General features: G+C 50.2%; 222 protein-coding genes, 7 tRNA genes and 1 pseudogene (2 of these 230 running past the window's edge). 151 read left to right on the top strand and 79 right to left on the bottom strand.

Features of this window, described 5'->3' with window-relative positions; all coding sequences use genetic code 11:
• Together ACU8YC_RS07310 and ypfH are read left to right on the top strand one after the other, a co-directional pair.
• Positions 1-191, top strand: the 3' end of a protein-coding gene (locus ACU8YC_RS07310) for a tRNA(Met) cytidine acetyltransferase TmcA (protein ID WP_446895151.1). Its footprint begins 1,825 nt before the window's first position; 191 of the gene's 2,016 nt are visible here — the last part of the coding sequence; its start codon lies beyond the left edge, outside the window; the stop codon is at positions 189-191.
• Positions 192-264: 73 nt separating this feature from the next.
• Positions 265-963: an esterase gene (ypfH, locus tag ACU8YC_RS07305; RefSeq protein WP_151217637.1), complete on the top strand. Its 699-nt coding sequence runs from the start codon at positions 265-267 to the stop codon at positions 961-963.
• Between the two features lie 47 nt (positions 964-1,010).
• Here the strand turns inward: ypfH and ACU8YC_RS07300 are convergent, their stop codons facing one another.
• From ACU8YC_RS07300 to ACU8YC_RS07290, 3 genes are read right to left on the bottom strand one after another with little or no spacing between them, the layout of a single operon-like run.
• Positions 1,011-1,211, bottom strand: coding sequence for a membrane protein (locus ACU8YC_RS07300; protein ID WP_003037974.1), 201 nt, complete (start codon positions 1,209-1,211; stop codon positions 1,011-1,013).
• Between the two features lie 27 nt (positions 1,212-1,238).
• Positions 1,239-2,366: a succinyl-diaminopimelate desuccinylase gene (gene dapE, locus ACU8YC_RS07295; protein ID WP_005121892.1), complete on the bottom strand. Its 1,128-nt coding sequence runs from the start codon at positions 2,364-2,366 to the stop codon at positions 1,239-1,241.
• A gap of 3 nt (positions 2,367-2,369) precedes the next feature.
• Entirely contained in the window at positions 2,370-2,726 is a 357-nt protein-coding gene (locus ACU8YC_RS07290) for an ArsC family reductase (RefSeq protein ID WP_151217636.1), read from the bottom strand.
• A 387-nt stretch (positions 2,727-3,113) separates the two neighbouring features.
• On the opposite strand from ACU8YC_RS07290, the gene ypfM reads away from it, so the two are divergent.
• A complete protein-coding gene (ypfM, locus tag ACU8YC_RS07285) occupies positions 3,114-3,173 on the top strand; it encodes a protein YpfM (protein WP_001386977.1) in 60 nt (19 codons plus the stop codon).
• 75 nt (positions 3,174-3,248) lie between these two features.
• Here the strand turns inward: ypfM and acrD are convergent, their stop codons facing one another.
• A complete protein-coding gene (gene acrD, locus ACU8YC_RS07280) occupies positions 3,249-6,362 on the bottom strand; it encodes a multidrug efflux RND transporter permease AcrD (RefSeq protein WP_151217635.1) in 3,114 nt (1,037 codons plus the stop codon).
• Positions 6,363-6,534: 172 nt separating this feature from the next.
• Positions 6,535-8,232: a nitrate/nitrite two-component system sensor histidine kinase NarQ gene (gene narQ, locus ACU8YC_RS07275; RefSeq protein WP_151217634.1), complete on the bottom strand. Its 1,698-nt coding sequence runs from the start codon at positions 8,230-8,232 to the stop codon at positions 6,535-6,537.
• 264 nt (positions 8,233-8,496) lie between these two features.
• Here narQ and aegA point away from each other — a divergent pair, with 264 nt between their 5' ends.
• The 3 genes from aegA (at position 8,497) to ACU8YC_RS07260 (ending at position 12,285) form a co-directional block, all read left to right on the top strand.
• A complete protein-coding gene (aegA, locus tag ACU8YC_RS07270) occupies positions 8,497-10,476 on the top strand; it encodes a formate-dependent uric acid utilization protein AegA (protein ID WP_446895150.1) in 1,980 nt (659 codons plus the stop codon).
• A gap of 67 nt (positions 10,477-10,543) precedes the next feature.
• A complete protein-coding gene (nudK, locus tag ACU8YC_RS07265; protein WP_151217632.1) occupies positions 10,544-11,119 on the top strand; it encodes a GDP-mannose pyrophosphatase NudK in 576 nt (191 codons plus the stop codon).
• Between the two features lie 122 nt (positions 11,120-11,241).
• The gene (locus tag ACU8YC_RS07260; protein WP_151217631.1) at positions 11,242-12,285 is read left to right on the top strand and encodes a DUF1176 domain-containing protein; all 1,044 of its coding nucleotides are present in this window, start codon (positions 11,242-11,244) and stop codon (positions 12,283-12,285) included.
• Positions 12,286-12,307: 22 nt separating this feature from the next.
• On the opposite strand, the gene ACU8YC_RS07255 is transcribed toward ACU8YC_RS07260, so the two are convergent.
• The 5 genes from ACU8YC_RS07255 to ACU8YC_RS07235 form a co-directional block, all read right to left on the bottom strand.
• Positions 12,308-13,747 (bottom strand): 6-phospho-beta-glucosidase, encoded by a 1,440-nt coding sequence (locus ACU8YC_RS07255; protein ID WP_210904489.1) that lies wholly within the window; start codon positions 13,745-13,747, stop codon positions 12,308-12,310.
• A 23-nt stretch (positions 13,748-13,770) separates the two neighbouring features.
• The gene (locus ACU8YC_RS07250) at positions 13,771-15,444 is read right to left on the bottom strand and encodes a carbohydrate porin (protein ID WP_151217630.1); all 1,674 of its coding nucleotides are present in this window, start codon (positions 15,442-15,444) and stop codon (positions 13,771-13,773) included.
• A gap of 60 nt (positions 15,445-15,504) precedes the next feature.
• The gene (locus ACU8YC_RS07245; protein WP_192464952.1) at positions 15,505-15,816 is read right to left on the bottom strand and encodes a PTS lactose/cellobiose transporter subunit IIA; all 312 of its coding nucleotides are present in this window, start codon (positions 15,814-15,816) and stop codon (positions 15,505-15,507) included.
• A 35-nt stretch (positions 15,817-15,851) separates the two neighbouring features.
• Entirely contained in the window at positions 15,852-17,171 is a 1,320-nt protein-coding gene (locus ACU8YC_RS07240; protein ID WP_151217629.1) for a PTS sugar transporter subunit IIC, read from the bottom strand.
• Positions 17,172-17,270: 99 nt separating this feature from the next.
• On the bottom strand, positions 17,271-17,579 hold the full coding sequence (locus tag ACU8YC_RS07235) for a PTS sugar transporter subunit IIB (RefSeq protein WP_151217628.1): 309 nt from the start codon (positions 17,577-17,579) through the stop codon (positions 17,271-17,273).
• A gap of 199 nt (positions 17,580-17,778) precedes the next feature.
• On the opposite strand from ACU8YC_RS07235, the gene ACU8YC_RS07230 reads away from it, so the two are divergent.
• Positions 17,779-18,501, top strand: coding sequence for a GntR family transcriptional regulator (locus ACU8YC_RS07230; RefSeq protein WP_151217627.1), 723 nt, complete (start codon positions 17,779-17,781; stop codon positions 18,499-18,501).
• Positions 18,502-18,597: 96 nt separating this feature from the next.
• On the opposite strand, the gene tkt is transcribed toward ACU8YC_RS07230, so the two are convergent.
• Positions 18,598-20,592, bottom strand: a complete 1,995-nt coding sequence (gene tkt / locus ACU8YC_RS07225) for a transketolase (protein ID WP_446895149.1) — start codon at positions 20,590-20,592, stop codon at positions 18,598-18,600.
• A gap of 278 nt (positions 20,593-20,870) precedes the next feature.
• Between tkt and maeB the strand changes: the two genes are divergently transcribed.
• The 18 genes from maeB (at position 20,871) to eutR (ending at position 38,097) form a co-directional block, all read left to right on the top strand.
• Positions 20,871-23,150: an NADP-dependent oxaloacetate-decarboxylating malate dehydrogenase gene (gene maeB, locus ACU8YC_RS07220; RefSeq protein WP_151217626.1), complete on the top strand. Its 2,280-nt coding sequence runs from the start codon at positions 20,871-20,873 to the stop codon at positions 23,148-23,150.
• A gap of 159 nt (positions 23,151-23,309) precedes the next feature.
• Positions 23,310-23,645: an ethanolamine utilization microcompartment protein EutS gene (gene eutS, locus ACU8YC_RS07215; RefSeq protein WP_003037995.1), complete on the top strand. Its 336-nt coding sequence runs from the start codon at positions 23,310-23,312 to the stop codon at positions 23,643-23,645.
• A 12-nt stretch (positions 23,646-23,657) separates the two neighbouring features.
• Positions 23,658-24,137, top strand: a complete 480-nt coding sequence (eutP, locus tag ACU8YC_RS07210; protein ID WP_151217625.1) for an ethanolamine utilization acetate kinase EutP — start codon at positions 23,658-23,660, stop codon at positions 24,135-24,137.
• Positions 24,115-24,828 (top strand): ethanolamine utilization acetate kinase EutQ, encoded by a 714-nt coding sequence (gene eutQ / locus ACU8YC_RS07205; RefSeq protein WP_151217624.1) that lies wholly within the window; start codon positions 24,115-24,117, stop codon positions 24,826-24,828. The genes eutP and eutQ overlap by 23 nt, the downstream gene beginning before the upstream one ends.
• A gap of 9 nt (positions 24,829-24,837) precedes the next feature.
• Positions 24,838-25,641: an ethanolamine utilization cob(I)yrinic acid a,c-diamide adenosyltransferase EutT gene (gene eutT, locus ACU8YC_RS07200; protein ID WP_286544086.1), complete on the top strand. Its 804-nt coding sequence runs from the start codon at positions 24,838-24,840 to the stop codon at positions 25,639-25,641.
• Positions 25,638-26,654 carry a phosphate acetyltransferase gene (pta, locus tag ACU8YC_RS07195; RefSeq protein WP_048210962.1) on the top strand — a complete coding sequence of 339 codons (1,017 nt, stop codon included), beginning with the start codon at positions 25,638-25,640 and terminating at the stop codon, positions 26,652-26,654. Before eutT ends, pta (ACU8YC_RS07195) begins: the two co-directional genes overlap by 4 nt.
• Positions 26,655-26,695: 41 nt before the next feature.
• Positions 26,696-26,989, top strand: a complete 294-nt coding sequence (gene eutM, locus ACU8YC_RS07190) for an ethanolamine utilization microcompartment protein EutM (RefSeq protein WP_005121908.1) — start codon at positions 26,696-26,698, stop codon at positions 26,987-26,989.
• Between the two features lie 121 nt (positions 26,990-27,110).
• Positions 27,111-27,398 carry an ethanolamine utilization microcompartment protein EutN gene (gene eutN / locus ACU8YC_RS07185; RefSeq protein ID WP_005121909.1) on the top strand — a complete coding sequence of 96 codons (288 nt, stop codon included), beginning with the start codon at positions 27,111-27,113 and terminating at the stop codon, positions 27,396-27,398.
• Positions 27,399-27,409: 11 nt separating this feature from the next.
• Complete coding sequence (locus tag ACU8YC_RS07180) at positions 27,410-28,813, top strand: aldehyde dehydrogenase family protein (RefSeq protein ID WP_005121910.1); 1,404 nt, start codon at positions 27,410-27,412, stop codon at positions 28,811-28,813.
• 11 nt (positions 28,814-28,824) lie between these two features.
• The gene (eutJ, locus tag ACU8YC_RS07175; protein WP_286544089.1) at positions 28,825-29,664 is read left to right on the top strand and encodes an ethanolamine utilization protein EutJ; all 840 of its coding nucleotides are present in this window, start codon (positions 28,825-28,827) and stop codon (positions 29,662-29,664) included.
• Entirely contained in the window at positions 29,654-30,841 is a 1,188-nt protein-coding gene (gene eutG / locus ACU8YC_RS07170) for an ethanolamine utilization ethanol dehydrogenase EutG (protein ID WP_414078149.1), read from the top strand. Before eutJ ends, eutG begins: the two co-directional genes overlap by 11 nt.
• A 27-nt stretch (positions 30,842-30,868) precedes the next feature.
• The gene (gene eutH / locus ACU8YC_RS07165) at positions 30,869-32,101 is read left to right on the top strand and encodes an ethanolamine utilization protein EutH (protein WP_003038023.1); all 1,233 of its coding nucleotides are present in this window, start codon (positions 30,869-30,871) and stop codon (positions 32,099-32,101) included.
• Positions 32,098-33,501, top strand: coding sequence for an ethanolamine ammonia-lyase reactivating factor EutA (gene eutA / locus ACU8YC_RS07160; protein WP_446895148.1), 1,404 nt, complete (start codon positions 32,098-32,100; stop codon positions 33,499-33,501). The genes eutH and eutA overlap by 4 nt, the downstream gene beginning before the upstream one ends.
• A gap of 11 nt (positions 33,502-33,512) precedes the next feature.
• Complete coding sequence (eutB, locus tag ACU8YC_RS07155) at positions 33,513-34,874, top strand: ethanolamine ammonia-lyase subunit alpha (RefSeq protein ID WP_003038029.1); 1,362 nt, start codon at positions 33,513-33,515, stop codon at positions 34,872-34,874.
• Positions 34,875-34,894: 20 nt separating this feature from the next.
• On the top strand, positions 34,895-35,785 hold the full coding sequence (gene eutC / locus ACU8YC_RS07150) for an ethanolamine ammonia-lyase subunit EutC (protein WP_003038033.1): 891 nt from the start codon (positions 34,895-34,897) through the stop codon (positions 35,783-35,785).
• A 9-nt stretch (positions 35,786-35,794) separates the two neighbouring features.
• A complete protein-coding gene (gene eutL, locus ACU8YC_RS07145) occupies positions 35,795-36,454 on the top strand; it encodes an ethanolamine utilization microcompartment protein EutL (RefSeq protein WP_040233508.1) in 660 nt (219 codons plus the stop codon).
• 11 nt (positions 36,455-36,465) lie between these two features.
• Positions 36,466-36,996 carry an ethanolamine utilization microcompartment protein EutK gene (gene eutK, locus ACU8YC_RS07140; protein WP_446895147.1) on the top strand — a complete coding sequence of 177 codons (531 nt, stop codon included), beginning with the start codon at positions 36,466-36,468 and terminating at the stop codon, positions 36,994-36,996.
• 48 nt (positions 36,997-37,044) lie between these two features.
• Positions 37,045-38,097 carry an HTH-type transcriptional regulator EutR gene (gene eutR / locus ACU8YC_RS07135; protein WP_446895146.1) on the top strand — a complete coding sequence of 351 codons (1,053 nt, stop codon included), beginning with the start codon at positions 37,045-37,047 and terminating at the stop codon, positions 38,095-38,097.
• Positions 38,098-38,185: 88 nt separating this feature from the next.
• Here the strand turns inward: eutR and hemF are convergent, their stop codons facing one another.
• Positions 38,186-39,085 (bottom strand): oxygen-dependent coproporphyrinogen oxidase, encoded by a 900-nt coding sequence (hemF, locus tag ACU8YC_RS07130; protein WP_446895145.1) that lies wholly within the window; start codon positions 39,083-39,085, stop codon positions 38,186-38,188.
• 2 nt (positions 39,086-39,087) lie between these two features.
• Entirely contained in the window at positions 39,088-39,957 is an 870-nt protein-coding gene (gene amiA / locus ACU8YC_RS07125; protein ID WP_005121924.1) for an N-acetylmuramoyl-L-alanine amidase AmiA, read from the bottom strand.
• Between the two features lie 211 nt (positions 39,958-40,168).
• On the opposite strand from amiA, the gene ACU8YC_RS07120 reads away from it, so the two are divergent.
• From ACU8YC_RS07120 to ACU8YC_RS07095, 6 genes are all read left to right on the top strand, one after another.
• Positions 40,169-40,594, top strand: a complete 426-nt coding sequence (locus ACU8YC_RS07120) for a GNAT family acetyltransferase (RefSeq protein ID WP_003038048.1) — start codon at positions 40,169-40,171, stop codon at positions 40,592-40,594.
• Positions 40,581-41,030, top strand: a complete 450-nt coding sequence (locus ACU8YC_RS07115; RefSeq protein ID WP_187258623.1) for a DUF2919 domain-containing protein — start codon at positions 40,581-40,583, stop codon at positions 41,028-41,030. Before ACU8YC_RS07120 ends, ACU8YC_RS07115 begins: the two co-directional genes overlap by 14 nt.
• A gap of 59 nt (positions 41,031-41,089) precedes the next feature.
• The gene (locus ACU8YC_RS07110) at positions 41,090-41,665 is read left to right on the top strand and encodes an RpoE-regulated lipoprotein (protein WP_446895144.1); all 576 of its coding nucleotides are present in this window, start codon (positions 41,090-41,092) and stop codon (positions 41,663-41,665) included.
• Positions 41,666-41,758: 93 nt separating this feature from the next.
• Positions 41,759-42,658, top strand: a complete 900-nt coding sequence (gene yfeX / locus ACU8YC_RS07105) for a porphyrinogen peroxidase (protein ID WP_151217617.1) — start codon at positions 41,759-41,761, stop codon at positions 42,656-42,658.
• 448 nt (positions 42,659-43,106) lie between these two features.
• Entirely contained in the window at positions 43,107-44,483 is a 1,377-nt protein-coding gene (gene argH / locus ACU8YC_RS07100) for an argininosuccinate lyase (protein ID WP_187258624.1), read from the top strand.
• A 62-nt stretch (positions 44,484-44,545) separates the two neighbouring features.
• Entirely contained in the window at positions 44,546-45,862 is a 1,317-nt protein-coding gene (locus ACU8YC_RS07095) for an anaerobic C4-dicarboxylate transporter family protein (protein WP_187258625.1), read from the top strand.
• Positions 45,863-45,985: 123 nt separating this feature from the next.
• Here the strand turns inward: ACU8YC_RS07095 and ACU8YC_RS07090 are convergent, their stop codons facing one another.
• Entirely contained in the window at positions 45,986-47,302 is a 1,317-nt protein-coding gene (locus ACU8YC_RS07090; protein ID WP_187253526.1) for an anaerobic C4-dicarboxylate transporter family protein, read from the bottom strand.
• A gap of 144 nt (positions 47,303-47,446) precedes the next feature.
• On the opposite strand from ACU8YC_RS07090, the gene ACU8YC_RS07085 reads away from it, so the two are divergent.
• The 7 genes from ACU8YC_RS07085 to cysM all read left to right on the top strand — a co-directional run bounded on the left by ACU8YC_RS07085 (position 47,447) and on the right by cysM (position 54,017).
• Positions 47,447-48,103, top strand: a complete 657-nt coding sequence (locus ACU8YC_RS07085) for a FadR/GntR family transcriptional regulator (protein ID WP_151217613.1) — start codon at positions 47,447-47,449, stop codon at positions 48,101-48,103.
• Positions 48,104-48,276: 173 nt separating this feature from the next.
• Positions 48,277-49,068: an SDR family oxidoreductase UcpA gene (gene ucpA / locus ACU8YC_RS07080; RefSeq protein WP_103771634.1), complete on the top strand. Its 792-nt coding sequence runs from the start codon at positions 48,277-48,279 to the stop codon at positions 49,066-49,068.
• Positions 49,069-49,225: 157 nt separating this feature from the next.
• Positions 49,226-50,242 (top strand): thiosulfate/sulfate ABC transporter substrate-binding protein CysP, encoded by a 1,017-nt coding sequence (cysP, locus tag ACU8YC_RS07075; RefSeq protein WP_446895143.1) that lies wholly within the window; start codon positions 49,226-49,228, stop codon positions 50,240-50,242.
• Positions 50,243-51,076 carry a sulfate/thiosulfate ABC transporter permease CysT gene (gene cysT / locus ACU8YC_RS07070; RefSeq protein ID WP_446895142.1) on the top strand — a complete coding sequence of 278 codons (834 nt, stop codon included), beginning with the start codon at positions 50,243-50,245 and terminating at the stop codon, positions 51,074-51,076.
• A complete protein-coding gene (gene cysW, locus ACU8YC_RS07065; protein WP_086550289.1) occupies positions 51,076-51,951 on the top strand; it encodes a sulfate/thiosulfate ABC transporter permease CysW in 876 nt (291 codons plus the stop codon). Before cysT ends, cysW begins: the two co-directional genes overlap by 1 nt.
• Positions 51,941-53,038, top strand: coding sequence for a sulfate/thiosulfate ABC transporter ATP-binding protein CysA (gene cysA, locus ACU8YC_RS07060; protein ID WP_151217610.1), 1,098 nt, complete (start codon positions 51,941-51,943; stop codon positions 53,036-53,038). The genes cysW and cysA overlap by 11 nt, the downstream gene beginning before the upstream one ends.
• 67 nt (positions 53,039-53,105) lie before the next feature.
• On the top strand, positions 53,106-54,017 hold the full coding sequence (cysM, locus tag ACU8YC_RS07055; RefSeq protein WP_151217608.1) for a cysteine synthase CysM: 912 nt from the start codon (positions 53,106-53,108) through the stop codon (positions 54,015-54,017).
• A gap of 72 nt (positions 54,018-54,089) precedes the next feature.
• On the opposite strand, the gene ACU8YC_RS07050 is transcribed toward cysM, so the two are convergent.
• Complete coding sequence (locus ACU8YC_RS07050) at positions 54,090-54,824, bottom strand: type 1 glutamine amidotransferase (protein ID WP_446895141.1); 735 nt, start codon at positions 54,822-54,824, stop codon at positions 54,090-54,092.
• A 13-nt stretch (positions 54,825-54,837) separates the two neighbouring features.
• The gene (gene ptsJ / locus ACU8YC_RS07045; RefSeq protein ID WP_151217604.1) at positions 54,838-56,130 is read right to left on the bottom strand and encodes a MocR-like B6 salvage transcription factor PtsJ; all 1,293 of its coding nucleotides are present in this window, start codon (positions 56,128-56,130) and stop codon (positions 54,838-54,840) included.
• 82 nt (positions 56,131-56,212) lie between these two features.
• Here ptsJ and pdxK point away from each other — a divergent pair, with 82 nt between their 5' ends.
• Together pdxK and ACU8YC_RS07035 are read left to right on the top strand one after the other, a co-directional pair.
• Positions 56,213-57,079, top strand: coding sequence for a pyridoxine/pyridoxal/pyridoxamine kinase (gene pdxK, locus ACU8YC_RS07040; RefSeq protein ID WP_446895140.1), 867 nt, complete (start codon positions 56,213-56,215; stop codon positions 57,077-57,079).
• A complete protein-coding gene (locus ACU8YC_RS07035; RefSeq protein WP_187258631.1) occupies positions 57,076-57,315 on the top strand; it encodes a cytoplasmic protein in 240 nt (79 codons plus the stop codon). The genes pdxK and ACU8YC_RS07035 overlap by 4 nt, the downstream gene beginning before the upstream one ends.
• 61 nt (positions 57,316-57,376) lie before the next feature.
• On the opposite strand, the gene crr is transcribed toward ACU8YC_RS07035, so the two are convergent.
• From crr to cysZ, 5 genes are all read right to left on the bottom strand, one after another.
• On the bottom strand, positions 57,377-57,886 hold the full coding sequence (gene crr, locus ACU8YC_RS07030; protein ID WP_000522253.1) for a PTS glucose transporter subunit IIA: 510 nt from the start codon (positions 57,884-57,886) through the stop codon (positions 57,377-57,379).
• Between the two features lie 40 nt (positions 57,887-57,926).
• On the bottom strand, positions 57,927-59,654 hold the full coding sequence (gene ptsI, locus ACU8YC_RS07025; RefSeq protein ID WP_003038080.1) for a phosphoenolpyruvate-protein phosphotransferase PtsI: 1,728 nt from the start codon (positions 59,652-59,654) through the stop codon (positions 57,927-57,929).
• A 45-nt stretch (positions 59,655-59,699) separates the two neighbouring features.
• Positions 59,700-59,957 carry a phosphocarrier protein Hpr gene (ptsH, locus tag ACU8YC_RS07020; RefSeq protein ID WP_003038086.1) on the bottom strand — a complete coding sequence of 86 codons (258 nt, stop codon included), beginning with the start codon at positions 59,955-59,957 and terminating at the stop codon, positions 59,700-59,702.
• A gap of 383 nt (positions 59,958-60,340) precedes the next feature.
• Positions 60,341-61,312, bottom strand: coding sequence for a cysteine synthase A (gene cysK / locus ACU8YC_RS07015; RefSeq protein WP_151217599.1), 972 nt, complete (start codon positions 61,310-61,312; stop codon positions 60,341-60,343).
• A 163-nt stretch (positions 61,313-61,475) separates the two neighbouring features.
• Positions 61,476-62,237, bottom strand: coding sequence for a sulfate transporter CysZ (cysZ, locus tag ACU8YC_RS07010; RefSeq protein WP_187253521.1), 762 nt, complete (start codon positions 62,235-62,237; stop codon positions 61,476-61,478).
• A 230-nt stretch (positions 62,238-62,467) separates the two neighbouring features.
• Here cysZ and zipA point away from each other — a divergent pair, with 230 nt between their 5' ends.
• The 3 genes from zipA to ACU8YC_RS06995 all read left to right on the top strand — a co-directional run bounded on the left by zipA (position 62,468) and on the right by ACU8YC_RS06995 (position 65,773).
• Positions 62,468-63,466 (top strand): cell division protein ZipA, encoded by a 999-nt coding sequence (gene zipA, locus ACU8YC_RS07005; protein ID WP_151217595.1) that lies wholly within the window; start codon positions 62,468-62,470, stop codon positions 63,464-63,466.
• A 71-nt stretch (positions 63,467-63,537) separates the two neighbouring features.
• Positions 63,538-65,553, top strand: coding sequence for an NAD-dependent DNA ligase LigA (ligA, locus tag ACU8YC_RS07000; protein ID WP_278238817.1), 2,016 nt, complete (start codon positions 63,538-63,540; stop codon positions 65,551-65,553).
• Between the two features lies 1 nt (position 65,554).
• On the top strand, positions 65,555-65,773 hold the full coding sequence (locus ACU8YC_RS06995; protein ID WP_003038102.1) for a DUF3820 family protein: 219 nt from the start codon (positions 65,555-65,557) through the stop codon (positions 65,771-65,773).
• Here the strand turns inward: ACU8YC_RS06995 and ACU8YC_RS06990 are convergent.
• A complete protein-coding gene (locus tag ACU8YC_RS06990) occupies positions 65,770-66,768 on the bottom strand; it encodes a bile acid:sodium symporter family protein (RefSeq protein WP_187253519.1) in 999 nt (332 codons plus the stop codon). The two genes, ACU8YC_RS06995 and ACU8YC_RS06990, sit on opposite strands and share 4 nt — an antisense overlap.
• Before the next feature lie 89 nt (positions 66,769-66,857).
• Between ACU8YC_RS06990 and ACU8YC_RS06985 the strand changes: the two genes are divergently transcribed.
• Positions 66,858-67,784: a LysR family transcriptional regulator gene (locus tag ACU8YC_RS06985; protein ID WP_151217589.1), complete on the top strand. Its 927-nt coding sequence runs from the start codon at positions 66,858-66,860 to the stop codon at positions 67,782-67,784.
• 25 nt (positions 67,785-67,809) lie between these two features.
• Here the strand turns inward: ACU8YC_RS06985 and ACU8YC_RS06980 are convergent, their stop codons facing one another.
• Positions 67,810-68,571 (bottom strand): nucleoside-specific channel-forming Tsx family protein, encoded by a 762-nt coding sequence (locus ACU8YC_RS06980; RefSeq protein WP_446895139.1) that lies wholly within the window; start codon positions 68,569-68,571, stop codon positions 67,810-67,812.
• A gap of 253 nt (positions 68,572-68,824) precedes the next feature.
• Here ACU8YC_RS06980 and xapA point away from each other — a divergent pair, with 253 nt between their 5' ends.
• The 4 genes from xapA to ACU8YC_RS06960 are packed head-to-tail and all read left to right on the top strand — an operon-like array spanning position 68,825 to position 72,123.
• On the top strand, positions 68,825-69,658 hold the full coding sequence (gene xapA / locus ACU8YC_RS06975) for a xanthosine phosphorylase (protein ID WP_414438427.1): 834 nt from the start codon (positions 68,825-68,827) through the stop codon (positions 69,656-69,658).
• Positions 69,659-69,714: 56 nt separating this feature from the next.
• On the top strand, positions 69,715-70,971 hold the full coding sequence (locus tag ACU8YC_RS06970; protein ID WP_151217586.1) for a nucleoside permease: 1,257 nt from the start codon (positions 69,715-69,717) through the stop codon (positions 70,969-70,971).
• Between the two features lie 57 nt (positions 70,972-71,028).
• Positions 71,029-71,187, top strand: a complete 159-nt coding sequence (locus tag ACU8YC_RS06965; RefSeq protein ID WP_003847305.1) for a XapX domain-containing protein — start codon at positions 71,029-71,031, stop codon at positions 71,185-71,187.
• A gap of 51 nt (positions 71,188-71,238) precedes the next feature.
• A complete protein-coding gene (locus tag ACU8YC_RS06960; protein WP_151224104.1) occupies positions 71,239-72,123 on the top strand; it encodes a LysR family transcriptional regulator in 885 nt (294 codons plus the stop codon).
• A 149-nt stretch (positions 72,124-72,272) separates the two neighbouring features.
• On the opposite strand, the gene ACU8YC_RS06955 is transcribed toward ACU8YC_RS06960, so the two are convergent.
• The 4 genes from ACU8YC_RS06955 to ACU8YC_RS06940 form a co-directional block, all read right to left on the bottom strand.
• Positions 72,273-72,348: transfer RNA gene (locus ACU8YC_RS06955), tRNA-Lys, on the bottom strand.
• Between the two features lie 4 nt (positions 72,349-72,352).
• Positions 72,353-72,428 (bottom strand) — tRNA-Val (locus ACU8YC_RS06950).
• A gap of 47 nt (positions 72,429-72,475) precedes the next feature.
• Positions 72,476-72,551: transfer RNA gene (locus tag ACU8YC_RS06945), tRNA-Val, on the bottom strand.
• A 46-nt stretch (positions 72,552-72,597) separates the two neighbouring features.
• Positions 72,598-72,673: transfer RNA gene (locus tag ACU8YC_RS06940), tRNA-Val, on the bottom strand.
• 258 nt (positions 72,674-72,931) lie between these two features.
• Between ACU8YC_RS06940 and gltX the strand changes: the two genes are divergently transcribed.
• The gene (gene gltX / locus ACU8YC_RS06935; RefSeq protein ID WP_151217583.1) at positions 72,932-74,347 is read left to right on the top strand and encodes a glutamate--tRNA ligase; all 1,416 of its coding nucleotides are present in this window, start codon (positions 72,932-72,934) and stop codon (positions 74,345-74,347) included.
• Positions 74,348-74,405: 58 nt separating this feature from the next.
• Here gltX and ACU8YC_RS06930 read toward each other — a convergent pair whose 3' ends face one another.
• Both ACU8YC_RS06930 and ACU8YC_RS06925 read right to left on the bottom strand, forming a co-directional pair.
• On the bottom strand, positions 74,406-74,798 hold the full coding sequence (locus ACU8YC_RS06930) for a MerR family transcriptional regulator (RefSeq protein ID WP_151217581.1): 393 nt from the start codon (positions 74,796-74,798) through the stop codon (positions 74,406-74,408).
• A 1-nt stretch (position 74,799) separates the two neighbouring features.
• The gene (locus tag ACU8YC_RS06925; RefSeq protein ID WP_006683575.1) at positions 74,800-75,162 is read right to left on the bottom strand and encodes a YfeC-like transcriptional regulator; all 363 of its coding nucleotides are present in this window, start codon (positions 75,160-75,162) and stop codon (positions 74,800-74,802) included.
• Positions 75,163-75,383: 221 nt separating this feature from the next.
• Here ACU8YC_RS06925 and ACU8YC_RS06920 point away from each other — a divergent pair.
• Positions 75,384-75,459 (top strand) — tRNA-Ala (locus ACU8YC_RS06920).
• Between the two features lie 42 nt (positions 75,460-75,501).
• Positions 75,502-75,577 (top strand) — tRNA-Ala (locus tag ACU8YC_RS06915).
• Positions 75,578-75,720: 143 nt separating this feature from the next.
• Here the strand turns inward: ACU8YC_RS06915 and nupC are convergent.
• The gene (gene nupC / locus ACU8YC_RS06910; protein WP_151217579.1) at positions 75,721-76,923 is read right to left on the bottom strand and encodes a nucleoside permease NupC; all 1,203 of its coding nucleotides are present in this window, start codon (positions 76,921-76,923) and stop codon (positions 75,721-75,723) included.
• 272 nt (positions 76,924-77,195) lie between these two features.
• On the opposite strand from nupC, the gene ACU8YC_RS06905 reads away from it, so the two are divergent.
• Complete coding sequence (locus ACU8YC_RS06905) at positions 77,196-78,506, top strand: Nramp family divalent metal transporter (protein WP_255587896.1); 1,311 nt, start codon at positions 77,196-77,198, stop codon at positions 78,504-78,506.
• 32 nt (positions 78,507-78,538) lie between these two features.
• Here the strand turns inward: ACU8YC_RS06905 and ypeC are convergent, their stop codons facing one another.
• Positions 78,539-78,865, bottom strand: coding sequence for a DUF2502 domain-containing protein YpeC (gene ypeC / locus ACU8YC_RS06900; RefSeq protein ID WP_137384261.1), 327 nt, complete (start codon positions 78,863-78,865; stop codon positions 78,539-78,541).
• Positions 78,866-79,002: 137 nt separating this feature from the next.
• Entirely contained in the window at positions 79,003-79,992 is a 990-nt protein-coding gene (gene mgrA / locus ACU8YC_RS06895) for an L-glyceraldehyde 3-phosphate reductase (protein ID WP_252837811.1), read from the bottom strand.
• A 181-nt stretch (positions 79,993-80,173) separates the two neighbouring features.
• Between mgrA and ACU8YC_RS06890 the strand changes: the two genes are divergently transcribed.
• Positions 80,174-81,826, top strand: a complete 1,653-nt coding sequence (locus ACU8YC_RS06890) for an alpha-keto acid decarboxylase family protein (protein ID WP_423390365.1) — start codon at positions 80,174-80,176, stop codon at positions 81,824-81,826.
• On the opposite strand, the gene ACU8YC_RS06885 is transcribed toward ACU8YC_RS06890, so the two are convergent.
• Complete coding sequence (locus ACU8YC_RS06885; RefSeq protein WP_286538889.1) at positions 81,827-83,062, bottom strand: ion channel protein; 1,236 nt, start codon at positions 83,060-83,062, stop codon at positions 81,827-81,829.
• A 204-nt stretch (positions 83,063-83,266) separates the two neighbouring features.
• Between ACU8YC_RS06885 and glk the strand changes: the two genes are divergently transcribed.
• From glk to ptsP, 6 genes are all read left to right on the top strand, one after another.
• A complete protein-coding gene (gene glk / locus ACU8YC_RS06880; RefSeq protein WP_151217573.1) occupies positions 83,267-84,232 on the top strand; it encodes a glucokinase in 966 nt (321 codons plus the stop codon).
• A 191-nt stretch (positions 84,233-84,423) separates the two neighbouring features.
• Positions 84,424-84,750, top strand: coding sequence for a PTS fructose transporter subunit IIB (locus ACU8YC_RS06875; protein ID WP_003028254.1), 327 nt, complete (start codon positions 84,424-84,426; stop codon positions 84,748-84,750).
• A 20-nt stretch (positions 84,751-84,770) separates the two neighbouring features.
• Entirely contained in the window at positions 84,771-86,018 is a 1,248-nt protein-coding gene (locus ACU8YC_RS06870; RefSeq protein ID WP_151217572.1) for a PTS fructose transporter subunit IIC, read from the top strand.
• Positions 86,019-86,035: 17 nt separating this feature from the next.
• Entirely contained in the window at positions 86,036-87,121 is a 1,086-nt protein-coding gene (gene ypdF / locus ACU8YC_RS06865; protein ID WP_151217571.1) for an aminopeptidase, read from the top strand.
• Positions 87,121-88,161 carry an aminopeptidase gene (gene ypdE, locus ACU8YC_RS06860; protein WP_151217569.1) on the top strand — a complete coding sequence of 347 codons (1,041 nt, stop codon included), beginning with the start codon at positions 87,121-87,123 and terminating at the stop codon, positions 88,159-88,161. Before ypdF ends, ypdE begins: the two co-directional genes overlap by 1 nt.
• A gap of 23 nt (positions 88,162-88,184) precedes the next feature.
• Positions 88,185-90,680, top strand: coding sequence for a phosphoenolpyruvate--protein phosphotransferase (gene ptsP, locus ACU8YC_RS06855; RefSeq protein WP_286538891.1), 2,496 nt, complete (start codon positions 88,185-88,187; stop codon positions 90,678-90,680).
• A 43-nt stretch (positions 90,681-90,723) separates the two neighbouring features.
• Here the strand turns inward: ptsP and ACU8YC_RS06850 are convergent, their stop codons facing one another.
• Genes ACU8YC_RS06850 through ACU8YC_RS06835 form a run of 4 tightly spaced genes read right to left on the bottom strand, consistent with a single transcriptional unit; the run spans position 90,724 to position 94,288 of the window.
• Positions 90,724-90,903 carry a hypothetical protein gene (locus ACU8YC_RS06850; protein ID WP_151217566.1) on the bottom strand — a complete coding sequence of 60 codons (180 nt, stop codon included), beginning with the start codon at positions 90,901-90,903 and terminating at the stop codon, positions 90,724-90,726.
• 59 nt (positions 90,904-90,962) lie between these two features.
• A complete protein-coding gene (locus ACU8YC_RS06845; protein WP_286538892.1) occupies positions 90,963-91,826 on the bottom strand; it encodes an AraC family transcriptional regulator in 864 nt (287 codons plus the stop codon).
• Positions 91,827-91,841: 15 nt separating this feature from the next.
• Positions 91,842-92,576 carry a two-component system response regulator YpdB gene (ypdB, locus tag ACU8YC_RS06840; protein ID WP_151217563.1) on the bottom strand — a complete coding sequence of 245 codons (735 nt, stop codon included), beginning with the start codon at positions 92,574-92,576 and terminating at the stop codon, positions 91,842-91,844.
• A gap of 14 nt (positions 92,577-92,590) precedes the next feature.
• Positions 92,591-94,288 carry a LytS/YhcK type 5TM receptor domain-containing protein gene (locus ACU8YC_RS06835; RefSeq protein WP_151217562.1) on the bottom strand — a complete coding sequence of 566 codons (1,698 nt, stop codon included), beginning with the start codon at positions 94,286-94,288 and terminating at the stop codon, positions 92,591-92,593.
• A 387-nt stretch (positions 94,289-94,675) separates the two neighbouring features.
• Between ACU8YC_RS06835 and alaC the strand changes: the two genes are divergently transcribed.
• Positions 94,676-95,914 (top strand): alanine transaminase, encoded by a 1,239-nt coding sequence (gene alaC / locus ACU8YC_RS06830; protein WP_151217560.1) that lies wholly within the window; start codon positions 94,676-94,678, stop codon positions 95,912-95,914.
• A gap of 65 nt (positions 95,915-95,979) precedes the next feature.
• On the opposite strand, the gene ypdK is transcribed toward alaC, so the two are convergent.
• Entirely contained in the window at positions 95,980-96,051 is a 72-nt protein-coding gene (gene ypdK / locus ACU8YC_RS06825) for a membrane protein YpdK (RefSeq protein ID WP_010723117.1), read from the bottom strand.
• Between the two features lie 343 nt (positions 96,052-96,394).
• On the opposite strand from ypdK, the gene ACU8YC_RS06820 reads away from it, so the two are divergent.
• Positions 96,395-97,012, top strand: a complete 618-nt coding sequence (locus ACU8YC_RS06820) for a lysozyme inhibitor LprI family protein (RefSeq protein ID WP_151217558.1) — start codon at positions 96,395-96,397, stop codon at positions 97,010-97,012.
• 41 nt (positions 97,013-97,053) lie between these two features.
• Here the strand turns inward: ACU8YC_RS06820 and lpxP are convergent, their stop codons facing one another.
• Positions 97,054-97,974: a kdo(2)-lipid IV(A) palmitoleoyltransferase gene (gene lpxP / locus ACU8YC_RS06815; protein ID WP_187253509.1), complete on the bottom strand. Its 921-nt coding sequence runs from the start codon at positions 97,972-97,974 to the stop codon at positions 97,054-97,056.
• 437 nt (positions 97,975-98,411) lie between these two features.
• Here lpxP and ACU8YC_RS06810 point away from each other — a divergent pair, with 437 nt between their 5' ends.
• Complete coding sequence (locus tag ACU8YC_RS06810; RefSeq protein ID WP_151217556.1) at positions 98,412-98,654, top strand: DUF2545 family protein; 243 nt, start codon at positions 98,412-98,414, stop codon at positions 98,652-98,654.
• 108 nt (positions 98,655-98,762) lie between these two features.
• Here ACU8YC_RS06810 and pgtP read toward each other — a convergent pair whose 3' ends face one another.
• Positions 98,763-100,154 carry a phosphoglycerate transporter PgtP gene (gene pgtP, locus ACU8YC_RS06805; protein WP_286538893.1) on the bottom strand — a complete coding sequence of 464 codons (1,392 nt, stop codon included), beginning with the start codon at positions 100,152-100,154 and terminating at the stop codon, positions 98,763-98,765.
• 413 nt (positions 100,155-100,567) lie between these two features.
• On the opposite strand from pgtP, the gene pgtC reads away from it, so the two are divergent.
• From pgtC to pgtA, 3 genes are read left to right on the top strand one after another with little or no spacing between them, the layout of a single operon-like run.
• On the top strand, positions 100,568-101,767 hold the full coding sequence (pgtC, locus tag ACU8YC_RS06800; RefSeq protein ID WP_286538894.1) for a phosphoglycerate transport regulator PgtC: 1,200 nt from the start codon (positions 100,568-100,570) through the stop codon (positions 101,765-101,767).
• A gap of 11 nt (positions 101,768-101,778) precedes the next feature.
• A complete protein-coding gene (gene pgtB / locus ACU8YC_RS06795; RefSeq protein WP_446895171.1) occupies positions 101,779-103,773 on the top strand; it encodes a two-component system sensor histidine kinase PgtB in 1,995 nt (664 codons plus the stop codon).
• A complete protein-coding gene (pgtA, locus tag ACU8YC_RS06790) occupies positions 103,763-105,010 on the top strand; it encodes a two-component system response regulator PgtA (protein WP_151224058.1) in 1,248 nt (415 codons plus the stop codon). Before pgtB ends, pgtA begins: the two co-directional genes overlap by 11 nt.
• Positions 105,011-105,100: 90 nt before the next feature.
• Here pgtA and ACU8YC_RS06785 read toward each other — a convergent pair whose 3' ends face one another.
• Positions 105,101-105,640 (bottom strand): DUF2058 domain-containing protein, encoded by a 540-nt coding sequence (locus tag ACU8YC_RS06785; protein ID WP_187253506.1) that lies wholly within the window; start codon positions 105,638-105,640, stop codon positions 105,101-105,103.
• 113 nt (positions 105,641-105,753) lie between these two features.
• Entirely contained in the window at positions 105,754-106,644 is an 891-nt protein-coding gene (locus ACU8YC_RS06780; RefSeq protein WP_446895138.1) for a cupin domain-containing protein, read from the bottom strand.
• Positions 106,645-106,783: 139 nt separating this feature from the next.
• Between ACU8YC_RS06780 and ACU8YC_RS06775 the strand changes: the two genes are divergently transcribed.
• A complete protein-coding gene (locus ACU8YC_RS06775; protein ID WP_370608136.1) occupies positions 106,784-107,287 on the top strand; it encodes a helix-turn-helix domain-containing protein in 504 nt (167 codons plus the stop codon).
• A 192-nt stretch (positions 107,288-107,479) separates the two neighbouring features.
• On the opposite strand, the gene ACU8YC_RS06770 is transcribed toward ACU8YC_RS06775, so the two are convergent.
• The 12 genes from ACU8YC_RS06770 to hdeA form a co-directional block, all read right to left on the bottom strand.
• Complete coding sequence (locus tag ACU8YC_RS06770) at positions 107,480-108,130, bottom strand: MgtC/SapB family protein (RefSeq protein ID WP_151217543.1); 651 nt, start codon at positions 108,128-108,130, stop codon at positions 107,480-107,482.
• 18 nt (positions 108,131-108,148) lie between these two features.
• Complete coding sequence (gene yut / locus ACU8YC_RS06765) at positions 108,149-109,141, bottom strand: urea transporter (protein ID WP_446895170.1); 993 nt, start codon at positions 109,139-109,141, stop codon at positions 108,149-108,151.
• 34 nt (positions 109,142-109,175) lie between these two features.
• Positions 109,176-110,126 (bottom strand): urease accessory protein UreD, encoded by a 951-nt coding sequence (locus tag ACU8YC_RS06760; RefSeq protein ID WP_446895137.1) that lies wholly within the window; start codon positions 110,124-110,126, stop codon positions 109,176-109,178.
• Positions 110,101-110,760, bottom strand: a complete 660-nt coding sequence (gene ureG, locus ACU8YC_RS06755) for an urease accessory protein UreG (RefSeq protein ID WP_151217540.1) — start codon at positions 110,758-110,760, stop codon at positions 110,101-110,103. The genes ACU8YC_RS06760 and ureG overlap by 26 nt, the downstream gene beginning before the upstream one ends.
• Positions 110,761-110,772: 12 nt before the next feature.
• Complete coding sequence (locus ACU8YC_RS06750; protein WP_187253501.1) at positions 110,773-111,474, bottom strand: urease accessory protein UreF; 702 nt, start codon at positions 111,472-111,474, stop codon at positions 110,773-110,775.
• A 19-nt stretch (positions 111,475-111,493) separates the two neighbouring features.
• On the bottom strand, positions 111,494-112,057 hold the full coding sequence (ureE, locus tag ACU8YC_RS06745) for an urease accessory protein UreE (RefSeq protein ID WP_151217538.1): 564 nt from the start codon (positions 112,055-112,057) through the stop codon (positions 111,494-111,496).
• A 13-nt stretch (positions 112,058-112,070) separates the two neighbouring features.
• Complete coding sequence (locus tag ACU8YC_RS06740; RefSeq protein ID WP_370619934.1) at positions 112,071-113,789, bottom strand: urease subunit alpha; 1,719 nt, start codon at positions 113,787-113,789, stop codon at positions 112,071-112,073.
• Between the two features lie 9 nt (positions 113,790-113,798).
• Positions 113,799-114,227: an urease subunit beta gene (locus ACU8YC_RS06735; RefSeq protein ID WP_151224796.1), complete on the bottom strand. Its 429-nt coding sequence runs from the start codon at positions 114,225-114,227 to the stop codon at positions 113,799-113,801.
• A gap of 18 nt (positions 114,228-114,245) precedes the next feature.
• Positions 114,246-114,548: an urease subunit gamma gene (locus ACU8YC_RS06730; RefSeq protein ID WP_003845045.1), complete on the bottom strand. Its 303-nt coding sequence runs from the start codon at positions 114,546-114,548 to the stop codon at positions 114,246-114,248.
• 3 nt (positions 114,549-114,551) lie between these two features.
• Entirely contained in the window at positions 114,552-115,757 is a 1,206-nt protein-coding gene (locus ACU8YC_RS06725) for an ammonium transporter (RefSeq protein ID WP_279574245.1), read from the bottom strand.
• 149 nt (positions 115,758-115,906) lie between these two features.
• On the bottom strand, positions 115,907-116,197 hold the full coding sequence (hdeB, locus tag ACU8YC_RS06720) for an acid-activated periplasmic chaperone HdeB (RefSeq protein WP_370619936.1): 291 nt from the start codon (positions 116,195-116,197) through the stop codon (positions 115,907-115,909).
• Between the two features lie 109 nt (positions 116,198-116,306).
• A complete protein-coding gene (gene hdeA, locus ACU8YC_RS06715; protein WP_057102354.1) occupies positions 116,307-116,621 on the bottom strand; it encodes an acid-activated periplasmic chaperone HdeA in 315 nt (104 codons plus the stop codon).
• Between the two features lie 262 nt (positions 116,622-116,883).
• Here hdeA and ACU8YC_RS06710 point away from each other — a divergent pair, with 262 nt between their 5' ends.
• Positions 116,884-117,453 (top strand): HdeD family acid-resistance protein, encoded by a 570-nt coding sequence (locus tag ACU8YC_RS06710; RefSeq protein ID WP_187253498.1) that lies wholly within the window; start codon positions 116,884-116,886, stop codon positions 117,451-117,453.
• A gap of 215 nt (positions 117,454-117,668) precedes the next feature.
• Here the strand turns inward: ACU8YC_RS06710 and ACU8YC_RS06705 are convergent, their stop codons facing one another.
• From ACU8YC_RS06705 to ACU8YC_RS06680, 6 genes are all read right to left on the bottom strand, one after another.
• Positions 117,669-120,788 (bottom strand): efflux RND transporter permease subunit, encoded by a 3,120-nt coding sequence (locus tag ACU8YC_RS06705; RefSeq protein WP_414438102.1) that lies wholly within the window; start codon positions 120,786-120,788, stop codon positions 117,669-117,671.
• Positions 120,789-120,812: 24 nt separating this feature from the next.
• Entirely contained in the window at positions 120,813-121,967 is a 1,155-nt protein-coding gene (locus tag ACU8YC_RS06700) for an efflux RND transporter periplasmic adaptor subunit (RefSeq protein ID WP_080975634.1), read from the bottom strand.
• A 36-nt stretch (positions 121,968-122,003) separates the two neighbouring features.
• Positions 122,004-122,393: a fluoride efflux transporter CrcB gene (gene crcB / locus ACU8YC_RS06695; RefSeq protein ID WP_088903225.1), complete on the bottom strand. Its 390-nt coding sequence runs from the start codon at positions 122,391-122,393 to the stop codon at positions 122,004-122,006.
• A gap of 48 nt (positions 122,394-122,441) precedes the next feature.
• Positions 122,442-122,972 carry a helix-turn-helix transcriptional regulator gene (locus ACU8YC_RS06690; protein WP_187253495.1) on the bottom strand — a complete coding sequence of 177 codons (531 nt, stop codon included), beginning with the start codon at positions 122,970-122,972 and terminating at the stop codon, positions 122,442-122,444.
• Between the two features lie 530 nt (positions 122,973-123,502).
• Positions 123,503-124,096: a Slp family lipoprotein gene (locus ACU8YC_RS06685; protein ID WP_151217523.1), complete on the bottom strand. Its 594-nt coding sequence runs from the start codon at positions 124,094-124,096 to the stop codon at positions 123,503-123,505.
• Positions 124,097-124,219: 123 nt separating this feature from the next.
• Positions 124,220-124,474 carry a YdgH/BhsA/McbA family protein gene (locus ACU8YC_RS06680; RefSeq protein ID WP_151217521.1) on the bottom strand — a complete coding sequence of 85 codons (255 nt, stop codon included), beginning with the start codon at positions 124,472-124,474 and terminating at the stop codon, positions 124,220-124,222.
• A 519-nt stretch (positions 124,475-124,993) separates the two neighbouring features.
• Between ACU8YC_RS06680 and ACU8YC_RS06675 the strand changes: the two are divergent.
• Positions 124,994-126,892 (top strand): annotated as a pseudogene (locus ACU8YC_RS06675) (methyl-accepting chemotaxis protein).
• 76 nt (positions 126,893-126,968) lie between these two features.
• On the opposite strand, the gene ACU8YC_RS06670 reads toward ACU8YC_RS06675, so the two are convergent.
• The gene (locus ACU8YC_RS06670) at positions 126,969-127,577 is read right to left on the bottom strand and encodes a DUF1062 domain-containing protein (protein ID WP_446895136.1); all 609 of its coding nucleotides are present in this window, start codon (positions 127,575-127,577) and stop codon (positions 126,969-126,971) included.
• A gap of 330 nt (positions 127,578-127,907) precedes the next feature.
• On the opposite strand from ACU8YC_RS06670, the gene ACU8YC_RS06665 reads away from it, so the two are divergent.
• The 22 genes from ACU8YC_RS06665 (at position 127,908) to ACU8YC_RS06560 (ending at position 146,925) form a co-directional block, all read left to right on the top strand.
• The gene (locus ACU8YC_RS06665) at positions 127,908-128,537 is read left to right on the top strand and encodes a DNA-binding protein (protein WP_286544153.1); all 630 of its coding nucleotides are present in this window, start codon (positions 127,908-127,910) and stop codon (positions 128,535-128,537) included.
• Between the two features lie 909 nt (positions 128,538-129,446).
• The gene (locus tag ACU8YC_RS06660; protein ID WP_370619942.1) at positions 129,447-130,208 is read left to right on the top strand and encodes a hypothetical protein; all 762 of its coding nucleotides are present in this window, start codon (positions 129,447-129,449) and stop codon (positions 130,206-130,208) included.
• 56 nt (positions 130,209-130,264) lie between these two features.
• Positions 130,265-130,561: a PapB/FocB family fimbrial expression transcriptional regulator gene (locus ACU8YC_RS06655; RefSeq protein WP_187253491.1), complete on the top strand. Its 297-nt coding sequence runs from the start codon at positions 130,265-130,267 to the stop codon at positions 130,559-130,561.
• Between the two features lie 420 nt (positions 130,562-130,981).
• Positions 130,982-131,233: a Flp family type IVb pilin gene (locus ACU8YC_RS06650; protein ID WP_151217512.1), complete on the top strand. Its 252-nt coding sequence runs from the start codon at positions 130,982-130,984 to the stop codon at positions 131,231-131,233.
• A 96-nt stretch (positions 131,234-131,329) separates the two neighbouring features.
• Complete coding sequence (locus ACU8YC_RS06645; RefSeq protein ID WP_446895135.1) at positions 131,330-132,214, top strand: hypothetical protein; 885 nt, start codon at positions 131,330-131,332, stop codon at positions 132,212-132,214.
• Positions 132,215-132,261: 47 nt separating this feature from the next.
• Positions 132,262-133,692 (top strand): type II and III secretion system protein family protein, encoded by a 1,431-nt coding sequence (locus ACU8YC_RS06640; protein ID WP_446895134.1) that lies wholly within the window; start codon positions 132,262-132,264, stop codon positions 133,690-133,692.
• Positions 133,693-133,703: 11 nt separating this feature from the next.
• Positions 133,704-134,852: a hypothetical protein gene (locus ACU8YC_RS06635; RefSeq protein WP_252837802.1), complete on the top strand. Its 1,149-nt coding sequence runs from the start codon at positions 133,704-133,706 to the stop codon at positions 134,850-134,852.
• Positions 134,853-134,868: 16 nt separating this feature from the next.
• Positions 134,869-136,158, top strand: a complete 1,290-nt coding sequence (locus ACU8YC_RS06630; protein ID WP_187253486.1) for a CpaF family protein — start codon at positions 134,869-134,871, stop codon at positions 136,156-136,158.
• Positions 136,155-137,060 (top strand): type II secretion system F family protein, encoded by a 906-nt coding sequence (locus ACU8YC_RS06625; protein ID WP_187253485.1) that lies wholly within the window; start codon positions 136,155-136,157, stop codon positions 137,058-137,060. The genes ACU8YC_RS06630 and ACU8YC_RS06625 overlap by 4 nt, the downstream gene beginning before the upstream one ends.
• Positions 137,061-137,079: 19 nt before the next feature.
• Positions 137,080-137,922 carry a type II secretion system F family protein gene (locus tag ACU8YC_RS06620; protein WP_210904520.1) on the top strand — a complete coding sequence of 281 codons (843 nt, stop codon included), beginning with the start codon at positions 137,080-137,082 and terminating at the stop codon, positions 137,920-137,922.
• Entirely contained in the window at positions 137,910-139,121 is a 1,212-nt protein-coding gene (locus ACU8YC_RS06615; protein WP_446895133.1) for a tetratricopeptide repeat protein, read from the top strand. Before ACU8YC_RS06620 ends, ACU8YC_RS06615 begins: the two co-directional genes overlap by 13 nt.
• Positions 139,122-139,161: 40 nt before the next feature.
• Complete coding sequence (locus tag ACU8YC_RS06610; RefSeq protein WP_151217495.1) at positions 139,162-139,524, top strand: hypothetical protein; 363 nt, start codon at positions 139,162-139,164, stop codon at positions 139,522-139,524.
• A gap of 37 nt (positions 139,525-139,561) precedes the next feature.
• On the top strand, positions 139,562-140,101 hold the full coding sequence (locus tag ACU8YC_RS06605) for a GTP-binding protein (RefSeq protein WP_151224782.1): 540 nt from the start codon (positions 139,562-139,564) through the stop codon (positions 140,099-140,101).
• A gap of 2 nt (positions 140,102-140,103) precedes the next feature.
• Entirely contained in the window at positions 140,104-140,655 is a 552-nt protein-coding gene (locus tag ACU8YC_RS06600) for a roadblock/LC7 domain-containing protein (protein ID WP_446895132.1), read from the top strand.
• A 22-nt stretch (positions 140,656-140,677) separates the two neighbouring features.
• Positions 140,678-141,136, top strand: coding sequence for a hypothetical protein (locus ACU8YC_RS06595; RefSeq protein WP_446895131.1), 459 nt, complete (start codon positions 140,678-140,680; stop codon positions 141,134-141,136).
• Entirely contained in the window at positions 141,133-141,558 is a 426-nt protein-coding gene (locus ACU8YC_RS06590; protein WP_252837800.1) for an A24 family peptidase, read from the top strand. The genes ACU8YC_RS06595 and ACU8YC_RS06590 overlap by 4 nt, the downstream gene beginning before the upstream one ends.
• Positions 141,559-141,568: 10 nt before the next feature.
• Complete coding sequence (locus ACU8YC_RS06585; protein ID WP_187258648.1) at positions 141,569-142,051, top strand: TadE/TadG family type IV pilus assembly protein; 483 nt, start codon at positions 141,569-141,571, stop codon at positions 142,049-142,051.
• Complete coding sequence (tadF, locus tag ACU8YC_RS06580) at positions 142,026-142,655, top strand: tight adherence pilus pseudopilin TadF (protein ID WP_278237767.1); 630 nt, start codon at positions 142,026-142,028, stop codon at positions 142,653-142,655. The genes ACU8YC_RS06585 and tadF overlap by 26 nt, the downstream gene beginning before the upstream one ends.
• 17 nt (positions 142,656-142,672) lie before the next feature.
• Entirely contained in the window at positions 142,673-144,511 is a 1,839-nt protein-coding gene (locus ACU8YC_RS06575; RefSeq protein WP_414078616.1) for a pilus assembly protein, read from the top strand.
• 143 nt (positions 144,512-144,654) lie between these two features.
• Complete coding sequence (locus ACU8YC_RS06570) at positions 144,655-145,392, top strand: CZB domain-containing protein (RefSeq protein ID WP_187253479.1); 738 nt, start codon at positions 144,655-144,657, stop codon at positions 145,390-145,392.
• Positions 145,393-145,587: 195 nt separating this feature from the next.
• Positions 145,588-146,286: a CZB domain-containing protein gene (locus ACU8YC_RS06565; protein WP_187258651.1), complete on the top strand. Its 699-nt coding sequence runs from the start codon at positions 145,588-145,590 to the stop codon at positions 146,284-146,286.
• 168 nt (positions 146,287-146,454) lie between these two features.
• Positions 146,455-146,925 carry a transglycosylase SLT domain-containing protein gene (locus ACU8YC_RS06560; RefSeq protein WP_370608056.1) on the top strand — a complete coding sequence of 157 codons (471 nt, stop codon included), beginning with the start codon at positions 146,455-146,457 and terminating at the stop codon, positions 146,923-146,925.
• Positions 146,926-146,969: 44 nt separating this feature from the next.
• Here ACU8YC_RS06560 and ACU8YC_RS06555 read toward each other — a convergent pair.
• Positions 146,970-147,041: transfer RNA gene (locus ACU8YC_RS06555), tRNA-Arg, on the bottom strand.
• Positions 147,042-147,116: 75 nt separating this feature from the next.
• Positions 147,117-148,058 carry a formate/nitrite transporter family protein gene (locus tag ACU8YC_RS06550; RefSeq protein ID WP_446895130.1) on the bottom strand — a complete coding sequence of 314 codons (942 nt, stop codon included), beginning with the start codon at positions 148,056-148,058 and terminating at the stop codon, positions 147,117-147,119.
• A gap of 288 nt (positions 148,059-148,346) precedes the next feature.
• Here ACU8YC_RS06550 and mlaA point away from each other — a divergent pair, with 288 nt between their 5' ends.
• Entirely contained in the window at positions 148,347-149,102 is a 756-nt protein-coding gene (gene mlaA, locus ACU8YC_RS06545; RefSeq protein ID WP_151219954.1) for a phospholipid-binding lipoprotein MlaA, read from the top strand.
• Positions 149,103-149,161: 59 nt separating this feature from the next.
• On the opposite strand, the gene fadL is transcribed toward mlaA, so the two are convergent.
• Positions 149,162-150,442: a long-chain fatty acid transporter FadL gene (gene fadL, locus ACU8YC_RS06540; RefSeq protein ID WP_151219953.1), complete on the bottom strand. Its 1,281-nt coding sequence runs from the start codon at positions 150,440-150,442 to the stop codon at positions 149,162-149,164.
• Between the two features lie 371 nt (positions 150,443-150,813).
• Between fadL and ACU8YC_RS06535 the strand changes: the two genes are divergently transcribed.
• The 4 genes from ACU8YC_RS06535 (at position 150,814) to sixA (ending at position 155,427) form a co-directional block, all read left to right on the top strand.
• On the top strand, positions 150,814-151,098 hold the full coding sequence (locus ACU8YC_RS06535) for a YfcZ/YiiS family protein (RefSeq protein ID WP_003834838.1): 285 nt from the start codon (positions 150,814-150,816) through the stop codon (positions 151,096-151,098).
• A 177-nt stretch (positions 151,099-151,275) separates the two neighbouring features.
• Entirely contained in the window at positions 151,276-152,586 is a 1,311-nt protein-coding gene (gene fadI / locus ACU8YC_RS06530) for an acetyl-CoA C-acyltransferase FadI (protein WP_446895129.1), read from the top strand.
• On the top strand, positions 152,586-154,733 hold the full coding sequence (gene fadJ / locus ACU8YC_RS06525) for a fatty acid oxidation complex subunit alpha FadJ (protein ID WP_446895128.1): 2,148 nt from the start codon (positions 152,586-152,588) through the stop codon (positions 154,731-154,733). The genes fadI and fadJ overlap by 1 nt, the downstream gene beginning before the upstream one ends.
• 208 nt (positions 154,734-154,941) lie before the next feature.
• Entirely contained in the window at positions 154,942-155,427 is a 486-nt protein-coding gene (gene sixA, locus ACU8YC_RS06520; protein ID WP_151219951.1) for a phosphohistidine phosphatase SixA, read from the top strand.
• Positions 155,428-155,510: 83 nt separating this feature from the next.
• Here the strand turns inward: sixA and smrB are convergent, their stop codons facing one another.
• Positions 155,511-156,062, bottom strand: a complete 552-nt coding sequence (gene smrB, locus ACU8YC_RS06515) for an endonuclease SmrB (protein ID WP_151219950.1) — start codon at positions 156,060-156,062, stop codon at positions 155,511-155,513.
• A gap of 166 nt (positions 156,063-156,228) precedes the next feature.
• Here smrB and prmB point away from each other — a divergent pair, with 166 nt between their 5' ends.
• From prmB to ACU8YC_RS06485, 6 genes are read left to right on the top strand one after another with little or no spacing between them, the layout of a single operon-like run.
• Positions 156,229-157,161 (top strand): 50S ribosomal protein L3 N(5)-glutamine methyltransferase, encoded by a 933-nt coding sequence (gene prmB / locus ACU8YC_RS06510; RefSeq protein WP_151219949.1) that lies wholly within the window; start codon positions 156,229-156,231, stop codon positions 157,159-157,161.
• A 43-nt stretch (positions 157,162-157,204) separates the two neighbouring features.
• Positions 157,205-158,290: a chorismate synthase gene (gene aroC, locus ACU8YC_RS06505; RefSeq protein ID WP_043017081.1), complete on the top strand. Its 1,086-nt coding sequence runs from the start codon at positions 157,205-157,207 to the stop codon at positions 158,288-158,290.
• A 2-nt stretch (positions 158,291-158,292) separates the two neighbouring features.
• Positions 158,293-159,117 (top strand): penicillin-insensitive murein endopeptidase, encoded by an 825-nt coding sequence (mepA, locus tag ACU8YC_RS06500; protein WP_151219948.1) that lies wholly within the window; start codon positions 158,293-158,295, stop codon positions 159,115-159,117.
• Positions 159,117-159,926 carry a sulfite exporter TauE/SafE family protein gene (locus ACU8YC_RS06495; RefSeq protein ID WP_187253475.1) on the top strand — a complete coding sequence of 270 codons (810 nt, stop codon included), beginning with the start codon at positions 159,117-159,119 and terminating at the stop codon, positions 159,924-159,926. Before mepA ends, ACU8YC_RS06495 begins: the two co-directional genes overlap by 1 nt.
• Entirely contained in the window at positions 159,926-160,474 is a 549-nt protein-coding gene (locus tag ACU8YC_RS06490; protein ID WP_151219947.1) for an elongation factor P hydroxylase, read from the top strand. Before ACU8YC_RS06495 ends, ACU8YC_RS06490 begins: the two co-directional genes overlap by 1 nt.
• A 32-nt stretch (positions 160,475-160,506) precedes the next feature.
• A complete protein-coding gene (locus tag ACU8YC_RS06485; protein WP_151219946.1) occupies positions 160,507-160,785 on the top strand; it encodes a YfcL family protein in 279 nt (92 codons plus the stop codon).
• A 110-nt stretch (positions 160,786-160,895) separates the two neighbouring features.
• Here the strand turns inward: ACU8YC_RS06485 and mnmC are convergent, their stop codons facing one another.
• On the bottom strand, positions 160,896-162,896 hold the full coding sequence (gene mnmC / locus ACU8YC_RS06480; RefSeq protein WP_187258655.1) for a bifunctional tRNA (5-methylaminomethyl-2-thiouridine)(34)-methyltransferase MnmD/FAD-dependent 5-carboxymethylaminomethyl-2-thiouridine(34) oxidoreductase MnmC: 2,001 nt from the start codon (positions 162,894-162,896) through the stop codon (positions 160,896-160,898).
• A gap of 159 nt (positions 162,897-163,055) precedes the next feature.
• Here mnmC and fabB point away from each other — a divergent pair, with 159 nt between their 5' ends.
• Both fabB and ACU8YC_RS06470 read left to right on the top strand, forming a co-directional pair.
• A complete protein-coding gene (gene fabB / locus ACU8YC_RS06475; RefSeq protein WP_046670107.1) occupies positions 163,056-164,276 on the top strand; it encodes a beta-ketoacyl-ACP synthase I in 1,221 nt (406 codons plus the stop codon).
• A gap of 207 nt (positions 164,277-164,483) precedes the next feature.
• Positions 164,484-165,662 carry an arabinose transporter gene (locus ACU8YC_RS06470; protein WP_446895127.1) on the top strand — a complete coding sequence of 393 codons (1,179 nt, stop codon included), beginning with the start codon at positions 164,484-164,486 and terminating at the stop codon, positions 165,660-165,662.
• Here the strand turns inward: ACU8YC_RS06470 and flk are convergent.
• Positions 165,659-166,660 carry a flagella biosynthesis regulator Flk gene (flk, locus tag ACU8YC_RS06465; RefSeq protein ID WP_446895169.1) on the bottom strand — a complete coding sequence of 334 codons (1,002 nt, stop codon included), beginning with the start codon at positions 166,658-166,660 and terminating at the stop codon, positions 165,659-165,661. The two genes, ACU8YC_RS06470 and flk, sit on opposite strands and share 4 nt — an antisense overlap.
• 108 nt (positions 166,661-166,768) lie before the next feature.
• On the opposite strand from flk, the gene pdxB reads away from it, so the two are divergent.
• The 9 genes from pdxB (at position 166,769) to purF (ending at position 175,919) form a co-directional block, all read left to right on the top strand.
• Positions 166,769-167,905, top strand: a complete 1,137-nt coding sequence (pdxB, locus tag ACU8YC_RS06460) for a 4-phosphoerythronate dehydrogenase PdxB (protein WP_446895126.1) — start codon at positions 166,769-166,771, stop codon at positions 167,903-167,905.
• Positions 167,906-167,972: 67 nt separating this feature from the next.
• A complete protein-coding gene (locus ACU8YC_RS06455; protein ID WP_187253472.1) occupies positions 167,973-168,986 on the top strand; it encodes an aspartate-semialdehyde dehydrogenase in 1,014 nt (337 codons plus the stop codon).
• A complete protein-coding gene (gene truA / locus ACU8YC_RS06450; protein ID WP_151219941.1) occupies positions 168,986-169,798 on the top strand; it encodes a tRNA pseudouridine(38-40) synthase TruA in 813 nt (270 codons plus the stop codon). Before ACU8YC_RS06455 ends, truA begins: the two co-directional genes overlap by 1 nt.
• A 24-nt stretch (positions 169,799-169,822) precedes the next feature.
• Positions 169,823-170,482: a DedA family protein gene (locus ACU8YC_RS06445; protein ID WP_103770339.1), complete on the top strand. Its 660-nt coding sequence runs from the start codon at positions 169,823-169,825 to the stop codon at positions 170,480-170,482.
• A gap of 149 nt (positions 170,483-170,631) precedes the next feature.
• Positions 170,632-171,546: an acetyl-CoA carboxylase, carboxyltransferase subunit beta gene (gene accD / locus ACU8YC_RS06440; RefSeq protein WP_115601722.1), complete on the top strand. Its 915-nt coding sequence runs from the start codon at positions 170,632-170,634 to the stop codon at positions 171,544-171,546.
• Positions 171,547-171,738: 192 nt separating this feature from the next.
• A complete protein-coding gene (gene folC / locus ACU8YC_RS06435) occupies positions 171,739-173,007 on the top strand; it encodes a bifunctional tetrahydrofolate synthase/dihydrofolate synthase (RefSeq protein WP_151219940.1) in 1,269 nt (422 codons plus the stop codon).
• Positions 172,997-173,659 carry a cell division protein DedD gene (gene dedD, locus ACU8YC_RS06430; RefSeq protein ID WP_187253470.1) on the top strand — a complete coding sequence of 221 codons (663 nt, stop codon included), beginning with the start codon at positions 172,997-172,999 and terminating at the stop codon, positions 173,657-173,659. The genes folC and dedD overlap by 11 nt, the downstream gene beginning before the upstream one ends.
• Before the next feature lie 220 nt (positions 173,660-173,879).
• Positions 173,880-174,368 carry a colicin V production protein gene (gene cvpA, locus ACU8YC_RS06425; RefSeq protein WP_005129678.1) on the top strand — a complete coding sequence of 163 codons (489 nt, stop codon included), beginning with the start codon at positions 173,880-173,882 and terminating at the stop codon, positions 174,366-174,368.
• A 33-nt stretch (positions 174,369-174,401) separates the two neighbouring features.
• Positions 174,402-175,919: an amidophosphoribosyltransferase gene (gene purF / locus ACU8YC_RS06420; RefSeq protein ID WP_005129677.1), complete on the top strand. Its 1,518-nt coding sequence runs from the start codon at positions 174,402-174,404 to the stop codon at positions 175,917-175,919.
• A 35-nt stretch (positions 175,920-175,954) separates the two neighbouring features.
• Here the strand turns inward: purF and ACU8YC_RS06415 are convergent, their stop codons facing one another.
• Positions 175,955-177,382 carry a sigma-54 interaction domain-containing protein gene (locus ACU8YC_RS06415; RefSeq protein WP_187253469.1) on the bottom strand — a complete coding sequence of 476 codons (1,428 nt, stop codon included), beginning with the start codon at positions 177,380-177,382 and terminating at the stop codon, positions 175,955-175,957.
• Between the two features lie 213 nt (positions 177,383-177,595).
• On the opposite strand from ACU8YC_RS06415, the gene ACU8YC_RS06410 reads away from it, so the two are divergent.
• From ACU8YC_RS06410 to hisP, 10 genes are all read left to right on the top strand, one after another.
• A complete protein-coding gene (locus ACU8YC_RS06410) occupies positions 177,596-178,993 on the top strand; it encodes a diaminopimelate decarboxylase family protein (RefSeq protein WP_151219938.1) in 1,398 nt (465 codons plus the stop codon).
• Between the two features lie 94 nt (positions 178,994-179,087).
• Positions 179,088-180,509: an APC family permease gene (locus ACU8YC_RS06405; protein WP_151219937.1), complete on the top strand. Its 1,422-nt coding sequence runs from the start codon at positions 179,088-179,090 to the stop codon at positions 180,507-180,509.
• A gap of 1 nt (position 180,510) precedes the next feature.
• Positions 180,511-181,614, top strand: a complete 1,104-nt coding sequence (locus tag ACU8YC_RS06400) for an alanine/ornithine racemase family PLP-dependent enzyme (RefSeq protein WP_151224770.1) — start codon at positions 180,511-180,513, stop codon at positions 181,612-181,614.
• A 66-nt stretch (positions 181,615-181,680) separates the two neighbouring features.
• Positions 181,681-183,147, top strand: a complete 1,467-nt coding sequence (locus ACU8YC_RS06395; RefSeq protein ID WP_210904528.1) for an amino acid permease — start codon at positions 181,681-181,683, stop codon at positions 183,145-183,147.
• Complete coding sequence (locus tag ACU8YC_RS06390; protein WP_151219936.1) at positions 183,144-183,713, top strand: UbiX family flavin prenyltransferase; 570 nt, start codon at positions 183,144-183,146, stop codon at positions 183,711-183,713. The genes ACU8YC_RS06395 and ACU8YC_RS06390 overlap by 4 nt, the downstream gene beginning before the upstream one ends.
• Positions 183,714-184,000: 287 nt before the next feature.
• On the top strand, positions 184,001-184,783 hold the full coding sequence (argT, locus tag ACU8YC_RS06385; protein WP_187253466.1) for a lysine/arginine/ornithine ABC transporter substrate-binding protein ArgT: 783 nt from the start codon (positions 184,001-184,003) through the stop codon (positions 184,781-184,783).
• A gap of 247 nt (positions 184,784-185,030) precedes the next feature.
• A complete protein-coding gene (hisJ, locus tag ACU8YC_RS06380; protein WP_003028120.1) occupies positions 185,031-185,813 on the top strand; it encodes a histidine ABC transporter substrate-binding protein HisJ in 783 nt (260 codons plus the stop codon).
• 186 nt (positions 185,814-185,999) lie between these two features.
• On the top strand, positions 186,000-186,686 hold the full coding sequence (locus ACU8YC_RS06375) for a histidine ABC transporter permease HisQ (protein ID WP_016150709.1): 687 nt from the start codon (positions 186,000-186,002) through the stop codon (positions 186,684-186,686).
• A complete protein-coding gene (hisM, locus tag ACU8YC_RS06370; protein WP_003028116.1) occupies positions 186,683-187,390 on the top strand; it encodes a histidine ABC transporter permease HisM in 708 nt (235 codons plus the stop codon). The genes ACU8YC_RS06375 and hisM overlap by 4 nt, the downstream gene beginning before the upstream one ends.
• A 13-nt stretch (positions 187,391-187,403) precedes the next feature.
• Positions 187,404-188,177: a histidine ABC transporter ATP-binding protein HisP gene (hisP, locus tag ACU8YC_RS06365; RefSeq protein WP_061068225.1), complete on the top strand. Its 774-nt coding sequence runs from the start codon at positions 187,404-187,406 to the stop codon at positions 188,175-188,177.
• A gap of 34 nt (positions 188,178-188,211) precedes the next feature.
• Here the strand turns inward: hisP and ACU8YC_RS06360 are convergent, their stop codons facing one another.
• The 4 genes from ACU8YC_RS06360 to yfcG all read right to left on the bottom strand — a co-directional run bounded on the left by ACU8YC_RS06360 (position 188,212) and on the right by yfcG (position 190,765).
• The gene (locus tag ACU8YC_RS06360; RefSeq protein ID WP_151219935.1) at positions 188,212-188,727 is read right to left on the bottom strand and encodes a GNAT family N-acetyltransferase; all 516 of its coding nucleotides are present in this window, start codon (positions 188,725-188,727) and stop codon (positions 188,212-188,214) included.
• Between the two features lie 71 nt (positions 188,728-188,798).
• On the bottom strand, positions 188,799-189,692 hold the full coding sequence (locus ACU8YC_RS06355; protein ID WP_151219934.1) for a TIGR01777 family oxidoreductase: 894 nt from the start codon (positions 189,690-189,692) through the stop codon (positions 188,799-188,801).
• A gap of 20 nt (positions 189,693-189,712) precedes the next feature.
• Positions 189,713-190,075, bottom strand: coding sequence for a dihydroneopterin triphosphate 2'-epimerase (gene folX / locus ACU8YC_RS06350; protein ID WP_446895125.1), 363 nt, complete (start codon positions 190,073-190,075; stop codon positions 189,713-189,715).
• 54 nt (positions 190,076-190,129) lie between these two features.
• Positions 190,130-190,765, bottom strand: a complete 636-nt coding sequence (yfcG, locus tag ACU8YC_RS06345; protein WP_151224805.1) for a GSH-dependent disulfide bond oxidoreductase — start codon at positions 190,763-190,765, stop codon at positions 190,130-190,132.
• 134 nt (positions 190,766-190,899) lie between these two features.
• Here yfcG and yfcF point away from each other — a divergent pair, with 134 nt between their 5' ends.
• From yfcF to yfcD, 3 genes are read left to right on the top strand one after another with little or no spacing between them, the layout of a single operon-like run.
• A complete protein-coding gene (gene yfcF, locus ACU8YC_RS06340; RefSeq protein ID WP_151224767.1) occupies positions 190,900-191,544 on the top strand; it encodes a glutathione transferase in 645 nt (214 codons plus the stop codon).
• A 55-nt stretch (positions 191,545-191,599) separates the two neighbouring features.
• On the top strand, positions 191,600-192,151 hold the full coding sequence (yfcE, locus tag ACU8YC_RS06335; RefSeq protein WP_446895124.1) for a phosphodiesterase: 552 nt from the start codon (positions 191,600-191,602) through the stop codon (positions 192,149-192,151).
• Positions 192,152-192,207: 56 nt separating this feature from the next.
• Positions 192,208-192,762, top strand: coding sequence for an NUDIX hydrolase YfcD (gene yfcD, locus ACU8YC_RS06330; RefSeq protein WP_151219930.1), 555 nt, complete (start codon positions 192,208-192,210; stop codon positions 192,760-192,762).
• 55 nt (positions 192,763-192,817) lie between these two features.
• On the opposite strand, the gene yfcC is transcribed toward yfcD, so the two are convergent.
• The 3 genes from yfcC to ackA form a co-directional block, all read right to left on the bottom strand.
• Positions 192,818-194,338 (bottom strand): putative basic amino acid antiporter YfcC, encoded by a 1,521-nt coding sequence (yfcC, locus tag ACU8YC_RS06325; RefSeq protein ID WP_048211065.1) that lies wholly within the window; start codon positions 194,336-194,338, stop codon positions 192,818-192,820.
• A gap of 199 nt (positions 194,339-194,537) precedes the next feature.
• Positions 194,538-196,679 (bottom strand): phosphate acetyltransferase, encoded by a 2,142-nt coding sequence (pta, locus tag ACU8YC_RS06320; RefSeq protein ID WP_187253463.1) that lies wholly within the window; start codon positions 196,677-196,679, stop codon positions 194,538-194,540.
• A 76-nt stretch (positions 196,680-196,755) separates the two neighbouring features.
• Positions 196,756-197,958: an acetate kinase gene (ackA, locus tag ACU8YC_RS06315; RefSeq protein WP_003028092.1), complete on the bottom strand. Its 1,203-nt coding sequence runs from the start codon at positions 197,956-197,958 to the stop codon at positions 196,756-196,758.
• Between the two features lie 338 nt (positions 197,959-198,296).
• Here ackA and yfbV point away from each other — a divergent pair, with 338 nt between their 5' ends.
• The 4 genes from yfbV (at position 198,297) to ACU8YC_RS06295 (ending at position 201,910) form a co-directional block, all read left to right on the top strand.
• Positions 198,297-198,752, top strand: a complete 456-nt coding sequence (gene yfbV, locus ACU8YC_RS06310; RefSeq protein ID WP_003028087.1) for a terminus macrodomain insulation protein YfbV — start codon at positions 198,297-198,299, stop codon at positions 198,750-198,752.
• Between the two features lie 83 nt (positions 198,753-198,835).
• Entirely contained in the window at positions 198,836-199,330 is a 495-nt protein-coding gene (locus ACU8YC_RS06305) for a YfbU family protein (protein WP_003028086.1), read from the top strand.
• On the top strand, positions 199,323-200,000 hold the full coding sequence (locus ACU8YC_RS06300; RefSeq protein ID WP_151224804.1) for a sugar phosphatase: 678 nt from the start codon (positions 199,323-199,325) through the stop codon (positions 199,998-200,000). Before ACU8YC_RS06305 ends, ACU8YC_RS06300 begins: the two co-directional genes overlap by 8 nt.
• A 77-nt stretch (positions 200,001-200,077) precedes the next feature.
• Positions 200,078-201,910 (top strand): SLC13 family permease, encoded by a 1,833-nt coding sequence (locus tag ACU8YC_RS06295; protein ID WP_151219929.1) that lies wholly within the window; start codon positions 200,078-200,080, stop codon positions 201,908-201,910.
• A gap of 55 nt (positions 201,911-201,965) precedes the next feature.
• On the opposite strand, the gene yfbR is transcribed toward ACU8YC_RS06295, so the two are convergent.
• Positions 201,966-202,565 (bottom strand): 5'-deoxynucleotidase, encoded by a 600-nt coding sequence (gene yfbR, locus ACU8YC_RS06290; protein WP_151219928.1) that lies wholly within the window; start codon positions 202,563-202,565, stop codon positions 201,966-201,968.
• A gap of 84 nt (positions 202,566-202,649) precedes the next feature.
• The gene (alaA, locus tag ACU8YC_RS06285) at positions 202,650-203,867 is read right to left on the bottom strand and encodes an alanine transaminase AlaA (protein ID WP_005129483.1); all 1,218 of its coding nucleotides are present in this window, start codon (positions 203,865-203,867) and stop codon (positions 202,650-202,652) included.
• Positions 203,868-204,795: 928 nt separating this feature from the next.
• Here alaA and lrhA point away from each other — a divergent pair.
• The 14 genes from lrhA (at position 204,796) to nuoN (ending at position 221,319) form a co-directional block, all read left to right on the top strand.
• Entirely contained in the window at positions 204,796-205,734 is a 939-nt protein-coding gene (lrhA, locus tag ACU8YC_RS06280) for a transcriptional regulator LrhA (protein WP_151219927.1), read from the top strand.
• A 626-nt stretch (positions 205,735-206,360) separates the two neighbouring features.
• A complete protein-coding gene (gene nuoA, locus ACU8YC_RS06275; RefSeq protein WP_003028077.1) occupies positions 206,361-206,804 on the top strand; it encodes an NADH-quinone oxidoreductase subunit NuoA in 444 nt (147 codons plus the stop codon).
• Positions 206,805-206,819: 15 nt separating this feature from the next.
• Positions 206,820-207,482, top strand: coding sequence for an NADH-quinone oxidoreductase subunit NuoB (gene nuoB / locus ACU8YC_RS06270; protein ID WP_003028075.1), 663 nt, complete (start codon positions 206,820-206,822; stop codon positions 207,480-207,482).
• An 85-nt stretch (positions 207,483-207,567) separates the two neighbouring features.
• The gene (gene nuoC / locus ACU8YC_RS06265; RefSeq protein WP_151219925.1) at positions 207,568-209,370 is read left to right on the top strand and encodes an NADH-quinone oxidoreductase subunit C/D; all 1,803 of its coding nucleotides are present in this window, start codon (positions 207,568-207,570) and stop codon (positions 209,368-209,370) included.
• 2 nt (positions 209,371-209,372) lie between these two features.
• Entirely contained in the window at positions 209,373-209,873 is a 501-nt protein-coding gene (nuoE, locus tag ACU8YC_RS06260; protein ID WP_003028069.1) for an NADH-quinone oxidoreductase subunit NuoE, read from the top strand.
• Positions 209,870-211,207 (top strand): NADH-quinone oxidoreductase subunit NuoF, encoded by a 1,338-nt coding sequence (gene nuoF / locus ACU8YC_RS06255; RefSeq protein ID WP_187253461.1) that lies wholly within the window; start codon positions 209,870-209,872, stop codon positions 211,205-211,207. The genes nuoE and nuoF overlap by 4 nt, the downstream gene beginning before the upstream one ends.
• Positions 211,208-211,288: 81 nt before the next feature.
• Positions 211,289-214,015 carry an NADH-quinone oxidoreductase subunit NuoG gene (gene nuoG, locus ACU8YC_RS06250; RefSeq protein ID WP_151219923.1) on the top strand — a complete coding sequence of 909 codons (2,727 nt, stop codon included), beginning with the start codon at positions 211,289-211,291 and terminating at the stop codon, positions 214,013-214,015.
• Positions 214,012-214,989, top strand: a complete 978-nt coding sequence (gene nuoH / locus ACU8YC_RS06245; protein WP_003028063.1) for an NADH-quinone oxidoreductase subunit NuoH — start codon at positions 214,012-214,014, stop codon at positions 214,987-214,989. Before nuoG ends, nuoH begins: the two co-directional genes overlap by 4 nt.
• Before the next feature lie 14 nt (positions 214,990-215,003).
• Complete coding sequence (gene nuoI, locus ACU8YC_RS06240; RefSeq protein WP_003028062.1) at positions 215,004-215,546, top strand: NADH-quinone oxidoreductase subunit NuoI; 543 nt, start codon at positions 215,004-215,006, stop codon at positions 215,544-215,546.
• 11 nt (positions 215,547-215,557) lie between these two features.
• Positions 215,558-216,112 (top strand): NADH-quinone oxidoreductase subunit J, encoded by a 555-nt coding sequence (gene nuoJ, locus ACU8YC_RS06235; RefSeq protein ID WP_003028059.1) that lies wholly within the window; start codon positions 215,558-215,560, stop codon positions 216,110-216,112.
• Positions 216,109-216,411, top strand: a complete 303-nt coding sequence (nuoK, locus tag ACU8YC_RS06230; protein ID WP_000612644.1) for an NADH-quinone oxidoreductase subunit NuoK — start codon at positions 216,109-216,111, stop codon at positions 216,409-216,411. The genes nuoJ and nuoK overlap by 4 nt, the downstream gene beginning before the upstream one ends.
• Complete coding sequence (gene nuoL / locus ACU8YC_RS06225; RefSeq protein ID WP_151219922.1) at positions 216,408-218,249, top strand: NADH-quinone oxidoreductase subunit L; 1,842 nt, start codon at positions 216,408-216,410, stop codon at positions 218,247-218,249. Before nuoK ends, nuoL begins: the two co-directional genes overlap by 4 nt.
• Positions 218,250-218,325: 76 nt before the next feature.
• Positions 218,326-219,855 (top strand): NADH-quinone oxidoreductase subunit M, encoded by a 1,530-nt coding sequence (gene nuoM, locus ACU8YC_RS06220; RefSeq protein ID WP_003027692.1) that lies wholly within the window; start codon positions 218,326-218,328, stop codon positions 219,853-219,855.
• Positions 219,856-219,861: 6 nt separating this feature from the next.
• Positions 219,862-221,319 (top strand): NADH-quinone oxidoreductase subunit NuoN, encoded by a 1,458-nt coding sequence (gene nuoN, locus ACU8YC_RS06215; protein ID WP_048211072.1) that lies wholly within the window; start codon positions 219,862-219,864, stop codon positions 221,317-221,319.
• Positions 221,320-221,379: 60 nt separating this feature from the next.
• On the opposite strand, the gene ACU8YC_RS06210 is transcribed toward nuoN, so the two are convergent.
• Positions 221,380-222,384, bottom strand: a complete 1,005-nt coding sequence (locus ACU8YC_RS06210; protein ID WP_151219921.1) for a chemotaxis protein — start codon at positions 222,382-222,384, stop codon at positions 221,380-221,382.
• Between the two features lie 64 nt (positions 222,385-222,448).
• Positions 222,449-223,366, bottom strand: a complete 918-nt coding sequence (gene rbn / locus ACU8YC_RS06205) for a ribonuclease BN (RefSeq protein WP_151219920.1) — start codon at positions 223,364-223,366, stop codon at positions 222,449-222,451.
• 67 nt (positions 223,367-223,433) lie between these two features.
• Between rbn and ACU8YC_RS06200 the strand changes: the two genes are divergently transcribed.
• The 8 genes from ACU8YC_RS06200 to menE form a co-directional block, all read left to right on the top strand.
• On the top strand, positions 223,434-223,895 hold the full coding sequence (locus ACU8YC_RS06200; protein WP_187253459.1) for a GNAT family N-acetyltransferase: 462 nt from the start codon (positions 223,434-223,436) through the stop codon (positions 223,893-223,895).
• A gap of 63 nt (positions 223,896-223,958) precedes the next feature.
• Positions 223,959-224,264: a stress response protein ElaB gene (gene elaB / locus ACU8YC_RS06195; RefSeq protein WP_003027683.1), complete on the top strand. Its 306-nt coding sequence runs from the start codon at positions 223,959-223,961 to the stop codon at positions 224,262-224,264.
• Positions 224,265-224,368: 104 nt separating this feature from the next.
• A complete protein-coding gene (gene menF / locus ACU8YC_RS06190; RefSeq protein ID WP_151219918.1) occupies positions 224,369-225,667 on the top strand; it encodes an isochorismate synthase MenF in 1,299 nt (432 codons plus the stop codon).
• Between the two features lie 84 nt (positions 225,668-225,751).
• Positions 225,752-227,422, top strand: a complete 1,671-nt coding sequence (gene menD / locus ACU8YC_RS06185; protein ID WP_446895123.1) for a 2-succinyl-5-enolpyruvyl-6-hydroxy-3-cyclohexene-1-carboxylic-acid synthase — start codon at positions 225,752-225,754, stop codon at positions 227,420-227,422.
• Entirely contained in the window at positions 227,419-228,177 is a 759-nt protein-coding gene (menH, locus tag ACU8YC_RS06180; protein WP_423390382.1) for a 2-succinyl-6-hydroxy-2,4-cyclohexadiene-1-carboxylate synthase, read from the top strand. The genes menD and menH overlap by 4 nt, the downstream gene beginning before the upstream one ends.
• Positions 228,178-228,191: 14 nt before the next feature.
• The gene (gene menB / locus ACU8YC_RS06175; protein WP_003027671.1) at positions 228,192-229,049 is read left to right on the top strand and encodes a 1,4-dihydroxy-2-naphthoyl-CoA synthase; all 858 of its coding nucleotides are present in this window, start codon (positions 228,192-228,194) and stop codon (positions 229,047-229,049) included.
• Positions 229,049-230,011 carry an o-succinylbenzoate synthase gene (menC, locus tag ACU8YC_RS06170; RefSeq protein WP_187258669.1) on the top strand — a complete coding sequence of 321 codons (963 nt, stop codon included), beginning with the start codon at positions 229,049-229,051 and terminating at the stop codon, positions 230,009-230,011. Before menB ends, menC begins: the two co-directional genes overlap by 1 nt.
• Positions 230,008-230,686 carry the 5' end (the start) of an o-succinylbenzoate--CoA ligase gene (menE, locus tag ACU8YC_RS06165; protein WP_446895122.1) on the top strand. It continues 746 nt past the right edge of the window, so 679 of the gene's 1,425 nt are visible here — the first part of the coding sequence; it begins with the start codon at positions 230,008-230,010; the stop codon falls past the right edge of the window. Before menC ends, menE begins: the two co-directional genes overlap by 4 nt.

The following is a 230,686-nucleotide window of genomic DNA, read 5'->3' as shown; positions in this document are numbered from 1 at the left end:
TTCCGGCATTGCGCGGACGTATACAGGCTCAACGCAGCGACACCGAATTATGCCAACAGCTGAAGGTCTCAGGCCGTAAAGCGCTGCTGGTCGTTCAGCGCGCTGAAGCGGCACAGGCCTTAAATCAGCTGGATGCTGAGCGTGCACAGCGGCTACATAATCGCATTATGCAATGGCAATTTTTTCACTAACATCTTCAATTTCCTGGCATGGTCATTGCGGTTAAGCGGCGTAGAATGATTCTCATCAGTTAAGGAGATCGCCATGAAACATGACCATTTTGTTGTTCAAAGTCCCGATAAACCCGCTCAACAGCTATTGCTGCTGTTTCATGGCGTCGGCGATAACCCGGTTGCCATGGGCGAAATTGGCTCCTGGTTTGCGCCGCTGTTTCCGGATGCGCTAATTGTCAGTATTGGCGGGGCAGAGCCTTACGGTACGACTTCCGGACGTCAGTGGTTTTCGGTACAGGGCGTAACGGAAGATAACCGCCAGGCGCGTATTGACGCGATTATGCCGGTATTTATCGAAACCGTTCGTTACTGGCAGAAGCAAAGCGGCGTTTCACCGCAGGCTACCGCGCTGATTGGTTTTTCTCAGGGTTCGATTATGTCGCTTGAGAGCATCAAAGCCGAGCCGGGGCTGGCGTCGCGGGTCATTGCCTTCAATGGTCGCTATGCTACTTTGCCAGAGACGGCAACCACCGCGACGACGGTGCATTTGATTCACGGCGGTGAAGATCGGGTGATTGAGTTATCTCACGCCGTTGCTGCGCAAGAGGCATTAATTGCTGCGGGTGGAGATGTGACACTGGATATCGTCGAAAACCTGGGGCATGCCATTGATGAACGCAGCATGCAGTTTGCACTCGATCATCTGCGTTTTACCGTACCGAAGCATTACTTTGATGAAGCGCTGAGCGGCGGTAAGCCTCATGATGATGATGTGATTGAGATGATTTAATCCGTAGGCCGGATGGCGATATGAAGTTTCCTCCGGCCTGTGTTGGTTTATTTTTTCGGTTGATCCTTGTTCGGCCAATCGTCATCGTCGTCCCATTTATCGTTAAAGTCGCGATGCGGGGGAAGCTCCGGCTTGTTGGCGAGATATTTCTTTGGATCGACGCGCTTGAGATCTTTAATCACGTTAAGCAGCACGCCTACCAGAAACACTAACACTAAAATCCACCAATATTTAGCTAGCCAGTCCATGCATTTTTCCTCTTGCGGGAGTACTCATCAGGCGACGAGTTGCTCCATGATACGTTGATACATACGGGCAAGCAGTTGCAGGTCGGCGGCATTAACACATTCATTTATTTTATGAATAGTGGCGTTGACCGGCCCAAGTTCGACTACCTGTGCCCCCATGCGGGCAATAAAGCGCCCGTCGGACGTCCCGCCTGTAGTCAGTAACTGCGGTTTAATCTCATTATAGTGCTCAATAGCGTTCACTACTGCATCCACCAGTTTACCGCGTTCGGTCAGGAACGGCTGACCGGAAAGCCACCAGTCGACGGTATAACGCAGCTGATGTTTTTCCAGCAGCGCGTGAACCCGTGCTTTAATCATTTCATCGGTCAGTTCTGTGCTGAAACGGAAGTTGAACTGAATAAACAGTTCGCCGGGGATAACGTTGTTGCTGCCGGTACCTGCCTGAATATTGGCAATCTGCATGCTGGTCGCCGGGAAAAATTCGTTCCCCTGGTCCCACTCAATCGCCACCAGTTCGTTGAGCATTGGTGCTGCGCGGTGTACCGGGTTATCGGCCAGATGAGGGTAGGCTACGTGGCCTTGCACGCCGTGAATGGTCAGGTTGCAGGTCAGTGAACCACGACGTCCATTCTTCACCACGTCGCCAACGATTTCGGTGCTGGACGGTTCGCCGACCAGGCAATAATCCAGTCGTTCGTTACGTGCCATTAGCGCTTCAACCACCTTCACGGTGCCGTTTTTGGCGCTGGCTTCTTCGTCTGAAGTTATCAAAAACGCCAGACGACCCTGATGGTTTGGATGCTGGGCGACAAAACGCTCTGCGGCCACGACCATTGCCGCCAGTGAGCCTTTCATATCGGCAGCGCCACGCCCGAATAACATGCCATCGCGAATGGTCGGCTCGAACGGCGGATTGATCCAGCGATCGACATCGCCGGCAGGCACTACGTCAGTATGACCGGCAAACGCCAGGGTTTCACCTGTACCGCGCCATGCCCAAAAATTCTGTGTGTCACCAAAATCCATACGCTCAACGGTAAAACCTACCGCGCGCAGACGTTCAATCATTAACGCCTGGCACCCGGCATCATCCGGGCTCAGAGAAGGACGGCGAATAAGCTGCTGTGTCAGCTCAATAACCGGGCACGACATAGATTACACCTCATTAAAAAACAGAGTATAACTGGATTCACTGAAACCAAGCAGCATAGGCTTACCCGGCGCGCAGAGCAATGGGCGTTTGATAATTGCTGGCATTTCAATCATCAACGCGGCGGCGGAAGCCGCATCGGTGATTTGACTGCGAGTGGATTCATCCAGTTTACGCCAGGTCGTGCCACGCGTATTGAGCAGTGCCTCCCAACCTAACTCGCTGATAAAAGTGTGTAATAGCGCGTTGTCCAGACCATCGACGCGATAATCATGAAAGCGGTAGTCGACCTCATTTTCTTCCAGCCAGCGTCTGGCTTTTTTAATTGTGTCGCAATTCTTAATACCGTAGAGGGTGATCATTTGAATCCTTATTAACTAATTTTGAATATCTATTCTTGTGCTGATGAATGCAGATAATACATATTGTCATTCAGGCGTTATAGAAAAATATAACATTGTTGAGCAATGGTTAATAATAATTCCTGAAAGTTCCAATAATCTGTACTGAACCACAATTCAGAATTTATCTGTTTGCATCAGTCTGTTTTTCCATCAGAATTGGCAAAGTAGTAGATAGTGTATGAATATTTCAAAATATTGCATTAAGTCACATAAAATTTATGGGTATGGCGCATAGTGAATACATAACCCCAAACACGGGAGGATGTAATCACAACCATCGGTTAAATGATCTTCTTTTGATGATGATGTTTTTGTAGAATGCTCATAATAATAAGAGAGGTTGTTATGATTGAACGTGAACTGGGGAACTGGAAAGACTTTATCGAAGTGATGCTTCGTAAATAATTTTCTGGAAGAAATTCATATCCTGCAAGGGATAAAAAAAGGCGACTCAACGTAAGTCGCCTTTTTTGTGTCCGATTATTCCGGGCGCGGTTTCAACGGGAAGCGTCTGCGCACCAGTACAAAGAACAGGGGCACGAAGTAAATCGCCAGGATCGTGGCTGAAATCATCCCACCCATTACGCCAGTCCCCACCGCATGTTGGCCGCCGGAACCTGCGCCGCTGCTAATGGTCATCGGCAAGACTCCGAAGATAAACGCCAGCGACGTCATCAGAATTGGACGCAAGCGCTGGCGGCAGGCATGCAGCGTGGCGTCGAGCAGATCGTGTCCTTTCTCGTTCATCTCATTGGCGAATTCAACAATCAATATCGCATTCTTTGCCGAAAGCCCGATAACGGTGAGTAACCCGACCTGAAAGTACACATCGTTTTCCAGGCCGCGCATCCAGGTGGCGAGTAGCGCGCCAATTACCCCCAGAGGCACAACCAGCATGACGGAGAAGGGAACCGACCAGCTTTCGTACAGGGCAGCCAGACACAGGAATACCACCAACAGAGAAATAGCGTACAGGGCTGGAGCCTGAGAGCCCGACAGTCGTTCCTGATAGGACATTGCCGTCCATTCGAGGCCGAATCCGGTTGGTAACTGATGGACCAGCGATTCCATGATGTCCATCGCTGTACCGGTGCTGACGCCGGGTGCGGCTTCACCGACGATCTCGACGGCGGAGTAGCCGTTATAGCGTTCCAGACGCGGTGAACCGGTTTCCCAACGTGACGTGGCAAAGGCCGAGAAAGGCACCATGCCGCCGCTATTGTTGCGTACGTACCATAGGTTGATGTCGTCCGGGAGCATGCGATATTTTGCCGCCGCCTGCACGTAGACCTTCTTCACGCGGCCCCGGTCCATGAAGTCATTAACGTAACTGGAGCCCCAGGCTGTTTGCATTGTGTCGTTGATATCGTCAATGGAAACGCCCAACGCCTGGGCTTTGCGCTGATCGATATCAATTTGCAGCTGCGGGCTGTCGTCCAGACCGTTGTGACGAACGCGGGTCAGGGACGCGTCTTTCCCGGCCAGTTCAATCAACTTGTCGCGTGCGGCCATTAACGCGTCATGACCGGCACCAGCGTGATCCTGCAGCTCCATATCGAAACCGGCAGAGCTTCCGAGGCCGCTAATCGCCGGAGGACTGCTGGCGAAGACGCGGGCCTCTTTAATCTTATTAAAGGCTTTGGTCGCACGTTCGATAATGGCGAAAGAGGTTCCGGTGATGGCGTCGCGCTCATCCCAGTCTTTTAAACGGACAAACATACGCGCTACGTTTTGACCGTTCCCGCCCGGGCCGGAACCAACCGTGGAAAAGACCGACATAATGTTGTCTTTCTCATGGGTGAAGTAATACTTCTCTACTTCCTCAACCACTTTCAACGTTTGCTGCTGTGTGGAGCCGCTGGGCAACTGTATCGAGGTAGTAAACATGCCGCGATCTTCCAGCGGCAGGAAGGAGGTGGGCAGACGCAGGAACAGGAAGACCATGCCGCCGAGCAGCAGGCCGTAGATCAGGATCCAGCGCAGGCTACGGTGCAAAATTTTGGCGACACCTTTTTCGTAGCGCTCGGCGTTGCGATTAAACATCCGGTTAAACCAGCCAAAGAAACCCGTTTGTCCGTGATGTTCGCCCTTATGCAGTGGTTTGAGCAAGGTGGCACACAGGGCGGGGGTGAGGATCATCGCCACCAGAACGGACAGCACCATCGCGGAGACGATGGTAATCGAGAACTGGCGGTAAATAGCCCCGGTAGTACCACCAAAGAAGGCCATCGGGATGAACACCGCCGACAGTACCATAGCGATGCCGACCAGCGCGCCCTGAATTTGCCCCATCGATTTCCGCGTTGCCTGACGCGGCGTGAGTCCTTCCTCACTCATAATACGCTCGACGTTTTCCACCACCACAATGGCGTCATCGACCAGCAGGCCGATCGCCAGCACCATGGCAAACATCGTCAAGGTGTTAACGCTGTAGCCAAAGGCGTAAAGCACGGAGAAAGTGCCCATTAACACTACCGGAACGGCGATGGTCGGTATAAGCGTGGCACGGAAGTTTTGCAGGAACAGGTACATCACGAGAAATACCAGCGCAATCGCTTCCAGCAGCGTTTTCACCACGTCGATAATTGAGGCTTTAACAAAAGAGGTGGTTTCATACGCCACCTTGTATTCCAGCCCGTGCGGAAAATACTGTGACAGTTCGTCAAGGCGGTTAAGCACCAGCTCTGCCGTTGCCATTTCATTGGCCCCGGAGGCCAGTTTCACCCCCAGACCAGAAGCCGGGTTGCCGTTAAAGCGGCTGAGGTAGTCATACTTTTCTGCACCCATTTCAACTGTTGCTACGTCACCCAGTTTAACTTCAGATCCGTCCTGGTTGACACGAAGTGTAATCGCACGGAATTCATCTGGCGTTTGCAGCAGGGACTGGGCGTTGATCGTCGCATTTAGCGCCTGCTTGTCCACCGAAGGCGTGCCGCCAAGTTGTCCGACGGCAATCTGCGCATTTTGTGATTCGATAGCGTTGGTCACATCTTTGGCAGTCATCTGGAAGCTGTTTAGCTTGGCTGGGTCGAGCCAGATCCGCATGGAATATTGTGAGCCGTAGGCGTCTATATCGCCCACGCCATTGATGCGGCTGAGCGGGTCCTGAATATTACTGGCGACGTAGTCGGCGATATCCTGCTTATCCATTGAGCCATCGGTGGAGACGAAGGCGATGGTCAGAATATTGGTGTCCCCGGTTTTTCGTACCGTGACCCCCTGATCCTGTACCGCCTGCGGCAGCTTACGCATTGCCGATTGCAACTGGTTTTGCACCTGCTGGACGGCCTCATCAGGATCGGTTCCGGCGACGAAGCTCAGCGTAACTGACGCCTGGCCTGTCCCGCTGCTTTGTGACGACATGTACATCAGATTGTCGAGGCCGGTCATGTTCTGCTCGATAACCTGGGTTACGGTATTTTCCAGCGTTTGCGCAGAGGCACCTGGATAGTTCGCGGTAATCCGCACGTTGGGGGGCGCCAGATCGGGATATTGCTCAACGGGCAGCGAAAAAATAGCCAGGGCTCCTGTCAGGCACAACAGGATAGCTAACACCCAGGCAAAAATGGGGCGATCGATGAAAAAATTCGCCATTAAAAGGGGACCTCGTGTTTCTGCGTATCGTTATAGGTATGACTTGCTTCACTTTAGCGGCAAGGTACGGGTCAAACGTGGAGAAAAAAAGAAGATAATGTAAATTATCATGCCCGTTTACGGCGTACCTTTCGTGCCAACGCCGTCAGGCCCGACGACGCTGTTCGTTTTTTTACGTTAGTCCACCGTCGGATTCTGCCGAACGAAAACTGATGCTCACCAGCGTTCCCCCGCCAGAGGGTTGTGAGAAGGTCAACGTGCCGCTCAGCCTTTCTGCCCGCTCACGCATAATATTTAACCCGTAGTGTCCCGAAGGCTCGTGCGGTTCACCTATGCCGATGCCGTTATCGCGTATATAAACCGTGTGGTTGCCATCCGGCGCGGTGACACAACTGACGGCAATTTCGGTGGCGCTGGCATGCTTAATCGCGTTCAGCACCGCTTCACGGATGATCTGCAGCAGATGCACCTGCATTTGCGCGTCCAGCGCCAACGTAGGTAGTCGGCAATCGAGCGTCAGTTTAGCCGAGGTCTGATTTTGCAGCGTCTCCAGCATTTCATGTAATGCTGAGGGCAGATCGGCCTGCTGTAAGGTCAGGCGGAAGGTGGTGAGCAGTTCGCGTAACTGACGATAGGCATCGTTCAGCGCCTGAGAAAAATCGGCCATAATACTTTGCGCCGGGGCGTTATCTTCCGGGATCGAGCGCTTCAGCAACGTGAGCTGAATGCGTAAATAAGAGAGCACCTGCGCCAGCGAGTCGTGCAGCTCGCGCGCAATCGTCGCCCGCTCCTCCATTAACAACAGCTGCTGAAAATGTTTTTGCGCCTGATTGAAGTACAACCCGCGTCCCAGCATTGAGGAAACGCTGTTGAGCAGCGGGATGGAAGCATTCACGTTTGGGCTTTGCCAGTGCAGTTCACCATAAACGGTCTCCTGCATCGTGACCGGCAGGATCTGCATCGGGAGATCGGGGCTTTTCGTCCCTTCGCTGATACGCCAGTTATCGCCGACGGTCAGTTCCAGGAAATACGCGGCGTCATGCTCACGGACAATCTGTAAAATGTGGCGGAAGCAGTACACGTCAATCTGGCTGGTATTCAGCGCCTGAGAACACTGATACAGCACTTCCAGGCGACGATTAGCTTCGTGGAGATCGTGCGTTTTCTCCGCAACGGAGGCTTCCAGTGAGCGGTAAAGCTTATGTAACTCACTCGACATCTGGCTAAAGGTCTTGCCCAGCAACCCCAGTTCGTTGGGCAAACCGGTATCCAGCGACGGGATATCAAACTGACCGTGTTCAATGTGCTGGCTGGCCATCACCAGCTTATTGAGTGGGCGTACCACCTGCTGGCGAATGCGCCGCAAGGTAAAGAAGACGAGAGTGAATATGCCGATTCCGCCTGCCAGTGAAATACCGAAAACTAACATCACTTTGCGTTCGGCATAATGCTGCAACGCCAGCACGAAGAGATCGATTTGATCGACATAGCTATTGATATTGGCCTGGTACCATTTTAAATCGCCATCGATCAGACGGGCGTTCATTTCCAGCCAGTTGGCGTGCAGATGCCCATAGCGGCTTTTTACCGCTTGCGGAACATACCATGCGTTCAGATTTTGTAATGCGGGTGAGTTTAACGCCTGCTGGAAAAGTTGGCGGTGAGCGTTGAGCTGCGGGCTTTGGCTTTGCAGATCGTAACCCAGACGGTAACTTTGCATGCGCAATGAGCCCGCAACGTTGATGGCCTCAGCATCCCGTAAGCTGCTGGTCAGCGTGAGCAGCGCAATACCCGTTGAGAGAATCGACAGCAACACGATGTAGAAAAAAGCTTTAGCCAGACTGGCCGAGACCGGACGCTTTACCGTCACTTGTGCATCCCCACACAATACACGTCGCGCCTTAAAACAGCCTGAACGATGCGGTGTATTTGATAAATGTTAATAAAAACGCCATGAAACTGAATAGTAACTGAAACACAATTTCATATGCGATGAAATAAATTGATCTGCCACAGGTTCTGGATAAATAGTTGCATTTCCTGGGCAAATGAACATTGCCGCTTCCTTCCGTGTCGGTTAATAACAACACTCATATAAAGAATAAGGTTTTTGCAACCAAAAAAGAAGGAAGCCATGAATCGTTTTGTTATGGTCAATAGCCAGCAGTGCCTGGGATGCCATGCCTGTGAGGTCGCCTGCGTCATGGCTCACAACGGCGAGCAGCATGTCCTGAGCCAACGGCATTTTCAGCCCCGAATTACCGTCATCAAGCATCAGAAGCAGCGCAGTGCGGTAACCTGCCATCACTGTGAAGATGCGCCCTGCGCCCGAAGTTGCCCGAACGGGGCAATCAGCCATGAAAATGACAGCGTCCAGGTTAACCCGCAAAAGTGTATTGGCTGTAAATCGTGCGTTGTGGCCTGTCCTTTCGGCACCATGCAGATCGTACTCACGCCCGTCGCTAAAGGAAAGGTCAAAGCGACCGCGCACAAATGCGATTTGTGTCAGGAGCGTGAACAGGGACCCGCCTGCGTAGAAAACTGTCCGGCGCAGGCGTTACAGCTGGTGACGGAGAATTCGCTGACCGGTCTGTCAAAAGCGCGCAGGTTGCGTACCGCCAGTCTGGAAAGCCAGCCCTGGCATGCCAGCGCTACCGATTTTGTTCCACATGTCATTACCAAACGTGAGCAAATGCAGGCTACGCCTGCGCGTGGCGAACCGGATAAACTACCGATTGAAGCGCGTAAAACAAGTTTTGAAGAGATCTATCTGCCGTTTCGCACAGTACAGGCGGAGCGGGAAGCGTCCCGCTGCCTGAAGTGCGGCGACCACAGTATTTGCGAATGGACTTGTCCGTTGCATAACCATATTCCGCAGTGGATTGAGCTGGTCAAAGCCGGGAACATCGACGCGGCGGTTGAACTTTCTCACCAGACCAACTGCTTACCGGAAGTGACAGGGCGCGTGTGCCCGCAGGATCGGCTCTGTGAAGGCGCCTGTACCGTACGTAACGAGCATGGCGCGGTGACTATCGGTAATATTGAGCGTTACATCTCCGATCGGGCGTTGAGCAAAGGATGGCGACCAGACATAAGCCACGTGCAGAAAGTGGACAAGCGTGTTGCCATCATCGGTGCGGGCCCTGCGGGTCTGGCCTGCGCAGATGTGCTGGCGCGCAGCGGTATCAACACCACCGTGTACGATCGCCACCCTGAAATCGGCGGTTTGCTAACGTTCGGTATTCCGGCCTTCAAACTGGACAAATCGCTGCTGACGCGCCGCCGCGAAATCTTCAGCGCCATGGGTATTCATTTCGAACTGAATTGTGAGGTCGGCAAGGACGTTACGCTGGCCACGTTACTCGAGGATTACGATGCCGTGTTTGTGGGGGTCGGGACTTATCGCTCGATGAAGGCGGATCTGCCGAATGAAGACGCGCCTGGCGTGTATGACGCACTGCCATTCCTGATTGCCAACACCAAACAGGTGATGGGGCTGGATGAGTTGCCTGAAGAGCCGTTTATCGACACCGCCGGGTTGAACGTGGTTGTTCTCGGCGGAGGCGATACGGCCATGGACTGTGTACGTACCGCGCTGCGCCACGGTGCAAGCCAGGTGACCTGCGCCTATCGTCGTGATGAAGCCAACATGCCGGGTTCGAAAAAAGAGGTGAAGAATGCCCGGGAAGAGGGGGCAAACTTTGAATTTAACGTCCAGCCGGTGGAGCTGGTATTGCATGCCGACGGTCGCGTCAGCGGCGTGCGTTTCTTACGTACCCAGCTTGGCGAGCCTGATGCACAGGGGCGGCGTCGCCCGGTCCCCATCGCCGGGAGTGAATTTGTTATGCCCGCAGATGCGGTGATTATGGCGTTTGGTTTTCATCCGCACGGTATGCCGTGGCTTGAGAAGCATGGTGTTAAGGTCGATAGCTGGGGGCGCATTGCCGCCGATGTTGAAAGCGCATACTGTTATCAAACCAGTAACCCGAAAATCTTTGCCGGTGGCGATGCGGTTCGCGGTGCGGATCTGGTGGTGACGGCGATGGCGGAAGGGCGACATGCTGCACAGGGGATCGTTGACTGGCTGGGCGTAAAATCAGCCAAATCTCACTAGCCTGAGCTCAAGACAAACCCGGTTTCACGGCGTAGTATTATTTCTCACTTTTCGTCGTGGAGCCGGTATGTCGCAAAAAATCACCCTCATCAAAGACAAAGTCCTTTCCGATAACTACTTCATCCTGCGCAACATCACCTATGATCTGACCCGTAGCAACGGTGAGGTGATTCGTCATAAACGCGAGGTTTACGATCGCGGCAACGGTGCCACTATCCTGCTGTATAACCCGGAGAAGAAAACGGTGGTGTTAATTCGCCAGTTTCGCGTTGCTACCTGGGTCAATGGTAACGAAGATGGTCACCTGATTGAAGCCTGCGCCGGGCTTCTGGATAACGACGAACCGGAGGCGTGCATTCGCAAAGAGGCCATTGAAGAGACCGGCTTTGAAGTAGGTGAAGTACGTAAGCTGTTCGAACTGTACATGTCGCCGGGGGGCGTGACGGAGATAATCCACTTTTTCATCGCCCAATACAGCGACAACCAGCGGGCAAACGCGGGCGGCGGTGTGGAGGATGAAGATATCGAGGTTCTGGAGCTGCCGTTTACCCAGGCGCTGGAAATGATTAAAACGGGTGAGATCCGTGACGGTAAAACGGTGCTATTACTGAATTATTTGCAGTCGTCGCATCTCATGGACTAATACCGGTATTTATATTTCTTTACAAATTTTCGGCCAATCCGACGATTCTTATTGAGCCACATCAGTCGCGCAAGGAATATACCGCTTAGGCTGTGTGTTTTGACTTCGGGGTTGTACCGTTCATGCGCTATCGCGTTATTTTACTTTTCCTGCTCGGGTTGTTACCCGTCAGTTTGCTGTGGGCAGCGCCTGCGCAACAGGCGTTTTCTGACTGGCAGGTAACGTGCAATAACCAAAACTTTTGCGTGGCGCGCAATACCGGAGAACATCACGGCCTGGTCATGACTTTAAGCCGTAGCGCTGGGGCACATACCGACGCTGTGTTGCGTATTGAATTGGGTGGACTGGAGTCTTCCAATATCAAAGAGAGCGATATTGCGCCACGTCTGCTGTTGGATGGCGCACCGCTCTCGCTTCGCGGCGAACGCTGGCGTATTACCCCCTGGCAGCTGATGACCGATGATCCGGCCACCATCAGCGCATTTTTACAAACCGTCCAGGACGCGAAGGCGATAACCCTGCAAAAAGGCGCACAAACCTTGTCACTGGTCGGGCTAAAAGCCGCGCTGCTGTTTATCGACGCCCAGCAAAAACGGGTCGGTAACGAAACCGCATGGATCGAAAAAGGCGACGAGCCACCGCTCAGCGTACCACCGGCTCCCGCTTTAAAAGGCGTGGCTGTCATTAACCCAACACCAACGCCTCTCACGCAGCAAGAGCGCAGTGAACTGTTGGACTACGGTAACTGGCGGATCAACGGTATTCGCTGCTCGATCGATCCGCTGCGTCGCGAGATACGCGTGACGGCCTTAACGGATGATAAAGCGCTGATGATGATCGGCTGTGAGGCCGGGGCGTATAACACCATCGATCTGGCGTGGGTGGTTTCACGTACTACGCCATTGACTTCACGTGCGGTACGGCTAAGTCTGCCTTTTAAAACGGATGCAGAAAGTCGCGATATGGAGCTGACCAACGCTACGTTTGACGAGAAATCGCGGGAGCTGGTAACTCTCGCCAAAGGGCGAGGGATGGCAGATTGCGGGATCCAGACTCGCTGGCGCTACGACGGTCAGCGTTTTCGTCTGGTGCGTTATGCCCAGGAGCCAAGCTGCGATAACTGGCATGGGCCAGATGCCTGGCCCACGCTGTGGATCACGCGGTGATGTGTTGATATGGCAGAAATAATTAAAGATTATTACCGTTATGAGCAATAACTTCTTTATACCAGTAAAAAGAGTTTTTACGATAACGCTCCAGTGAACCCCTGCCGGAATTATCTTTGTCTACATAAATCATTCCGTAGCGTTTCTTCATTTCTCCGGTACCAGCAGAAACCAGATCAATGCATCCCCATGGCGTATAGCCGATTAAATCGACGCCATCATCAACCACGGCTTTTTTCATTTCACTGACGTGTGCCGTGAGATAATCAATACGATACTGATCGTCTACGGTTTTGTCATTTTTCAGTGTGTCAATTGCGCCAAAACCATTTTCTACAATAAACATCGGTAACTGGTAATGATCCCAGAACCAGTTAAGTGAATATCGTAGCCCTTGGGCATCGATTTGCCATCCCCAGTCAGATGTCTGAATATAAGGGTTTTTAACTAAATGGTGCGGCTCAACGTAATTAAAATCTGGGTTATCATCTGTGGATTGGGTGACGAAAGACATATAGTAGCTGAAACCAATATAATCTACGCAACCATGCTGCAGAATCTCAAGATCACTCTCAGTTATGTCGAGGGAAAAATTTTTTTTGGCGAAATAATTAACCATATGTTGCGGGTAATGGCCGCGCACATGAACATCGGTGAACCAGTAACGGCGATGCATTGCCTTAATGGACATCATCATGTCTGCTGGCGCACAGGTGAGAGGATAAATCGGGCACATCGCAATCATACAACCAATTTTAAAATCAGGATTAATAATGTGCCCGGCATCTACGGCCATTGCGCTGGCAACCAGTTCATAATGTACGGCCTGATACATTATTTTTTCACGAACGTATTCATTCTCATCATCAGAATAAAGAACCCCGGAATTAGTAAACGGACAAAGGCTTTCATGAAAATTAACCTGATTATTTATCTCGTTAAACGTCATCCAGTATTTTACTTTGGACCGATAGCGAGTAAAAACTGTTTTGGCAAAGCGGGTAAAAAATTCGATCATTTTACGATTACGCCAGCCACCATATTCAGTGACAAGATGGTATGGCATTTCGAAATGAGACAAAGTAATAACCGGTTCGATATTGTATTTCAGGCATTCATCAAACATATCATCATAGAACTGTAATCCAGCTTCATTCGGTTCAATTTCGTCACCGAGAGGGTAGATTCGGGACCAGGCGATGGATGTGCGAAAACATTTGAATCCCATTTCAGCAAATAGTTTAATATCATCTTTGTACCGATGATAAAAATCAACAGCTTGATGGTTTGGGTAGTTTCGTCCCTCCATTACCCCTGCGGTCACTTCGCGTGGAACGCCATATGCCCCTGCAGTCATAACATCGGCAATACTGATTCCTTTTCCGCCTTCATTCCAGCCCCCTTCAAGTTGATGTGCGGCCACGGCGCCCCCCCAAAGGAAATCACTTTTAAAACCAGACATAATATTTCTCCTTAATTAAATTATTACCACCAGACTTCGGCTTGCACACCGGCCATAAATTCATCTTTACTTTTATCATCAAAATTAAAGTTAGAGAGTTCATTGTCCAAAATATTAATATATGTGCCATAGAAACGAATTTCAGGTCTTGAGCCTAAAATACTGGTTCCAACTTTAAAGGCATGGTAAAGGGTCGTTTTATATGCTGATTCATCAAGGGTAATACCTTGTTGAGTTTTATTACGTTGTTTAAACCAGCCTAATTCTACGCCAGTTTGATTCCAGGTATTCCAGATCCATGCTGGACGAATAACCGTACGAATACTATCGAAATCACTGTGTGCGCCGCTTTCATAACTGTATACATCTTCCCCATGAGAATAGACCAAAGCATTGGCCATAATGATATTGTCACCGAGATACATTTCTCCCTGGGAAATCAAACGCCAGGCAATACCGTCGGTATGATCGCCATAGTAGTAACGACCATGAGACATAGTATTGCTTGCATCGGAGAAACTGGCGAAACTACTGGCATAAGAGTTGTTAGCAATTTGCAGAGTAAATTCGTTAAACGCATCACGCTCCATGTTTTGACGAAGTATTGATGTCAACATCCAGCTATCTTTTATTTCAAAGTAGCTACCGTCATTTTCATTGTTTTCCTGTTGATTGGTTTTATTAGGTGAAGAGTATTTGGCCATCAGCGATAACATTCCATTATTCCATAAAGGTATATTCCTGTAGCGCAGATCGACAGAATTGGTATTCATTTGAGTGGTATGTTCAAAATCGCGGGAATAGACATCAACATCATCGCGGCTTAAGGAAACATCGAGCATGCCTGGCCCTAATGCCCAATTTTCAATACCCACTCCAGCGGCGACATCCGCAGTTAATGTTTTCCAGTCAAGCATCTGAATTTCATACTGAGGTAATTTATGCTTGCCCACCCAAAAATCAGCGTCAGGTGCAAAAGGTAAAAAACCACGAGTTGTCAGATAAATATCACTGAATTGCATGATATTTTCATTATCACTGTCGCCAAACCATGCGTCGTTGTATTGTTCACCAACGTTACCATCGTAGGTGACAATCGCATTAGCCGTTTTACCATCCTGATTATAAACGCGTTGATTTAATGTCAGATCGAACCAACCGCTCATTTCGTTACCAAAACGGCCCAACGATCCGGCTGCATAAGTTTCCGGCGAACCGTGATTACCCGTCCCCCATCCGGAGCGAAAATATCCCTGGTAACTAAAACCGATATCATCCTTAATGTACTTGCTGATATCTTTAAGCGTGACGCTTTCAATGGTGGTCTGTTCACCGTTGCTGTCAATAACGGCTATCTGCTGACTACCTTTAACCGTAGCATTCTCCGCGGATTGGGTGAGTTCGCCATTTTCATTCGCTATGTTATCGGCGACGGGGGATGATTTTGATGGTTCAGAAATAGCTGCCTTGCGGTAACCATTTGCTATTATACTGTGCTGCAAAGATGCAACCTTTGATTTGTAATGCCCCAATTCTTCTTTTGTTTTTTGCAGTTCATTCTTGTTTTCTGTCAGCTCTGTTTCAAGAAGTTCCAGCCTTTGTTCAATAGTTAATTTATTTGCCAGTGCGCTAGCAGGGTATAAAGCGAGGCATACCAATACATATAAAATATTGGTTTTGTATTTATTTAATTGCATATAGAGTATCCTTGATAAGCTAAAATACCTTCCTCTAACTGGTTGCTGAAGGAAAGTAAATCAGGAAAAAAGCTCTTTCCTTAATGCTATTATTTCTTTGACTAAGTCCTGGCAAAGTATCGCATTCATCAAATGATCCTGTGCGTGTACGAGAATTAAATTGACATTTATTTTTCCACAGCCTTCATCCTGGCTGATTAAAGCCGTTTGTATTTTATGAGCCTGAAGGCTTGCTTCTTCTGAGCTTTTCAGCAATTGCGTTACAGCATCCCAATTTTTTTCACGCGCATACTTCAGCGACTCCATTGCGTCGGAACGAGCTTGTCCGGCATGAATCAATAATTCCATTACTGTTTCTTCATTGGCAAACATAAATAACTCCTGGTTTTTATTTGATAATCTGATGGTTATTCAGCTGTGGTAGCATTCACTTTATTGGAAGCAATAACGAAGGGTAAATAGATCAATGTTGCAACGCCGAGGCAGAGCAAGCCCACGAGTAAAGCCAACCAGTTACCACCTGTTCCAAGAAATGCGATGAGGGGGCCTGGGGTGGTCCACGGCACGGCATAGGCAACCGGGGGAATGATTTTCATCGTGACAAAGAAATAGCCAATCAGCGAGTTAACAATCGGCACCAGAATGAAAGGCACCATCATTATTGGGTTCAATACAATAGGTAAGCCAAACATGACCGGTTCATTAATATTGAAAATACCGGGTATAAAAGACATCTTGGCCAGATCTCTATATTCAGCGCGACGTGAAGCAATAAAGATCGCCAGTAATAACCCTAAGGTCATACCTGAGCCACCGCAGTTTGCAAATGCATCGTTGATTGATGTCCAGGTTACCGGGTAGGGGGCATCCCAGGTTGCGCCGTGCTGGGCGGCCCAGGAAAGGTTTTCCAGGTTTGCTTCGGAAAAAACCGTTTCACGAATAGCTGATGTTGTATTAGGGCCATGGATCCCGAGAACCCACAGAAAATTTCCGACGGCGCCCAGAACGATGACAGCGAAGATGTTCGTCCCCATATGCTTGAGAGGAGCCTGAATTAACGTATAGATCAGATCGTTGAGCCCATTGGGAGAGATAAGGGAGAGTAAAAAATTCAGTGCTGAAAAAAAGATCATCACAAAGAAAATGGGTAATAACACTTTGAACGATCGTGCAACTGCAGGTGGAACCGCTGCTGGCATGGTGATGGTTATCTTGGGATTTCTTGCCATCCGACAAAAAATTTCACTGGTCAATAACGCCACGATGACTGCAACAAACAGGCCTTGTGCACCTAAAAATTTGGTTGTCAGAAATGCCTGGTTATCGATCATCTGATAGGGAGTATAAACAATGAAAAACGCGCCAATAGCTGTTAATCCACACAGAAGCTCATCCTGTTCGTAGCTGATTGCCATGTTTCTGGCGACGAGAAACGCAATCATGATGGACATGATATTCACGGAGCCATTCATTACTGGGGTAAAGATGGCTTGAGCCTTTTCCAGGTTCGGGAATATGCTGCTAAGATGCAGCAGTCCGGCGATAAAGCCATCGGGTGATAAGATCGCAAAATTTATTAATACAATTAATGAACTTGCCATTATAATTGGAAAGGTATAGACAAACCCATCTCTAACAGCAGCAACGTGCTTTTGTGAATTTAATTTTATTGCTATTGGAACAAGAAAACGTTCCATCCCTCGCTCAAAGGTATTCATTAATCCCATTACGGTCACCTGTAATTGTTAGGTATTTATTTTGGATAGGTCTTTTGGTTCCTGAGTTGGTTATTCTCAGGAGCAGGAATATACTATGCAGTGCGTTGGTTACTTGAGAAGTTTCAGTGCAAACTCCAGAACTGCTTTGCCATTCATTGATCCGTAATCTTTCATATCAATAACCGCGACAGGGATTTTTCCTTGTGCAACCTCTTCAATTTCAGATTTCTGAAAACGAACCTGTGGACCTAATAAGACAACATCGGCTTCATTGTTTTTGATCCGTCCTTTGGCTTCCGCAATAGCCAGAGCATTAATATTAAAATCAGCATTGATAGTTATGGCATGTTGAATCATTCTCTTTACTAACATGCTGGTCGACATTCCCGCGGCACAAACCAATAATATATTTTTCATATAAATCCTCAATTGTTATATTAAATCTGAATGACTACGTTTTAATATTATTTAATCCTTGGGGTGTTTTTTGTTACATTGGTCACAGTCGATATCGATAAATAGGTTCAGTTTGATTAGAAAAAATGAACAACTTTCCATTTTTTCGTTTTCATATAACGTAACTAATTGTTTTTTATGAATGCAAAGAGGTGCTAAAGTGGTATTCCAGAATATTGCAAAAATGCTGAAAGATATCATTAATGGATATTTATATAATGTGGGTGATTTATTGCCGTCAGAAGTCGAATTGGCACAGCGTTTTAATGTTTCACGCAATACCTTACGAAAAGCGCTGAATCTCTTAGAGAGTGAGGGGGTAATTGAACGTAAGCACGGTTCCGGTACCTATGTGAAGAAGAAGATTTTTGTCGCACATGTACATCACATGAACAGTTTTAGTGAGATTGCATATAACAGTGGTAAAGAGGTCGTTAGCCAGATTATGAAGTTTGAACTACAGGTAGCCTCAGGACGTATTGCTAAAGAATTAAATATGGAGCAAAGTGAATCAGTATATTATATAAAACGACTGCGGGTGATTGATAATAAACCAGCGCAATTAGAGGAAACCTGGCTTTCAGTGAGTCGCTTCCCGCAATTAACCATTTCACATATGAGGAATTCCAAATTTACGTATATAGAAAAAGAATGTAATATTAAAATAATTGGCACGTTTGAAACGTTTTCTCCGGTATTTCCAACGGCGGAAATAGCCAGTATTCTTCATACCAGTACCAAAGATCCAATATTGAGAATTCAAACGCAGGCAGTTGATGAAAATTACCAACCAATTGATTATTCTATATTGCATTCAAATATATTTGAGTTTCAGGTGAAATATTTTTTACCACGCCAGAAAGCATGCCAAGACTTAAAATGAAAAACGATGTCTGCATGCCAGAATAAAGGCTATTTTGTTGGTCACTTTAATGAGGGACGTAATGTCCCTCGTATGCGGGTTAAGACGGATGAATAGTTATTTTGTCAGCACCTTATGCGCTTTCTCTACGATGTTGTCCACCGTAAAGCCGAAGAACGGGAACAGCTTGTCTGCCGGCGCCGACTCCCCATAGCCCGTCATACCAACAATCGCCCCTTTCAGCCCAACATATTTGTACCAGTAATCGGCAATACCGGCTTCTACCGCCACGCGTGCGCTAACGTTTGCTGGCAGGACCGACTCCCGGTACGTCTCATCCTGGGCGTCGAAGATATCGGTTGAAGGTAGAGAAACAACCCGTACGTTACGGCCTTCGCCGGTCAGTTTTTCCGCAGCCAGCAGCGTGATTTCCATTTCTGAACCGGTAGCAATCAGGATAACATCCGGCTTACCGCCGCTATCTTTCAGCACGTAGCCGCCGCGGGCAATCTGCTGCACTTGCTCAGGCGTGCGTTCAACCTGCACCAGATTCTGCCTGGAAAGGATCAGCGCCGTAGGGCCATTATGACGCTCGACAGCCAGCTTCCAACCCACTGCTGCCTCAACCTGATCGCACGGTCGCCAGGTGCTGAAATTCGGCGTCAGTCGCAGGCTGGCGAGCTGTTCGACGGCCTGATGTGTGGGACCATCTTCCCCCAGACCAATCGAGTCGTGGGTATAAACCATGATTTGTCGGGCTTTCATCAGCGCCGCCATGCGTGCGGCATTACGGGCATATTCAACAAACATCAGGAACGTTGCGGTGTATGGTACGAAGCCACCGTGGTGCGCGATACCGTTGGCAATCGCGGTCATACCAAATTCACGCACGCCATAGTGGATGTAGTTTCCTGCATGATCCTCCTTAAGAGAAGTGGAGTCTTTCCAGATGGTCAGGTTGCTGGGCGCAAGATCCGCTGAGCCGCCAAGCAGTTCGGGCAGCATCGGTCCGTAGGCGTTCAGGGTATTTTGCGAGGCCTTACGGGTGGCTATTTTGGCCGGGTTGGCTTGCAGGTCGGTAATATATTTCTGGGTTGTTTCTTCCCATGCTTCCGGCAGTTCTCCGCTCATCCGCCGGGTAAACTCTGCCGCCAGTTCCGGATGCGCTTGTCGATACGCCGCGAATTTCTCATTCCAGTCCTGTTGCGCTTTTTCGCCTTTCTCGCGCGCGTCCCACGCGCGATAAATCTCTTTGGGGACCTCAAAAGCAGGATGATGCCAACCTAATTTCTGTCGGGCCAGCGCCACTTCTTCTTCACCTAACGGCGCACCGTGCGCTTCCTCTTTCCCGGCTTTATTCGGTGATCCAAAACCAATCACCGTGCGGCAGATAATCAACGACGGCTTGTCGGTAACGCTTTGCGCTTGCTGAATCGCTTTTTTCACCGCTTCAGGATCGTGACCGTCAATATCGTGTATCACATGCCAGTGGTAGGCCTCGAAGCGTTTCGCAGTATCGTCGGTAAACCAGCCGTCGGTTTCGCCATCAATTGAGATGCCGTTGTGATCGTAGAAGCCGATGAGTTTACCAAGTCCCAGCGTGCCCGCCAGCGAACAGACTTCGTGAGAAATCCCCTCCATCAGGCAGCCGTCGCCCATAAAAACCCAGGTGAAATGGTCGACAATCTCATGGTCCGGCTGGTTAAACTGCGCCGCCAGCGTGCGTTCGGCAATCGCCATTCCGACAGCGTTGGCTAAACCCTGGCCCAGCGGCCCGGTGGTGGTTTCCACGCCCGGCGTGTAGCCAAGCTCCGGGTGGCCGGGAGTTTTTGAATGCAGCTGGCGGAAGTTTTTTAATTCTTCCAGCGGCAGGTCATAGCCGGAAAGATGCAGCAGACTGTAAAGCAGCATTGATGCGTGGCCGTTGGACAAAATAAACCGATCGCGATCGTACCAGTGAGGATCGCTTGGATTATGGCGGAGGAAATCATTCCACAGTACTTCGGCGATATCAGCCATACCCATTGGCGCGCCGGGGTGGCCTGAGTTAGCTTTTTGTACGGCATCCATACTTAGCGCACGAATGGCATTGGCAAGATCTTTACGGGTCATAGGAAATACTCCTTGAAAAGTAAAGCGTTAGAGCGTGTGTTAATTCACACTTTTGGAGAATTTGCAGGCGTTGTCAGCAAAAAGCATAGCAGACAGGCATGGTATTGCTGGCTTAAGCAGGTAACATGGTTGTTATAAATTGATAACAAATTCTTTCTTTGAGTAGTGAGAGTTTGGGGACCTTCAAAGTTTGCGCCGCTGACAGAGGTGATAATGTGCGGCTCAATAGAAGGGTACCTGCGACACTTTTTTGATCGATACGTGAAAGGAACAACAAGATGGATGACCAGTTAAAACAAAGCGCCCTCGATTTCCACGAATTTCCAGTACCAGGCAAAATTCAGGTTTCTCCGACCAAACCGCTTGCCACTCAACGTGATCTTGCGCTGGCCTATTCACCCGGTGTTGCAGCACCGTGTCTGGAAATTGAAAAGGACCCGCTGGCGGCCTACAAATACACCGCGCGCGGCAACCTGGTTGCGGTTATCTCTAACGGTACGGCGGTGCTGGGGCTGGGCAACATTGGCGCGCTGGCTGGCAAGCCGGTGATGGAAGGTAAAGGCGTTCTGTTTAAGAAATTCGCCGGGATTGACGTGTTCGACATCGAAGTAGATGAACTCGATCCGGATAAATTTATCAACGTGGTCGCGGCCCTGGAGCCCACGTTTGGCGGCATTAACCTCGAAGATATTAAAGCGCCAGAATGCTTCTACATTGAGCAAAAGCTGCGTGAGCGCATGAATATTCCGGTCTTCCACGACGATCAGCACGGCACGGCAATCATCAGTACCGCCGCCATTCTTAACGGTCTGCGGGTGGTTGAGAAAAATATCTCTGATGTGCGCATGGTGGTGTCCGGCGCAGGTGCGGCAGCGATTGCCTGTATGAACCTGCTGGTGGCGCTGGGGATGCAGAAACACAACATTGTGGTTTGCGACTCCAAGGGCGTGATTTACAAAGACCGCGAACCGAACATGGCGGAAACCAAAGCGGCTTACGCGGTGGTGGATGACGGTAAGCGCACGTTGGACGACGTGATTGATGGCGCAGACATTTTCCTTGGCTGTTCCGGCCCGAAAGTGCTGACGCAGGAAATGGTCAAGAAGATGGCGCGTGCGCCAATGATTCTGGCGCTGGCGAACCCGGAACCGGAAATCCTGCCGCCGCTGGCAAAAGAGGTGCGTTCCGACGCCATCATTTGCACCGGTCGTTCCGACTACCCGAACCAGGTTAACAACGTTCTGTGCTTCCCGTTCATCTTCCGCGGCGCGCTGGATGTCGGCGCTACTGCTATCAACGAAGAGATGAAACTGGCCGCGGTACACGCCATTGCTGAGCTGGCGCACGCCGAGCAGAGCGAAGTGGTGGCTTCTGCCTATGGCGATCAGGACCTGAGCTTTGGCCCGGAATACATTATTCCTAAGCCGTTCGACCCACGTCTGATCGTCAAAATCGCCCCTGCGGTCGCGAAGGCGGCGATGGACTCCGGTGTGGCAACGCGCCCGATTGCCGACTTTGACGCTTATATCGATAAGCTGACCGAATTCGTCTACAAAACCAACCTGTTTATGAAGCCGATTTTCTCGCTGGCACGCAAAGCGCCGAAGCGCGTGGTGTTGACGGAAGGGGAAGAGGCGCGAGTGCTGCACGCCACTCAAGAATTGATCACTTTAGGTCTGGCGAAGCCGATCCTGATTGGTCGTCCGAGCGTGATCGAAATGCGCATCCAGAAACTGGGTCTGCAGATCAAAGCGGGCGTTGATTTTGAGATCGTCAACAATGAATCCGATCCGCGTTTTAAAGAGTACTGGAGTGAGTATTATCAGATCATGAAGCGTCGTGGGATCACTCAGGAGCAGGCGCAGCGGGCGGTGATTGCTAATACCACGGTGATCGGCGCGATCATGGTGCAGCGCGGTGAAGCGGATGCGATGATCTGCGGCACAATCGGCGACTACCACGAGCACTTCAGCGTGGTAAATGCGGTATTTGGTTACCGTGATGGCGTACATACGGCTGGGGCAATGAACGCCCTGCTGCTGCCAAGCGGTAACACCTTTATCGCCGATACCTACGTCAATGACGATCCTACGCCGGAGCAACTGGCAGAGATCGCTGTGATGGCGGCAGAAACCGTGCGTCGCTTTGGCATCGAGCCGAAGGTGGCACTGCTGTCGCACTCCAATTTTGGTTCATCTGACTGCCCGTCGGCCAGCAAAATGCGTGAGGCGCTGGCGCTGATTAAGGCTCATGCGCCAGAACTGATGATTGACGGTGAAATGCACGGTGACGCCGCGCTGGTGGAAAGTATTCGTAATGACCGGATGCCGGACAGCCCGCTGAAAGGCTCCGCCAATATTCTGGTCATGCCGAATATGGAAGCCGCGCGTATTAGTTACAACTTACTACGAGTTTCAAGTTCAGAAGGCGTAACGGTCGGCCCGGTACTGATGGGCGTAGCGAAACCGGTTCACGTATTAACACCGATTGCTTCTGTTCGTCGTATCGTAAATATGGTGGCGCTGGCGGTCGTAGAAGCGCAAACGCAGCCGCTGTAATTTCACTTTAATTAATTCCGGCGCGGGTTTCTCCCGCGCCTTTTTATTTCCTCTTTCTTAGTGATCCACTTCACCTTTTAAACCTGGTTGCCGAATTTTGTTATTTACTCTGACAAAAAATTGCCACGATGAGGGCAGTTTTAGCGGAGGCGGTGAGCAATGGAAAAAGAACGCATTATTCAGGAGTTTGTGCCGGGGAAACAGGTCACGCTGGCGCATCTCATTGCGCACCCCGGTGAGGAACTGGCGAAAAAGATCGGCGTTCCCGAAGCGGGCGCTATCGGCATCATGACGTTGACGCCAGGCGAAACCGCGATGATTGCAGGTGACTTAGCGATGAAAGCGGCGGATGTACACATCGGCTTTCTCGATAGATTCAGCGGCGCGCTGGTGATCTACGGCTCAGTAGGCGCGGTAGAAGAAGCGTTATTACAGACGGTAAGCGGCCTCGGGCGATTATTAAATTTCACTTTGTGCAATCTGACAAAAAGTTAATCAGAGGCGGTGATGAAACGTATTGCGTTTGTCGGTACGGTGGGGGCAGGGAAAACAACGCTCTTTAACGCGCTACAAGGGAATTATTCCCTCGCCAGAAAAACACAGGCCGTGGAGTTTAATGAAAACGGCGATATCGATACGCCAGGAGAATATTTTAGCCATCCGCGCTGGTATCACGCCTTAATTACCACGCTGCAGGATGTCGATACGTTGATTTATATACATGCGGCAAATGATAAAGAAAGTCGCTTACCTGCCGGGCTGTTGGATATCGGCGCCAGTAAACGACAAATCGCCGTTATCAGCAAAACGGATGTGCCGGATGCCGACGTCGCCGCAACGCGACAACTACTTCGTGGGATGGGGTTTCAGGAGCCAATTTTTGAGCTCAATTGCCACGACCCAAGCAGTGTGCAGCACCTGGTGGATTATCTGACTGAGCTCAGCCAAAAGGAGGAAAGGGCAGGTGAAAAAACTCATCACAGCTAACGATATTCGTGCGGCCCACGCACGCGGCGAACAGGAAATGTCTGTTGTTCTGCGCGCCAGTATCATCACCCCGGAGGCGCGCGAAGTTGCGGCGCTGCTCGGCGTCACTATCACTGAATGCGATGAATCCGCTCCGGCCACTATGTCGGCCACAACCGCAGCGCCTGCTGCGGTGGAGGACGGCAAAACGGAAAGCCAGCGCATTCGTGAAACCATCATTGCGCAATTGCCAGAAGGGCAGTTTACCGAAAGCCTGGTCGCCCAACTGATGGACAAAGTGATGAAGGAAAAGCAGTCGCTGGAACAGGGCGGAATGCAGCCGAGTTTTAAATCGGTGACTGGCAAAGGCGGTGTGAAAGTCATCGACGGCAGCAGCGTGAAGTTTGGTCGTTTTGATGGCGCGCAGCCGCACTGCGTCGGTTTAACCGATCTGGTGACCGACCAGGACGGCAGCAGTATGGCCGCCGGGTTTATGCAGTGGGATAACGCATTTTTCCCATGGACGCTGAACTACGACGAAATCGACATGATTCTGGAAGGCGAGCTGCACGTTCGTCATGAAGGCGAAACCATGATTGCCAAAGCCGGGGACGTGATGTTTATCCCGAAAGGCTCCAGCATCGAATTTGGTACGCCATCAACAGTGAAGTTCCTGTATGTGGCCTGGCCTGCGAACTGGCAGTCCTGCTAAGGCGGATGTATGAAGGATTTCATTACCGAAGCATGGCTCAGAGCGAATCATACGCTCAGCGAAGGGGCTGAAATTCATCTCCCCGCTGATGCTCGCCTGACGCCGTCTGCCCGGGAATTGCTGGAAAGCCGTCGTCTGCGCATTAAGTATATCGACGAGCAGGGAAGCTTGTTTGTTGACGACGAGGAACAGCAGCAGCAGCCGGTACATGGTTTAACCAGCAGCGATACACATCCGCAGGCGACCTGTGAACTGTGTCATCAACCGGTGGCGAAGAAACCTGACACGCTGACGCATCTGACGGCGGACAAAATGGTCGCCAAAAGTGACCCGAGGCTTGGATTTCGCGCCGCGCTGGACAGCACCATTGGTCTGGCCGTGTGGTTGCAAATTGAACTGGCGGAGCCGTGGCAGCCGTGGCTGGCGGATATTCGCTCGCGCCTGGGCAATATTATGCGGGCTGATGCTGTGGATGAACCGCTGGCCGCACAAGCCATTGTTGGTTTAAGCGACGAAGATTTACACCGCCTTTCGCATCAGCCGCTGCGTTACCTGGACCACGATCATCTGGTGCCTGAAGCCAGCCACGGACGTGATTGCGCGTTGCTTAATCTGCTGCGCACTAAAGTCCGCGAAACGGAAACGGTGGCCGCTCAGGTATTTATCACCCGCAGTTTTGAAGTCTTGCGACCGGACATTCTGCAGGCGCTCAACCGTCTTTCCAGTACGGTTTACGTAATGATGATTCTGAGCGTGGCGAAGCATCCGCTAAGCGTCAGCCAAATCCAACAGCGACTGGGGGAGAAGTCATGATCATTGAACGTGCTCGCCAACTCGCCAAACAAACGCCCGCTCGGGTGGTGTTCCCGGATGCGCTGGATGTACGGGTGCTGAAAGCCGCCAATTACCTGCACCAGCACGGTCTGGCACGCCCCATTCTCGTCGCCAGCCCGTTTGCGCTACGCCAGTTTGCACTCAGCCATCGCGTAGCCATGGATGGTATTCAGGTTATTGATCCACAAAGCAATGTACAGATGCGTGAAGAGTTTGCCCTGCGTTGGCTGGCCCGCGCGGGCGAAAAAACGCCGCCGGATGCGCGCGAGAAGCTCAACGATCCACTGATGTTTGCCGCCGCGATGGTCAGTGCCGGTAAAGCCGATGTGTGTATTGCAGGCAACTTGTCGTCAACGGCAAACGTGCTGCGTGCAGGATTGCGCATTATTGGATTACAGCCTGGCTGCAAAACGCTGTCGTCAATTTTCCTGATGCTGCCGCAGTATCTCGGGCCGTCATTAGGATTTGCAGACTGTAGCGTTGTGCCGCAGCCCACCGCTGCACAGTTGGCGGACATCGCCATCGCCAGCGCTGAAACCTGGAAGGCGATCACGGGTGAAGAGCCGCGCGTGGCCATGCTGTCGTTTTCCAGCAACGGCAGTGCTCGTCATCCCAATGTTGCTAACGTGCAGCAGGCTACGGAGATCGTTCGTGAGCGTGCCCCACAGCTTACCGTGGATGGGGAACTGCAATTTGATGCCGCTTTTGTGCCGGATGTCGCCGCGCAAAAAGCGCCCGCCAGTCCGTTAAAGGGCAATGCCAATGTGATGGTTTTTCCATCGCTGGAGGCAGGCAATATTGGTTATAAAATCGCCCAGCGTTTGGGAGGGTATCGTGCCGTTGGTCCATTGATTCAGGGCCTTGCAGCACCGCTTCATGACCTCTCTCGTGGCTGTAGCGTACAGGAAATTATCGAACTGGCGTTAGTGGCAGCTGTGCCGCGCCAGACTGACGTGAGCCGTGAAAGCGTCTCGCAAACACTGGTTGAATGAACGGTCCCGTTCTGGACCCCTTTGATTAAGAGGAAAGCATAATGGAAGCATTAGGAATGATTGAAACCCGGGGCCTGGTTGCACTGATTGAGGCTTCTGACGCAATGGTTAAGGCGGCGCGCGTGAAACTGGTTGGCGTGAAGCAGATCGGTGGCGGCCTGTGTACTGCCATGGTTCGTGGTGATGTGGCAGCCTGCAAAGCGGCTACGGATGCTGGTGCTGCTGCCGCGCAGCGTATCGGTGAACTGGTTTCTGTGCACGTTATCCCGCGTCCGCATGGCGATCTGGAAGAAGTGTTCCCGATCAGCTTCAAAGGCGACAGCAACGATATGTAAGTCGTCCAAGTGACGCCACTGGAGCGTTGAGAGAAAGCTGGCGTCACCCTCTCTCCTTTTCACATTACCTTTTGCGGAGGGTAGGGGGAGGTTTTACCTGAAATATGCCACGGAGGCGGGTATGAAACTGGCAATCGTCACAGGACAAATTGTTTGTACCGTTCGCCATCAGGGGCTCGCGCACGACAAGTTGCTGATGGTGGAAATGATTGATGCCCAGGGAAATCCCGACGGGCAGTGCGCTGTTGCGATAGACAGCATCGGGGCGGGAACCGGAGAGTGGGTGCTGCTGGTCAGTGGAAGCTCAGCCCGCCAGGCGCACCATAACGACTCATCGCCTGTCGATCTGTGCGTGATTGGCATCGTCGATGAAGTGGTGGCAGGTGGGAAAGTGGTATTTCACAAATAAGGCAGAAAATCATGAATCAACAGGATATTGAACAGGTCGTGAAAGCGGTGCTGCTGAAAATGAAAGACAGCAGTCAGCCCGTCAGTGCCGTTCAAGAAATGGGCGTCTTTGCCTCCCTGGATGACGCAGTAGCGGCAGCAAAAGTGGCTCAGCAGGGGCTGAAAAGCGTCGCTATGCGCCAACTGGCCATTCACGCCATTCGTGAAGCGGGCGAAAAACACGCCAGAGAATTAGCGGAATTTGCCGTCAGTGAAACCGGCATGGGACGCGTTGAAGATAAATTTGCCAAAAACGTGGCGCAGGCTCGTGGCACCCCAGGCGTGGAATGCCTGTCTCCACAGGTATTGACCGGCGATAACGGCCTGACGCTGATTGAAAACGCACCTTGGGGCGTGGTGGCTTCGGTAACGCCGTCCACCAACCCGGCGGCGACCGTCATTAACAACGCCATCAGCCTGATTGCCGCGGGTAACAGCGTCGTCTTTGCGCCGCATCCGGCAGCAAAAGGCGTTTCTCAGCGCGCGATCGGCCTGCTTAACCAGGCGGTGGTCGCCGCAGGTGGTCCGGCTAACCTGCTGGTAACCGTTGCTAATCCGGATATCGAAACCGCACAGCGTCTGTTCAAGTACCCGGGCATCGGACTGCTGGTCGTCACCGGTGGTGAAGCGGTGGTGGAGTCTGCGCGTAAGCATACCAACAAGCGTCTGATTGCCGCAGGTGCCGGTAACCCGCCGGTGGTGGTGGATGAAACGGCCGATCTGACTCGCGCCGCGCAGTCCATCGTCAAAGGCGCATCGTTTGATAACAACATTATCTGTGCCGATGAAAAAGTGTTGATCGTCGTGGATAGCGTTGCTGATGAACTGATGCGTCTGATGGAAGGCCAGCACGCGGTCAAACTGACAACCGCCCAGGCTGAACAGCTACAACCGGTACTACTGAAAAATGTCGATGAGCGCGGTAAAGGCACGGTCAGCCGTGACTGGGTCGGGCGCGACGCGGCAAAAATCGCCGCGGCGATCGGCCTGAACGTTCCGGAGCAAACCCGCTTGTTGTTCGTCGAAACCTCCGCCACGCATCCGTTTGCTGTGACTGAACTGATGATGCCGGTGCTGCCGGTGGTGCGGGTAGCTAACGTTGACGAAGCCATTGCGCTGGCCGTTACGCTCGAAGGTGGTTGTCACCATACGGCGGCGATGCACTCACGCAACATCGACAATATGAACCGTATGGCTAACGCCATCGACACCAGCATTTTCGTCAAGAACGGACCATGCATTGCCGGCCTTGGACTTGGTGGCGAAGGCTGGACGACCATGACCATTACCACGCCAACCGGGGAAGGGGTGACCAGTGCGCGCACGTTTGTACGCCTGCGTCGCTGTGTGCTGGTGGATGCGTTTCGCATCGTATAAGGAGTGAAAAGATGGCGCATGACGAACAACTGTGGCTCACACCCAGACTGCAAAAAGCGGCATCGCTGTGTAACCAGACGCCTGCCGCAAGCGATTCACCGCTGTGGTTGGGCGTTGATTTGGGAACCTGTGATGTGGTGTCGATGGTTGTCGACAACGAAGGGCAGCCGGTTGCGGTTTGTCTGGACTGGGCCGACGTCGTGCGCGATGGCATCGTCTGGGATTTCTTCGGTGCTGTGACCATTGTTCGTCGCCATCTCGATACGCTCGAACAACAACTGGGTTGCCGCTTTACCCATGCGGCAACCTCGTTTCCACCGGGAACGGACCCACGAATCTCCATTAACGTGCTGGAGTCAGCCGGACTTGAAGTGAGTCATGTGCTCGACGAGCCGACTGCCGTGGCGGATCTGTTGCAGCTCGATAACGCTGGCGTGGTGGATATCGGCGGTGGAACGACCGGTATCGCCATTGTGAAACAGGGCAAAGTGACTTACTCCGCTGACGAAGCGACCGGTGGGCACCACATTTCCCTGACGCTCGCCGGGAATCGTCGTATTCAACTGGAAGAAGCCGAGCAGTTCAAACGCAGCAACGGCAAAGAAATCTGGCCGGTGGTTAAGCCGGTTTACGAAAAGATGGCGGAAATTGTCGCCCATCATATTGCCGGACAAGGGATTACGGATTTATGGCTGGCCGGTGGGTCCTGTATGCAGCCGGGGGTTGATGAGCTGTTTCGTAAGCGTTTCCCGGAGCTGCAGGTGCATTTACCGCAGCACAGTCTGTTTATGACCCCGCTGGCGATTGCCAATAGCGGAAAAGTAAAAGCGGAAGGAATCTATGCAAGCTGAATTGCAGACCGCGCTCTTTCAGGCATTCGATGCACTGAATCTGCAACGCGTAAAAACGTTCAGCGTTCCACCGGTCACATTATGCGGACTGGGAGCGCTCAGTACCTGCGGACAGGAAGCGCAAACGCGCGGACTGACGCATATGTTCGTCATGGTTGACAGCTTCCTGCATGAGGCGGGGATGACCGCCGCTCTGGAACGTAGCCTGGCGATGAAAGGCGTGGCAATGACGCTGTGGCCATGTCCGGTCGGCGAACCGTGCATCACGGACGTCTGCGCGGCGGTCGCGCAATTGCGTGAATCGAAGTGCGATGGCGTGGTGGCCTTTGGTGGCGGCTCTGTGCTGGATGCCGCTAAAGCAGTGGCGCTGCTGGTGACCAACCCGACGCAAACGCTAGCTGACATGACGGAGCACAGTGTACTGCGCCCGCGTCTACCGATGATTGCCGTGCCAACCACCGCCGGGACCGGGTCAGAAACCACCAACGTTACGGTGATTATTGATGCCGCCACCGGACTTAAAAAAGTGCTGGCCCACGCAACCCTTATGCCAGACGTCGCCATTCTGGATGCCGCGGTAACGGAAGGCGTTCCTGCGCACGTGACGGCAATGACTGGCATTGACGCGCTGACCCATGCCGTTGAAGCGTATAGCGCGCTAAACGCGACGCCGTTTACCGACAGCCTGGCGATTGGCGCGATTGCGATGATTGGTAAATCGCTGCCGAAAGCGGTGGGATACGGCCATGATCTGGCGGCGCGGGAAAGCATGTTACTGGCGTCCTGCATGGCGGGAATGGCGTTTTCCAGCGCGGGACTGGGCCTGTGTCACGCGATGGCACACCAGCCGGGCGCTGCGCTGCACATCCCGCACGGACAAGCTAACGCCATGCTGCTGCCCACGGTAATGGGGTTCAACCGCATGGTGTGCCGTGAGCGTTTCAGCCACATCGGACGGGCGTTAACCAACAAGAAGTCGGACGATCGTGATGCCATCAACGCCGTCAGCGAGCTGATTAGCGAAGTGGGCCAGACCAAACGACTCTCTGACGTTGGGGCAAAGCCCGAGCATTACAGCGCATGGGCAAACGCCGCGCTGGAGGATATTTGTATTCGCAGTAATCCACGCACCGCCACGCAGGCCGACATTATCGCGTTGTATGCGGCGGCACAATAAATACACATATGACAGGGAGTGAAGGCTATGGGAATTAACGAAATCATCATGTACATCATGATGTTCTTTATGCTGATTGCTGCCGTGGACAGGATCCTGTCTCAGTTCGGCGGTTCGGCGCGCTTCCTCGGTAAGTTTGGTAAGAGCATTGAGGGATCGGGCGGTCAGTTCGAAGAAGGCTTTATGGCAATGGGCGCGCTGGGCCTGGCGATGGTCGGTATGACCGCGCTGGCGCCGGTACTGGCGCATGTGCTCGGACCGGTAATCATTCCGCTGTACGAAATGCTGGGCGCGAACCCGTCGATGTTTGCCGGAACGCTGCTGGCGTGCGATATGGGCGGCTTCTTCCTGGCGAAAGAACTGGCGGGCGGCGACGTGGCGGCATGGTTGTACTCTGGCCTGATTCTCGGCGCGATGATGGGACCGACACTGGTCTTCTCCATTCCGGTTGCGCTGGGAATTATTGAACCGTCTGACCGTCGTTATCTGGCGCTGGGCGTGCTGGCCGGTATCGTCACCATTCCGATTGGCTGTATTGCGGGTGGTTTGGTTGCGATGTACTCCGGTGTGGAAATAAACGGTCAGCCAGTGGAGTTCACCTTTGCACTGATCCTGATGAACATGATCCCGGTGCTGATCGTGGCCGTGCTGGTGGCGCTGGGACTGAAATTCATCCCGGAAAAAATGATCAACGGCTTCCAGATCTTCGCCAAGTTCCTGGTAGCGCTGATCACCCTCGGTCTGGCGGCGGCAGTCATCAAGTTCCTGCTCGGCTGGGAGCTAATCCCGGGTCTTGATCCTATTTTCATGGCACCGGGCGATAAGCCGGGTGAAGTGATGCGCGCCATCGAAGTTATCGGTTCTATCTCCTGTGTGCTGCTGGGCGCCTACCCGATGGTGCTGCTGCTGACCCGCTGGTTTGAAAAACCGCTGATGAGCGTTGGCAACCTGTTGAAAGTTAATAATATTGCGGCTGCGGGTATGGTAGCAACGCTTGCCAACAACATCCCGATGTTCGGCATGATGAAAAACATGGATACCCGCGGCAAAGTGATCAACTGCGCCTTTGCAGTCTCTGCGGCCTTCGCCCTGGGTGACCACTTAGGCTTCGCCGCTGCCAACATGAACGCCATGATCTTCCCGATGATTGTCGGCAAGCTGATCGGCGGCGTGACGGCGATTGGCGTGGCTATGCTGTTAGTACCGAAAGACGAAGATGTTCCGGCTCCAGCAGAAACCAATCCGGAGGCGCAATCGTGAATACCCGCCAGCTACTCAGCGTCGGTATCGATATCGGCACCACCACCACTCAGGTAATTTTCTCGCGCCTTGAGCTGGTCAATCGTGCGGCAGTGTCGCAGGTGCCGCGTTACGAATTCATCAAACGCGAAATTAGCTGGCAAAGCCCGGTGTTCTTTACACCCGTTGATAAGCAGGGTGGGTTGAAAGAGGCCGAACTGAAAGCTCTGATCCTCGCCCAGTATCAGGCGGCGGGGATTGCCCCAGAGACCGTCGATTCCGGTGCGATCATCATTACCGGGGAAAGCGCCAAAACCCGCAATGCACGACCTGCGGTGATGACGCTCTCCCAGTCGCTGGGTGACTTCGTGGTGGCAAGCGCTGGTCCACATCTGGAATCGGTGATTGCCGGTCACGGCGCGGGAGCGCAAACCCTGTCCGAACAGAAATTGTGCCGCGTACTGAATATCGACATCGGCGGCGGTACGTCGAACTACGTCTTGTTCGACGCGGGAAAAGTCAGCGGCTCGGCCTGCCTGAACGTCGGCGGACGGCTACTGGAAACAGACGGTCAAGGGCGCGTGGTGCATACGCATCAGCCAGGACAGATGATTGTTGATGACGTATTTGGTCCAGGCACTGATGCCCGAACCCTCAATGCGGCGCAGCTTGTTCTGGTGGCCCGGCGGATGGCTGCGCTGATTGTGGAGGTGATTGACGGCACGCTGTCACCGCTGGCGCAGGCGCTGATGCAAACCGGTCTGTTACCGGTTGGCGTGAAACCTGAAGTGATTACGTTGTCCGGTGGGGTGGGCGAGTGCTACCGCAACCAACCTGCCGATCCGTTCTGTTTTTCCGACATTGGGCCGCTGTTAGCAACGGCGCTGCATGAACATCCGCGCCTGCGTGAGATGAACGTGCAGTTTCCGGCGCAAACCGTGCGCGCCACGGTGATTGGCGCCGGGGCGCATACGCTGTCGCTTTCGGGCAGCACTATCTGGCTGGAGGGTGTGGCGCTTCCGCTGCGCAATCTGCCAGTGGCGATTCCGGTTGATGAGGCTGATCTGGTGGCCGCCTGGCAACAGGCGCTAATGCAGCTCGATCTGGACCCGCAAACGGACGCCTACGTGCTGGCGCTGCCCGGTTCGCTACCGGTGCGCTACGCCGCGCTGTTAACGGTGATTGATGCGCTGCTGGCCTTTGTCGCGCGCTATCCGAATCCGCATCCCCTGCTGGTGGTAGCCGAGCAGGATTTTGGTAAAGCCCTGGGCATGCTTTTACGCCCACAGTTACAGCAACACCCGCTGGCGGTCATCGATGAGGTGGTTGTCCGGGCGGGGGACTATATCGACATTGGTACGCCTCTTTTTGGCGGATCGGTTGTGCCGGTGACGGTGAAATCACTCGCATTTCCTTCCTGAGGGAACGACTTATGAAACTAAAGACCACATTGTTCGGCAATGTTTATCAGTTTAAGGATGTTAAAGAGGTGCTGGCAAAAGCCAACGAACTGCGTTCGGGGGATGTGCTGGCAGGTGTGGCAGCAACCAGTTCGCAAGAGCGCGTGGCGGCCAAGCAGGTGCTGTCGGAAATGACGGTAGCGGATATTCGCAACAACCCGGTGATTTCCTATGAAGAGGACTGCGTGACGCGTCTTATTCAGGATGACGTCAACGAAACGGCCTATAACCGCATCAAGAACTGGAGTATCAGCGAGCTGCGCGAGTATGTGCTGAGCGATGAAACCTCCGTGGATGACATTGCGTTTACGCGCAAAGGGTTAACGTCGGAAGTGGTCGCCGCGGTAGCAAAAATCTGCTCTAACGCGGACCTGATCTACGGCGGTAAGAAAATGCCGGTGATCAAAAAGGCCAACACTACCATCGGTCTGCCGGGCACCTTCAGTTGCCGTTTACAGCCTAACGACACCCGTGATGATGTGCAGAGTATTGCCGCACAAATCTACGAAGGGCTGTCCTTTGGTGCGGGCGATGCGGTAATTGGCGTCAACCCGGTAACGGATGACGTGGAAAACTTAAGCCGTGTGCTCGATACCGTGTATGGCGTTATCGACAAGTTTAATATTCCAACTCAGGGCTGCGTACTGGCACACGTTACCACCCAGATCGAAGCGATTCGTCGTGGCGCGCCGGGTGGGTTGATTTTCCAGAGTATCTGCGGCAGTGAGAAAGGCTTAAAAGAATTTGGCGTTGAGCTGGCGATGCTGGATGAGGCGCGTGCAGTGGGCGCGGAATTTAACCGCATAGCCGGGGAAAACTGCCTGTACTTCGAAACAGGACAAGGCTCCGCGCTCTCTGCGGGCGCTAACTTCGGCGCCGATCAGGTGACGATGGAAGCGCGTAACTACGGGCTGGCGCGTCACTACGATCCGTTCCTCGTGAACACCGTGGTGGGCTTTATCGGGCCGGAGTATCTCTACAACGACCGCCAGATTATTCGCGCGGGCTTAGAAGATCACTTTATGGGCAAGCTGAGCGGCATCTCAATGGGCTGTGACTGCTGCTACACCAACCACGCGGATGCTGACCAGAACCTCAACGAAAACCTGATGATTCTGCTCGCCACCGCTGGCTGCAACTACATCATGGGCATGCCGCTCGGTGACGACATCATGCTCAACTACCAGACCACCGCGTTCCACGACACTGCGACCGTGCGCCAGTTGCTGAACCTGCGTCCGTCGCCGGAGTTTGAACGCTGGCTGGAAACCATGGGCATTATGGCAAACGGTCGCCTGACCAAACGGGCGGGCGATCCGTCACTGTTCTTCTGATGACGCGGGGATGACACACGATGGATCAAAAACAGATTGAAGAAATTGTACGCAGTGTAATGGCGTCAATGGGGGAGCCGCAGGTTCAAGCGCCATCAGCGGAAGTGAAATGCAGCACTACGCAGTGCGCCGCGCCGACCGGTGAAAGCTGTGCGATGGACTTAGGCTCAGCCGAAGCGAAAGCGTGGATTGGCGTTGAGAATCCGCATCGGGCAGAGGTATTGACCGAACTGCGCCGTAGCACCGCTGCGCGTGTATGTACCGGGCGCGCCGGTCCTCGTCCGCGTACCCAGGCGCTGCTGCGCTTCCTGGCTGACCACTCGCGTTCGAAAGATACGGTATTGAAAGAAGTGCCGGAAGAGTGGGTAAAAGCCCAGGGACTACTGGAAGTGCGCTCGGAAATCAGCGACAAAAACCTGTATCTGACGCGCCCGGACATGGGACGTCGTCTGAGTGCGGAAGCCATTGAAGCACTGAAATCACAGTGTGTAATGAATCCGGATGTGCAGGTGATTATTTCTGATGGCCTGTCTACTGACGCCATCACCGCCAACTACGAAGAGATTCTCCCACCGCTGTTGTCAGGCTTAAAACAGGCCGGACTGAAGGTCGGAACCCCGTTCTTCGTTCGCTATGGTCGCGTGAAAATCGAAGATCAGATCGGCGAACTGCTCGGCGCGAAAGCGGTGATTCTGCTGGTAGGTGAACGTCCGGGCCTCGGCCAGTCGGAAAGTCTTTCTTGCTATGCCGTCTATTCGCCGCGCGTGGCGACGACCGTTGAAGCCGACCGTACCTGTATCTCGAATATTCACCAGGGCGGTACGCCACCGGTTGAAGCGGCGGCGGTGATTGTAGATTTGGCCAAACGCATGCTGGAGCAAAAAGCGTCCGGCATCAATATGACCCGATAAGGAGGCATCATGCCCGCATTAGATTTGATTAGACCTTCAGTCACCGCAATGCGCGTGATTGCCTCGGTAAATGACGGTTTTGCCCGTGAACTTAAATTACCGCCACATATACGTAGTCTCGGACTCATCACAGCAGATTCTGATGACGTGGCGTATATTGCCGCAGACGAAGCGACAAAACAGGCGATGGTGGAAGTGGTTTATGGCCGCTCGCTGTATGCCGGTGCGGCGCACAGTCCCTCTCCAACCTCGGGCGAAGTGCTGATCATGCTCGGTGGACCTAACCCGGCAGAAGTTCGCGCCGGTCTGGATGCGATGGTCGCCAATATTGAAAGTGGCGCGGCGTTCCAGTGGGCCAATGACGCAGAAGATACCGCTTTCCTCGCGCACGTGGTTTCGCGTACCGGTTCGTATCTCTCGGCGACCGCAGGATGCCGACTTGGCGATCCGATGGCGTATCTGGTTGCACCGCCGCTGGAAGCAACATTTGGTATTGATGCGGCGCTCAAATCTGCCGATGTACAGATTGTCACCTATGTGCCGCCACCGTCAGAAACCAACTACTCAGCGGCGTTTTTAACCGGTAGCCAGGCCGCCTGTAAAGCTGCCTGTAACGCTTTTGCTGATGCTGTTCTGGATATTGCTCGTAATCCTGTTCAGCGCGCGTAAGAGAGGTTGCAATGATCAATGCACTGGGATTACTGGAAGTGGATGGCATGGTGGCTGCCGTAGACGCGGCGGATGCCATGCTGAAAGCCGCGAACGTGCGTCTGCTCAGTCACCAGGTGCTGGATCCTGGCAGGCTGACTCTGGTTGTGGAAGGCGATCTGGCTGCGTGTCGTGCAGCGCTGGACGCCGGAAGCGCAGCCGCAGCGCGTACAGGTCGTGTTGTCAGTCGCAAGGAGATAGGGCGGCCAGAAGATGACACCCAGTGGCTGATCGGCGGTTTTACGCGCCAGCCGAAGAAATCAGAACAGAAGTCAGAAGTGAAAGCAGATGTAAAAGCAGAGAAGACGCAGGGTGCCCCGGTGGCTTCTGAATCCTCTGCACAGCTTCTGACGCTGTTGGCATCGGTCCGTCAAGGAATGACGGCAGGGGAAGTGGCTGCGCACTTTGGCTGGTCACTTGATGAAGCCAGAAAGGCGCTTGAACATCTCTTTTCTGACGGAGCGTTGCGTAAACGCAGTAGTCGCTATCGCTTAAAAAATTAACCTGTCGGAGGGCCGGGGGCTTCGTTGAAGCTTCCGGCTTAAAAGATCATGAAAAAGACCCGTACTGCTAACCTGCACCATCTTTATCATGAAGCATTACCCGAAGACGTTAAACTTACGCCGAAAGTGGAGGTGGACAACGTTCACCAGCGGCGAACAACGGATGTGTATGAGCATGCGCTGACGATTACCGCCTGGCAGCAGATCTACGACCAATTGCATCCGGGAAAATTTCATGGCGAGTTCACGGAAATCCTGCTCGACGATATTCAGGTGTTCCGTGAATACACCGGTCTGGCGCTGCGTCAGTCGTGTCTTGTCTGGCCGAACTCATTCTGGTTTGGTATTCCGGCCACTCGCGGCGAACAGGGATTTATCGGCACCCAGTGTCTGGGCAGTGCTGAAATCGCTACTCGTCCAGGTGGGACAGAGTTTGAACTGAGTACGCCGGATGATTACACCATTTTGGGTGTCGTCATTTCAGAAGAGGCGATTGCCCGTCAGGCTAACTTCCTGCATAACCCGGAAAGGGTGCTGCATATGCTGCGCAACCAGTCGGCACTGGAGGTGAAAGAACAACACAAAGCCGCGCTTTGGGGCTTTGTACAGCAGGCGCTGGCAACGTTCAGCGAAAATCCGGCGAATCTACATCAGCCTGCGGTGCGTAAAGTGTTGGGCGATAACCTGCTGCTGGCAATGGGCACGATGCTGGAAGAAGCGCAACCGATAATCACGGCTGAGAGCATCAGCCATCAGAGCTATCGCCGCTTGCTGTCGCGGGCGCGCGAATACGTGCTGGAAAATATGTCGGAACCGCTGACCGTGCTCGACCTGTGTAACCAGCTGCACGTCAGCCGCCGGACGTTGCAAAACGCCTTTCACTCAATCCTCGGTATTGGGCCGAATGCCTGGTTAAAACGCATTCGCCTGAACGCCGTGCGTCGCGAGCTGATAAGCCCGTGGTCACAAAGTACCACGGTGAAAGACGCCGCCATGCAGTGGGGATTCTGGCATTTAGGGCAGTTCGCCACCGACTACCAGCAACTGTTTGCGGAGAAACCGTCGCTGACGCTGCATCAGCGTATGCGCCAGTGGGCGTGATGAAATTATTATGCCGGATGCCTTGCGTCTTATCCGGTCTGGGAGGCGGCGCTGTTGTTGGCCTGAGAAGCCTGGCGCCATCAGGCCATTACACCCAGTCACGCACCTGAATAAACTCGCTAAGGGTGGCTTCCGGGCTGTTCGCTTCCGGATGGTAGTCATATTCCCAACGCACCAGCGGCGGCATCGACATTAGAATGGATTCCGTCCGCCCGCCGGTCTGCAGACCGAACAATGTGCCGCGATCCCACACCAGGTTAAATTCCACATAGCGTCCGCGACGATAAAGCTGAAAATTGCGTTCACGCTCGCCCCAGCTCATTGCTTTGCGGCGCTCGACGATGGGCAAATACGCCTCGGCATAACCCTTTCCAACAGCCTGCATAAAGGCGAAGCTGCGATCGAAATTCGGCGTATTCAAATCATCGAAAAAAAGTCCGCCAATGCCGCGCTGTTCGTTGCGATGTTTGAGAAAGAAGTAGTCATCGCACCACTTCTTGTAACGTGGATAAACGTCATCTCCGAACGGCTGGCACAGATCCCGCGCCGTGCGGTGCCAATGAACTGCATCCTCATCAAAGCCGTAGTAGGGCGTTAAGTCAAAGCCGCCGCCAAACCACCACACCGGGTCGGCGCCCGGTTTTTCCGCGATAAAAAACCGTACGTTGGCATGGCTGGTGGGAATGTAAGGATTCTGTGGATGCACCACCAGCGAGACGCCCATGGCCTCAAAGCTGCGCCCGGCAAGCTCCGGGCGATGGGCGGTAGCCGATGCTGGCATTGCATCGGCATGAACGTGGGAGAAGTTGACGCCCGCTTGCTCAAAAATACCGCCGTTACGCAGTACCCGGCTGCGCCCGCCGCCGCCCGCTTCGCGCTGCCAGTTATCTTCAACGAATCCGGCACCATCTACGGCAGATAACTGCTGACAAATATCATCCTGCAGGCTGAGCAGGAACTGTTTTACGCGCTGTGCATCGGGCTTCATGATTAACGTTTCTTCGAGTGTGCTTTCTGGTTATCAAACCAGTGGAAATAGCTGATGATGCCATTGGCGATAGCGGTAGCGATTTTTTGACGAAACGCCGTCGTGCCCAGCAGTCGCTCTTCTTCCGGGTTGGTAATGAACGAGGTTTCGACCAGTACCGACGGAATTGAGGGGGATTTTAGCACCACGAAGGCGGCCTGTTCAGTGCTACGACTGTGCAGCCGGTGTACCGGCTTAATCTTCTTGAGAATATGCGACCCTAAGGTCAGGCTGTTTTTAATGGTGTCGGTTTGCACCAGATCGAACAATACCTGCTGCAGCAAATGGTCTTTATCGGTGGTCTTTTTTCCAGCCACTTCATCGGCCCGGTTTTCACGGTCGGACAGATATTTCGCCATGGCGCTACTGGCGCCGCGATTAGACAGCGCAAAGACCGACGCACCTGCGGCGCTCGGATTGGTAAAACCGTCGGCGTGGATCGACATGAACAGATCGGCACCATGCTTGTGGGCGATCTCGACGCGATCGTACAGCGGAATAAACGTATCGCCGGAGCGGGTCAGGCGCGCATCAATCCCCTGGTTACGTAGAATCGAGCGCACGTTTTTGGCAATCGCCAGTACCACGTGCTTCTCCTTTGAACCGTTGCGACCAATTGCGCCGGTATCAATCCCGCCGTGACCCGGATCGAGGACAACTACGCGCTTAGCGCCGGCTTTTTTCGCTTTCGGTTTGCTGTGTCCATTGCTGGTCTTAAGCGCCTCTTCTTTAGCGATGGCTTGCGACATGCCTGACAGCGTCAGGGCGGCCAGCCCGGCTTTCAACACCTGGCGGCGCGATGTGAGTGTTTTTAGTGGTTTAAAAGTGCTCATACGGCCTGAGTTGTAAAAAAAGGTTCTAAACGTTATATCGTATCGCGTTGTCTGTTGCGACGGATCGGGATAAGAATTGTTTTACTTTTCATTTCAATACGTGACAATTCCGTATTATGCCATTTTTTCCGCCGCTTCGCGTCAGATATTGGCTAAATCAGCCGTTCGCGCCATAATCGCTTTTTAACGTCCTGAAAAGGTAACCAATACCATGGAAATACGCGTTTTTCGCCAGGAAGATTTCGAAGAGGTGATCACCCTCTGGGAGCGCTGTGATTTGCTGCGTCCATGGAACGATCCGGAAATGGACATTGAGCGTAAGGTCAATCATGACGTCAGCCTGTTTCTGGTCGCTGAAGTGAACGGCGAGGTAGTTGGTACGGTGATGGGCGGCTACGACGGGCATCGCGGTTCGGCTTATTATCTTGGCGTGCACCCTGAGTTTCGCGGTCGCGGCATCGCTAATGCGCTGCTTAACCGACTGGAGAAAAAGCTTATTGCCCGCGGTTGCCCCAAGATTCAAATCATGGTGCGTGACGATAATGATGTCGTGCAGGGCATGTATGAACGTCTGGGCTATGAACATGCGGATGTACTCAATCTGGGCAAGCGCTTGATCGAAGATGAAGAGTACTGAGTTTCATCCGGCCGACTATGACAGCCATGGGCGTCTGCGCCTGCCTTTTCTCTTCTGGTGCGTATTGCTGCTGCAGGCACGCACCTGGGTACTGTTTGTCATTGCTGGCTCTTCCCGTGAGCAGGGCAATACATTACTGAATTTGTTTTATCCCGATCATGATGCGTTCTGGCTGGGGTTACTTCCCGGCGTTCCGGCGGTACTGGCGTTTTTAGTCAGCGGCAGGCGTTTTGCGTTTCCTGTGATATGGCGCTGGCTGCGCGGATTACTGATCCTCGCTCAACTGGTGCTGTTGTGCTGGCAGCCGGTGATGTGGCTGGGAGGCGATCCGGTCAACGGCGTCGGGCTGGCGCTGCTGGTGGCGGATATTGTCGCGCTGATCTGGCTGTTAACCAATCAACGTTTGCGCGCCTGTTTTTCCCTCGAGAAAGAATAACGGCACTTTTTGGCGAAAGCGGACTCCAAGCAACGTTGATAAATAAGGAAGGAAGTGAAATGAAATCACTGCGTTTGACTTTATGCGCGATGCCGCTACTACTGACCGGGTGTTCAACGTTGTCGTCAGTAAACTGGTCTGCCGCCAATCCGTGGAACTGGTTTGGTTCTTCAACGCAGGTCACTGAGCAGGGCGTCGGAGCGTTAACGGGCGCGACACCGCTGGATGAAAAATCCATTGCTGATGCGCTGGACGGGGAATACCGTCTGCGCAGCGGAATGAAGACCGATAACGGGAATGTGGTGCGTTTCTATGAAGCGATGAAAGATGACAAGCTCGCGATGGTTATCAATGGCACCCAGGGAACCATCAACCGTATTGATTTATTAGACAGCGATATTTCGTCTTCTGCGGGTGTCAAAATCGGTACACCGTTTAGCGAGCTTTACACTAAAGCCTTTGGTCATTGTCAGAAAGCAACCGGCGATGATAGCGCGGGCGTTGAATGTAAAGCTGAAGGAAGTCAGCATATTAGCTATGTCTTTTCCGGCGAGTGGAGCGGGCCTGAAGGCTTAATGCCGTCTGACGACACGCTGAAAGCATGGAAAGTAAGCAAAATTATCTGGCAGCGTTAATTTGCGTCTGAACAAATCGGCTTACTAAAAAAACAGGTAGAATAGCGCCAATCAATGCCACGATGTCGTGGCATCTTTTTTTCAGGAGGAACAATGTCTCAGGTTCAGAGTGGCATTTTGCCAGAACATTGCCGTGCGGCGATTTGGATTGAAGCCAATGTTAAAGGCGACGTTGAGGTCCTGCGTGCGGCCAGCAAAATCTTCGCCGATAAGCTGGCAACCTTTGAAGCTACGTTCCCGGATGCGCATCTGGGCGCGGTTGTCGCTTTTGGCAACAACACCTGGCGTACACTGAGTGGCGGCGTTGGCGCAGAAGAGTTAAAAGACTTTATCCCTTACGGTAAAGGTTTGGCGCCGGCGACCCAATATGATGTGTTGATCCATATTCTCTCTTTGCGCCATGACGTAAATTTTTCTGTCGCGCAGGCGGCAATGGAAGCATTTGGCGATTGCATTGAGGTTAAAGAAGAGATCCACGGTTTCCGTTGGGTTGAGGAGCGCGATCTCAGCGGCTTTGTTGACGGCACTGAAAACCCGGCAGGCGAAGAAACACGTCGTGATGTCGCAGTGATTAAAGATGGCGTGGATGCTGGCGGCAGCTATGTGTTTGTGCAGCGTTGGGAACATAACCTGAAGCAGCTTAACCGCATGAGCATTCACGACCAGGAAATGATGATTGGCCGTACCAAGGAAGCCAACGAAGAGATCGACGGCGACGAGCGCCCGGCTACCTCTCACCTGAGCCGCGTCGATCTCAAAGAAGACGGTAAAGGGCTGAAAATTGTGCGCCAGAGCCTGCCATACGGCACCGCCAGCGGTACGCACGGTCTCTATTTCTGCGCCTACTGCGCCCGTCTGCACAACATTGAGCAGCAGCTGCTGAGCATGTTTGGCGATACAGACGGTAAGCGCGACGCGATGCTGCGTTTCACCAAACCGGTGACTGGCGGCTATTACTTTGCTCCATCCCTGGATCGACTGATGGCGCTGTAATTTTTGATTCCTGATGGCGGTTACGCCGCCATCTTTCACAAAATAGTTACCTGTTGAACCCCACAACGTCTGCCATGCAGATGATGCATCCGCATTGACGCTCATCGTAAAAAATCCCATTCCAGGTTCAGTGTTGTTTACCTGTCAGTTAGTTGTTTAAAGCACCGATATTAAACACTGCCCTTTTGAATTAATAAGTTCCGGATAGTTACTTTAAAAAATCTAAATATATCTGAATTAAATCACGGTTTAAATGTGACGAAGATCTGATTCTTTTACTCTATTCATAAAAATAAAATGTCTTATAAGTGTAATTAATTTCATCATAAATTGATTTAATGCCTTCATTTGTTGACAATTAAAATGATGGTCTTGTAATCTGAAAATGAGCGAAAAATAACGGAATTTATTCTTAACCATTTGGCAACAAAAGTGCATTGGAGGTTTTATGTCTACAAAATTATGGGGTGGGCGTTTTGATATGCCTACAAATAAGCTGGTCGAATCATATAACGCGACAATTATGCTGGAACAACGCCTCTGTCCTTTTGATATTCAAGGGAGTATTGTCCACGCAACTATGTTGGGCCGTCAGGGGATTATTGCACAGGATGAAGCGAATGCGATTATTGGCGGGTTAAGGCAAGTAGGTAAAGAAATTGAAGAAGGGCAGTTCGTTTTTGACACTGTTGATGAAGATATTCATATGGCAATCGAAAGACGTATGACCGAAATAATTGGTCCTGTAGGTGGGAAACTACATACAGGTCGAAGTCGTAATGACCAGACGACTGTCGATTCTAAAATGCATATGAGATCAACTATTCGTGAGATTCAGCAGGATATTGTTCATCTGCAAAAAATTATTATTAATAAAGCTGAAAATAATATTAATGCGATTATGCCGGGCTATACTCATTTACAGACCGGTCAGCCTATTCTTTTATCACACTGGATCATGGCATATTATTGGATGTTACGTCGTGACTGGACTCGTTTTGAAGACCTTTATCAACGCATGGGAGAATGTCCTTTAGGTTCAGCAGCTCTTGCAGGTACGACTTTCCCTATTGATCGTGATTTCACTGCTCAACAGCTTGGCTTTGATAAGCCGACTGAGAATAGTATTGATTCTGTCAGCGATCGTGACCATATGGTTGAATTCACTGCTGCAGCCGCTATGTGCTTTATGCATCTTACCCGTTTGTCAGAAGAATTGGTTTTATTCTCAAGTCAGGACTTTAAATTTATTGAGCTTTCTGATGATTTCTGTACTGGCTCCAGCATCATGCCCCAGAAGAAAAATCCTGATGTGGCTGAAAAAATGCGCGGTAAAGGCGGTCGTATGTACGGAAATTTAATGGCGATGCTGACCATTATGAAAGGGATCCCTCTCGCCTATAATACTGATATGAGTGAGGATAAAGAGCAGGTCTATGATTCCATGGATACTTTGCAAACCAGTCTAAAAATTATGGCGCCGATGCTCGATAAAATGGTTATTCTTTCTGAGAATACTCGCAACGCGGCGGCAAGAGGCTTCTCAAATGCGACCGATATGGCTGATTACCTGGTTCGTAAAGGAATTCCTTTCAGGGAAGCTCACCATATTGTCGGCAGTGCTGTTAATTACTGTATAAAACATAGAAAAATGCTGGAAGAGCTTACAATGGATGAATTTCATTCATTTGATAATAAAATTGAAAATGATATTTATGAGAATATATCTCTGGAAGCTTGTATTAAAGCAAGGATGTCTTATGGCGGAACAGGAACGGATGCCGTTAAAAAACAGATCGAAATTGCTAAATCATATCTGAACTAATCCTAAGCATAATAATTAATATCTCCCGGATGCAATATCCGGGAGGGCTTTGAGGTGAAAAAATGGATGCTTTGTTTTTTTTACAATTATTTATTGTGCTCGCTTGTATTGGTATCGGCGGGCGTTATGGCGGAATGGGACTTGGTGCTGGGGGCGGACTTGGTGTTGCAATATTAGTTCTGGGTTTTGGACTTAAGCCCTCCACACCATCTATTACTGCAATGTTAATTATTATTTGTGTTATTGGCGCAGTCAGTGTATTACAGGCTGCTGGTGGACTTGATTATCTTGTGCGCGTGGCTGAAAAATTACTCCGTAAAAAGCCACAAGCTATTACTTTTGTTGCTCCAATACTGACTTCAATATTTACGTTATTCTGCGGGACCACTTACGTTGCATTCTCTTTGTATCCGGTCGTCGCTGAGGTTGCCGCTGAAGCTAAGGTCCGCCCGGAGCGAGCGTTATCAGCAACAGTTATAGCGGCTAGTGTCGCGGTTGCCGCCAGCCCGATGAGTGCAGCAACAGCGGGGATGCTGGCTATTCTGCATGAATATGCTGGAATTAGCCTTGGACAAATACTGGCTATTGCTCTTCCTTCATTTTTTATGGCTGCCATTGTTACCAGCTTTTCAGTTTACAAACGAGGAAAAGAGCTGGAGGATGATCCTGAGTTTCAGAGGCGTGTTGCCGCTGGTGAATATGAGTTCATGCATACTGCGCAGAAAAAAGAATATGTTGCTTCAGCGGGCGCAAAAAAAGGGGTCGTTATCTTTGCGATTGGGGTGGTGCTGGTTCTAATTTTAGGTTCTTTTACCGGGTTACTCCCTTCCTGGGATGGAAAAAGACTGTCAACCCCGATGGTTATTCAAATGATTATGCTGACAGCTGCTTTGTTTATTATGATTGTCAGTAAAGTACCAAGTAGTACCTTGAACAGTGGCTCAGTATTCCGTGCTGGTTTAATGGGGGTGGTTGCAATACTTGGCGTTTCATGGATGACGGCAACGTTTTTTGATGCTTATCAACCAGAATTGATTAAGGTCTTTGGTGGCATGGTAAATGGCGCACCGATGCTTTTTGGTGTGGTTGTGTTCTTGTTCTCTCTGGTCATTATGAGCCCGGCGGCGACGGTTGCCGCCATCATGCCACTAGGCGTTACCCTGGGAATACCAGCACCGTATCTTATCGCCATTTTTGCCTGTACCTGTGGTGATTTTATTATACCGGGCGCCAATCAAATCGGTTGCGTTGCATTTGACCGAACAGGCACGACAAAGATTGGACGTTTTGTTGTCAACCATAGCTACATTCGTCCGGGCTTTGTGATGGTTATCTCTCAGGTAATTTTTGCCTACTTAATTGCTCAGGTTGTCCTGTAAAGCGCATTCTGTGGGAAATGACAGTAGTAATATTGAGAAGGACGTAATGGCATCCTCTCTGAACTGAATCAAGGGGGATGCCAAAACAAGTAGGTATTAGCTCTATTTAATTACTCTACCGCGCTACATCAGCATACTGGAAAAAAGGAAGCAAAAAAGCGTTGATGCGACAACGGTAACAAGGCCGGGTAGCATATAGCTGTGATTAACCACATACTTGCCAATTCGAGTTGTCCCAGTACGATCAAACGCCACACAGCCAATCTGTGCTCCCCCCGGAATAATGAATGATCCACAGGTTAGTGGGAGCAGGGCGACCAAAGTTTCTGCCGGATATCCCATTAACACGCCTGCGGGGAGTAATGCTACAGCAGTTGCCGCTGGGCTATAAATTACGGCAGAAAGCCCAAAAACAATAATGCCGAACAATACTGGATTCTGAAAATCGTGGAAAGCCGTGTTAAATAATTCGTGCCATGCTTCAAAAAAGGAGTTCATCATCCATGACAGACCAAATATGGCGACAACACCCACAAGGCCGGCTTTGAAAACAGAACCTGAATCAAGTTTTGAAGGAGAAATTCGACACACCATCATAATAATACATGCTGTTGTCAGCATAACTATTTGCAGCGTGGTTGGGATACTCATACGCTCCATCCCTGTGCCGTTATTCCATTCAGGACGTAGTTCAGGAATTGAACCCATAAGCACGACCAGGATGATCCCGATAAGAAAAATCAGTAATCCTCTCTTGGCCTCTTTAGTCACTATGCTGGCTGCTCGCTCTTCAGCTTTTATCGATTCGAACTCACCTTCAGCAACTCTGCGTTGGAATTCCGGATCGCTGCTAAGCTCGTGACCTCTTTTAAAGACGAACAGGCAGCCGACAAGACAGCCAAGGAAAGTTCCGGGAATGGTGACTAACAAGATATCTAAAGCAGAGACATGTAATCCAGCAAGAACTGCAATTGTCCCTGTCACGACCGCACTGACTGGGCTGGCAATGAGCCCAAAATTGGCAGCGATGACTGACATCGACATAGCTCTTTCTGGCCGTACCCTCGCATCTGCTGCAATTTCTGCAATTACTGGATAAACGGAAAAGGCAACATATCCAGTTCCGCAGATTGCAGTGAAAAGGTAAGCGACTGCTGGTCCGAGAAAAGTGATAGCGCCCGGCCACTTTCTGAGGATCCGTTCAGCCATCGTAACGAATAAATCAAGCCCGCCAGCAGCCTGGAGAATTGTGATACAAGTGATAACAGCAAGGATAATAGAAATAACAGTTATAGGAGGTGAGTCGGGCGGGAGTCCAAAACCAAAAGTCAGGATAGCGAGTCCTAACCCGCCTGCAGCCCCTAGGCCAATCCCGCCAAAACGCCCACCTATACCGATACATATAAGCACTATCGCAAACTGAGTTACGAATAACACCATAATTAATTCCTTTTTATTAACAAATAGCTTGATATAATTTGAATAATAGGGGCTATAATCTTACCATAACAGTATATTAAGCAATCTAACTTATTAGATTATTTATACTCATGAGTTTTGTTGCTCTTTAATCAGAGAGTGTTTATGGATAACAAAAACGAACTATTTGAAAGTATTAAAAATTATCTGCTTGATGATGCTAACCGTGATGCAGATGGTCGCATTGAAACTGAGACTGAACTTGCTGTTCGTTTTAATACATCAAGATATAAAGTTCGTCAGGCGCTCAGCACACTGGTTCAGATGGGAATGCTTGAACGCTCTCCCCGTCGTGGCAGCGTCTTGAAAAATTTGGAACAGCACAACATAAATAACCAGTTGCTAATGCAGTTTGATTTGTCCGGGTTTGATATCACAGAATTTACAGAGGCAAGGATCCTGATTGAGTGTGCGATTATCCCTCTGGCAACGCGCAGAATTTTCCCGGCAATGCTCTCTAAACTGGAGAGTGAGTTAAGGCTCATTGAAGAAAATGCTGATAACCCGCTGGTGGCCGATCGTCACGACAGGGATTTTCATTTACTGTTGCTACAGGCGAGTGGTAACCGGGTGCTTCAGGTTTTCTCTGATGTTTTGATTACTTATTTCGAGAAAACCAGGGAGTCGCTACCTGCTAACGATCGTCAGTATTTTCTTGATACGGCGACAAAACAGAGAGAAATACTGCTTCATATCAAAAAAGGGGATGCACAGATGGCATCTGAGTTGATGAGAGCACATTTGCTGGAAAAAAGGCTGTAGGTCCTCTGTTCATCTGTTCAGATCGTGAATGTTGTTGAGTCCCCGCACCGTCGGGGATTTTTTTACCTGAGATTAACCTGATTTAGTGAGCTATTCCTCAGCACTAATTTGTTATTGCTGTATCTTCTGCGTGAATGAAGCGAAGGCTTCATATTCAAAAGGAGAATATTGAAATGGGAAAACTCACGGGCAAAACAGCATTGATTACGGGCGCATCTCAGGGTATTGGCGAAGGGATTGCCAGAACGTTTGCCCGCCATGGCGCGAACTTAATCCTGCTGGATATCTCCGATGAGATTGAAAAACTGGCGGATGAACTGGCTGGACGCGGCCACCGTTGTACGGCGGTTCACGCTGACGTCAGAGATTTTGCTTCTGTTACCGCCGCGGTGAAACGCGCGAAGAAGATTGAAGGCAAAATCGATATTCTGGTCAACAATGCGGGGGTTTGTCGCCTCGGCAACTTCCTTGATATGAGCGATGAAGATCGCGATTTCCACATTGATATCAACATTAAAGGTGTCTGGAACGTGACGAAAGCCGTTCTGCCGGAGATGATTGCGCGCAAAGATGGGCGTATCGTAATGATGTCATCAGTGACTGGCGATATGGTTGCCGATCCGGGTGAGACGGCCTATGCGCTGTCGAAAGCCGCGATCATCGGTTTGACCAAATCCCTGGCGGTGGAATACGCGCAGTCCGGCATTCGCGTTAATGCTATTTGCCCGGGCTACGTTCGTACGCCGATGGCAGAGAATATCGCGCGTCAATCTAACCCGGAAGATCCTGAATCCGTATTAGTCGAAATGGCGAAAGCGATCCCGATGCGCCGTTTGGCCTGCCCGCTCGAAGTCGGTGAACTGGCGGCGTTTCTGGCGTCGGATGAGTCCAGTTACTTAACTGGCACGCAAAACGTGATTGATGGCGGCAGCACCCTGCCTGAAAGCGTTAGCGTCGGCGTCTGATTGATGCCGGTCTCCTCCCCATGTGCAGGGGAGGAGGTACCTCTTATTCTCTTTTCAACTTTCAAATCATCAAACGGTATATAAAACCGTTACTCCTTTAGCGCTGGTTATAAATATGATGGCAAATAGAAAGTCATTAAATTTATAAGGGTGCGCAATGGCCGTTAACTTACTGAAAAAAAGAACCCTGACGCTGGCTGCAATGCTATTGCTGGTGGGTCAGGCGCAGGCAACGGAACTGCTGAACAGTTCATATGATGTTTCACGTGAGCTTTTTGCCGCCCTTAATCCATCGTTTGAACAGCAATGGGCGAAGGATAATGGCGGTGATAAACTGACGATTAAACAATCACATGCCGGGTCATCAAAACAAGCGCTGGCGATTCTGCAAGGGCTGAAAGCCGATGTGGTGACCTATAACCAGGTCACCGATGTGCAGATCCTGCATGACAAAGGCAAACTGATCCCCGCCGACTGGCAAAGTCGTCTGCCGAATAACAGCTCGCCGTTCTATTCCACCATGGGTTTCCTGGTGCGTAAGGGGAACCCGAAAAACATTCATGACTGGAATGACCTTGTGCGTTCTGATGTGAAACTGATTTTCCCGAACCCCAAAACCTCCGGTAACGCGCGCTATACCTATCTTGCGGCGTGGGGTGCTGCGGATAAAGCGGACGGTGGCGATAAAGCCAAAACCGAACAGTTCATGACCCAGTTTCTGAAAAACGTCGAAGTGTTTGATACCGGCGGTCGCGGTGCTACCACCACTTTTGCAGAGCGCGGATTGGGCGATGTGCTGATCAGCTTCGAATCAGAAGTGAACAACATTCGTAAACAGTATGAAGCGCAGGGTTTCGAAGTCGTTATTCCGAAAACCAATATCCTCGCCGAATTTCCGGTAGCCTGGGTAGATAAAAACGTGCAGGCCAACGGGACTGAAAAAGCGGCGAAAGCGTACCTGAACTGGTTGTACAGCCCACAGGCGCAAACCATCATTACCGATTTCTATTACCGCGTGAATAACCCGCAGCTGATGGACAAACAGCAAGATAAATTCCCGCAGACCGAACTTTTCCGCGTGGAAGACAAGTTTGGTTCATGGCCTGAGGTCATGAAAACGCACTTTGTCAGCGGCGGTGAACTGGACAAACTGTTGGCGGCGGGGCGTAAGTAAATGTTTGCTGTTTCTTCCCGACGCGTGCTGCCTGGCTTCACCTTAAGCCTGGGCACCAGCTTACTTTTTGTCTGCCTGATATTGCTGCTGCCGCTTAGCGCGCTGGTGATGCAATTGGCGCAAATGAGCTGGGCACAATACTGGGATGTAATTACCAACCCGCAGGTGGTAGCGGCTTATAAAGTGACGCTGCTGTCGGCATTTGTGGCATCGATTTTCAACGGCCTGTTTGGCTTGCTGATGGCGTGGATCTTGACCCGCTATCGCTTTCCGGGCCGTTCGCTGCTGGATGCGTTGATGGATCTGCCGTTTGCGTTGCCAACGGCGGTAGCAGGTCTGACGCTGGCGTCGTTGTTTTCGGTCAACGGTTTCTACGGTGAGTGGCTGGCGAAGTTTGATATCAAGGTGACCTACACCTGGCTCGGTATCGCGGTGGCGATGGCGTTTACCAGCATTCCGTTTGTGGTGCGAACCGTGCAGCCTGTGCTGGAAGAGTTAGGCCCGGAATATGAAGAAGCCGCAGAAACGCTCGGTGCCACGCGCTGGCAGAGCTTTCGTAAAGTGGTGCTGCCGGAGCTGTCTCCTGCGCTGGTGGCGGGCGTTGCGCTTTCGTTTACCCGCAGCCTCGGTGAGTTTGGCGCGGTTATCTTTATCGCTGGGAACATCGCATGGAAAACGGAAGTGACCTCGCTGATGATTTTTGTTCGGCTACAGGAGTTTGACTACCCGGCCGCCAGCGCGATTGCCTCTGTGATCCTCGGGGCGTCATTGCTGCTGCTGTTTTCGATTAACACCCTGCAAAGTCGCTTTGGTCGACGCGTGGTAGGTCACTGATGGCAGACATTACTCAATTGAAACACTATGGCGCACCCCGCATTAACTGGGGGAAATGGTTTCTGATCGGGACTGGTATGTTGGTGTCAGCGTTTATTTTGCTGGTGCCGATGATTTACATCTTCGTGCAGGCGTTCAGCAAGGGATTAATGCCGGTATTACAGAATCTGGCCGACCCGGACATGCTGCACGCTATCTGGCTGACGGTGCTGATTGCGCTGATTGCTGTACCAGTGAACCTGGTGTTTGGCGTGCTGCTGGCGTGGCTGGTGACCCGTTTTAACTTCCCTGGACGTCAGCTATTGCTGACCTTACTGGATATTCCTTTTGCCGTTTCGCCGGTGGTCGCCGGCCTGGTGTATCTGCTGTTTTACGGCTCTAACGGTCCGCTGGGGGGATGGCTGGATGAACACAATCTGCAAATTATGTTTGCCTGGCCGGGAATGGTGCTGGTCACAGTATTCGTCACCTGTCCGTTTGTGGTGCGTGAACTGGTGCCGGTGATGTTAAGCCAGGGCAGCAATGAAGACGAAGCGGCGGTTCTGCTTGGCGCATCCGGTTGGCAGATGTTCCGCCGCGTGACGTTGCCGAATATTCGTTGGGCGTTGCTGTACGGCGTGGTGCTGACCAACGCCCGTGCGATTGGCGAGTTTGGTGCGGTATCGGTGGTTTCCGGCTCGATTCGCGGCGAAACCTTGTCCCTGCCGCTACAGATTGAATTACTGGAGCAGGACTACAACACCGTCGGCTCTTTTACCGCTGCGGCGTTATTAACGCTGATGGCGATTATTACCCTGTTTTTGAAGAGCATGTTGCAATGGCGCCTGGAAAACCAGGAGAAACGCGCGCAGCAGGAGGAAAATCATGAGCATTGAGATTGCCAATATTAAGAAGTCTTTTGGTCGCACCCAGGTGCTGAACGATATCTCGCTGGATATTCCTTCGGGTCAGATGGTCGCGCTACTGGGGCCATCCGGCTCGGGTAAAACCACGCTGCTGCGCATCATTGCCGGGCTGGAGCATCAGTCCAGCGGGCATATCCGTTTTCACGGTACTGACGTCAGTCGTCTGCATGCCCGCGACCGTAAGGTGGGATTCGTGTTCCAGCATTATGCGCTGTTTCGCCATATGAGCGTTTTCGACAACATCGCTTTTGGCCTGACGGTTCTGCCACGGCGTGAGCGTCCGAATGCGGCGGCTATCAAAGCAAAAGTTACCCAACTGCTGGAGATGGTTCAATTGGCTCATCTGGCTGACCGTTTCCCGGCGCAGCTTTCCGGCGGGCAAAAACAGCGTGTGGCGTTGGCGCGTGCGCTGGCGGTAGAGCCGCAGATTCTGCTGCTCGACGAGCCGTTTGGCGCGCTCGATGCTCAGGTACGTAAAGAGCTGCGTCGCTGGCTGCGTCAGTTGCATGAAGAGCTGAAGTTCACCAGCGTGTTTGTTACTCACGATCAGGAGGAAGCGACAGAAGTTGCAGACCGCGTGGTGGTGATGAGCCAGGGCCATATCGAACAGGCTGATGCGCCCGATCTGGTATGGCGCGAACCGGCTACCCGTTTTGTGCTCGAGTTTATGGGCGAGGTTAACCGCCTGCAGGGGACGATTCGCGGTGGACAATTCCACGTCGGCGCACACCGCTGGCCGCTGGGCTATACGCCAGGCTATCAGGGACCGGTGGATCTGTTCCTGCGTCCGTGGGAAGTGGACGTCAGCCGCCGTACCAGTCTTGATTCACCGCTGCCGGTTCAGGTGCTGGAAGCCAGTCCGAAAGGTCACTACACCCAATTAGTTGTGCAACCGTTGGGGTGGTATAACGAACCACTGACAGTGGTCATGCAGGGGGATGATTCCCCGAGTCGCGGCGAGCGCCTGTTTGTTGGGCTGCAAAATGCACGTCTGTATAACGGCGACCAGCGTATTGAAACGCGTGAAGAGGAACTTGCTCTGGCGCAAAGTGCCTGATAGGTTAAAAAGTATGTTTATCGCCCGGTAAGCGCTGCGCCCCCGGGCTTTTTTACGAGCTTAAAACGTGAACACATTAGAACAAACAATTGGCAATACGCCTCTGGTGAAATTACAACGTCTGACGCCGGATAACGGTAGTGAAATTTGGGTCAAGCTGGAAGGCAATAATCCCGCGGGTTCGGTGAAAGACCGCGCCGCGTTGTCGATGATCGTCGAAGCGGAAAAGCGTGGAGAAATTAAGCCTGGCGACGTGCTAATTGAGGCCACCAGCGGCAACACCGGCATTGCGCTGGCGATGATCGCCGCGCTGAAAGGCTATCGTATGAAGCTTCTGATGCCAGACAACATGAGTCAGGAGCGCCGTGCGGCGATGCGAGCCTACGGCGCTGAACTGGTTCTGGTGACCAAAGAGCAGGGGATGGAAGGGGCGCGCGATTTAGCCCTTGAGATGGCGCAGCGTGGCGAAGGTAAACTGCTCGATCAGTTTAATAATCCTGATAACCCGTATGCGCATTACACCACGACCGGACCCGAAATCTGGCAGCAGACGTCAGGACGTATCACTCATTTCGTCTCCAGCATGGGGACCACCGGCACCATAACCGGTGTGTCGCGTTTTCTGCGCGAGCAGGAAAAACCGGTTACTATCGTGGGTCTGCAGCCGGAAGAGGGCAGCAGTATTCCGGGAATCCGCCGCTGGCCAGCGGAGTATATGCCGGGCATTTTTAACGCCTCGCTGGTGGATGAAGTGCTGGATATTCATCAGAACGATGCGGAAAACACCATGCGTGAACTGGCCGTTCGCGAAGGCATTTTCTGCGGTGTCAGCTCTGGCGGCGCGGTGGCCGGTGCGCTACGCGTGGCGCGTGCGACGCCGGGAGCTGTGGTGGTGGCGATCATCTGCGATCGCGGCGATCGCTATCTTTCAACCGGTGTCTTTGGTGAAGAGCACTTCAACCAGGGGTTGGGGATTTAACTGGTAGGCCTGATAAGCGTAGCGCCATCAGGCAACCGCCTGGCACGATGGCTGGATAAGCTGTTGCGTGTTTTATCCAGCCTGAGATGATCCATCGTTACGTTTTTCCACCAGCTTATCAAGGAATTGCCACAGCTTCTCATTCATCTGTTGGTAATCCCATGCGCGCATCTCTTCAGCAGAGCGGATGAAACGCTTCCCTTTGGCTTCGGCCAGCTCCTGCTCTGAGTGCTGAATTAATCCTTCGACCGCTTCGGCGGTAAATTCCATATGACACTGAAAACCATAGACGAAATTACCGTATTGTACGATTTGTCGCGGGCAGCCAACGCTTGTGGCGAGAATTGTCGCCTGGTCGGTTAATCCCGGCATATCGTTGTGCCAGTGACCGACGGTAAGCGGTGAACCAAAATGGCTGAACAACGGATGCTGTTGGCCTGCTTCGGTCAGGGCGATCGGGTAGTGACCAATCTCTTTTTCCGGGCTCTGGCATACTTTCGCGCCCAGCGCTTCGCCGATTAACTGCGACCCCAAACAGATCCCCACCACGATTTTACGTGCCGCAATCGCCTGGTTGATCAGATGCTGCTCGGCCTGAGCGTCAAAGTATGGACACTCTGCAAGCGTGGTCCGGAGTGACTGCGGACCGCCAAATACCACCAGCATATCGAAGCCATCGGCGTTAGCGGGAACCTTTTCTCCGACGTAAACGTGCGACCAGGTGATGGTATAGCCGCGTGATTCGGCCCACGGCAGATACGCGCCAGCAGATTCAAAGGACTCATGAATAACAAAATGAACTCGCACTTTTTCTCTCCTGTTAGCGCTTTAGCGCCTGATGGATATCACTCGCCAGCTTATCAATGTCGCTGTCTGATAATGTTGACAGCGTAATGCGCAGGCCGTGCGCAGGGGTATTAACGCCAAATACTTCACCTTCGCGTACCAGCCAACCGGATTTTGCCAGCGCAAAAGCGGTCGCCTGGCTGTTATCTTCCAGCGGCAGCCACAGATTGAGACCATCCCCGACCGGCAGCGCAATGCCATGTTGCAGTAGGGCGGCCGTCAGCTTTTGCTGCTGGGCGGCGTAAAATTGCTGGGTTTGTGCCAGCGTATGCTGGTAATCCTTGTCACTAAGACAAGCGCAGACTAAATCCTGAAGCAAATGGCTGACCCACTGACTGCCGGAGTTGAGCCTCAAACGCAGTTTCCCGGAAGTGAGCGGATCGCTGGCCACAATGGCCAGACGTAAATCCGGGCCTAACGTTTTAGACATCGAACGGACAACAGCCCAGTGGGTGGTTTCTTTCGCAATCACTGGATACCAACGGCAAGCGGACAGCAGCGCAAAGTGGTCGTCGACGATTACCAGCGTCTGCGGATAACGGGCCAGGATTTCCTGCAATTGCGCCGCGCGGGATGCGCTCAGGCTGCATCCCGTCGGGTTATGAGCGCGCGGCGTCAGAATCACCGCCCGTGCGCCTTTCTGTAGCGCAGTTTCCAGCATGTCTGGTTGCATGCCTTCGTGGTCAACATTGACAGGGTTTGCTGAGAATCCGGCATAACGCAGCATGTTAATGCTGCTCAAAAAGCATGGATCTTCTACGACAACGCTATCACCAGGCAGTAAATGTGCGCACAGCAGACGTTCAATGGCGTCAATAGCGCCGCTGGTGATATCGATTTCTCCCTTGCCTGGGACGGCTTCCTGCATCCATTGCGTGGCCCACGCCTTAAGATCGGGGGATACGGCGGCATCGCCGTATAAACGCGGATTCTTATTTATTTTCACGAAATAACGGCTAAGGTCTGGAAGACGCGAAGGCGCTGGATTACTGCCGGAAAGATCGACAAGCGCGGTATCCGGATTGCCACCTTCCAGCGCAACGGGGGTAGAAATTTCTTTGATCACCGTGCCATTGCGTCCAAGGCTCTGCGCCAGTCCGGAGGTGACAAGGCGTTTATAAGCCGCCGCGACAGTATTACGGTTAACGTTCAATGCTGTTGCCAGTTCACGCACTGGCGGCAATGTTTCTCCTGCTGCCAACGTGCCTGTAGCGACATGTTGACGAATACTGTCAAAAATTTCGTTAGCGGTTTTTCCGTCGATCATTATTGACCTATGACAAAATGAATTTTAGCATATGACGATAATAGTGAGGCGTAAGCCCGCTGTCCAGCGAGAGGAGAGATTTATGGAGCAGGGGAGTGATATTCAGTCAGTGCTCTTCGACGACAAGCATCGGGCGCTACAGACCGATATCGTCGCCGTCCAGTCACAGGTGGTGTATGGCAGCGTAGGCAACAGCATCGCCGTTCCGGCCATTAAAGCGCAGGGATTACGCGTGACGGCAGTCCCAACGGTGCTGTTCAGCAATACCCCGCATTATGAAACCTTTTACGGCGGTATTATTCCGCCCGACTGGTTTAGCGGGTATCTCCGCGCCTTAAATGAGCGCGATGCCTTACGCGAGCTGAAGGCGGTGACCACGGGCTATATGGGTAGCGCAAAGCAAATCGCTCTGTTAGCAAAGTGGCTGAAAACGTTACAGATTACGCATCCAGGACTGTGCATATTGGTCGACCCAGTGATGGGCGATACGGACAGCGGCATGTACGTAAAAGCCGAAATTCCGCAGGCCTACCGTCAGCACCTGCTGCCGCTGGCTCAGGGGTTGACGCCGAATGTGTTTGAGCTGCAAATGCTGAGTGGAAAACCATGTAGTACGCTTGATGAAGCCATAACGGCGGCGCAATCTCTGCTTACCGAAACGCTGAAATGGGTAGTGATTACCAGTGCGCCGGGGAATACCGAAGAGATTATCAACGTTGCGGTGGTAACGGCTGAAACGGTTGAGGTGCTCGCACATCCGCGGGTGAAAACAGATCTGAAGGGGACTGGCGATCTGTTTTGTGCTGAGCTGGTGAGCGGTATTGTATTGGGTAAAAGGCTGACAACTGCGACGCACGATGCTGCACAGCGTGTGCTGGACGTGATGACGTGGACGCACCAGTGCGGTTGTGATGAGTTAATTCTGCCTCCGGCAGGGGAGGCGCGATGAAGAGTTACCGGCTGGTGGTTCGCCAGAATGGGCGTATGGTTGGACATTTTGATACCAGTGGGACAACGGCGCTGGAAGATATCTGCGTGGCGCGGGCCATGTTTGGCATTGCGGGTGGTTACGACTGTGAGCTGTTGGTGGCGGATTCGGAACGACGGGTGCTGGAGAGCGGGCCGGAGGGGATGAAAATCCTGATGCGCGAGGCGTATTATCGCCCGATGACCGCGCACATTTAATGGCGGATGAGGTGTATAAAAAAATGGCGCCAATCGGCGCCATTCTTCTCTGCGGCAAGAATTATTTCTTGATGCGGATAACCGGAGTTTCACCCACGGTCACGCTACCGGACAGTTTGATCAGTTCTTTGATTTCGTCCATGTTGGAGATAACAACCGGAGTCAGGGTAGACTTGGCTTTTTCTTCCAGCAGCGGCAGATCGAATTCAATAACCGGGTCGCCCACTTTCACGCGCTGACCTTCTTCAGCGATACGCTTAAAGCCTTCGCCTTTCAGTTCAACGGTATCAATACCGAAGTGAACAAACAGCTCAATGCCGCTGTCGGATTCGATAGAGAAAGCGTGGTTGGTTTCAAAGATTTTGCCGATGGTGCCGTCTACAGGGGCAACCATTTTGTTACCGGTTGGTTTGATAGCAATGCCATCACCAACGATTTTTTCAGCAAAAACTACATCCGGCACGTCTTCGATGTTGACGATCTCGCCAGAGAGCGGAGCAACAATCTCAATAGTTCCGGTGTCTTTCTTATCATCAGAAACCAGAGATTTCAGTTTATCGAACAAACCCATGATCTTCTCCTAAGCAGTAAATTGGGCCGCATCTCGTGGATTAGCAGATTGTTTTTTCTTCAATGAACTTGTTAACCAGCGTCATTAACTCGTCCGTTGTCGGTTGAGCAAGAGCCTGCTCTGCTAACACCTTCGCATCTTCGAAGTTCGTGTTACGGATAATCTTCTTAATGCGCGGGATAGAAATGGCGCTCATAGAGAATTCGTCCAGACCCATCCCCAGCAACAGAAGTGTAGCACGTTCGTCGCCTGCAAGCTCACCACACATGCCAGTCCATTTGCCTTCAGCATGAGAAGCATCAATAACTTGCTTGATCAGCGTCAGCACAGATGGCGACATCGGTTGGTAAAGGTGTGAAATCATATCATTACCACGGTCAACTGCCAGGGTGTACTGCGTTAAATCATTGGTGCCGATACTAAAGAAATCAACTTCTTTGGCTAAATGACGTGCAATTGTTGCCGCAGCCGGTGTTTCCACCATCACGCCAATCTCAATGCTTTCGTCAAATGCTTTACCTTCGTCGCGCAGTTCCTGTTTGTAGATTTCGATCTCTTTGCGCAGTGCGCGCACTTCTTCAACAGAGATGATCATAGGGAACATGATGCGCAGTTTGCCGAAAGCAGAGGCGCGCAAGATAGCGCGAACCTGGTCACGCAGGATCTCTTTACGATCCATGGCGATACGTACGGCACGCCAGCCCAGGAACGGGTTCTCTTCTTTCGGGAAGTTCATATACGGCAGCTCTTTATCACCGCCGATGTCCATGGTACGGACGATGACTGCCTGAGAGCCACAGGCTTCAGCTACGGCTTTATACGCAGCAAACTGTTCTTCTTCAGTCGGCAGCGATTCACGGTCCATGAACAGGAATTCGGTGCGGTACAGACCCACACCTTCGGCGCCATTACGCTCAGCGCCTTCAACGTCACGAACGGTACCGATGTTGGCGCAGACTTCAACCTGATGTCCGTCCAGCGTGATAGCGGGGAGATCTTTCAGCTTAGCGAGTTCCGCTTTCTCGGTCGCAACCTGCTCCTGAACGGCGCGCAGTTGTTCAATAACGTCGTTGGTCGGATTGACGTAAACCTGGTTGTTTACGGCATCCAGAATCAGATAGTCGTCGTTTTTAACCTGAGAGGTGACGCTACCCGTACCGACGATGGCAGGCAGTTCCAGAGAACGCGCCATGATAGAGGTATGGGAAGTCCGTCCACCCGCGTCAGTAATGAAACCCAGCACCTTGTTCAGGTTCAGCTGTGCGGTTTCTGACGGGGTCAGGTCTGCGGCTACCAGGATGACTTCTTCCTGAATAGCGCTGAGGTCGATAATTGCCAGACCCAGAATGTTACGCAGCAGGCGTTTACCGATGTCACGTACGTCGGCCGCACGTTCTTTCAGGTATTCATCATCCAGCTCTTCCAGGGCAGTGGCCTGTCCTTCGATAACTTCATGCGCAGCTGCATCAGCCGTCATGTGCTTATCTTTAATCAGGGCTATGATTTCCTGCTCCAGCTCCTCATCTTCGAGCAGCATGATATGCCCTTCAAAGATGGCTTCTTTTTCTTCACCGAACGTTTCACCAGCTTTGGTTTTGATCGCTTCCAGTTGCGCAGATGCCTTGGCACGACCGCTCAGAAAACGTTCAACTTCCTGATCAACCTTGTCGGCAGAAATTTTTTTCCGGTCAATGACGATCTCGTCTTCTTTCAGCAGCAATGCTTTACCGAAAGCGATACCCGGGGATGCTAAAATGCCTGAAATCATAACCCTACCTTACTTGTGACTGATATTTAAAAGAACTCGTTGAACTTACTCGAGTTCAGCCATCAGTTTAACCAGATGCTCAACTGCTTTCTGCTCGTCTTCACCTTCTGCGGACAGGGTAACAACGGTACCCTGAGTCAGGCCCAGAGTCTGCAGTTTAAACAGGCTTTTGGCGCTAGCGCTTTTGCCGTTGGAAGTCACAGTAATATCAGAAGTAAAGCCTTTTGCTTCTTTAACAAACTGAGCAGCAGGGCGAGTATGCAGACCGTTCGGAGCGGTAATGGTAACTTCTTGCTGGAACATTATATTTCCCCAACTTATAGGTTTAGTGTTGTGGAACTAAAGTCTAGCCTGGCGGTTCAACTTTAGCCTGTATTGTTAGCATCGGCGTAAACTGGACGCGACACAAAAGGAGTTCGGTGCAATCCGTTGCTGGCAACTTCTTGCCGCTGACGTTTCGTTCGTCATTAAACATTATGCCGCGAAAGGAAGAGTTGAACCAAATCATAAAATCGATTCAGCTAGCGCTTTTCCTGTAACGATTAATTTCGCGCATCAAAATAATTAGCTTGGTTAAATACCAGTTCTGGAGGGTTGAATCAATGCCAGGCGAGTTGAAACTTTGAAGCAGACCACAAAAAAGCACCCAAAAGGGTGCTTTTTTACGCGTTTTTAACATGCTGGCATTACTGTTGCAGTTCTTTCTCTGTGAAGAGATCGGCAAACAGTGCAGTGCTCAGATAACGCTCACCCGATGACGGTAGAATAACCACTATATTCTTATTGGTAAAGGTTTCATCTTCCTGCAGCTTAAGCGCGGCAGCAACGGCTGCACCAGAAGAGATGCCCGCCAAAATACCTTCTTCTTCCATCAGGCGACGCGCAGTAGAGATTGCCTCATCATTGGTGATGGCGACGACTTTATCGATAAGCTTCAGATCGAGGTTGCCTGGAATGAAGCCCGCGCCAATTCCCTGGATTTTATGTGGACCCGGTTTCAGCTCCTCACCCGCCAGCGCCTGGGCGATAACCGGGGAGTCGGTCGGCTCTACCGCGACGGTGATCAGATCCGTTTTACCTTTGGTGCCTTTAATGTAACGGCTTACGCCAGTCAGCGTACCACCGGTACCTACACCGGAAATAAAGACATCAACCTGACCATCGGTATCTTCCCAGATTTCCGGGCCGGTGGTTTTTTCGTGGATTTCCGGGTTCGCCGGGTTGCTGAACTGCTGCAGCAGCAGGAATTTTTCCGGATCGCTGGCGACAATTTCTTCAGCTTTCTGGATTGCGCCCTTCATCCCTTTTGCGCCTTCAGTCAGGACCAGATTCGCACCCAAAGCCTTCAACAGCTTGCGGCGCTCAATGCTCATTGTTTCCGGCATGGTCAAGGTCAGTTTGTAGCCACGGGCGGCAGCAACGTAGGCCAGTGCTATCCCTGTGTTGCCGCTGGTTGGCTCTACCAGTTCAACGCCAGGTTTCAGTACACCACGTTTTTCGGCATCCCAAATCATATTGGCACCGATACGGCATTTGACGCTAAAGCTGGGGTTACGTGATTCCACCTTCGCCAGAATGCGTCCGTTACCGATACGGTTCAGTCGAACCAGCGGCGTATGACCGATAGTCAGCGAGTTATCTTCAAAAATCTTACTCATGGCCTGTCCTTAACTGTATGAAATTGGGATACCGCTTCAGCATACCTGTTGAGAATGTATGGGGAAGTAAGGAATTCGCATATCTATATGCTGATGAGAAATAATGCTTTGCAGTATGGAATAAGAGCGGGCATAAGCCAGCCCGCTTTTACACATTTTTGCATTACTTCCATAACGCATGCTTATCACGATAGCAGTCTACCCACATCGCCGTGGCACCACAAACTGCCACCGGCATGATGAACAGATTGAGTACCGGAATCATGGTGAATAGGCTGGTCAACGCACCAAACTGCATATTGGTCACCTTACGCGTGCGCAGCGCGACGCGCATTTCCTTAAAAGGAACTTTGTGGTTATCAAATGGATAATCGCAGTATTGAATAGCCAGCATCCATGCGCTGAACAGGAACCATAGTACCGGGGCGACGGTCTGCCCAATGCCCGGAATAAAATAGAGGATCAGCAACACGAAAGCGCGCGGGAGATACCATGCCAGCTTTTGCCATTCACGTTTCATAATGCGCGGAAGGTCTTTCATGATGCCGAGAACGCCTGTATCGGGAGGCGTTGCGCCCGTCAAGCGCGCTTCCAGCTGTTCCGCCAGCAGGCCGTTAAACGGCGCAGCAATCCAGTTGGCAAGGGTGGAGAACAGGTAACCGAACACCAACAGTACGGAGAGGGTTACAATCGGCCACAGTAAATAGCTGAGCCACTGTAGCCAGTCAGGGACGTGGCTCATCAGCGCGGGGATCCAGCTACCGAGTTGAGTAAATAACCACCAGAATGCGCCGCCCATCAGCAGGATATTCACCAGTAAAGGCAGAATAACAAAACGACGAATACCCGGTTGGGTGATGAGCTTCCATCCCTGGGAAAAGTAATAAAGGCCGCTGCGAGGTACAACTGCAGATGATGAAACCATGGTCAGGACATACTCCTTGTTATAAAAGCTCTGGTAAACTTTGCGTATCTTACCGGGTTGTTGAGCGTTAAGCTGTTCGGAAATGTTCGAAAAAACAGCAAAAAGCACAATTTTGTTCATCTTTATGCTGTGAAAGCCAAGAGTACACTTGCACTTGGCGTAATCGACAAATACTCTTAGTGAGTAAATGTTTGCCGTGGTGGCAAGGTGTTAGAACAACAGAGAATATAATGATGCAGGATTTGCGTCTGATATTAATCATTGTTGGCGCGATCGCCATAATCGCTTTACTGGTACATGGTTTTTGGACTAGCCGTAAAGAGCGGTCTTCTATATTCCGCGATCGCCCACTGAAACGCATGAAGTCTAAACGTGAAGACGAGGATTCGTTCGACGACAACGTCGAGGAAGACGAAGGCGTGGGCGAAGTTCGCGTTCATCGTGTGAATCATGCTCCCGGTAATGCGCAGGAACATGGTGTTCCTCCTCAGTCGCCGCAACACCAGTACCAGCCGCCTTATGCGTCTGCTCAGCCGCGTCAACCCGCGCAGCAGCCTGCGCAAGCGCCGGTACCGCCGCCGCATGTTCAACAGCCGCAGCCTGTGCAACCGCAGCAGCCGGTGCAACATCAGCCTGTTCCGCAGCAACCTGTCCAGCAGCCGATGCAGCATCAGCCCGTTGCGCCTCAGGTCCAGCAGTCCGTGCAGCCAGCGCCGCAGACCTTCCAGCCAGCAGAGCCTGTCGTTGAACATCAGCCGCAGCCTGAGCCGGTCGTTGAAGAAGCGCCTGTTGCTGAAAAACCGCAGCCTAAAGAGACGGTCATCATTATGAACGTTGCGGCTCATCATGGCAGCGAACTCAACGGAGAAGTGCTGCTCAATAGCATTCAGCAGGCCGGTTTTAAATTTGGCGATATGAATATTTTTCATCGTCATTTGAGCCCGGATGGCAGCGGTCCGTCGCTGTTTAGCCTTGCTAATATGGTTAACCCGGGGACATTTGACCCCGAAATGACAGGCGACTTCAGTACTCCTGGCGTAACTATTTTTATGCAGGTTCCGTCCTATGGGGACGAGCTGCAAAACTTTAAGCTGATGCTGCAGTCAGCACAGCACATTGCCGATGAAGTTGGCGGTGTGGTGCTCGACGATCAACGTCGCATGATGACGCCGCAGAAACTGCGCGAGTATCAGGACCGCATCCGCGAAGTTAAAGAATCTCGCGCCTGATTTTCCTCTGGCGTGACATCTCCTTGCTAAACCCCCGCCTGTCGGGGGTTTTTTATCATTGATGGTGCGATATGGAATCAATCGAACAACAACTGACTGAACTGCGAACCACGCTTCGCCATCATGAGTATCTCTACCATGTGATGGACGCGCCGGAAATTCCCGATGCGGAATACGATCGTCTGCTGCGCGAACTCCGCGAGCTGGAAGCGCAGCATCCGGACCTTATTACACCCGACTCGCCAACACAACGCGTTGGTGCCGCTCCGTTAACGGCGTTCAGCCAGATTCGCCATGAAGTGCCCATGCTGTCGCTGGATAACGTATTTGATGAAGAGAGTTTTCTCGCCTTCAACAAACGCGTACAGGATCGGCTAAAGCGTACGGATAAGCTGACCTGGTGCTGTGAGCTGAAGCTTGACGGGCTGGCGGTGAGTATTCTCTACGAAAACGGTGTACTAGTTAGCGCCGCAACGCGCGGCGATGGCACCACCGGGGAAGACATCACCTCAAACGTGCGTACCATCCGCGCGATCCCGTTAAAACTGCACGGCGATAACATTCCGACACGTCTGGAAGTGCGCGGTGAGGTGTTCCTGCCGCAGGCCGGATTTGAAAAAATTAACGACGAAGCCCGCCGCACTGGTAACAAAGTGTTTGCTAACCCACGTAACGCGGCGGCTGGGTCATTGCGTCAGCTCGATCCACGTATTACAGCGAAGCGACCGCTTACTTTCTTCTGCTATGGCGTTGGCGTACTGGAAGGCGGTGAGCTGCCTGATACCCATCTGGGTCGTCTGCTGCAATTTAAAGCGTGGGGACTGCCGGTGAGCGACAGAGTGGCGCTTTGCGACTCTCCGGAGGAAGTACTTGCTTACTATCATAATGTTGAAGAAGACCGACCGACGCTGGGATTCGATATTGACGGCGTGGTGATCAAAGTCAACTCCATGGCCTTGCAGGAACAACTGGGTTTTGTTGCCCGCGCGCCGCGCTGGGCGGTGGCCTTTAAGTTTCCGGCTCAGGAGCAGATGACCTTTGTCCGCGATGTTGAGTTTCAGGTTGGACGTACAGGGGCAATTACGCCCGTTGCCCGCCTTGAGCCAGTGCAGGTGGCCGGGGTGCTGGTCAGTAACGCAACGTTGCATAACGCTGACGAAATAGAACGGCTGGGTTTGCGTATTGGCGACAAAGTCGTTATTCGCCGTGCGGGCGATGTCATCCCGCAGGTGGTGAATGTCGTACTTTCCGAGCGTCCGGAAGATACGCGCGAAATCGAGTTTCCAACCCATTGTCCGGTTTGTCACTCTGATGTTGAACGGGTGGAAGGCGAAGCAGTTACTCGTTGTACCGGAGGTTTAATCTGCGGGGCGCAGCGTAAGGAATCGTTGAAACACTTCGTTTCTCGCCGGGCGTTGGACGTTGACGGCATGGGCGACAAAATTATCGATCAACTGGTTGAGAAAGAGTATGTCCACACGCCTGCGGATCTCTTCACGTTGACCGCCGGTAAGCTGACCGGTCTTGATCGAATGGGGCCGAAGTCGGCGCAAAACGTAGTGAATGCGCTGGAAAAAGCGAAAGAGACCACATTTGCTCGTTTCCTCTATGCGCTGGGTATTCGTGAAGTCGGCGAAGCTACAGCTGCAGGTCTGGCGGCATATTTCGGCACGCTTGAGGCGTTGGAAGCGGCCTCTATTGAAGAGCTGCAAAAAGTGCCAGATGTCGGCATCGTGGTAGCGACGCACGTGTTTAATTTCTTCGCCGAAGAAAGCAACCGTGAGGTGATAGTGCAACTTCTGGCGCAAGGGATCCACTGGCCTGCGCCGGTGGTTATCAACGCTGAAGAAATCGACAGCCCGTTCGCAGGCAAAACGATTGTGCTGACCGGGAGCCTGAGCCTTATGTCGCGCGATGATGCCAAAGCTCGACTCACCGAGCTGGGCGCAAAAGTGGCGGGGAGCGTGTCGAAGAAAACCGATCTAGTGATTGCTGGGGAAGCGGCGGGTTCGAAGCTGGCAAAAGCGCAGGAGTTGGGCATTGCAGTGATCGACGAAGCTGAAATGATCCGCTTGCTGGGTGCTTGAGATGGAAAAAGAGCAGCTGGTAGAGATCGCCAATACCGTCATGCCCTTTGGCAAATATAAAGGGCGTCGGCTGATTGATGTCCCGGAAGAGTATCTGCTGTGGTTTGCCCGCAAGGATGAATTTCCGCCGGGCAAACTTGGGGAGCTGATGCAAATCACGCTGCTGATTAAAACTGAGGGGCTGACGCAGCTGGTTCAGCCCCTGAAACGCCCACTTTAGGCCTTCGCGGCGCGGCTCTTCTGCTGCGCCTGCAGCGCGTCCGTCTGTTGTTTGTAGCGACGCGCCAGCACGGCGCACACCATCAGCTGAATTTGGTGGAAAATCATCAATGGCAATACCATCATACCGATCACCGACGTCGGGAACAGGATGTTTGCCATGGGGATCCCATTCGCCAGACTTTTCTTCGATCCACAGAATACAATCGTGATTTCATCGGCTTTGCTGAAACCGCATTTGCGCGCAACAAAGACGTTGATAGCAATCACGATGGCCAGCAATATGATGCTGACAACCACGATAAACAGCAGTGAACCTACCCCCACTTTGTGCCAGATCCCATTAACCACGGCTTCACTGAAGGCGGAGTAAACCACCAGTAAAATGGAAGATTGATCCGTTTTTGCAATCCATTTTTTATGCTGTGACACCCAGTTGCCAATCCACGGTCGCGAGAGATGACCCAGCACGAACGGCAGCAGCAGCTGCAGCATGATTTTCCCTACCTGTTCCAGGCTGCCTTCTGCGCCATGCATATTCATGACCAGGCCTACCAGCAGTGGCGAAAGAAAAATACCCAGTAAGCTGGAGGCCGAAGCTGAACACACGGCGGCGGCAACGTTACCACCTGCCATTGAGGTAAAGGCGATAGCCGATTGCACCGTGGCTGGCAAAATACACAGATACAGGAATCCGGTGTACAGCATCGGATCAACGTTGACGGGGGCCCACCAGGCGAACAGAACGCCCAGCACCGGGAAAACAACAAACGTGCTGCACATTACCCACAGATGCAAGCGCCAGTGGCTACCGCCGGCAATAATTGCCTCACGAGAGAGCTTGGCCCCGTGCATAAAAAACAGCAGGGCAATGGCGGCGGTGGTCAAGCCTTCAAAGAAAGGCACAAAGCCACCTTCGGCCGGGAAAAACGACGCCAGCAAAACGACGGTAATCAGCGTTATCGTGAACGGATCAAGAATACGAAAAAGTTTCATAAAGACTCCTGAAATTCGGTAGCAACATTTTGCGTTTTTCCGTTTGAGAAATAAAATTGATTTATTGCATCCATATATGAATCGAATAGATGAATTACTCTCTGCGTCAGTTGCGTATCTTTGTCACCGTCGCCCAGGCCAAAAGTTTTAGCCGGGCGGGGGATATTATTGGCTTAAGCCAGTCGGCGGTCAGCCATAGCGTTAAAGAGCTTGAAGCTCAGACGGGGGTGCGCTTATTGGACAGAACAACGCGGGAAGTGGTGCTGACGGAAGCCGGACACCAGCTGGCGACGCGGCTGGAACGTATTCTGGATGAGCTGCACAGCACGCTGCGCGAAGCCGGTCAGGTGGGAACGCAGTTAACCGGTACAGTACGGGTTGCCGCCAGCCAGACAATCTCTGCTCACCTTATTCCGCAGTGTATTGCCCAGAGCAATCAGCTTTATCCGGCAATCGATTTTGTGCTGCATGACCGGCCACAGCAGTGGGTACTGGAGAGTATTCGCCAGGGAGAAGTAGATTTTGGTATTGTGATTGATCCCGGGGCAGTGACCGATCTGCAATGTGAAGCCGTACTGTCCGAACCGTTCCTGCTGCTGTGTCGCCAGGATCATCCGTTGGCCCAACGTGAGTGGGTAAACTGGCAGGATTTGTACCACGAACGTCTGGTGTTACAGGATTACGCTTCCGGCAGTCGACCGCTGATCGATGCGGCGCTGGCCCATTTCTCCATTGATGCCAATATTGTTCAGGAGATTGGTCATCCCGCCACGCTGTTCCCAATGGTTGAAGCGGGGATTGGCATCAGCGTGCTGCCCGCGCTGGCGCTCCCCTTACCGCAGGGGAGTCATCTGCAGGTTAAGCGCCTGACGCCGGTTGTTGAACGGCAGCTGATGCTGGCTCGACGTAAAAACCGCTCTTTATCAACCGCGGCTCAGGCGCTGTGGGATGTGGTGCGTATGCAGGCCAGTGCATTAACCGCCGGTCGTGCCCGCGATCCGCTGTATCAGATTTAATTATCTGTCCGACTGGGTTAATGTGTTAGAACAAGTATTTAAGAGAATAAATAATACCATCCTGCAGGAATGATTCTCCCAGTTTATTATCTGCGTAACGATACTGAATACCTGCGGTAAGATGCGGCGTCGCATTCCACCAGAAAGCGACTGCGCCGTTGATTCCGTCCTTACCGCCATTACCTGCCGCGTAGGTTTCATTGCGGTCAAATTCGTATTCGTTCCAGTTCGTTACGCTGAATTTCTCGCTGCCGAGCGAGAAGCTATATCCGGCCACCCAGCCTATTACATAACCATTATCCCCAGTATAATATGTCTGATAGGTATAACGTTTGGCAAAGAAGGGCTTAAACCAATACCCATTGCCTGTGAAATTATAACCTAACCCATAGAGAAACATATCATCATGGAAGTTAGCACGATTCGGCGAACCATAAGTTCCGTAAGCATGGAGATAGAGGTTTAACCCTGTATCACCAAGATAGATACGGTTGGTATTTTTGAAAGTGTAACGCTGTTCGCTGCCGGGTTTAGCGTGACGGCCATTGTAGAAATTCTCCCAATCGAAGAAGCCGTACATTTCTCCCCAGCTAAAGTTCGCTCCGCCTTCAAGCTCCAGATACCCAAAGTCATCTTTGTGTGATTTTTTACTGGTTTTTTCTGTAGTCTCTGATGTCCAGTCGAGATAATGCAGGCCGATATCGGCAAATCCACTTTTATATTCCGCATGGGATAGTGCGGGAATAATGAGTAAAGATGAGAGTGTCAGAGTAAAGAATTTTTTCATAGCATATTTCCCTATGCCAATAGTTATTAACAGGTTAATTAAAAAAGTGATTTATAAAAATATAAACAGCATATTGTTAAGATAAAGAGTAGATAACTACCAATACTGTTTTGCCTCTTTATTAATACAGAAGCGATCTAAATCCATCGATATCAAATGACTATTGATAGCACGTGAAAAGTGTATTGGTCAGCACAGGTCGAAGGTCGTTATAAAAAGGAGTCAAATTTAAACCGATAGAACAAGGATACTTATGTCTCACGCTCTTTTTTCTCATAATCCTGAGTATTGTGTTGATATTATTCGTGCATATGCACCGGAATTTACCCCGCGAATCGCGTTTATTTTGGGTTCTGGCCTGGGTGCGCTGGCGGAGCAAATTGAGAATGCGGTCGCCATCTCCTATGAAAAACTTCCCGGTTTTCCTGTGAGTACCGTTCACGGTCATGCTGGAGAACTGGTACTCGGTCATCTGGCGGGTGTTCCTGTTGCTTGTATGAAAGGGCGTGGGCATTTTTACGAAGGTCGGGGCATGACGGTTATGACTGACGCCATTCGCACCCTGAAATTGCTGGGTTGTGAAGTATTGTTCTGTACAAATGCGGCAGGATCACTGCGTCCTGAAGTTGGCCCAGGAAGTCTGGTGGCGTTGTGCGATCACATTAACACTATGCCGGGTACGCCGATGGTTGGAGCGAATGATGAGCGTTTTGGCGATCGCTTTTTCTCGCTGGCAAATGCTTACGATGCAGATTACCGCGCCATTCTTCAGGTCGTTGCGGCAGAGGAGGGATTCCCCCTCACCCAAGGCGTATTTGTTTCTTATCCGGGTCCGAACTTCGAAACTGCGGCAGAAATACGCATGATGCAGATTATTGGCGGCGATGTGGTCGGAATGTCAGTGGTGCCGGAAGTTATTACCGCACGTCATTGTGGTCTCAAGGTCGTTGCCGTCTCTGCGATCACCAATCTGGCGGAAGGGTTAGGAGATGTAAAACTGTCCCATGCTCAGACGCTGGCTGCGGCTGAGCTGTCCCGTCAGAACTTTATTAATCTGATTTGCGGATTTTTACGCAAATTAGCCTAAACACACAATAACAAAGGCTCCTTTTGGGAGCCTTACCTCACGGCAAGGAATAAAAAATGGGTATTACGTCCCGCTTAAAAATCATGTCGTTTTTGCAATATTTTATCTGGGGTAGCTGGCTGGTTACCCTGGGTTCTTACATGATTAACACCCTGGATTTTACCGGCGCGAATGTGGGTATGGTCTACAGCTCGAAAGGGCTTGCCGCGATTATTATGCCGGGAATTATGGGGATCATCGCCGATAAGTGGCTGCGTGCCGAGCGCGCTTATATGCTGTGCCACCTGGTGTGTGCTGGCGTGTTGCTGTACGCCACAACCGTTACCGATCCACAGACCATGTTCTGGGTAATGTTGGTTAATGCGATGGCGTATATGCCGACAATTGCGCTATCGAACAGCGTCTCATATTCATGCCTTGCACAATCGGGTCAGGATCCGGTCACTGCGTTCCCACCAATTCGTGTGTTTGGCACGATAGGTTTTATTGTTGCGATGTGGACGGTCAGCTTAATGGGACTGGAGCTGAGCAGCGCGCAGCTGTATATCGCTTCAGGCGCATCGCTGCTGCTGGCTCTGTATGCGCTGACGTTGCCAAAAATACCGGTTGCGGAGAAAAAAGCGTCCGCCACGCTTGCCAGTAAACTGGGGCTGGATGCGTTTGTGCTGTTTAAAAATCCGCGCATGGCAATTTTCTTTTTGTTTGCCATGATGCTGGGGGCGGTGCTGCAAATCACCAACGTCTTTGGCAATCCGTTCCTGCATGATTTTGCCCGTAACCCTGAGTTTGCCAACAGCTTTGTGGTGAAATATCCCTCCATTTTGCTGTCAGTTTCGCAGATGGCGGAAGTGGGTTTTATCCTCACTATTCCATTCTTCCTGAAACGCTTTGGCATTAAAACAGTGATGCTGATGAGTATGCTGGCGTGGACGCTGCGCTTTGGCTTCTTTGCCTTTGGCGATCCGTCTCCGTTTGGCTTTGTGCTGCTGCTAATGTCGATGATCGTTTACGGTTGTGCGTTTGATTTCTTCAACATCTCCGGCTCGGTATTTGTCGAGCAGGAAGTTGATTCAAGGATTCGCGCCAGCGCCCAGGGGCTGTTTATGACGATGGTAAATGGCATTGGCGCGTGGGTGGGTTCAATCCTGAGCGGGATGGCGGTGGACTATTTTTCTGTCGATGGCGTCAAGGATTGGCAAACTATCTGGTTGGTGTTTGCTGCTTATGCTTTGGCACTGGCAATTGTTTTTGCGTTGTTCTTTAAATATCAACATCATCCAGAAAAATTGTCGACTAAATCATTGGCTCATTAAAATTATTTAACTGGCGAGGGGATGCTCGCCAGCTCATTTCACAAACAAGGATTTCACGTGAAAGAAATCATTCTATCCTCAGGCATTGGGTTTGGCATTGGGGCATTATTTACTTTATGCCGAATACCTATTCCTGCACCAAATGTTTTACCCGGGGTTTTATCTATTGTGTTTATGTATATTGGGTATCTTGTCGTTAAATCTATTTTTTACTAAGCAATGTGGTAGATTCCAGACGTTATCCCTTATTCCTGGAGTGTAACAGTGATGGAACGAGCTCACCGAATCGATCTGAAGTTATTGCGTTATTTTCTCGCTGTTGCAGAAGAGTTGCATTTTGGCCGGGCTGCTGCCCGGTTAAATATGTCACAACCCCCTCTGAGTATTCATATCAAAGAACTTGAACAGCAACTTGGTACCTTGTTATTTATTCGCCATTCTCGCAGCGTTGCGTTAACTCATGCCGGCAAAATTCTGATGGAGGAGTCGCGTCGTTTGTTAGCCAATGTAAATCAGGCTATGGCGAGAGTGGAGCAGATTGGTCGCGGCGAAGCGGGGCGTATTGAATTGGGTGTGGTTGGTACGGCACTGTGGGGAAGAATGCGTCCCGCAATGCACTATTTTTTGAAAGCAAATCCCAATGTTGAAGTACTGTTTCGCGAAAAATCGCCAGGTATGCAAATGGCGTTATTAGAGCGTCGGGAGCTCGATGCAGGGATATGGCGTATGGCAATTGAACCAACGGTTGGTTTTACCAGCTTACGTCTGCATGAATCTTCATTCATGGTTGCAGTACCGGAAGATCACATTCTGGCCTCCAGGGATTCTGTTCCTCTGGCGGCGCTGCGCAACGAATATTTTGTCACGCTGCCGTCCGTACATTCCGATTGGGGATTTTTGCAACGTGTATGTCAGCAGGCGGGCTTCTCGCCAATGATTATTCGTGAGGTTGTTGAGCCCCAGACAGTGCTGGCAATGATCAGTATGGGAGTCGGGATTACGTTAATGGCTGATGGTTATGCACAAATGAGCTGGCCTGGCGTGGTATTCCGGCCATTAGAGGAACGTATTCCGGCTGATTTGTATATTGTCTATGAACAGCATCAGGCCACGCCAGCGTTAACGAAGTTGATTGATGCTTTGGTCGGGTAAGCAGTGCAGGATGACTCGCTTGCTCGCCCTTCGGGCCGTCACCGTAAACGGCTCCGTTGTTTCGCTGCGCTCAACACCGAACCTGCTGCAGGTTCGAATCTTAAAAATCGCAGATAGCAAAAAGGCGCCTTTAGGGCGCCTTTTTACATTGGTGGGTCGTGCAGGATTCGAACCTGCGACCAATTGATTAAAAGTCAACTGCTCTACCAACTGAGCTAACGACCCGAAGTGGTGGGTGATGACGGGATCGAACCGCCGACCCCCTCCTTGTAAGGGAGGTGCTCTCCCAGCTGAGCTAATCACCCACTTCGGTACTTCAATTTTATCGTAAGAAATCCAGCTGGCGAGAAAGTGGTGGGTGATGACGGGATCGAACCGCCGACCCCCTCCTTGTAAGGGAGGTGCTCTCCCAGCTGAGCTAATCACCCACTTCTCAATTTCTTACTCTACACGGCGGAGACTACATAAAGTAGTTGGTGGGTGATGACGGGTTCGAACCGCCGACCCCCTCCTTGTAAGGGAGGTGCTCTCCCAGCTGAGCTAATCACCCCCGCTGTGTGGAGTCGCATTATAGGGAGAGTTGAAAATGAGTCAACGCATTTTCTAAAGAAATTGTTCGTTCGTCGTAAATTTAAACAAAACGATCGCAAAACAATCCATGTCGCATGATTTGTATACGAAAATGGCAAAGCGTGATGTTCCAACCTGAACAACATTGAGGAATCAGACCACGGTGATAGAATACGAGCCTGATAATCTTCCCTGGATTTGCCGGTTGTCGGCATCTTTATAAACGTAAGGCCATTTCATGAAAATCAAAACTCGCTTCGCGCCAAGCCCGACAGGCTACCTGCACGTCGGCGGTGCGCGTACTGCTCTTTATTCCTGGCTTTTTGCACGCAACCATGGCGGTGAGTTTGTGCTGCGTATTGAAGACACCGATCTCGAACGCTCCACTCCGGAAGCTATTGAAGCCATTATGGATGGCATGAACTGGCTGAATCTGGAATGGGATGAAGGCCCATACTTCCAGACCAAACGTTTTGATCGTTACAACGCGGTTATTGATGAGATGCTGGAAGCGGGTACCGCGTATAAATGCTACTGCTCCAAAGAACGCCTGGACGCGCTGCGTGAAGAACAGATGGCGAATGGCGAGAAACCGCGTTACGACGGCCGCTGCCGTCATGGGCATGAACATCACGACGCGGATGAGCCTTGCGTGGTGCGTTTTGCCAACCCGCAGGATGGTTCCGTTATTTTTGACGACCAGATCCGTGGGCCGATCGAATTCAGCAACCAGGAGCTGGACGATCTGATCATCCGCCGTACCGACGGTTCCCCGACCTACAACTTCTGCGTGGTGGTTGACGACTGGGATATGGAAATCACCCACGTTATTCGTGGTGAAGACCATATCAACAACACCCCGCGTCAGATTAACATCCTGAAAGCGCTGAACGCACCGGTGCCGGTTTACGCACACGTGTCGATGATTAACGGCGACGACGGTAAAAAACTATCCAAACGTCACGGTGCAGTCAGCGTCATGCAGTATCGCGACGACGGTTATCTGCCGGAAGCGCTGCTGAACTATCTGGTGCGTCTGGGCTGGTCCAGCGGCGATCAGGAAATCTTCACCCGTGAAGAGATGATCAAACTGTTCTCCCTGGGGGCGGTGAGCAAATCTGCGAGCGCGTTCAATACCGAAAAACTGCAGTGGTTGAACCATCACTATATTAATGCGCTGGCGCCAGAATATGTGGCGACACATCTACAATGGCACATTGAGCAGGAAAATATTGATACTCGCGTGGGGCCGCAGCTGTCAGAGCTGGTTAAACTGCTCGGTGAGCGCTGCAAAACGCTGAAAGAGATGGCACAGAGTTGCCGCTATTTCTACGAAGACTTTGCTGAGTTTGATGCTGATGCTGCGAAGAAGCACCTGCGTCCGGTAGCGCGTCAGCCGCTGGAAGTGGTTCGCGACAAGCTGGCTGCGATTAGCGATTGGACGGCAGAAAACGTGCACCACGCGATTCAGGCAACCGCTGATGAGCTGGAAGTGGGGATGGGTAAAGTCGGGATGCCGCTGCGCGTAGCCGTTACCGGTGCGGGTCAGTCCCCGGCGTTAGACGTCACGGTGCATGCGATTGGTAAATCCCGCAGTATTGAGCGCATTAATAAAGCGCTGGCGTTTATTGCTGAGCGTGAAAGCCAGCAGTAAGACCGACTGAACGATGAAACACAACGGCAGGAGCGCATCCTGCCGTTTTTTTTGCCTGTTATTCAGACTCATCAATCCCTAATCGGGCAAGAAAATTGCGAATACCCTCACGTGAGATAAACTGCCATAACTTTTCTTGTTCCGTTGGCGACATGTTGTCCAGTGCGCTGATTATCTGCCGACAGGCGTGACTACGCATAACGTGAGTGTATTCTGCCAGCGGTTCTTCAGCCTGATAAACGTCAGGTACTTTGCGAAAAGCCGGAATATTGAGCAGAAACGTGCGGACGTTGGAGTCGATATGAATCAGTCTTGCACGACCACCTTTAACGCCGGGAAACTTTTCGGTGGTCCAGTTTTGTTCTCTGATCCAGCGATTGACGGTTTGTTTGGCAACCCCGAGACATTCAGCCAGTTCTTCGGTCGTCATTTTGCTGCGTAAATTTTTCATATTATTTGTTTTCGCGGATCCCTAAGCGTTGTAGTAAACCCGTAATGCCTTCACGCAGGATCAGTGACGTAAACATTTTCTGTTCTGACGGCGTCATTTCTTTGGCGAGCCTAATCAGTAGCGCCTCAATAGAGGTATCACCGGATAACGATAAATTGTCTGATAAGCCTTCGGCTGAACGCTCAGCGCTGCGAATGTATTCGCGAACTTGTTCGGTGACGTGAACCAGTCGGGCTTTACCGCCCTGAACGCCAGGTTTAGGTGATGTAGCCCAGCCTTCCTTGCGCACCCATTTATTGATGGTTTGTCGGCTGTATCCGGTCAGATTAGCTAGCTCTTCTGGCGTCATCCGTTCCTTGAACATAACGATTCCCTGAATAGTCGTGGGGTTAATTAGTGGCTCATTTTATAGCACCATTTTAGTAGAAACCGTGACGCGTTTAACTACTGAATGCGAGTTGTTACGCAATGTTCTTCATTTGACTGCTTTTTCAGCGATTGAATTCTATGAGTTAATTTTGCCGTTGACACACGCGAAGGGAATTCATATGATGCCGCCCGTCAACTCGACAAGCTTTACGTAATGGGGCTATAGCTCAGCTGGGAGAGCGCTTGCATGGCATGCAAGAGGTCAGCGGTTCGATCCCGCTTAGCTCCACCAAATTTTATCCCAATAAATTTGGCATATACGTAAAAGCATCGTGGGGCTATAGCTCAGCTGGGAGAGCGCTTGCATGGCATGCAAGAGGTCAGCGGTTCGATCCCGCTTAGCTCCACCAAAATTTAAACCCTCGCTGAAAAGCGGGGGTTTTTTGTTTCTGTATCCTGTCGGTTTTTACCTGGTATCTCCGGTTTGCTGAATAGCAGGCATAAAAAAGCCGGGGAAATTCCCCGGCCTTATCACTACGACGTTGTCTTACGCTTACAGCACCAGTGCTGCGATAGATGCAGACAGTACGCTCACCAGCGTAGAACCGTATACCAGCTTCAGACCAAAGCGGGAAACCACGTTACCTTGCTCTTCGTTCAGACCTTTAATCGCACCGGCGATAATACCGATAGAAGAGAAGTTAGCGAAGGAAACCAGGAACACAGAGATGATGCCTTCAGCGCGTGGAGAGAGCGTAGCGGCGATTTTCTGCAGATCCATCATTGCAACGAATTCGTTAGAAACCAGTTTTGTCGCCATGATACTACCTACCTGCAGCGCTTCGCTGGACGGCACACCCATTACCCATGCAACCGGATAGAAGATGTAACCCAGGATGCCCTGGAAGGAGATGCTGTAGCCAAACCAGCCGGTTACGGTGGCAAACAGGGCGTTCAGGGCAGCGATCAGCGCGATGAAACCAATCAGCATCGCCGCAACGATAATTGCCACTTTGAAACCCGCCAGAATGTATTCACCCAGCATTTCGAAGAAGCTCTGACCTTCGTGCAGGTTAGACATCTGGATGTTTTCTTCGCTGGCATCAACACGGTAAGGGTTGATCAGCGACAACACGATAAAGGTGCTGAACATGTTCAGTACCAGCGCCGCAACAACGTACTTCGGCTCCAGCATGGTCATGTACGCGCCGACGATAGACATGGAAACGGTAGACATCGCCGTTGCAGCCATGGTGTACATACGGTTGCGAGACATTTTGCCGAGAATATCTTTATAGGCGATAAAGTTCTCAGACTGACCCAGGATCAGAGAGCTGACGGCGTTGAAGGATTCCAGCTTGCCCATACCGTTCACTTTGGAAAGCAGGTAACCAATTGCGCGGATGATAACCGGCAGCACACGGATATGCTGAAGGATACCGATCAGGGCGGAGATAAAGACGATAGGGCACAGTACTTTCAGGAAGAAGAATGCCAGGCCTTGATCATTCATGCTACCGAAGACGAAGTTCGTCCCCTCGTTGGCAAAACCGAGCAGTTTTTCGAACATTTCGGAGAAGCCTTTTACGAAGCCCAGGCCGACGTTGGAGTTCAGGAAGAACCACGCCAGTAACACTTCAATAACAAGCAGTTGAATAACATAACGAATGCGAATCTTTTTACGGTCACTGCTTACCAGCAGCGCAAGGATCGCAACAACGGCCAATGCCAATACAAAATGAAGGACGCGGTCCATATTTGCTCCAAATATGAGGCAGGTTTAGTTTTCGTGCACATTCTATGTAACAACCATAAAGAAAACGAGATCAAACACACACTATAGTAAGGACCTGTGACGAGATTCAAAATTAGTGATCGGTGATACACTTCCGTTATGCTTGGTATCTAAGTGAAAAGTTATGTCATTGTGCTAATCTATAACAATAATTAAACATCTTGCCGTTTTTTCCAGAATCCTTATCGATCCATAGACCAACACTATCAGAGAAATCAACTTCACCCATTAAAATGAATTTGATAATCATTCTCAATAGGCGTAGCTTGAAATATAGCAAAGGCTATGTTTCTGAGGCATTAAAAATGACTAACGATCGCGTTGAGAGTAGCAGTGGACGGGCTACGCGCAAGTTGAAGCTCGCATTAATGGGACCTGCGTTCATCGCGGCGATCGGCTATATCGATCCAGGTAACTTTGCTACCAATATCCAGGCTGGGGCCAGCTTTGGTTATAAACTGCTGTGGGTAGTGGTATGGGCAAACCTGATGGCGATGCTGATTCAGGTGCTGTCGGCAAAACTGGGTATTGCCACGGGTAAAAACCTGGCGGAGCAAATTCGCGATCACTATCCCCGCCCGGTGGTGTGGTTCTACTGGGTGCAGGCTGAAATTATCGCCATGGCGACAGACCTTGCTGAATTTATTGGCGCGGCAATTGGCTTCAAGCTGATCCTCGGCGTTTCGTTATTGCAAGGGGCCGTGCTCACCGGTATCGCGACGTTCTTAATTCTGATGCTGCAGCGTCGCGGACAGAAGCCGCTGGAAAAAGTGATTGGCGGCCTGCTGCTGTTTGTGGCTGCTGCTTATATTGTGGAGCTGGTTTTTTCCCAACCGAACTTTGCGCAGCTTAGTAAAGGGATGATTATTCCCAGTCTGCCTAATTCTGAGGCGGTATTCCTCGCCGCTGGCGTGCTGGGCGCGACAATTATGCCGCACGTTATTTATCTGCACTCTTCCTTAACCCAGCATCTGCACGGTGGAACGCGACAACAGCGCTATGCAGCCACAAAATGGGATGTGGCCATCGCCATGACGATTGCTGGATTTGTCAACCTGGCGATGATGGCGACGGCTGCAGCCGCGTTTCACTTTAGTGGACATACCGGTATTGCCGACCTGGATCAGGCGTATCTGACCCTTGAACCGCTGTTAAGTCACGCTGCGGCGACGGTGTTCGGTTTAAGTCTGGTGGCCGCAGGGCTCTCTTCCACTGTGGTCGGTACGCTGGCGGGGCAGGTGGTGATGCAAGGGTTTATCCGCTTTCACATTCCGTTATGGGTTCGCCGGACTGTTACCATGATGCCATCATTTATTGTGATTCTGATGGGATTGGATCCGACGCGTATTCTGGTAATGAGCCAGGTATTGCTCAGTTTCGGTATTGCGCTGGCGCTGGTGCCACTGTTGATCTTTACCAGCGACAGTCAACTGATGGGCGATTTAGTTAACCGCCGGTGGGTGAAACAGCTGGGCTGGGTGATTGTGGTACTGGTGGTGGCACTCAATATCTGGCTGCTGGTGGGAACCGCGCTCGGTTTGTAAAAACAAAAGGGCTTGCAGGCCCTTTTGTTACATTAATGTCGGTGCCCGTGACCGCGTCCACGCCCACGATGGTCATCGCGATCGTTCCAGCCTTCACGATAGCCGCGCTCATAAGCTTTGCGTTTATCCCAACCGCGATGATAGCCATTGTCATGACGCCACCAGCGATTTTTGCGCCACTCATAGTTATGGTGCCAGTAATCCCGGTCGCGCCAGCGTCCGCCATCCCAGTAGTTACCATAATTATCGCGATCGCCAATTTGTAATTTGATCGATGGCAGCAGGGTGATTTCGCCAGCGTTCGCGGCCAGCGGTGTAAAAGCCAATAAGACTGCCGCCAGAATCAGTGACCTGAACATGTTTTCTCTCCTTCACGATCGAGCCGTAGCCGGCCTGTTAATACAATATTACGGGGCAGTAAAGCCCCGTTTCATCGGCTTAACTCCTAAATCGTAAGTGAGAGCACTTTTTGTTAATAAATGTGTCTTTATTTCAATCAACTCAGGATGGCATCAATCTCCGTGCACTCTTCGGGCGTAAAGTGACGATTGGCCAGCATACCGACAGCATCTTCAATTTGCGCCGGTTTACTGGCACCAATCAGCACAGATGTGACGTTGTCATCCCGTAGCACCCACGCGAGCGCCATCTGAGAAAGCTTTTGTCCGCGTCGCTCTGCAATCACATTCAGCGCCCGCACCTTCTCCAGTTTCTCTGGCGTAATCTGATCCGGGTTCAGGAAACGACTGCCGCTTGCCGCACGAGAATCAGCAGGAATACCGTTCAGGTAGCGGTCGGTTAACTGCCCGCCTGCCAGCGGTGAAAAGGCGATACTGCCGACGCCTTTTTCCTGCAACAGCGACAGCAGGCCATCTTCGACCCAACGTTCAAACATGGAGTATTTGGGCTGATGGATAAGACATGGCGTACCTAAATCGTCGAGTATTTCAATCGCCTGCCTGGCAAGGTCTGCCGGGTAATTAGACAACCCGACGTACAACGCTTTACCCTGACGAACGATATGATCCAGCGCACGCATGGTTTCCCGGAGCGGCGTTTCAGGGTCGGGGCGATGGTGGTAAAAGATATCGACATATTCCAGTCCCAGTCGCTTCAGGCTTTGGTCGAGGCTGGCTATCAGGTATTTGCGTGAACCCCAGTCCCCGTAAGGCCCTTCCCACATGGTGTAGCCCGCTTTGGTGGAGATGATTAGCTCATCTCGCCATGGTAAAAAATCTTCCTGCAGGATGCGGCCAAAATTTCGTTCCGCTGAACCCGGCGGCGGACCATAGTTATTTGCCAGATCAAAATGGCTGATCCCAAGGTCGAATGCGCGCTGTAACAACGCCCGGCTATTCTCGATCTGCGTGGTATCACCAAAATTGTGCCACAAACCCAGCGAGACAATCGGCAGTTTAAGGCCGCTGTGCCCGCAACGGCGGTACTCCATTGTCTGGTAACGATTTTCATCAGCCTGATAAGCCATGTAGCCTCCTGTCGGATAACATAAGAGAATCAATGTATACGTTTACACCAGGCGTGTCGCAATGAAATTTTGGGTGAAAACTGTACATCCTGCTTTCCACCCCCTTCACCGCGACTTTCCTGGACAGCTAACCCAGTTCTTCGATACTCAACATGAGGTTACCGTCAGAAGGATAGCTGTCATGCAAACCCCGTATTCCGTTGCTGATTACCTGCTGGACAGACTGGCAGGCTGTGGCGTCGGCCATCTCTTTGGTGTGCCTGGCGATTATAATTTGCAGTTTCTTGACCATGTGATTGAACATCCCAGCGTACGTTGGGTCGGGTGTGCGAATGAGTTGAATGCGGCTTATGCTGCGGATGGCTATGCGCGGGTGTCTGGGGTGGGGGCGCTGCTCACCACGTTTGGCGTGGGCGAGTTAAGTGCGATTAACGGTATCGCAGGAAGTTATGCGGAATATGTTCCTGTTTTGCATATTGTTGGGGCACCCTGTCGCGGCGCACAGCGCCGCGGGGAGCTGATGCATCACACGCTGGGTGATGGTGACTTTCAACATTTTTATCGTATGCAACAGGCGGTGACGACGGCGAGCGCGGTACTGGATGAACAAAACGCCTGCTATGAAATTGACCGCGTGCTGCGAACAATGCTTATCGAACGCAGACCGGGCTATCTGATGTTACCTGCTGATGTGGCAAAACAGCCCGCGACGCCGCCGGATGACATTCTGACTGTTCCTTTGAGCGAACCGGAAAGCAGCGTGGCAGAGGCGTTTCGCTACCATGCCCGTGAACGATTGCTGGACAGCCCGCGTGTCGCGCTGCTCGCGGACTTTCTCGCGCTACGTTTTGGGCTGCAGCCGGTTTTACAACGCTGGATGGCGGAGACGCCGATGGCCCATGCCACGCTGTTGATGAGCAAAGGGCTGTTCGATGAACGTCATCCGGCGTTTGTTGGCACGTACAGTGCTGGTGCCAGTAGCGATTATGTTCGTCTGGCTATCGAGGATGCCGACACGATATTTTGTGTCGGCACACAATTTGTCGACACCCTGACCGCCGGGTTTACGCAACAGCTACCGCAGGAGCGCACCATTGAGGTTCAGCCTCATGCCTCACGGATTGGAACCAGCTGGTTTAACATCCCGATGGAGCAGGCGGTCACCACATTGCGGGAGCTGTGTCTGGAAATGTCGTTTTCACTGCCGCCAGAACGTCCGCCAGTTACGCGCACTCTGGTTGAGAAGGGACCTCTGACGCAGGAAAACTTCTGGCATACGGTGCAGCAGTATCTGGCGCCTAATGACATTATCCTTGTTGACCAGGGAACCGCAGCCTTTGGCGCGGCTGCGCTCTCGCTACCCGGCGGCGCGGAGGTGCTCGTTCAGCCTTTGTGGGGATCGATCGGCTATGCGCTCCCGGCTGCATTCGGCGCGCAAACCGCCTGTCCGGAGCGCCGAGTGGTCCTGATTATTGGCGACGGCGCGGCGCAGCTCACCATTCAGGAACTGGGTTCTATGCTAAGAGATGGGCAGTCTCCCGTTATTTTGCTGCTTAATAATGATGGTTACACCGTGGAGCGGGCCATACATGGGGCAACTCAGCGTTATAACGATATCGCCGCCTGGAGCTGGACGCAGGTGCCGCAGGCGTTTAGTCGTGAATGTCAGGCGGAATGCTGGCGAGTGACGCAGGCTGTACAACTGGAAGAAGTGCTGGCCCGGTTGTGGCGCCCGCAACGATTGTCGTTAATTGAGGTGGTGCTTCCGAAAGCCGATCTTCCTGAGTTATTGCGCACGGTGACCCGTGCGCTGGAAACGCGTAACGGGGGATAGCTATTGATCAGGACGGCTGGCTATCATCATCGGCTTGCCCGCCAGCAGCAGCCAGGCGGGCAGCATGACAATGCACAGCAGCGGTAGCAGGGTCGTGTCTGGCACGACCACTGCTGCCATAAACAGGCTGAGCCAGGCGTCACGGGTGACGACCAGCACGAGCCCGAGAATCGCGCAGGAAACCGTGATAGCCGCCGGTACCGCTTCAACGTGGGCGTGCAGCATCAGCCCCAGCGCGACGCCAACGAACACTGCCGGGAAAATTCGCCCGCCGCGAAAACCACTCGCAGCAGCCACCACCAACGCCGCCAGCTTAATGATGGCGAGCATGAAATAATCCGATGTGCCCAGCGTCTGACTAAAAGCCATTTGCTGCATTTCATCCAGCCCCTTAAATAAGGTAAGTGGCCCACCGATAACGCCCAAAATACCGAGGATAAAGCCGCCAACCCCAAGGATCAGCACCGGGTGCTTTAATCGATGCATTACATGATGCAAACGCGGCAGACACCAGACGGCTACCATTCCGGCAGCAATAGCGATGGCGGCCACGACCGCACCGCTGAGAATGTCGATCAAGTGCATCTGCGTGTAGTGCGCGATGGGCAGTGAAAAATGAGGGTGAAAAAACAGGCTGGTGGTCAGCGAGCCCGCCGCCGCGGCCATTAACGGCGCAAACAGGCGATCCCACAAGGGAACATCGTTCGAGCTATTCAGCGTTTGTGAAAACACCAGCGCGGCGGCAACGGGGGTGCCAAATAGCGCCCCGATGGTGCCGGCAGAGGCGAGAATGGTCCAGTCCAGTTTCGCAATGCGGGGAAACATGCGGCTGCCGAGCGCCACTGCCAGTGCGATATTCACCGTCATGATGGGGTGTTCCGGTCCCAGACTGACGCCACCCGCGAGGCCAAGGATGAGCGCGGCCAGCAGACCCGGTATTGCTGACGTTGGGGCCGGCATACCAATTAATGGTTCACAAGCCGGATCCGGACCTGCATGGCCGTGGCTGTAGCGGATGACAACGCCAACCATCAATCCGATCAGCGTGAGCATTCCGATAATCCACAGCGGAGAGTCATGGGCGATTCCGATTCCAGCGGGCAAACGCTCCCATAAAAAAAGCTGTAAAACAGAAGCCACTTTCATCACAACGATCAACACCAGGCTGGACGCTATGCCAATGATGAGCGCCGGAGTTGATAGTAACAGCATCGTTCTGGCTCGCGGATGGAGCATTTTCTATTCCTTAAAACAGAGTCATAGACATAGTTTGCACAGCCAGCCTGACGGCATCGCTGCAAATGGTGCTGAAACGATAAAGTAATTGTGTGATCTGGATCGATTTTCCACGGGCATCAGCTTTTAGACCGTTGTTGTTATGCCCCCATGAATTTACAGTGTGGCAAAGATTTATTTTGACTTTAGCGGAGCAGTAGAAGAATGACAAAATATGCTTTAGTAGGTGACGTTGGTGGCACCAACGCGCGTCTTGCTCTGTGCGATATTGCCAGCGGCGAGATTTCGCAGGCAAAAACCTATTCCGGGCTGGATTACCCAAGCCTTGAGGCCGTGGTGCGCGTGTACCTGGATGAGCATAGCGTCAGCGTTGAAGATGGCTGCATTGCCATTGCCTGTCCGATCACCGGCGACTGGGTGGCAATGACCAATCATACCTGGGCATTCTCTATTGCTGAGATGAAAAAAAATCTGGGCTTCAGCCATCTGGAAATTATCAATGATTTCACCGCTGTATCGATGGCGATTCCGATGCTGAAAAAAGAGCATTTGATCCAATTTGGCGGCGCGGAACCTGTCGAAGGTAAACCGATTGCGGTCTATGGTGCCGGAACCGGACTCGGCGTGGCGCATCTGGTGCACGTGGATAAACGTTGGGTGAGCCTGCCCGGCGAAGGCGGTCATGTAGATTTTGCGCCTAACAGCGAAGAAGAAGGGATTATCCTTGAAGTTCTGCGCGCCGAAATTGGTCATGTTTCCGCGGAACGCGTGTTGTCCGGACCGGGTTTGGTGAATCTGTATCGCGCTATCGTTAAGTCTGACGGGCGGCTGCCGGAAAATCTACAGCCGAAGGATATCACTGAACGTGCGCTGGCTGACTCCTGTATCGACTGTCGTCGGGCGCTGTCACTGTTTTGCGTCATCATGGGGCGTTTTGGCGGCGATTTGGCGTTAACGCTGGGGACATTTGGCGGCGTATACATCGCTGGCGGTATCGTCCCGCGCTTCCTCGACTTCTTTAAGGCTTCAGGCTTCCGCGGTGGTTTTGAAGATAAAGGCCGTTTTAAAGCCTACGTCCAGGACATCCCAGTATATCTGATTGTGCATGATAACCCGGGCCTGCTGGGTTCCGGCGCACATCTGCGCCAGGCACTGGGACATATTTTATAATTGCTTCGCAAAAAACCTGCAAAGCCGCGTTATTTACGCGGCTTTTTTATGCCTGCCGCCCGCCTTTCCGACCTTCGTCACACTTCCTGATTGCGGGATTATTTGTCCAGTAAAAGCATTATTTCTCTGGTAACGATCGTTCCTTTTCCCGGACCATAATTTCACTCGTTAACTATTACGAGGAAATGAATATGAGCAAAAAATTGATTGCTGTTTGTGCATGCCCGATGGGGCTGGCCCATACCTTTATGGCGGCTCAGGCGCTGGAAGAAGCGGCGGTTGAAGCGGGTTATGAAGTAAAAATTGAAACCCAGGGCGCGGATGGAATTCAAAACCGTTTGACGGCGCAGGATATCGCAGAGGCGACGTTAATCATTCACTCCGTCGCCGTCACCCCTGAAGACAACGAGCGTTTTGAGTCGCGTGACGTCTATGAAATTACGTTACAGGACGCGATAAAAAATGCAGCCGGCATCATTAAAGAGATCGAAGAGATGGTTGCCGCTGAACAACAATAATTATCGACAGGGAATCACGTATGGCCATTAAAAAACGCAGTGCAACCGTTGTGCCTGGCGCATCTGGTGCCGCAGCGGCAATAAAAAATCCACCGGCCTCCCGCAATAGCTTCTGGGGCGAACTTCCGCAACATGTGATGTCGGGTATTTCACGCATGGTGCCGACGTTAATTATGGGCGGGGTCATTCTCGCCTTCTCACAGCTGATCGCCTATAGCTGGCTCGATATACCTGCTGACACTGGCATCATGGATGCGTTGAACAGCGGAAAATTCACCGGTTTCAATCTCGCATTACTGAAATTTGCCTGGTTGTCGCAATCTTTTGGCGGCGTGCTGTTTGGCTTTGCTATCCCGATGTTTGCCGCGTTCGTCGCCAACTCAATCGGTGGCAAGCTGGCATTTCCCGCGGGGTTCATCGGTGGTCTGATGTCCACCCAGCCCACGCAAGTACTGAATTTTGACCCAGCGACGCTGCAATGGGCAACCAGTGCTCCTGTTCCGTCAACTTTTATTGGCGCGCTGATTATCTCGATTGTTGCCGGGTATCTGGTGAAGTGGATGAACCAAAAAATCCAGTTGCCTGATTTCCTGCTGGCGTTCAAAACCACCTTTTTACTGCCCATTCTTTCCGCCATTTTCGTCATGCTGGCGATGTATTACGTGATAACGCCGTTTGGCGGCTGGATCAACGGCGGAATTCGTACTCTGCTGACGGCGGCCGGAGAGAGAGGCACGCTGATGTATGCAATGGGGATTTCCGCAGCAACGGCGATTGACCTCGGCGGTCCTATCAATAAGGCTGCAGGATTCGTCGCTTTTAGCTTTACCACCGATCACGTTCTGCCGGTAACCGCGCGTTCTATTGCGATTGTGATCCCTCCAATTGGTCTCGGGCTGGCCACGCTTATTGACCGTCGCTTAACCGGTAAACGTTTGTTCAGCGCACAGCTCTACCCGCAGGGAAAAACGGCGATGTTCCTCGCGTTTATGGGTATCAGCGAAGGGGCGATCCCGTTTGCGTTGGAAAGCCCCATCACGGCAATTCCTTCCTATATGGTGGGTGCTATTGTCGGATCGACGACTGCCGTCTGGCTGGGGGCGGTGCAGTGGTTCCCGGAATCGGCTATCTGGGCATGGCCGCTGGTGACTAACCTCGGCGTCTATATGGCGGGGATCCTGTTAGGCGCGGTGATTACGGCATTGATGGTGGTGTTCCTGCGTAACATGATGTATCGCAAAGGCAAATTGCTGATTGAAAGCCTCTGATTAAAAGGATTGTGACCATGAGCTTACTTGCCTCACTGCGTGACTGGCTAACGGCGCAACATCTCGACGCGATGCTGCTGTCCTCTCGGCAGAATAAACAGCCGCATATAGGGATCTCCAGCAGTTCTGGGTTTGTGTTTATCAGCCATAAAAGCGCGCATATTCTGGTCGATGCCCGTTACTACACTGATGTCGCTACGCGTACTCAGGGCTATCAGATCCATCTACTCGATGGAACGCACACGCTGTATTCGCGGGTGAATCACATCATTGCGGACGAAAAGCTGCAGACGGTGGGGTTCGAAGGTGAGCAGGTAAGCTGGGAAACGGCGAGCGCGTGGTCGGGTAAACTGCACGCCCGACTGGTGAGCGCCGTACCGGATGTGCTTCGGCAGATAAAAACGGCGCAGGAAATAGCCAGCATTCGCGAGGCCTGCCGAATTGCAGATCTTAGCGTTGAACATATTCGCCGCTTTATTCAACCCGGTCTCAGCGAACGTGAAATCGCCGCTGAACTGGAGTGGTATATGCGTACGCTCGGCGCAGATAAAGCCTCTTTTGACACCATTGTTGCCAGCGGCTGGCGCGGCGCACTGCCGCACGGTAAAGCCAGTGATAAGCGTGTCGAGGCAGGTGAGTTCATCACGCTGGATTTTGGTGCGCAGTATCAGGGCTATTGTTCGGATATGACGCGAACCTTTCGCATCCCAGATGCCAGCCAGCCAGCGGAAGAGAGTCCTTTGTTTTCCGTCTATCAGATTGTACTGGCGGCGCATCGTGCGGCGGTGGCGGCAATTCGACCGGGTCGGCGCTGTCATGAAGTGGACGAAGCTGCCCGTCAGGTGATTGCTCAAGCAGGCTACGGCGATAATTTTGGCCACAATACCGGACACGCTATCGGCATTGAGGTGCATGAAAACCCGCGCTTTTCTCCCTCTGACATGACCCCTCTGGCGGCTGGCATGCTGCTCACAGTTGAACCGGGTATTTATCTGCCGGGGCAGGGAGGTGTGCGTATTGAGGATGTCGTGCTGGTGACGCCAGACGGCGGTGAGGCGCTCTACACCATGGCGAAAACATTGTTACACACGGGAGAGGCGTAATGGACTTATCGCTACTGAAAGCGCTGAGCGAGGCGGATGCGATCGCTTCTTCAGAACAGGAAGTGCGACAGATCTTGCTTGAGGAGGCGGATCGCCTGCACAAAGAAGTGCGCTTTGATGGTCTGGGATCGGTACTGATCCGTCTGAATGAATCAGCGGGGCCGAAGGTAATGATCTGCGCGCACATGGATGAAGTGGGATTTATCGTGCGCAGTATTTCCAGCGAAGGGGCGATTGATGTCTTACCGGTGGGAAATGTGCGCATGGCGGCCAGACAACTGCAGCCGGTGCGGATCACCACCCGCGAAGAGAGCAAAATCCCCGGTCTGCTTGACGGCGAGCGTAGCGGCAATGATGTGAGCGCGCTGCGGGTAGATATTGGCGCGCGATCTTATGATGAGGTACTCCAGGCCGGCGTCCGCCCGGGCGATCGTGTCACCTTTGACACCACCTTTCAGGTTTTGCCGCACCAACGAGTGATGGGCAAAGCCTTTGATGACCGGCTTGGGTGCTATTTGCTGGTGGCGCTACTGCGTGAATGGCATCACGCCACTCTCCCTTGTGAAGTTTGGCTGGTAGCCAGTTCCAGTGAAGAAGTGGGATTGCGCGGCGGACAAACGGCAGCACGCGCGGTCGCACCGGATGTGGCGATCGTGTTGGATACCGCCTGCTGGGGCAAAAACTTTGATTATGGTACGGCCAACCATCGGCAGCTCGGCAAAGGTCCGATGCTGGTGTTAAGCGATAAATCGCTGATTGCGCCACCAAAACTGACGGCTTGGGTTGAAAGTGTGGCCGCTGACGCGGGCATTTCCCTGCAAATCGATATGTTCAGTAACGGCGGTACTGACGGCGGGGCGGTGCACGTCAGCGGCACGGGGATCCCAACGGTTGTTATGGGACCCGCCACGCGGCATGGGCACTGCGCTGCATCGATTGCCGACTGTCATGACATCATTCAGACGCAGCAATTGTTATCGGCTCTTATTTCACATCTTACGTGCGAAACCGTGGCTCATCTGACGGATTTCAGATGCTGATTTCGCGCTAATCAGGAGTTGTTATGCTTACGATTCAATTTCTTTGCCCGTTACCCAACGGCCTGCATGCGCGCCCTGCATGGGAGCTGAAAGAGCAGTGCAACCAGTGGCAAAGTGAGGTGATATTTATTAACCATCGCCAGAATGTGAGGGCGGATGCGAAAAGTTCGCTGGCGCTGATTGGCACCGGGACGCTGTTTAACGACAGCTGTAGCCTGGCCATCACTGGTCGCGATGAAGAACAGGCCCGGCGAGCGCTGGAGGAGTATCTCCAGAATCGGTTTATTGACAGCGACAGCGTTCAGCCGACGCAGGCGGAACTGGCGGCGCATCCGTTGCCGCGTTCGTTGATTCGCCTAAATCCAGACCTTCTTTATGGTACTGTGCTGGCAGGGGGCGTGGGGGCGGGGACGCTCACGCTTTGGCAGAGCAATAATCTGGAAAGCTATCGCGTGATAGCGGCGAGTGCTGAAGACAATACCCGACTTGAGCACAGTCTGGCGACGCTAGCCGAACAGCTCAATCAGCAGCTGCGCGAGCGCGATGGTGAGAGTAAAACCATCCTTAGCGCGCATCTGTCGCTGATTCAGGACGACGAGTTTGCCGGGAACATTCGCCGCTTAATGCTGGAGCAGCATCTGGGGCTAGGCGCGGCGATTATCGTCAATATGGAGCAGGTATGCGCCAGGCTGTCGGCCTCCGGTAGCGATTATCTGCGCGAGCGCGTCAGCGATATCCGTGATATCAGCGAACAGTTGCTGCACATCACCTGGCCTGAAAGACGACCGCGTAATGCGCTGGTGCTAAATAAACCGACAATTCTGGTTGCTGAGGATTTGACGCCCAGCCAGTTTTTAAGCCTTAATTTGCAACATCTTTCTGGCATGATCCTCGAGAAAACAGGGCGCACCTCGCATACCCTGATCCTCGCCCGTGCGTCGGCTATTCCAGTGCTTAGCGGCTTGCCGCTGGAGGCTATCAGCCGCTATGCAGGACAGCAGGCAGTACTGGATGCGCGTTGTGGGGTGATGTCCATCAATCCGGACGAGGCGGTTCGCGGCTATTACGCGATTGCGCAGAGGCTCGCTGATGAATGCCAGCGACGCCAGGCGCTTGATGCTGCCCAATCCGCGCTGACCAAAGATAATCAGCGTATTGACGTTGCGGCGAATATTGGTACCGCGTTGGAAGCGCCGGGAGCATTTGCTAATGGCGCGGAAGGGATTGGTCTGTTTCGGACTGAAATGCTGTTTATGGACCGCGACAGCGCGCCTGATGAGCAGGAACAGTTTGAAGCCTACCAGCAGGTCTTATTGGCCGCGGGCGACAAGCCGGTTATCTTTCGCACCATGGATATTGGCGGTGATAAGAACATTCGCTATCTCAATATTCCGCAAGAAGAGAATCCGTTCCTGGGCTACCGTGCGGTGCGGATTTATCCGGAGTTTGCTGGACTGTTTCGCACGCAGTTACGCGCTATTTTACGTGCGGCGACCTTCGGTAATGCACAACTGATGATCCCGATGGTACACAGTCTCGACCAGATTTTATGGGTAAAAAACGAACTGCAGAAAGCTATGGTTGAGCTGAAAACCGACGGTTTACGCCATGCCTCAACCATCCCGCTGGGGATTATGGTTGAAGTGCCATCGGTGTGTTACATCATCGACCATTTCTGCGATGAGGTGGATTTCTTCAGTATTGGTTCAAACGATATGACCCAGTACCTGTACGCTGTCGATCGTAATAACCCGCGCGTTTCGCCGCTGTACAACCCGATTACGCCCTCGTTCCTGCGTATGTTACAGCAGATTATCCGCGTGGCGCACGAGCGCGGTAAATGGGTGGGTATTTGTGGGGAACTGGGCGGGGAAGGACGCTATTTACCCCTGCTGCTGGGCTTAGGGCTCGACGAGCTGAGCATGAGCAGTCCACGCATTCCGGCGGTGAAAAGCCAGCTTCGTCAACTGGACAGCCACGCATGCCGTGAACTCGCCATGCAGGCCTGTGAGCGCCGTAGCGCTCAGGAGATAGAAGATCTGCTCAACCAGTTTGCACCGCAGAAAGATGTGCGTCCGCTGCTGGCGCTGGAGAATATTTTCGTTGGTGAGCCACTGACCAACAAAGAGCAGGTGATTCAGTTTCTGTGCGGCAATCTTGGCGTTAATGGGCGAACTGAATATCCGTTTGAGCTGGAAGAGGATGTCTGGCAGCGCGAAGAGATCGTCACCACCGCCGTCGGTTTTGGCGTGGCTATCCCGCACACAAAATCTCAGTGGATCCGCCACTCCAGCATCAGCATTGCCCGACTTTTGCAACCCGTTGACTGGCAGTCTGAGATGGGTGACGTGGAACTGGTGATCATGCTGACGCTGGGTGCCGATGAAGGCATTAATCACGTGAAGGTCTTCTCACAGTTGGCGCGCAAGCTTGTGAACAAGCAGTTCCGCCAGTCGCTGTTTGCCGCTGAAAATGCTGACAGTATTCTGGCGCTGCTGGAGGCGGAACTGACGTTTTAAGTTTGACAGCAAGAGTGGATAAGAGGGTCAGAAAGGGAAATTATCAATCAGAGAACGGTAGTTTCCCGGCCCTCAACAACGTCATCTCTTGTTTGCAGAGCAGCACTACCGCTTCGCGACCCTTTACACGATGAGAGGTGAGAGCTCTTTTCACGGTCCGACGATCCGTACCTGATTCCAGCATCTGATAACACATCAGGGAGAGTGCACGTCTGTTTTTCATTGCATATTCACTTTATTGATTAAGTCTGCGGGGTATTAAACCCGTTGATGCTGTCTCAATCAACGTGCAGATTGAAAACGTGCGCCATACTCACCCGGCGTCAGACCAAACTGACGCCGGAACAGGCGGCAGAAATAATCACTGTCCTGATATCCACACCGTTGTGCGACTTCGCTAATCGACAGATGGTATTTCTGTAATATGATGCGTGCCTTCGCCATTCTGACCCACCGCAGATACTCGACAAATCCCATAGTGCCGTGCTGGGCAAACACTTTTGACAGGTGATTGGGAGTGATATTGAAAAATTGGGCCACACTTTCCCGGGTCAGCGGTTGGGCATAGTTATCCTGTACCCAATTACACATACTGTGATAGAGAAATTCAGTGCGTGGACGCTCAGTTTCAGGGCGCGTATTCACCACGCTACGACACAGATGCAGCAGGCTAAGCACCAGCGGTTGAATGATATCCTGAGCCTGAGGAGAGCGGCTTAAATGGGTTAATGCAGTTAGCATCGCCTCGCCTTCACCGCGCTGCGGATGCGGTAACTCAATCCGGCGTAGCGGGCGCAACAGCGATGCGGTTCGGTTATCGTAAAATGAGAGCCCCAGCCAGGCCGGAGAAAAAACCAGGCTCAGCAGCATCACGGGCTTATCGCTGCCAGGCTGATTCGCCGCTTTCGCCGGGATAAACAGCATGTCGCCTTCTGGCAGACTGTATTGCTTTTTTTCCAGTCGGTTGCTGTATTCGCCACGTAAAACGATATCGAGGCGCGGAAGATCAATACATAAACTACCACCTGGTAGCGTAGTGGGCTGGGTCGCGAACCATACGCGCCCCAGGCGCTGTGGGTTTAATACCAGGCCACTGAACAGATCGGCGAAAAACTGTTGGTCTGCGGGTAGGCCTGGCTCTTTCATCGCTCTTTCTCTGCGCTATAAATGCATTAACTGTCTGAACTCTTTCACTTTACTCCGACTAACCGGGATTTCAAATTCCAGATCTTTTAAGCGCAAAATGTAGGTGTTGTTAAACCAGGGTTCAATCTCGCGGATTTTATTCAGATTCACGCAAAACGAGCGGTGGCAGCGAAAGAAATGCGAGGCGGGCAATTTACTGCAAAATTCGGTGATGTTCATCGGCATTACGTATGATTCACGTCGGGTGTAGACAAACGTCATCTTTTCATGGGCTTCTGCGTAGTAGATGTCGTTGATCGGAGTGACGATGATCCGCTCATCTTTGATGAGATTGATCGTGTCGTTCTCGCGGGCCACCGGACTGGCGGGCAAGGTTCCCGTTTGCTGTTGCTGCCAGGCGGCTTGCAGTTTTTGCAACATCCCGACGATGCGTGATTCCTGATACGGCTTCAGAATGTAGTCGAAGGCTTCCAGTTCAAAGGCTTCGACGGCGTGCTCTTTCCACGCGGTAATAAAGACAATAAAAGGCTTGTGCGCGAACTGACTGATATTTTGCGCCAACAGTACGCCATCCAGCGAGGGAATATTGATATCCAGAAAAATGGCGTCCACGCGGTTGTGCTGGAGATATTTCAGCACGTCAAGACCGTCGTCAAATGTGCCGACAATCTCCATCTGGCTGTGCTCTTTTATCAGCCAGCTCAGTTCCTGTTGGGCCAGGAATTCATCTTCGACAATGATGACTTTCACGACTTCACTCCTGGTTAAAGCAATAATGTAGCCGGTGCGGCTGTGGGCGAATGCTGATTTGGCACATAAAAGGCAATCTCAGTGCCTGGTTCCAGACGGCGGATATGTAAGCCTTCACCGTAGAGTAGCTTAACGCGATGATGCACATTCAGCAGACCAATTTTATTGCCCGGCATTTCATTGGATTCGACCCGTTCAATCACTTTTGGATCGATACCGTGGCCGGTATCCCGCACAGCAATACGAACCCGATTGCCGCACTCTGCAACGCTGATGGTAACCACGCCTTTCCCTTTGCAGGGCTGAATCCCATGGACGATAGCGTTTTCTACCAGCGGCTGAATCAGCAGGCTGGGAATATAACAGCTTACCTCTTCATCGATATCATAAATAACCGTGAGTTTGTCGCCAAAACGTGCCTGTTCGATGGCGATGTAATCTTTGATTTGATACAGCTCTTTTTTGATGTCGATCTGCTCATCGTCTTTTAATTCGATATTGTAGCGAAGATAACGCGACAAATTAAAAATGAGCTGGCGTGCGGTGTCTGGGTTAAGCCGTACCGAGGATGAAATCGCGTTCAGGGCGTTAAACAGGAAATGGGGATTTATTTTACTTTGTAGTGCGCGTAGCTCTGCCTTATTTGCCATTTCGCGTAGCTGTTCCGCCCGGGAAACTTCAAGCTGCGTCGAGATAATTTGCGACAGGCCGATGGCCATTTCCTGCAGCGAGGAGGTTATCTGGTGGGCGTGACAGTAGTAGATTTTTAGCGTACCGGTGACAACACCTTTCTCCCAAAGCGGGATAACCAGCATGGAGTGTATTTCCGGCGTGCGATGCGCTTCATCATTGTTTTTAATGATGATTTTTCCGTAATTGATCGCCTGCTGCGTGGTCGGACTGACGAAATCATCGTTATCGCGGTAGTTAAGTTCCCCCACGCCAACGTAGGCCAGAACGTGCTGGGTATTGGTAATTGCGACGGCGTCCGCATGGATGTCATGGCGAATAATTTCGCACACCTGGCGGAGCGACTCGCTGTTAACCTGCCGAAAAAGCGGTAAGGTTTTGTTGGCAATATCCAACGCCAGTTTGGCCTGCTTCGCGGCGCTGGCTTCTTTCTCACCTTCCACGCTTTGCACCAGCATGACGATAAAGCCAATGCAGACGCTGCCCAGGATCATTGGGATGCCGATTTTCGAGACAATATCCAGTCCCAGTGCTGTAGAGGGGGCCCAGGCGACGACGAGGATCATCGTCAGGGATTCGCAAAGCATTCCGCCTAAAATGCCCGCGCGCCAGTGCTGCGTTTTGGGGATCTTACGGTTGATCCACCCTGCAATACAGCCAGCCAGAATACTGGTGATAAAACAGGGCAGGGCGGTGACGCCGCCGATGTCGATCAGGTAGCGGTGAGTGCCCGCGATGAGGCCCGTAATGATACCGACCCATGGACCAAACAGAATTCCCCCTGACATGACCGCGATAATACGCACGTTAACCAGCGAGCCTTCAACCGGTACGCCGGACCAGGTACTGAACAGGGCAAACATTGAGAAAATCGCGGTAACAGCGAGTAGCTCTTTCGGAGAGTGGGCTGATTTGTGCAACAGTTCGCGAAACAGGCGGATACGAATCAGGAAAAACAGACAAAACAGCATCAGTGCTGCCCGGTCAAATACCGCCAGCAGCATATTGAATATTTCGTGCACGGATGACTCTTGCGCAAGGGTTAAACCTCTATGATAGGTAACCTGAGCCAGGATGACCAGCGTCCACGCAGCATGTATCTAATGAGGAAAAACCATAATATTAAAAGGGGATTGTTGCGTGATTGTTGTATTTACAATACCTGTCCTGTCAGCGCTGCGCTCAAAGTAATGTAATTAACAACAAAATGTTAAATGAAGGTAATTTTAAGCGAGGTGTGAAAATGGTTATTTCCTCATTTTTACTGGTTGTTCCTCTTTTGTGTCAATTAAAAATATTTTGGTTTGCCTCTCGACAGAAGGAAATTATTCAGGCTATTTTCTAAACGTGCCACCATTGTGGCAGCGTCGCTCGGACGGTCCGGGCGCTAACGTTAATCTGAGGATATTATGGCTGACACCCGCCCTGAACGTCGCTTTACGCGTATTGATCGCCTTCCCCCTTACGTTTTTAACATTACTGCTGAACTGAAGATGGCTGCGCGTCGGCGCGGCGAAGATATTATCGATTTCAGCATGGGGAACCCGGATGGGGCCACGCCTCCTCACATTGTCGAAAAACTCTGTACCGTGGCGCAGCGCCCGGATACGCACGGTTATTCCACCTCGCGAGGCATACCGCGTCTGCGTCGGGCGATTTCCCGCTGGTATCATGAACGCTATGACGTTGAGATTGATCCTGAATCTGAAGCAATTGTGACGATTGGTTCCAAAGAAGGTCTGGCGCACCTGATGCTGGCCACGCTGGATCACGGCGATACTGTTCTTGTCCCGAACCCGAGCTATCCGATCCATATTTATGGCGCGGTGATTGCTGGCGCGCAGGTACGATCTGTGCCGCTGGTCGAAGGCGTCGATTTCTTTAATGAGCTGGAGCGCGCGATTCGCGAAAGCTATCCGAAACCGAAGATGATGATCTTAGGTTTCCCGTCGAACCCGACTGCGCAGTGCGTCGAGCTGGAATTCTTCGAAAAAGTTGTGGCTCTGGCTAAACGCTATGACGTGCTGGTGGTTCATGATCTGGCCTATGCCGATATCGTCTACGACGGCTGGAAAGCACCCTCAATTATGCAGGTACCGGGGGCTCGCGATGTCGCTGTTGAATTTTTTACCCTGTCGAAAAGCTACAATATGGCGGGCTGGCGTATCGGATTTATGGTAGGTAACAAAACGCTGGTAAACGCGCTGGCGCGAATTAAGAGCTATCACGATTACGGAACCTTTACACCGTTGCAAGTTGCGGCCATCGCCGCGCTGGAAGGCGATCAGCAGTGCGTGCGAGATATTGCAGAGCAATATAAACGTCGTCGTGATGTCCTGGTCAAAGGGCTGCATGAAGCGGGCTGGATGGTTGAGATGCCCAAGGCCTCAATGTACGTGTGGGCGAAAATTCCTGAGCAATACGCCGGGATGGGGTCACTTGAATTTGCCAAGAAACTGCTGAATGAAGCGAAGGTATGCGTTTCGCCGGGGATTGGGTTTGGTGACTATGGCGATACGCATGTACGTTTTGCGCTTATTGAGAACCGCGACCGTACTCGCCAGGCCATTCGTGGCATCAAAGCAATGTTTCGCGCGGATGGTTTGCTGCCAGCCAGTGCGAAATCGACCACCGAAAGTACCGATTAACAACACGTTTCTCCAAAAGCAAACAGGAGCCTGAGGGCTCCTGTTTTTTTGCTGCGTCTTTATATTTAGATCATCAGGGCGAAAGTACCGGCCCAAACGATGACCATAAAAGAAATGCCCATAAAGAAATATTTCACTTTTCATCTCTCCGCGTACCTGAGGTACGTCTGAATGAACATATGCTTACCTGACAGAGAGCTGATGCACGCATAAACGAAATGAAGAATTCCCCTCGTTTGCTTGGCTGCATCACCTCAGAATTCTGAGCTTTAATGCTCCAGACGGCGCTAATGTACGCCTAAAAATGAGGTGAGACAAGAGGCATTTTTTTATTTAATTTTAATAACTTACAAGTGTCGTGATTCGGCGACAGTTTAATTTCTTTCGGTAATAAATTGCTATTGAGCGACGGAATGCTTACTCGGATAATTCTCATATCGCCATGATGTTAATGCGGTTAATTTTTCGCGGAATTTAATAATGAAAAGGTTAAAAATGACCAGGTTAATGATGTTAGCACTCGCTCTTACGCCGTTGACGTCGATGGCGGCCTCGCCGCTGGCGTTCAATTTCAGCTGCGCAAGTATTGGTGGTGTGAATAGTGATGGTAAAGGTAATGTCTGGATTGATGGCGCGAAGGCGACGGTGAAGGCTTTCAATGAAAACTATTGGGAGGCGACAAGTGGTAAGAATACCGTTTCTATCTCCCGCAACGATGACGGAAATCCGGATGTATCATGGACTGGACCTAATCGTCAGCACGGGGTTTGCCTGCCGGAGGACAATATTGATTATTCTCCAGCGAAAAAATCGACCAACGCTGGTCCGTCTTACTCCTGCTCTGCTGTTCAAAAGGGAAGTGCGGAAGATATTATTTGCCAGAGCCCATCGCTCTCTGCAATGGACCTGAAATTGAACGAAATTTTTAAACAGGCACTGGCTAAATCGAACAATGATCCGATGTTAAAAGCAGAGCAGCGCGGTTGGATCAAAGGACGCAACGAATGCTGGAAGGAGAAGGATAATGAGCCAGCCTGCATTGCCCGAAGCTATAACGAACGAATGACTGAACTCCACAATAAGTGGGGCGTGAAGTAATTCAGCTGGAGAAAAAAAGAAAGGCCTTGCGGCCTTTCTTTTCAGATATACAACGAGGCTTCACCCATCGGGCGCGTTTTGAAGCGACGGTGGATCCAGAGATACTGTTCGGGGGCGCGCATGATCTCTTTTTCGATAATTTTGTTCATATAGGCCGCTGCCTGGCACTCATCAGCCGGGTAACCTTCCATTTCAGGCGTGATGAACAGGCGATAACCAGAGTTATCTGCTTTTCTCACCATGGTTACGGTCAGCATCGCTGCACCCGACAAACGCGACAGCACGTAGGTACCGTTGGTGGTTGCCACATCTTTGACGGCAAAGAAGGGAGCAAATGAGCTTCCTTTACGGCCGTAGTCCTGATCGGGAGCAAACCATACGGCTTCTCCTTTTTTCAATGCACCGACAATACCGCGCAGATTATTTCTGCCGATCATGGCCTTGTTCGAGCGCATACGACCGCGGGTTTGGATCCACTCCATCAACTTATTGTTGTGCGGGCGATAGGTTGCCATCATCGGTTGGCAAAGCCCCATAACACGACCGCCCAGCTCGAGAGACATAAAGTGTACGCCGACCACCATCACGCCACGGTTGTGCCTCTGCGCACGTTTCAGGTTGTCTAATCCTTCTACATCAAACCATTTGCGAACCCTGCGGTCTGACCAGAACCAGGCCATACCCGTTTCAAGAAGCGCCATGCCGAGTGAGCGAAAATTTTCGTCAACCAGTTTGTCTCTCTCTTCCTGCGACAGATTGGGAAAGCAGAGCTCAAGATTTTTATGGGCAATAGATTCGCGACGTTTTAAAAATGGTCGCGCCAGCGTTCCTGTACGAGTACCAAGAAAACATAATATTGGATAAGGAAGTTGCACCAGTAACCAGAGCACGCCGACACCAAACCACGTGAGCCAATAGCGCGGATGCAAAAACGCGCGTGAAAATTTACATTGGGGGAACATAAGCACCTGTTGTTGATACGGAATAAATGTATCGCGAAGATTCTTTGTCTACAGCGTTACTCTCTGATACTGATCGTTAGGCCGCCATGAACGACATTGGTTCCTGTAAAGAGTGTAAAACTGAGTCAGGACAAAACCACGAGGGGGCATGAATGATCGGACGCACAATGTACACCCGAAGATTAATGTCAGCCAGAAATAATTACTCAAGATTCGTAAATGTTTTTACGGCGATTAAGCGTAAAAATTAACCTATTTATAATTCGTTGTTTTTATGCAGATAAAAAAATCTTTCAGACAGTTGAATAGTGCGCAGGTCAATGATTTTGTAACTAAGATGTTGCTTAAATTGCGCAGAAATGGGACTTGTCTTAGAATATAAAGTTAAGGAAGCGTAAGGACTTACGTTAAGTTTACGGCAGACAGGAGGTATCGCTATGCTCTATTTCTGGATCTTTCTTGTACTAAGCATTTTGGGCGTCAGTTGTTATATCTGGCAGGTTATGGGCGCTGCGGCGTCGATCAGCGCTTTCCTCGGCATGGCCATCCTTGCGGCATTAATTTACATTTTAACTATGCGGTTGACCAATGGTAACGAAATGGTAACCGGATTATTTCTTTTTATTGCTCCTGCATGCGGTTTGATTATTCGCTTCATGGTGGGTTACGGTAAGCAATAATTTTGAATGTTACGATTAGCAATAAATATCACGTTGAGATATTTATTCTTTATCTGAATTTATTGAAGTGCCAGCATCGCTGGCACTTTTTTGCGAGACTGAAATTGATTAGCGGGCATCGGCCAACTGCAGTGATGCTTCCTCTTGCTGAGCATTTTTTCGTTGTTGTTCGAGCTCCAGAGCGCCACGATGAGAGAGGTAGCAGAACAGGATGCAGCAGACAATCCCACCCATCAGCAGATAGAAGCCACCATGCCATCCCATTTTGTCGACCATGACACCAAACAGGCTGGTCCCCAGTGATGCGCCAAAAATGTAACTCATAAATCCGCGTAGTCCTACCGCAGAGCCTACTGCGAAGCTGGGCACGATTTCCATCGTCTGAACGGAAGCGAGGAACTGCGGAACATAAATCAGGCAACCCACGATAGCGGCAAAAATTGTGACCATCAGCAGCGACTCGCTTTTCCAATAGCCGATCAGGCAGACAAAAATCAGCGCCATACAAATCATAGCCAGCGGCATGCGACGGCCTTTAAACAGTTTATCGGTGAGCCAGCCCGCCAGTAATGTGGAAGGAATTGCCGCCCATTCGAAAAACAGAAACGCTATGCTCATTTGCTCTTTGGAGAAATGTTTTTCGGTTAATAAATAAATTGGCAGCCAGCTAATCATGCCAAAACGCACCATATAGACAAAGACGTCTACCAGTGAAACATACCAGGCATTTTTATTCCGCAATACATAAGTACAGAAGATCTGGAAGGCGCTCATATTTTCTGGCGCCTGGTCAGCGTGTCGGGAATTTAATACGACTTTTTCTTCTGGCATCATTTGTTCCAGAGCCGGTAAGCCTTCCTGGCGCGGTGAACCTTTCCCCAGCATCAGCACAATAAAAGCAAACAGTACGGCAACACCGGCCGGGACAATATAGCTGGCGCTTTGCCAGTGTTCACTTCCCAAAATGGCAAAGGCAGCACCCACAATCGGGGCGACAATACCACCGCCAACGTTGTGTGAGATATTCCAGAATGCGCCGACACGTCCACGCTCTTTACGTGGAAACCAGTTAGCGATGGTAATAAATGAGGGGCCAACGCCCATCCCCTGGAACAAACCGTTGAAAACGACCAGAGCGGCAAAAATCCAGAACCCGGTACTGAATCCCAGGCCTACGTTGACGATAGCACACAGTATCAGGCCGCATGCCATGAACACTTTCGGGCTGGCCTTGTCCGCCAGACTGCTCATAACACCTTTACTGATCCCATAGGCAATCAGCATACAGCTGCTGAGTAAACCGATCTGCGTGGCGCTGAGATCCAGATGTTCCTTCAGGTACGGAGTCGAGAGGGTAAAGTTATTGCGCACAATATAGTACGCAAGATAGCCAAGAAATACGCTGAGTAATGCCTGAATGCGGTATCGGCCATAAGTTTCCTGGACTTTCTCCGCCGGGACTTTATTTGCCGCTGTCCCTGCCTTAAATATTGAAAACATATCATCACCTAAATTTTTATTGATGTGAATATCAGGGTTTTTCGCTGGGAAGAGTGGAATAGACGGCAAAGAAACTCAAGTTGATGATATGTGTCACTATTGACACAATTTATGCACGGCATGGCTTATTTTGACTCTTTTTTAATAATGAATTTTAAAGATCATTCTTTTATAGTCGTTTTTATCATCGGTGTGTGCGGATATTAACAAATTCAGGCTGCATTTTCGGGTAATCTTTATGCATGTTGCTACTTTCTGTTTGGTTATTCTGAGAATAACCTTATTCTTCCCCTGTCGTGATAAACGGGTAAATTTTGTCTCAATATTATTTTTTGCACATGTTGGTATTTATGAACGGGATCACAAACAGACTTTTAGGATGGGGGCATTTTTGGGCGATCTCGCTTTGTTTTATGTCACTGTCAGCGAGCTGTCTGGGCCAGAGTAAAGAGCTGGTGATGGCGACAACCTTTTCCCCAGGGGCAACAGCCTGGATTATCCAGCGCTGGCAAACGGAGCCGGGGTCAGTGATGATTCGCACGCTAAACCGGACCAGCAGTTCGCTGGAACAACTGCTGGATAATGCGAATGCGGAAAACGTCGATCTGATTTTGACCTCATCGCCCATGCTGTTGCAGCATCTTCAGGAGCATCAGAAGCTGGCATCTTTCGATAATGTATTGCCGGAAAGTCAGCGGCTGGTGCCTGATTCGATTCGTTCGACCTCCGTGGCTGTGGCGATATCTGGTTTTGGCCTGTTGATAAATCGTTCTGCGCTGGCGGCAAGGCATCTGTCGCCTCCTGCCGACTGGGGAGATTTAACGCAGCCTAAATATCAGAACGCGCTGCTGATGAGTAGCCCGTCGCGTTCCGATACCAATCATCTGATGGTTGAGTCGTTGTTGCAGCAAAAAGGGTGGGAAGAGGGCTGGGCGACGTTGTTGGCCAGCGCCGGTAATCTTGTAACGATTTCATCACGCAGTTTTGGCGTGGCCGATAAAATTAAGAGCGGTTTAGGCGTTGCGGGGCCGGTCATTGATAACTATGCCAACCTGTTGCTTAACGATCCGCACCTGGCTTTTACCTATTTTCCTCGCTCGGCGGTGTCGCCGACCTATGTTGCCGTTCTTAAGAATAGCCAGCACGGCAATGAAGCGCGTCGGTTTATTCGCTATCTGTTAAGCCCGGAAGGACAACGGATCCTTGCGGATGCTAACACGGGTAAATATCCGGTCACGCAGCTCGCGCCAGATAATCCACGTGCCGCTCAGCAGGCTATTTTGATGAACCAGCCTGCGCTTAATTACCGACTGATCCTGAAGCGGCAACAACTGGTGCAGAGGATGTTTGATACTGCCATCAGTTTTCGACTCGCACAGCTGAAGGATGCCTGGCGGGCGCTATACAGTGCGGAAGCGCGCCTGAAACGGCCGCTACCTGAAATAAGAGCACTGCTGACCAGCGTCCCGATAGACGCCAGAAGTAGTGAAGATGAGGCCTGGCTGGCGCAATTTGACAATAAAAGCGTGGCCGAACAGCAGATGATGGAGTGGCAGCTCTGGTTTCTTAACAATCAGCGTCAGGCGATATCCAAACTGGAAGAGTTAAAATGAAAGGTGGCTCGATACTGCAGCGCCTGCGTCAGCTCAGCATCAGCAGCAGCCTGCGAGGCGCGTTTCTGATGGGCGCACTACTGACGCTGAGCGTAAGTTGCGTCAGTTTGTACTCCTGGCATGAGCAGAGCTCGCAGATACGCTATTCGCTCGATGATTACTTCCCACGAGTGCATTCTGCTTTTTTGATTGAAGGGAATCTGAACCTGGTTGTGGATCAACTGAATGAGTTTCTGTTAGCCCCCAACACGACGGTGAGATTGCAACTGCGCAATCAAATTATTGCACACCTGGACAAAATTGAAGGGTTGAGCCGCGGGCTTCAGTCGACAGAACAGCAGCAGCTGGCGGTGATGTTGCAAGATAGTCGGGCGCTGATGGCGGAGCTGGACCGGGTGCTCTACAACATGTTTCTCGTACGCGAAAAAGTCAGCGAACTCTCTGCGCGTATCGACTGGCTCCACGATGATTTTACTACCGAGCTGAATTCGCTGGTGCAGGATTTTACCTGGCAGCAGGGAACGTTGCTGGATCAAATCGAGGCCAAAAACGGCGATGCGGCGCTGTATCTCAAGCGTGCCAGAGAGGTGCAAAACGAGCAGCAACAGGTCTACACCCTGGCAAGAATTGAAAATCAGATCGTGGATGATTTACGCGACAGGCTCAATGAACTGAAGTCGGGTAGTGACGACGGCATGTTGGTGGAGAATCACATCCGCTATCTGGAGAATCTGAAGAAAACGGCGGATGAAAATATCCGTACCCTCGATGACTGGCCCAGCACAATCACCTTGCGGCAAACCATTGATGAGCTGCTGGAAATCGGGATGATGAAAAATAAAATGCCCGATACGATGCGTGATTATGTCGCCGCACAAAAAGCGCTCGTTGATGCCAACCGTGTCCGAGAAGCAACGCTCGGGCGCTTTCGAACGCTGCTTGAGGCGCAGTTGGGAAGCAGCCATCAGCAAATGCAGATGTTTAACCAACGGCTGGAACAAATTGTTCGTGTCAGCGGGGGACTTATTCTACTGGCGACGCTGCTGGCGCTACTTCTTGCCTGGGGGCTTAACCACTATTTTATTCGTTCACGTCTGGTGAAGCGTTTTACCGCGCTCAACCAGGCTGTGGTGCAAATTGGCCTTGGCAGAACGGATGCCACTATCCCGGTTTATGGGCGCGATGAGCTGGGGTGTATCGCAAGATTGCTGCGCCATACTCTGGGTCAGTTGAGTGCGCAGAAAAATCAGCTTGAGCTGGAGGTGGCAGAGCGCAAGGAGATTGAGTCCGATCTCCGGGCAACGCAGGATGAACTGATCCAGACGGCAAAATTGGCGGTGGTTGGCCAGACCATGACCACGCTGGCACACGAGATTAACCAACCGCTGAACGCGCTGTCGATGTACCTGTTTACGGCGGGAAGGGCAATTGAACAAGGGCAATCCGTTCAGGCCAGAAGTACATTAACCAAAGCTGAGGGGCTGGTTACCCGTATTGACGCCATTATCCGCTCACTGCGTCAGTTTGCTCGTCGGGCCGAACCGGGCGCACCTTTGCATCCGGTCGATCTCCGACAAACATTCAGCGCTGCCTGGGAACTGTTGGCCATGCGACATAAGCCGCAGCAGGGTACGCTGACGCTTCCCGACCACAGCGTATGGGTGACAGGTGATGAAGTGCGTATTCAGCAGGTGCTGGTAAACGTACTGGCAAATGCGCTGGACGCCTGCCCAACTGCCGCACAAATAGAGGTCTACTGGCAGGCTGAGGGTAGCCGATTGTGCGTCTTTGTCAGTGATAACGGTCCCGGCTGGCCTGAGGCATTATTGCCATCGCTGTTAAAGCCGTTTACTACCAGTAAGGATGTGGGTCTCGGTATCGGCTTATCGATTTGTGTATCGTTAATGGGGCAAATGAATGGCGAGCTGCGCCTTGCGTCGACACTGGGGCGTAATGCCTGCGTCGTTCTGCAATTTAATCTGACGGATGTAAACGATGTTGAGTGATGAATATTCTGTTCTGTTGATTGATGATGATGCCGATGTTCTCGACGCTTACACGCTGTTGCTTGAACAGGAGGGGTATCGTGTCTACGCATGCAGTAATCCTTTTGATGCCCGAAACTGGCTGCAGGCTGACTGGCCGGGGATTGTTCTGAGTGATGTATGTATGCCCGGGTGCAATGGGATCGATCTGATGACGCTGTTCCATCAGGATGATAATCAGCTGCCAATCCTGCTTATTACCGGGCATGGCGACGTTCCGATGGCGGTGGAAGCCGTAAAGAAAGGCGCATGGGACTTTCTGCAAAAGCCGGTCGATCCCGGCAAACTGCTGTCGCTGGTTGATGATGCGCTGCGTCAGAGAAAATCCGTGATTGCTCGTCGCCATTATTGCCAACAAAAGCTCCAGGTGGAATTGCTCGGTTACAGTGACTGGGTTAATCAGTATCGTCGGCGCCTGCAGCAACTGGCGGAAACGGATATCGCCGTCTGGTTTTATGGCGAGCCGGGAACGGGGCGCATGACCGGAGCCCGTTATTTGCATCAGTTTGGACGTAGCGCGGAGGGACCGTTCATCCGCGGTGAACTGACGCCCGGGAATACGGGACAACTCAATGACCTTATTGCACAGGCGCAAGGAGGAACGCTGGTTCTCAGCCATATTGAGTGCCTGACGAGCGAACAGCAGCACCATCTGGTGCACTTGCAAAGCCTGGAGCGGCGCCCGTTTCGTCTGATAGGCATTGGCGGCGCATCGTTGGTGGAACTGGCAGCAACCAATCAAATTGCGGCTGAACTTTATTACTGTTTCGCGATGACACAGATTGGTTGCCTGCCGCTGTCTCAGCGACCGGATGATATTGAGCCGCTGTTTCGTCACTATCTGCAGAAAGCCTGTCTGCGCCTGAACCATCCCGTGCCCGACGTTGAAGGCGATTTATTGAAAGGCATGCGGCGTCGCGTGTGGTTAAGTAATGTCCGGGAACTGGCGAATGCCGCTGAACTTTTTGCCGTTGGGCTACTTCCGCTGGCTGAAACCGCGAATCCGCAATTGCATTTGCTGGAACCGACACCGCTCGATCGTCGGGTTGAAGAGTACGAGCGACAGATCATTACTGAAGCGCTGAATATTCACCAGGGGCGAATTAATGAAGTAGCGGAGTATTTACAAATCCCGCGTAAAAAACTGTATTTACGCATGAGAAAATACGGGCTGAGCAAAGAGCACTACAAGTTTTAGTCGACAGTGTCAGGGGATAAGTGACGTCGATAGTATTTCGGTGGCGGCGTTGGCGTTCACCGAAATACATAACGAATATCTGTTTTTTTCTTACCACATTAAATCATCAGGGATGACGAAATCAGCATATGGATCGTCTTCGTCCTTCGCTTCCTGACTCAGCTCGCAATTTAAAACAATATAGCTTGCGTCACGCTGTGCAATCTTGTCGGCAACGACAGCCGGAATGATGGCGTATTCGCTCTCGCTGCCGTTTTCCGCCGTCAGTCGGGCTATGGCCAGACGGCCTTTAATCAGCTGAGACTGCGTCACTTTATCAACATAGACTTTTTTGATCAGATTATTATCAGTGAAGTTGTACCCAATATCGCCACTGGTAATGGTGATTTTGTTCATCTCAATCAGTTGCTTGATCTGCGCTTTATACTCTTTAGATTGAACGGCTTGCTTCTGCTGCTCACTGAGCTGTTTGTCGCGCTCAATTTGCGCTTTTTTATTCTCTTCAACCGCTTCTCTGGCTTCACGAGCCTGAACGCGTGACTTCTTCGCCGTTCTTTGCACTTTGGCCATTTTTTTGCTGCTGACCAGACCTGCTTTAAGCATCTGTTCTTGTAGGGTAAGTTTTGTCATTGTCGCTTCTAATCCAATAAAATCGTTGTAAGGATTATAACCTTAACGTTCGACGGGATGCCAGAATGGGGAAACGTTCTCCAGATAGCCCACGGATTCACTCCGTGGGTAGTTTATTTACCAGATGAGAGATAGTCTCCTGGTGCTGTCCCCATAACACGTTTAAATGCCTGATAGAATCCAGATAATGATTCATATCCTACTCTGCTGTAAATGACCTCATTTTTTATACCTCTTCTGAGCAGGTTTAATGATACATAAATCCTTAATTTGCTTAATACCTGGTTCGGTGTGTAGCTTGTCGCTTTCAATATACGGCGAATAAATGACGAACGCGACATATAGGTGAAGCGAGCCATATCATCCAGCGACCATGAATACTGTGGGTTGTCTATTATTGCAATGATTAATTTGGCTAAGGCTTCATCATTTGCCGCATTCAAGAGGTTTACGTCAATATCATATAAGGAAGAGGATTCGCTAATGACATAATGCAATATAGCATCGGTCAGGTGCGCAATAATGCAATTATTTTCATCGGCAGATGCGTTTACTTCAGTCAGTAGTAACTCAAAGAGAGTGTGTATTTTATTGCTGACGTCGTCTTTTTGTTTGATCACAAAAATGTCCGGAAGTAAGGCAAATAGCAATTGGCTAGCGATAGATCTGGGTTGGATGAAACCACAAAGCAGATCGGTGGATTCTGAAGATGATTCTTCAATCTTACTCATCTGTTTACGTGGTAAATCATCAAGACTTGTATCAGGAGATGAGGCCAGAAAAAAAGGAAAATTATTAAAAAAGAAGAGAATATCTCCCTTTTCCAGTTTGATACGTGGTTGTTGGTTAAGTAAATCCAGCCAGCACTCCCCGCTCAGGACGATATGAAAACTCGGTTCACCATAGGAGTATGTTGATGCTTTCCATTCGCTACAATACCTGCCGAGGTGGAAGACGGATGTTTTTGCTTCTCCACCCTTAAGAAGCCAGCCAGAAGTATTCATGTTTTCCCCAATATTGTCATTAATAGACTGATTTTGAAACGATGGCGTATAGATAGTTGCCATTGGTGACTATAATATTTGTTAATTAAAATACACATTGCAGGAGAGGATAGTGTTTTTGATCTTTACTAAAGATATTATGTTGTTACAGGCTATTTACCATCTTTTTAAAAATGATGTGATCATTCATGTCCAGCATGCACATGAGCTATGTGCTTTAGAAAATCATAATGCGAAAGTGATCATTGATACATTAAATAACAATATTTTCCATACTCGATTAGCGTATCAATTAGAGAAAATTAAGCCTTCAAAAATTTATATACTTTCACCGTTTAGAATCAAACGGTGCTTCGGTGATATCCCCGTTTTTTTTGTTAATCGAAACGTTTCGCTGAATGGCTTCATTACTTTGCTAAATTGCAATGAAAATAATGCTATCACTCCGGAATTATCGCTTTCTCGCCGACAGCATCAGATTCTTACTTATATTCTGCAGCAAAAGTCATGTTCTTCAATTGCTGAGCGAATGCACATCTCATTGAAGACCTATAATTGCCATAAGTATAATATAATGTTGTTGCTTAAACTCAGAAAAATGAGTGACTTAGTACGACATAAGATTTCATGTTATCTATTGTGAAAAGGTATCGTAGGTCATTGTTCAAGACCAGAATTAAGTTGTTAAAGTGCAGAGGAGGGCAAATATTATATAACACAGTCTTCAAAATATGTAGCTCTTAGTTTAATAGTTAAATCCTATTTTCGATGTAGAAATAATTAATGATAAATAATGTTACTATCGCATTTAATATAATTAATACCTGAATAGTAGCTATACGACAGAAACCTCTTTAATAGCAGGGTTTTCTTTAAGTGAAGAAAGAATCTGATTCACCGAGGTTGCGTCCGTATACTCAATGTTTGCCGTGAGAACATGAGAGTCGGATGTATCATTAGCCAGTGAACGCAGTTGGATGCGATATCCCTGTTCATTAAGCGAGGTCAGAACAACTTGCGCAGTCCCGGCTGCAATACGCATACGTAGTTGTAGATGGCGATTTAAAAAGCGGTAGGTAAGCTGACGGAAAAACTCCAGCACAATGAGCGCCATAATCGTACCTATGATGCCAACTTCATACATTCCACTGCCGATAACCAAACCTATTGCTGCGGTGACCCACACATCCGCAGCTGTTGTTAATCCTCTGATGGTTTGTTTTTGTACCAGAATATTCCCCGCACCGAGAAATCCTACGCCAGTGACAACCTGAGCTGCGATTCTGCTGGGATCTAATCCTATATGGGTATGTTCAATAACATCATAGAAACCGTATTTAGAAACGATCATGAACATGGCACTGCCAATACCAATCAAGATATGTGTGCGTACACCTGCTTCTTTAGCGCGAATTTGACGCTCCAGACCAATTACGCCGCCGAGCAGACTGGCTAATATAAGTCGGAAAAGAAATTCTTCAGTCATAATGATTCTCTCATTGATTCAGGAGTGACGATGCTCTGGCATAAATTCTTTATTCGGCACCAGGAATAACCATGATGAAATAACAAATGGCATGGTTAATGTTGGTATACCAAAAGGCATTAAAAGCACATTCATGGCAGCCTGAATAAAAACTGTAAAAATGATACCTGAGATAGTATAAATAAATACTCGCCAGCCAGGTTGATTAAATACTGTACCCAGGGCAACTGATGTCAACACGGCACTAAAGGCATACAGTCCTGTAGAAATGTCATGAGCATTAGCACCCAGATAATACGCAAGCAGTGTCGCGATTAGAGAGCCGACGATGGCATAGCAGGCGCATACAACAGAATCTACTGCCAGACCTGCAATGAAGAATAAACTAGCAAGAATCCCTGGAAACAAAAATACCTGTGATATCCCATGTAGGGTGCCGTCGATAAAAAAGCTAAGAGAGTAATCGCCAGGCGTTGTTGGGATATAATGTTGGGATAACTCTGGGGAGGGTAAACCCGAACCATAGATATTATGAAATGCATAGCTGGCCAGTAGAATGACCCATGTTGTTAGCACAAACGGCGCTGTTAACGCAGCAACTTTCCACGTTTTTAAAATATCGGCAATGCAAACCGTAGCAATAACTGATACGACACTACCAACGATCAGGCAGAACCACATTAACGGCGTTGCAGTGATAAACACAGGAATAGCAATGCCGACCAGACAGCCATTATAACTATAGAGGCCATCCCGCCAACCTTTTACATCATGAGTTATGGCTCCCGTAATTGAAGCCAGGACAGTTCCAATTACGCACCCCCATGCAGCCAATGGATTATTATTGCTATAAGCAGCGATAAATATAGCAATAAAAAACAATAACCCAGTGATGGGATTGTTTTGAAACATTACCTGAGCACAACCACGTAATGATATATCAATAATTTTGAGAATGTAGTGCTTATCAATATTATTTTTCCATAATACTGGGATTGAGTGTGTTATCATCATTATTTACCAGCGTAAAAGTAATAAGGAGGTATTATTGTTTCCAGATAAATGGGGGCGGTAACTCTGCATTCAGAACGACTTTTCTGGTCATGGCCCACACTTTACGGATATGTTTTTTAATAATACTACTGTCATTAGCTAATATCTTAAATATAAGGCCGGATTCGGCGGGAAGTGTTGACATTCCGTAGCAATAATCTTTGCCATAATAAGCTTTGAAGGCCGCCTGAATGGATGATATGTTTTCTACTGGAGTTAATATAAAAATAGTGCCGATAATTTGAAAACCTCCCATTACCCCGAGTTCAGTCATGGGATGCTCCTTGGGTTTCAGCACAATCTGTTCTTTGAAAACAATATTTCCAGACTCATCTTTTGCAGATACTGTTGAGGAATAATAATCAAAACCATTTAGCTCATTTTCATGATGGTAACGACGTCCCGGTATAATAACTTCGGAATAAATAAGTGTTGCGTTTCTTTTATAATCGATGACGGTATCGTTAAAAAATCTTGCATTGCGATGTAGGATTAAAGGATCGGGTAGGTATTCCAGATAGGAATTATCGTGTAGTTGGATGAATTGAATCTGCGCTCCATAGTTTTTATCCATCGAGTGTACTTTGGTTGCTGATTGAGTGTTAACGCTGGCGAAAGCATTTTCACCCACGTTGATGGATAACACCATGCGATCCCCCTGCAGCACACAGCCTGAAGTCGATATCATGGTCACGCAGGGAAGATCCGGCAGTGCCTCATCATGATACAATGCCTTTTGCGCAAATAATGGGGTTCGCTTTTCCATACGATGAAGAATGCTTTTTCTCCCGGTACGCGTAAAACCCAGGTACAAAAAACCATCTTTACCGATTGCCCCACTGGGCATTTGCTCCGGCTCCTGACGATACTCTATGGGGATTTGCGTGTCCCAACGTTTCCGGCTCTTCTCTACCTGGTCATTTATATTCTGTGAATGCGTCATCTTGTTTTCCTTCAATAGTGTGACCAAATAAAAAATCGCGTTCAATCATGTCCACAAGCTGCTCAATACCTTCGCCTGTTTTACAGTTAGTTAAAATATAAGGGCGATTGTTTCTGACATAACGGGTATCCGCTTCCATTACTTCCAGACTGGCACCTACATAGGGCGCTAGATCAATTTTATTGATGATTAAAATATCAGCCTGAACCAGGCCTGGGCCATTTTTACGTGGGATTTTTTCGCCTTCAGCTACGTCAATGACATAAATATAAAAATCAGCCAATGCAGGACTGAAAGTGAGGGTAAGGTTATCGCCACCGCTTTCAATCATAATTAAATCGCTATCCGGGAATTTATCTTCCATTTCTTCCACAGCAGCAATATTCATACTGGGATCTTCGCGCACAGCAGTGTGTGGACATGCCCCAGTTTCAACGCCAATGATTTTTTCTTCTGCTAATATTCCTTTTAGTGTTCTTTTAACCTGCTTTGCATCCTCCGTTGTGACAACATCATTGGTCACAATCAGAGGTTTATATCCCCGACGAATAAGAACAGGAGTAATAACCTCAATAATGGCCGTTTTTCCTGAACCTACGGGACCACCAATGCCAATTCGGGTAATTTTTTTCATTTCTAACCTCAGTTAATTCATAAATAAACGTACATGGGCATCGACATGAACAGCAGCCAGAATGTCGATCACCGGAGAAAAAGAAGACATTTCTTCCGGTCGGGTGTTGAGCGCCATTTCAGCGTAATCAGGAAAAAGTGACGTGACTTCGGCCAGAATTTTTTGGCTATCCAGATGCGTGATCCGCATCAGTCTTTGCGCGGCACTGAGAATAGTCATTGCTACGCCATAAAAATGCATGGCCAGCATCGCATCTTCATCAAGATCCAAATGGCTCATGAGTAGCCCATGGGAAACAGGGTAGGTGCCAATAACCGTTCCCTGGCGAATTTGCTCAAGCCACCAGTTAAATACCGGATCATGGTAAATAGCTGTCGAAAGCTCAGTTAATTTTTTCCCCATTCTTTGGGTCATCACTCGGGATTCTGGTGATAGTTTTCTACTGATCACATCCTTATCAATTGAGATAAGATCATTTAACCTGTTACTGCGGCAGGCGCGCAGGGTTTGTATTTGTGCGACAGCATCGCACTTAGCGGCCTGCAATAAGGCGGTACAAACATATTGTTTGAGGGTTTGCCGATCGTAGACAATACCGCAAGAAATGGCAGATTCAACTCCACAGGAAAAGGTAAATGCCCCAACAGGAAGAACTGAATCGCCAAATTGCAGTATCCGAGCGATATTAAGTAACCTATGTGAACTCTCTTGCATGATCGGCAACCTCATTACGTTAGTGGTCAATGTGTACATGCGTATGTGCTTCTTCCGCGCCACCAAAAAGAAGTCGGGATTCAGACGGCGTTAAGAGCGGGATGACTTTTTCACCTTCCGTAAAATAGTATTGCCCTTCAATGTAACCATGAGATTTCATGACTGAAGCCAACATTTTGTCGGCTACAACAATAGGAATAAAAACACAGTATCCTTTTATAACAGCTTTCCAGTGCTGATTTCCTAAGGCGTGACCTAGTTCAAACGCTCGAGTCAGAAGGTCGGTGATTTTCTCCACGCCAAATAATCCAAGATCGACAACCATCACGCGTCGTAGCTGTATTTTTACCGTAAGTAAATATCGATTGGTTTTATCATACAAAAGAATATCACCATCATTAAGACGGATATGACGATCAAGCGATAAACCAATATCGTAGCCGAGTTGACTTTTTTTACGGCAACGGCTTTTTTGTGCTTCCCATTGCTCCAGTATCAGTACATCATGGTTGATACCTTCAGTGGATAGATCAGGTTCGCCGCAGGAATTTATATTTCCGAGGGTTTTTTCGATTAAATACATAACAGCTTTCCTTTTAACCAAAGAAATATTTTTGATTCATAACGGCAGTTTGAATAGGCTGGCAGGTTGCATGCACACCATCAACTTTTACGGCAAATGTTTCTGGGTTCACATCAATATGTGGGGTTGCATTATTTCTGATAAGGTCATGTTTGCTAATGCTACGACAGTTATTAACTGCAACCACCTGTCTCTCAAGTCCGGCCTTTTCTTTAACGCCATCCTCAAGGGCGGCCTGCGATACGAAGGTAATGCAAGTATCCTGCAACGTTTTTCCCATGGCACCAAACATTGGACGATAAAAAACGGGCTGAGGAGTAGGCAGAGAAGCGTTAGGATCACCCATTAAAGACCAGTTAATCATTCCCCCTTTAATAATAAGTTTCGGCTTGGCCCCAAAAAATTGAGGTTCCCAGAGTACAAGGTCAGCCATTTTACCCACTTCAACAGAACCAAGAATATGGCTAACACCTTGTGTAATAGCTGGGTTAATCGTAATTTTGGCAACGTATCGTAGAACGCGGAAATTGTCATTGTTCGGATTGTCTTCCGGTAATTTCCCGCGTGCGACTTTCATCGCATGCGCAGTTTGCACCAGGCGCAACCAGTTTTCTCCCACGCGACCCATTGCCTGAGAATCGCTGGAGAACATGGATATAACGCCCATATCATGAAGAATGTTTTCTGCTGCAATCGTCTCAGGACGAACACGGCTTTCTGCAAATGAAACATCGGCAGCAACGTTAGGATTCAGGTTATGGCATACCATAATCATATCGAACAGTTCTGCCTGGCTGTTAATGCCAAACGGTAATGTTGGATTGGTCGAGCTCGGCAGGACGTTTGGTTGGCTTGCGACCTTGATAATATCCGGGGCATGACCACCGCCAGCGCCTTCTGTATGAAAGGTGTGAATTGTCCTTCCTTCAAAGGCTGCAATCGTATTCTCAACATATCCGGCTTCATTGAGGCTGTCAGTGTGTACGGAGACCTGAATATCCATATCATCTGCGGTGCGCAAGGCGTGGCGGAGCGAGTTAGGCGTGGCACCCCAGTCCTCATGCACTTTTAGCCCAACGGCACCGGCAATAATTTGCTCTTCGAGTGGGGCTTTACTGTAGGCATTGCCTTTGCCCAGCAGGCCAATATTGACTGGAATACCTTCCCATGCCCGTAGCATGGCGCGCATATTCTTAGGCCCAGCGGTCACTGTAGTGCCATTAGTGCCATCAGTCGGTCCAATTCCTCCGCCGAAAAAGGTGGTGATACCGTTAGACAATGCGGCATAAGCTTGCTGGGGAGAGATCAGATGAATATGGGAGTCGATACCTGCCGCAGTCAGAATCAAATGCTCACCTGAAATGGCATCGGTACTAAGCCCGACCGTCATCCCTGGCGTGATACCAGACATGATTGCAGGGTTACCGCTTTTACCAATACCCGATATTAATCCATCCTTAATACCAACATCTGCTTTAATAACCCCAAGTTTGGCATCCACTATCGTGACATTGGTAATGACCAGATCGAGAACGCCCTGGTCGCGGGAACACTGATTATTAGCCCCCATACCATCGCGTAACGATTTTCCACCGCCATATACCGCTTCATCACCATAACCACGTAGATCTTGTTCGATTTCAATATATAAATCAGTTTCACCTAAACGAATTTTATCACCGGTCGTTGGACCAAACAGACTGGCATATTCCTTTCTGGATATTGATGGCATAAAAGGTCCTCAGCTAGGATTGTTAGACATTTTGAAACCGGCTTGCCGGGCGTTATCAATGAGTGCTTTTAACTTTATTGGATCGTTGATCACTTCAGCGAGTTGTTTACCGGTCATGTCAACAAGGTTATTAAAACCAAAAATATCGTTATCACCGCTATAGGGAATAAGTTCTATTTCTATCTCATCACCGGGTTCAAAGCGTATCGCTGTTGTGGCAGTAATATTTAAGCGTTTACCCAGTGCGCTTTCACGATCAAACTCCAGTTCTTTATTAACTTCGAAGAAATGGAAGTGTGATCCTACCTGCACCGGCCGATCCCCTGTATTTTTGACACGTACTTTGGTTACAGGTTTTTCTGTATTAAATGAAATAGGGGAGGCATCTAAAAGGTAGCCACCATAGGGTACATTTTCTGTTTCTTTGTTCTGCGACATAGTCTATTTCTCCTGCTCTTAACGAATAGGATCGTGCACGGTTACCAGTCTGCTGCCATCGGTGAAAATAGCTTCAACCTGTATTTGTGGGATAAGGTCAGCGACGCCCTCCATGACGTCATCTTTAGTCAAAACATCTCTAGATTTATTCATGACCGTTTCCAGATCATTTCCTTCTCTGGCACTTTCCATGGCCGTTGACGCAATAATAGAAACGGCTTCCGGATAATTAAGTTTAATTCCTTTTTCTTTCCGACTTTGAGCCACGCTGGCAAGTGAGTAAATCATTATTTTCTCTATTTCTCTGGGGCTAAGTTTCATAAATTACTCCTTACCTGAAGGGGTATAGGCATCTTCGCCAAATGCTGAATAATCAGGAGATTGGCGGGCGTCATTGGTTGAAATTCGTACCGGGGTAAATTTGTTAATTATCCATAAAATCAGAAGGGTAAAAATAAAAGACCATATGCTGGTAATAAGTACAGCGGCGAGTTGTTTTGCAACTTGCAAAATGCCACCACCTTCAAGCAAACCTGAAGGTCCTTTGCTATTCCATGCCTGTGATGCGAAAACACCAAGCAGGATTGAGCCAGTAATTCCTCCCATACCATGTACGCCAAAAACGTCCAACGCATCATCGACATACTTTTTCACGAACAGTGCGCAGTAGTAGCAGACAAAACCGGCAACAACACCAATTAATGCGGCTGATTGAATTGAAACATACCCTGCAGCAGGAGTTATGGTGGCGAGGCCTGCGACGGCCCCTGTCAGGAAGCCAACAAACTTTGGTTTACCGGTATGCATTTTCTCAATGAATAGCCATGTCGCACCGGCAAAAGCAGCAGCAATGTCGGTGGTAACAAACGCAGAGACAGTAATTGTGTTAACCTGTAATTCAGAGCCTGCGTTAAAGCCATACCAGCCAAACCACAGTAACCCCGCACCCAGAGCAATATAAGGAATGTTGTGGCTACCATCAGGCTGAATGACTCGACGCCCGACGTATAAAGCGGAAGCAAGCGCAGCGAAACCTGCTGTCGCGTGGACGACAATACCACCGGCAAAATCAACCACTCCCCATTTAGCCATCACGCCCTGCGGACTCCAGACCATATGCACAAACGGGCAGTAAACGAATAATGTCCAAAGGGTAATAAAAATCAGGTACGCCTTGAATTTCACCCGTCCGACAAATGCGCCAGTGATTAGCGCCGGAGTGATAATGGCAAACATCATTTGGTAAACAAAATGTACCAGGATGGGGATCCCTGCATCATTGCCGGTGAACAGCGTGTTCGCATTGATATTTTGTAAAAACGCATAGTGAAGCGGATTGCCAATAATGCCATTGAGGCTGGGACCGAAGGCCAGGGAATAACCCACAGCAAACCATAATATGGCTACCCAGCTCATAGAGACAAAACTCTGAAACATAATGGTAAGTATGCCTTTACGCTGGACTAAACCACCGTAAAAAAAAGCAAGCCCCGGTGTCATTAACATGACCAGACTGGTGCATAACAGCATAAATGCTGTATTCGCTGGATCCAGTATTTGAAATTGTACAGGTAATATTCCCATATACCCTGTGCCCCTTGCTTAAGGTTTATAAAAAGATGTAACTTGGCTATTTTCCATACGAAAGATAAATTACTACTTAATTTATTAATGGATAATTACTTGTCTTTGAATGAATATAATTTTGATTGTGGGTTGTGTTTACAATATTCAATGACTTGCGGGATGCTGGTAAGGTCTGTTTCATTCAGAGAAACAGAATCACCACCCTTATAAACCGTTTCTTCATTGAGCATCCACCATGCAACTGGAAGCATGGCCTTAGGATTCAGATTGATAAACTCCTGACAGGTCATTTTATCAGGACTGTTGTCTGCCGCATGCGTAACAGGGACGTTTAGCATAAATAAGGATAACAGTGGAGTAAGTGTGATAAGTGCGCGTTTCATATATAACCTCATGGTGTCTTTAATACAATTAATTTACTGAAGCGGGAACTGTTGGGGTACAGTTCTCGCTTCAGTGATATCAATAAAAAAATTACTGGTGTTGGTTTAATTACAGATCTTTTTTGATTTTGTCCCACTCACTGTCAGCTTTTTTCTTAAAATTGGCTTTTTTATCCTGCATACATGCCTGCACCAGTGCAGGGGTCACTGTTTCAACCCCTTTAACATCCAATACCGCGTCTTCTGGTTTGTCCTTTTTATTCAACGCTTCGGCAAAGCCAACCACTGTGGGTTGGAATGTGGTATCTGTGGCAAGAAAATCTTCACACGTCCATTGACTGACGGGTTTGTGATTTTCTGCCGCCTGACCCAGAGCAGGGATCATGAGTAGGGAGCCAACGATCATGCTTAATGTTTTATTCATCTAACGTACCTCGTGTATCAATTAATATCTATGGGTGAAAAGTCTGATTGCGACATTAAATATATATCCTGGAACAGCCTGGATGTCATATTTTGAATTGAATGGGGTTTTTAATATGTTCAATATTTTCTTTTGTTATTAGATAGTTGTAAGGCGTTTAAGAAGAAATCATCGGACTATATTATTAATGACGTAGTATTTATTGATGATATTTAGAATAAATTAATGTTGTCAGTAGTACTCTGACTTACAGGAGAAGCAAATGTTAAATGTAACACGAGATATTCTATCTAAGCTTGACGATGATGTGCTGGTCAAACAGCGGCGGTTTCTTAAGTTCTTGGCATGCCTGATGTTCTTGGGTGGGGTGCTTTTTATCCTTTTCCCTTATGTGTCTGGAGGCGTGCTCAGTATCATTGTCGGCGGGATTTTGATGTGCAGTGGTGTAGCGTTAGCAGTGGGTATGTTTAAAAACAGGGTGCATAATTTTTGGCCAGTTGTTTCTGGGGTAGTCGTCAGTATTGCATATTTTTTGATGGGGTATTTTTTTATTACTGCACCCGAATTAGGTGTTTTTGCAATTGCAACTTTTTTGGCATGTTTATTTTGTTTTGGTGGGGTTATCCGACTGACTACCTTTTTTAAGCACAGAAAAGAGAAAAAGGTATGGTTACAGGGAGTTATCGGTATATTGGATCTCTTTATCGCATGGTGTTTTATTACTGCCACTCCACAGGCATCAATTTATATGGTATCAATGGTGACGGGAATTGAACTTATGCTGAGCGGTATTAGTTGCGCATATATTGCTAATCAATTTCGTAAAACCTGAAACTGAGTAGTTAGCTGTTACTATTATCTGGCCACTGGTAGTGGGGTCATTACATAAAAAAAACTGCCCTTGCGGGCAGTTAAAATCGGAAGCATACCAAATGTTTTCTCAGGGGATCAGTCTGCACTGATACCGGTATTATCGTAAACACTCTTGCGATATGTTGCAAAACCTCCAGTACGTATTTTTAATAAATAAATCCTAACTAACATTGTTTATTTTCTTATCGCTATTTTTGTAAAAAAGCGATGTACAACAATAAAGAATACGGGAACAAAGAATATCGCCAGGACCGTTGCGGCAATCATTCCGCCCATCACGCCTGTGCCTACTGCGTTTTGTGCGCCTGAACCCGCGCCGTTGCTAATGACTAATGGAAGCACACCAAGAATGAATGCCAAAGAGGTCATCAGAATCGGTCTTAAGCGCATTCTGGCTGCGTCTAATGTCGCTTCAATATCGCTTTTACCCTGTTTTTGCATAATTTCAACGGCAAATTCTACAATCAAAATCGCGTTTTTAGCCGATAACCCAATTGTTGTCAGTAGACCGACCTGAAAATAGACATCGTTGGATAACCCACGCAACCAGGTCGCTGATAAGGCGCCAACAACGCCAAGTGGAACAACCAGCATTACGGCAAAGGGAATTGACCAGCTTTCATAGAGCGCTGCCAGACACAGAAAAACAACGACGATTGAAATAAGGTACAGCATAGGGGCCTGGTCGGTGGATAAACGCTCCTGGTACGACATTCCTGTCCAGTCATATCCGATGCCAGCTGGCAGTTTTTCGATGAGTGAGACCATAAATGCCATGGCATCTCCGGTGCTTTTTCCCGGTGCGGCTTCGCCAAGAATCTCCATTGAAGGAGAGCCGTTATAGCGTTCAAGACGCGGTGAACCATAAGTCCAATCTGTATAGGCAAATGCGCTAAACGGTACCATGTCCCCAGAAGCGTTACGGACATACCAGCTATCAATACTTTCCGGAAGCATGCGATAAGGAATGGCTGCCTGTACGAAGACCTTTTTGACGCGTCCATTATCCAGGAAGTCGTTAACGTAGCTGCTACCAAAAGCGGTTGAGATCGTCTGATTTATATCGTTGAGAGATACGCCCATAGATTCTGCTTTTGCCGCATTGACATGCACCCGAAACATGGGCGTATCTTCCAGTCCATTGGGGCGAACGCCGACCACCTGTTCGGGATGCTGTTTTGCCATGCCGAGGAGCTGATTTCTTGCCTGAGTGAGCTTTTGGTGACCCAGATTGGCTTTATCTATAAGTTCCAGATCAAAACCTGAGGCCGTGCCAAGTTCCGGGACGGCGGGTAAATTGAAGGGATAAACAATAGCCTGATTTATTGTAGCCAGACCTCTGGTGGCACGTTGAATGATCGCATTAATACCATCGGCACTTGCCGTGCGTTCAGACCAGGGTTTCAGGCTTACAAAGGCCAACCCGTTGTTCTGACCTTGCCCGCTAAATCCAAAACCGCTGACAGTAAAGACTGATTCCACATTACTTTTTTCTTGCGTCAGGTAATAGTGGCTGACGTCTTCAAGTACTTTATTAGTTTTCACCAGCGTAGCACCCGGCGGCAGCTGGGCCATGGTCAGCAAAACGCCCTGATCCTCCTCAGGTAAAAATGAGGTCGGAATGCGTAGAAACAGTAGCACCATGGCAATAATGATCAGTAAATACAGAATCATATATCGAGAAGTAACTCGCAGAATCTTGCGCGTACTGTCGCTGTAATGCTGGGTAAAACGCTCAAAGTACTGGTTAAACAGTGTGAAAAAACGAGGTGCAGAATGGGAGGTATCATGATGCGCTGGTTTGAGCAGCGTGGCACATAATGCGGGCGTTAACGATAATGCGGTTAATAAAGAAAGCGCCATAGCGGCGACAATCGTTACTGAGAATTGCCGGTATATCTCTCCGGTAGAGCCGCCGAGTAACGCCATCGGTACAAATACAGCCGACAGGACCAGCACAATCCCCACCAGCGCCCCTTGTATTTGTGACATTGATTTATGCGTAGCTTCTTTGGGGGAAAGGTGTTCCTCTGCAATTACGCGCTCAACATTTTCCACCACCACAATAGCATCATCAACGAGCAGACCAATGGCCAGGACAAGGCCAAACATTGTCAGAGTATTGATGGTAAAGCCAGCAACGGAGAGAACGGCAAATGTGCCTAGTATGACAACCGGGACTGCTATTGTTGGAATAAGTGTTGCCCGAAAATTTTGTAAGAATAAATACATAACAATGAAAACTAAAACAATGGCCTCAACCAGCGTTTTAACGACTTCTTGTATGGATATCTTAATGAAGGGCGTTGTGTCATAGGGATAGACGGTTTTGAGACCTGGCGGGAACCAGGGCGAAAGCCGGGCTATTTCCTCTTTGACTAACTTTGCGGTATCCAGGGCATTGGCACCTGTGGCCAACTTAATCGCAATCCCTGCTGCAGGGTTCCCATTGTATTTTGCTACAGTGCCATAACTTTCAGCACCCAGTTCAATGTGAGCAACGTCGTTCAATGTAACGTGTGAGCCATCTTGTTGAACTTTCAGTAGAATATTTCCAAACTCCTGTGTATTTTGTAATCGGGTCTGGACGATAATTGAAGCATTCAACTGCTGGTTATTTGCCTGCGGTGCGCCGCCTAACTGTCCTCCCGATATTTGATTATTCTGTATTTTGACTTTCTGAATGACATCCTGAGGGACAAGCTGATATTGGTTGAGTTTGACCGGATCAAGCCAAATTCGCATGGCATGCTGTGAACCAAATAGTTGAATGCTGCCCACCCCTGCGATTCTGCTAAGCGGATCTTTGATATTGGACGCAACATAGTCGGCAATATCGTACTGGTTAAGCGCCCCATCCTCTGAAATAAATGCGGCAACCAGTAAAATATTGCTGCTGGCTTTATCAACACTAATGCCTTGCTGTTGTACTTGCTGCGGTAATGACGGCATCGCCAACTGTAATTTATTCTGCACCTGTACCTGAGCGATATCCGGGTTGGTCCCCGACTCGAACGTGAGGGTCAGGGCGGCATTGCCAGAGGCGTCGCTGGTTGAGGACATATACATTAATCCATCCAGACCATTCATATTCTGTTCAATAATCTGCGTCACCGAGTTTTGTACAGTCTGTGCATCGGCTCCTGGGTATGATGCGCTGATAGTTACCGCTGGTGGGGCAATGTTGGGGTATTGAGCAATGGGCAACTGAGTAATAGCAATGACGCCGCTTAACATCATGATAATAGCAAGAACCCAGGCGAAGACCGGGCGCTCAATAAAAAAATTAGCCATAGAAAAAACTCCTGTTACCCGGCCTTACTGAGGTAAAGGGGGATTTGAATCTAAAGGGGAGGGGAGTGCATGAGCTTTAATGCCAGGCCGAATCTGTTGGAGCCCAGAAATAATGACCCTATCGCCAGGGTGCAAACCGGAAGTTACCAGCCACTTATCTCCTATTGCTTTAGTGGCAATAATTTCACGCGACTGGACGATGTTTTCCGGATCAAGAATAAGCGTTGTGGCTTTGCCGCTGGCATTGCGAGTTACCGCTTCTTGTGGAACCAACAATACATTGCGCTGGATACCCTCACTGAGCACGGCAGTGACGTACATGCCAGGTAATAGCGTATTATCTGGATTAGGAAAAATTGCTCTGAGCGTAACAGACCCCGTTGTTTCATCCACTGTGAGGTCGGAAAACTGTAATTTCCCTGTGTGAGCATATTGCTTACCGTTATCAAACTCTAATATGGCCGTTGCCTGGCCCTGGCTTTGCTCTATTATGCCTTGCTCCATGTCTGTTTTTAGCCGGAGAAAATCATTGGCGGACTGGGTAACATCCACGTATATAGGATCAAGACGTTGAACTGTGACCAGTGCTTGCCCCTGATTGGCGGTGACAAGTGCGCCGATGGTGACAGTTGATTTGCCGCTTAATCCACTCAGCGGCGAGGTGACGCTGGCATAGTTCAGGTTGATTCTGGCACTTTCAACCGCTGCTTTCGCCACTTGCAGGTTTGCCTGCGCTTCCTTCGCGTTAGTCTGGGCCTCGTCGTAGTCTTGTTGGCTGACATAATGTGATTTAAGCAGTGACGTAAAACGATTCAACGTTAAGCGGCTGTTATCTGCTGCTGATTGAGCCTTAGCCAGACTTCCCTTCGCCCGATCCAGTTCTACCAGTAAAGGGGCAGGGTCAATCTGGTACAGCGGTTCTCCGGCATTAACCGTGCTGCCTTCTTTAAACTGACGGCTGAGAATAATCCCCCCAACCTGCGGACGTATCTCAGCAACTTCATAAGGTACAATTCGCCCGGGTAATTTACTGGTGATATTCACGGATTCTTCTTTAAGCGTAATAATACCGACATCCGGTATTACGGTATGTGGCGGGGCATTCTTACTATCATCACACCCCACAACGAATAGAATATTAACCAGGCCAATTACCGCAAATTTTCTTTTTATCTGCATTATATCCCTCACATATACGTTACGAAGGTTTACGGTTCATCGGTACCAATAGGTAATAAATGACGCAATTAAGAAGCCGGTATACACGGCGAGTAAGGAGAACAGCACGTGAACCGCAATTTCAGTACCGGCCCAAATGTAATCTTCATTTTGCAAATGCGAAAATACCTCCTCTGAAAAAGTAGAGAATGTCGATAAACCACCACATAGCCCTGTGGTGACCATCAGCTTCACTGCCGGAGAAAATGATGTTAGTCGGGTAAAAAAAACTGTAGCAAATCCAATAATGAATCCGGCAATTATATTTGAAACGAGCGTTCCGGGGGGTAATAAAGGGAATAGTGCATTCAATCGCTGGGAAATGCCCCAACGTAAAGCACTACCGACACCACCACCAACCATAATGGCAATTAAAGATGCGAGCATAAAACCTTCTTTTCTAATGGATGTTTTTGAATGTCAATCACTTGTATGCTAAAAATAAGGTGATATCTTCAGGGTAACAAGATCGCTTATTCTTCTAAGTTTTAGCTTGAGCATGATATTAAATTTTTGAATGCGCATTGTTTGCTCTGAAATGTTCAGGGACTGAGTGATTTCATGTATGTTATGTTGGTTAATTATGGAGTTGACAAGTTTAAGTTGGTTGTGCGAGAGTGCCACGTTAGGTTTTTGATATGAAATTTTTTCATCTATGATGAGGGAGAGTAAATTTAATATCTGCTCTTTTCTGCTTACGAACAGTAAAGGCGACTGGCTTTTTAATTTGCTAATGTGAAAGGGAGCCAGGATGATGATCCTTTCAACATTGATGTCATTGAGTAGCTTGACCGTAGTTTCATCAATAATATTATTATGATAAGTGTCAATAATGATTTTTACATCGTGATCCAGATCATTAAAGTTAATGTCTGAAAGTTGATTGATTTTGATGGTTTTTTCCTTTTCCTGTAGGTTAAAAACACCCTGGAAAAGGAAAAAATCCTTTGTGATAATGAAAATCATAAAAATGCTCCTTTGGTGCAGATGTCTAGTTATAATGTTTGTAGAAAACAGAGTTTTAACATTGGTGATCGAGTTTGATGTGTAGGGGTAATTATCCCGTGTTATGCTTAGATAATAATATAAACATAATCTATTTTTATGATTTATCCAGAGATGTACCTATATAATAATCCTAAGTAAAATTCTTAATCCTGAAAAATATATAGTTTTTTGTTTTTAGTATAAGAATAATCCTGGTGTTACAAATACTCCTTAGGTATTACTATGAGATATTATTTTTTATCTTATCCAGGATTAATTTATATAAGAGTAACTTGTTGTGTATCTGCCAGAGTATTAGGATTACTATGTCACTTGTATTGGTGACAAACTCGAGACTCCTTTACAGACTTTTGCTGGCGATGGATTCGCCAGCTTTTTTTATTCATCTTTAACAAGATAATTAATGGATGATTACTGATAATGCCCGGAAACGTGGGCCATCCAGGCATTGAATGGAGACGAGGTTATGAAGGGGGAGGTACCGAAACTTAAGGAGATAGCGTCTTTTCCACTTGCAGCGGCGGATCGTACCATCCCCAGCCAGGATACATCATACCATTCCAGTCGGCAGGCCAAACGGGTCCAATACCGTAATCAAAACCCGGTGCTGGCATAATACGTGTTTCTTCCTGCCATACCTGATACCCAAGAATATTCATTGTAACAAATGGGTAACTGGAATTACCGACCCGACCAGAACGGCTCCCGGTCAGGTTACCCAAAACGGTAACATAGTGATTGCGGAAATTAACAGGGTCGAGAAAAGTTGAACTCCGGGCTAATAATCGTCCTTGATATGGTGTCCCGATTTCTGGTTTCGCATTATAATTAAGCGGTAGTACCGCTATTTCGAGCAACGTTTCATGCGGTTGGTTAACGACATTGATAACCAGTCCACCCAGTCGCGCTTGCTGTCCTACATAGAGATTGGGAGTTTGCTTCAGTTTTAGAAAATCTTTCTGCAGGTCTGGTTGGCCATTACCTTTAATTGATGAAGGAATGGAGGTACAGCCTGATAGCAAGAGTGTCATCGCGCAGAAGGCGATATACGTCAGTTTTCCAGAGATATAAATTCTGGGCATATTATCTCCTTAAATAAATTCAACGAAAAACAATAATTACATGCAATTACTTGACTCTCCTGTTTAGGGAGGGTCAAGTAATCATGGCGGTGCAAATTGGTAATGACTTATTTCTATTATGGTTTATTTATAAATATCAGCATTGATCGTTTTGTGTTCCGATTGCCCTTCAATTGAGGTAATTACATAGTATTTGCCACCCTTTTCATCCACCTTTTTGCTGAGCCCGTCATCTGTCATTGTAAAGCCGTCTTCAGTTACGCTAAGTTCTCCTATTTTTGTATATTTGCTGGCTTGCTCTGGTGAGATTTGTTCAGCGGCATATGCTGAAAATGCTAATGCTGAACCTAACAGTGCAATAATACTGAGTTTTTTCATAAGTTTATTCTCTTATAGATTAGTGATAAGCAATAATTATGTTAGATAACTTATTTTTTAATTCAATATAAATGTTGTTCGGATTTGCCAATAGTAATTCATTATGCTAATAATTAGTTGATTTGAATGTATTTTTCTCTAGTTGAATATTTAATATAATAATCTTAATGCAGAATGATAATAGCACTTTGCAAAGTGTATTGTGTATTGCATCAATTAAATTACTGCTCTTTTGATCATTGGTTAAGGGAACACGAGATAAACCGGATGTCTGTGCCTGTATCGAACGGATAACCGCGCAACAAGAATAAAATAATAATCTATATTACTTTTAATGCTAATATATAATTTTGCATTATCCACATAAATCAAACATTAATTCTGATCAATATAGTCCAATAGAGGTATACTGGTGAATATTAGGCCTAAAAACAATCACTTGCCTCATAGGGGATTTTAAAGAGAGGCTGTTTGATGCCGATAACCATGATGAAAATATGGTTAATGGAGGGGAGTGACATGTGGTGGGTTTATCGAATGCCGATGAAAATAAAGTTAATTATCGCGCTACAACCACTGTTATTGGCGTTATGTTGGTTTGCAGGTTCGGGAATATTGGCGCGTATAGAAACAGAACGACAGATGGAGAATATTGCCCAGCTAACAGCGCTTGCACGAAGTGCTGGAAATGTGGTGCATGAATTGCAAAAAGAACGCGGAATGAGCGTCGGATTTCTGGGGGCTAAAGGGAAGACGTTTAAAGATGAATTAAACGTACAGCGGGCTTTAACCGATCGCGAGATCGAGGTCTTTGTGCGTACACTGTCCGATACTGCTTTGCCTGAAGGGGATGTCGCTGCTTCTGTTGCCACGTTTAAGAAAAACATTCTATCCCTTGCCACCATCCGGGAAAACGTCACGCAATTAGGTCTTCCGGCATCCGATGTGGTTACGTTTTATAGTAATGTCATTGCTGATGTGTTGAGTTTTGTGGGCCGACTGGGGCAGTTGACGGATTCAGGCGAGATGGCGAACGCATTTGCCGCCTAGTACAACTTGCTGAATTTAAAAGAACAAGCAGGTATTGAACGCGCGTTGTTGTCAAATATCTTTTCTTCCGGTCATTTTGCCGTAGGGCAGTTACATCAACTCAGTGATGTCGTCAGTAAACAGAATGTCTGGTTGGCACAATCGTTACGCCTGAGCACACCTGAACAGGCGGCCATGTTGCAAAGCCGCCTGCAGTCACCAGAAGCGTCAAAAGCGCTCTCATTGCGCGAAACCGCGTTTAACCATGCAGTGAATGGTGGATTTGATGTCGATCCTACCGTCTGGTTTAAGGTACAAACCCAGCGTATTGAAGTGATGCGGCAGATAGAAAATGTCACGGCGAATCTTCTGTTGGCGAATGCGGAAAAACTTGCACAGGACGCACGAAAAAACTGGCAAACGTATATGGTTGTCAGCATGTTAGCATTACTGGCATCACTGACGTTCGCTGGGGCAATCGCAATCAATATGCATCGTCAATTCAGTGAAACGCTACGCAAGATTGCGGGCATGAACGGCGATCTGACTCAACGACTGTCGACCCCGGGGAAAGATGAGCTTTCGTCACTTAATCGCGCCTACAACACGATGCTGGAAAGTATTCAGCATATAGTCCAGGAGATTAAACAAGGCTCCGTAGTTTTGTCTGATGCCAGCAGCAGTATTACGGCGGGTAATCAGGATCTTGCCCAACGTACAGATGAACAGGCTGCATCAATCGTACAGGCTGTAGCCAGCATGGAACAACTATCTACCTCGATAACGCAAACGGCGGATAATGCCCGGGACGCAGAGCATCTGACAGTCAGGTTGGAAAAAGAGGTTCGGCAGGCCAGTTACGTCGCCAGCGCGGCAAATCAAAGTATGGGAGATATTCGCGCTTCCAGTGAGAAAATCTCGAATATTGTGACGTCAATTGACGATATTTCGTTTCAGACTAACTTGCTGGCGCTGAATGCCGCAGTGGAAGCTGCTCGCGCAGGAGAGATGGGGAGGGGATTTGCGGTCGTGGCCAGTGAGGTGCGGAATCTTTCGCAGCGTTGCGCCAAAGAAGCTAACCAGATCCGCGAGCTCGTTGCGCAAAATATGGTCAAAATCAGTGAGGGCGTTGAGCGGGTTACGGCATCAGCTACCGCGCTGGAAGCTGCGGCAGACAATACCACCAGTATGAAGCAATATATTGCGGATATTGCTCGCGTGGCGACGGAACAGTCGCAAGGAGTATCCCAGATAAACCTGGCATTACGGCCTATGGAGCAGGTCACGCAGCAAAACGCGGCGTTGGTTTCTCAGGCCGCGAGCGACAGCCAGCGCCTGGACAATCTGTCGGTGACTATGAAGGATTTAGTTAACCGTTTCGTGGTTTGACATGACACCGTTTAACCGGCCCAGACAACATCCCGGGCCGGTTAAATCTCACAATCTTATTGTGAGCTTCATACTGTTAACGTTGGCCCAGAACAACTTTTCGCCGAGCATATAATGTGACTGCTGACAGCTGAAAATCCAAATATCCTGTCATTCGTTTTCGGGATTTGAGCTCTTTCATCGTAATACCACTAATATGGCCTTCATCTATCAGTTTCTTTATCTCCGCGGTGCTGAGTAAAAGCTGGCGCTTCAAGATCGATAGCACACTAATCTGAAAAGAGTGGGAAAGTCTGATGGTTACGGTGACTTTCTGGCCGGTTTTGATGCCGACCTGCCACTGTTCCTGAATACGAAAATCAGGTTTACCTGCAAGTTCAGCCTTGTTACGGCTCAGGGTCGCTTTATCATTGGCAAAATAGTGAACCGTACTGGCATCGTTGGTGATAAATCGATGATACAGCTCATGATTAATTTTGCTGATGTGAAGCCGTGAAAACAGTGAGATATTCCATGTGTATTCGCAGTGGGTGCATTTATAAATGCTCCAGATATCAAGTACTTTCTTTTGCGAATTGACTCTGAACGCACCGGAAGGTGCGAATTCGCGTTTTACATTACATGATGGGCAGCGCTTAGCAATGCGCTGGTAGCCGACAGGGGTGACTGTCCATATGACTTTCATTCTGTACCTTTTTTTAACCCAAATAAATTCGGATCCGTTTTGAACGAACCATCGTTTTATGTGAGAAAAATATTTTTCAGATATTTTTCAGCGGGTTAAGAAAAGATTTCTAACACAGATATCCTGTCTGCCAACAAATGAATCTTGCGAGATTACCAGTGTGGCAGCCTTTAAGTATATGAGTTCAATCAATATTCATTATGTTGTCACGGTTGAAGTCACTGCGGATGCCGGGCACTCTGGTGACTTCAACCAGCAGGCTTCCGGTTGCATTCTGTCGCTGGTAAAGTGAGCAACCCTTACCGATATTTGGCCAGAAAGGAATTCCGTGTGACCGAACGTATTGATTATCAGACTGAAAAGTACAGCTTTACTGAGGCTGCTGAGAGTTCTCGTCTTACCGGTCAGTGGGCTGATGTTATTGCTGAATGTCGGGAAATGAAGGCGGGTTCGGAAGAGCGTCTGCGTATTGCTTTATTGAATGTGGACTATGTGACCAGCTTTGAGCTGCCTTTTCGCTTGTTGCTACTCCGCACCCCACAACTGATCGCCAGCGTGCGTGATGAGCTACAGCTTAGCCAGAAAAACGTCCTCTTTAACGGCAAACGCTTTGGCTGCGTATACAGTCTGAAAGCGAGCCTTGGCGGAATACCGGATGAATTCCAATACCGTCTCTCGCATCGTATCCGGCGCATTGATCCCACAGGCTTAAACGAAGCGCCGTATCAGCAGATTGCTAAAGTAGTGAAAGCACCGCGTGAACGTCTGAAGCTGGCGCTGGAATCGGGTCTAGATGTCACTGCTCTGGATGGACTCTTCTGGTTTGGCAGCCAACGTATTGCTGCTGATGTACTGAGGCTAAGAAAAGCAGGGATGCGGATAGCTACAGGACAGAAGAGTGTGTCCGATAACCTGACTGCAACCGTGAGAAACGTGCCGTTTTATCGCCTGGCTAATTAATGAATGAACATGAGCGACTTGTCTGACAGACCCTTTCCAGGGGGGCTGCAGAGTACTTAGGTATAGACATTAAAAGTTATGGTTCATCTCAAAAGCATATTAACTATATGATAAATAATGATATTAATGTATGCAGGCTATGAGTGTCATTGTGATCTGAGGGCAAAATTGCCTTGCTTTACTGGATCTACGCTCTACTGCTAACCCTGCGATGACGCACCGTTTTACTTTTTGGACATAGCAATAGGCGATGTCGTAATTCATCAAACCGTCCCACCCTGATGTTGGTTGGCTACACGCTATGTAAGAGTCGCGGTGTGCGAACAGGCGACATCTATAGTGTACTGAGTCCGCTATCAACTCAAACCTTGCAGGGATCTCTGCAATTTTCTCTACCTTGTAACAATTTTTTCCTTAATTTTAAGTATCTCATCGGATGACCTGGATGAAATCTCACTTCATTGAACGGCTATGCTGTTTGAAATTGTCTGAAAAAAATCAAAGTTAAGACATTAACGAAATGTGTGCGATTGCTAATACATTAGTTTGATTAATTAATCCTAAGCGTAATATCTCAAGCTTCAATTTACAGGAGGGGGAAGTACATAATTTAACTTGCTGTAATAATGGTTTTTTATTTATTTTATATAAATTATATAAAAATTGTAATTATTATTCTTAATTACATGAATTGTATGGCTTTTGACAAAAAACAAAAAAATAGAAACATCACTTATTTAAAGTTTTGTATTTGAGTGTATGACTAATGTTTTGTAGTATTGATTAGTTTTCAAGATCTTATCGATCGATTTTATTGATTTTTACCCATTAAGTATTTGTTTAAGAATATTTGTAACAAAGAACTGGCCTGTCAGTATTTTTGTACATGACAACAGGAGGTTGCCTGGGATGTGTGCTGAGAAAACATCAAAAGCTCTGCAACGTGCAATTGTTTATTCCACGGAGTGGGCAAAAACAATCGCATTGAAATATTTGTGCGGGCATTCTGCTTGCGGAAAAGAAATTTATGTAGAGACTACAGGAGATCTTAGAACTTTATTTTCTTGTTTAAGTACGAAAAGCACTGAAGTTCCCGATATTATTGTTCTGGATATCCCTGCCAGGGATTATGTCGGTCTGCTATGCCATATTCGTCGCTTGCATCCGGCATTGCCGGTGGTTATCACACAGTCACGAATATTATTCTCTGACCGGGCGGTAGCCTCTTGGTTTGGCAATATTTGGCTACGTGAATACGACAGCCTATTGGCCGGATATCCGGGGGCGTTGATCGGTTCTTGCATGACAGATCTGCAATTTGCGGGCACATATAGCTCCGCGGCCTGTTCGACAGAATGTCCGGGACGAATGAGTGATGCAATACTCCTTAATCACGTGGAACGATGGTTGTGCGGGCGTCTGACAGAAAGAATTGGTTCAGGGCTCTGCGCGCAGGTTGCGACTGAATGGTTGTCACGAGGGATCTCCGCACAAGAGGTGGGGAAGCGTCTGAACCGCAGCGACAAATTGGTATATCACTATCGCAGTCGGATTATACAAGAACTGAGAATTTCCGGTCATCCGCGGGACTTTATCGCCTCATTATCTTTGAAAGAGGGGCCGGTACCTTCAGACCGCCCGATGACATGCCAGATGAGAGTTGTCGCGTAGTCGCCAGTAATTCATCAAAGAATGGGAAACAAGGTTAGAAGATTATGGGGATGCTGATGCGTAATGAATATTATCAGAGGCGTTATTCCATTCCAGGTAATTTACAACCAGGGATGGTGGATATTCGTCATTTGCGATTGCTGATGGTGTTGTGCAGCATCAGTAATCCACGAATGGTGCTGGCGCTGGAAGAAGTACTGGTTAATGGACTGTCGCGGCGGGAAGCATGTGAACGCAACGGTGTATCTCAGAGTCATCTGTCGGTGAAATACCGCAGGCTGCAGGACGTAAACCAGATTGTGTTACGAATTTACCCGTATGTACAGGATGAACTCGAATGCAGTTCGGGATAACAGGCCAGAAGTCATTAATTTGATAGGGATGGCTGTATTAAAACTGTTAGTAAAGTTAAATTTTTATTTAGCCTCAGTTATTAAGTGTATTTAAAAGGCATTTTTGCCAGGGGCGATTGTACCTTTTATTCAGAAAGTAAGTTATTGGATTCTGTGAAATACAAAATCCGTGCGGTAGCTATGAAAAGAAAAAATGTTATAAAAATTCAGCAGGTAACTTACACGGCAATAGTGAGCAAAGGATACTTCTTAACCCAATATCAATCAAAAGCAGATGGCAAACGCTTCGTTGTTAAAAAAAGGTTGTAGGGGAAAGCGGTAATGTAGGAAAGAGTCTCAGTTGCCTGAGACTGATTACAGTAAACGTCAGAAGGGCAAGCTCTTACTGGTTTTTTAAATTTCTTTCAAAGGAAGAAAAATATGTTAAATAATACCTTACTTAAGGCCTATTGTGGTGCCGAAGTATACATAAAAAATAGCGTAAAAGACTTTTTCAAAAAAGAAGAAGGCGTAACCGCTGTTGAGTATGCAATTGTGGTGGCAGGTGTAGCTGCAGTGGTGCTGTTTATCTTCGGTTCAAGTGGACCTGTGCGGGAGATGTTAAACACTACGTTTACTACACTTCAGACAAAAATTACATCAATGATAAATGGTGGCGGAGCAACTCCGTAAAATTTTTGCATAAGTAGATTTTAAGAACACTGAGAATATTTGACTAAACTTTCTTTTTTAGAAAGGTTTTAATTATTTAAGTATTAAGGGATTAGAATGAAGCGGAAACTCGTCATTATCTATATTTTGATGATTTTAGTCGGTATTGTCGGTATTTTTATTTTCAGTAATAATGCGCCGGACACGGAGGTCCAGCCATTAACTCAAGCTAAGCCAGAAGAGCCAACGATTGAAGTTAAACGCGTCGAGGTTATTAAAGATTTAACTCGTGGTAAAATTTTAACCACTGACGATTATCGCATTAACGCGATAAGGAAAAAGGAAAGCGAAGTCACCGCTGCAGAGAAAAAAGCGATCGAAGGACTGGAAAATATCACTGGTTGGGCGTTGAAGTCGGATCTCAGTAAAGATACGATGATTACGCTTAATGATGTTGCCAAACCCGGTACGACAGAATACTTTGAGCTTTTCTTGTTGCCTGGAAATGTTGTCTATACATTTACCTTACAGAGTAATGAAAATTATCTTCTCGACAATGTGAAAACCGGAACTGGCGTAGATATCTATTTGATATATGGACGAGAAATTAGTCGGGATATGAAGGAAAGTATCGTTTCACCTCCCACGTCCGTTACTGGTCGTAGCTTAAAAAAAGTTATTTCTAATAAACGAGTCCTTGCTATTAATAAAGCAAAACGCAAAGAGAAAGACGGCATTTATACGATTGCCGAAGGTAGTCAGGTAATCGTTGAGCTGAACAACGATGATGTGAAGATCCTGAAAGGGTTAGAAACAGGAACTAAATTAGTCTTATTCCCGGCGAGTGATAAAGATCAACAAGAACTGACACTGGATAATTTGTTGCTGTTACAAGAAAGTAATTGGGCTGATGATGCTCCTTACTTACCTGAAGGCAATTTTCCTGCACCGGGCCTGAGCGATGGTCCTGCCCGAGATGGTGTAACTGAATTACGCGGATAAGCGCTTAATCGATGTGATAGTTCTGTAAATTGAAAAAGGATAATCTAATGCGTCTGACCACTTTTTTATGGCAAGTAAGTGTATTGTTCTCAACTGTCTTTATAAGTTCAATAAGCCTTGCAGAACAAATGTATATAAAGCCGGGCATGTCAAAGCAGATTAAAACCAGTGAGCCTATTAAAACTGTTTTTATTTCATCGCCCGAGATTGCTGACTATAAGGTTATCAGTAATAAGGCTGTGGTGTTGTATGGTAAAAAGGTAGGTACCGCTGAAATATCGGTATACGGCGCTAATTCGAAGGTTATTTATAACGTCAGTCTCGGTGTTGATCCATTATTACCGGAGCTTTCCCAGCGTATCAGACAGGAATATCCGGGTAGTAATGTTATCATTAAGCGTTTTAACGATAATGGTGGCAAGGCTTCTTATATCTTATCAGGTACTGCACCAAGTGAAGAAATCAAAGATGGTGTATATCAACTGGTTGGAAGTTTAGTCGGGACATCTGCAGAAGAGAAAAAAGTTGAGGCAGACGATACCAGTAGCAACGGTGTTGGTGGCAGTAATATGATGATTAAAAGTGACAAGATTCCTTTTGCCAGCTACAAAACCTATGACAATATTATTAATCGTATCGAACTGCCATCATCGAATCAGGTCAACGTAAAATTGACTGTGGTAGAGGTGACAAAAGAATTTACCGATAACTTGGGAATCGAATGGAGTAGTTTAACTCTCGACAGCATGATGGGCGGGGGGACGACGGCAAACTCAGCAGGAACGTTCAATCTGTTAGGTTTCAAAAACGGGTTTGATGCCAGAAATATCAGTACTCTTATTAATGCAGTGCATAATGATAAAATTGCCAGAGTACTTGCACAACCAAACCTGACTGTTTTATCAGGAGAATCAGCTAACTTTCTCGTCGGTGGGGAAATTCCGATCCTGATGCAGGATCGTGATGCGACAACAGTCACTTACAAAGAATACGGTATTCGTCTTAACATTGCTGCTAAGGTTGAGAGAAAAAATAAAATTAAGCTTTTTATCTCTAACGAAGTTAGTAGCGTAACGGGTACATATGCTTACAATACCTACCAAATTCCAACGCTGAAAACGCGTAAATCGAATTCAACGATTGAATTAGGTGACGGGGATAGTTTTGCAATTGGTGGTTTGTTGAATGAATCCGATCTTGAAACTTTAACCAAAGTTCCTTTCATTGGTGACATCCCGGTTTTGGGTGCATTAGGTCGTCGTGCTGGAAGTGAGCGCAGCAAGACAGAATTAGTCGTATTCGCAACGGTTAATTTGGTGAAGCCTATGTCATCTGGTGAAAAAATAGCGTTACCTAAGTTTAATAAAACGTCATCAACCAGGTTGTTCTTTAACACTGGCGTTGATGAAAAAACGCGCAGCGATCGATTAAATACGGATACCGCTCAGTTTCTTGATCAAGTTGGCTTTGCTAAATAAGGGGATTTAATATGAGACTGTTTAGCACAACAACGGATACAGAAACTAAAGAAGACAGTAATCGGGTGGTTCTTGACAGAAGCAAGGTGGTTTTAGTTTCACGGAATCAAAAGATCCAGCTCGATGTTAAAAATGTGCTGATGATGCACAATATAAGCAGCATTGTGCAAAAGGAAGTTGCAGTTAATGAATATCTTGACGATCAGGATACCAAAGATGCAGGTTGGATGATCCTGGATATTGAAGATGAAAACGACATTAATGTGATTAATGAAGTAACGTCTTTGATTGTTCCTTATGATGTTTATTATGTACTGATCGGTAATACTGATTCCATTGCATTTGCCAAAACCTTAGAAAAAAGTGGCAGTAAATATCTTTACATCAATACGCAAGTTAATGAATTACCAAATGTTATCTTAAAATCGCAGGTACAAAGCGCCGATAAGTCGACGCTACGTATAAGTATTCTGGGATGTAAAGGGGGATGCGGTACCTCTACTATCAGCAACGAAGTTTTGATGTCACTGAATAATTTCACAACTGCGCCTTGTCTTTTGATTCAGGGGGCTACTGGTAGTAAAGATTTCGACTTAATCTCAGGTAATGAAATTGATGCTTCAGATAGTAAAGTGCAAAAAATCTCTGATAATCGCTCGATAAAAATGGAATCAGTAAATGAGACATTAAATTATAGCGACCCAGTATTCAATCACTTTAATATCGCTTTGTTTGACCATAACGCTTGTGCAATTTCCGCAGAAAATTTAGAGTTAATATTTAAAAATTCGAATACTATCGTTTTAGTTCTTGGCCGAAATTTTTCATCTTTCAGAACAGCCAAAAGAGTGCTGGATGAGTATGCAAGGTTTGAGCGACAAAAGAATGATGTGATAAAACGAAAAATCATCATTAGCATTAATGAGTATAATGTTGCTGATAACAAGCAAAAATTCTCTAATGAAGATATTGTGGATTATTTGGGTAAAGAGATTTGTACAATACTCCCCTATTATCAAAGTCGGAAAGAGAATGATATTTTCTCGCAGCGTGCGCTTCAATTATCGGCAGCGATCCTGGGACGTGAAAAAATAGAAATTAAACAAAATAAAAAAACATTTAATTTGTCCAGTATTATCAATCGATTTAGTAAAAAATAGAGGTTGTAGAGGCTAAATGGGACCTAATGAACTATCATCATTAAGAATATTTAGGGAAAATATTCTTAAGAAACTGGACCTGGATCGTATTGATGCGATAAAGGATGATAGAACAGCACTGGAAACAGAGATAAGTGATATTTTACAGCGGGTATCTGCTGAGATAGGTCAATATTTATCTACTCAACTTCGGCTGGAACTCATTAAACTCGTGGCTGATGAAATTTCTGGCTATGGACCATTACGAGATTTAATGGAAGATGATTCCGTTAGCGATATTCTCGTTAATGGACCAGAACAGATATTTGTCGAACGCAGCGGGCGACTGGAAAAGGTTGGTACGTTTTTTCTCAGTAACCAGCAGTTGACAGAGATTGCCCGGCGCCTGGTTTCTAAGGTTGGGCGTCGCGTTGATGACTCGCAGCCACTGGTTGATGCCCGTTTACCTGATGGTAGTCGTTTAAACGTTGTTATTGCGCCAATTACTCTTGATGGCACATCGATTTCAATTCGTAAATTTGGTAAAGGCAAAAAAACGTTAGGTGACTTAATTAACTATGGAAGTATGGATGAAATGATGGCCAACTTCCTGGTTATTGCTGCCAGTTGCAAAGTCAATATTATTATATCCGGCGGTACCGGTTCCGGAAAAACAACGTTGCTGAACGCCTTATCGCAATATATTGGTGAAACAGAACGTATCATCACTCTGGAAGATGCCGCTGAACTTCGTCTGATTAAACCACATGTGGTACGTATGGAAACGCGTATGGCCGGCGCGGAGCAGCAGGGGATGATCCCAATGCGTTCACTGGTTATAAACTCGCTCCGTATGCGGCCCGACCGTATTATTGTTGGCGAATGTCGTGGTGAGGAGGCATTCGAGATGCTGCAGGCGATGAACACCGGTCACGATGGTTCAATGTCAACTCTACATGCCAACTCGCCGCGCGATGCCATAGCACGTCTGGAAAGTATGGTGATGATGGCAAGTGCGTCCTTGCCGTTGATGGCTATCAGGAGAAATATTTCATCGGCGATACATCTGATTATTCAGGTTTCACGTATGCCGGATGGCTCGCGAAAGGTTATGAATATATCTGAGGTAATGGGGATGGAGGGGGAAAATATTATTATCCAGGATATATTCACATTCGAAGCTTCATCTCAAAGAGATGCGAACGGTAGGATTCAGGGGGCTTATAAGTTTAATGGTCTTTTGAAACGATCTGTCGTTTACCGTCAGGGCGTTATCTATGGTATGACTGATGCCTTGAACGAATTATTTGGGAGTCAGATTCAATGACACTTTTTTTTATTATACTTGTAGTTCTTGGTACTGTGAATTTTCTGGCGGTGCTCATTTATTACAAAAAAGTAAAAAAACTGGATGGCGGTCAACAACGTTTCCATATTACCACCAAAAAAAATAGCTGGAATAGCCAGTTGTTTGAACGCTTAAAGCAAGCTATAACGGGGGACGTCAGAAGCGTGAAATCAACGTACCGTAACATGAAGCCAAAAGATGCTTTCTTGTTTATCGGTTTGTTTTTGGCAGGTGTTTATATTAACTTTGTTTATTTAAAGTTTAATATCATCATCGCGTCCTTACTCTTACTCATACTGCTGAATTATGTTCATTACAAATCAAGTCAAAAAAAACAAAGGGCATTATTTGAAATTGAATTTTCGGAGGCGCTGAATATCATCAATAGCTCTATTAGTTCTGGAAATTCAATAGTGGTAGGGATTACCCAGTGTGGTAATAAGTTAAGTGGTGAAGTAGTCGGCCCTGAGCTTAAGATTGTATCTCGCAGACTTAGTATTGGTGAGGATGTCAATACTGTGTTAATGGATTCATATGAACGTTTACCCTATCGTGAGTATTATTTCTTCATTCTCGCTGTAATGATAAACATTAATGGGGGAGGCCAGGTCAGGGAAGTAATGACTCGTTTAGCTAAACAGATATCGGATGCAAAAATTACCGACCGCAAGAAGCTGACGATGACGTCTGAAGCCAGAATGTCAGTAAAAGTATTGGCTATGATCCCTGTCGGTTTTATCTTTGTCCTGAATTTTTTAAGTCCTGAGAATTTTGATATATTAATAAATCATGAGTCAGGGAAATATATTTTGTATTATGCTGTTGGAAGCGTTTGTCTTGGACTTGCGATCATATGGAATATGATGAATAAAGCTGTTTAAAACTATGGAGACATAACAAATGTCCTTATATGTCCTGTATTTTTTTGTGGTATCTTTATTTTTTGCTTTTTTGTATTTGTTGACTAAAAACAAAAAAACAAAGAAAATTTCCTCTGTACTGGGAAGACAGGGTAATATCGTCGCCAAAAATGAAGAATTAGTTTCAAATATTGAAAAAATTTATCGTAAAACAAGTAAGACAGTGACTTTTTTTGATTTTTTAGATTCTAATATTTTTTTGAAATTCGGTATAGTGATTGCTTTTTCGTTACTTATTTTTATTCTCGGTGCGCTTGGTATACTTAAATATGATAAACAAACACAGGCTATAATTATTGGCGTGGCATTAGTATTAGTGATTCTTATTCCTCCAAGAATAAAGAATTATGTAATGAAAAAAAAGACAAAGAAAATAAATGTCGATTTACCTTATGTTATAGATATTATGTCTATCTGTGTTCAATCTGGAATGACCATAGAGAATGCTTTAATTTACATTTCGAAAAACATCCAATTTATTAATAGCGATATCGCAAGTTTATTAGAAAGAACTGCTATTAAAATTGAGGTGAGTGGCATAGTTAGTGCGCTTGACCAATTGTATGAGGAAGTTCCCAGCGCCGAGGTACGAATGTTTTGTACCACGTTGCAACAAAGTATCACTTATGGGGCATCAATCAGTACCGTGCTTGTTGAGTTATCTAAGGAGATGCGAGAGATGCAGCTTTTATCCGTTGAAGAAAAGGTTGCTAGTTTATCCGCTAAAATGGCGGCTCCGATGATTTTATTTATTATGTTTCCGATACTTGCGATCGTAGCAGGTCCCGGATTTATCAGGATGATGGCAATATGGGGAAGTTAAGCGCTTTAGTAATTTCTTTGTTACTTGTAGGGTGTAGTTCACAAACCAACCTTGATAATAAAGAACGAGAATTTATCTTAACAAAAGTTAATAACTACAAAGGACTTATCGCATTTTATCGCGAACAGCTTAGCAAGAATGACACACCTGAAGTTCGACTTAAACTCTGTGAAGTTTATAACAAAATTGAAGATTATGAATCCTCGCAGAATTGTCTTAAAGAGTTGGTAAGTTCTTCTCCTACGGATGAGTCTTTGCTATTGTCGGCACAAAATAATAGCACTCTTGGCCATGATGAGATCGCATTAAGGCAAATAGATGAAGCGATAAAAATAAATCCTAAAATGGGAGAGGCTTATAACCTCAAAGGTGTAATCCTTGCACATTTAGGCGATTTAGAAAACGCGAAGGAAAATTTTGAAAAAGCAAGAAATTTGTTTGTTGCTGAGGATATTGTAAATAATAACCTGGCAATGATCGCTATTGTAGAAAAGGATTACAATCTCGCGAGATCTTATTTAATGCCCCTGTATTCCAGAGGTTATAATTCGCCAAAAATTGTTCATAATCTGATTTTTACACTTGTTAAGCTTAACGACTATAGCACAGCAGATATGCTAATCCGGCAAAATAATCTGGAGGGCTCATCTCAACGCTTAATTGCCGATCTTGATGGTATTATGACTACGATTCCTGAACGCAAGTCGCCAGACGTCGGTGTGAAAGTTTCAGCACAAGGTGTTATCGAACAACCAAAAAAGAATAATTCAAGTTTGTTGAATGCGAGCGAAGATAACACTAAGGTGCTAACTGAAAATAAAAATATTGCTCCACGAGAAGTTGCCGTATCACCAGATGGCCCTGGTCAGGTGGAGAATATTGTGATAGGTGAACATGGCAAATTTGTTCGTCTGGTGTTTATCTCATCTTCCTTTATTAAGGGAGAGAAAGTAACTGGTGGGCGTGATAATCATGTTGAGTTTGTTTTGAAAAATATAAAAACAAACAAAAAAATGGCCGATTTAACTCGTAATATTAAAAAATACACTAAGTCATTAAATGATGTTTCAATACAGCAGCGCGGTGACGACTTATATCTGACATTTAATGCCAAGCGCGTCGTGAAACAGGTTAGGGCTTATATTTCACCAAAATCATCCATATCTAGTAATCGATTAGTATTAGATATTATTTTCTAAGCCTTATTGAGGCGTAGTTAAACCAAAGTAGGAGTTGTTTATGAGTAAGTTAAGTGATTCACTTGAAAATCTAATGGAACTTGATGGCGCAGTTTGCGCTGCCGTAGTTGATACGCGTAATGGAATGATCTTAGGTCATGTGGGCACAGGTATTGATATTGAGATCGCAGCAGCAGGCAATACCGATGTGTTGAAGGCGAAGCTCAAAACAATCAAACTCCTTGGTTTGAATGAAACGATTGAGGATATTCTTATTACGCTGGAAAAACAATACCACATTTTGCGTCCTTTACAGAAAGTTGAATCTGTATTTATTTATCTTGTGTTAGACAAACGCGAAAGTAACCTGGCATTAGCACGTCGTAAGGTTATGGATGTTGAATCTTCTGTAGAATCAATTTAATACTCGCTTCACGTACCCTATACTGAATATAAAAGATATGGATGATTATAAAGTTTTATTTATAGGCCGTAGTGGTTCGGCAAAAACAACGGCCATAAATTCTGCAAGCCAGATTAATGTCGTTTCAACGGATGTGGCCATGTCATTTATGGCCTCTGACGAAAAAAAAGAAACGACAGTGGGCCTGGATTATGGGGATCTACTTGTGGAAGATCGTGCTGGTCAGTGCCGATTGCGTTTATATGGTGTTCCTGGGCAATCCAGATTCTCCTTTTCATGGGAAATTCTACAGCAAGGTTGCTCTGGTCTTATTTTAATGATAGATGCAACTGATAAATTCGCTATTGAGGATATTCATTATTATACAACCGCTACGAGTTCTGACTGTGAGCGGATTATGCTTCCTACAGTTATTGCTGTTGTAAAAAGTGATTTGCTGAATCTTGAGGCATTATCGAAATTAAAAGAGGCTATCCAAAAGGAAAATATTTTGTCCCCAATACTCTGGATAGATGCCAGAAATAAAGATGCCGTTGTATCAGTATTAAGTGTGTTATTAAAGCAAATCAGGAGGTAGTTATGAAGAATGGACTTCCTTTTCCATTGAAGTTTACAGTTAGCTCAGATAAGGATAAAAGTACAAGTGTAGAAGGCCATCCTGAGCAAATAATAGAGCCTGAGGTCGTTCTTCAACCTCTTGATGAAAAGCAAGAGAAGATAAGTGATAACGACAAAAGTTTTGTAGATTCTGCTCTTAAAGAACAGATTGATAAGACATTGAATAATTATGTAAGTAAATTCCCAGATATACAGAACCTCGTGCTTTCAACAGTAGATGGTTTTGAAATATCTTCTGTGCTTGATCAGGGCGGTGAAGAGATTATTCGAAAAGTCTCAGCTATGTCGAGTTCTCTGCAATCTATAGGTTCAGCAATATTAAGAGAGATTGGTGCCCCAGGATATCAGTATCTATATCTGAATAATGGTAAACGCTCGGTATTTATCTATCTTATCTCTGGTAATCAACTGGATGTTGTTCTGATGGCCGTTTCAGGTGAGATTGATTCTTTGGGCCAGGCTCTTTGGATGATGCAAAAATTAGTTGATGAAGTTAAAGAGTTGATTCAATAACGGATAGTTAAGGATTTAATAAATGAATAGTGTATTAGTTTTCAGGCTCTCAATGGAATTAGTCGCCGCAGATATTATCTCCGAATATATTCCGTTAAAACCTGTGCTTGATAATCGTAATGAATTAATTCAGGACCAAATACAGACTTATATTTCTTTAGTTTCTGATAATCTAAGCACATGGCAGAAAATAGGAACTCAAAAGGGATATACTACAGCACAAACTGACCAATTGATTGAGTTTGCATTTTTATTAGTAAAGTCTGATATTGCATCAAACTTTATTGGTCATTCGCCTGTTCTTTGCGATCGTATGACTATGATTGTTGAGTCTGTTATAAAATACATGAATATACTCAATATACCGATGTCGACCTCGTTTGATGAACTTCCTGAAAAATCTATATCTATTATTATGGAAAAGCCAAAAGTTATGGGGAGAAAAAATGTTAAAAGATTTCCCCGTAAAGGTAGGAAATGATGGTGATTACAGGCATTGGATATTCAATCATTATATGCACAATACTGTATGGTATTTATACTGATATCAAGTTCAGGAAAATATATAACAGCGTGCCGTTGATTATCATTGCTGTTAGTCTATTTTTGAATGTGTTTTCAGATATTAATGTATCTTATGTATCAGCATCTCTAATTCTGATAGTTGGATTTGTCTTAAGTGTGTTTAATATATGGGGGGCAGGTGATGCAAAACTATGTTTTGCTTTATCACTATCAATTCCCGGGGTGAATTTACCTGCATTCCTCTTATTGACCTCTGTTATTGGTGGAGTGATGGCTATCCTGATGCTAATTACTCCGCGCTTGTACGGAAAATATAAAACGCTACCTTATGGCATAGCAATAGGTTGTGGCTACTTCATGAACTTATTAACCTTTTAAGGAGGCTTGATTGCACACCTTAATGCGCATGATAAAAAAAATTAAAGGTGAAGACGGCGCGATCGCCGTTGAGCTGTCATTAGTCATTATTCCATTCCTTGTGTCTATATTATTTATCATAGAGTTGTGTCGTGTTATGTATTTGACATCGGCTTTAGATGTAGTGCTTGCTGAATCTGGACGATATATCTCGTTGGATAGTACTGTAACTAATCATTCAGAAGCATTCGAACAAAATATAAAAACAAGTGCACGCAATTGGCCTTTGCTCTACAGTGGGAGCGAAATATCCGTAACCGTTAAGCATTGTAAAAATATACCTGACTTGCTAAGTGATAGTTGTATTACGGGGGCGACTACTACAGACCATTTTTTGTCAGTATATTCATTTAAATATAATTATCATCCCGTTTTCTTTTTTTTTGGCACTGGTTTTTTCTCATCAATATTTGAACGGAATATAGTTTATGTACAAGAGCCCAACAGAGTATAAGCGTTTTTTTTGGCAGAAGAGCCAGGCAAGCGCCACAGTTGAGTTTGCTTTTGTATTTCCCATCATCGTTTTACTGGGCCTTATGCTGATTGATTTTACTTTTCATTTCTCAGCTGAAAGTAAACTTGCCAGATTAAGTAATTCTATGTCATCCATGTTGAGAGAACGCAGTACGTTATATGCCAATAACCTTGTTGTTGAGTCTGAAGATGTGAAAAATATTCAAAAAACGGTGGACTTATTACTTGGTTCCGATGCTTTAAAGGGCACTGTCAGCGTCAGGGTGCAAACGGTTCATTTCTCTGATACCTCCACAAAAACGGGCAAAATTTTAGATGCCACGAAGTCGAGAGATATTTATGAGGCTGCCAATAGTGGCGCGGTGGCGCAACAAAATTGTAAAGGGGCATTTGATATTAATAGTGCTGAGGTTTACAAGATGTCACCGTGGATGCAGGAAACTGAAGATAAAGGAAAGTGGGCCCCGCTATATCAGGTCACATTATGTACAAAAGGAAGAAATAGTCTGTTTTTGAATGCGTTGTCCAGTACTGGCATTATTGCAGACACTATTTCAGTTAGTAACATTGTTATTCCAAGATAAGCATACAGGTGATAGTGATGAAAATGTATAATAAGTTTCATATTCGCCGCTTTATCCGGGGTGGTAACGCAGGTGTCTCAATAATGTTTGCTATCATTCTTCCTGTGCTGATTGCAACTTTTTCCTTAGGCATTGATGGTTCACGCTTTTTGATTAAAAGAGCACGTCTTGCAGATGCCTTATCTCAGGGAAGTTTTGCGGTAGCTTCCACAAATTCCAACCTCACCACTGAACCTGAAAAAATTGAAGGTAAAGAATTGGTGAAAAGTTATATTAATTATTATATTCCGAGCAAAGAACTCGACGAATCAACGCTTGCTGTCTCAGCTAATATTGATGTTGATCCGGATGATTCAACAAAAGTTAACTCTATTGAATATGTGGCTACTGCAAAAATAATTGCACACCCCATCATTGATGGAATCAGCAGGGCATTGCCTGGATTTAATAAAGATGTACCTATCATTGCTGATGAAAACAATGGCATTGTGCGTAAAACAATCGGTGAGGTAAATATTGAGAGCGATATCGCTTTCGCAGTCGATTTTTCTGGTTCTATGCTTGGACGGACACCCGATGGAAAGTTACGAATTCAGGTTTTGCGGGACGTAGTTAATGATTTGTCATCCCAAATCGCTAATGAAAAGTCAAAATCAAAAATTGCTATTGTTCCCTTTGATATTGGGATACCGGTCAAACTGGAAGAAAAAAATGAGGCTGGCGGTGATCGTATAGGATGTGCTACCCCCTATAAGTTTAAAAACAAGTATGATATTGATCATGCTTTCTGGGCTAATAAAAAAACAGACTGGACTTCTTCTGGGAATAATACATCTGGTCCAGATCGAGAAGACGTTATCAGAAGCTATCTTGATCTTAAACGTTATGAATATTATTCTAATTATATCAATGCAGCAGGAGTCAATTACAAAAAATTTTGCGCATCTAACACATCATATGATAGTTCTGTATCCTCAGGGAAACTACACTCTAATCCATTATCTTGTGAAGCTATTAAAGAAGTAAGTGCTGTCTCATCATCTAATTATATTGAAATACAAAATTATAGTCAGATAATGCAAGACTATTTCCATCCTTTGATAAATGATATGAAAAGTCAATCTTTTGCCAATGATACAACTATTGATTACGCTGGTACTGTAGATGAGTCTTTTTTATTCGATGAGAAAAAGGATAATAAATTTGAGAGACCTTTTGCCAGTTTTGACATGGGTAATCCCTTTAAACAAATATGTTTGACGGGATTTAATTTTGCAGGCGTAATTCCTTCACAGGGACCAGATAAAAGTATCCCTCAAGGGTACCCCTATGGGCGTCCGGATAATTATTATTCTAGATACTTAAGTGAAGTGAGACAAAATGCATATGTTATAGGGTTATCATCTGATAAATCAGAGATTGATAAGTTTCAGTCAATGTGGCCAATGGATGGTGCTGGTACAGATATAGTTGCTGGACTGCTTTATTCTGCCCGAGAGGTGGCTAAGGGAGAAAACCCGCGGAAAATTATAATTGTTGTAACAGATGGTGAGGAATATGGTGAGCAGCAAACTGTTGCCTTTAAATTTCGAACGCCTGCAGTATGCCAAAAAATAATGGATGGTGTAAAAAACAACTCAAAAAATACTAAAGAAGTTAAAATCTATTTTGTCTCAATTGTAAATGACTTTCAAACTAGTTCAATAATATATGATTGGAAGAAGAACTGCGTTGGAGAAGATGGCGCCTTTGTTGCTACTGACTACTCTGCTCTGAAGGATGCGATAACCAGTATATTTAGTAATGAACCGGGTGGTTTAAAATTCATCAATAAATCAGACATGATCGTGCCTTAATAATTTAAGCGGCATCTTTTGTTTATGGGTATATAAATTGAGGGCTGCTTACGGCAATTATAATGATTTTAAAATTTTTGAGTCGAATATTTATCAAACAAGAAATTGCATCATCAAAAAGTGTTATAAAGGAGCCTGAATTTATGAACAAATTTGACAATGTTTTAGAACAATTGCGCCCTGATAGTTCAGTTAGTTATGTTGCATTTGTTGATATGAATAGTGGGATGAAACTGGCTTCTGTCGGTTTATTAAAAGATGGTGATGCGCTTATCGACTGTTCTATACGGGTGATGCGAGCAGAGCTTAAGACAATCAAACTATTAGAAGTTAACGATGATGTGCTGGATATACTCATTACGACTGATGACGAATATCAACTGTTGTATCCTTGCCGAGGGATGAAAGATATCTTCATTTACCTAGTAGCAAGCCGTGAGCGTGCAAATCTTGCTTTGCTTAAACGTAATATCTCTGATGTTGAGGCTAACCTAATCTCCATAATGTATACAGATGGCGACATTCAAAATCATGGTTTTAATGTTAAGTCGGCATTGGATGCGCATTGTCGCTGGCGTGATAAGTTAATTGCAATAATCAATGGCACCGATACTGTTACCAATCTTAATGAACTTGGGATGGATGATAGGTGTGAGTTAGGACAGTGGCTGCATACAGTTGGTCAAAACCAATATGGCAGTATGTCTGAATTTCAGGAACTAATGAAATTGCATCATGATTTCCATCGTTGTGTGCAGGAAGTTGTTGATATGTATATCGCAGAAGGTGTTGACGCTGCGAAATGCGAGTTGACGGGGAATTTCCAGAAAAGGTCTGCACTTGTACAGGAACAAATCGTCCATTTCTTTGACAGTATTTAATACTGTTGATTGAGTTAAGGGCGTTGTTCGCAGCGCCTGTTATTTCTATGAAATGGTAATCAGTTTTTAACTTCCGATTTGTTGCTGGCATGATACATGCTGTACAAATAAATTTATTGTAATTTTTTAAAGGGATTTATTATCCAGTTTCTGGTAGTGAAAAGGCTTTCAGTGAAGTATATGAAGGATTTTTCCATGTTTACATCTGAACTTCGTGACATTGTCCTTGATCATATTCGTTCCAGTGCCGTAACAAAATTCGCCCATGTACATTATACATCAGAGAAGAGTTTTCGCTTACGTGAAAGTATGTTGCATTCGGCATCGCACTGTAGGGAAGAGTCTCAATCGCTTACTCTTGTCTTAAACCGTCAGTATCGCCTTGTTAATCATCTTGCTAAAGACACCCAGCAAGATAATTACAAAACTGAACATAGCCAGTTATTAAAGCTGGCACGTGAGCAGTACCAACAAACGGGTTTTACTCAGGAGAATCTAAGTCGTGTTGCGTCGGGGTTGGCTCTTGCGGCGGACAAGTTATTATTTGCACTTCTTAAAGTACAGCATTATCAATGGCGTGACAGGTTGTATATCGCTTTGTTGACAGAGCAACATAATAATATTGTTTCTGATGAGCGAGAGTGCACCTTAGGGCTATGGATACATGGCGAAGGTCTCCGTCGTTTTCGTACGTTGCCTGGTTTTCGGGAACTCGACGCCTGTCATCACCTTGTTCATGAGACCAGTAATAATCTTTTCAGACGCAAGCTTAAAACGTTTACCCCTGAAGAACTGAAACGAGTATTGCATGATGTAGAAGAGGCTAGCCAACAACTCATTACTGCGCTGGATCGCCTTGATGAATGCACAAGTTTATTGTATCCACAGCCATAACGTTTGCCTTACGTTAACTTTCGGCCAATTGAACTGAGTTTAATAAATTTACCGCAGAGTCCGATTATAAATTATTATGACCCCCAATATGTAACGTCAATATGTTCAAGGAGTTATCGTGCTTAGCAGCTATAATCTAAGTCAATTTGCTAGTAAAAAGGAGTAAAAATGAGCCGTGGTTTTTCAGGGATGATAATAACTTTTTTTATAGGTTCGCTGCTGATTTCTCTCCCTGCTTTGTCTCGGGATTGTTTTGATCGTGCTGGTAGGTATTATCGAATAGATCCCGATTTATTACGTGCTATTGCTTTCAGGGAGTCCTCCTGGCGGGGCAAAGCCATGAATATTGTATCATCAACCGAGTATGCCGTAGGAATGATGCAAATTCACTCACAAAATTTCTCTCATTTAGCAACGTTTGGTATTACACCTCAAAAACTCTATCATAACAGTTGTTTAAATATTTATACGGGTGCTTACTATCTTTCCATAGCTTTCAAACGCTGGGGATACTCATGGCAGGCTGTAGGCGCTTATAATGCTGGCTTCAAAATTAATGAGCAACAAAACTTAAAGAGAAAACAATACGCTTTAAGCGTGCAAAGTATATACAAAAAGCTTAAGCAAAGACGTCATTAAGGGATACTTTGCTGTGTCATCGAAACCGACAAGTTAGTGATAAGTGTCCCCTGCAGGAATCGAACCTGCAACTAGCCCTTAGGAGGGGCTCGTTATATCCATTTAACTAAGGGGACGAAGCGGCACGAGTATAGCGTTTTTTACCCACGACGGTAAGCCTCGGGCCGCCCAACTGCTCAAACAGTCACCATTCAGGCCTGTTTTTTTTGGTTTTTCTGCTCTTGCTCATCCCGCTTTGCTTGCAATCTGGCTTCTTCCTTGCGCTTGTTGCTCATATCATTACGGATCTGTGCGTGGCTCATCAGCGCGAAGATAAACGTCCCGCCGCAGATATTCCCTGCGAGTGTGGGTAGCGCAAAGGGCCAGAGGAAATCACTCCAGTGCAGCGTGCCGTTAAAGACCAGATAGAGAATTTCCACTGAGCCGACGACGATGTGCGTGGTGTCCCCCAGCGCAATCAGCCAGGTCATTAGAATAATAACCACAATTTTTGCTGCACCTGCGGCGGGAAACATCCATACCATAGTGGCAATCAACCAGCCAGAAATGATGGCGTTGGAAAACATCTCTATTGGCGTATTTTTTATCACATCCATGCCGATTTTGACAAAAGCATCGCGAGTCTCTTCATCAAAAATCGGCATATGTTCAAACGCCCATGCAGCGACCCCGGTGCCAATGATATTACCCAGCAGCACCACGCTCCACAGGCGCATCAACAGACCAAAATTTCCAAGGGTAGGGTTTTGCATAACCGGGAGCACGGCGGTGACGGTATTTTCGGTAAAGAGCTGTTGGCGGGCCATGATGACAATAATAAAGCCGAAGGTATAACCAAGATTTTCCAGTAAAAATCCTCCAGGCACACCTTCAAGCTGCACATGAAAAATCCCCTTAGCCAGTAGCGAGGCTCCCATTGACAGTCCGGCAGCGATGGCTGACCACAGTAGAGCCATTGCGTCGCGTTCCATCTCTTTCTCACCATCCTGGCGGATATGTTCATGGATCGCCATGGCGCGGGAGGGGAGTCGGTCCTCATCGACCTCAATCTTTTTACCTTCTAACTTTTCATCACTTTCGACCTGAAGTTCGTCGCTGTGTCGATCAATTTTTTCTTTTTCAATGTCATTCATAAACGAATCCTGAATTAGCACGTATTGCTAAAGCGTAGCGGCTTTTATGCGAAAATCAGCGGGAGAAAGTCTGAGATAGCAAAAATGGTAACGTTTGTTTTTATCGGCTTAGTTAAAATAGCAACACCGCGCGGTGTGCATTACCAGGCTATGATCAAATCAGTAAGACTGGGTATATAGACATCGTTTGACGTGCTGTTACAATCGCTCACATCTAAACAGGCGGATACGTCATTGTTCCGTCATGGATGGCAATCAGCGATAGCCATAATACACAGGGAGACACTTATGAAGCTTCGCCTGTCGGCGCTTGCGCTGGGAACCACACTGTTGGTGGGGTGTGCGAGCTCCGGTAATGAACAACAAGGGCGTTCGGACCCATTTGAAGGGTTCAACCGCACCATGTACAACTTCAACTTTAATGTATTGGATCCCTATGTTGTTCGACCGGTAGCAGTAGCATGGCGTGATTATGTTCCCCAGCCGGCACGTAACGGTTTGAGCAACTTTACTGGCAACCTTGAAGAACCGGCCGTGATGGTCAACTACTTCCTGCAAGGTGACCCTTATCAAGGGATGGTCCATTTTACCCGTTTCTTCCTCAACACCCTGTTAGGTATGGGCGGATTTATCGATGTGGCGGGTATGGCAAATCCGAAGTTGCAACGCGTTGAGCCACACCGTTTTGGTAGTACGTTAGGCCACTATGACGTGGGTTACGGACCGTATATGCAGCTTCCGTTCTACGGCAGCTTTACGCTACGTGATGATGGTGGTGATATGGTGGATACGCTGTATCCAGTACTCTCCTGGCTCACCTGGCCGTTGTCGATAGGTAAGTGGACGGTTGAAGGTATTGAAACCCGCGCGCAGTTGCTTGATTCCGACGGTCTGCTGCGTCAGTCTTCCGATCCTTACATTATGGTGCGTGAAGCTTACTTCCAGCGTCATGACTTTATTGCGAACGGCGGGAAACTCAAACCAGAAGAAAATCCGAACGCGCAAGCAATTCAGGATGAATTAAAAGAGATCGATTCCGAGTAAGGAAAGATGAAAAGAAAAAGGTGAGCTAAAAAGCTCACCTTTTTTATATCTGAAGAAAATCAGAATGCGTAGTTGAAGTTGGTACCGAACAGCCAGGCTTTACCTTCAGAATCGAAAGTATATGGGCCTTCTTTTACGGTCACTTTCTGGCCGTGCATATAAGAAACGCCAACGTCAATAGACGCGTCATCATTGAATGCGTAAGTCGTACCCGCACTCAGCCACAGACGATCCTGGTCCGGAATGGATATGGAACGCTTGCTTGCAGGAACCGGGCTATCGTCATAGGCAATACCGGTACGGAAGGTCCAGCTTTTATCCATGTAGTAAGTGGTACCCAGCGCGATGCGGTAAGAATCTTTGAAGCCTTCTTCTTTATAGAACAGCGTCTTCCCGTTGGTGCCGGTTGCTTTCAGCTCCTGGAACTGACTCCAGCTGGTGTAAGCCATGCTGTAGTGAATAGCCCACTGTGGAGCGATGCGGTTGTAACCCGACAGTTCCCACATTTCCGGCAGGTTAAGTGTCAAAGAACCCGGGACGGTGGCATTGGTTGTTCCCCAAGGGAACGCCGTGCCTGCACCAGGTAACACGTTTGCCTGGGTGCGGATGCCGCTCTTGTAATCGCCATCGAAGTCGATTTTGACTTCGGAACGATACGTTAAACCGTAGCGGTTATTTTTATCCAGCTCGTACAAAATACCGGCATTCCAGCCATAACCCCATTCATCACCTTTCAGGCTGGCGATTTTCTGGCTGACTTTCGGCAATGCAGCCGTTTGTTCGCCGGAATAACGCTCAATTTTTGCATCGGCATAGACGGCATTAAAACCGACACCAAAGCTCCAGCTATCATTCAGACGGTAAGCACCACTCAGGTTCAGGTTGACCGTTTTAAGATCGGTCTTCCCGCCGTATTCGCCGACGATGTAACTATCGTTAAATTCAGTTGCCAGGCCATAGTTTGACGTGACAGACGCCCCCCAACCAAACTGTTCGTTGATAGGCATCACGAAGTGAGCATTGGGAACCCACGCCGTAGGCGCGATGTTGTCCGCATCGGTGCTGCGTCCGGTGTATGGCGATTTACCGGAAATATTAACGTCTGGATCGATATACACCGCACCCGCAGAAAAAGTAGGGCGATCGAACATCATAATCAGCGCCGGGTTGCGACTGGCGTTGCCTGCATCATCTGCAATAGCGCCTTCACCCGAATATGCCCGGCCAAGGCCAGAGGAAGAAAATTCGTTTAACTGAAAGCCTGCAGACCAGGCCTGTGTGGAGATAATTGCCACTGCGACTGCGAGAGCAGACTTTGTAAACAGGGTTTTCTGGCTCATGACCATAACCTCATAGATTTATTTTTATACAAACAATGTTACATACCGTAACAGGAGCGCGAAGTGTAGGGTCTGAGGTACGACTTAGAAATCAGACCAGTGCCGAGAGTATAGGTCTGACCAGCTGAAATGTTGCAAGTATGTTTATAAATATTTTCAATTCTGATCTCTGAAACGCGATCCAGCTGGCAAAATTGAGGGTATACGCACTCACCTGTTTGGGGGATTTTTGTTTTAGATCATTTTTAAGTGTGATTTCGGTCACTTATCGCATTTCATACAATTAACGACTGGAGAGGCGAATAATGGGAGCGTAAAATATCCCCATCGTTTATCTGGCACCTCAGGTGCGAATACAGAGGAAATCTACAATGAGTAAATGCAGTGCTGATGAAACCCCGGTTTGCTGCTGTATGGATGTTGGTACCATCATGGACAACTCCGATTGCACCGCGTCATACAGCCGTGTGTTCGCGAATCGCGCAGAGGCAGAAGAAACGCTGGCCGCTCTGACTGAGAAGGCACGTGGCGTGGAATCTGAGCCTTGCCAAATCACCTCGACCTTTACTGAAGAATCAGAAGGTGTGCGTCTGGATATCGACTTTGTTTTTGCCTGTGAAGCTGAAACATTGATCTTCCAGCTGGGCCTGCGTTAATCCCTTCTGTAAAAGCCCTTGCTACCTGGTAGCAAGGGCTTTTTTGTCACTGTCAGTGATTATTCACTGTGTCTTAGCTCCCACTTTCTTTTCTCCCTGCTTGGCTAAATGTAAAAAATTGGTTAAGACTGTGATCAGGTCAGACCACTTATTTTTTTATTTTTACAGGGGAGTGTTATGAGTCAGGCTTTACCGCTGGTTACCCGCCAGGGCGATCGCATCGCCATTGTAAGCGGATTGCGTACGCCGTTTGCCCGCCAGGCAACTGCGTTTCATGGCATTCCCGCCGTAGATTTGGGGAGAATGGTCGTTGGCGAACTGCTGGCGCGTAGCGAAATTCCAGCGGATGTGATTGAGCAACTGGTTTTTGGTCAGGTGGTGCAAATGCCTGAAGCGCCGAATATCGCTCGTGAAATCGTACTGGGAACCGGGATGAATGTGCACACGGATGCCTACAGTGTAAGCCGGGCCTGTGCTACAAGTTTCCAGGCGGTGGCGAATGTTGCGGAAAGCCTGATGGCAGGAACTATTCGCGCAGGAATTGCCGGTGGTGCGGACTCCTCGTCAGTTCTGCCTATCGGTGTCAGTAAAAAGCTGGCGCGGGTGCTGGTGGATGTCAATAAAGCGCGCACTACCGGTCAGCGTCTTAAACTTTTCTCCCGACTGCGCTTACGTGACCTGATGCCCGTACCGCCAGCTGTCGCCGAATATTCCACCGGTTTACGCATGGGGGATACGGCCGAGCAAATGGCCAAAACTTATGATATTACGCGAGAGCAACAGGATGCCCTCGCGCACCGTTCTCATCAGCGCGCCGCTCAGGCATGGGCTGAAGGTAAACTGACAGATGAGGTGATGACCACCTACGCGCCACCTTTCAAAGATCCTTTTTCAGAAGATAACAATATTCGTGGTAACTCTACGTTGGCTGATTACGCCAAACTGCGTCCGGCATTTGACCGAAAACACGGCACCGTTACTGCGGCGAACAGCACCCCACTAACGGATGGCGCCGCCGCCGTGATTATGATGACAGAGTCACGCGCGAAAGAACTGGGGCTGGTGCCGCTGGGATACCTGCGTAGTTTTGCCTTCACCGCCATTGATGTCTGGCAGGACATGCTGCTGGGACCGGCGTGGTCAACGCCGCTTGCCCTGGAGAGAGCGGGTCTGACGATGGCAGATTTAACTCTGATCGATATGCATGAAGCCTTTGCCGCACAAACGCTGGCGAATCTTCAACTGCTGGGCAGCGAACGTTTTGCCCGCGAAGTGCTGGGCAGAGCGCACGCCACTGGCGAGGTCGATGACAGCAAATTTAACGTGTTGGGCGGCTCTATTGCCTATGGACACCCCTTTGCCGCCACCGGGGCGCGCATGATCACCCAAACCCTTCATGAGTTACGACGTCGTGGCGGTGGTTTCGGTTTAGTGACTGCCTGTGCGGCAGGTGGTCTGGGCGCGGCAATGGTTCTGGAGGCGGAATAATGGAAATGACATCGGCTTTTACACTAAACGTACGTCTGGATAACGTTGCTGTTGTCACCATTGATGTACCCGGCGAGAAGATGAATACCCTGAAGGCGGAGTTTGCCTCTCAGGTGCGGGCTATTCTGAAACAAATTCGTGATAACAAAGCATTGCGCGGTGTGGTGTTTATTTCGGCGAAACCGGATAATTTTATCGCCGGGGCGGATATTAACATGATCGGCAACTGCCGCAGTGCGCAGGAAGCTGAAACCCTGGCGCGTCAGGGACAGCAGATTATGGCGGAAATTAATGCGTTGCCGATCCCGGTTATCGCAGCTATTCACGGAGCCTGCCTTGGCGGTGGCCTGGAGATGGCGCTGGCGTGCCACAACCGTATTTGTACCGATGATACTAAAACCGTTCTGGGGTTACCGGAAGTACAGCTTGGTCTGCTACCCGGTTCCGGTGGTACGCAGCGGTTACCGCGCCTGATTGGCGTCAGTACCGCGTTGGATATGATCCTCACAGGAAAGCAATTACGCGCTAAACAGGCGCTGAAAGTAGGGCTGGTGGACGAAGTTGTGCCGCAGACTATTTTACTGGAAGCGGCTGTAGAACTGGCCAAAAAAGACAGTCCCGCACATCGAGCGTTGCCAGTGCGTGAGCGTGTGTTAGCGGGCCCGCTGGGGCGCGCGCTTTTGTTCCGTATGGTCAGTAAAAAGACGGCGCAAAAAACGCATGGCAACTACCCTGCGACGGAGCGAATCCTTGAGGTGATTGAAACCGGTTTGGCGCAAGGTAGCAGTAGCGGCTATGACGCAGAAGCTCGTGCGTTTGGCGAACTGGCGCTGACATCTCAGTCGCAGGCATTGCGGCATATCTTTTTTGCCAACACTGACGTGAAAAAGGATCCGGGAAGCGATGCGAAGCCTGGTCCGCTGAACAGCGTTGGCATTTTGGGCGGCGGTCTGATGGGGGGCGGTATTGCCTATGTGACGGCCTGTAAAGGGGGCTTGCCAGTACGTATTAAAGATATAAACGCTAAGGGAATCAACCACGCACTGAAGTACAGCTGGGATCAGCTTGAAACGAAGGTTCGTCGCCGTCATATCAAAGCCAGCGAGCGTGATAAACAACTGGCATTGATTTCGGGATCGACCGACTACCGCGGCTTTGCGCATCGTGACCTGGTTATTGAAGCCGTGTTTGAAGATCTGGCGTTAAAACAACAGATGGTGGCGGAAGTTGAGCAAAATTGCGCGTCTCACACCATTTTTGCGTCTAACACCTCGTCTTTACCAATTGGTGATATTGCGGCGAACGCTGCCAGACCTGAACAAGTTATTGGTTTGCACTTTTTTAGTCCGGTGGAAAAAATGCCGTTGGTCGAGGTGATCCCACATGCCACAACGTCTGATCAGACGATTGCAACCACCGTTAAATTGGCGAAAAAACAGGGTAAAACGCCGATAGTGGTCAGAGATAAAGCCGGGTTTTATGTTAACCGCATTTTAGCGCCTTACATTAACGAAGCGATTCGCCTGTTGACCGAAGGTGAGCGGGTTGAAACCATCGACGACGCGCTGGTTAAGTTTGGTTTTCCGGTCGGGCCAATCCAACTTTTGGATGAGGTCGGAATTGATACGGGCACTAAAATTATACCAGTGCTTGAAGCCGCCTATGGAGAACGCTTTAGCGCGCCTGCAAATGTTGTTGCTTCAATTTTGAATGACGATCGCAAAGGTAGAAAAAATGGTCGAGGTTTCTATCTTTATGGTGCGAAAGGGCGTAAAAGCAAAAAACAGGTCGACCCTGCAATTTATACGCTTATTGGCGTCCAGAGCCAGGGCCGACTGACCGCCGTACAGATTGCAGAGCGGTGCGTCATGTTAATGCTTAACGAAGCAGCACGCTGTTTCGACGAGAAAATTGTTCGCAGCGCGCGTGATGGCGACATCGGCGCTGTATTTGGCATTGGTTTTCCACCATTCCTCGGTGGCCCGTTCCGGTATATGGATTCTCTGAGCGCGGGTGAAGTGGTTGCGGCGCTGCAACGACTGACCACGCAGTACGGCTCGCGGTTTACACCTTGTGAGCAGTTATTGCTGATGGCGGAACGTGGTGAAAAATTCTGGAGCGTTAGGGAAACTGACCTGAATTCATGAGGTCAAAAGTAGGATGAATCCGCACTGAGTGTAAGGGTTGAGCTCAAAATGTAAACAGAGATTGACTATACTTACGCCGTTGAGGTAAAAAACAGCGTTTCATTCGGTGAATGGATAAGGCACAATGCCGGCCACCACATCGTTACCACCGCCAATAGGGGCTGTGATTAAAGGTGTTGGTGATTCTGGTTAACAAAAGCGGTGCAATATGCAAGTTTTTATCATGCGTCACGGCGACGCGGCCCTCGATGCCGCCAGTGATTCGGTTCGTCCCTTAACCTCCAGTGGTTGTGACGAATCTCGCCTGATGGCGAACTGGCTGAAAGGTCAAAAAGTGGATATCGAACGTGTTCTGGTGAGCCCGTTCCTACGAGCCGAACAAACGCTGGATGTGGTGGGGGAATGTATGAACCTGCCAACCGGTGTGGATGTTTTGCCGGAGCTGACTCCGTGCGGCGATGTCGGTCTGGTCAGCGCCTATTTACAGGCTCTGGCCAATGAGGGTATCGCCACGGCGCTGGTTATCTCTCACTTGCCTTTAGTGGGGTACCTGGTGTCTGAGCTGTGCCCTGGCGAAACTCCACCGATGTTTACCACATCAGCGATTGCCAGCGTTACGCTTGACGAGAGCGGGAAGGGGACATTCAACTGGCAGATGAGCCCGTGTAACCTGAAAATGGCAAAAGCAATTTAATAAAGATTGGATTCTGACAAAGCGCACAGCCGCTATCCGGAAAATTAAAGAGCCGCAAACGCGGCTCTTTCTGTTTGCCTGCATCAGGGAAGTTCGGGCGGCAGCCACTCTTCCACTTCAATCAGCACCAACAGCGCGGCGTCACCACCGTACTCTTTTGGCGCCTGATGAAAGGCCATCACATGCGGATGCTGTGCCAGCCAGAGCGGCGTTTGCTGCTTAAGAATATGCTTTCCGTGGCCGTGCATCACGCAGGCGCAAAACACATGCTCACGACGGCAGGCGGCAATCAGCGCGCCTAACTCCTGTTTCGCCTGCTGCTGGGTCAGCCCGTGCAGATCGAGAAACAGCTCCGGGGAGTAATCGCCACGGCGCATTTTCTTCAGTTCGAAATGGCTGACGTCGGCACGCAGATATCTTACCGGGCCGTCCGTATTCAACAGTGGCTGAAACTCGTCTGAGAAATAGTGGCTGGCATCCGCCTGCTCCTGCAGCAGCTTTTTAACCGGAACCTCGGTCATTTTTTTACGTGGAGGCCGGTGAACAATGGTGTCCTGTTTAATTTTACGCGTGCCGGTCATCAGCTGGCGAAACAGCGTCTGATCCTCCTCGCTGAGCGATGTTTTCTTTTTCATTCGAGCATCTCATCTTTTATTTTCCCTTAGTTTAACCCGACTCGGCAGGCATCCGATCGCTTAAAACGCAATTTTCGCGCTCAGGCTCCGCGTGAATGCTGATTTATCGCCGCCTTCGTGGCAAACTAGCCGCCGAAATTAATACGAGCATGCCCTGGAGAAATACGTGGATAAAATTTTCGTCGATGAAGCCGTGAGTGAACTGCATACCATTCAGGACATGTTGCGTTGGGCGGTCAGCCGTTTTAGCGCGGCGAATATCTGGTATGGCCATGGCACGGATAACCCATGGGACGAGGCCGTACAGCTGGTGCTGCCGTCGCTTTATTTGCCGCTGGATATTCCAGAAGATATGCGGACTGCGCGTCTGACCTCCAGCGAGCGCCATCGTATTGTTGAGCGCGTGATTCGCCGCGTCAACGAGCGCATTCCGGTGGCTTATCTTACCAACAAAGCCTGGTTCTGCGGGCATGAATTTTATGTTGATGAACGTGTGCTGGTTCCACGTTCACCGATCGGCGAGCTTATCAATAACCGCTTTGCTGGCCTGATTAATGAGCAGCCCCAGCATATCCTCGATATGTGTACCGGCAGCGGCTGTATTGCCATTGCCTGCGCCTATGCCTTCCCGGAAGCCGAAGTCGATGCCGTGGACATTTCCACTGATGCGCTGGCGGTGACTGAGCAAAATATTGAAGAGCACGGCCTGATCCATCACGTAACGCCGATCCGTTCCGATCTGTTCCGCGATCTGCTGAAGGTTCAGTATGACCTGATAGTGACCAATCCACCGTATGTCGATGCAGAAGATATGTCCGATCTGCCAAACGAATACCGCCATGAGCCTGAATTGGGACTGGCGTCCGGTAGCGATGGGCTGAAACTTACCCGCCGCATTCTGGGTAACGCCCCGGACTACCTGTCAGATAACGGTATTCTGATTTGTGAAGTCGGAAACAGCATGGTACATCTGATAGAGCAATATCCGGATGTACCGTTCACCTGGCTGGAGTTCGACAACGGCGGTGACGGCGTTTTCATGCTGACCAAAGAGCAGTTAGTTGCTGCTCGTGAGCACTTCAGCATTTATAAAGACTAATTACACGCGCACGCACATACACAACACGCATAACGGAGCCGTGATGGCAGGAAACACAATTGGGCAACTCTTTCGCGTAACCACCTTCGGCGAATCACACGGGCTGGCGCTCGGTTGTATTGTCGATGGTGTTCCGCCGGGCATTTCTCTGACAGAAGCTGACCTGCAGCACGATCTCGACAGACGTCGTCCAGGTACTTCGCGTTACACTACGCAGCGCCGTGAGCCGGATCAGGTGAAAATCCTCTCCGGCGTGTTCGAGGGCGTTACCACCGGCACCAGCATTGGCTTGCTGATTGAAAATACCGATCAACGTTCACAGGATTACGGCGCGATCAAAGATGTTTTCCGTCCGGGTCATGCCGACTATACCTATGAACAGAAATATGGTTTGCGCGACTACCGTGGCGGTGGGCGTTCATCCGCACGTGAAACGGCGATGCGCGTGGCGGCCGGAGCGATTGCCAAAAAGTATCTGGCAGAAAAATTCGGCGTTGAAATTCGCGGCTGTCTGACGCAGATGGGCGATATTCCGCTGGAGATCAAAGACTGGTCTCAGGTGGAACTTAACCCGTTCTTTTGTCCGGACCCGGATAAACTCGACGCGCTGGACGAACTGATGCGCGGACTGAAGAAAGAGGGCGACTCCATCGGTGCGAAAGTGACCGTTGTTGCAAGCGGCGTACCTGCGGGTCTTGGCGAACCTGTATTCGACCGTCTGGATGCGGACATCGCCCATGCGCTGATGAGTATTAATGCCGTTAAGGGCGTTGAGATTGGCGACGGATTTGACGTTGTTGCACTGCGCGGCAGTCAGAACCGCGATGAAATCACCAAAGAGGGTTTCCAGAGCAACCATGCGGGCGGCATTCTGGGCGGGATCAGCAGTGGGCAACAAATCATTGCTCATATGGCACTGAAACCGACGTCCAGTATTACCGTTCCTGGACGCACCATTAATCGCTTTGGTGAAGAAGTCGACATGATCACTAAAGGTCGTCACGATCCGTGTGTTGGGATCCGCGCAGTGCCGATCGCTGAAGCAATGCTGGCGATCGTGTTGATGGATCACTTGTTGCGTCAGAGGGCGCAAAATGCGGATGTGAAGACCGATATTCCACGCTGGTAAAAATGAAAAAAACGGCACTTGCGGCGCTGGCTCTGTTTGTCAGTACCGCCTGTCTGGCGGCAACGCCCTGGCAGAAAATTACCCATCCGATTGCAGGCAGCGCGCAGTCGATCGGCGCGTTTTCCAATGGCTGTATTGTTGGCGCAGATACGCTGCCTGTACAGTCAGAACACTATCAGGTGATGCGCACCGATCAGCGCCGTTACTTTGGTCATCCGGATCTGGTGATGTTTATCCAGCGTTTGAGTAATCAGGCCAATAATCTGGGGCTGGGCACGGTGTTAATCGGTGATATGGGCATGCCGGCCGGTGGGCGATTCAATGGCGGTCACGCCAGCCACCAGACGGGACTGGATGTGGATATTTTCCTGCAACTGCCGAAAACGCGCTGGACCCAGTCACAGCTGCTGCGGCCTCAGGCGTTAGATCTGGTCTCGCAGGATGGTAAACGCGTTGTGCCGTCCCTGTGGAAGCCGGAGATTTTCAGCCTGATCAGGCTGGCTGCAAGAGATAATGAAGTTACGCGTATTTTCGTGAATCCGGCGATTAAGCAGCAACTTTGTCTGGATGCAGGGACCGACAGGGACTGGTTGCGTAAAGTGCGACCGTGGTTCCAGCACCGTGCGCATATGCACGTCCGGTTACGTTGTCCTGCCGACAGTCTTGAGTGCGAAGATCAACCGTTACCGCCACCGGGTGACGGCTGCGGCGCGGAGCTGCAAAGCTGGTTCGAACCTCCGAAACCTGGAACCACCAAGCCTGAGAAGAAGACACCGCCGCCGTTGCCGCCTTCCTGCCAGGCGCTACTGGACGAGCATGTACTCTAATGGATCATTTTGTCTCTCTGTTTATGGTGTCGCCACTGCTGTTAGGTGTGCTTTTTTTTGTGGCGATGTTGGCAGGTTTTATTGATTCTCTGGCCGGAGGCGGTGGTTTACTCACCATTCCGGCATTGATGGCGGCCGGGATGCCACCCGCGCAAGCTCTGGCCACCAACAAATTGCAGGCCTGTGGCGGGTCTATCTCTTCTTCCCTTTATTTTATTCGCCGGGGTGTGGTTAACCTGGCGGATCAGAAACTCAATATCTTCATGACGTTTGTCGGATCAATGAGCGGCGCGCTATTGGTTCAGCACGTGCAGTCAGATATTCTGCGCCAGATCCTGCCGGTTCTGGTTATCTGTATTGGCCTCTATTTTCTGTTAATGCCGAAAGTGGGGGAAGAGGACCGACAGCGTCGATTGCATGGTTTGCCTTTCGCGCTGGTGGCCGGAGGCTGTGTCGGTTTTTACGATGGCTTTTTTGGTCCGGCGGCGGGGTCGTTCTACGCGCTGGCCTTTGTCATGCTGTGCGGCTACAACCTTGCGAAATCGACGGCCCACGCCAAAGTATTAAATGCCACCTCGAATATCGGTGGGCTGCTGTTATTTGCCCTGGGCGGCAAAGTGATTTGGGCGACGGGCTTTGTGATGCTTATTGGCCAGTTTATTGGCGCACGGATGGGCTCACGGCTGGTGCTCAGCAAAGGACAAAAACTCATTCGGCCGATGATCGTCATTGTCTCCGCCGTGATGAGCGCCAAGCTACTTTATGATAATCATGGACAGGAGATTCTCCACTGGCTGGGGATGAACTAATGAATAATACCCATCACTACGAACAGTTAATTGAGATTTTTAACGGCTGCTTTGCCGATGAATTTAATACCCGTCTGATTAAAGGCGACGATGAACCGATCTATCTTCCTGCAGATGCGGAATTGCCGTATCACCGTATCGTTTTTGCGCATGGTTATTATGCCAGTGCGTTACACGAAATTTCACACTGGTGCATCGCGGGAAAGGCGCGTCGTGAGCTGGTTGACTTCGGTTACTGGTACTGCCCTGACGGACGCGACGCGAAGACGCAATGTCAGTTTGAAGATGTGGAAGTGAAGCCGCAGGCGTTTGACTGGTTGTTTTGCGTGGCGGCGGGCTACCCGTTTAACGTCAGTTGCGACAACCTGGAAGGGGACTTTGAACCGGATCGCGTCCTATTCCAGCGCCGTGTTCATGCTCAGGTGATGGAGTACCTGGAGAAGGGGATCCCTGAACGCCCGGCGCGCTTCATCAACGCGTTACAGAATTATTATCACACGCCTGAACTTAAGGCGGAACAATTCCCGTGGCCCGAAGCGCTAAACTGAAGCCGCTGCCACGTTTACAATGAGGAAAGAAGATGATCGCGGAGTTTGAATCACGCATTCTGGTATTAATCGACGATATGGTAGAGCACGCCAGCGATGATGAGTTGTTTGCCAGTGGTTATTTGCGTGGACACCTGACGCTGGCCGTGGCCGAACTGGACGCTGGCGAGGACCATTCCGCTGAGGCATTGTACGCCAATGTGACCAGCAGCCTGGAAAAAGCCATCAGCGCAGGTGAACTCTCGCCGCGTGACCAGGCGTTAGTGAAAGAAATGTGGGACACTCTGTTCCAGAAAGCGACAAAACAATAATTGCAGTTGCGTGTGCCGGATAGCGACGCTCAGGCGTCTTATCCGGCCTGGCAGAGTGAAGCATAGTCTTTAGGCCTGATAAGCGTAGCGCCATCAGGCAATAGTGAGTTTTATTTCACCGCTTTTCCCTTCAATAACTTCCTGACCCACAGACGATTAGGATTCAGCGCCGCCAGGGTGCTGGCATCCATGGGAATAGGTTCATCGCTCATTTGCGAAGCCAGAATTTCCGCACACAACGGCGCAGAACACAGTCCGCGCGAGCCCAGTGCGCCCAGCATAAATAAATCGGAATACACCGGTGCGCTTACGGCATGCTCTTTATCTTCAGCAAGCGTGGCGTACTGGCTGAGCGTGGCGTTATAGTCCGCGACGTTGCCGACCATCGGTATGTGATCGCGCGTGGCGCAGCGCACCCCACAGCGGGCGGCATTATCACTAACGTTTACCTCTTTTGCCCACGCAGCGTTGGGGAAGCAGTCGACTAAGCGTTGACGGTTTTGCTGCTGATCGTCCTCGCGAAAGGCTGTCTCTTCACTTCCTCGATGATAGCTGGCGCCAATGCAGTGCTGCTGGTTTTGCGGGTTGTGCGGCGTGAGGTAGCCGTCATAGCACAACACCTGGCGTAGCGCTGAAAGTGCTGGCGTGGTGGGAATATGACTCACCTGACCGCCTACGGAGTACACGGGTAGAGCTTGCGTCTGCTCAACGCTGTTAATGCGGTGACCGTTAGCCAGAACGACCGCTGCGTGAGTGGTGATTTCACCGTTAGAAAACTGTAGTTGCCAGCCTGACGTCTGGCGTGTCAGAGAGGTCAACGTGTGTTGATAACGGGCGCGTAATCCCAGAGTTGAAGCGTAGTCCAGTACGGCGGTGGTCAACTGCGCCGGGCACAGCCATCCTCCGGCTGGATACTGAATCCCACCGCATTCGGTTTCCACGCCCGTAGTTTGCAACACCTGCTTCGCGTTCACGCCGACGGCGAGCGGTTCGGGCAGTTCAAGGGACAGCATCTGAGCGATTTTTTGCTGACTTTTCTCATCCCATGCGAGTTGCGTTACGCCGCACCAGTCATGCGCAAACTCAACGGGAAGGGTGTCATACAGTCGACGGGCGAAGGTAAACGCGGTGGGGAAAAAGAGATTAATAGCCGCGTCTTGCTTGCTGAGTAACGGATAGAGTGCGCCCTGGCGATTACCGGATGCGCCCCCGGCAGGTTTATCGTCCGCGCAATAGAGCGTGACCTGCCAACCGCGACGCAATAAGGCCAGCGACAGCAATGCACTGGCTATTCCTCCGCCAATAATGGCGGCTTCGCGCTTCTCTGTTCCCGTACGTGCAAACCAGGGGGCTGAAGAAGGCCGCGCCTGAGTTTGTTCCATTACGCCACAAAGCATTTCACGTTTGCGACCAAAACCTTTGCATTTTTGCATCGTAAATCCGGCTTCCTGTAACCCGCGACGTACGAATCCTGCCGAGGTGAAAGTCGCCAGCGTGCCGCCGGGACGCGCCAGTCGGGCCATCGCGTTAAACAGCGTCGGCGTCCACATATCCGGATTTTTTGCTGGTGCGAAACCGTCCAGAAACCAGGCGTCCACTTTTTGATTCAGAGAGTCATCCAGCTTGCTGGTTAATTCGTTAATATCGCCAAACCACAGATCCAGCGTGACGCGCCCATCATCAAGTAGCAGACGATGACACCCCGCCAGCGGCAGCGGCCATTGTTCTTGCAGCGCCGTGGCCCATGGGGCAAGTTCTGGCCAGTGTTGGTGGGCTGTGGTGAGATCTTCACGGGTCAGCGGAAATTTTTCAAAACTAATGAAATGTAATCTTTCCAGGGTAGCGTCAGGGTGGGTATCACGGAATTCGGCAAATGCCTGCCAGAGCGTGAGGAAGTTAAGTCCGGTGCCAAACCCGCTTTCGGCCACCACGAAGAGGGGACGTGAATGCACAGGGAATCGCTGGGCGAGATGGTTACCGCCGAGAAAGACGTAACGTGTCTCTTCCAGCCCGTTGTCATTAGAAAAATAGACATCGTCAAAATCTCGGGAAACAGGTGTACCCTCAGCGTTGAATTCAAGGTTGGCAGGTTGTATAGCGTATTGTTTCACGTAAGTTACTCGTCTGGCAGGCTGTGTCCCGATCTTAGCGATGAGTGCCTGGCTGCGCAAATTTCCACATAAAATGGCTGATCGGACTTGTTCGGCGTACAAGTGTACGCTATTGTGCCACTCGAAACTTTAAAATAGTGCGACTTACAGAGGTATTGAATGAAACGTGCAGTGATTACTGGCTTGGGCATCGTTTCCAGCATCGGTAATAACCAGCAGGAAGTCCTGGCATCTCTGCGTGAAGGACGTTCAGGGATCACTTTCTCTCAGGAGCTGAAGGACTCCGGCATGCGTAGCCACGTTTGGGGCAACGTAAAACTGGATACCACTGGCCTCATTGACCGCAAAGTAGTGCGCTTCATGAGCGACGCATCCATCTATGCATTCCTTTCAATGGAGCAGGCAGTGGCTGATGCCGGCCTGGCTGCAGAAGATTACCAGAACAATCCGCGCGTTGGCCTGATTGCAGGTTCCGGCGGCGGTTCCCCGCGTTTCCAGGTGTTCGGCGCTGACGCAATGCGTAGCCCGCGTGGCCTGAAAGCGGTTGGCCCGTATGTGGTCACTAAAGCGATGGCTTCAGGCGTTTCTGCCTGCCTCGCTACACCGTTCAAAATCCACGGTGTTAACTACTCCATCAGCTCTGCCTGTGCGACATCTGCGCACTGCATCGGCAACGCAGTAGAACAAATTCAGCTGGGCAAACAGGACATCGTTTTTGCTGGCGGCGGCGAAGAGCTGTGCTGGGAAATGGCGTGTGAATTCGACGCAATGGGCGCGCTGTCTACCAAATATAACGACGACCCATCTAAAGCTTCCCGTACCTATGACGCACACCGTGATGGTTTCGTTATTGCAGGCGGCGGCGGTATGGTCGTGGTCGAAGAGCTGGAACACGCTCTGGCTCGTGGCGCGCACATCTATGCGGAAATCGTCGGTTACGGCGCAACGTCCGATGGCGCAGACATGGTTGCTCCGTCTGGCGAAGGCGCAGTACGTTGCATGCAGATGGCGATGCACGGCGTAGATACGCCGATCGACTACCTGAACTCCCACGGTACCTCTACTCCGGTAGGCGACGTGAAAGAGCTGGGCGCAATTCGTGAAGTGTTTGGCGACAACAGCCCGGCAATTTCTGCGACCAAAGCGATGACCGGTCACTCACTGGGCGCGGCTGGTGTACAGGAAGCTATTTACTCTCTGCTGATGCTGGAACACGGCTTTATTGCGCCAAGCATCAACATTGAAGAGCTGGACGAGCAGGCGGCAGGTCTGAACATCGTGACCAAACCGACCGAGCAGGCGCTGACCACCGTGATGTCCAACAGCTTCGGCTTTGGCGGCACCAACGCTACGCTGGTTATGCGTAAACTGAAAGCGTAAGACTGAAAGATTATGCAAAAGGGGAGCCTGATGGCTCCCTTTTTTATATCGTTGACAACCGCTCTGGTTTACAGGCAGACTCCAGCTTCAACATTATCCTCTTGATAATGCGTAAGCGTTTAACGTTATCCAACGCACCTTAATCCTGATAGTCAGGTAGAGGGGGCGTGGGCATTCCTCGCCTTACTCTGCATTTTGGAGTAACGCATGACAGCTGTAACCCAACAAGAAAAAACACCTTCGGCGAACTTTTCGCTGTTTCGCATCGCTTTTGCGGTTTTCCTGACCTATATGACGGTCGGTTTACCTTTGCCCGTCATTCCTCTGTTTGTGCACCAGGAACTGGGCTATGGCAATACCATGGTCGGCATCGCCGTCGGCGTACAGTTTCTGGCGACGGTATTAACACGCGGCTACGCCGGGCGGTTAGCCGATCAATATGGTGCCAAACGCTCGGCGCTACAGGGGATGTTTGCCTGTGGGCTGGCGGGTGCGGCGTGGCTGTTAGCCGCGCTATTGCCCGTTTCTGTTCCCGTAAAATTTGCGTTGCTAATCGTCGGTCGTTTGATCCTCGGTTTTGGCGAAAGCCAGTTGCTCACCGGAACGCTGACCTGGGGGCTGGGGCTGGTCGGCCCAACACGCTCCGGTAAGGTGATGTCATGGAACGGAATGGCGATTTACGGCGCGCTGGCCGCCGGTGCACCGTTGGGCCTGTTGATCCACAGCCACTTTGGCTTCGCGGCGCTGGCGGGAACCACGATGGTATTACCGCTGCTGGCATGGGTATTCAACGGCACCGTGCGTAAAGTGCCTGCACATGAAGGAGAACGCCCTTCGTTATGGAGCGTGGTAGGGCTTATCTGGAAACCGGGCCTGGGCCTGGCGCTGCAGGGCGTTGGCTTTGCGGTGATCGGTACATTTATTTCACTCTATTTTGTCAGCAATGGCTGGACGATGGCGGGGTTCACCCTGACCGCGTTTGGCGGGGCGTTTGTGCTGATGCGCATTCTGTTTGGCTGGATGCCGGACCGGTTTGGCGGCGTGAAGGTTGCCGTTGTCTCTTTGCTGGTGGAAACCGCAGGACTGATTCTGCTGTGGCAGGCCCCAACAGCCTGGGTTGCACTGCTTGGAGCGGCATTAACCGGGGCCGGGTGTTCGCTTATCTTCCCGGCCTTGGGCGTCGAGGTGGTGAAGCGAGTACCCGCGCAGGTTCGCGGTACGGCGCTGGGCGGATACGCCGCATTTCAGGATATCTCCTACGGCATAAGCGGGCCGGTCGCCGGGGTGCTGGCCACCGCGTACGGTTATCCCTCAGTGTTCCTTGCCGGGGCGATATCCGCCGTGGTGGGGATTATTGTAACGTTGCTTACGCTGCGTAAAGGTTAAGCGACCAGCCAGAAAATGGCTAACGCAATCATCAATGCAACAAACAACAGTCCCGGTCGTGCCGACAGAGATTTAACCGTTTCAATCATCGGCGCGAACGGGCTGTAAATGGGCTGCAGATGACGCGGATCGCTGAGCTCGCGTTCTCGTTCCACGCGACGCAGGAAAATTTGATTGAGCAAGTCCTGCACCTGCACCGTGGTCAGAATCGATTGTGGTTGGATCTGATACGTCTGCTGCGCGTACTCTTTTATTGCTGTCAGCTCATTCGGCTCTAATGGCAGCTTCAGCGCCGCCTGGAGCGTTTGTAGCGTCGGGGCGCTTTGCAGGCTGAGCGTCTGGCGCGCCTGTAACCAGGTCACCAGATGCGTAAATTGTTTGGCGGGGATCAGCTCACCGCTTTTTACGCCAGACAACTCCAGCATCGACTGCCAGATCATCTTGCCGGATTCCCCGGTAGCCGCCGCCAGTTTAGTCACCAACTGGTTCAGGGTATTGTGCTCTGCGGGTAATAGCGGTCGGTCGGTGGCCGGGCGCTGCTGCGGCTGCGGTATTGAAAGCTGCCCCTGCTGCAACAGCGTGAGCACGTTCTTCAACTGCTCTGGCGTGAGCTGGCTGAGCGCCGTTTGCCCAAACTGCTGACGGATAAAATCACTCACCGCCTGGCGGTTATTTCCCTGACCAAGTAATTCCGTGAGCTGTGACAGCACCTGACGATTGGCATGATTTTGCTGAGCAACCTCCAGTCGCTGGTTCAGGTTTTGCTCCGCGGCAGGAAAGTGGCGTGACTGCAATGGCGTGTCACTTTTAACGCCCAGATCGTGCTTCATTCCTGCCCACACCTCGGCGTTTTGCTGCTGGGTGAGCGAAATCAAACGGGTGATTAATCGTTCCAGCACGGTACGTTGTTGCGTGGATAACGGTTGTTCACCCGCAGCGGAAGGGGCATTTTGACCTTCGCCGGGAGGACGGGCGGGCGTACCTGAAATGGGCTGCATCATCTCTGTTCCTTAAATCTGTCCTGACCAGGTCTCGCAGTATGCCTGGCGGCGAGATTATGGCACACTTGCCCGGTTAACTCTCGTTCTCAAACAGGTGCGAAAGACGTGAAAATTCTCGTTGATGAAAATATGCCCTATGCCCGCGAACTGTTCAGTCGTTTGGGGGGGGTCAAAGCGGTTCCTGGCCGTCCGATTCCCGTTGCCGAACTGGATGATGCGGATGCCTTAATGGTGCGCTCGGTGACGAAAGTAAATGAATCACTGCTTAGCGGAAAACCGATTAAATTTGTCGGCACAGCAACCGCAGGCACAGATCATGTGGATGACGCCTGGCTTGCGCAGGCTGGGATCGGTTTTTCCGCCGCGCCCGGTTGTAACGCGATAGCGGTCGTAGAATATGTTTTTTCAGCGTTGCTGATGCTGGCGGAGCGCGACGGCTTCGCGTTACGCGATCGTACCGTGGGTATTGTGGGTGTGGGCAACGTGGGCGGGCGTTTGCAGGCGCGCCTGGAAGCGCTGGGGATCCGCACGTTGCTGTGCGATCCGCCGCGGGCCGATCGCGGTGACGAGGGCGATTTCCGCTCGCTGGACGAACTGGTAGAGCAAGCCGATGTGCTGACTTTCCATACGCCGCTGTTCAAAGACGGACCCTACAAAACGCTGCATCTCGCTGATGACGCACTGATTAGCCGACTGAAGCCGGGTACCATCCTGATCAATGCCTGTCGTGGGCCGGTGATCGACAATACGGCATTGCTGAACCGATTGAATGCCGGGCAGTTGTTAAGTGTCGTGCTTGATGTCTGGGAAGGGGAACCGGATCTCAACGTGGCATTGCTTGAAAAAGCTGATATCGGCACCGCGCACATTGCCGGATATACCCTGGAAGGAAAAGCGCGAGGCACCACGCAGGTCTTTGAGGCCTATAGCAAGTTTATTGGACACGAACAGCACATTGCGCTTAATACCCTGTTACCTGCGCCGGAGTTTGGTCGTATCACCCTGCATGGTCCGTTAGATCAGCCAACGCTGAAAAGGCTGGCGCATTTAGTGTATGATGTGCGCCGCGATGATGCGCCGCTGCGTAAAGTCGCTGGAATTCCGGGTGAATTTGATAAACTGCGCAAAAATTATCTTGAGCGCCGTGAATGGTCGTCTTTGTATGTGATGTGTGACGACGCAACCGCTGCTGCCTTGTTGTGTAAGCTGGGTTTTAACGCCGTTCATCACCCGGCACATTAATGTCTTCTTAATGCTCCCTGTCGAATAATGCGACAGGGACGCTTACGTATTTCTGGAGTAAATCACCATGTCTGAAGGCTGGAATATTGCCATTCTGGGCGCAACGGGCGCCGTAGGCGAAGCCCTGCTCGATACGCTGGCTGAACGCCAGTTCCCGGTCGGTGAAATTTATGCGCTGGCGCGTAATGAAAGCGCCGGTGAGCATCTGCGTTTTAACGGTAAATCGGTCATTGTTCAGGATGTTGCCGACTTTGACTGGACGCAGGCGCAACTGGCATTTTTTGTTGCAGGCGTTGAAGCCACTGCCGCATGGGTGGAAGAAGCAACCAATGCAGGTTGTCTGGTTATCGACAGCAGTGGCCTGTTTGCGCTCGAGCCGGACGTTCCGCTGGTGGTTCCGGACGTTAATCCGTTCGTGCTGGCGGATTACCGTAACCGGAATGTGATTGCGGTCCCTGACAGCCTGACCAGCCAGTTGCTGTCTGCGCTGAAGCCGCTGATTGATGACGGCGGGCTGTCACGGATTACGGTGACCAACATTATTTCGGCTTCCGCTCACGGTAAAAAAGCCGTAGACGCGCTGGCCGGACAAAGCGCGAAACTGCTTAATGGCATTCCGATTGACGAAGATGATTTCTTTGGTCGTCAGCTGGCGTTCAATATGCTGCCGCTGCTGCCCGATCGCGAAGGCAGCGTGCGCGAAGAGCGTCGTATCGTTGATGAAGTGCGCAAAATTATGCAAGACGACGGTCTGCTGATCTCCGCCAGCATCGTGCAGTCCCCGGTGTTTTATGGCCATGCGCAGATGGTGAATTTTGAAGCCCTGCGTCCATTGGCGGCGGAAGAAGCTCGTGATGCGTTTTCACGCGGCGAAGATGTGGTGTTGTCGGAAGAGACCGATTTCCCGACCCAGGTTGGCGACGCGTCAGGTACTCCGCACCTTTCCATTGGTTGCGTGCATAACGATTACGGCATGCCGGAGCAGGTTCAGTTTTGGTCTGTGGCAGACAACGTACGCTTTGGCGGTGCGTTGATGGCGGTGAAAATTGCGGAAAAACTGGTGCAGGAGTACCTGTACTAATGTCTGACCTGCAACAGCCGTCAACCCATAAAATTGCGCTGGGCATTGAGTACGACGGCAGCAAATATTATGGCTGGCAGCGCCAGAACGAAGTGCGTAGTGTTCAGGAAAAACTGGAAAAAGCGCTCTCTCAGGTGGCGAATGAACGTATTAATGTTTTTTGTGCAGGTCGCACGGATGCGGGCGTTCATGGCACTGGGCAGGTTGTGCATTTTGAAACCACTGCTCAGCGTAAAGATGCGGCCTGGACACTGGGGGTAAATGCGAATTTACCTGGTGACATCGCCGTGCGCTGGGTGAAAGCTGTACCTGATGATTTTCATGCCAGATTTAGCGCTACGGCTCGCCGTTATCGCTACATCATCTACAATCATCGGTTGCGCCCTGCGGTTTTGGGTAAAGGGGTAACCCATTATTATGAACCGCTGGACGCTGAGCGTATGCATCGTGCAGCCCAGTGTCTGATTGGCGAAAATGATTTTACCTCGTTCCGTGCGGTACAGTGCCAGTCGCGCACACCGTGGCGTAACGTGATGCACATTAACGTCGAACGTTTCGGTGCATATGTGGTGGTGGATATTAAAGCGAATGCCTTTGTACATCATATGGTCAGGAATATTGTCGGCAGCCTGATGGAAGTAGGTGCCCACAACCAGCCGGAGAGCTGGATAGCAGAACTGTTAGCGGCGAAGGACAGAACGCTGGCAGCGGCAACGGCGAAAGCGGAAGGACTGTATCTGGTTGCAGTAGATTACCCGGAACGGTTCGACCTGCCAAAACCGCCTATGGGCCCGCTATTTCTGGCGGACTAATTTGAGTCGTATAAAGGCAAAACTATGGACCTGATTTACTTTCTTATTGATTTTATCCTGCACATTGATGTGCACCTGGCGGAGCTGGTCGCGGAATACGGTATCTGGGTATACGCGATTCTGTTTCTGATCCTGTTCTGTGAAACCGGGCTGGTGGTGACACCGTTCCTGCCGGGAGACTCGCTGCTGTTTGTTGCTGGTGCGCTTTCTGCGCTGCCAACTAACGATCTTAATGTTCATCTGATGGTGGTATTGATGATTGTGGCGGCGATCGTGGGCGATGCGGTGAACTACACGATTGGCCGGTTGTTCGGTGAAAAACTATTTAGCAACCCGAACTCCAAAATTTTCCGTCGCAGTTATTTGGATAAAACCCATGCGTTCTATGAGCGTCATGGTGGTAAAACCATTATTCTTGCGCGTTTCGTACCCATCGTACGGACATTTGCGCCGTTTGTTGCCGGTATGGGGCACATGTCCTACCGTCATTTTGCGATGTATAACGTCGCAGGCGCGCTGCTGTGGGTCTTGCTGTTTACCTATGCAGGTTATCTGTTCGGCGACCTGCCGATCGTTCAGGAAAACCTGAAATTACTGATTGTGGCGATTATTGTCCTTTCCGTATTGCCGGGCGTAATTGAAGTGATTCGCCATAAGCGTGCTGCGTCACGGGCTGCAAAATAGAAAGTAACTCAGCGGTTCGACCACTTTTTTATCCAAAGTTTCGGGCTGTTATGTTTTAATGTGCAACATTCATGGTCTGTTAGGGGCAAAAATGGCATTATGCGCCCCTTATAACAAAGCTGACTAGGGTTCAGGCAGAAAGGTCACCAATGAGCTGGATTGAACGAATTAAAAGCAACATTACTCCCACCCGCAAGGCAAGCATTCCTGAAGGGGTGTGGACCAAGTGTGATAGCTGCGGTCAGGTTTTATACCGTGCTGAGCTGGAACGTAATCTTGAGGTCTGTCCGAAGTGTGACCATCATATGCGCATGTCGGCGCGCAATCGCCTGCATAGCCTGTTAGATGAAGGTTCTCTTGTGGAACTGGGTAGCGAACTTGAGCCGAAAGATGTGCTGAAGTTTCGTGACTCCAAAAAGTACAAAGACAGACTGGCCTCTGCGCAGAAAGAAACCGGCGAGAAAGATGCGCTGGTGGTAATGAAAGGCACGCTGCATGGTATGCCGGTCGTTGCTGCGGCATTCGAGTTCGCGTTTATGGGCGGCTCCATGGGCTCTGTGGTCGGCGCGCGTTTTGTCCGTGCCGTCGAACAGGCGCTGGAAGATAACTGTCCGCTGATCTGCTTCTCCGCTTCTGGCGGGGCGCGTATGCAGGAAGCACTGATGTCTCTGATGCAGATGGCAAAAACCTCTGCCGCGCTGGCGAAAATGCAGGAACGCGGTTTACCGTATATTTCTGTACTGACCGACCCAACGATGGGCGGTGTTTCCGCAAGCTTCGCAATGCTGGGCGATCTCAATATTGCTGAACCGAAAGCACTGATTGGTTTTGCGGGTCCGCGTGTTATCGAGCAAACCGTACGTGAGAAACTGCCGCCGGGATTCCAGCGCAGCGAGTTCCTGATTGAAAAAGGCGCTATCGATATGATTGTCCGCCGTCCGGAAATGCGCCTGAAACTGGCAAGCATTCTGGCGAAGCTGATGAATCTTCCTGCGCCGAATCCGGATGAGCCGCGTGAAGGCGAGGTGGTACCTCCGGTACCCGATCAGGAATCAGAGGCCTGATAACTTACTCTATGGATTTTGAGTTGCAGGAAGGCGGCAAGAGAGTGAACCCCGATGAGCTTGCGCTGGCAAGTGATTCGGGTGAGCGAGAGCAGCCAATACACCTGCAGCTTGAAGGACGACGAGTAAAAAAGGGCAGGGCCAACTGGCGCTGCCTTTTGCTTTTTTCTACGTAATAAAATTACAGGCATCATGGACAATAAACGTATTCCTCAAGCCGCGTCGCCCCTGGCGTCGTGGCTTTCTTATCTGGAAAACCTGCACAGTAAAACCATCGATCTGGGCCTTGAGCGTGTAAGCCAGGTGGCGCGCAAACTGGGTGTGTTGAAACCCGCGCCATTTGTGTTTACGGTGGCAGGAACCAACGGAAAAGGCACGACCTGTCGTACGCTGGAATCTGTGCTGACCGCAGCAGGCTATAAAGTCGGGGTCTACAGTTCGCCGCATCTGGTGCGCTACACGGAACGCGTGCGCGTGCAGGGGCGTGAACTGTCGGAATCAGCGCATACCGCATCGTTTGCTGAGATCGAAGACGCGCGTGGCGACATTTCTCTGACCTACTTTGAATACGGTACGCTATCAGCGCTCTGGTTGTTTAAACAGGCGCAATTGGATGTCGTTATTCTGGAAGTGGGGCTGGGCGGGCGTCTTGATGCCACCAATATCGTTGATGCTGATGTGGCTGTGATCACCAGTATTGCGCTTGATCATACTGACTGGCTGGGCCCGGATCGTGAAAGCATTGGTCGTGAGAAAGCGGGAATTTTCCGCGCAGAGAAACCGGCTATCGTTGGCGAACCGGAAATGCCTTACACCATCGCGGATGTCGCGCAAGAGTGCGGGGCAATTTTGCAACGCTGCAGCGTGGACTGGCGCTATGCGGTAACTGAGAACGACTGGTCGTTTACGGATAATCACGGAACGTTGGCGCATCTGCCGTTGCCACAGGTTCCCCAACCTAACGCTGCTACCGCACTGGCCGCGCTGCGCGCAAGCGGGCTAAAAGTCAGCGAGCAGGCCATTCGTGACGGCATCAAACACGCGATTTTGCCCGGACGCTTCCAGATTGTGAGCGAGTCGCCGCGAGTGATTTTCGATGTTGCCCATAACCCGCATGCGGCGGAATATCTGACCGGACGTCTGAAAAAGTTAGTGAAAAGCGGGCGTGTACTTGCGGTTATCGGTATGCTACATGATAAAGACATTGCCGGTACGTTAGCCTGGTTAAAAAGCGTGGTTGACGTTTGGTACTGTGCGCCCCTGGAAGGGCCGCGTGGCGCAACGGCAGAACAATTGCTGGAGCATCTGGGCAAAGGCAACGCCTATGACAGCGTGGCGCAGGCATGGTCTGCGGCACTGGCTGAGGCGAAGCCTGAAGATACCGTGTTGGTGTGTGGATCGTTTCACACTGTCGCACATGTCATGGAAGTAATAGACGTGGGGAGAAGCGGTGGCGAGTAAGTTTCAGAATCGATTAGTCGGCACAATTGTGCTGGTCGCGCTGGGAGTGATTGTGCTCCCCGGGTTGCTTGACGGGCAGAAAAAGCATTATCAGGATGAGTTTGCGGCGATCCCTCTGGTGCCGAAACCCGGCGATCGCGATGAACCAGACATGATGCCTGCGGCAACGCAGGCGCTGCCGACCCAGCCGCCGGAAGGGGCGGCAGAAGAGGTGCGTGCGGGTGATGCTGCCGCGCCATCCTTAGATCCTTCACGTTTGACGACGGCCAACAGCGCAGAGTTGGATCCTGTCCCTGCGCCCGTAGAGCAGCCGAAGCCTAAACCGAAGCCGCAGCCTGTTGCCGTCGCTCCGACGCCTGCACCGGCCCCAGCACCTAAACCGGCCGCTGAAGAACCGCCAGCGCCAACCGGCAAGGCGTACGTCGTACAGCTCGGGGCGCTGAAAAATGCGGATAAGGTCAATGAGATCGTGGGTAAACTTCGTGGCGCGGGCTTCCGGGTATATACTTCCCCGTCAACGCCGGTGCAGGGTAAAATAACCCGCATTCTCGTCGGGCCGGACGCCTCCAAAGATAAGCTGAAGAGCTCGCTGGGCGAGCTGCAGAAGCTCTCTGGTCTGAGTGGCGTCGTGATGGGGTACACCCCTAATTAAGGGATTGCGCTATTTACGGCGCAGCTCTTATTCAGGCCGGATACGGTGTTTTCACCGCTATCCGGCAGTGCCCAAAGAGGCATAAAACGGTATGGCGTTGAAGATTTTTTCAGCGCCATTTTTATTTACGCGTGGAAAGGAAATCCCTACGCAAACGTTTTCTTTTTCTGTTAGAATGCGCCCCGAACAGGACGACAGGGCGTAAAATCGTGGGACACATATGGTCTGGATTGATTACGCCATTATCGCGGTGATTGGTTTTTCCTGTCTGGTTAGCCTGATCCGTGGCTTTGTTCGTGAAGCATTATCGTTGGTGACTTGGGGTTGTGCTTTCTTTGTCGCCAGCCATTACTACACTTACCTGTCTGTCTGGTTTACGGGCTTTGAAGACGAACTGGTTCGAAATGGGATTGCTATCGCGATACTGTTCATCGCGACACTTATCGTCGGCGCTATCGTTAACTTTGTGATAGGCCAACTGGTAGAGAAAACAGGTCTGTCGGGAACCGACAGAGTGTTGGGGATCTGCTTCGGTGCTCTGCGCGGAGCGCTGATTGTCGCCGCCATCTTGTTCTTTCTCGATACGTTTACCGGTCTGTCGAAAAGTGAAGACTGGAGTAAGTCGCAGCTGATCCCGCAGTTCAGTTTCATCATCAGATGGTTCTTTGACTATCTGCAAAGCTCGTCAAGTTTCTTGCCCAAAGTATAAACTTTGGGTTGTTGCTGAACGAGGAAAAGACGTATGTGCGGTATTGTCGGTATCGCCGGTGTTATGCCGGTAAACCAGTCGATTTATGACGCGTTAACGGTGCTCCAGCATCGTGGCCAGGATGCCGCTGGCATCATCACCATTGATGCCAACAACTGCTTCCGCTTGCGTAAAGCGAACGGAATGGTGAGCGACATTTTTGAAGCGCGCCACATGCAGCGTTTGCAGGGCAACATGGGCATCGGTCATGTGCGTTACCCAACGGCTGGCAGCTCCAGCGCCTCCGAGGCTCAACCTTTCTATGTCAACTCACCGTATGGCATCACGCTTGCCCACAATGGCAACCTGACCAACGCGCATGAGCTGCGTAAAAAGCTGTTTGAAGAAAAGCGCCGCCACATCAATACCACTTCAGATTCAGAAATTCTGCTGAATATTTTCGCCAGTGAGCTGGATAACTTCCGCCACTACCCGCTGGAAGCCGATAATATTTTTGCCGCTATTGCGGCAACCAACCGCCAGATCCGCGGTGCCTATGCCTGCGTGGCGATGATTATCGGTCACGGTATGGTTGCCTTCCGCGATCCGAACGGCATCCGTCCGCTGGTGCTGGGTAAACGTGATATTGGCGATGGTCGTACCGAGTACATGGTGGCCTCCGAGAGCGTAGCGCTGGATACGCTGGGCTTTGAATTCCTGCGTGACGTAGCTCCTGGCGAAGCGGTCTATATCACCGAAAAAGGTCAGCTGTTTACCCGGCAGTGTGCGGATAACCCAGTCAGCAATCCGTGCCTGTTCGAGTATGTTTACTTTGCACGTCCTGACTCTTTTATCGACAAGATTTCCGTCTACAGCGCCCGTGTAAACATGGGTACCAAGCTTGGCGAAAAAATTGCTCGTGAGTGGGAAGATCTGGACATCGACGTAGTGATCCCGATTCCGGAAACCTCGTGCGATATCGCGCTGGAAATTGCCCGCATTCTCGGTAAGCCGTACCGTCAGGGTTTTGTGAAAAACCGCTACGTGGGCCGTACCTTTATCATGCCGGGCCAGCAACTGCGCCGTAAATCCGTGCGCCGTAAGCTGAACGCCAACCGTGCGGAATTCCGTGATAAAAACGTGCTGCTGGTGGATGACTCTATTGTACGCGGTACCACCTCTGAACAGATTATCGAGATGGCGCGTGAAGCCGGAGCGAAGAAGGTGTATCTGGCCTCTGCTGCCCCGGAAATTCGCTTCCCGAACGTTTATGGTATTGATATGCCTACGGCGACGGAGCTGATTGCACATGGTCGCGAAGTGGACGAGATTCGCCAAATAATTGGCGCAGATGGTCTTATCTTCCAGGATCTGAACGATCTGATTGAAGCCGTTCGCGCTGAGAACCCGGATATTCAGCAGTTTGAATGTTCAGTGTTTAACGGTGTGTACGTCACCAAAGATGTCGACCAGCAATATCTCGATTTCCTCGACTCCCTGCGTAACGACGACGCCAAAGCGATTTTGCGTCAGAACGAAGCGGAAAACCTTGAGATGCACAACGAAGGTTAATGATATCGCCAGCGGCAAAATGTCGCTGGCTTTCATCAGTCACTAACTACGCCGAAGCGAATAGCGTATTTCTGTACCTTGTATTGCAGCGTCGTTCGAGAAATATTGAGACTGCGTGCCGCAGCGGCAATATTTCCCTGACAGGTATTTAGTGCCGTTTCAATCAGGCTTTTTTCGAACCTGGCTACCTGTACATCAAGGGAGCCATCTCCCTCAGACTCCGCGCGTACTGGGCGGCTGACAACGGTTGGGATATCCGTAACCCCTAAGCTTAATTCTTCCTCTTCAAAGACAATTTTTTTTAGCATTCCGTCGTTTTCTTGCATAATCATGCTGCGCACGATGGCATTTTCCAGCATCCTGACATTGCCGGGCCAGGTATGATGTAACAAGGCAATACGTGCGGCTTCGCTCAGACCATGAATATCTTGCGGCACATCATTACGGTATTTATCGATGAAATAATTAGCCAGTAGCGCAATATCTTCCGGACGTTTGCGTAAAGGCGGAAGGGTGAGCATACCCACATTCAGACGATAAAAAAGATCTGCGCGTAGCTTACCTGTTTGAATCAGCCGTGCGGGCGTTTCATTCATTGCCGCAACGATACGTACATCAGAATGGATCTGCTGTTGACCGCCCAGCCGCCAGAACGTTTTATCCTGGAGAAAACGCAGGAGCTTACTTTGCATCTCAATGGGCATCGCGTTTAGTTCATCCAGAAAGAGCGTTCCTCCGTTGGCCAGTTCCAGATACCCCTGACTATTTTCTGCTCCGGTGTACGCACCGCGGACAGTACCAAAAAGTGTACTTTCGATGAGCGTCGGCGGGAGTGCGCCGCAGTTCAGGGCAATAAAAGGTTTGTCAGCGCGTTTACTACATTGATGGATGAGACGAGAAAAAAGCTCTTTACCGGTTCCTGTTTCGCCAACGATAGTCACTGGAATATTGCTGGCTGCCAGACGTTTTGCCTTCGCAATGTTGTGCAGCATTTCCGCATTCTCAGTAATGATTGCGTGGTGTTTTTCATGGCGATCGGCATAGAGCAGATGGTTTAGTTCAACAACCTGCTCCTGCAGCCGCCTGACGCCGGACATATTCCTGCCAATTTCAATCACGCCAATCATGCTGCCATCGCTTGACCAGAGCGGGGCGGTGGTATGTTGATAATCTACCGCCTGGCCGCGTGCGTTATAGTAAATCTGGTAGTGTCCAATATATTCCACGCCCTTCTTCAATGATGAAAGCATGGTGCTTTGCGTCTCTTTCATGCTCGGATAGACGTCCAGCATATGTTTTCCTAATGCCTGCTCAATGCTATATCCATCCAGATCCGCGCTTTCCTGGTTGTAGTAGACATACTCGCCACGTTCATTGATCACCGCCAGGGGTTGGTGGATGAGGTCGAAGAAGCGGGAGAATATTTTAAGTGCTGCAGCCAGCTCTTTGTTGGTCGAAGCCATAGCCGGATTCCTTCTTTTCCTGTTTTTCACTGCATCATTATAGAGATGACGAATTTTCGTCGTTTTGATGAATAACATGCTAAGTGACAAAAAATATAATTCGCTATTATTTATAACATATTGATTTTTAATAAATAAAAACATGGCATGCCTGTTGCTATATATCCATCAAATGAATGTGGATTCTTGTGATGAAAATAAGCAGAGGATGTTATGACTGATTCGATTATTCAAAACTACAACCAGTTACGTGAGCAGGTGATAAAGAACGATCGCCGTTTCCAGCAAAAAGAGGGGCACTTGTGTTTTGAAGGCGTGGATCTGGATGCGTTAGCACGCAAGTATCCTACCCCGTTCTATGTGTTCTCTGAGTCAGAGATCATTCGTAATATCAACGAAATTCAGCAGGCGTTCGCTGCCCACAAAAACACTAAAACTTTTTTTGCTTCTAAAACCTGTTCAGTAATGGGCGTTCTTCAGGCCATTCGTGACGCAGGAATTTGTGCAGAGGCAAATTCGCAGTATGAAGTGCGTAAATGCCTGGAAATTGGCTTTCGTGGCGATCAGATCGTTTTTAACGGCGTAGTGAAAAAACCTGCAGATCTGGAATATGCCATTGCCAACGATCTGTACCTGATCAACGTCGACAGCCTATATGAACTGGATCATATCGACGCGATCTCCCGTAAATTGAAGAAAGTTGCCAATGTCTGCGTGCGCGTGGAACCCAACGTTCCTTCTGCGACACATGCAGAGCTGGTGACGGCTTTTCACGCTAAATCGGGGCTGGATCTGGAGCAAGCGGAAGAAACCTGTCGGCGGATTTTGGAAATGCCTTATGTCCATCTGCGCGGATTGCACATGCATGTGGGCGACCAGGTGCCGGAGTCGGAACCGTTTGCCAAAGCGACAAAAGTGCTGGTGGATGAATCCCGACGCCTGGAAGAGGTTCTGGGCATTAAATTTGATCTTATCAACGTAGGCGGCGGTATCCCTGTGCCCTACAAATATGATGAAGAGAATGGTGATCCGCTGAAAGACAACATGTATGCCGGGATAACGGCGCAGGACTTTGCTGATGCGGTTATTCGTGAAGTTCATAAATGGCGTACGGATGTGGAGATCTGCATTGAGCCTGGGCGTAAAGTGACCGGCTCGGCTGCGGTCCTGTTAACCGAAGTTGCCTGTGAAAAACGTAAAACGAACTACGACCTGAACGGCAATGTGGAATGTCATGTTGAATGGAAATTTGTTGATGCCGGATACAGCGTGCTGTCAGACAGCCAGCATTTTGACTGGTTCTTCTACGTCTACAACGTCTCCAGAATGACCGATGCTCACGATGCGTGGATCAAACTCGCCGGACCGCTGTGTGATGGCGGTGACTATTTCCATATGGGCGTGAAGGGGGAAGAGTTCCTGATGCCGCAGAACACGCAAATCGGCGATATCGTCGCGTTTCTGGATGCGGGCGCTTATACCATCGAAAGCCAAACCGTGTATAACAACCGCCCACGCTCAGCTGTTGTGATGATAGACAAAGAGGGTAAAGACCGCTTAATCCGTCGGGAAGACAGTTACGAAGATATGGTCAAGTACGACATTTATTAAATCTCATTTTGGGACTCCGGCAGCGGCTGGAGTCCGTGAGTCAGGTGATTCGAAGAGGGCAGTGATGCCCCTGAGTGCATAACAGGAGATGGCCATGAGTAACAATAGTTCTGGCTTACTTGGCATCAAAGATATTGTCTTTATGAATGTCATTGCCATTCTGAGTTTGCGGCAAATACCCAATGTCGCGCCCTACGGCGCTTCAGCAATGTTGCTGTGGGTGATCGCCGCATTCTGTCTGTTCTTTCCTCTGGCGATGGTGTGCGGTGAACTGTCGACCGGATGGCCGAAAGATGGCGGGATATTCGTCTGGATCAAAGAGGCGTTTGGGAAACGTATCGCGTGGATAGTGGTGGTGTGCTTCCTCTTTTCCTGCGTGTTGTTTTTTCCCTTGATGCTTCAGTTCGGTTTTACGGCGTTGGGGTACATGATAGGCGGGGGACTCGCGGAGAATAAGGCCTTTATTGGTATTGGTTCGGCGGTGATTTTTTGGTTGCTGACGTTAATGAATATTCGCGGCATGGAGTGGACCAAAATTATCAATAGCGTCAGCGCCTGGTGCGGCGTGTTCATCCCATCCGCCATTTTGATTATCCTGGCTATTGTGTGGTTGGCGACCGGGCATAAGATGCAAACCGATTATGCGACGGCGGCGAACTGGGTTCCTGATCTGAGCCATTGGGATACTATCGTCTTTCTGTCGAGCATGATGTTTGCTTTCGCCGGGCTGGAAGTCGCGCCAATGATTGCCGGACGTACGCGCAATCCGCAACGTGATTTCCCGCGCGCGATGGCGGTTTCTGCAGCCGTTATTGTTGGGATTTACATGGTTGGTACCTGGGCGCTGAACACACTGTTACCCGCGGGAAAAACCGATATTGTGGCGGGTGTGATGCAGGCAATGCATGCCGCGGCGGATACGTTACATATGCCCTGGCTGATCCCGGTAATGGCAATCTGCATGTTCTTTGGCGCATTAGGCCAGATCAACTCCTGGCTGGTAGGTCCTATCTACATGCTTCAGGAAGCCTCGCGTGAGGATAATTTGTTAGGGGATAAAATTGCCCGGTTGCATCCAGTCTGGAAAACGCCAGCCTTTGCGCTGATTGTTCAGGCAATAATCGTTACGGTATTGTGTTTCTCAACCTTTATCTCCCCGAGCGTCGCCGCGGCATACTGGATGCTGACTGCATTGACGACCATCACCTATTTCATTCCTTATCTGGTGATGTTCCCTGCATTCTGGCGTTTGCGTCAGACGCAACCGGATACGCCCAGAAGCTTCAAAATCCCTGGAAAAGTCTTACCTGCTGTCCTGCCTGCACTTGGATTTATCTCTATTGCTTTTGCTGTCGCATTACTGTTTATCCCGCCTTCACAAATTGATATGGGAGGATATTTCCAGTACGCCGGCAAGATCGTGGGTGGCGCGTTGCTGGCCGTCATCGTTGCTGAATGTATCTATCACCGGGCCCAGAAACGTAACGCTCGTCTGAGCGTGGCAGGAGGAAAATAAAATGTATATGCCAATCCTGGAAATCAATTTACGCAAGCTGGAAGAAAATGCCCGAACGGAAAAAGCGCTGTTAGCCAGCAGTGGGATTGAGGTCATGGCCGTCAATAAAGTTTTTGATGGCTGTATTGAAACCGCACAGGCGGTATTTGATGGCGGCATTAAGGTGATTGCAGAATCGCGGACCTATAACCTGAAAAAAATCCGTGAAATCGGCTGTACAACCTGTCTGCTCCGCAGTCCTTGCCTGAGTGAGATTGAAGATGTTATCCGTTATGCCGATATCAGTCTGAACAGCGAACCCATCATCCTGCGGGCGCTATCTCAGGAAGCCCAACGCCAGGGGAAAACGCATCAGGTATTGCTGATGGTGGATATGGGGGATTTACGCGAAGGTATCTGGTTCACCGAGTATTCACACATTCTCAGCACCATCCGGCTCATTCAGGAATTGCCTTGCCTGGAACTGTATGGCCTGGGAACTAACTTCAACTGCTATGGCACGGTCTTGCCGACGGTAAAAAATGGTGAAGATTTTCTGGCACTGGCCGCACGAGTCGAGCAGGACAGCGGTGTGGCAGTTCGCCGACTCTCTGCCGGTAATTGCACCAGCTACCATTTACTGGATAAAGGTATTTGGCCTAAGGGGTTAAACCACCTGCGTATTGGGGGGCTACATGAGTTCGGCATTGAATATGTCGAGATGAAGTATCTGAATGAATTTCATCACTCTACAAAACCGGTGGAAAAAGCCTGTTCCGATATGTATGTCCTTGAGGCAGAGATTATTGAGCTGAACAGCAAGCCAACAATACCCGTTGGAGAACTTGGCGTAGACGCCTTCCTGCAAACAAAAACCTTTGTCGATCATGGCACGCGTTTGCGGGCGTTGTTGGCATTTGGTCGACAGGATGTCCCTTCCGATAACTGTGTGCCTTGCGATGACAATATCACCATTCTGGGACAAACCAGCGATCATACGCTGGTGGATATTGAAGCATGCGAGCAGCCGCTGAAAGTCGGGGATATCATCCGCTTTGAACTCGACTACACAGGGCTTCTGATGGCCTGTCAGACGAAGGGCGTTGCCACGCGGTTTATTCGTTAAGCCACTGCCGCCACAGTAGTGCATATGTGGCGGCGTCTCTGACCCTTTCTGAGACAGGGAGTGACCATGAGTACCCTGCAAGCGCTACCCCCCGTCGAACCTGAAAATGGATTACGACGAAACCTCAAAAAGCGTCATTTGCTGATGATGTCGCTCGGCGGGACAATCGGTACAGGTTTGTTTATCGGCATAGCCGAACCGCTGAATAGCGTTGGACCAGCTGGAACATTGTTGGCTTATCTGTTCGCTGGTGCGATTATGCTGGCAACTATGATGTGCCTTGGCGAACTGTCCTGCGCATTTCCCCACTCAGGCTCATTTCAGCATTATGCGTTGATGTTCATGCCCAATCCTATCTGGAGCTATACCATTGGCTGGTTATATTGGCTGAGTTGGGTGTTTTCCCTGGCGGCGGATCTGACTGCTGCGGGCTTCATTGCCCATCAATTTTTCCCCGTTATCCCTATCCACTTCTTCTGTCTTATCATTCTTGTCGTGTTAACGCTGATCAATCTCTGTTCGGCGAAAAGTTTCGGCGAATGTGAATACTGGTTATCTGCGATTAAAGTTTTCGCGATAGTGCTTTTTATCGCGGCGGGTGGGGTAATGATCTTCTCGCTGTCAGGAGACACGAACTGGCATCCAACGTTAAAAAGTGGAGGATTGTGGTTTCCCCACGGATGGGAGCAAATTCTGGTCTGCATGACAATCGTCATCTATTCGTTCCAGGGCGTTGAGCTGGTTGGAAACGCGGCAGGCGAAACGGAGTCGCCGCATAGTGTCTTACCCAAGGTGATTCTTGGAATCGGTCTGCGTATTATTCTGTTTTACGGTCTGGCGATTGCTGTTCTGGCGTTGGTTTATCCGCAGGGAAAGATACCCGATGGAACCAGCCCCTTCGTGTGGGTATTCTCACATGTCGGTATGCCTGGCGCAGATGTCCTGATGACGCTAGTCATATTCTCTGCTGCTGTGTCAGCGGCGAATTCCGCAATCTATGCCAGTTCACGCATGTTATGGTCAATGTCGGGCGACCGTTTCGCCCCCCGTTTTTTCGCCAGGACTAACGCCAGCGGTGTGCCTGTTTACGCTATTCTGATAACAGTAATGCTGGCTCTGGTATCGATGCTGACTCGCTATATTCCTGCACAGAAATTCTATATTTTGTTGATTGCCAGTACCGGGCAGGTGGGTTGTCTGGCGTGGATTACTATTGGCTGGTGTCAGTATCAGTTTCGCAAGGCTGTGAATGACGGGAAGTATTCCCCTGATTTACTGCGCTATCGTTCACCGTTTTTTCCCTGGATGGCCAGGTTTGTTATTGTTACAAATGTTGCCATTATGGTGGGAACCTGGTTCAGTGAAAAAGGGGGCGTGATCATGCTGGTAGAACTGGCTTTTATGGTTTGTATTCTGGTTTCATGGTATGCGCTAAAACCTGCTTTGCGGACTGAAGAGGAGAGTGATTCCAGGTTGTCTGCGGTAAAGAAATACGGCACAGTTAGCCCATCAAGTGATGGAAAAGTAAAATGAAACGACTCATTGTAGGGATTAGTGGCGCAAGCGGGGCAATTTACGGCGTGCGCTTGCTGCAGGTTTTGCGTGACGTTACCGATGTGGAAACCCATTTGGTGATGAGCGCCGCTGCCCGGCAGACGCTGGCGCTGGAAACGGACCTCTCCGTGCGCGACGTGCAGGCGCTGGCGAATGTGACTCATGATTCGCGAGATATTGCCGCCAGCATCTCCTCCGGCTCTTTTCAGACCGCTGGAATGGTTATCCTGCCGTGTTCAATTAAAACGCTTTCCGGCATCGTCCACAGCTACACCGATGGGTTGCTTACCCGTGCGGCAGATGTGGTGTTGAAAGAACGTCGTCCGCTGGTACTGTGCGTGCGTGAAACGCCTCTACATTTGGGGCATCTGCGGCTGATGACCCAGGCGGCAGAAATTGGCGCGGTGATTATGCCGCCTGTCCCGGCATTCTATCATCGCCCGCAAACGCTCGATGATGTGATTAATCAAACGGTTAACCGCGTACTTGACCAGTTTGATATCTCCCTTGCGCAGGATCTGTTCACCCGCTGGCAAGGGGCGTAATCCGTTCTATTCGCGTGCAAAGAAACATCCATTGCCCTGTTTCAGGGCAATTTTGTAACCGCGATCATATCCTCAACATTTAATTCGCTAAAACCCAACGAAACGCTGCGGTTCAACCGTCAGACCTGCTATCTTCAAAATCAGGACATTGTTGCAACGTTTTATTAACATATTTAACGTCGAATATCCTCATCGACGCCAAAATGGCATAAGACCTGCATGAAAAAGTCTGCAAACACACAACACAACGTAAAACATAATAAAATTACGCCACCTGAGGGTTATGTATGAAGAAGACGGTTCTTGCTTTGTCTTTGCTGGTAGGACTCTGTGCCACCGCGGCCAGCCACGCAGCACTTCCGCAGACGGTTCGTATTGGTACAGATACAACGTACGCACCTTTTTCCTCTAAGGATGCTAAAGGCGACTTTGTCGGCTTTGATATCGATCTGGGAAATGAGATGTGTAAGCGCATGCAGATCAAATGTACCTGGGTTGCCAGCGACTTTGATGCGCTAATTCCGTCGCTGAAAGCGAAAAAAATTGATGCCATTATCTCCTCGCTTTCTATCACCGAGAAACGTCAGCAAGAGATTGCGTTCTCCGACAAGCTTTACGCAGCAGACTCACGTCTGATCGCCGCGAAAGGTTCTCCGATTAAACCGACTTTGGATTCCCTTAAGGGTAAACACGTTGGTGTGCTACAAGGCTCTACTCAGGAAGCCTATGCCAATGACAACTGGCGTAGCAAAGGCGTGGATGTGGTGGCCTATGCGAACCAGGACCTCATCTATTCTGACCTGACGGCGGGGCGTCTTGACGCAGCGCTGCAGGATGAAGTCGCGGCCAGCGAAGGCTTCCTGAAGCAGCCTGCCGGTAAGGGCTACGACTTTGCAGGTCCTTCGGTGAAAGATAAAAAATACTTTGGCGACGGAACTGGGATTGGTTTGCGCAAAGATGACACCGAGCTGAAAGCTGCTTTTGATAAAGCGCTGGGTGAACTGCGCAAAGACGGCACTTACGACAAAATGGCGAGTAAGTATTTTAACTTTAATGTCTACGGCGATTAATACGTCGCAGCGGGGAATTGACTGCACCATTGCGGGTAACTATTGCGGTGCATAATACATTGAGTGCACTGTTTTGGTGCTGTTGTCGCTGACATAATAAGCATGAGTGCATACTTAAGCGCTTTTCATGCAAATAAATACCGCCGACAGGGCAGAATGCTTTGCCTTGTCGGCCTGATTAATGGCACGATAACTGCACCTGGTCCTGTAAAGATCCCCTATAAAAGACAGTCTGTTGAGGATAGTTATGAAAAAACTGGTGTTGTCTCTTTCTCTGGTTCTGGCTTTCTCCAGTGCTACCGCAGCATTTGCCGCCATTCCGCAAAAAATTCGTATCGGTACGGATCCGACTTATGCGCCGTTCGAATCGAAAAATGCGCAGGGTGAATTAGTCGGTTTTGATATCGATCTGGCAAAAGAGCTGTGCAAACGTATCAATACACAATGTACCTTCGTGGAAAACCCGCTAGACGCGCTGATCCCTTCGCTAAAAGCGAAGAAAATCGATGCGATCATGTCCTCGCTTTCCATTACTGAAAAACGTCAGCAGGAAATCGCCTTTACCGACAAGCTTTATGCAGCCGACTCGCGTCTGGTTGTCGCTAAAGATTCTGCTATTCAGCCGACCATTGAATCGTTGAAAGGTAAACGTGTTGGCGTGCTGCAGGGCACAACTCAGGAAACGTTCGGCAACGAACACTGGGCGCCAAAAGGCATTGAAATTGTCTCCTATCAGGGACAAGACAATATCTATTCTGACCTGACAGCAGGGCGTATTGACGCCGCATTCCAGGATGAAGTCGCGGCCAGCGAAGGCTTCCTGAAACAGCCGGTCGGTAAAGATTACAAATTCGGCGGCCCGTCTGTGAAAGACGAGAAGTTATTCGGCGTGGGTACCGGTATGGGGCTGCGCAAAGACGATAACGAGCTGCGCGAAGCACTGAACAAAGCCTTTGCTGAAATGCGCGCTGACGGGACTTACGAGAAACTGGCAAAAAAATACTTCGATTTTGATGTTTACGGCGGTTAATCACCGCAGGTGCTGATAAAGCCCGTAGATTTTTGACGCGTTGAATTTACGCCTGATGGCGCTGCGCTTATCCGGCCTACGGTAATTTTGTAGGCCGGATAAGGCAAAGCCGCCATCCGGCATTTAACGGTTAGTCTGAAATCAAAAGAGGCTTATTACTCCACCACACACGACAGGACAGGCAGCATGTTGTATGGCTTTTCAGGTGTTATTTTACAGGGCGCAATTGTTACGCTTGAGCTGGCACTCAGCTCGGTGGTACTGGCGGTTCTGATAGGTCTTGTCGGCGCGGGAGCTAAGCTGTCGCAAAGCCGGGCAATGGGGCTTATTTTCGAAGGGTACACAACGCTTATCCGCGGAGTGCCCGATCTTGTCTTAATGCTGCTCATCTTCTACGGGTTACAAATTGCGCTGAATACCATTACCGATGCAATCGGTATCGGCCAGATTGATATCGATCCAATGGTCGCGGGTATTATTACGCTCGGGTTTATCTACGGCGCCTATTTTACCGAAACATTTCGTGGCGCATTTATGGCCGTGCCAAAAGGCCATATCGAAGCCGCGACGGCATTCGGTTTTACCAGCTCACAAATCTTTCGCCGCATTATGTTCCCGGCGATGATGCGTTATGCCTTACCGGGGATTGGCAACAACTGGCAGGTCATTCTTAAGGCCACGGCTCTGGTGTCGTTGCTCGGACTTGAGGACGTAGTGAAAGCCACTCAGCTTGCCGGGAAAAGTACTTGGGAGCCGTTCTATTTTGCCGTGGTGTGCGGGGTCATCTATCTGGTGTTTACCACGGTATCTAATGGTGTGCTGCTGTACCTTGAGCGCCGCTATTCCGTGGGTGTGAAGAGGGCTGACCTGTGATTGAGATTATTCAGGAATACTGGAAGTCCCTGCTGTGGACTGATGGATATCGTTACACTGGCGTTGCTATCACTCTCTGGCTTCTGATTTCGTCGGTGGTGATGGGCGGGATTCTGGCGCTGTTTTTGGCGATTGGTCGCGTTTCCAGTAATAAATTTATCCAGTTTCCCATCTGGCTGTTCACCTATATTTTTCGTGGCACGCCGCTGTACGTTCAACTGCTGGTGTTTTATTCCGGGATGTATACGCTGGAGATCGTCAAAGGAACGGACTTCCTTAACGCGTTTTTCCGCAGTGGGCTGAATTGTACCGTGCTGGCATTGACGCTGAATACCTGTGCCTACACCACAGAGATTTTCGCCGGGGCTATTCGTTCTGTACCCCATGGTGAGATTGAAGCCGCGCGGGCTTACGGTTTCTCGTCGTTTAAACTGTATCGCTGTATTATTTTACCTTCCGCACTGCGTATTGCGCTGCCGGCATACAGCAATGAAGTGATTCTAATGCTGCACTCCACGGCGCTGGCATTTACCGCCACGGTGCCTGATTTGTTGAAGATTGCCCGTGATATCAACTCGGCAACGTATCAGCCGTTTACCGCCTTCGGTATTGCTGCTGTACTGTATTTGATTATTTCGTATGTCCTGATCAGTCTGTTCCGTAAAGCGGAAAAACGCTGGTTGCAGCATGTATCCTCTAAATGATTCGAGTAACACGATGTCTGAAAATAAATTAAACGTTATCGATTTACATAAGCACTACGGCGAACATGAAGTGCTGAAAGGGGTATCGCTGCAGGCCAATGCGGGTGATGTTATCAGTATTATTGGTTCGTCAGGTTCCGGTAAAAGTACCTTCCTGCGCTGCATTAACTTTCTTGAGAAGCCAAGTGCCGGGACGATTGTGGTCAGTGGTCAGAACATTGGGTTGGTGCGTGACAAAGATGGCCAGCTCAAGGTTGCGGACAAAAATCAGCTGCGCCTGCTGCGTACGCGACTGACGATGGTTTTTCAGCACTTCAATCTGTGGAGCCACATGACGGTGCTGGAAAACGTGATGGAAGCGCCGATCCAGGTGTTGGGGCTGAGCAAACAAGAAGCCCGCGAACGAGCAGTGAAGTATCTGGCTAAAGTGGGCATTGATGAGCGCGCGCAGGGCAAATATCCGGTGCACCTGTCTGGCGGACAGCAGCAGCGCGTCTCCATTGCACGGGCGTTGGCGATGGAACCGGAAGTGTTGCTATTTGATGAACCTACGTCGGCGCTTGACCCAGAGCTTGTAGGTGAAGTGCTGCGCATTATGCAACAGCTGGCCGAAGAGGGTAAAACCATGGTGGTCGTGACCCACGAAATGGGATTCGCTCGGCATGTCTCCACGCACGTGATTTTCCTGCATCAGGGGAAAATTGAGGAGGAGGGCGACCCAGAGCAGGTATTCGGTAATCCGCAAAGCCCGCGTTTGCAGCAGTTTCTCAAGGGCTCGCTGAAATAAGTGAGCTGCCCGGAGGCGTTACGCTTTCCGGGCACTACAGCTTAAACGCATCGCGCTCCAGGCGATAAACCCAGTCGTCGTAGGCGATGCCATCAATCTCATACGCCTTTTCCAGTACCTGCGTACGCACAAAGCCTGTTTTTTCCAGTATACGAACAGAACCCTTATTTTCCGCGAGTGCGTAAGCGTTTATCGCCGTGACGGCCGTGTGCTCGAAAGCGTACTGGCACACCGCCGTCACGGCTTCGCTGGCAATCCCTTTTCCCTGAGCTTCGGGCAAGATGGCGTAGCCGAGGTCGGCCTCGTGTGGGTATAAATGACTGATCTGCAAGCCAATATCGCCAAGAGGCGTTGAGTTGTTATGTTCGCGGATGACGAAAGTATGCTGTGCAGCCAGACGTCTGGCGAATAACAGACGTGTGTCTTTCGCCGGGGCAATGTCGCCCATATAACGCATGACTTCTGGGCATTCACGTAATCTCTGGAAAAATGACCAGTCAGAAAATTTAAATAAGGAGAGGGTAAGTCGGGGAGTCGATATTATCGCCATAACGTCGCCATTGCGGAATTCTGGTCTATAACCTTACCACCACAACGGCGACCATGAATAGGGCTTCGGGATTATCGGATCACATCCGCCAGCGCTTCTTCTAAATCGTACCAGCGAAATGCAAAACCGGAGGCTTCCAGGCGTTTGGGTAATGCTCGCTGCCCGCCGAGGACCAGCACTGAAGACTCGCCCATCAGCAGCCGCATTACGCTGGCGGGAACGCGTAGAATGGCAGGGCGATTCAGGGCATGTCCCAGCGCGTGGGCAAACTGCTCATTGTGGACCGGGTAGGGTGAAACCATATTGAAGGGGCCGCGCAGGTCGTTATCCAGCAGCCAGATAATGCCATTGACCATATCATCAATATGGATCCAGGCCATATACTGGCGTCCATTACCTATAGGGCCGCCTAAGCCAAGACGAAATGGCGGGACCATTTTCCCCAGAATGCCGCCAGCAGAGGCCAACACCACGCCGGTACGCAGCATACACACGCGGGTTTTGTCGCTTTGTGCTGTGCTGGCAATTTGTTCCCAGCGGGCGCATAGCTTATGGGTAAATTCGTTGTGCGGCGGCTCTTCTTCCGTGACCACAACCTCGCCCAAATCGCCGTAGTAACCGGTGGCGGAACCGGAGATGAGCACCTCGGGCGGCGTCTCGCTGGCATTAATTAAATCGACCAGTTTCTGCGTAATCCCCCAGCGACTCTGGCACAGACGCTCCTTTTGTTGCGCACTCCAGCGCTTGTCGGCAATCGGCTCTCCGGCAAGGTTAATGACGGCATCAATATCATTGAGATTTTGCCGCTCTTCTAACCCTTTGGACAGCCTAACTCGGGAGTCGAAAATCTGACGCGCCTTATCAGGAGAACGGGTTACTACGGTTATCTGATGCCCCAACTCCAGCAGGCGGGGGATCAGATGACGCCCAATCAGGCCAGTACCGCCGGTAATCAGAATCTGCATGTCGCCTCCCGGGTTATGTTTTAGCGCTGCCAGCTCAGCCTCATGGAAACTGAGTCGGCGTAACGCAATGCATGAAGTTTATCGATCTCCACTTCAGCATAAGTGACCCAGTGATGTTCGCGTGCGATATCGAGCACATCTTGAGTTAATTTTTCTAACAATGAGAAGCGGTTACCCTCCACGTGGGCAATGATGCTCTTGGTGATAGTGCGATAATTCAGCGCGTCGTTGATATCTTCGCTGGTACGGGCGTTGTCTGCCGGATAGTGAATGGCAACGTTGATGACAATATCCTGGCGATTCAGGATCTCCTCTTCTTTGATGCCGATAAAGGTGCGCAGACGAAGGTTTTTTATACGAATAATAGCGTCAGGTTGTGACATTGCAGGTTTCCTCCATGTATGAACCTTTGCATGATACACGAGAACCGAATTGCGTCATCGCTTCTCGATTTGTGCGTGCTGCATGGCGCGCTCAGTCGCAGGACGCGTACGAATGCGTTCATGCCAGTTATTGACCGCCGGGTAGTTGTCGAGGTCGATGCGCTGACGCTGATGGGCGTGGATCCACGGCCAGCAGGCAATGTCGGCAATACTGTAGTGATCGCCTCCTAGCCATGGGGACGTTTCCAGTCGTTTATTCATCACGTTGTACAGGCGCTGAGTTTCAATCTGAAATCTTTCAATGGCGTAGGGAATGGTTTGTGGGGCGTAATGGCTAAAATGATGATTTTGACCCAACATAGGTCCCAGGCCGCTGACCTGCCAGAACAGCCACTGCAGCGTAGTGTGACGTTCACGTAATTCACCACTCAGCAGCTTACCGCTCTTCTCCGCCAGATAGAGTAAAATTTCTCCGGACTCAAACAAGCTGATGGGCTTTCCGCCGTCCATCGGGGCACTGTCGATAATGGCCGGGATTTTATTGTTCGGCGAGATCTGCAAGAAATCAGGGCGAAACTGATTGCCTTTGCTGATATCGACATGAATCAAACGGTATTGCAGTTGTGCCTCTTCAAGAAACAGCGTGATTTTGTGACCGTTTGGCGATGGGGTGTAATAGAGATCGATCATTTTCAGCGTCCCTTTTGTCATGAACCGGGTCATAACAAGTATAGAGCTTGTTGGCGTACGTGAGTTTTCATCAAGTGACAGCGAGAGAAAGACTCTATATTTTGAAAGCAAGCCAATACACTTCAGAGGACATTATGAGCAAATCTGCAATTACGCTGTGGTCAGATGCCAATTTTTTCTCCCCTTACGTGCTGTCTGTTTATGTCGCTCTGCAAGAGAAAGGACTGCCTTTTACGCTGAAAACGGTTGATCTCAACAACGGCGAACACTTGCAACCTTCATGGCAAGGGTATGCGTTGACGCGCCGCGTACCGGTTCTTGAAATCGACGGTTTCGAGCTGAGTGAATCATCAGCGATTACTGAATTTCTGGAAGATAGCTTTGCGCCGCCGCAGTGGGAGCGTATTTACCCGCATGATGTACAAAAACGCGCGCGGGCTCGCCAGGTTCAGGCGTGGATCCGCAGCGATCTGATGCCTATCCGTGAAGAACGCTCTACGGATGTGGTTTTTGCTGGCGTGAAGAAAGCGCCGTTGAGTGACGCGGGAAAAGCCTGCGCGGAGAAATTGTTCGCTACGGCGAGCAGTTTGCTAAGCCATGGCAAACAGAATTTATTTGGTGAATGGTGTATCGCCGACTGCGATTTAGCGCTAATGCTTAATCGTCTGGTCCTTAACGGTGATGAGGTTCCAGAAGCGCTTGCAGAATACGCCGCCTTCCAGTGGCAGCGCGCTTCAATCCAGCGTTTTATCGCGCTTTCAGCGAAGCGTTCCTGCTGAAAAACGGGTCGTAATCCAGTATCATTACAAGGTACTTTTCAGCGAGGGGTGAGTGATGAAACTGATGTTCGCATCGGACATTCATGGTTCGTTGCCAGCCACGGAACGCGTACTCGAACGGTTTGCCGCGAGCGGTGCGCAATGGCTGGTGATATTGGGTGATGTTTTAAACCACGGGCCGCGCAATGCACTACCGCAAGGCTATGCGCCCGCGCAGGTTGCCGAGCGGTTGAACGAGCTGGCAGCGCAGATTATCGCGGTACGTGGCAATTGCGACAGCGAAGTGGATCAGATGCTCCTGCATTTTCCTATGACCGCGCCGTGGCAGCAAATTCTGACAGAAAACCAGCGATTATTTTTGACACACGGACATCTTTTTGGTCCGCAAAATATGCCTGCGCTAAACGTGGGAGATGTGCTGGTTTATGGACATACTCATCTGCCCGTCGCTGAGCGACAAGGAGACATTTATCACTTCAATCCTGGCTCGGTAAGCATCCCGAAAGGGGGCTTTGCGGCAAGTTACGGGATTCTGGATGATAATGTTCTCAGCGTAATGGCACTCAATGATCAAAGTATTATTGCACAGGTCGAGATTAATCCGTAATTTACCCCACAAACATAAACGCGCCGTAAGAGCGCAAGAAAAAAGAAGGTTTCCTGATGGTGGAACAGCGTCGTTTGGCAAGTACGGAATGGGTGGATATTGTGAATGAAGACAACGAAGTCATCGCACAATCCAGCCGGGAACAAATGCGGGCGCAGCGCTTACGTCATCGTGCGACATATATCGTCGTGCATGATGGTATGGGCAAAATTCTGGTTCAGCGTCGTACTGAGACAAAAGATTTTTTGCCCGGTATGCTGGATGCTACCGCTGGCGGCGTTGTGCAGGCTGACGAACAGTTACTGGACTCAGCGCGCCGTGAAGCGGAAGAGGAACTGGGGATTGCGGGCGTACCGTTTGCCGAGCATGGGCAGTTTTATTTTGAAGACCAGAACTGTCGCGTATGGGGTGGGCTGTTTAGCTGTGTTTCCCATGGACCGTTTGCGCTTCAGGAAGAAGAGGTCAGTGAAGTTTGCTGGCTGACGCCGGAAGAAATCACCGCGCGCTGCGACGAATTTACGCCGGACTCACTGAAAGCCCTGGCGCTGTGGATGACCCGTAACGCCAAGAATGAAGGGGCGAAAGCCGAAAATCAGGAAGAAGCTGAATAGAATCGGCTCATCCGGCCTACAGCGTCTAGAAATCGTGTAGGCCGGGCAATCTTTTTTAATGGTAACCCATTATCTGCGCGCCTATCACCACCACGCTGGACATAATAAACAGCAGTCCTAACAGCGTGGCGCCTACTTTCAGCCAGTTACGAAAATCCACCCGACAAACGCCTAACGTTGCCATCAGTGATGCCGACGTAGGATAGATAATATGACTGAATCCGTCACCAAACTGGAATGCCAGAACGGTGACCTGACGGTTTACGCCAACCAGATCACCCAATGGTGCCAGCAGCGGCATGGTCAACGCAGCCTGCCCGGAGCCGGAAGTGACGAAGAAATTAAACACTGCCTGGAACAGCAGCATAAACCACGCCGCAATGGCGTTATCCAGACCGCTAATACCGTTGGCGATGCTGTGCAGCAGGGTATTCAGCACGCTGGCATCGCCCGCTTCACCATTGCCTACCAACAGTAATATCCCTTTGGCAAAACCGACCAGCAGGGCAGGAGCAATCATCATGCGCGCACCCTCAGTAAATGAGGATGCCATTATGTTGACCGTCATGCCGTTCAGCCGAAAGACGACGCCAATAATGCCAATCACCAGACCCATGGTGAAGAACTGGCTGGCAATCTCAGGAATAAACCATGCGTGGACGATAACACCCCAAATGACCCACACGATCACGCCCGTCAGCACCATCAGCACCAGCCAGTCGCCGAGCGTGAAGCGGCGCTCAATGACCTCATCCTGCTGTTCGCGGAAGAAACGGTCTGATTCATGAACGCGCGACAGCAGCGGATTCTTTTTGATGCGCGCCGCGTAGGCCAGCGTGAAGGTCAAACCAATCATCGTGGCAACGACCCATACCACGATACGCAAACCTGAGCCGGAAAGCACCGGGACGCCCGCAATGCCCTGCGCGACCACCACGCAGAACGGGTTCATCCACGAACTGGCAAAACCGATTTGGGTGGCAATATAGGTTACCAGCACGGTGGTGATACTGTCGTAACCCAAGCGTACCATCAGCGGCGCGATAATTATCGCAAAGGCGACGGCCTCTTCTCCCATACCAAACACTGCGCCACCTAAAGAGAAGAGAATAAACAGCACCGGGATAAACAAGACCTCGTTCCCTCGGGTATGGCGGATGAGCGCCAGGATGCCGTTATCGATAGTTCCGGTGCGCATCACGATGCCAAACGCGCCACCGATAACCAGCATAAACATGATGATGCCAACAGCGGTGCCGAATTTAGAACCGGAGGTTAACCCTTCAAACGGGAAGTTCATCAGGCCAGGACTTTCATCACCGGTGGTAAAGAATTTAACCGGGTGATACTGCTCTTCACCGGCTTCATTGGTCAGAATGCGGAATGAATGGGGATCAACGACCTTGCGAGTCTTGGTTTGCCCATCAACCTGATACTGCACTTCCTGGCTGTCGAACATCCCGACGGGAACTACCCATGTCGCCAGACTGGTCAAAATGGCGACGAAAAAAATAATCACCAGCGTGTCGGGCATCGCCCACTTTTTAGCTGGCCGTGTTTCTGTTACTGCTGACATGAAAGACTATCCCTGTTGCAATGCAAAAGAGGGTAAGTATGCAAACAGAAGAATAGTTATTCATTGATGCAGCGCATCCTGGTAAATCATTCAGACCAGGCCAACGGGAAATCAGATATAAAAAAACCGGAAATATCAGCTATTTCCGGTTTGATAAGCAGGATGTGTACCGGATAAGGCATCCGGCACGCATGGCAGATTACTGCTGCTGGGAAGACTGGATCGCGGTCAGAGCGATGGTGTAGACGATATCGTCTACCAGCGCGCCACGAGACAGGTCGTTCACCGGTTTACGCATACCCTGCAGCATCGGCCCGATGGAGATCAGGTCGGCAGAACGCTGTACCGCTTTGTAGGTGGTGTTACCGGTGTTCAGATCCGGGAAGATGAACACGGTAGCGCGACCAGCAACCGGAGAGTTCGGCGCTTTGGATTTTGCTACGTCAGCCATAACTGCGGCATCGTACTGCAGCGGACCGTCGATCATCAGGTCAGGACGTTTTTCCTGCGCCAGACGAGTCGCTTCACGAACTTTCTCTACGTCGCTACCTGCACCAGAGGTACCGGTGGAGTAGGAGAGCATCGCAACGCGCGGTTCGATACCGAAGGCAATCGCGGATTCAGCGGACTGAATAGCGATTTCTGCCAGCTGTTCTGCGGTTGGATCCGGGTTGATCGCGCAGTCGCCGTAGACGTAAACCTGATCCGGCAGCAACATGAAGAATACGGAAGATACCAGTGAGCTACCCGGTGCAGTTTTGATCAGCTGCAGCGGCGGACGAATGGTATTCGCGGTGGTGTGAACGGCACCAGAAACCAGGCCGTCAACGTCGTCTTGTTCCAGCATCAGGGTACCGAGAACTACGTTGTCTTCCAGCTGTTCGCGGGCAACGGTTTCGGTCATGCCTTTGTTTTTACGCAATTCGACCAGGCGAGCAACGTAGCTTTCGCGAACTACATCCGGATCAACGATTTCTACGCCAGCGCCCAGTTCAATGCCCTGAGAGGCCGCAACGCGGGTGATCTCATCCGGGTTACCCAACAGTACGCAGGTTGCGATACCACGTTCAGCACAGATAGCCGCCGCTTTAACGGTACGCGGTTCGTCGCCTTCTGGCAGAACGACGCGTTTGCCCGCTTTACGCGCCAGCTCGGTCAACTGATAACGGAACGCTGGTGGTGACAGACGACGGCTGCGCTCAGACGTTGCGGTCAGAGATTCAATCCAGTCAGCGTTGATGTAGTTAGCAACGTATTCCTGAACTTTTTCGATGCGCTCGTGATCGTCAACCGGAACTTCCAGGTTGAAGCTCTGCAGGCTCAGAGAGGTCTGCCAGGTGTTGGTGTTTACCATGAATACCGGCAGGCCGGTTTCGAATGCACGTTCGCACAGTTTAGTAATACGCGCGTCCATTTCGTAGCCGCCGGTCAGCAGCAGAGCACCAATTTCTACGCCGTTCATCGCTGCCAGGCATGCAGCAACCAGCACGTCCGGACGGTCAGCGGAAGTCACCAGCAGAGAACCTGCGCGGAAGTGCTCGAGCATGTGCGGAATGCTGCGTGCGCAGAAGGTCACAGACTTCACGCGACGGGTGTTGATATCGCCTTCGTTCACAATGGTGGCGTTCAGGTGACGCGCCATATCGATTGCACGAGTGGCAATCAGATCAAAGCTCCATGGCACCGCGCCCAGAACTGGCAGCGGGCTGGATTCCTGCAGTTTAGCCGGATCAACTTTGATCACTTTCGCTTTGGAAGAGTCGTCGAAAATCTCAGACAGATCCGGGCGAGTACGGCCCTGTTCATCAACCGGTGCGTTCAGTTTGTTCACGATTACGCCGGTGATGTTGGTGTTTTTCGCGCCGCCGAAGCTGCTGCGAGTCAGTTCAATACGCTCGTTCAGCTGTTCCGGAGTATCGGTACCCTGAGACATAACGAAGACGATTTCTGCATTCAGCGTTTTCGCGATTTCGTAGTTCAGAGACTGCGCGAACTGATGTTTACGGGTTGGGACCAGGCCTTCAACCAGGACAACTTCAGCGTCTTTAGTATTCGCGTGGTAGTTCGCGATGATCTCTTCCATCAGCACATCTTTCTGATTGCTGGAGAGCAGAGATTCAACGTGGCTCATCTTCAGCGGCTCAGCGGCTGGCAGAGAAGAATTAGCACGGACGATGCTGGTAGTCTGGTCTGGCGCATCGCCACCGGCACGCGGTTGAGCGATCGGCTTGAAGACGCTCAGACGAACGCCTTTGCGTTCCATTGCGCGGATCACGCCAAGACTGACGCTGGTCAGACCGACGCTGGTTCCGGTTGGGATCAGCATAATAATACGGGACACGGTTTATCCTCTTTCGTTACCGCCCGTTTCAGGCGGGTTACAAAACAGCACCGCCAGCTAGGCTGGCGGTGTGAAATCAGGCGGTCAGACGGCTCGCGTCTTGCGCGATAACCAGTTCTTCGTTGGTTGGGATAACCACCGCAGGACGGGTACCTTCTTTGTTGATGAACCCAGATTTGCCGAAACGTGCGGCCAGGTTACGTTCATGGTCAACTTCAAAGCCCAGAACGCCCAGTTTGCCCAGAGACAGTTCACGAACCATCGCGGCGTTTTCACCGATACCACCAGTGAAGACAACAGCATCCAGACGACCATCCATCAGCGCAGTGTAAGAACCGATGTATTTCGCCAGACGGTGGCAGTAAACGTCCATTGCACGTTTAGCGTCTTCTTTAGTCGCGTAGTTATCTTCAACATAACGGCAGTCGCTGGTGACTTCGGTCAGACCCAGCAGGCCGGACTCTTTGGTCAGCATTTTGTTGATCTGGTCAACGCTCATGCCCAGTGTGTCGTGCAGGTGGAAGATGATCGCCGGGTCAATGTCACCGGAACGCGTACCCATCACCAGACCTTCCAGCGGGGTCAGACCCATGGAGGTATCAACACATTTACCGTTACGGATAGCAGATACAGAACCGCCGTTGCCCAGGTGGCAAGTGATGATGTTCAGCTCATCAACTGGTTTGTTCAGCACTTTTGCCGCTTCCTGAGTGACGAAGAAGTGGCTGGTACCGTGCGCACCGTAACGACGAACGCCGTGTTCTTTGTACAGGCTGTACGGCAGGGCGTAGAGGTAAGATTCTTCCGGCATAGTCTGGTGGAACGCGGTGTCGAATACGGCCACGTTTTTGTCTTTCAGATTCGGGAAGGATTTCAGCGCTTCAGCAATACCGATCAGGTGTGCAGGGTTATGCAGCGGTGCAAAAGAGGCTGCATCTTTGATACCCTGAATAACGGAATCGTCGATAACCACAGAGCCGGTGTATTTTTCGCCGCCGTGAACAACACGGTGACCAATTGCAGTCAGCTGAGCGGACAGTTCTGGTTTTTGTGCCAGAATAGTATTAACGATAAAATTCAGCGCTTCACTGTGAGCGGCGCCTGCACCTAAAGCCGCTTCTTGTTTACCGCCATCCATTTTCCATTTGATACGTGCTTCTGGGAGATGGAAACATTCGGCTAAACCAGAAAGGTATTCTTCACCGTTTACTGCATCGATGATGGCAAATTTCAGTGAGGAGCTACCGCAGTTCAGAACCAGTACTAACTTACTCGACATGGAAGTACCTATTTATGATACGTGGCTAAAAAAACGTCAGGGAGTCATAGAGCGTAGCGCATGATGACACCGACGTTTATGATTAACATCATGCGCCATAGTCTTTTTGGGCACGATGGAATAAATACCTTTGAGTCTATGTCATTTTGCGTATTTTTCAGCCAATGGCATACTATGTGTCAATTTGACGACTCAATGATTTTGGACTAATGGCCTACAAGCCGGCACAGGATACCTGAATGTGGGTATCAAAGACAAAATGTTTTGAACGATGTCCATTGCAGTTGTTGTTTTGCACAAATTTTTTAATTTTTATATGTGAAGTTGAGGTAACCGCCATGTCGACACCGGATAATCGTTCCGTCAATTTTTTTAGCTTGTTTCGCCGGGGGCAGCACTACGCAAAGACGTGGCCAATGGAAAAGCGCCTCGCGCCCGTGTTTGTAGAGAACCGCGTGATCCGTATGACGCGTTACGCAATCCGTTTTATGCCGCCTATCGCCGTCTTCACCTTATGCTGGCAAATTGCGCTAGGGGGGCAGTTGGGACCGGCCGTTGCGACCGCGCTGTTTGCGCTTAGCCTGCCGATGCAGGGCATGTGGTGGCTGGGTAAACGTTCCGTGACGCCGCTGCCGCCTTCAATACTCAACTGGTTCTACGAAGTTCGGGGTAAATTGCAGGAAGCCGGGCAGGCGCTCTCTCCGGTCGAAGGAAAGCCTGATTATCAGGCGCTGGCTGACACGCTTAAGCGCGCCTTCAAACAACTGGATAAAACTTTCCTCGATGATTTGTAATTGACCCCTGATTACGCATATAAAAGAAGGCACAAGATGCCTTCTTTTTTTTCATCGCAGTAGTAGTGATACAGGAGTCCCAAATGGAAATGACCAACGCTCAACGTCTGATTTTGTCTAATCAGTACAAAATGATGACTATGCTCGATCCCACTAACGCCGAGCGTTATCGTCGTTTGCAGACGATTATTGAACGCGGTTACGGCTTGCAGATGCGCGAGCTGGATCGTGAGTTTGGTGAGCTGACGGAAGAAACCTGTCGTACGATTATCGATATTATGGAGATGTATCACGCATTACATGTGTCCTGGACTAATCTTAAGGATGCACAGGCCATTGATGAGCGCCGCGTGACCTTCCTCGGTTTTGACGCCGCAACGGAAGCCCGTTTTCTCGGATACGTTCGCTTTATGGTGAATGTGGAAGGTCGCTATACCCACTTTGATGCGGGGACGCATGGCTTCAACGCTCAGACCCCGATGTGGGAAAAATATCAGCGTATGTTGAACGTCTGGCACTCTTGCCCGCGCCAGTATCATTTGAGCGCGAATGAAATTAACCAAATCATTAATGCCTGAGGGGGCGAGCGTGCAGTGCAAAGGTTTTCTGTTTGATCTGGATGGAACGCTGGTCGATTCCTTACCCGCAGTAGAACGCGCGTGGTGCAATTGGGCTGATCGTTTTGGCCTCGATCATGCTGAAGTGCTCGGTTTTATTCATGGCAAGCAGGCCATTACCTCTCTGCGACACTTTATGGTGGGCAAATCTGAGGCAGAGATCGCTGCGGAGTTCACCCGCTTGGAGCAGATCGAAGCGACAGAAACCGCTGGGATCACCGCGCTGCCGGGGGCGGTTGAGTTGCTCAATCACCTCAATAAAGCGGGTATTCCATGGGCGATTGTGACCTCCGGTTCTATGCCAGTCGCACGAGCGCGCCATCGTGTCGCGGGGCTTCCTGCGCCTGAAGTGTTTGTCACCGCCGAACGGGTAAAAAGAGGGAAACCAGAGCCAGACGCTTATCTGTTAGGCGCACAGCTTCTGGGGCTTGCGCCGCAGGAGTGCGCGGTAGTGGAAGATGCGCCCGCCGGGGTGCTTTCAGGACTGACGGCTGGGTGTCATGTGATCGCGGTCAATGCGCCTGCGGACACGCCGCGTCTGGATGAGGTCGATTTTTCTCTGACCAGTCTGGAACATATTTCTGTGACCAAACAACCTAACGGAAATGTGGTCGTTGTAAGAAATACCTGATCATGATTTAGCCCCAGATTGTTGGGGCTTTTTTATGGCAGAATCGACTCATCCCTCTCATTTAACAAGGATATGTTGTGAACGGTGAATTGATATGGGTTCTCTCATTGCTGGCGATTGCCGTCGTTTTGTTTGCAACTGGCAGAGTGCGTATGGACGCGATCGCTTTGCTGGTCATTATTGCCTTTGTTCTGAGTGGAACATTGAGCATCACAGAAGCTTTTTCCGGATTCAGCGATCCTAACGTTATTTTGATAGCGGCTTTATTCATTATCGGCGACGGCCTGGTGCGTACCGGGGTGGCGACGGTAATGGGAGCCTGGCTGGTGAAGGTGGCCGGCAGCAGCGAAGTCAAAATGCTGGTGTTGTTGATGATTACCGTTGCCGGGCTTGGAGCATTTATGAGCTCCACCGGCGTAGTCGCCATCTTTATTCCGGTGGTGTTAAGCGTTTCCATGCGCATGGAAATTTCCCCTTCACGCCTGATGATGCCGCTGAGCTTTGCCGGATTAATAAGCGGCATGATGACGCTGGTGGCGACGCCACCCAACCTGGTCGTAAACAGTGAACTGTTACGTGAAGGACTCAACGGTTTCAGTTTTTTTAGCGTTACCCCACTGGGGCTGGTTGTTCTGGTACTCGGCATAATTTATATGCTGCTGATGCGCTTTATGCTCAAGGGGGAAGATTCCGGGCCGTCGGGAGACGGCTGGAAGCGTCGGACGTTTCGCGATCTGATTAAAGAATATCGCCTGACCGGGCGCGCGCGTCGCCTGGCGATTCGCCCAGGTTCTCCGATGATCGGCCAGCGTCTGGACGACCTGAAGCTGCGTGAGCGCTACGGGGCAAACGTGATTGGCGTTGAACGCTGGCGGCGTTTTCGTCGTGTGATCGTTGACGTAAACGGGGTTTCTGAGTTTCGCGCCCGTGACGTATTGCTGATTGATATGTCTGCGGCCGATGTCGACTTGCGTGAATTTTGCAGTGAACAGTTTTTGGAGCCGATGGTGCTGCGCGGTGAATACTTCTCCGAGCAGGCGCTTGATGTGGGAATGGCAGAAATTTCGCTGATCCCTGAATCGGAATTGATTGGCAAAACGGTACGAGAAATTGCTTTTCGTACACGTTACGGCCTGAATGTCGTTGGGCTGAAACGTGATGGTGCTGCATTGGCCGGCGCGGTGGTGGATGAGCCGCTGCTAATGGGCGACATCATATTAGTGGTGGGCAACTGGAAACTCATTACTCTTCTGGGCCAAAAAGGGCGCGATTTTGTGGTGCTGAATATGCCCGCGGAAGTCAGTGAAGCTTCTCCGGCGCACAGCCAGGCGCCGCATGCGATTTTCTGCCTGGTGCTGATGGTCGCTCTGATGCTCACTGATGAAATTCCCAATACGGTTGCTGCGATCATTGCTTGTCTGCTGATGGGGAAATTTCGCTGTATCGATGCCGAAAGTGCCTACAAGGCGATTCACTGGCCAAGTATTATTTTGATCGTCGGGATGATGCCTTTCGCGCTGGCTTTACAAAAAACCGGCGGCGTCGATTTGGTAGTGAAAGGCCTGATGGATGTCGGCGGTGGATATGGCCCATACATGATGCTGGGCTGCCTGTTCGTGCTGTGTGCAACCATCGGGTTATTTATCTCCAATACCGCGACCGCGGTGTTGATGGCGCCGATTGCGTTAGCGGCGGCGAAGTCGATGGGGGTTTCACCATATCCTTTCGCGATGGCGATTGCGATGGCAGCTTCCGCAGCCTTTATGACGCCGGTGTCTTCACCGGTTAACACGCTCGTGCTGGGACCGGGCAACTACAGCTTTAGCGACTTCGTGAAGATCGGCGTACCGTTTACCATCATTGTAATGGCGGTGTGTGTGGTGATGATCCCGATGCTGTTTCCGTTTTAATGCTTCCCCGGCGACGTTGCCTGTGTAGGCCGGATAAGGCAACGTCGCCCCAAACTTACAATGGTGAATCCTGGCTGATTTCATCTAATGAAAGATGAAAACTCGGGACAAATACATCCATAAAGTAGTCCATCTCCTCACTGCGTCGCGACTCCAGCGTTTTTTCCAGCCGTGTTTTGGCCAGCAGAAATTCGTTGTTACCGGCGGAGAGTTCTTCCAGACACTTCAGGTATGCGCACAGGGCGTCAGCCTGCTTGACGATCGATTTTTCATCTTCGCTGTATGCGTGTTCGTCAATTAACGGGGCAAAAATATCGCGCAGCTCATCGGGAACCATATCGACCAGCTTTTGCTGGGCAATTTTCTCTATCGCTTTATATTCCTGAGCAATCTGCGAGTTGAAATATTTCACCGGGGTAGGGAGATCGCCGGTCAGCACCTCTGATGCATCGTGATACATCGCCAGCAGGGCAATACGCTCAGCATTAACCTGACCACCAAATTTGCGGTTTTTGATCGCGGCCAGCGCATGAGCAACCATGGCAACTTGCAGGCTGTGTTCAGACACGTTTTCGGTGCGCACATTGCGCATTAGCGGCCAGCGGTTAATGAGCTTCAGACGGGAGAGGTGGGCAAAAAAATGGCTCTGCTTCATAACGACCCTTACTCAGTGACTTCAGTAAAGGTATTTTGCGCAGAGAGTGCTACCGGATGCAAATCTCGGTAGCACTCTCTGTTATTACAGCTGGTGATATCCTGACAAGAAACGCTCAAATTTACTCAGCGACATCTCAATATCGTCAATACGCGGCAGTGTGACGATACGGAAATGATCCGGCCACGGCCAGTTGAACGCCGTCCCCTGAACCAGCAGTACTTTTTCCTGTAACAGGAAGTCCAGCACCATCTTCTGGTCGTCATGAATATTGAAGCGCTTAGCGTCGATTTTTGGGAACATATACAGCGCACCGCGCGGTTTCACACAGGAGACGCCGGGAATGTCATTGAGCAGTTCCCAGGCACGGTTGCGTTGTTCATACAGACGACCGCCAGGCATAATAAATTCGCTGATGCTCTGGTATCCTCCCAGCGCGGTCTGAATGGCATGTTGCGCAGGGACGTTGGCACACAGACGCATTGAAGCCAGCATTTCAAGGCCTTCGATATAGCCTTTGGCATGTTTCTTCGGTCCGTTAAGCACCATCCAGCCCTGACGGAACCCCGCAACGCGGTAGGTTTTTGACAGACCGTTGAAGGTGATGGTCAGCAGGTCCGGAGCCATAGCGGCGATGGAGTGATGTTCTGCGTCGTCGTAGAGAATTTTGTCGTAAATCTCATCTGCAAAGATGATGAGGTTGTTCTGGCGAGCAATCTCAACAATCTCCATCAGCAGCTCTTTAGAATAAACAGCACCGGTTGGGTTGTTTGGGTTGATTATGACGATCCCACGTGTACGCGGCGTAATTTTGGCGCGGATATCATCCAGATCCGGGAACCAATCTGACGATTCGTCACACAGATAGTGTACGGCATTACCGCCGGAGAGCGATACCGCCGCCGTCCACAGCGGATAATCAGGAGCAGGAACCAGCATTTCGTCCCCACTGTTCAACAGAGCCTGCATGGCCTGCACAATCAATTCAGAAACGCCGTTACCGATATAAATATCTTCCACGGTGACATCACGCATCCCACGAGCCTGGTAATGCTGCATGATCGCTTTGCGGGCAGAATAAAGGCCTTTTGAATCGCAATACCCTTGCGCAGTTGGCAAATTGCGGATCACATCCACCAGAATTTCATCTGGCGCTTCAAACCCGAATGGTGCGGGGTTGCCGATGTTCAGTTTCAGAACTTTATTACCTTCTTCTTCCAGACGCTTTGCTTCCTTCAGAACCGGGCCGCGAATGTCATAACAGACGTTTTCTAATTTGCTGGATTTTTCAATGGGGGACATGAACGTTGACCTTTTTAGCTGTGAATGCCACTCCCTGCCGTGGAAGTCAGCCAGCACAATGTACTCCCACACCGGTAAGTTTTGAAGGGTCTCCAGGAGAAGATTTTGAAAAGCATCGGGGGTGTAATTAACTTTTAACGACTAAATAATGAAGTTATTACGGAGTGATAATCTGTATTTTGTTGTTGTTATGGTTTTATGTTTTGCTTTGGTGGTGATGGTGTGGTCGTTTGTCTGGTCAAAAAAAGTTGATGCTGTAAAACAATAGGTAGTCGATATCTAAACTGTCTGACGTAATTCGAAAATACTGAGGTTTTGTCTCAGAATTCTGTTATCGGTGTGATCCCGACGTGATGCGGTGTGAACTCATTGTTAAGCATAATTAATGAATTGAGAGGTTCTTAATTAATTATTATTTAATATTTAAACAGTATCAAATTGAATGGGATAATAATACGAAAACCGCTGTTCTGACATGGCACCAATTTGCCCGGAATTATTCGCGATAACACTTATAAATATAGTGGTTTTAGGTTAAGATAACTCCCATCAAATGGTGTGTAGTAAGATTTTTAAGATAATTCAAATGTTTGTTGGTTGTTTCTAACATACTGAAAAATTTGTTTTTAATGTGTAAATTATTGTTCGTTAACCATTTTTTATATTTACAAAATTTACATGTTTCCCATTAGCCTGAATCATCCGGCAGCTAAAAATACGATTCTTTCTCGTTGCTATATTCCGAATGAATATCACGGGTATTAAAATAGCTCAGAAAGAGCATTGTTTCGTTTGTTTAACCAAATACATCCTTATTTTCACTTGGTTACACTAAGCGAAACCGCAAGGGAGGCACATTACAAATGGAGTTGTTTGATTCTAAATGCACAGCATTAACCCGGTATGACCCGCGAGTAAGTGAAAAACTATGATAAATGCAAATCGTCCGATCATTAACCTCGACCTCGATCTGCTGAGAACCTTTGTTGCTGTTGCCGATCTGAATACCTTCGCGGCTGCGGCAGCTGCGGTATGTCGAACTCAGTCTGCGGTGAGTCAGCAAATGCAGCGTCTTGAACAGCTCGTGGGGAAAGAGTTGTTCGCGCGCCATGGACGCAACAAATTGCTGACTGAACATGGTATCCAGCTATTGGGTTACGCCAGAAAAATACTGCGTTTTAATGATGAGGCATGCTCATCATTAATGTTTAACAATCTTCAGGGAGTGTTAACTATCGGTGCTTCTGATGAATCCGCCGATACCATACTGCCTTTTCTGCTTAACCGTATAAGTTCGGTTTATCCGAAGCTTGCGCTTGATGTGAGAGTCAAACGTAACGCTTATATGGTGGATATGCTGAAGTCGCAGGAAGTGGACCTGGTGGTGACCACCAATCGTCCAGGAGATTTTGAGTGCCTGAATCTACGCACCTCCCCGACGCACTGGTACTGCGCAGCTGAATATATCCTGCAAAAAGGTGAGCCGGTACCGTTGGTTTTGCTTGACGATCCGAGCCCGTTTCGCGATATCGTGTTGGCAACATTGAATGCTGCGCAGATCCCGTGGCGTTTGGCTTATGTTGCTTCTACGTTGCCTGCAGTTCGTGCGGCGGTAAAAGCAGGGCTCGGTGTTACTGCGCGGCCTGTTGAAATGATGAGTCCGGATCTACGTGTACTGGGTGTAGCGGACGGATTACCGCCATTGCCTGACACTGAGTATCTGTTATGCAGCGACCCGAGCGTGCAAAATGAGTTAGCAGACGTTATTTTTAAATCGATGCAAACATATCAAAATCCTTGGCAATACAATCAGTTTACCCCTGAAGGGGGAGATGACTCGATGATTGTTGAAGGCGACTTTGAGTAACGCGTCACAAAAAAACAGTTTAAAATGTAAGTGTGAAAAAGAGCCACTGATGATGAAAAAACATCCAGTGGCTCTTTTTATATGCAAATATTGCCGATTTAGGTCATTTGCTATACTAAAACTTAACAAAATCAGCGAGTAAAGAAACAGTCTGATGGGAGGGTGAAAAATAAACAACCGCGTTACTAATTGTTTCCATGTTAAAAAACTAGAGAAATTGTTGCTGTTTTTTATGGTGAATTAACAAAAGCGTGTCACAGATCAAGAAAATACTCCCATTTAGGGGGAGGCATCTGTGTGAATTCCTGTCAAAATAGACGGGTATCATTTTTTTACTTCACTACGGACACGATTCAACAACATTAAAAATGACCGATGATACGATCGAAATGGGTCTAAAGAGCACTTTATGTTAATGAAGTTGGAGTAGTGTAAAATAATGTGAGGAAACTTTTGTTAAAGTTGACAAAAGGTTATAGAAAGGAGTAAAAAACCCTATCAATTAGCTGTCTAAAATGATTTTTCACAGTGATTGTAAGGTTTTTTTTATTCCTCCCCATGAATCGATGTGGCGTTCATCTGCCGAAAAGAGCAGAGAATTTGGCGCTACTTTTGATGAGTAAGCAATGAGTATGTCAACATCCACTGAAATCATCGCTCATCACTGGGCATTCGCTATCTTTCTTATTGTTGCCATTGGCCTGTGCTGCCTGATGCTCGTCGGCGGCTGGTTTTTAGGTGGTCGCGCGCGCGCGAGATCTAAAAACGTGCCGTTTGAATCAGGTATCGACTCGGTCGGCACCGCCCGCTTGCGCCTGTCTGCCAAGTTTTATCTGGTAGCCATGTTCTTCGTTATCTTCGACGTTGAAGCGCTGTATCTGTTCGCATGGTCAACTTCTATCCGTGAAAGCGGCTGGATTGGCTTTGTGGAAGCTGCAATTTTTATTTTTGTGTTACTGGCAGGTCTGGTTTATCTGGTGCGTATTGGCGCGCTGGACTGGACGCCCGCGCGTTCACGCCGCGAGCGTATGAACCCGGAAACGAACAGTATCGCTAATCGTCAACGCTAACCGCGAGGCATTAAGATGGATTATACGCTCACCCGCATAGATCCTAACGGTGAGAACGACCGTTACCCCCTGCAAAAACAGGAGATCGTAACCGACCCCCTGGAGCAGGAAGTTAACAAAAACGTGTTCATGGGCAAGCTGCATGACATGGTTAACTGGGGCCGTAAAAACTCAATTTGGCCATATAACTTTGGCCTTTCCTGCTGCTACGTTGAGATGGTGACCTCGTTTACCGCCGTGCACGATGTGGCCCGTTTTGGTGCTGAAGTTTTGCGTGCATCGCCGCGTCAGGCTGACCTGATGGTCGTAGCCGGAACCTGCTTTACCAAAATGGCGCCAGTAATTCAGCGTCTCTATGATCAGATGCTGGAACCTAAATGGGTTATTTCCATGGGCGCCTGCGCTAACTCTGGCGGTATGTACGACATCTATTCTGTGGTGCAGGGCGTTGATAAATTCATTCCGGTCGATGTGTACATCCCGGGATGCCCGCCGCGCCCGGAAGCGTATATGCAGGCTCTGATGCTGTTGCAAGATTCCATTGGCAAAGAACGCCGCCCGCTCTCTTGGGTGGTTGGCGATCAGGGCGTTTATCGCGCCAATATGCAGTCAGAACGCGAGCGTAAACGCGGCGAACGTATTGCTGTAACGAATCTTCGTACACCAGACGAGATTTAATTTGCGCCTGTCGGCAGCAGCACTTCCTTCGCTTACCACTACATAAATAGCGCGAAGCACTGCCGACCACCACGGACCATTTGCAATGGTGAACAATATGACCGACTTAACCGCGCAAGACGCCGTATGGCAAACACGGGATCACCTTGATGACCCGGTCATTGGCGAACTGCGCAACCGTTTTGGGCCGGATGCCTTTACCGTTCAGGCGACTCGCACCGGGGTACCCGTTGTTTGGGTCAAGCGTGAACAATTACTGGAAGTTGGCGATTTCTTAAAGAGACTGCCGAAACCTTACGTCATGCTGTTTGACTTACACGGCATGGACGAGCGTCTGCGTACGCACCGCGAAGGGTTACCCGCCGCGGATTTTTCTGTTTTCTATCACCTGATCTCCATTGAACGCAATCGCGATATCATGCTCAAGGTGGCTTTGTCTGAAAACGATCTGCGCGTACCGACTTTCACCAAACTATTTCCGAATGCCAACTGGTATGAGCGTGAAACCTGGGAAATGTTTGGCATCGACATCGAAGGTCACCCGCACCTGACGCGTCTGCTGATGCCACATACCTGGGAAGGTCATCCGCTGCGTAAAGACTACCCGGCGCGTGCGACCGAATTCGATCCGTTTGAGCTGACTAAAGCCAAACAGGATCTGGAAATGGAAGCGCTGACCTTCAAACCAGAAGACTGGGGCATGAAGCGTAGCACCGAAAACGAGGACTTCATGTTCCTCAACCTCGGTCCTAACCACCCGTCTTCTCACGGTGCGTTCCGTATTGTGCTGCAGCTTGATGGCGAAGAAATCGTCGACTGCGTACCTGACATCGGCTACCACCACCGTGGTGCTGAAAAGATGGGCGAACGTCAGTCCTGGCACAGTTACATCCCGTACACCGACCGTATTGAGTACCTCGGCGGCTGCGTTAACGAAATGCCGTACGTGCTGGCGGTTGAGAAACTGGCTGGCATTACCGTACCGGATCGCGTGAACGTTATTCGCGTTATGCTTTCCGAACTGTTCCGCATAAACAGCCACCTGCTGTACATCTCCACGTTCATTCAGGACGTCGGCGCAATGACTCCGGTATTCTTCGCCTTTACCGACCGTCAGAAAATCTACGACGTAGTGGAAGCGATCACCGGTTTCCGTATGCACCCAGCCTGGTTCCGTATCGGTGGCGTAGCACACGATCTGCCGCGCGGGTGGGACAAACTGCTGCGTGACTTCCTCGACTGGATGCCAAAACGTCTGGATTCTTACGAGAAAGCCGCACTGCGCAACACCATCCTGAAAGGCCGTTCTCAGGGTGTTGCCGCATACGGTAAAAAAGAAGCGCTGGACTGGGGTTGTACCGGTGCTGCGCTGCGTGCGACTGGTATTGATTTCGACGTGCGTAAATCACGTCCGTACTCTGGTTATGAGAACTTTGACTTTGAAGTTCCGGTTGGCGGCGGCGTGTCCGACTGCTATACCCGCGTGATGCTGAAAGTTGAAGAGCTCCGCCAGAGTCTGCGCATCCTTGAGCAGTGCCTCAACAACATGCCGGAAGGCCCGTTTAAAGCGGATCATCCGCTGACCACGCCGCCGCCGAAAGAGCGCACGCTGCAACATATCGAAACCCTGATCACCCACTTCCTGCAGGTTTCGTGGGGACCGGTTATGCCGGCAAACGAGTCCTTCCAGATGGTGGAAGCGACCAAGGGTATCAACAGTTACTACCTGACCAGCGATGGCAGCACCATGAGTTATCGTACCCGTATCCGTACCCCGAGCTATGCGCACCTGCAGCAGATCCCGGTAGCGGTACGTGGCAGCCTGGTGTCCGACCTGATCGTCCATCTGGGTAGTATCGATTTTGTTATGTCAGATGTGGACCGCTAATTATGCACGAGAATCAACAACCACAAACCGAGGCTTTTGAGCTGAGTGCGGCTGAGCGTGAAGCGATTGAGCACGAGAAGCACCACTACGAAGACCCGCGTGCGGCGTCCATTGAAGCGCTGAAAATCGTTCAGAAGCAGCGTGGCTGGGTGCCGGATGGGGCGATCTATGCGATCGCTGATGTGCTGGGTATCCCGGCCAGCGACGTAGAAGGTGTTGCCACGTTCTACAGCCAGATCTTCCGCCAGCCGGTCGGTCGCCACGTGATCCGCTATTGCGACAGCGTCGTGTGCCATATCAATGGTTACCAGGGGATCCAGGCTGCGCTTGAGAAAAAACTCAACATCAAGCCGGGGCAGACGACCTTTGACGGTCGTTTTACGCTGCTGCCAACCTGTTGCCTGGGGAACTGCGACAAGGGGCCGAACATGATGATCGATGAAGATACTCATGCTCACCTGACCCCGGAAGGCATTCCCGAACTGCTGGAGCGGTATAAATGAAAAACATTATCCGTACTCCCGAAACGCATCCGCTGACCTGGCGTCTGCGTGATGACAAACAGCCGGTATGGCTGGACGAATACCGTAGCAAAAATGGCTACGAAGGTGCGCGTAAAGCCCTGACCGGGCTGTCACCGGATGAAATCGTTAATCAGGTAAAAGACGCTGGCCTGAAAGGGCGTGGCGGCGCGGGCTTTTCCACCGGTCTGAAGTGGAGCCTGATGCCGAAAGACGAATCCATGAACATCCGTTACCTGCTGTGTAACGCCGATGAAATGGAGCCGGGCACCTATAAAGACCGCCTGTTGATGGAACAGCTACCGCACTTGCTGGTGGAAGGCATGCTGATCTCCGCGTTTGCGCTGAAAGCGTACCGCGGTTACATCTTCCTGCGCGGGGAATATATCGAAGCGGCCGTGCATCTGCGCCGCGCGATTGCTGAAGCGACCGAAGCCGGTCTGCTTGGCAAAAACATTATGGGCACTGGCTTCGATTTCGAACTGTTTGTGCACACCGGGGCAGGGCGTTACATCTGTGGTGAAGAAACCGCGCTGATTAACTCCCTCGAAGGTCGTCGTGCTAACCCGCGTTCCAAGCCGCCGTTCCCGGCAAGCTCTGGTGCATGGGGTAAACCGACCTGCGTTAACAACGTCGAAACCCTGTGTAACGTACCGGCTATCCTCGCAAACGGCGTGGAGTGGTACCAGAACATTTCGAAGAGCAAAGATGCTGGCACCAAGCTGATGGGCTTCTCTGGTCGCGTGAAGAATCCGGGACTGTGGGAGCTGCCGTTCGGCACTACCGCGCGTGAGATCCTCGAAGATTACGCGGGCGGTATGCGCGATGGCCTGAAGTTCAAAGCCTGGCAGCCTGGCGGTGCGGGGACTGACTTCCTGACTGAAGCACACCTCGACCTGCCGATGGAATTCGAAAGCATCGGTAAAGCGGGTAGCCGTCTGGGTACTGCGCTGGCGATGGCCGTCGACCACGAGATTGGTATGGTTGGGCTGGTGCGTAACCTGGAAGAGTTCTTTGCCCGCGAGTCCTGTGGCTGGTGTACGCCGTGCCGTGATGGTCTGCCGTGGAGTGTGAAAATTCTGCGCGCGCTGGAGCGTGGCGAAGGCCAGCCTGGGGATATCGAGACACTTGAGCAACTGTGTCGTTTCCTCGGCCCGGGTAAAACCTTCTGTGCACACGCACCGGGGGCGGTGGAACCGCTACAGAGCGCCATTAAATATTTCCGCGAAGAATTCGAAGCTGGCATCAAGCAGACCTTCAGCAATACCCACGCTATTGGTGGTATTCAGCCGAACCTGCTGAAAGAGCGCTGGTGATTACAGGCTTACCCCTGCATCGCGATAAGTAATTCGATTAACGCTTAGTCTCTGACTAAGCCAACTGGAAGCATGCTGACTATGGCTACGATTCATGTAGACGGCAAAGAATATGAGGTCAACGGAGCGGACAACCTGCTGGAAGCTTGTCTATCTCTTGGCCTTGATATTCCGTACTTTTGCTGGCACCCGGCGCTGGGAAGCGTCGGTGCTTGCCGCCAGTGTGCGGTGAAGCAATATCAGAACGCGGAAGATACGCGTGGTCGCCTGGTGATGTCTTGTATGACACCTGCCACCGAAGGCACCTTTATTTCAATTGATGACGAAGAAGCGAAGCAGTTTCGCGAAAGCGTCGTCGAGTGGTTGATGACCAACCACCCGCACGACTGCCCGGTCTGCGAAGAGGGCGGTAATTGCCACCTTCAGGATATGACCGTCATGACTGGTCATAGCTTCCGTCGTTACCGCTTCACGAAGCGTACACACCGCAACCAGGATTTGGGGCCGTTCATCTCTCACGAAATGAACCGCTGCATCGCCTGCTATCGCTGCGTGCGTTACTACAAAGATTATGCTGATGGCACGGATCTGGGCGTGTATGGCGCACATGACAACGTCTACTTTGGTCGTCCGGAAGACGGTACGCTTGAAAGCGAATTCTCCGGTAACCTGGTAGAAATTTGCCCGACCGGCGTGTTTACCGACAAAACGCACTCCGAGCGTTATAACCGTAAATGGGATATGCAGTTTGCGCCGAGCATCTGCCAGCAGTGTTCCATTGGTTGTAACACCAGCCCGGGTGAGCGTTATGGCGAACTGCGCCGTATCGAAAACCGCTACAACGGTACCGTTAACCACTACTTCCTCTGTGACCGTGGTCGTTTCGGTTATGGTTACGTGAACCTGAAAGACCGTCCGCGTCAGCCAGTACAGCGCCGTGGCGATGACCTGATCACCCTCAACGCCGAACAGGCGATGCAGGGCGCGGCTGACATTCTGCGTCAGTCGAAGAAAGTGATCGGTATCGGCTCTCCGCGCGCCAGCGTTGAGAGTAACTTCGCGCTGCGTGAGCTGGTCGGTGCGGATAACTTCTATACCGGTATTGCTCAGGGTGAGCTGGAGCGTCTGCAACTGGCACTGAGCGTGCTGCGTGACGGCGGCATTCATACGCCGGCACTGCGCGAAATCGAGTCTTACGATGCAGTCCTGGTGCTGGGTGAAGATGTGACCCAGACTGGTGCGCGCGTTGCGCTGGCGGTGCGTCAGGCGGTGAAAGGGAAAGCTCGCGAAATGGCGGCGGCACAAAAAGTGGCTGACTGGCAGATCGCGGCCATCCTTAACATCGGCCAGCGCGCCAAGCACCCGCTGTTCGTTACCAACGTCGATAACACCCGTCTGGATGACATCGCGGCATGGACCTACCGTGCGCCGGTTGAAGATCAGGCGCGTTTAGGTTTCGCTATCGCCCACGCGCTGGATAACAACGCTCCGGCGGTTGACGGTATCGACCGTGACCTGCAGAACAAAATTGACGTTATCGTTCAGGCATTGGCCGGGGCGAAGAAACCACTGATTATTTCCGGTACCAACGCAGGTAGCGCCGAAGTGATTCAGGCTGCAGCCAACGTGGCGAAGGCGCTGAAAGGCCGTGGCGCAGACGTCGGCATCACCATGATTGCTCGCTCGGTTAACAGCATGGGCCTCGGCATGATGGGGGGGGGTTCTCTTGACGATGCGCTGACCGAGCTGGAAACAGGTCGCGCTGACGCCGTTGTGGTGCTGGAAAATGACCTGCATCGCCATGCTTCAGCCGCCCGCGTTGATGCCGCGCTGGCGAAAGCGCCGCTGGTACTGGTTGTTGACCATCAGCGCACCGCGATTATGGAAAACGCCCATCTGGTGCTTTCCGCCGCAAGCTTCGCCGAAAGCGATGGTACGGTGATTAACAACGAAGGCCGCGCCCAGCGCTTCTTCCAGGTTTATGACCCATCCTACTACGACAGCAACACCGTAATGCTGGAAAGCTGGCGCTGGCTGCACTCGCTGCACAGCACCGTGCAGAGCCGTGAAGTGGACTGGACGCAGCTCGACCATGTTATCGACGCGGTCGTTGAGAAGTTGCCGCAACTGGCGGGTATTAAAGATGCCGCACCGGACGCAAGCTTCCGTATCCGTGGACAGAAACTGGCGCGTGAACCGCACCGCTACAGTGGGCGTACCGCAATGCGCGCCAACATCAGCGTACACGAACCGCGTCAGCCGCAGGACAAAGACACCATGTTCGCTTTCTCTATGGAAGGGAACAACCAGCCGTCTGCGCCGCGTTCACAAATTCCGTTTGCCTGGGCTCCAGGCTGGAACTCCCCACAGGCGTGGAACAAGTTCCAGGATGAAGTGGGCGGTAAACTGCGCCATGGCGATCCGGGTGTGCGTCTGATCGAAGCTTCCGCGGGGAGTATGGATTATTTCACGACCGTTCCGGCGAGCTTCCAGGCTCAGGAAGGTCAGTGGCGTATCGCGCCTTACTATCACCTGTTTGGTAGTGACGAAATGTCCCAGCGTGCGCCGGTCTTCCAGACCCGTATGCCGCAGCCGTACATTAAACTCAACCCGGCAGATGCCGCGAAGTTAGGTGTCAATGCCGGTACGCGCGTTTCTTTCAGCTACGATGGTATTACGGTCACGCTGCCGGTTGAAATCGCTGAAGGATTAACGGCAGGGCAGGTTGGTTTGCCGATGGGTATGCCGGGCATCGCACCAGTTCTGGCAGGTGCGCGTCTTGAGGATCTGCAGGAGGCACAACAATGAGTTGGATTACACCCGATCTGATTGAGATCCTGCTGAGCATTCTCAAAGCTGTGGTGATCCTGCTGGTGGTGGTCACCTGCGGGGCATTCATGAGCTTTGGCGAACGTCGTCTGCTGGGTCTGTTCCAGAACCGTTACGGACCGAACCGTGTTGGCTGGGGTGGTTCGCTCCAGCTGGTTGCGGACATGATCAAGATGTTCTTTAAAGAAGACTGGATCCCGAAATTCTCGGATCGCGTCATCTTTACCCTGGCTCCGATGATCGCTTTCACTTCGCTGCTGCTGGCCTTCGCCATTGTGCCGGTGAGTCCGAACTGGGTGGTTGCCGACCTGAACATCGGGATCCTGTTCTTCCTGATGATGGCAGGCCTCGCGGTATACGCGGTGCTGTTCGCCGGTTGGTCGAGCAACAACAAATACTCGCTGCTCGGTGCGATGCGTGCGTCTGCGCAGACGCTGAGCTACGAAGTGTTTCTCGGACTTTCCCTGATGGGCGTGGTGGCACAGGCCGGTTCATTTAACATGACCGACATTGTCAACAACCAGGCTGATATCTGGAACGTAATTCCGCAGTTCTTTGGTTTTGTCACCTTTGCCATCGCGGGTGTGGCGGTGTGTCACCGTCACCCGTTTGACCAGCCAGAAGCCGAGCAGGAACTGGCAGATGGTTACCACATTGAATATTCCGGTATGAAATTCGGTCTGTTCTTCGTGGGTGAGTACATCGGTATTGTCACCATTTCTGCGTTGATGGTTACCCTGTTCTTCGGTGGCTGGCATGGCCCGTTCTTACCGCCATTCGTCTGGTTCGCGCTGAAAACCGCGTTCTTCATGATGATGTTCATTTTGATTCGTGCGTCGTTACCGCGTCCTCGTTATGACCAGGTAATGTCCTTCGGCTGGAAAGTTTGTCTGCCGCTGACGCTCGTCAACTTGCTGGTAACGGCGGCTGTCATTCTCTGGCAGGCGCAATAAGGGACACAAAGACCATGACCTTAAAAGAATTGTTCGTAGGTTTCGGCACCCAGGTACGCAGTATCTGGATGATCGGCCTGCATGCGTTCGCGAAACGCGAAACGCAGATGTACCCGGAAGAGCCGGTCTATCTACCGCCCCGTTTCCGTGGCCGTATCGTTCTGACCCGTGACCCAGACGGTGAAGAGCGTTGCGTTGCCTGTAACCTGTGTGCGGTAGCGTGTCCGGTAGGCTGTATTTCTTTGCAAAAAGCAGAGACCAAAGATGGCCGCTGGTATCCGGAGTTTTTCCGCATTAACTTCTCACGCTGCATATTCTGCGGCCTGTGTGAAGAAGCCTGTCCGACAACGGCTATTCAGCTGACTCCAGATTTCGAGCTGGGTGAGTACAAGCGCCAGGACCTGGTTTACGAGAAAGAGGATCTGCTGATCTCCGGTCCGGGCAAATACCCGGAATATAACTTCTACCGGATGGCAGGTATGGCAATCGACGGCAAAGATAAGGGCGAAGCTGAGAACGAAGCCAAGCCTATCGACGTCAAGAGCCTGTTACCGTAAGGAGAGGGGCAATGGAGTTCGCTTTTTATATCTGTGGCCTGATAGCCATTCTCGCAACCTTGCGGGTGATCACCCACACCAATCCGGTACACGCACTGCTGTATCTGATTATTTCGCTGCTGGCGATTTCTGGGGTGTTCTTCTCGTTAGGCGCTTACTTCGCGGGTGCGTTGGAAATTATCGTCTACGCGGGCGCCATCATGGTGCTGTTCGTATTCGTGGTAATGATGCTCAACCTCGGTGGTTCTGAAATTGAACAGGAACGCCAGTGGCTGAAACCTCAAGTGTGGATTGGACCAGCGATTCTGTCGGCCATCATGCTGGTGGTCATTGTTTACGCCATTCTGGGCGTTAACGATCAGGGCATCGACGGGACGCCAATTAGCGCGAAGGCAGTCGGGATTTCCCTGTTCGGACCGTATGTACTGGCGGTCGAACTGGCTTCGATGCTGCTGCTGGCGGGTCTGGTTGTGGCCTTCCACGTGGGGCGCGAAGAGCGTTCAGGTGAAGTGCTGAGCAATCGCACTGATGACCGCGCGAAAAGAAAAACGGAGGAGCACGCATGATCCCCTTACAACATGGACTGATCCTCGCTGCGATTTTATTCGTCCTGGGTTTGACCGGTCTGGTTATCCGCCGCAATCTGCTGTTTATGCTGATCGGGTTGGAAATCATGATTAACGCCTCCGCGCTGGCCTTTGTGGTCGCCGGAAGCTACTGGGGCCAGACCGATGGTCAGGTGATGTACATTCTCGCCATCAGCCTTGCGGCTGCGGAAGCGAGCATTGGACTTGCGCTGTTGCTGCAACTTCATCGCCGTCGCCAGAACCTGAACATTGATTCAGTAAGTGAGATGCGTGGATGAACATGCTTGCCTTAACCATTATTCTGCCATTTATTGGCTTTGTATTACTGGCGTTCTCTCGCGGTCGTTGGTCAGAAAATCTCTCCGCGACTGTGGGCGTTGGGTCGATTGGCCTGGCGGCGCTGGTCACTGCGTTTGTTGGCGTTGATTTCTTTGCTAATGGCCAGCAGGCCTACAGCCAGCCGCTGTGGACGTGGATGTCGGTCGGTGATTTCAACATCGGTTTTAACCTGGTGCTGGACGGTCTGTCGCTGACCATGCTTTCGGTGGTAACCGGCGTCGGCTTCCTGATCCACATGTTCGCCTCCTGGTATATGCGCGGGGAAGAGGGGTACTCCCGTTTCTTCGCCTACACCAACCTGTTTATCGCCAGCATGGTGGTACTGGTACTGGCGGATAACCTGCTGCTGATGTACCTGGGCTGGGAAGGTGTGGGCCTGTGCTCTTACTTACTGATCGGTTTCTATTACTCCGATCCGAAGAATGGCGCAGCGGCTATGAAAGCCTTCGTGGTGACCCGTGTCGGTGACGTGTTCCTCGCCTTCGCGCTGTTCATTCTCTACAACGAGCTGGGTACGCTTAACTTCCGCGAGATGGTGGAGCTGGCACCTGCGCACTTTGCAGACGGCAACAACATGCTGATGTGGGCGACCCTGATGCTGCTGGGCGGTGCGGTCGGTAAATCTGCGCAGCTGCCGTTGCAAACATGGCTGGCCGACGCGATGGCGGGTCCAACGCCTGTCTCCGCGCTGATCCACGCCGCAACGATGGTTACCGCTGGTGTCTACCTGATTGCACGTACGCACGGCCTGTTCCTGATGACCCCGGAAATCCTGCATCTGGTGGGGATTATCGGTGCTATCACGCTGGTGCTGGCGGGTTTTGCTGCGCTGGTACAGACCGACATCAAACGCGTTCTCGCTTACTCCACCATGAGCCAGATTGGCTACATGTTCCTGGCGCTTGGGGTTCAGGCATGGGATGCGGCGATTTTCCACCTGATGACGCACGCCTTCTTTAAAGCGCTGCTGTTCCTGGCATCCGGCTCGGTTATTCTGGCCTGCCACCACGAACAGAACATCTTCAAGATGGGCGGCCTGCGTAAGTCTATTCCGCTGGTGTACGCCTGCTTCCTGGTCGGTGGCGCGGCGCTTTCGGCTCTACCGCTGATTACCGCAGGCTTCTTTAGTAAGGATGAGATTCTGGCCGGTGCGATGGCGAACGGTCATATCAATCTGATGGTGGCAGGTCTGGTCGGTGCGTTCATGACCTCTCTGTATACCTTCCGTATGATTTTCATCGTGTTCCACGGAAAAGAACAAATTCACGCTCACGCCGGGAAGGGGATTACCCATCATCTGCCGCTGATTGTGCTGATGATCCTGTCCACCTTCGTTGGCGCGCTGATTGTGCCGCCGCTTCATGGTGTACTGCCTGCGACGACCGAGCTTGAGCATGGGCGCGTTATGACGCTGGAAATTACCTCCGGTATCGTCGCGATTGCGGGCATCCTGATCGCAGCATGGCTGTGGCTGGGTAAACGTACGCTGGTGACGTCGATTGCCAACAGTGCGCCGGGCCGTTTGCTGGGTACCTGGTGGTATAACGCCTGGGGCTTCGACTGGCTGTACGACAAAGTGTTCGTCAAGCCGTTCCTTGGCGTGGCATGGTTGCTGAAACGCGATCCGCTGAACTCAATGATGAACATTCCGGCGATCCTGTCTCGCTTTGCAGGTAAAGGCCTGCTGCTCAGCGAGAACGGCTATCTGCGTTGGTATGTGGCATCAATGAGCATCGGCGCCGTTGTTGTGCTGGCACTGTTGATGGTACTGCGTTGATCGTAAAGTGAATTTTATCCAAATTCGTTGAAAATCAGGCCTCTGTTAGGGGCCTTAAAAAGGAATAAAAATCGCCATGTTACTACCCTGGCTAATATTGATTCCCTTTATCGGTGGCTTCCTGTGCTGGCAGACCGAACGCTTTGGCGTGAAGGTGCCGCGCTGGATCGCGCTGATTACCATGGGACTGACGCTGGCGCTTGGCCTGCAACTGTGGTTGCAGGGCGGCTATTCACTGACGCAATCCGCTGGCATTCCGCAGTGGCAGTCTGAGTTCGTCCTGCCGTGGATCCCACGTTTTGGCATCTCTATTCATCTTGCTATCGACGGTTTGTCGTTGCTGATGGTGGTGCTAACCGGTCTGCTCGGTGTTCTGGCGGTACTTTGCTCCTGGAATGAAATCGAAAAATATCAGGGCTTCTTCCACCTGAACCTGATGTGGATCTTAGGCGGCGTAATCGGCGTATTCCTTGCCATCGACATGTTCCTGTTCTTCTTCTTCTGGGAAATGATGTTGGTGCCGATGTACTTCCTGATCGCGCTGTGGGGGCATAAAGCCTCTGACGGTAAAACGCGTATCACGGCGGCGACCAAGTTCTTCATTTATACCCAGGCGAGTGGTCTGGTGATGTTGATTGCCATCCTGGCGCTGGTGTTTGTGCACTACAAAGCGACCGGCGTATGGACCTTCAACTATGAAGAGCTGCTGAACACCCCGATGTCCCACGGCGTGGAATATCTGTTGATGCTGGGCTTCTTCATCGCCTTCGCGGTGAAAATGCCGGTAGTTCCGTTGCACGGTTGGTTGCCGGATGCGCACTCCCAGGCACCGACCGCAGGTTCTGTTGACCTGGCGGGGATTCTGCTGAAAACCGCGGCCTACGGTTTGCTGCGCTTCTCTCTGCCGCTGTTCCCGAACGCGTCGGCGGAGTTTGCGCCTATCGCCATGTGGCTGGGCGTTATCGGTATCTTCTACGGCGCGTGGATGGCCTTTAATCAGTACGATATCAAACGTCTGATTGCCTACACTTCCGTATCGCACATGGGCTTCGTGCTGATTGCTATCTACACCGGCAGCCAGCTGGCGTACCAGGGTGCGGTTATTCAGATGATTGCGCACGGTCTGTCCGCAGCCGGCCTGTTCATCCTGTGTGGTCAGCTGTACGAACGTCTGCACACGCGTGATATGCGTATGATGGGCGGCCTGTGGGGCAAAATGAAATGGTTGCCTGCGCTGTCAATGTTCTTCGCAGTGTGTACGCTGGGTATGCCGGGTACAGGTAACTTCGTTGGCGAATTTATGATTCTTTTCGGCAGCTACCAGGTGGTTCCGGTTATTACCGTGATCTCAACCTTTGGTCTGGTGTTTGCCTCCGTTTACTCGCTGGCGATGCTGCATCGCGCTTACTTCGGTAAGGCGAAGAGCCAGATTGCCAGTGTTGAACTGCCAGGGATGTCGCTGCGTGAGCTGTTTATCATCCTGTTGCTGGTCGTGCTTCTGGTACTGCTTGGCTTCTATCCGCAGCCGATTCTGGATACCTCGCATTCTGCGATGAGCAACATCCAGCAGTGGTTTGTTAATTCCGTTACTACTACAAGGCCGTAAATCGCCATGACAATAACTCCACAACACCTGATTGCGCTGCTACCGCTGCTGATCGTCGGCTTGACGGTGGTGGTTGTGATGCTCTCCATTGCGTGGCGACGCAATCACTTCCTCAATGCCACGTTATCGGTCATTGGGCTTAACGCCGCGCTGGTTTCGCTCTGGTTTGTTGGCCAGGCGGGCGCCATGGACGTCACCCCGCTGATGCGGGTTGACGGTTTCGCCATGCTCTACACCGGGTTGGTGCTGTTGGCGAGTCTTGCCACCTGTACCTTCGCTTACCCGTGGCTGGAAGGCTACGACGACAACCGGGAAGAGTTCTACCTGCTGGTACTGATTGCGGCGCTCGGCGGTATTCTGCTGGCTAACGCTAACCATCTGGCGGCGCTGTTCCTTGGTATTGAGCTTATTTCTCTGCCGCTGTTTGGTCTGGTTGGCTATGCGTTCCGTCAGAAACGTTCGCTGGAAGCCAGTATCAAATACACCATTCTGTCTGCCGCAGCCTCTTCCTTCCTGTTGTTCGGTATGGCGCTGGTGTACGCGCAGTCTGGCAATCTGTCGTTTGTCGCGCTCGGTAAGAGCCTCGGCGATGGCATGCTGAGCGAACCGCTGCTGCTGGCGGGCTTCGGTCTGATGATTGTTGGCCTCGGTTTCAAACTTTCGCTGGTTCCGTTCCATCTGTGGACGCCAGACGTCTACCAGGGAGCTCCGGCTCCGGTTTCCACCTTCCTGGCGACGGCGAGCAAAATCGCTATCTTCGGCGTGGTAATGCGTTTGTTCCTGTACGCACCGGTCGGTGATAGCGAAGCGGTACGTATCGTTCTGGGCGTGATTGCCTTTGCTTCCATCATCTTTGGTAACCTGATGGCGCTGAGTCAGACCAATATCAAACGTCTGCTTGGTTACTCTTCTATCTCTCACCTCGGTTATCTGTTAGTGGCGCTGATTGCCCTGCAGAGCGGCGAGATGTCGATGGAAGCCGTTGGCGTTTATCTGGCCGGTTACCTGTTCAGCAGCCTCGGCGCGTTCGGTGTGGTCAGCCTGATGTCCAGCCCGTATCGTGGTCCGGATGCCGATTCTCTGTTCTCCTACCGTGGCCTGTTCTGGCATCGTCCGATCCTCGCAGCAGTGATGACGGTGATGATGCTTTCTCTGGCAGGTATCCCGATGACGCTGGGCTTTATCGGTAAGTTCTACGTACTGGCGGTCGGTGTGCAGGCTAACCTGTGGTGGCTGGTTGCTGCCGTGGTTGTCGGTTCCGCGATTGGTTTGTACTACTACCTGCGCGTTGCCGTAAGCCTGTATCTGAGCGCACCACAGCAGTTGAACCGCGATGCGCCATCCAACTGGCAGTACAGCGCGGGCGGTATTGTGGTGCTGATTTCTGCCCTGCTGGTACTGGTGCTGGGTATCTACCCGCAACCGCTGATCAGCATCGTGCAGTTAGCGGCTCCGCTGATGTAAGGCTACATGCAATAACGAAAAAACCCGCCTTGGCGGGTTTTTTTTATGCGTGAAAAATATTTAATTCAAAAGCTGTCTGCTTACCAACGGTCCCTCAAGATTGTGTGCCGCGCGATCCATCACTTCCTGGATTACTGAAGAAAGCTCATTGACTTCGAATTTGGCCACGTAGCCATCGGCTTTCACTCGGCGGACGTGATCTTCATTAGCGCTACCGGAAAGCGAGGAGTGAATAACGACAGGGATCTTCTTCAGGCGTTCGTCGGTTTTTATCTTACGGGTAAGCGTAAAACCATCCATCTCCGGCATTTCCAGATCGGTGAGCACCAGAGCAATTTTCTCGCTAATTGGCTTGCCTTCTGCTTCCGCTTCTTCAGTTAGCTGCTGAATTTTTTCCCACGCATCCTGGCCCGTCACATGCATCAGGTGTGGGATCTCCATGGCGTTAAGCCCTTTCTCCAGCATCGCGCGAGCCACTTTTGAGTCATCTGCCACTATCGCCACCGCACCCGGCGTAATGTTGAACTTATTGGTTTTCAGCTCTGTTGCGCGCAGATCGTGGTTCGATGGTACGATGTCGTACAGGATTTGCTCAACATCGAGTACCAGCGCCAGGTTGTTGGTTTCTTTATTGTCGTCCAGGCAGGCGATACTGGTAATGTAGCGACCATTGACGGCTTTCTCGGCGGTATGCACCTGTTGCCAGTCCAGACGCATGATGTTTTCCACTGACTCCACCGCGAACGCCTGGACGCTACGGGCATATTCCGTGATCAACAGAATGTTGAGTCCGGTCTCTGGCTTACAGCCTGCGACGGCAGGCAGGTCAATCACCGGGATGACCTGATCGCGAATATTAACCATCCCCAAAAGTGGCGCCTTCATGCCTGCCGGACGCGTAAAGGTCGGCATCGGTACGATTTCACGCAGTTTGAATACGTTGATGCCAAACAGCTCTGATTTCTGCTCCTCAACGGATTTGCCAAGGCGAAACAGCAGCAGTTCAAAACGGTTAGACAGGGTTAGGTTTGTCCTGTCATCAATATCTTTCTGGAAATTGTTCATCCTGTCCTCAGTGTGAAAGCCAGCCTTTCCACTGTTATCGGCACTGAGGCGGAAAAATGGAGCACTAAACGGTGAAAATGGCGAAATCGTGAGCCAGTTCCGTGTCTGGAAAAATCGCTTTGCACTCTTCAAGCAAACGCTGACAGCCTTTTTCATCATAGCGAGAGCTAACGTGGGTCATGATCAGGCGTCCCACTCCGGCTTCCAAAGCCAGCTGTGCGGCTTGTCGGGTCGAACTGTGCCCACGACTGTTGGCTTTTTCCTCCATTGAGGCGTCCAGGGTGGTTTCATGCACCATTACATCCACACCTCCCGCCAGGGCAATGGCGGATGCGCAAGGTCCGGTATCGCCGAAAATAGCCACGGATTTTCCTCGGGTTGCCGGGGAGAGGAAATCGGTACCGTTAATTGTGCGACCATCTTCCAGTACGATGGTTTTCCCGGCTTTCAAATCCTGAAACCACGGGCCCGATTTAACGCCTGCCGCCTTCAGGGCGCTGGCATTAAGCGCACCGGGTTTGTCGTGTTCTTCAACACGAAAACCGTAACACTCCAGAGGATGCTCTAGGGGATACGCCGTGACTTTACGCAGGCCGTCATCGACAATCTCACCTGCGGTGATTTCCACAATTTCCAGCGGATAATCGGTCCAGGAGCCGCTCAGACGTAAAGCGGTTTCGGTAAACTCCCGCAACCCTTTGGGTCCGTAGAGCGTTAGCGGTTGGACGTTCCCAGCCATTGAACGACTGCACAGCAGCCCCGGTAAACCAAACAAGTGATCGCCGTGCAGATGGCTGATAAAAATACGATCGAGTTTTCCCGGATTAAATGGCGTGGTGAGCATTTGATGCTGCGTACCTTCACCACAATCGAAAAGCCACAGCCCCGCCTGTGTCGGGTGTTGCAGATTCAGTAAAATTGCCGTTACATTGCGTGAGCGCGTGGGGACTCCCGCAGACGTGCCTAAAAATAGTAATTCCATTTTCGCGTTACACTTTTCGCCATCAATAAGGCAGGGTGTTCAGGTTATCACAACAAAGGGGCAGACGATGATTCACTGGCAAGATCTCCACCATGCAAAGCTGAATACACAGCAGTTGTACGCGATTCTCCAGCTTCGCTGTGCGGTGTTTGTTGTTGAGCAACAGTGTCCATACCAGGATGTGGATGGTGATGACCTGATGGGGGAGAATCGGCACATTTTGGGTTGGCATAACGATGAGCTGGTGGCGTATGCGAGGATTCTGAAAAGCGATGACGAGCTGGAGCCGGTGGTGATTGGACGGGTGATTGTAAGCGAAGCGCTGCGTGGTGAAAAACTGGGGCAACAACTGATGACTCAGACGCTGGCATCCTGTACGCAACACTGGCCGCACATGGCGCTGTATCTGGGGGCGCAGGCGCATTTGCAATCTTTCTATGCGCGCTTTGGCTTTGTTCCGGTGACGGATGTCTATGACGAAGACGGTATTCCACACATTGGTATGGCGCGGGAAGCGCATCGCGCGTAAACAGGCGCAAATACGTCTGATTGTCTATAGTTAGCGGGTACGTCAATAGAAAGGGAGAATAAAATGTCTTTTCATTCTTATGAATCACGCATCGATGACGATCTGGAATTATTGAGTGAAACGCTGGAGGAAGTGTTGCGTTCTTCGGGCGATCCAGCCGATCAAAAGTACCTGGAGTTAAAAGCGCGGGCAGAGCGGGCGTTAGAAGAAGTGAGAAATCGCGTCAGCCACGCTTCTGACAGTTACTATTACCGCGCCAAAAAAGCCGTTTGCCGGGCGGATGACTATGTGCACGAAAAGCCCTGGCGCGGAATCGGCGTTGGCGCAACGGTCGGTTTAGTGATGGGATTATTGTTAGCACGGCGATAAATTCCATTCCGTCAGCGCATTTATACGTACTCCCTAACTGGGGGTACTGCTTTTTCTGTTCAGTACCCCGTATAATGTGAGGTTTTTAACAGGGAGAGGTCCGCGTGCATTCAATCACTACTGCGCTGGAAAGTCTGATGCGTCATTTGTCGCAAGAGATACCAGCCGCACCTGGAATTCGTATTTACGACATACCTTTCCCACTGAATGATGCGTTTGACGCTTTAGGATGGTTGGCCAGTCAACCCGTCTGGCCCCAGTTTTACTGGCAGCAGCGTAACGGCGACGAAGAGGCCGCCGTACTGGGAGCCGTCGCCGCATTTTCCTCGCTGGAATCAGCTCAGCATTTTTTACACCAGCATGATAATCATCCCGACCTGCGTATTTGGGGTCTGAATGCCTTTGAGCCCCAGCGCGGCAATTTGCTGCTGCCACGACTGGAATGGCGACGTTGTGCCGGGGTGGCGAGCTTACGCCTACATCTTTACAGCGACGTATCGCTGCGTGACGACGCCGCGCAGGCAGTGGCGTTTATCTTATCGCTCGCCAATGTTAAGCCGCTACCCGCATTGCGTCTCAGTTTGACCGGCGAGCAGAACTGGCCGGACAAAGCGGGCTGGACAAAACTGATAAAACTCGCCACGCAAACGATCAATAGGGAAGAACTCGATAAGGTCGTGCTGGCGCGAGCGACCGACTTACAGTTTTCTCAGTCGGTTAATGCCGCGGCCATGATGGCATCCAGCCGTCGCTTAAACCTGAACTGCTACCATTTCTTTATGGCATTCTCCGCCGATTCCGCTTTTCTTGGATCTTCCCCTGAACGTCTGTATCGGCGGCGTGACAAGGCTCTGCGTACTGAAGCTCTGGCCGGAACCGTTGCCAACCACCCTGAGGATCATCGGGCCTGGCAGTTGGGCGAATGGTTAATGAAAGATGATAAAAATCAACGCGAGAATATGTTGGTGGTCGAAGATATTTGCCAGCGTCTGCAAGGTTGTACGCAAACTCTCGACGTGCTGCCGCCGCAGGTGCTCAGACTGCGCAAAGTGCAGCATCTGCGCCGCTGTATCTGGACGGAACTGAATCAGGCCGACGATACGCTTTGCCTGATGCAGCTCCAGCCCACGGCGGCAGTCGCAGGGATCCCGCGTGAACTGGCGCGAGACTTTATCCAACATAATGAACCCTTTGAGCGCGAGTGGTATGCCGGTTCTGCGGGTTATCTTTCACTGCGGCAAAGTGAGTTTTGCGTGTCATTACGTTCGGCAAAAATTAGCGCAAACGTGGTACGCCTGTATGCCGGGGCAGGGATCGTGCATGGCTCAGATCCTGAGCAGGAATGGCAAGAAATAGACAACAAAGCGGCGGGTTTACGTACTTTATTACAGATGGAAGCCTAATGAGTCACACATTACCGACTCATATCAAAAATCCATTTATTCGATTCTTTATACTGTGTCGCAATATTGATACCGGACAATCTCATGTCAGTAAGCGCATTTAACCGACGCTGGGCGGCGGTCATTCTTGAAGCACTCACTCGCCACGGCGTCAGGCATGTCTGTATTGCCCCTGGCTCTCGTTCTACACCGCTGACGCTGGCGGCCGCGGAAAACTCCGCTTTTATCCACCATACTCATTTTGATGAGCGTGGTCTTGGGCATCTGGCCTTAGGTCTGGCAAAAGTGAGTCGCCAGCCTGTCGCCGTGATTGTCACGTCCGGTACGGCGGTGGCGAACCTGTATCCCGCATTGATTGAAGCGGGCCTGACCGGTGAAAAACTGATTTTGCTCACGGCTGACCGACCTCCTGAACTTATCGACTGTGGCGCTAACCAGGCAATCCGTCAGACCGGTATGTTTGCTTCGCATCCGTCGCAGACGCTCTCTTTACCGCGCCCGACTCAAGATATTCCGGCAAGCTGGCTGGTATCCACCATTGATAACGCTTTAGCTGCGCTGCACAGCGGGGCGGTGCATATCAATTGCCCGTTTGCGGAGCCGCTGTATGGCGACATGGACGAAACGGGGATCGCCTGGCAGCAGCGCCTTGGCGACTGGTGGCAGGATGATAAGCCCTGGCTGCGTGAAGCGCGTCGGCTGGAGAGCGACAAACAGCGTGACTGGTTTTTCTGGCGGCAAAAACGCGGCGTCGTGATTGCGGGACGCATGAGCGCGGAAGAAGGTAAGAAAGTCGCGCAATGGGCGCAGATGCTAGGCTGGCCGTTGATTGGCGATGTTCTGTCGCAAACCGGACAGCCGTTGCCGTGCGCCGACCTGTGGCTCGGGAATGCGAAAGCGGTGGCTGAATTACAGCAGGCGCAGATTGTGGTGCAGCTTGGCAGCAGCCTGACCGGAAAACGACTCCTGCAATGGCAGGCCAGCTGTGATCCGCAGGAATACTGGATTATTGATAATATCGAAGGTCGTCTCGATCCGGCTCACCATCGTGGGCGCAGGCTGGTCGCGAAGGTTGGTGACTGGCTGGAACTGCATCCGGCGGAGAAACGCCAGCCCTGGTGTGTGGAGATCCCTCGCCTGGCGCAACTGGCCTGGCAGGCGGTAGAGGCCCGTCGTGACGCGTTTGGTGAAGCGCAATTGGCCCATCGCATTCGCGACTATTTACCGGAACAGGGGCAGCTGTTCGTGGGCAACAGCCTGGTGGTGCGCCTGATTGATGCGCTGTCGCAGCTTCCGGCTGGTTACCCGGTCTATAGCAATCGTGGCGCGAGCGGCATTGACGGCCTGCTGTCAACTGCAGCCGGCGTACAGCGCGCCAGCGCGAAATCGACGCTGGCTATCGTCGGCGATTTATCTGCTTTGTATGACCTCAATGCGCTGGCGTTATTGCGTCAGGTTTCCGCGCCGTTTGTCCTGATCGTGGTCAATAATAACGGCGGACAAATTTTTTCCCTACTGCCGACGCCAGCAAACGAACGCGAACGGTTTTATCTGATGCCGCAGAACGTGCATTTTGAGCATGCTGCCGGGATGTTTGACCTTAAATACCAGCGTCCGGAAAACTGGGAGCAACTGGAGAGTGCGTTGAATGACGCCTGGCGTACTCCGGCGGCAACGGTGATTGAGCTGGTGGTAAACGAAACTGACGGGGCGCAAACCTTGCAGCAACTGCTGGCGCAGGTAAGCCATCTATGATCCTGCACGCGCAGGCGAACGAGGGCCAGACGGGATCTCCCTGGCTGGTTTTCCTGCACGGTTTTTCCGGTGATTGTCGGGAATGGCAGACGGTTGGCGAAGCATTTGGAAATTATTCGCGGCTGTATATCGACCTGCCGGGACATGGTGGGTCCGCTGACATCAGCGTAAGCGGATTTGATGACGTCAGCGAACTGCTGCGTAATACTTTATTTAGTTACAACATACTTAACTACTGGCTGGTGGGATACTCTCTTGGTGGCAGGGTCGCGATGATGACGGCCTGTCAGACGTTGTCCGGACTGTGTGGTCTGGTAGTTGAAGGTGGGCATCCAGGGCTGCAAAGCGAAGATGAACGCGCCCAGCGTCGTCTCTCAGATAGCCGCTGGGCTGCGCGTTTTCGCACTGAGCCGCTGTGCGAGGTGTTTAATGACTGGTATCAACAGCCGGTTTTTTCCTCGCTGAATGTCGTGCAAAGAGAGGCGCTGGTCGAACTGCGTAGCCAGAATAACGGGCAAACACTGGCGGCAATGCTGGAGGCCACCTCGCTTGCAGTACAACCTGATTTACGTGCGCAACTCACTACGCGCACATTTCCGTTTTATTATTTATGTGGTGAACGTGACGATAAATTCCGCGCTCTGGCGACGGAAATGTCAGTACCAAACCATGTGATTCGTAATGCCGGGCACAACGCCCATCGGGACAATCCCGCTGGCGTGGTGGACTGTCTGGCTCAGATTCTGCGTCGCTGACTATAGGACATTTTATGATCTATCCTGATGAAACAATGCTTTACGCACCGGTAGAATGGCACGATTGCTCTGAAGGCTACACCGACATTCTCTACGAGAAATCCACCGACGGTATCGCAAAAATCACCATTAATCGTCCACAGGTACGTAATGCCTTCCGTCCTGTCACCGTGAAAGAGATGATCCAGGCGCTGGCGGATGCCCGCTATGATGACAACATCGGCGTGATTATTCTGACCGGTGCGGGCGATAAAGCGTTCTGCGCTGGCGGCGATCAGAAAGTACGTGGCGATTATGGCGGATACCAGGATGACTCCGGGGTGCATCACCTGAACGTGCTGGACTTCCAGCGCCAGATTCGTACCTGTCCGAAACCGGTCGTGGCGATGGTTGCAGGTTTTTCCATCGGCGGCGGCCATGTGCTGCACATGATGTGCGACCTGACCATTGCCGCTGAAAACGCAATCTTTGGTCAGACCGGACCGAAAGTCGGTTCATTCGACGGCGGTTGGGGCGCTTCCTACATGGCGCGCATCGTCGGTCAGAAAAAAGCACGTGAAATCTGGTTCCTGTGCCGTCAGTACGATGCAAAACAAGCGCTGGATATGGGCCTGGTAAACACTGTCGTTCCGCTGGCGGATCTGGAAAAAGAGACTGTACGCTGGTGTCGCGAGATGCTGCAAAACAGCCCAATGGCGCTGCGTTGCCTGAAAGCTGCGCTGAACGCCGACTGCGATGGTCAGGCGGGTCTGCAGGAGTTGGCGGGTAACGCCACGATGCTGTTCTACATGACGGAAGAAGGTCAGGAAGGCCGCAATGCCTTTAACCAGAAACGTCAGCCTGATTTCAGCAAATTCAAACGGAATCCGTAATGCGTAGCGCGCAGGTATACCGCTGGCAGATCCCCATGGACGCGGGGGTGATTCTGCGCGACAGGCGGTTAAAAACGCGTGACGGGCTGTACGTTTGTCTTCGTGACGGCGAGCGCGAAGGGTGGGGAGAGATCTCCCCACTGCCGGGCTTCAGTCAGGAAAGCTGGGCAGAGGCGCAAACTGAGCTGCTGGCCTGGGTCAACGGTTGGCTACAGGGCAATGCTTCCTTGCCGCAACTGCCTTCGGTCGCCTTTGGCGCAAGCTGTGCGCTGGCCGAACTGGCAGGTACTCTGCCGGATGCGGCGGACTACCGTGCTGCGCCGCTGTGTACGGGCGATCCTGACGATCTGGTCCTGCAACTGGCGGATATGCCGGGTGAGAAAGTGGCGAAGATCAAGGTCGGACTGTATGAAGCTGTTCGCGACGGCATGGTTGCCAACCTGCTGCTTGAGGCGATTCCGGAGCTGCATTTGCGTCTTGACGCCAACCGCGCCTGGACGCCGTTAAAAGCTCAGCAGTTTGCGAAATATGTCAATCCTGAGTATCGCGGGCGCATTGCCTTCCTCGAAGAGCCATGTAAAACCCGCGACGACTCCCGTGCTTTCGCGCGAGAAACCGGCATTGCTATCGCCTGGGATGAAAGTCTGCGTGAAGCGAATTTCACCTTCGAAGCCGAAGAGGGCGTTAAGGCTGTGGTTATCAAACCTACGCTGACGGGCAGTCTCGATAAAGTGCGCGAACAGGTTGCAGCGGCGCATGCACTTGGTCTCACCGCGGTTATTAGTTCGTCGATCGAGTCGAGTCTCGGCTTAACCCAACTGGCGAGAATTGCCGCCTGGCTGACACCGCAGACCATTCCGGGTCTGGATACCCTGAGTCTGATGCAATGCCAGCAGGTACGCACCTGGCCGGGCAGCGCGTTGCCGTGTATCAACGTTGATGCGCTGGAACGCCTGCTATGACCCAGTGGGAAATGCCCGATAGCGTAAGCATATCGGGCCTGTTACACCCCGGAAACTGGCCTTGGCGCCACTGGCGACAGATTCGTGCGCATATGCCAGCCCTACGACTCAATGATGAAGTATTAAGCTGGGACGACCTCTGTACACGTGTCGACCATCTGGCCTGCGGCTTTGCCGCTCAGGGCGTGGAAGAGGGCGATGGTGTTCTGCTTCGCGCCTGGAATCATCCGCGAGCATTGTTGGCCTGGCTGGCACTGTTGCAGTGTGGAGCGCGGGTTTTACCTGTGAACCCACAGTTGCCTCAGCCGCTGCTTGATGCGCTGGTCCCCGAGTTAACGCTGCGTTTTGCGCTGGATCTGGAGTCCACTCACGCACTTCCGGGACTCAATCCGTTGCAAATGCAGGTATTGCCGGGCAAGCATGCCGCCGCGTGGTTACCCGAACGTTTGAGCACGATGACGTTAACCTCAGGTTCTACCGGATTACCAAAAGCGGCAGTTCATACCTGTCAGGCACATCTGGCGAGCGCTCAGGGTGTGCTGTCATTAATGCCGTTTGGCGCTGAAGATGACTGGCTGCTCTCGCTGCCGCTGTTTCATGTTTCCGGCCAGGGTATTTTGTGGCGCTGGTTGTTTGCCGGGGCACGAATGACCGTGCGCGACAAGCAGCCGCTTG

The organism is Citrobacter sp. VF227, from assembly GCF_052950715.1.
This window is presented reverse-complemented; position numbering and strand designations above follow the sequence as displayed.

Coding starts and splice junctions, on each gene's coding strand:
- eutK (WP_446895147.1), top strand. CDS start 36,466: ATGATCAATGCACTGGGATTACTGGAAGTGGATGGCATGGTGGCTGCC.
- ACU8YC_RS06810 (WP_151217556.1), top strand. CDS start 98,412: ATGCTCTATTTCTGGATCTTTCTTGTACTAAGCATTTTGGGCGTCAGT.
- ACU8YC_RS06635 (WP_252837802.1), top strand. CDS start 133,704: ATGAGACTGTTTAGCACAACAACGGATACAGAAACTAAAGAAGACAGT.
- ypeC (WP_137384261.1), bottom strand. CDS start 78,865: ATGTTCAGGTCACTGATTCTGGCGGCAGTCTTATTGGCTTTTACACCG.
- ACU8YC_RS06650 (WP_151217512.1), top strand. CDS start 130,982: ATGTTAAATAATACCTTACTTAAGGCCTATTGTGGTGCCGAAGTATAC.
- hdeB (WP_370619936.1), bottom strand. CDS start 116,197: ATGAAACGCGCACTTATCACACTTACTCCACTGTTATCCTTATTTATG.
- nupC (WP_151217579.1), bottom strand. CDS start 76,923: ATGGACCGCGTCCTTCATTTTGTATTGGCATTGGCCGTTGTTGCGATC.
- ACU8YC_RS06595 (WP_446895131.1), top strand. CDS start 140,678: ATGAATAGTGTATTAGTTTTCAGGCTCTCAATGGAATTAGTCGCCGCA.
- ackA (WP_003028092.1), bottom strand. CDS start 197,958: ATGTCGAGTAAGTTAGTACTGGTTCTGAACTGCGGTAGCTCCTCACTG.
- ACU8YC_RS07290 (WP_151217636.1), bottom strand. CDS start 2,726: ATGATCACCCTCTACGGTATTAAGAATTGCGACACAATTAAAAAAGCC.
- mlaA (WP_151219954.1), top strand. CDS start 148,347: ATGAAGCTTCGCCTGTCGGCGCTTGCGCTGGGAACCACACTGTTGGTG.
- ACU8YC_RS06590 (WP_252837800.1), top strand. CDS start 141,133: ATGATGGTGATTACAGGCATTGGATATTCAATCATTATATGCACAATA.
- ureE (WP_151217538.1), bottom strand. CDS start 112,057: ATGTATTTAATCGAAAAAACCCTCGGAAATATAAATTCCTGCGGCGAA.
- eutP (WP_151217625.1), top strand. CDS start 23,658: ATGAAACGTATTGCGTTTGTCGGTACGGTGGGGGCAGGGAAAACAACG.
- ucpA (WP_103771634.1), top strand. CDS start 48,277: ATGGGAAAACTCACGGGCAAAACAGCATTGATTACGGGCGCATCTCAG.
- ACU8YC_RS07235 (WP_151217628.1), bottom strand. CDS start 17,579: ATGAAAAATATATTATTGGTTTGTGCCGCGGGAATGTCGACCAGCATG.
- nuoC (WP_151219925.1), top strand. CDS start 207,568: ATGGTGAACAATATGACCGACTTAACCGCGCAAGACGCCGTATGGCAA.
- ACU8YC_RS06845 (WP_286538892.1), bottom strand. CDS start 91,826: ATGAAAGAGCCAGGCCTACCCGCAGACCAACAGTTTTTCGCCGATCTG.
- ptsI (WP_003038080.1), bottom strand. CDS start 59,654: ATGATTTCAGGCATTTTAGCATCCCCGGGTATCGCTTTCGGTAAAGCA.
- hisP (WP_061068225.1), top strand. CDS start 187,404: ATGTCTGAAAATAAATTAAACGTTATCGATTTACATAAGCACTACGGC.
- ACU8YC_RS06960 (WP_151224104.1), top strand. CDS start 71,239: ATGGAACGAGCTCACCGAATCGATCTGAAGTTATTGCGTTATTTTCTC.
- rbn (WP_151219920.1), bottom strand. CDS start 223,366: ATGGAATTACTATTTTTAGGCACGTCTGCGGGAGTCCCCACGCGCTCA.
- tadF (WP_278237767.1), top strand. CDS start 142,026: ATGTACAAGAGCCCAACAGAGTATAAGCGTTTTTTTTGGCAGAAGAGC.
- ACU8YC_RS06780 (WP_446895138.1), bottom strand. CDS start 106,644: ATGAATACTTCTGGCTGGCTTCTTAAGGGTGGAGAAGCAAAAACATCC.
- yfcD (WP_151219930.1), top strand. CDS start 192,208: ATGGTGGAACAGCGTCGTTTGGCAAGTACGGAATGGGTGGATATTGTG.
- ACU8YC_RS06890 (WP_423390365.1), top strand. CDS start 80,174: ATGCAAACCCCGTATTCCGTTGCTGATTACCTGCTGGACAGACTGGCA.
- ACU8YC_RS06760 (WP_446895137.1), bottom strand. CDS start 110,126: ATGACGCATTCACAGAATATAAATGACCAGGTAGAGAAGAGCCGGAAA.
- flk (WP_446895169.1), bottom strand. CDS start 166,660: ATGCAGCCCATTTCAGGTACGCCCGCCCGTCCTCCCGGCGAAGGTCAA.
- nuoA (WP_003028077.1), top strand. CDS start 206,361: ATGAGTATGTCAACATCCACTGAAATCATCGCTCATCACTGGGCATTC.
- eutB (WP_003038029.1), top strand. CDS start 33,513: ATGAAACTAAAGACCACATTGTTCGGCAATGTTTATCAGTTTAAGGAT.
- gltX (WP_151217583.1), top strand. CDS start 72,932: ATGAAAATCAAAACTCGCTTCGCGCCAAGCCCGACAGGCTACCTGCAC.
- yfeX (WP_151217617.1), top strand. CDS start 41,759: ATGTCTCAGGTTCAGAGTGGCATTTTGCCAGAACATTGCCGTGCGGCG.
- ligA (WP_278238817.1), top strand. CDS start 63,538: ATGGAATCAATCGAACAACAACTGACTGAACTGCGAACCACGCTTCGC.
- ACU8YC_RS06360 (WP_151219935.1), bottom strand. CDS start 188,727: ATGGCGATAATATCGACTCCCCGACTTACCCTCTCCTTATTTAAATTT.
- truA (WP_151219941.1), top strand. CDS start 168,986: ATGTCTGACCTGCAACAGCCGTCAACCCATAAAATTGCGCTGGGCATT.
- ACU8YC_RS06410 (WP_151219938.1), top strand. CDS start 177,596: ATGACTGATTCGATTATTCAAAACTACAACCAGTTACGTGAGCAGGTG.
- lrhA (WP_151219927.1), top strand. CDS start 204,796: ATGATAAATGCAAATCGTCCGATCATTAACCTCGACCTCGATCTGCTG.
- alaA (WP_005129483.1), bottom strand. CDS start 203,867: ATGTCCCCCATTGAAAAATCCAGCAAATTAGAAAACGTCTGTTATGAC.
- ACU8YC_RS06970 (WP_151217586.1), top strand. CDS start 69,715: ATGGGTATTACGTCCCGCTTAAAAATCATGTCGTTTTTGCAATATTTT.
- yfcE (WP_446895124.1), top strand. CDS start 191,600: ATGAAACTGATGTTCGCATCGGACATTCATGGTTCGTTGCCAGCCACG.
- folC (WP_151219940.1), top strand. CDS start 171,739: ATGGACAATAAACGTATTCCTCAAGCCGCGTCGCCCCTGGCGTCGTGG.
- menB (WP_003027671.1), top strand. CDS start 228,192: ATGATCTATCCTGATGAAACAATGCTTTACGCACCGGTAGAATGGCAC.
- eutL (WP_040233508.1), top strand. CDS start 35,795: ATGCCCGCATTAGATTTGATTAGACCTTCAGTCACCGCAATGCGCGTG.
- tkt (WP_446895149.1), bottom strand. CDS start 20,592: ATGACCCGTAAAGATCTTGCCAATGCCATTCGTGCGCTAAGTATGGAT.
- ACU8YC_RS06605 (WP_151224782.1), top strand. CDS start 139,562: ATGGATGATTATAAAGTTTTATTTATAGGCCGTAGTGGTTCGGCAAAA.
- ACU8YC_RS07085 (WP_151217613.1), top strand. CDS start 47,447: ATGGATAACAAAAACGAACTATTTGAAAGTATTAAAAATTATCTGCTT.
- purF (WP_005129677.1), top strand. CDS start 174,402: ATGTGCGGTATTGTCGGTATCGCCGGTGTTATGCCGGTAAACCAGTCG.
- ACU8YC_RS06390 (WP_151219936.1), top strand. CDS start 183,144: ATGAAACGACTCATTGTAGGGATTAGTGGCGCAAGCGGGGCAATTTAC.
- ACU8YC_RS06400 (WP_151224770.1), top strand. CDS start 180,511: ATGTATATGCCAATCCTGGAAATCAATTTACGCAAGCTGGAAGAAAAT.
- zipA (WP_151217595.1), top strand. CDS start 62,468: ATGATGCAGGATTTGCGTCTGATATTAATCATTGTTGGCGCGATCGCC.
- ACU8YC_RS07035 (WP_187258631.1), top strand. CDS start 57,076: ATGAAGAGTTACCGGCTGGTGGTTCGCCAGAATGGGCGTATGGTTGGA.
- ACU8YC_RS06625 (WP_187253485.1), top strand. CDS start 136,155: ATGACACTTTTTTTTATTATACTTGTAGTTCTTGGTACTGTGAATTTT.
- ACU8YC_RS06455 (WP_187253472.1), top strand. CDS start 167,973: ATGTCTGAAGGCTGGAATATTGCCATTCTGGGCGCAACGGGCGCCGTA.
- ACU8YC_RS06785 (WP_187253506.1), bottom strand. CDS start 105,640: ATGACAAAACTTACCCTACAAGAACAGATGCTTAAAGCAGGTCTGGTC.
- amiA (WP_005121924.1), bottom strand. CDS start 39,957: ATGAGCACTTTTAAACCACTAAAAACACTCACATCGCGCCGCCAGGTG.
- ACU8YC_RS06680 (WP_151217521.1), bottom strand. CDS start 124,474: ATGAAAAAACTCAGTATTATTGCACTGTTAGGTTCAGCATTAGCATTT.
- ypdE (WP_151217569.1), top strand. CDS start 87,121: ATGGACTTATCGCTACTGAAAGCGCTGAGCGAGGCGGATGCGATCGCT.
- ACU8YC_RS06925 (WP_006683575.1), bottom strand. CDS start 75,162: ATGTTCAAGGAACGGATGACGCCAGAAGAGCTAGCTAATCTGACCGGA.
- ACU8YC_RS06930 (WP_151217581.1), bottom strand. CDS start 74,798: ATGAAAAATTTACGCAGCAAAATGACGACCGAAGAACTGGCTGAATGT.
- mepA (WP_151219948.1), top strand. CDS start 158,293: ATGAAAAAAACGGCACTTGCGGCGCTGGCTCTGTTTGTCAGTACCGCC.
- mgrA (WP_252837811.1), bottom strand. CDS start 79,992: ATGGCTTATCAGGCTGATGAAAATCGTTACCAGACAATGGAGTACCGC.
- yfcF (WP_151224767.1), top strand. CDS start 190,900: ATGAGCAAATCTGCAATTACGCTGTGGTCAGATGCCAATTTTTTCTCC.
- crcB (WP_088903225.1), bottom strand. CDS start 122,393: ATGCTCGCATCTTTAATTGCCATTATGGTTGGTGGTGGTGTCGGTAGT.
- yfcG (WP_151224805.1), bottom strand. CDS start 190,765: ATGATCGATCTCTATTACACCCCATCGCCAAACGGTCACAAAATCACG.
- nuoH (WP_003028063.1), top strand. CDS start 214,012: ATGAGTTGGATTACACCCGATCTGATTGAGATCCTGCTGAGCATTCTC.
- ACU8YC_RS06775 (WP_370608136.1), top strand. CDS start 106,784: ATGTTGTTACAGGCTATTTACCATCTTTTTAAAAATGATGTGATCATT.
- yfbR (WP_151219928.1), bottom strand. CDS start 202,565: ATGAAGCAGAGCCATTTTTTTGCCCACCTCTCCCGTCTGAAGCTCATT.
- ACU8YC_RS06770 (WP_151217543.1), bottom strand. CDS start 108,130: ATGACTGAAGAATTTCTTTTCCGACTTATATTAGCCAGTCTGCTCGGC.
- ACU8YC_RS06685 (WP_151217523.1), bottom strand. CDS start 124,096: ATGCCCAGAATTTATATCTCTGGAAAACTGACGTATATCGCCTTCTGC.
- cysZ (WP_187253521.1), bottom strand. CDS start 62,237: ATGGTTTCATCATCTGCAGTTGTACCTCGCAGCGGCCTTTATTACTTT.
- nuoJ (WP_003028059.1), top strand. CDS start 215,558: ATGGAGTTCGCTTTTTATATCTGTGGCCTGATAGCCATTCTCGCAACC.
- dapE (WP_005121892.1), bottom strand. CDS start 2,366: ATGTCGTGCCCGGTTATTGAGCTGACACAGCAGCTTATTCGCCGTCCT.
- fabB (WP_046670107.1), top strand. CDS start 163,056: ATGAAACGTGCAGTGATTACTGGCTTGGGCATCGTTTCCAGCATCGGT.
- ACU8YC_RS07090 (WP_187253526.1), bottom strand. CDS start 47,302: ATGGTGTTATTCGTAACTCAGTTTGCGATAGTGCTTATATGTATCGGT.
- ACU8YC_RS06995 (WP_003038102.1), top strand. CDS start 65,555: ATGGAAAAAGAGCAGCTGGTAGAGATCGCCAATACCGTCATGCCCTTT.
- ACU8YC_RS06550 (WP_446895130.1), bottom strand. CDS start 148,058: ATGAATGACATTGAAAAAGAAAAAATTGATCGACACAGCGACGAACTT.
- ACU8YC_RS06990 (WP_187253519.1), bottom strand. CDS start 66,768: ATGAAACTTTTTCGTATTCTTGATCCGTTCACGATAACGCTGATTACC.
- ACU8YC_RS06870 (WP_151217572.1), top strand. CDS start 84,771: ATGGCCATTAAAAAACGCAGTGCAACCGTTGTGCCTGGCGCATCTGGT.
- ACU8YC_RS06490 (WP_151219947.1), top strand. CDS start 159,926: ATGAATAATACCCATCACTACGAACAGTTAATTGAGATTTTTAACGGC.
- fadI (WP_446895129.1), top strand. CDS start 151,276: ATGAGTCAGGCTTTACCGCTGGTTACCCGCCAGGGCGATCGCATCGCC.
- ACU8YC_RS06560 (WP_370608056.1), top strand. CDS start 146,455: ATGAGCCGTGGTTTTTCAGGGATGATAATAACTTTTTTTATAGGTTCG.
- ACU8YC_RS06730 (WP_003845045.1), bottom strand. CDS start 114,548: ATGAAACTTAGCCCCAGAGAAATAGAGAAAATAATGATTTACTCACTT.
- eutJ (WP_286544089.1), top strand. CDS start 28,825: ATGGCGCATGACGAACAACTGTGGCTCACACCCAGACTGCAAAAAGCG.
- ACU8YC_RS06565 (WP_187258651.1), top strand. CDS start 145,588: ATGTTTACATCTGAACTTCGTGACATTGTCCTTGATCATATTCGTTCC.
- eutN (WP_005121909.1), top strand. CDS start 27,111: ATGAAACTGGCAATCGTCACAGGACAAATTGTTTGTACCGTTCGCCAT.
- hisJ (WP_003028120.1), top strand. CDS start 185,031: ATGAAAAAACTGGTGTTGTCTCTTTCTCTGGTTCTGGCTTTCTCCAGT.
- xapA (WP_414438427.1), top strand. CDS start 68,825: ATGTCTCACGCTCTTTTTTCTCATAATCCTGAGTATTGTGTTGATATT.
- nuoM (WP_003027692.1), top strand. CDS start 218,326: ATGTTACTACCCTGGCTAATATTGATTCCCTTTATCGGTGGCTTCCTG.
- ACU8YC_RS06610 (WP_151217495.1), top strand. CDS start 139,162: ATGAGTAAGTTAAGTGATTCACTTGAAAATCTAATGGAACTTGATGGC.
- sixA (WP_151219951.1), top strand. CDS start 154,942: ATGCAAGTTTTTATCATGCGTCACGGCGACGCGGCCCTCGATGCCGCC.
- cysT (WP_446895142.1), top strand. CDS start 50,243: ATGTTTGCTGTTTCTTCCCGACGCGTGCTGCCTGGCTTCACCTTAAGC.
- ACU8YC_RS06405 (WP_151219937.1), top strand. CDS start 179,088: ATGAGTAACAATAGTTCTGGCTTACTTGGCATCAAAGATATTGTCTTT.
- ACU8YC_RS06415 (WP_187253469.1), bottom strand. CDS start 177,382: ATGGCTTCGACCAACAAAGAGCTGGCTGCAGCACTTAAAATATTCTCC.
- eutG (WP_414078149.1), top strand. CDS start 29,654: ATGCAAGCTGAATTGCAGACCGCGCTCTTTCAGGCATTCGATGCACTG.
- pgtC (WP_286538894.1), top strand. CDS start 100,568: ATGTCACTGTCAGCGAGCTGTCTGGGCCAGAGTAAAGAGCTGGTGATG.
- crr (WP_000522253.1), bottom strand. CDS start 57,886: ATGGGTTTGTTCGATAAACTGAAATCTCTGGTTTCTGATGATAAGAAA.
- yut (WP_446895170.1), bottom strand. CDS start 109,141: ATGATAACACACTCAATCCCAGTATTATGGAAAAATAATATTGATAAG.
- ACU8YC_RS06485 (WP_151219946.1), top strand. CDS start 160,507: ATGATCGCGGAGTTTGAATCACGCATTCTGGTATTAATCGACGATATG.
- ypdF (WP_151217571.1), top strand. CDS start 86,036: ATGAGCTTACTTGCCTCACTGCGTGACTGGCTAACGGCGCAACATCTC.
- ACU8YC_RS06615 (WP_446895133.1), top strand. CDS start 137,910: ATGGGGAAGTTAAGCGCTTTAGTAATTTCTTTGTTACTTGTAGGGTGT.
- eutS (WP_003037995.1), top strand. CDS start 23,310: ATGGAAAAAGAACGCATTATTCAGGAGTTTGTGCCGGGGAAACAGGTC.
- eutM (WP_005121908.1), top strand. CDS start 26,696: ATGGAAGCATTAGGAATGATTGAAACCCGGGGCCTGGTTGCACTGATT.
- ACU8YC_RS06395 (WP_210904528.1), top strand. CDS start 181,681: ATGAGTACCCTGCAAGCGCTACCCCCCGTCGAACCTGAAAATGGATTA.
- nuoF (WP_187253461.1), top strand. CDS start 209,870: ATGAAAAACATTATCCGTACTCCCGAAACGCATCCGCTGACCTGGCGT.
- ACU8YC_RS06645 (WP_446895135.1), top strand. CDS start 131,330: ATGAAGCGGAAACTCGTCATTATCTATATTTTGATGATTTTAGTCGGT.
- ACU8YC_RS07300 (WP_003037974.1), bottom strand. CDS start 1,211: ATGGACTGGCTAGCTAAATATTGGTGGATTTTAGTGTTAGTGTTTCTG.
- ACU8YC_RS06200 (WP_187253459.1), top strand. CDS start 223,434: ATGATTCACTGGCAAGATCTCCACCATGCAAAGCTGAATACACAGCAG.
- ACU8YC_RS06885 (WP_286538889.1), bottom strand. CDS start 83,062: ATGCTCCATCCGCGAGCCAGAACGATGCTGTTACTATCAACTCCGGCG.
- fadJ (WP_446895128.1), top strand. CDS start 152,586: ATGGAAATGACATCGGCTTTTACACTAAACGTACGTCTGGATAACGTT.
- ACU8YC_RS06735 (WP_151224796.1), bottom strand. CDS start 114,227: ATGTCGCAGAACAAAGAAACAGAAAATGTACCCTATGGTGGCTACCTT.
- nudK (WP_151217632.1), top strand. CDS start 10,544: ATGTCGCAAAAAATCACCCTCATCAAAGACAAAGTCCTTTCCGATAAC.
- ACU8YC_RS06470 (WP_446895127.1), top strand. CDS start 164,484: ATGACAGCTGTAACCCAACAAGAAAAAACACCTTCGGCGAACTTTTCG.
- aroC (WP_043017081.1), top strand. CDS start 157,205: ATGGCAGGAAACACAATTGGGCAACTCTTTCGCGTAACCACCTTCGGC.
- ACU8YC_RS06980 (WP_446895139.1), bottom strand. CDS start 68,571: ATGAAAAAATTCTTTACTCTGACACTCTCATCTTTACTCATTATTCCC.
- eutH (WP_003038023.1), top strand. CDS start 30,869: ATGGGAATTAACGAAATCATCATGTACATCATGATGTTCTTTATGCTG.
- ACU8YC_RS06355 (WP_151219934.1), bottom strand. CDS start 189,692: ATGCAGATTCTGATTACCGGCGGTACTGGCCTGATTGGGCGTCATCTG.
- ypfH (WP_151217637.1), top strand. CDS start 265: ATGAAACATGACCATTTTGTTGTTCAAAGTCCCGATAAACCCGCTCAA.
- ACU8YC_RS06600 (WP_446895132.1), top strand. CDS start 140,104: ATGAAGAATGGACTTCCTTTTCCATTGAAGTTTACAGTTAGCTCAGAT.
- ACU8YC_RS06575 (WP_414078616.1), top strand. CDS start 142,673: ATGAAAATGTATAATAAGTTTCATATTCGCCGCTTTATCCGGGGTGGT.
- ACU8YC_RS06670 (WP_446895136.1), bottom strand. CDS start 127,577: ATGAAAGTCATATGGACAGTCACCCCTGTCGGCTACCAGCGCATTGCT.
- nuoG (WP_151219923.1), top strand. CDS start 211,289: ATGGCTACGATTCATGTAGACGGCAAAGAATATGAGGTCAACGGAGCG.
- maeB (WP_151217626.1), top strand. CDS start 20,871: ATGGATGACCAGTTAAAACAAAGCGCCCTCGATTTCCACGAATTTCCA.
- ACU8YC_RS07260 (WP_151217631.1), top strand. CDS start 11,242: ATGCGCTATCGCGTTATTTTACTTTTCCTGCTCGGGTTGTTACCCGTC.
- cysA (WP_151217610.1), top strand. CDS start 51,941: ATGAGCATTGAGATTGCCAATATTAAGAAGTCTTTTGGTCGCACCCAG.
- ACU8YC_RS06495 (WP_187253475.1), top strand. CDS start 159,117: ATGGATCATTTTGTCTCTCTGTTTATGGTGTCGCCACTGCTGTTAGGT.
- ACU8YC_RS07110 (WP_446895144.1), top strand. CDS start 41,090: ATGAAATCACTGCGTTTGACTTTATGCGCGATGCCGCTACTACTGACC.
- ACU8YC_RS06620 (WP_210904520.1), top strand. CDS start 137,080: ATGTCCTTATATGTCCTGTATTTTTTTGTGGTATCTTTATTTTTTGCT.
- ACU8YC_RS06700 (WP_080975634.1), bottom strand. CDS start 121,967: ATGCAGATAAAAAGAAAATTTGCGGTAATTGGCCTGGTTAATATTCTA.
- nuoB (WP_003028075.1), top strand. CDS start 206,820: ATGGATTATACGCTCACCCGCATAGATCCTAACGGTGAGAACGACCGT.
- acrD (WP_151217635.1), bottom strand. CDS start 6,362: ATGGCGAATTTTTTCATCGATCGCCCCATTTTTGCCTGGGTGTTAGCT.
- ACU8YC_RS06630 (WP_187253486.1), top strand. CDS start 134,869: ATGGGACCTAATGAACTATCATCATTAAGAATATTTAGGGAAAATATT.
- pdxK (WP_446895140.1), top strand. CDS start 56,213: ATGGAGCAGGGGAGTGATATTCAGTCAGTGCTCTTCGACGACAAGCAT.
- ptsH (WP_003038086.1), bottom strand. CDS start 59,957: ATGTTCCAGCAAGAAGTTACCATTACCGCTCCGAACGGTCTGCATACT.
- ACU8YC_RS06655 (WP_187253491.1), top strand. CDS start 130,265: ATGCGTAATGAATATTATCAGAGGCGTTATTCCATTCCAGGTAATTTA.
- cysP (WP_446895143.1), top strand. CDS start 49,226: ATGGCCGTTAACTTACTGAAAAAAAGAACCCTGACGCTGGCTGCAATG.
- ACU8YC_RS06640 (WP_446895134.1), top strand. CDS start 132,262: ATGCGTCTGACCACTTTTTTATGGCAAGTAAGTGTATTGTTCTCAACT.
- alaC (WP_151217560.1), top strand. CDS start 94,676: ATGGCTGACACCCGCCCTGAACGTCGCTTTACGCGTATTGATCGCCTT.
- ACU8YC_RS07115 (WP_187258623.1), top strand. CDS start 40,581: ATGAAGAGTACTGAGTTTCATCCGGCCGACTATGACAGCCATGGGCGT.
- ACU8YC_RS06905 (WP_255587896.1), top strand. CDS start 77,196: ATGAATTTGATAATCATTCTCAATAGGCGTAGCTTGAAATATAGCAAA.
- argH (WP_187258624.1), top strand. CDS start 43,107: ATGTCTACAAAATTATGGGGTGGGCGTTTTGATATGCCTACAAATAAG.
- cvpA (WP_005129678.1), top strand. CDS start 173,880: ATGGTCTGGATTGATTACGCCATTATCGCGGTGATTGGTTTTTCCTGT.
- fadL (WP_151219953.1), bottom strand. CDS start 150,442: ATGAGCCAGAAAACCCTGTTTACAAAGTCTGCTCTCGCAGTCGCAGTG.
- ACU8YC_RS07095 (WP_187258625.1), top strand. CDS start 44,546: ATGGATGCTTTGTTTTTTTTACAATTATTTATTGTGCTCGCTTGTATT.
- ACU8YC_RS06850 (WP_151217566.1), bottom strand. CDS start 90,903: ATGAAAAACAGACGTGCACTCTCCCTGATGTGTTATCAGATGCTGGAA.
- ACU8YC_RS06725 (WP_279574245.1), bottom strand. CDS start 115,757: ATGCTGTTATGCACCAGTCTGGTCATGTTAATGACACCGGGGCTTGCT.
- lpxP (WP_187253509.1), bottom strand. CDS start 97,974: ATGTTCCCCCAATGTAAATTTTCACGCGCGTTTTTGCATCCGCGCTAT.
- smrB (WP_151219950.1), bottom strand. CDS start 156,062: ATGAAAAAGAAAACATCGCTCAGCGAGGAGGATCAGACGCTGTTTCGC.
- aegA (WP_446895150.1), top strand. CDS start 8,497: ATGAATCGTTTTGTTATGGTCAATAGCCAGCAGTGCCTGGGATGCCAT.
- menC (WP_187258669.1), top strand. CDS start 229,049: ATGCGTAGCGCGCAGGTATACCGCTGGCAGATCCCCATGGACGCGGGG.
- hemF (WP_446895145.1), bottom strand. CDS start 39,085: ATGAAGCCCGATGCACAGCGCGTAAAACAGTTCCTGCTCAGCCTGCAG.
- ACU8YC_RS07240 (WP_151217629.1), bottom strand. CDS start 17,171: ATGGGATTAATGAATACCTTTGAGCGAGGGATGGAACGTTTTCTTGTT.
- ACU8YC_RS06705 (WP_414438102.1), bottom strand. CDS start 120,788: ATGGCTAATTTTTTTATTGAGCGCCCGGTCTTCGCCTGGGTTCTTGCT.
- hdeA (WP_057102354.1), bottom strand. CDS start 116,621: ATGAATAAAACATTAAGCATGATCGTTGGCTCCCTACTCATGATCCCT.
- eutC (WP_003038033.1), top strand. CDS start 34,895: ATGGATCAAAAACAGATTGAAGAAATTGTACGCAGTGTAATGGCGTCA.
- ACU8YC_RS07180 (WP_005121910.1), top strand. CDS start 27,410: ATGAATCAACAGGATATTGAACAGGTCGTGAAAGCGGTGCTGCTGAAA.
- nuoN (WP_048211072.1), top strand. CDS start 219,862: ATGACAATAACTCCACAACACCTGATTGCGCTGCTACCGCTGCTGATC.
- ACU8YC_RS06820 (WP_151217558.1), top strand. CDS start 96,395: ATGAAAAGGTTAAAAATGACCAGGTTAATGATGTTAGCACTCGCTCTT.
- yfbV (WP_003028087.1), top strand. CDS start 198,297: ATGTCGACACCGGATAATCGTTCCGTCAATTTTTTTAGCTTGTTTCGC.
- argT (WP_187253466.1), top strand. CDS start 184,001: ATGAAGAAGACGGTTCTTGCTTTGTCTTTGCTGGTAGGACTCTGTGCC.
- folX (WP_446895125.1), bottom strand. CDS start 190,075: ATGTCACAACCTGACGCTATTATTCGTATAAAAAACCTTCGTCTGCGC.
- nuoE (WP_003028069.1), top strand. CDS start 209,373: ATGCACGAGAATCAACAACCACAAACCGAGGCTTTTGAGCTGAGTGCG.
- nuoL (WP_151219922.1), top strand. CDS start 216,408: ATGAACATGCTTGCCTTAACCATTATTCTGCCATTTATTGGCTTTGTA.
- ACU8YC_RS06535 (WP_003834838.1), top strand. CDS start 150,814: ATGAGTAAATGCAGTGCTGATGAAACCCCGGTTTGCTGCTGTATGGAT.
- eutR (WP_446895146.1), top strand. CDS start 37,045: ATGAAAAAGACCCGTACTGCTAACCTGCACCATCTTTATCATGAAGCA.
- ACU8YC_RS06660 (WP_370619942.1), top strand. CDS start 129,447: ATGTGTGCTGAGAAAACATCAAAAGCTCTGCAACGTGCAATTGTTTAT.
- ACU8YC_RS06570 (WP_187253479.1), top strand. CDS start 144,655: ATGAACAAATTTGACAATGTTTTAGAACAATTGCGCCCTGATAGTTCA.
- pta (WP_048210962.1), top strand. CDS start 25,638: ATGATCATTGAACGTGCTCGCCAACTCGCCAAACAAACGCCCGCTCGG.
- ACU8YC_RS06750 (WP_187253501.1), bottom strand. CDS start 111,474: ATGCAAGAGAGTTCACATAGGTTACTTAATATCGCTCGGATACTGCAA.
- ACU8YC_RS06210 (WP_151219921.1), bottom strand. CDS start 222,384: ATGAACAATTTCCAGAAAGATATTGATGACAGGACAAACCTAACCCTG.
- glk (WP_151217573.1), top strand. CDS start 83,267: ATGACAAAATATGCTTTAGTAGGTGACGTTGGTGGCACCAACGCGCGT.
- menH (WP_423390382.1), top strand. CDS start 227,419: ATGATCCTGCACGCGCAGGCGAACGAGGGCCAGACGGGATCTCCCTGG.
- ACU8YC_RS06690 (WP_187253495.1), bottom strand. CDS start 122,972: ATGATTTTCATTATCACAAAGGATTTTTTCCTTTTCCAGGGTGTTTTT.
- nuoI (WP_003028062.1), top strand. CDS start 215,004: ATGACCTTAAAAGAATTGTTCGTAGGTTTCGGCACCCAGGTACGCAGT.
- pgtP (WP_286538893.1), bottom strand. CDS start 100,154: ATGTTTTCAATATTTAAGGCAGGGACAGCGGCAAATAAAGTCCCGGCG.
- eutT (WP_286544086.1), top strand. CDS start 24,838: ATGAAGGATTTCATTACCGAAGCATGGCTCAGAGCGAATCATACGCTC.
- yfcC (WP_048211065.1), bottom strand. CDS start 194,338: ATGTCAGCAGTAACAGAAACACGGCCAGCTAAAAAGTGGGCGATGCCC.
- ACU8YC_RS07245 (WP_192464952.1), bottom strand. CDS start 15,816: ATGTTTGCCAATGAAGAAACAGTAATGGAATTATTGATTCATGCCGGA.
- ACU8YC_RS07120 (WP_003038048.1), top strand. CDS start 40,169: ATGGAAATACGCGTTTTTCGCCAGGAAGATTTCGAAGAGGTGATCACC.
- elaB (WP_003027683.1), top strand. CDS start 223,959: ATGTCTTTTCATTCTTATGAATCACGCATCGATGACGATCTGGAATTA.
- cysK (WP_151217599.1), bottom strand. CDS start 61,312: ATGAGTAAGATTTTTGAAGATAACTCGCTGACTATCGGTCATACGCCG.
- accD (WP_115601722.1), top strand. CDS start 170,632: ATGAGCTGGATTGAACGAATTAAAAGCAACATTACTCCCACCCGCAAG.
- ACU8YC_RS06740 (WP_370619934.1), bottom strand. CDS start 113,789: ATGCCATCAATATCCAGAAAGGAATATGCCAGTCTGTTTGGTCCAACG.
- ptsJ (WP_151217604.1), bottom strand. CDS start 56,130: ATGATCGACGGAAAAACCGCTAACGAAATTTTTGACAGTATTCGTCAA.
- ACU8YC_RS06875 (WP_003028254.1), top strand. CDS start 84,424: ATGAGCAAAAAATTGATTGCTGTTTGTGCATGCCCGATGGGGCTGGCC.
- ACU8YC_RS07255 (WP_210904489.1), bottom strand. CDS start 13,747: ATGTCTGGTTTTAAAAGTGATTTCCTTTGGGGGGGCGCCGTGGCCGCA.
- nuoK (WP_000612644.1), top strand. CDS start 216,109: ATGATCCCCTTACAACATGGACTGATCCTCGCTGCGATTTTATTCGTC.
- ACU8YC_RS06445 (WP_103770339.1), top strand. CDS start 169,823: ATGGACCTGATTTACTTTCTTATTGATTTTATCCTGCACATTGATGTG.
- cysW (WP_086550289.1), top strand. CDS start 51,076: ATGGCAGACATTACTCAATTGAAACACTATGGCGCACCCCGCATTAAC.
- ACU8YC_RS06710 (WP_187253498.1), top strand. CDS start 116,884: ATGTTAAATGTAACACGAGATATTCTATCTAAGCTTGACGATGATGTG.
- ptsP (WP_286538891.1), top strand. CDS start 88,185: ATGCTTACGATTCAATTTCTTTGCCCGTTACCCAACGGCCTGCATGCG.
- ACU8YC_RS07250 (WP_151217630.1), bottom strand. CDS start 15,444: ATGCAATTAAATAAATACAAAACCAATATTTTATATGTATTGGTATGC.
- ACU8YC_RS06305 (WP_003028086.1), top strand. CDS start 198,836: ATGGAAATGACCAACGCTCAACGTCTGATTTTGTCTAATCAGTACAAA.
- ureG (WP_151217540.1), bottom strand. CDS start 110,760: ATGAAAAAAATTACCCGAATTGGCATTGGTGGTCCCGTAGGTTCAGGA.
- pgtA (WP_151224058.1), top strand. CDS start 103,763: ATGTTGAGTGATGAATATTCTGTTCTGTTGATTGATGATGATGCCGAT.
- ACU8YC_RS06985 (WP_151217589.1), top strand. CDS start 66,858: ATGAATTACTCTCTGCGTCAGTTGCGTATCTTTGTCACCGTCGCCCAG.
- ACU8YC_RS06375 (WP_016150709.1), top strand. CDS start 186,000: ATGTTGTATGGCTTTTCAGGTGTTATTTTACAGGGCGCAATTGTTACG.
- ACU8YC_RS06300 (WP_151224804.1), top strand. CDS start 199,323: ATGCCTGAGGGGGCGAGCGTGCAGTGCAAAGGTTTTCTGTTTGATCTG.
- menD (WP_446895123.1), top strand. CDS start 225,752: ATGTCAGTAAGCGCATTTAACCGACGCTGGGCGGCGGTCATTCTTGAA.